Origin of the sequence: Xanthomonas melonis, from assembly GCF_020783655.1 — a bacterium.
GTDB lineage: Bacteria > Pseudomonadota > Gammaproteobacteria > Xanthomonadales > Xanthomonadaceae > Xanthomonas > Xanthomonas melonis.
This window is the reverse complement of record NZ_JAJGQH010000007.1, coordinates 57,501-245,673: the sequence shown is the minus strand read 5'-3', so window position 1 is coordinate 245,673 and position 188,173 is coordinate 57,501. Positions and strand designations below refer to the sequence as shown.

Below are 188,173 nucleotides of genomic sequence, written 5' to 3'. Positions count from 1 at the left end.
TGACCAGCCTGGCGGAAATCAATCGGGTGACGAAGGACTAAGCGCCCTCATCCGCCCTTCGGGCACCTTCTCCCGCAAGCGGGAGAAGAAGGCGATACGCGATCTCCCGCAAGCGGGAGAAGAAGGCGATACGCGATCTCCCGCAAGCGGGAGAAGGGAGTTCTGGCTACCTTCCAGCAGGGTCTGTGCAGCAATGCGGTCACCAATCCCCAATGCCGAATGCCCAATCCCGGCCTTCCAGCTACTCCATCCCCAGCTTCTTGAGCTTGTAACGCAAAGCCCGAAAGGTGATGCCCAGCTGCGCGGCGGTCTTGGTCTTGTTCCAGCGGTTTTCTTCCAGGGCCTTCTGGATCGCTGCGCGCTCCAGTTGCTCGATGTAGGAGGGCAGGGCGGCCGAGGCGGGGTCGATGTCGACCACCGCTTCGCGCGGTTCGGCCGCGGTGGCGCCGGTGGGGGCGGCCAGGCGGTGGCCGCCATGGGCGGGCAGGCGCAGGTCGCTGGCGCTGATCTGGTCGTCTTCTGCCAGGGCCAGGGCGCGTTCGAGGATGTTTTCCAGCTCGCGCACATTGCCGGGAAAGCCGTATTGATCCAGCGCGTCCAGGGCCGAGGGGGTCAGCAGCGGAATCGGCCGCCCGTGGCTGTGGGCCAGCCGCGCGATGATCGCGGCGGCCAGTTGCGGCAGGTCGCCACCACGTTCGCGCAGTGGCGGTACACGCAGCTCGATCACGTTGATGCGGTAGTACAGGTCGTGCCGAAAACGGCCATCGGAGACCAGGTCGCCCAGGTCCTTGTGGGTGGCCGAGAGGATGCGCACATCCACCAGGGTCTCGCCGGACGCGCCGACCGGGCGCACCGATTTTTCCTGGATCGCCCGCAACAGCTTGACCTGCATCTGCAGCGGGAGTTCGGCCACTTCGTCCAGGAACAGGGTGCCGCCATGGGCGGCCTGGAACAGGCCGGGCTTGTCGGCGTGCGCGCCGGTGAAGCTGCCCTTCTTGTGGCCGAAGAATTCGCTTTCCATCAGTTCGGCGGGGATGGCGCCGCAGTTGACCGGGATGAACGGCCCGGCCGTACGCGCGCCCTGTTCGTGGATGGTACGCGCGACCAGCTCCTTGCCCACGCCCGATTCGCCGACGATATAGACCGGCGCCTGGCTGCGCGCGACCTTGGCGATGGTGGCGCGCAGGCTCTCCATCGCGCTGGAATCGCCGAGCAGCCGGCTGGCCTGCTCGGGCGGCGGGGCAGGCGCCGCTGCCCGGTCGCGGTTGTTCAATTCCAGGGCGTGCTTGACCAGGCCACGCAGCACGCTGATGTCCACCGGCTTGCTGACGAAGTCGAACGCGCCGGCCTTGAGCGCTTCCACCGCCAGGTCCATGCTGCCGAAGGCGGTGATCATCGCCACCGGGGTCTGCGGGTAATGCTTGGCGATTTCGGTGACCAGCTCGATGCCGTTGCCGTCGGGCAGGCGCATGTCGGTCAGGCACAGGTCGTAGGGGTTGCTGGCCAGCAGCTCGCGTGCTTCGGCCAGGTTGGCCGCCGTGCTGATGCGCAGGCCCATCCGCCCCAGGGTGAGAACAAGCAGTTCACGGATATCGCGCTCGTCGTCGACGACCAGGGCACTTTTCGGTTCGTTCATATTGCCCACGATAGCCCAGCGTGATGACAGTCCACAATTGTCGGCGCTATTCGACCCGGAGCGTCATCCCCCTTGCGCGAACGGTTTACGCAGCGGAGTTGGAAGAGGTTGTCGGCCACCTGCCAAAGGACGGAACCGCAACGGAGCGACGGGCGCGCCGGTCTGCGCATGCGGCGACGCATCAGCTCACTTGCCCAGCAGCCCGTTGGGTCCTTGCAACAGGATCCGGAAGCAGGCACCGCCGCCGGGCACCGGTACGTAGTCCAGTTGCGCCTGATTGGCGCGGCACAGCTCCTGGGCGATGTACAGACCGAGCCCGGTGCCGTGTTCGGAGGTGGTGTAGAAGGGGCGGAACAGCTGGGCGGCCACCGTTTCCGGAATGCCCGGGCCCCGGTCGACCACATCGATGATGGCCATGCGCTCCTGGTGTTCGACGCGCAGCTTCACCCGCGCCGGTTCGTCCATGATCCGGCCGTACTTGAGTGCGTTGTGTACCAGCGCGGTCAGGATCTGGTGCAGGTGCTTGGGGTCGACCAGCGCATGCACCGAACTCCCTTGGATGCTGGCCTCGAGGATGTCGGTTTCCATCGACAGCGTCTGCCGGTACTCGACCACGAAGCGGCGGACGAAGGCGGCCAGATCCAGGTTTTCGGGATTGGCGCGCTCGCGGCGGGCCAGCCCCAGGACGCTTTCGACGATGCCGTTGGTGCGCTGGCACTGCTGGTGGATGATCTGTAGCAGGCGGCGGTCGGCATCGCCGATATCCGGCGACTCTTCCAGCAGCTGCGAGGCGTAGTTGATCGCCGCCAGCGGGTTGCGGATCTCGTGGGCCAGGCTCGCCGAGAACCGGCCCATCGCCGAGAGCGTGAGCGACTCGGCGCGCCGCGACACCACGCTGGAATCGTCCAGGAACACCAGCACCAGGTCGCTGTCGGCCAGCAGGCGGACGAAGCGCGGCTGCACCTCGGGGCGGTCGGCCCCCAGCTGCAGGGGCGATTCTTCCTGGCGCCAGCCGCTGCGCCAGCGTTGCAGGCGGCGCGCCAGTTCCGGGGTGAGCGTGGCCAGCGACAGCTCGGTGGTGGCCACGCGCCGATCGGCGTCGCCCAGCAGTGCCAGCGCGGCCTCGTTGGCCAGGCTGATGCGGTTGTGCGCATCGATCACCAGCACGCCGGTACGCAGACGGCGAATGATCAGTTCGTTGATCTCGTACAGATTGGCGACCTGCGCGCCGCGTTGTTCGGCCAAGACCTGGTTGCGGCGCGCGCGCGAGGCGATCTGTTCGCAGATGAAGGCCACCGCGACGTAGCTGGTGACGAACATCGCAAGTTCGGCCACCGGGCGCGCGGCGGCCCCGCCTTCGAGCAGGGTCCACAGGTATTCGAGCACGATGGCGGCGCTGGCGAGTACCGCCACGCTCATGCCGTAGCGCAGCCGCAGCAGGGTCGCGGCGGCGGCGACATTGAACAGCAGCATCATCGCGATGCCGGCGCTGGCGCCGGGCAAGGCGTGCGTGGCCAGGGCGGCGGCCAGGATGTCGGCCACCACCGCGCACAGGACGGTGGCGGTCAGGCGGCGCTCGTTGCGGCCCCAGAACAGCAGCGGGATGGCCATCGACAGGTAGCCGATGGCCACTGCTGCGGCCAGGCGCGGATAGCGCGGCCCGGGGATGGCATCGGACAGCGGGCTGAACACCAGTGCGGCGATCAGCCCGGCCACCAGGACCCGGTACAGCGAGAAAAAGTACAGCTCGCGCTGTGGCGCCGACCGGATCCGGTCGATGAGCGATGCGCTGAATGCCACGCCGGGCCCCTTTGCTGAAACGTGACGCGAGTATAGGCAGCTGCGCGGTCGCCCATGGCCACAGGGGCTCGGGATGCCGTGCAACCGCGCAGATCCGGCCGGCAATATCGCCGAATTTTGCGCCGCACGGCGCGGTCGGCCACAATAGGCGGCCCGTTCGCGTCCCATGACGTGCCGCCCCGGCGGTCTGCGTCGCACGCAGCGGTCGTTTCCTTTTCCCACGGTGACGCATGAATTTCCACGAATACCAGTCAAAACAGCTGCTTGCCGAGTACGGCATCCCCGTTCCGGCCGGCAAGGTCGCGGCGACCCCGGACGAAGCGGTTGAAGTCGCCAATTCCCTGGGCAAGGGCCCCTGGATGGTGAAAGCGCAGATCCACGCGGGCGGCCGCGGCAAGGCTGGCGGCGTCAAGTTCTGCAAGACCACCGACGACGTGAAGGCCGCAGCGGCCAAGATGCTCGGCACCAAGATGTCCACCTACCAGACCGCCGGCGTCGAGCTGCCGGTCAACCTGGTGCTGGTGACCACCGCCGGCGAGATCGTCAAGGAGCTGTACCTGTCGATCCTGGTCGACCGCGGCACCAAGACCATCACCTACATCGCCTCCTCCGAAGGCGGCGTGGAGATCGAGCAGGTCGCTGCCGAAACGCCGGAGCTGATCCACTCGCTCAACGTCGATTTCGTCGAGGGCGTGCAGGGCTACCACGGCCGCGATTTCGGCTTCAAGCTGGGCCTGACCGCCAAGCAGGCCGGCCAGTTCGCCAGCATCATGGTGAACCTGTACCGCCTGTTCAACGAAAAGGACCTGGCGCTGGTCGAGATCAACCCGCTGGCGATCCTGGACGACGGCAACCTGTACGCGCTGGACGGCAAGTTCGACAGCGACGACAACGCCGCATTCCGTCAGAAGGCACTGGTCGCCATGCGCGACAAGACGCAGGAAGACGAGACCGAAGTGACCGCGTCGGAGTTGGACATCAACTACGTCACCATGGACGGCAACATCGGTTGCATGGTCAACGGCGCCGGCCTGGCCATGGCCACCATGGACGTCATCAAGCTCAATGGCGGCGAGCCGGCGAACTTCCTGGACGTGGGCGGCGGCGCGAACAAGCAGCGCGTCATCGAAGCGTTCAAGCTGATCCTGTCTTCGGACAAGGTCGAAGGCATCTTCGTCAACATCTTCGGCGGCATCGTCCGCTGCGACATGATCGCCGAAGGCATCATTGCCGCGGTCAAGGAAGTGGGCGTCAAGGTTCCGGTCGTGGTGCGCCTGGAAGGCACCAATGTGGAAGAAGGCAAGCAGCTGCTGCGCGACAGCGGCATGGCCATCATCCCGGCCGACAACATCAACGACGGTGCCAAGAAGGTCGTCGAAGCTGTCAAGAACGCCGCCTGATCCACGACACCGAAGGAACTATCCATGTCCGTTTTGATTAACAAGAACACCAAGGTGATCGTGCAGGGCTTCACCGGCCAGCAGGGCACCTTCCACGCCACTCAGATGATCGAGTACGGCACCCAGGTCGTCGGCGGCGTCACGCCGGGCAAGGGCGGCACCACCCATATCGATCTGCCGGTGTTCAACACCGTGGCCGACGCCGTGCAGAGCACCGGCGCCGATGCATCGGTGATCTACGTGCCGCCGCCGTTCGCGGCCGATGCGATCCTGGAAGCGGCTGCGGCCGGCATCAAGGTCATCGTGTGCATCACCGAAGGCATCCCGGTGCTGGACATGCTGCGCGTCAAGAACGTGCTGACCCGTTCGCATCCGGACACCGTGCTGATCGGGCCGAACTGTCCCGGCGTGATCACCCCGGGCGAGTGCAAGATCGGCATCATGCCGGGCCACATCCACAAGCCGGGCAAGATCGGCATCGTGTCGCGTTCGGGCACCCTGACCTATGAAGCGGTCAAGCAGACCACCGAAGTGGGCCTGGGCCAGAGCACCTGCATCGGCATCGGCGGCGATCCGATCAACGGCCTGAACTTCGTCGACTGCCTCAAGCTGTTCAACGAAGACCCGCAGACCGAAGGCATCATCATGGTTGGCGAAATCGGTGGCGACGCCGAGGAAGCCGGTGCCGAGTACATCAAGAACCATGTCAAGAAGCCGGTCGTGGGCTTCATCGCCGGTGCGTCGGCGCCAGCCGGCAAGCGCATGGGCCACGCAGGTGCGATCGCCTCGGGCGGCAAGGGCACGGCCGAAGGCAAGTTCGCGGCGATGGAAGCCGCTGGCGTCAAGACCGTCCGCTCGCCGGGCGATCTGGGTGCAGCGATCGCCGCGCTGGTGAAGTAAGCGCTCTTCACGCGTGAGCGTGAGCAGTGGAGGCCGCCTTCGGGCGGCCTTTTTTTTTAGCCCTCATCCGCCCTTCGGGCACCTTCTCCCGCAGGCGGGAGAAGGGAGCAGCAACCGCAACAGCAACCGCAACCGCAAAAGCAAAAGCAACCGCAACAGCAAACAGCAAACAGCAACAGCAAACAGCAAACAGCAAACAGCAAACAGCAACAGCAAACAGCAAACAGCAAACAGCAACAGCAAACAGCAAACAGCAAACAGCAACGGCAACGGCAACAGCAACAGCAAACAGCAAACAGCAAACAGCAAACAGCAACGGCAACGGCAACAGCAACAGCAAAATCAACATCAGGAGATGCTGCTGAGATCCTGTTTCCAAGGAATTTCCGGCCGATCGTTGCCGGCCTGATCGACGGAGCACGCCACGGTCATGCAACTTCCGCTGCCCAAGCTCCCGCCGGCTGCGACATCCCCTCTCCCGCTTGCGGGAGAGGGGTAGGGGTGAGGGCGCCTTCCCCGCGGCGATCCCCGACGCCAAAGCGCCATCAGCACCGATAGCACCACCCGGGCGGTACAAACCACCATGGTCATCCCCCTGCCGGGAATGTCCATGCGCCACGCCGCCAAGACCGGATTTGCCAAGCACCTGCGTCGTGAGATGACCGCAGCCGAGCGCGTACTTTGGTATCGGTTGCGCGATCGACGCCTGCTCGGCTTCAAATTCCGGCGTCAGTGTCCCATCGGGCCCTACATCGTCGATTTCGTCTGCCTCGCCCAGGCGTTGATCGTCGAAATCGACGGTAGCCAGCACCTGCTGCCCGACGCGGACGCTACGCGCGATGCCTTCCTGCGCCGCGAGGGCTTCCAGGTGCTGCGCATCTGGAATAATGCAGTTCTGGCAAGCTGCGACGACGTCTGCGAGGTGATCGCACGAGGTCTGCTTGCGGCGCATTCCTCCCTTCCCGCTTCCGTGCTTCGGAAAACTCACGCACAAGGCCGTTGACATGTCCCAGACGCTCCGCATCGCCATGGCCCAGTTCGACTTCCCGGTCGGTGCGGTGGCCCAGAACTCCGACCGCATCATCGCCTTCATCGAGGAGGCGCGCGACGAATTCGGGGCCGACATCGTGCTGTTTCCCGAGTTGGCGATCAGCGGCTATCCGCCGGAAGATCTGCTGTTGCGGCCGGGTTTCCTGGCCCATTGCGAGCAGGCGTTGATGCGGATCGCCGCGGCCACGCGCGGCATCGTGGCGGTGGTGGGCTGGCCGCAGAGTGCCGGTAGCGTGGTGTACAACGCCGCCAGCGTGCTGCGCGATGGGCGCATCGAAGCCACCTACCGCAAGCGCGAGCTGCCCAATTACGCGGTGTTCGACGAGCGGCGCTACTTCGACGTGGACCCGGATGGCGAGGACTGCGTGGTCACGGTCAAGGGCGTGCCGGTGGGTGTGGTGATCTGCGAGGACCTGTGGTTCGCCGAGCCGCTGGCGCGGACGGTGCAGGCCGGTGCCGAACTGGTGCTGGTGCCCAACGCCTCGCCTTACGAGCGCGGCAAGCATGCGCAGCGCGATGCGCTGCTGGCCGAGCGCACGCGCGAAAGCGGCGCAGCGATCGCCTATCTCAATGTGGTCGGTGGTCAGGACGCGCTGGTGTTCGACGGTGCCTCGGTGGTGGCCGACGGCAACGGTACCGTGCACCCGGCGGCGGCGGCCTTCGTGGATCAATGGCTGGTGGTGGACTACGCCGCCGGTGCGCGTAGCTTCACGCCGGTGGTCTGGGTGGACGACGGCGACGAAAGCATGGACGCACTGGCCTGGCGTGCGGTGGTACGGGGCCTGCAGGACTATTGCCGCAAGAACGGCTTCGGCAAGGTCTGGCTGGGCCTGTCCGGTGGCATCGACTCGGCGCTGGTGCTGGCGATGGCGGTGGATGCACTGGGCGCCGACAACGTCACTGCCGTGCGGCTGCCCTCGCGCTATACCGCCGGTCTGTCCAACGATCTGGCCGCCGAGCAGTGCCGCGCGCTGGGGGTGAAGATGGAAACCATCGCGATCGCGCCGGCCTTCGAGGGGCTGCTCGCCGCACTGGGGCCGCTGTTCGAAGGCACCCAGCCGGACATCACCGAGGAAAACCTGCAGTCGCGCAGCCGTGGCGTGATCCTGATGGCATTGTCCAACAAGTTCGGCGGGTTGCTGCTGACCACCGGCAACAAGAGCGAGTACGCGGTGGGCTACGCCACCATCTATGGCGATATGTGTGGCGGTTACGCGCCGCTGAAGGATCTGTATAAGACCGAGGTGTTCGGGTTGGCCAAGTGGCGCAACACGGTGGGCGGCGCACCGGTGATTCCGCCGGCAGTGATCTCGCGCCCGCCATCGGCCGAGCTGCGCGACAACCAGACCGATCAGGATTCGCTGCCGCCCTACGATGTGCTCGACGGCATCCTGTACCGCTATGTCGATCAGGAGCAGTCGCGCGACGACATCGTCGCAGCCGGGTACGCGGCCGACACGGTGGAGCATGTGCTACGGCTGGTGCGGCTCAACGAATGGAAGCGCCACCAGGCTGCGCCCGGGCCGAAGGTGTCGCGCCGTGCATTCGGTCGCGAGCGGCGCTATCCGATCACCAATGGGTATCGCGGCCAGTAAGGGCGCGCTGCAGCGCATGCCGTCTGCGGGTGCGCGGTGCTGCGGGAGAGAGGGCCAGAGCGCGCAAGCCTTGCGGCAGTGTTCCGCGAGCGCACTTGCCGCATGGCCTGGGCGCTGAAGCTGGAACGATTCGCCGGAACGGGGGGGCTGGCCTGGCGGACGGACCTTGGCGGTTGGGCCTGCGGGCGCGCCTGCGATTTCGTCGCCGACCGCAGCCGCCCGCAATGCCTGGTCATGGGGCAGTGCACAGACGGGCGGCCGCATGCCCGTCTGCGCTTCCGGACGTCGGCGCAGGCAGAAAGGCTGTCGCCATCGCGTCGGAAGGACCAGCAAAAGCAAAGGGGCCTTCCGGCCCCTTGCTGCGCTCGTGCGACGATCGAAGATCTCAGTCGCGGTTCATTTGCGCATTGCGCTGACCGCTGGCAGCGGACTTCTCGCCGGCGAACGGATTGAGCTTGCGGATCGCCCAGGGGTACTTCGGCCACTCACCGACCAGCCATGGATGTTGCGGGCTGTTGAGTTCGAGCACGCGGCGGGCGTCGGCGGCCAGGGTCTTGTTGCCCAGATGCGTGTAGGCCTCGGCCAGCACGGCAATGGCGTCGTACTGGTAGGCACTCTGCGGGTAGGTTTCCAGCAGGTAGTTGGCGCGGCCGGCCGCCGACACCCAGGCATTGCGGCGCAGGTAGTACAGCGCGTTGTCCAGCTCGTGCTGGGCGAAGATATCGCGCAGTTCGATCATCCGCAGGCGCGCATCGGCGGCATAGCGGCTGTTCGGGTAGCGATCGGTGACGGTGTTGAAGTCGTTGTAGGCCTGCTGCGGCGAGGACAGGTCGCGGCGGCTGGGGTCCAGCGACCAGACCCGGCGCAGGAACACGGTATCGCGATTGCTGTTGGCCAGCCCGCGCAGGTAGTACAGGTAGGCGATGTTGCGGTGGGTCGGATAGGTGCGGATGAAGCGGTCGACGCTGGAGACGGTGTCTTCATGCTTGCCGGCCTTGTACTGCGCATAGGCGGTTTCGATCATCGCCTGCTCGGTGTACGGGCCGTAGGGATATTGGGCGATCAGGCGCTTGTAGCTGGCTTCGGCGCCGGCCCAGTTGCCCTTCTCCATCAGCTCGTGACCCTTGCCGTACAGTTGCTCGACCGGCATGCCCTCGTCGGGATTCTTGTCCTTGGCGCCGCGGTGACAGCCGGTGACGACGAACGCCATGACCAGCATGAGGGCAATCAGGCGCGCAGGCGCGGAAAACGTGGACCGTCGGATCATGGGTCTGGGCAGGACGCATCAGGAAAACGAAAGGGCGATGATAGCCTAGTGGCCTGTCCGGCGACTGACTCCTGCCGTCCGGACCCCCAAATTCCCGATTTTGCCCGAGTATCCGTGTCCATGTCCGACCCATCTGCCGACCCCGCCGACTCCTCCATCCGTCAGGCGATCGTGCCCGACAGCGCCGCAGGGCGGCGTTTCGACGCGGTGCTGGCCGAGCTGTTCCCCGAATTCTCGCGCTCGCGCCTGTCGGAGTGGATCAAGTCCGGCGATGCGCTGCTGGACGGCGAAATGGCGCGGCCGCGCGATACCTTGCGCGGCGGCGAGAGCGTGCAGCTGCAGGTGGTGCTGGAGACCCAGACCCATGCCGCGCCGCAGGATATCCCGCTGAACGTGTTGTACGAGGACGAGCAGGTGCTGGTGATCGACAAGCCGGCTGGCCTGGTGGTCCACCCGGGCGCCGGCAACCCGGACGGCACCCTGGTCAATGCTCTGCTGTTCCGCGACCCCGCGCTGTCGGCGGTGCCGCGCGCCGGTGTGGTGCACCGCCTGGACAAGGACACCAGCGGCGTAATGGTGGTGGCGCGTACCGTGCAGGCGCAGACCGCGCTGGTGGAACAGCTGTCCGCGCGCGACGTGCACCGCCAGTACCTGGCGGTGGTGGTGGGCGCACTGGTTTCAGGCGGCACCGCCAATGCGCCGATCGACCGCCATCCGCGCGATCGCCTGAAGATGGCGGTGCGCGACGACGGCCGCGATGCGGTCACCCACTACCGTCTGCGCGAGCGCTACCGTGCACACACAGCACTGGAATGCCGGCTTGAAACCGGCCGTACCCATCAGATCCGCGTACACATGGCGCATCTGAAATCGCCGATCGTCGGCGACCCGCTGTATGGCGGCGCGCTCAAGCTGCCCAAGGGCGCCACCGACGCGTTGGTGCACGAGCTGCGCAGCTTCAAGCGTCAGGCGCTGCATGCCGAAACCCTGGAGTTCCTGCACCCGGTCAGCGGCGAGCCGGTACGCGCCACTGCGCCGGTGCCGGCCGACCTGCAGCGGCTGATGGCCGCGCTGCGCGAAGACAGCGCACGCGCCGCCGAGCTGGCGCGCCGCTGAGATGAGCATGGTTGCGCCCTTCATCCTGCCAGCCGACTGGCCGGCGCCGCCCCGTCTGCGGGCGCTGACCACGCTGCGGTATGGCCTGGGCGTGTCGCCGGCGCCGTTCGATACGCTCAACCTGGGCAACCGCAGCAGCCCCGAAGGCGATACGCCTGAACGGGTCGAGCGCAATCGGTCCCTGCTGGTGCAGGCGTTGGCGCTGCCGGGCACGCCGCACTGGTTGCGTCAAGTGCACGGGGTGGGGGTGGTGCGGGTGGGTGCAGCGCCGGTTGCATCCGTTGCCCGTTCCGAAGAGGGCGGCGCCGATGCGCCGGAGCCGGTGGCCGATGCGGCCGTGACCGAGGTGCCGGGCGTGGTGCTGGCGATCCTGACCGCCGATTGCCTGCCGGTGGTGTTCGCTGCCGTCGATGGCAGCGAGGTGGCGGCCGCGCATGCCGGGTGGCGCGGTCTGGCCGATGGCGTGCTGGAGCGCAGCGTGGCGGCGATGCGTACGCCGGCCTCGCAACTGATGGCCTGGCTGGGGCCTGCGGCCGGGCCGCAGGCCTACGAAATCGGCCAGGAGGTGTTCGATGCCTTCACCCACGCTGATCCGCAGGCACTGGCGGCCTTCGTCGTGACGCGGCCGGGTCATTGGCGGGTGGATCTGTATGCGCTCGCCCGCCAGCGCCTGCAGCGCGCCGGCGTCCGCGCCGATGCGATCCATGGCGGCGGCCTTTGCACGATTTCCGATCCGCAGCGTTTCTATTCGCATCGCCGCGACCGTCGCAGCGGACGCATGGCCACCTTGGCCTGGATCGCCCCCTGAACACGCCGCTGTTCGCGCAGGTACTGGGCCATGCGGCATTCGCGCAGTTGCCGGAGCCGGTGCGCGCGCTGCATTCGGTGCGGCAGCGGCAGACCTTTGCCGGACAGGCCCAGATCCGGCGTGGCCGGCACGTGCTGGTTCCTTTGCTGGCATTGCTGAGCCGGCTGCCGCGCAGCGGTGCGGTGGCGGTGGAGGTGGACTTCCTGGTCGATGCGCGGGGCGAGCGCTGGCACCGTCGGTTCGCCGGTCTGCCGATGTACTCGCGGTTATGGCGCGATGGAGAGCGCCTGCGCGAGCACCTGGGCGCAGTGCGCTTCGAGTTCGCATTGCGCGCCGATGCGCAGGCGGTGTACTGGCAGGCGACACGCGTGTGGGCGTTCGGGTGGGTTCCGCTGCCTGCGCGTTGGTTCGAACAGGTGCGGTGCCGCGAGCATGCCGATACCGGCCGTTATGGATTCCTGGTCGACGTGCACCTGCCGCTGGTGGGGCCCTTCATTCGCTACGAGGGTTGGCTTGAACCGCGTTGATAACTCACGGACCGATCCGCGCACCGCGCCGGCCACCATCGTGTTCGACGGGGTCTGCCTGTTGTGCAACGGGTGGGTCAGATTCTTGCTGCGCCACGATCGACGCGGGCGTTATCGCTACGCCGCGATGCAGGGCCAGTCCGGGCGCGCGCTGCTGCAACGGCATGGGCTGGACCCGGACGATCCGTTGTCGTTCCTGCTCGTGGAGGGCTGCGGCGCCTGGACCGATAGCGATGCCATCGTGCGCGTGCTGGCGGGCCTGGGCGGCCTGTGGCGGCTGGCTGCGGTGTTGCGCATGATTCCGCGAGGGGTGCGCGATAGCGGCTATCGGCTGATCGCGCGCAATCGTTATCGCTGGTTCGGCCGCAGCGAGCACTGCATGCTGCCCACGCCCGAACAACGCGCACGGTTCCTGGACTGACGTACTGCGGCGTGGATGGGGGAGTTTCTATCCTGACATCGCGATCGGGCACACCGATGCGCTGTTCGTGGGAGCGCGCTGAGCGCGACCGGCATGCCGGGAAAGCGCTGTCGCGCCCGGGTGCGCTGCTACAAATCGCGCGATTTCCCGGGCCTACGCTGCGTTATGGAAGCTGGCGCGCACGACAGTGGAGGGGCGGGTGTCGGGCTGCAGACGGAAGATCGCCACCGCATCGGCCAGTTCTACCGCCTGTTCCTCCAGGCTGCGCGCGGCGGCGGTGGCTTCTTCCACCAGCGCGGCATTGCGTTGGGTGACCTCGTCCAGCTGCGCCACGGTGCGGTTGACCTGTTCGATACCGCTGGATTGTTCGGCGCTGGCCGCGGTGATCTCGCCCATGATGTCGGTGACATGCTTCACCGAGCCGACGATCTCGCGCATGGTCGCGCCGGCGCGATGCACCAGGCCCGAGCCCAGTTCCACCTTGTCGGTGGAGTCGGCGATCAGCGTCTTGATCTCCTTGGCGGCATCGGCCGAGCGCCGCGCCAGGGCGCGCACTTCCGAGGCCACCACCGCAAAGCCACGGCCCTGCTCGCCGGCGCGCGCCGCTTCCACGGCGGCATTGAGCGCCAGGATGTTGGTCTGGAATGCGATGCCGTCGATGACGCCGATGATCTCGCCGATCTTGCGCGAGGCCGTGCTGATCTGGCTCATGGTGGCGACCACGTCGTCCATCACCTGGCCGCCACTCTGCGCGATTTCGCCGGTGCCCACCACCAGGCGGTTGGCCTGCAATGCGCTGTCGGCGTTCTGCTTCACGGTGGAGGTCAATTCCTCCATCGAACTGGCGGTTTCTTCCAGGTTGGCGGCCTGTTGTTCGGTGCGCTCGGACAGGTCGGTGTTGCCGGCGGCGATTTCCACCGCGGCCTGGCGAATGGTGTCCGATGCGGTCTGGATGCCGCCGATGATCTCGGTCAGACGCGCGACGGTCTGGTTGGTGTCGTCGCGCAGACGCGCAAAGATGCCGTGCGCATCGCCGTCCACGCGCTGGGTGAGGTCGCCCTCGGCCAGCGCGCCGATCACGCGTGCCAACGCCGCAAGGTGGGTCTCCACCGAGTCGTAGATGCGGTTGATGCCTTGCGCCAACGACAGCAGCACGCCGTCCATGCCGTCGACCTGCATGCGGCGGCTGAAGTCGCCAGCCGATGCCGCGTCGATGATCTGGATCAGCGCCTGCTCGGCGTTGACCTGCGCGGTGACATCCATCCACTGCGCGATGGTGCCCAGCTTGGTGCCGTCGGCAGCGATGATCGGGCTGTACACGAAGTCGATCTGGCGGCCGAAGAACGGGGCGCGCACGGCCTTGGATGCATTCAACGCGCGCATGCGGTCGATGGCCGCCTGGCTGTCCGGATAGATGTCGCCGATGCTGCCGCCGACGAAGCCTTCGGCATTGAAGGTGGGGCGGAAGCTCTGCACATCCGGCTCGATCAGCTTGAGCATCGCCAGCAGCTTGCGGTTGGCGAACAGCACCTGGCCATCGTCGTCGGCGATGCGGATCATGGTGTCCAGGTCGTCCAGCGCCTTGATCACGAATTCGCCATGCCGCAAGCCTTGTTCCATGACGTCGATACGGATGGCCAGCTTGTCCTGGGTCACCTGCAAGGCATGCAACAGCGGGGCGAGTTCGCCCGACGCAGTGCGCAGGTCCAGGCGCTGGAACCGCTCTTCGCCGATCGCCGTGACCACCGCGAGCGCCTGCTTAAGCTGCGCTCGCTGGGCGCGACGTGCCCACCAGGCGATGCCCGCGCTGGCAGCCACCGCGGCCAGCAGCGCCGGCAGGAGGCGGGTCAGGCCGTGCCAGACGCCACCGGGCATCAGCGCGGCAGCGTAGAGCGCCAGCAAGACCAGCAACCCTGCCGGCGCGGCGGTCGCCAGCCAGGCAGCCCAACCGGTGCGCGCACCGGTCAGGCCGGCCGACGGTCGCGAAAGGGGGGCAGTGTGTTTGGGCAACATAGGCTGAGCTCGACTGACATGATCTGGGATGGGGGGCGGGTATCCGGCAGTCCGTGGTCTGCAAGGGAACTATCGGCAGCTGAGGCCGAATCATGATGGGGTGAGGGCTGCCGCTGGTCGGAATGCGCTTGCCGATCAGTCGAGTGAGCGGATGTCATTGATTTCAGGACGAATTTTGTGGAACTCAAGCGGCACGCAGGGAAACTCCCTGGCGAACAAGTGCTCGGAAAATGTAAATTCGATGTGAATTCAGTTCGCTAGGGCAGGCTGTTCGGCACGCAAACACGGCGGCCACGCGATCGCACGTGCGGCAGGAAGCTGGCGCGCCGCACGTCGGCATAGGCAGGCCGCTCCATGACCGCAGCGCAGGCTGGCATCGACTGCGGCATCGGCGAATCGGCCAGATCGGCTTCGCCATTGCACCGCGATGCGAACGCACGTCGCCGTCGGGCTGCGTCGGTCGCTCCGCAGCCCAACGCGCGCTGCCAAGCGCCGCTGGCCCATAAAAAAAACCGGCCGTCTTGCGACGACCGGTCGAGTGCTGACGCCCGAAGCAGGGATTACCTGTCCGGGGCAGGCGGTGCGCCGTCCGGCAATGTCCAGGCGATCACGCTGTCGCCGGACTTGGTTTCCATGCGGTCGTGTCCACCCACCGCGGCCACGATGTACTGCTTGCCATCGATGGTGTAGCTCATCGGCGCACCCTGCGGGCCGGCCGGCACGCGGGTCTCCCACACCTGCCTGCCGGTGCGGGTGTCGAAGCCGCGTATGAAATCGTCCAGGGTCGCGCCAATGAAGGTCACGCCGCCGGCGGTGGCGAGCGAGCCGCTGTTGTTGGGGGTGCCGATCTCGAACTTGGTCCTGGACGGCACGCCCATCGGGCCCTGGTCGTAACCGGTGCCCAGCGGGCGCCGCCACAGCACCTGCTGGGTGCGCAGATCGACACCGGCGATGTAGCCCCACGGCGGCGCCACGCACGGGGTGTTGAGCGGCGACATCCACGGCTCCTTGCGGGCACCGTAGGCCAGGCCCTTCTGGGCCATGTAGCCGGGTGTCCTGCTCTTGCCGTCGAACACCGACACCACGCCCAGTTCGTCCATTTTTTCGCGGGTATAGACCTGCAGGGTGTAGGGCAGGCGATTGCTGTTCATCACCATGATGCCGCGCTGCAGGTCCACCGAGACGCCGCCCCAGTTGATTCCACCATGGTTGCCGGTGAAGGCCAGCGAGCCCTGCAGGGTCGGCGGGGTGAACATGCCTTCGTAACGCAGCTTCTTGAACTGGATGCGGCAGGCCAGCTGGTCGAACGGGGTCATGCCCCAGGCGTCGGATTCGATGATGGTCTCCACCTCGCGGCTGGGCGCGCCCACGGTATTGGGCATGCCGGGCGAGATCGGCTGGGTGGCCGCGGTCCAGTCGCCGTGATCAGTGCCCTGCGGCACCGGGATCTGCTTGACCGGCATCAACGGTTCGCCGGTGGCGCGGTCCAGCACGAACACCTGCCCGGACTTGGTGGCCTGGATCACCGCCGCACGGGTGCCGCCGCCGGCCACCGGCCAGTCGACCAGGTTCGGCTGCGGGCCGATGTCGTAGTCCCACAGGTCGTGGTTGACGGTACGGAAGTGCCAGCGCTCCTTGCCGGTGGCCGCATCCACGGCCACCAGCGCGGCAGTGTATTCCTCGTCCTGCGGAGTGCGGCCCTTGCCGAAGAAGTCGCCGGAGGCATTGCCGGTGGGCAGATAGACCAGGCCCAGCTCGTCGTCGGCAGCCATCAGCGACCACACGTTCGGCGTCGAACGGGTATAGGTCTGTCCGGCCGGCGGCTCGGCGGTGATCGCCGGATTACCCAGGTCCCAGGCCCAGCGCAGCTGGCCGGTCAGCGCATCGAAGCCGCGCACCACGCCGGACGGCGCGTCGCCCTCCTGGCCATCGCGTACCTGGCCAGTCGGCTGGATCACCACCCCGCGCATCACCACCGGCGGCGAGGTCGGGCCCACGAAGCCCGGCTTGGTGTTGCCGGTGCCGGCATTCAGATCGACATACCCGTTATTGCCGAAGCTGGTGCACAGCTTGCCGGTTTGCGCATCCAGTGCGCCCAGGCGGCCATCGACCATTGGCCAGAAGATCCGCGTCGGGCACTCGGCGGTGCCTTGCGGCGCCTGGTAGTAGGACACGCCACGGCAGGTGGTGGCAGCCACGCCGGCCATCGCCTTCGGATCGGTCTGCGGATCGAAGCGCCAGCGCTCCTTGCCGTTGGCCGCCTCCACCGCGATCACCTTCTGGGTGGGGGTGCAGATGTACAGCAGGTCGCCGACCTTGAGCGGGGTGTTCTGGAAGGCATAGCCCAGCTTGGAACCGGCCGGCTTCAGATCGCCGGTATGGAATTCCCAGGCGACCTTGAGATTTTTCACGTTGTCCGGCGTGATCTGCGCACCGGGCGTGTAGTGATTGGACAGATTGGAACCGGCATATGCGGTCCAGTTGCTGGCGTCGTGATTGGCGGCGACGTTGCCATCGGGGCTGGGTACGGTGCCGCGGCTGAAGGCCGCCGCATCGTTCGTCGGTTGCTGGGACGCATCGGCCAGCTCGACGTTGCGCGGCACGAACAACGGCCACAGGATCAGCGCTGCACCCAGCACCGGCAGCACTCCGGCGACCACCGCGTAACCCAGGCCCGACACCGGCTGCATGCGCCGACGCGCCACGCCCCAGAACGGCAGCAGCGCCAGGCCCAGTACCGAAATCCAGGCCAGCCGCGGGACCAGGCCCCAGCCGTCCAGGCCCACTTCCCACAACGCCCAGGCGATGGTGGCAGCCAGCGTGGCGCCAAACAGCCATAGGCCGGCGCGTTTGCCCAGCGCGAGCAGTGCACCGGCCGCGAATAGGGCAATACCGGCCAGCAGGTAGTACCAGGAACCGCCGACGGCCACCAGGCGGCCGCCTTCGTAGGCGAGGACCGCGCCGAGCACGGCGATCACGAGCGCATAGGCCACCAGCAACCAGGTGCCTGCCCCACGTTTTGAGGATTGATCAGTCATTTTGAGATGTCAGGAAGGACCTGGGGCCGCAGCGGGCGACAGGTCGTGGAGGGAGACAGGTCGCTCGGTGGCAAGGATTGCCGGCGGCCTGGAGATGAACGCGCAGCCCCTCCCAGGGTCCTCTGCGCCAATCACGCGAATATTTTAGCCCCCCAGGCGCTGCGTGTCCGTGACGGAATGGGAACCAGCGTTCCGGACTGCACACCAGACGTACCGGACCATGTGTTTGCGTCGGAACGCGCGTTGCGGTGGAAGGCGCGGAGAACTGCAGGTCGCCTGCGGTTTTGCCCTCATCCGCCCTTCGGGCACCTTCTCCCGCAGGGAGAAGGGATCAGATGTCGGGCTCCCGCAGGGAGAAGGGATCAGATGTCGGGCTCCCGCAGGGAGAAGGGATCAGATGTCGGGCTCCCGCAGGGAGACGGGATCAGATGCCGGACTTTCGCAGGGAGAAGGGATCAGATATCGGCGAGCGCCTGCAGATAGCGCTGGCGCCAGTGACCGATATTGTTCTTGCGCAGGTGGTCCATCATGGCGTGCCAGCGTTCGATGCGTGTGGCCAGCGGCATGCCGGCGGCGGTGGCGATCGCATCGGCCACGCCGTCCAGGTCGTGCGGGTTGACCAGCAGGGCTTCCTTCATCTCGTCCGCTGCGCCGGCCAGCAGGGACAGCACCAAAACGCCCGGATCCTTCGGGTCCTGTGCGGCGACGAATTCCTTGGCCACCAGATTCATGCCATCGCGCAGCGGCGTGACCAGGCCCACCGACGCGGCCCGATAGAAGCCGGTCAGCGTGGCGTGGCTGAAGTTCTGGTTGACGTAACGTAGCGGGGTCCAGTCGGGTTCGGCGTGCCCGCCGTTGATATGGCCGGCGATCTGCTCCAGCTGCCCGCGCAACTGCCGGTATTCGGTGACGTCGCCACGCGAGACCGGCGCGATCTGCAGATAGGTCAGGCTGCCGGATTGATCGGGATAACGTTCCAGATAGCGCTCGAAGCCCTGGAACCGCTCTGGCAGGCCCTTGGAGTAATCCAGGCGATCCACGCCGATGGCCAACTGACGGCCGCGCAGACTTTCGCGCAGATCGCGCACCGATTGCTTGCCGACTGCCGCCTTGGCCTGGTTGGCGATCAGATCGGTATCGATGCCGATCGGAAACGACGCCGCACTGAACCGGCGTCCGCCCGGGCCCTCCACCTGGTCGCCCTCCAGCACGCGTCCGCCCCCGAACAATCGCACATAGGCCTTGAAGCGCTCGGCATCGCGCTGGGTCTGGAAGCCGACCAGATCGTACGCATAGAACGTACTGAACAAACGCGCGTGATCGGGCATGGCCTGCACCAGATCGGCCGAGGGCATCGGCACATGCAGGAAGAACCCCATCTTGCAGCCCACGCCCAGCTCGCGCAGCATCGCGCCGAGCGGAATCATGTGGTAGTCGTGGATCCACAAGGTGTCGCTGTCTTTCAGCAGCGGCGCGAGTTTTTCCGCGAACAGCCGATTGACGCGCATATAGCCTTCGCGGGTGGCGCGATCGTAGTCGACCAGATCCAGGCGGAAGTGCAGCAGCGGCCACAGCGTGCGGTTGGCGAAGCCGTTGTAGTACGAGTCGATGTCGCGCTTGTTGAGGTCCATGGTGACGAAGGTGATGTCGCCTTCGGTCTGCTCGTGCAGGCCGCCGCTATCGCCGCGCACGGTCTTGCCGCTCCACCCGAACCACATGCCGCCACGTTCCTTGAGCGCGGCCAGCAACCCCACCGCCAGACCGCCGGCCCGGTTTTCGCCGGGAACGGCGACGCGATTGGACACCACCACCAAACGACTCATGACGCCTCCTGCCAGCTCCGCGACAAGCGCATCGCTGCGATGATCAAACCGACGTGCGAATAGGTCTGCGGGAAATTGCCCCAGGCTTCGCCGTCCTCGAACGATAGGTCTTCCGACAGCAAGCCGAGGTGATTACGGCGCGAAAGGATACGTTCGAACAATTCACGTGCTTCGTCCTTGCGGCCGATGGCAGCGAGCGCATCGATGTACCAGAAGGTGCAGATGGTGAAGCTGGTTTCCGGCTCACCGAAGTCATCCGGCGCGATGTAGCGATACAGGGCATCGCCATGCTTGAGCACGCGGCCGACGGCTTCGACCGTGCGCACGAAGCGGACGTCGTCGTTGGCGACGATGCCGATATCGGCCAGCAACAGCAGCGATGCATCCAGGCGGTGGCCGCCGAGCGTGTCGGTGAAGTGGCCGCGCTCCTCGCTCCAGGCCTCATTCAATACGCGTTCGCGGATGCTGTCGGCGCGCTCGCGCCAGTACGCCACGCGCTCGGGCAGCACCAGTCGATCGGCGATCTTGGACAGGCGGTCGCAAGCGGCCCAGCACATTGCCGCGGTGTAGGTGTGTACCTCGGCGCGGCCGCGGAACTCCCACAGGCCGGCATCGGGCACGTTGTGCAATGCGTAGGCACGCTCGCCCAATGGCTCCAGCCGGCGGAAGGTGTCGGCATCGCCCTGATCCTTCAGGCGCAGGTCGAAGAACAGCTGCGTGGAGGCCAGCACCACGCTGCCATAGACGTCGTGCTGCTGCTGGATCCAGGCCAGGTTGCCGCGGCGTACCGGGCCCATGCCGCGGTAGCCGGTCATCGTCTCGACTTCGTGCTCCTCCAGCTGCGATTCGAAGCCGATGCCATAGAGCGGCTGCATGGTGCCGTCGCTGGTGGCGATATTGAAGATGTAGCCGATGAACTGCTCCATCGTGCGGGTGGCGCCGAGCCGATTGAGCGCGCGCACCACGAACGCCGCATCGCGCAGCCAGCAGTAGCGGTAATCCCAGTTGCGCGGCGTGTTCGGCGCCTCCGGGATCGAGGTGGTCATCGCGGCAATAATCGCGCCGCTGTCCTCGTACTGGCACAGTTTGAGCGTGATCGCGCTGCGGATCACCGCTTCCTGCCAATCCAGCGGAATGGAGAGGTAGCGCACCCATTCGCGCCAGTATTCCTCGGTGCGCTCCTGCGCTTCCTGCACATAGCCGGTCAGCGAGCGGGTCAGCGATTCGTCCACGCCCAGCACCAGACTGACCGGGTGGCTGAGCACGAACGGCAGCCCATCGCGCACGAAGCGCACCGGCACGTCGGTGGTCAGGCGCAGGGTGAATTCCGGCAACACCCAACGGATGTGATTGCTGCCCCAGGTGATCTCAGGCATGCGGCCGCCCCAGTCGGCCAGCGGGCGCGCACGCACGATGATGCGCGGGTTGCCGGCCAGCGGGCGGATCTGCCGGATGATGCTCACCGGCCGGTAGAAACGGCCGTTGTTGCGCCAGCGCGGCGCGAAGTCGATCACTTCGACTTCGCCACCCTTGCTGTCGCGCAGCACCGTGCGCAATACGGCGGTATTGGGGAGATAGTGCTGCTCGCTGCTGGTGAAATCTTCCAGCTCCACGGCGAAGTCGCCGCCCTCGGTCTTGGGCGACAGCAACGCACAGAATGCGGGGTCGCCGTCGAAGGCGGGCAGGCAACTCCAGACCACGCGTGCCTGCCGATCCACCAACGCGCCGAAGCTGCAGTTGCCGATGACGCCCAGATCCAGGTTTGGCTCGGTCATGAAGTACGAACAATCCTATGCAATGACGAAAGGGAAAGCGGGCGCTCAGGCGCCGCGTGCATTTTGTTGCAGCCACGCATGCACGGCGGCGGTGCCTGGCACGCGGTAGCGCGCGCTGGTCTGGACACGGTCGCCCACCAATACGCTCCAGCCGCCGAGGCGATTGGCCGCGTCGAAACCGAATTCGTCGGTGAGGTCGTCGCCGACGAACACCGGCGTACGGCCGGCGAAGGCGCCTTGCTGCATCAGCTGTTCGACCGCCAGGCCCTTGTTGCTGCCTTCGGGCACGAACTCCACGACATGATCGCCAGGCTGCAGGCGATAACCGGTGAGCTGGGCGATTTCGTCCTGCGCGAAGGCGAGCACGTCGGGGCCGGCGAGCGGTTGCGCGCGCCAGTGCAGAGCGACGCTGACGCCTTTGTCTTCGACCAGCACGCCGGGGTGCCGATGCGTCAGCGCCGCAGCGCGTTGGTGCAGGCCATGCAGAAACGCAGAGGTGTCCTGCGGCATCGCGGCGCGCGCCGCAGTGTCGCTGCGCAGCTCGTGGCCGTGCAGGCCGGCGGCCGGGAGGATCAGGGGAGCGAACAGGGCGTCCAGCTGTGCCAGCGGCCGCCCGCTGACCAAGGCGATCGCGCCATTCAGACGCACGCTGAGGCGGCCGATGGCCGCACGCACCTCAGGCAATAGCCGCACCGCCTCGGGGCTGTCGGCAAAGTCGATCAGGGTGCCGTCCACGTCCAGGAACAATGCGCAGGCATCGTCCAGCAATGGCGGCGACGGAAGGGGGGAATACACGTCTGCCATCCGCGCAGTGTGCGCAAGACGGTGTGAGATTCAGGTTATGGAACGGCTGGGATGTCCCTTCTCCCGCCGGGAGAAGGTGCCCCGCAGGGGCGGATGAGGGTGCGCCTCGGAGATCTACCATCACCTGTAATGACCAACGCGTCGCCACGCACCATCAGACCTGAATCACCGACTGCTCCACTGCTTCGCCCCGTACCCTCACCCCAACCCCTCTCCCTGAGGGAGAGGGGCTTTAAAACATTTCGCTCTAGCTCAGAACGAGTACCGCACCCGCCCATACCAATACGCGCCATTGCTGCCGATCGGCGAGAGCACGTCGTAGGGCAGGTTGCCGAAGTAGGCGATGTCGTCGATGGAACGGTCCGAGTAGTTGTCCAGGATGTTCTGCCCACCGATGGCCAGCGTCCATTGCGTGCCCAGGTGGTATTCGGCTTCCAGGTCCAGCTGCCATTCGGCACCATAGGTCTGGCGCGGAACGAAGCCGCCGCCGAAATCGAACACCCGCGTGGCGCTGCCGTAGCGGTTGACGCGCGTCTGCAGGTTCCAGCGTTCGTTGCTCCAGTTGGCGGCAAGCGCGGCGCGGGTACGCGGCGCGGCGTCGGTGAGCGTATTGCTTTCCTCCACACCGAACAGCACGTATTCCGGGTTCAATGCGAGCAGCTGGGCCGGGGTGGCGATGATGTTTTCCAGCTCGGTCTTGGCGTAGCTGTAGGTGCCGGTCAGCAGCAGGTCGCCGCCGAAGGCGTACTGGCGCCAGTTGGCGACCAGCTCGGCACCGCGGGTGCGGGTGTCGGCGGCATTGAGGAAGTAGCTGGCGCTCTGCACACCGGTAACGCCAAAGTTCTGCTGCACGAAGTCGGTCAGCGCAGCGCCGGTGATGTCTTCGGACAGTGCGATACGGTCGTCGATGTCGATCTGGAAAAAGTCCAGCGACACATCGAAGTGATCGCCCAGCTTGCTGGTGAAACCCAGACTGTAGTTGACCGACTTCTCCGGCTTCAGATCGGTGGCGCCGAGCGCGCGCGCGATGGGGTTGTTGACCGACAGCAGACGGCCCTGGGTCAGGCGGCCAGCGGCGTCGTAGCCGGTGGAGGTGGCCTCGTAGCCGATCTGGCTGAGCGAGGGCGCACGCACGTTGTTGGAGATGGCGCCACGCAGCGCGAAGGCCGGTGCGAACGCGTAGCGCGCGGCCAGCTTGCCGGTCCACTGGCTGCCGAAATCCTGGTAATGCTCGTAGCGGCCGGCCAGGTCGGTGGAGAGCCTGTCGCCGAACTGGCTGGACACGTTGGCGTAGGCGCTGGCTACGTTGCGCGACAGGTCGGCTTCGTCCTGCGGGGTGAGCCCGCCGCCGGCCTGCGAGCCGGTGGGGCGATCGGTGAACGGGCCGGCCGCGTAGCTGGCCGGGTCGCCGGCATGGGTACGATACTGCTCGCGGCGGAATTCGGCCCCGGTGCCGAAGGTATGCGTGGCGCCGGCGGCGTCGAACACGCGAGTCAGATCGACATTGCCCACGGTCTGCGCGAAGGCGAAATCGCCGGTCTTGAAGCGCGTGGTGCTGGTGGGGCCCAGCGATGCATTGAGCGAGTTGCGCAGCCGGTAGGTGAAGTCGTTGCGGCCGTGGTTGACGCTGGCGTCGTAATCCCAGTTGCCCCATTGCCCACGCGCGCCGGCGACGAGTTGCAGGTCGCGATTCTCGCCTTCGGAAATCGGCCGATAACCGTTGGGATAGAGTTCGCGCCAGTTGGCGCTGCTGTCCGGGTAACGGAAGTAGTTGGCGCCCTCGGTATCGCGCTGGTTGTAGGTACCGAAGGCGTAGAACTCGCCGGTGGCGCTGAACGGAATCTTGGTATTGAGCCAGGCGTTCAGGCCCTTGGTGGCGCCATCGCCGAGCACGTAGTTGCGCTGGCCGGCCAGCGCCAGATTGGCGGGCGTCTGTTCTTCGAATGGCGGGATTTGGTCGAAGCCGGCGCGGTTGGTGGCCTCGCGATTCTTCAGCTCCAGGCCCACCTTGAAGAAGCCGCCGTCCTCGCCCAGCAGCGTGCCGACCTTGGCGCTGGCATAGCTGGTCTGGCCATCGGTGACGCGGCGATTAATCGGCTCAACGTCGGTGTTGTAGGCGCCGAAGCTGGCTTCCAGTTCGCCGCGCTCGGGGTTGTCGTCCAGGATCACGTTGATGACGCCGGCGATGGCATCGGAGCCGTATTGCGCGCCGGCACCGTCGCGCAGCACTTCGATGCGCTTGATCGCGTTGATCGGGATGGAATTGAAATCCACCGGCGTGGTGCCTTTGCCGATCTTGCTGTCGGTGTTGACCAGCGCCGAAGTGTGGCGGCGCTTGCCGTTGACCAGCACCAGCACCTGGTCGGGCGAGAGCCCGCGCAGCTGCGCGGCGCGGATATGGTCGGCGCCTCCGGAGTTGGACTGGCGCGGGAAGTTGAACGAGGGCAGCAGCGCCTGCAGCGCGCTGCCGAGTTCACCATTGACCACGCCGGCCTTGCGGATGTCCTCGGCGGTGAGCACGTCCACCGGCACGGTCGATTCCAGCACGGTGCGATCGCTGGCGCGGGTGCCGGTCACGATCACCGTGTCCAGGGTGGTGGCGCCGGCCTCGGTCTGCTGGGCCTGCGCATTGGCGCTCAGCGCCGCGGCCACGGCCAGGCCGATCACCGAAAGGGTGGGGCGGGTCATGCTCTCTCTCCTGCAACTGCAACGCGCCGCGTGATGGCATCCGGCCGGGTGGCGCGCAAAGGGATGGAATTGTCCACATTCATCCGGATGGAGAGATATTATCGCGTTGTTCAGGCCCGTGCGAGATGTCACAGTGCGCACGCCGGCATCAGCTGATGCCGGGCGCGCATGAGCCCGCCCCCGAACCTGTTGTGGAGAAGTCGATGAAATTGCTGCCGTCCTGCCTGCTTGCTGCCATGCTGGCGCTGAGTGCCTGCGCCACCACGCCCGCCAGTGCACCGGCCTCGACCACCGCCAGCCTGCAGGGCGATGCGGCGCGGCCGGCTGCGCCGCACGGTTGGGTGCGCAGCGAGCTGTACTTCGGTGTGGGCGAGGAAACCGGCCCGGCCGACCGCCCGCAGACCCGCACCATCGGCGAGGCGCAGTGGCGCGCCTTCCTGGACAAGGAAGTGACGCCGCGCTTTCCGGACGGGCTGACCGTGTTCGACGCCTACGGCCAGTGGCTGTTCCGCGGTGCCAAACAGCCGAACCGGCTCGGCACCAAGGTGCTGGTGATCCTGCACGAAGACACCCCGCAGCGGCGCAACGACATCGAGGCGATCCGGCTGGCGTGGAAGCAGGCCACCGGGCACCAGTCGGTGCTGTGGTCGCGGCAGGCGGTAGAGGTGTCGTTCTGAGCGGCAGTGTCGGCGTGACGACCGGCAGGCCAGCGGCGCTGCCTGAGCATGGGATGTCGTCGGCTGCGATCGGCGGATGTCGCCTGGGCCGCTTTCTGCGGGCGTTCCGCATGGGCGACCACGCGGCGCTATCTGATCAAGGGCGATCGCCTGCAGGCGCTGGACGTGAACCTGGACCAGTCGCGGGTGCAAGTGCGTTATCGCAGCGCCCGCCATGCCGTGATCGAGGACCGGATAGGCGCCGATGAGGCGATACCGTGACGCCGTGCTGGCCGGTCGCCACGGCAGGCGGCCGGTGTCAGCGTGGCGGTGGCGGCATGCTCTGATCCACCGCAGCGCTGTCGCGCCTGGGAGGCAGCGGCTACCATCGCCCGACCCCCATGCCTCCCGGTTCTCATGTCGGCTCCTTCTTCGCGTCCTGCGGCTGCGCCGCGCTGGTTTGTCGCTGGCGATCTCAATGGCTTCTTCGGCCTGGTGGTCGACAATCTTTCCATCCTCGGCTTCATTGCGATGGCGCTGGTGGGAATCTATGGATTTCCCCCCGAGGTAGTGTTCGGACGGATGTTTCCCGGCACCGCGTTCGGCGTGCTGGTGGGCAACCTGCTTTACACCTTGATGGCGCGGCGGCTGGCCGCGCGCACCGGGCGCGATGACGTCACTGCGATGCCGTTGGGCCTGGACGCGCCCACCAGCATCGGCATGGCGCTGCTGGTGCTGGGGCCGGCCTTTGCCGGCTTCAAGGCGCAGGGGCTGGACGTGCAGGCGGCAGCGATCGCCACCTGGAAGCTCGGCATGGCCGCGCTGGTGGTGATGGGCCTGCTCAAGCTGGTGCTGTCATTCGTGGGCGAGGCGGTGACGCGCGCGCTGCCGCGTGCGGCCCTGCTCGGCTCGATCGCCGGCATCGCGCTGGTGCTGATGGGGCTGCTGCCGTTGCTGGAGACCCTGCGCTCGCCGGTGGCCGGTTTCGTCACCCTCGGCCTGCTGCTGTACGTGCTGTTGGCCAAGGGGCGCTTGCCGACCAAACTGCCGGGCGTGCTGGTGGCCTTTCTGATCGGAACCGCCCTCTACTACGGACTCGGACTGGCCGGGCTGGGCGCACCGGGCTTCGCGATGCCGGCCTGGACCGCGCCGCAGATCGTGCTGCCGCTGCCGAACCTGGGCTTCATCGACGGGCTGCCGTCGACGGTGGCCTACCTGCCATTGCTGTTGCCCTTCGGGCTGCTGATGGTGGTGGGCGGCATCAATGTCAGCGAGAGCGCACGCGCGGCCGGCGACGATTACCGCACCCGCGACATCCTGCTGGTGGAGGCCCTCGCCACGCTGGTGGCCGGCGTCTGCGGCGGCGTGGCGCAGACCACGCCCTACATCGGCCAGCCTGCGTACAAACACATGGGCGCGCGCTCGGGCTACACCCTGTTGACCGGGCTGTTCGTCGGCATCGGCGGCATGCTCGGCATCATCAGCGGTCTGGTGCAATGGCTGCCGCTGGCGGTGCTGGCGCCGATCATCGTCTACGTGTCGATCGACATCACCACCCAGGCGTTCCAGGCCACCCCCAGGCAGCATGCCGGCGCCATGGTGTTGGGTTTTCTGCCATCGGTGGCGTATCTGCTGACCATCAAGGCGCCGGGCTGGATGGCGCAGGAGCAATTGGTGGCCCTGACCACGCAGGTGGACGGCCACGGTCTGCCCGAGCTGGCAGTGATCTTCGCGCTGGGCAACGGCTTCATCATCACCGCGATGCTGTGGATCGCCACGGTGGCGGCGATGATCGATGGCCGCCTGCGGCGCGGCGCAGTGTTTCTGCTGGTGGCGGCCGGGTTGACCCTGTTCGGCCTGATCCACTCGGTGGATCCGCGTGGCGGCATCTATCTGCCATGGTCGCTGCAGGGGCTGGCGCGGGTGATCAGCTGGCAGTTCGTCGGCGCCTATGTCGCGCTGGCGGCGACCTTGCTGCTGTTGTCGCTGTTGCCGGCGCGCAAGGACGCCGTGCAGTGAGTTCCGCTTCGCGCGTGGTTCGCTGGTTGGTGGGCGGTGCGGTGGGGCTTGCGGCCAGCGGCGCCTGGGCGGCCTCGTTCGACTGCAGACAGGCAGGCACGCCGGTGGAAAAGCGCCTGTGCGCAGTGAAATCGCTCGGACTGCTGGACGAGCAACTGCACGAGACCTATCAGGCGTTGCTGCAGACCGTGCCACGTCACGCGGTGGCCGGCGTGCGCGAGCAGCAGCGCGCCTGGCTGCAGCAGCGCAACACCTGCACGCAGCAGGCCAGGCCAGACGACTGCCTGACGCGCAGCCTCACCGCCCGTCGCGACGCACTGGACAAGGCGCTCATTGCCCAGCAACAGGCACTGGATCGCATCATCGCGCGGATTCCCGCCGCTGCTGCCGAAGCTGCGCGTCAATTGCAGGCTTACGACGCACCGCTGGCCTCGGCGTGGCTGGCATACCTGCATCGGTTCGTGCCGGCCGCCGGCGTGGAGGCGGCGCAGGCGACTGCGCGCTTCGAACGTGCGCACATGGCCTTGCGCCGTGTCGACGCGTTCGCGGCATCACTGCTCGACGATGCCGCTGCCGGTCCCAATGCCCAGGATCCGAAAAAAGTGCTCATGCTGCTGCGCATGTGGATCGAGCAGGATCGCAGCGGAACGCGCGGCTATGTGCACTGCTTCGTCTTCGCGGCGGTGGGCGAGCCGGCGTATGAGGCATTCGGGCCGCTGTACGGCTCCACCCGGGACGCGTTCGCACCGGTGTGCGAGCCGCCGGGAGGGCTGTTCGCACTGGCCAGCTGGGCGCAGCTGGACAAGGGATTCGAACCGCTGATCGAGGCGCTGGGCAAGCAGGCCGGGACCATTCGCTATTCCAGCTACGCCGAGTGGAGCGTCATCGCACTGCGCGCTGCGGTATCGCCGCTGCTGTATCTGCAGCCGGCCTTGCGCGAACGGTATGGGGATGATCCGGACCAGGCGATTGCAGCCTGGCACGGCGAACAGAGCGACTGGCCTGCCGCAGATCGCAAGGCAGCGCGCGCGCTGCTGCCGCAAGTGCGTCGCGACACCGCCGCATGGCTGGTGCGCGAAAAGCGGCTGCCTGCGCGCCAGGCCGAACAGGTGGCGGCCGTCATCGTGGCGGCATGGGTGGATGCGCGGCTGAATTTCGCCAATTGAGCGTGGAGCGCAGCGCCTGTGTCTGGTTGACGGCGCTGGCGCTGCGTGGTGGCGTGAACGGCGCATTCGCGCGTGCGTCTGGCCGATGGCATGTTCCGTGGAGTGATGCTTACGCGAGGCTTGGTCCGGTGAAGTGGTTGCGCGCGATGCGCGCGCTTTGACTCGCCAAAGTGAAGTGTGGGGTCGCACCCCGCAAGCGACGAGTGCGCGATGGCGCCATATCGATGGAACCACCACGATCTCCCGTGGTCACACCCTGATGTTGTCGATGTCAGGAGTTCCATGATGCAAACCAAGCCTTCACGCTGGCCGTGGCTGTTGGCGGTGCCATTGATCGCCGGCGCTGCCTGGTGGCTGTTTAGCGGGCAGCGCGAGACATCGGGCGCATCGCCTGCGCCCCGCAACCGAACCGCCGATGCGGTGGCGACTGCGGCCGCACCTCCGCCGCCAGCACCTGCCGGGCCGCGGCATCCGGTCCAGATCCCGTCTCCCGATGCAGCCGATGCGGCGATTCCCGGCTTGGCCCAGAGCGATGACGCGGCCTGGCAGGCGCTGCTGGATCTGCTGCAGGACGATACCGCGCTGTCCCTCGTGTTGCGGCCGCATCTGATCGAACGTGTGGTCGTGATGATCGACAACCTCACCCAGCCCAGCATCAGCCGCCGTGCATCGGTACTGCAACCGGTGCCGGGTGAGCTGCAGGTCGTGGCCGCTGCCGACCGCACGGTCATCGACGATGCCAACGCACGTCGCTACGCACCTTATGTGGCTGCGTTCACCCGCGTGGATGCGCAGGCGCTGGTGCGCAGCTATGTGCGTTTCTATCCCCTGTTCCAGCAGGCGTACGCGAACCTGGGCGCGCCGGATCGTTACTTCAACGACCGCGTGGTGGATGTGATCGATCATCTGTTGCGGACACCCGACCCGCAACACCCCATCGACGTCGTACGCGATGCGCGTGGCCGCTATCGCTTCGTGGACCCGGCGCTGGAAGGATTGTCGGTGGGGCAGAAAGCCATCGTGCGACTGGGGCCGGAGCAGGCGTCGCGCGTGAGGACGCAGCTGCAACACATCCGCAAGGCCTTGTTGCAGACGCGCTGAAGCGACGCGCGGAGCCCGGCGCCGTGTGCCGGTGTGCGATGGGCGGCGTGCTTGCGCCGCCGTCCTCGCATGTGCCGCTGCGCGGGTCACCGTGTCGCGTGCGTTGCGCAGACCAGAGCTGTGACTTCGCATGAGCGCAGGTGCGCGAATCCGGCGCGCTGGCAGCCGCTACGGCCGGCCCGGCCCGGCCATAGCGGCTGGCTGCATTGATGCCGTAGCCTAGGCGGCATCCAGCTCCGGGTAATGCCGGAAGATGCCATTGGTGTTGAATGCCACACGCCGTTCGGAGGCGAGGTAGGCGGCAATGCGCGGGCGCGCTGCCACACGCTGCTGCACGCCACGCAGGCCCGGCAGGTCTTTCGACAGCGTCGCCATCCTCTGCGGAAACATGTAATCCAGTCCGCTGAGCAGCTGGAACAGCGACAGATCGACATAGGAGTGCTCACCCAGCGCGGTCTGCCCGCCGGCCTGTTGCACCACCTGCTCGAAATAGCCGAGGAATTTGGGCAGCCGGTTGTCGCGCAGATCCTCGGCGCGCCTGGCCGCTTCGGCTTTCTGGTCTTCGTAGTACAGCCCCGACGCGATCGGATGGTGGGTGTCGTGCACTTCGGCCACCAGATCGGCAATGGTCATTTGCAACTGCAGCGCCTGCAGGCGCCGCGCGTCGTCGTCGGGGACCAGCTGCAGTCGGGGCCCAAGAAAATGCAGGATGGCGGCGACCTGTGCCACGACCATGTCGCCTGCGCGCAGGAAGGGTGGGGCGAAGGGCTGTGCGCCGGCTTGCCGGCCTTCGAGGAAACCGCTCATGACATCGTCGCCCTCGACGCGCGCGACATCGGTGTAGACGGCACCCGCGTCTTCCAGGGCCAGGCGGACGAATTCGCCACGCCCTTGCAGACCGGTCCAGTAATAGAGCTGATAGTGCATGCGCTGCTCCGGGTTCAGTGGGGCTGCAGCGTAGGAAACGCAGGGCTAGATGGACGTGATCGAAGCGTCAGCGGGCCGTGACCCGGCAACGCCGTGCGTTTGCGACAGCAGCCAGTCCAGCTTGCGCGCACGCGGCTGCCGCTTGAGTGCGTATTCGGCACGCGAGGCACTGGCCCGATCCGGATAGGGATGGCTGGCTAGAACTTGCAGCGGCGGGTTGCAGCGCGTGTAGCGCGCACCGCTACCGTTTACGTGCGCCCGGAAGCGCCGCTCCAGGTCGTTGGTGATCCCGGCGTAATAGCTACCGTTGCGGCACAGCAGCAGATAGAGATACCAGGGTTTGGGCGAATCCATCCGGGCATTATCGCCGTTCGTTGCGGCCTGCGCAGCCCGGGCGAGGCAGCGCTCGAGGCGAGACGCATGCCGGGCGCACCGCGTCCGAGTGAATAAGCATCCAAACATTGGTTATTTGACGCTCGCGACGCCGACAAACAGCATGCCTGGGCGCCATTGCGGTCGAGATGGCTTGCTGGCCGCATGCCGCACGCTGGCCACGCACCGCCGTTGCGAGAGCGACATTGCGCATCGAACATCCATGACAGCCGGACGAAGGAACTACATGCCCGTGCGACACCGGCTCCCCGCGAGGAGCGCTTCTGCATCGAGGTTGCCAGGAAGACCACAGTTGCTGGCGTGGAGCCTTGCGCTGGCATGCGCACCGGCCCTCGCCGACGAGGTGGGCGAGGCCGCTGCCGCACCCGAGGGCGCGGCGCAGACGCTGGGCGCGGTGAAGGTGACCGCCACCCGCCGCGAAACCACCTTGCAGCAGGTGCCGGTCGCGGTATCGGTGGTCCAGGGGCAGACCCTGGAGCAAGAGAACCGCAACAGTGTGGCAGACCTGCCGGCGCTGGTGCCCAGCCTGACCTTCCGCACCGGCGCCTCCAACAAGGACACCTCGCTGTTCCTGCGTGGCGTGGGCACCATCTCCACCTCGCCAGGTGTGGAGCCCAGTGTGGCGACCGTGATCGATGGCGTGGTGCTGGGCCGTCCGGGCCAGGCCACCCTGGATCTGCTCGATGTGGAGCGCATCGAAGTCCTGCGCGGACCCCAAGGGACCTTGTTCGGCAAGAACGCGTCGGCAGGCGTGCTCAACATCGTCAGCAAACCCGCGCCCGAGGTCTTTGGCGGCAACGTCGATTACGCGCACTTCGGCGGTGGCGACGAGGACCGCGTGCGTGCCAGCGTCGGCGGCGCCCTGGTGCCGGAGGTTCTGAAAGCCAGTGTCTCGGCATTGTGGGGCGAGTACGGCGGCAACGTGCGCAACCTGGCAGACGGGCAGACCGTCAACGGCTACCGGCGCGCCGGTGCGCGGCTGCGGCTGGAGCTGACGCCGACGCCGGACTTCAGTGCCACCTTGCTCGCCGACCATCTGCGCTCGCACAGCGATGCGCCCAGCGGCGTCGTGGTGGCCGCGACACGCGCCGACTTCGCGACGGCACTTGCGCCGGTGCGTGCAAGTGCCGACAACCGGCAGATCAACAGCGATTACCGCACCTGGCTGCAGGACACCAACCAGGGCGTCTCGCTGCAGCTGGATCAGCATCTCGGCGAGGCGTTGCTGACCTCGATCAGCGCATGGCGGCAATGGGACAACACCCAGTTGCAGGATGGCGATCGCACCGCGCAACGCGGTGCGGCCTTCCCGGCCTCGCATGATCGCGGCGAGCTGGGTTACACGCAGTACTCGCAGGAACTGCGGATCGAGACGCCGCGCGACCGTGCGGTCGAAGCGGTGGCCGGGCTGTACTACCTGCACGCGCGCAATGAAGAAACCTACCAGCGCACGGTGACGTCGCCGACCGCCAGCAACAGGGGCGTGGCCGATTACGACACTCGCGCCCAGACCTATGCGGTGTTCGGCGAGGCCACCTGGCATTGGCGTCCGGATCTGCGCGCCTTGCTGGGTGCGCGCGTCACCCGCGATACGCTGGATTATCGACATCAGCGCGTGTCCACCTCTGCAACCGCCGTCACCGGCATTCAGCCGGCCACCGCCAGCAGCGGCAGCACCGCGGAAAACGGCGTTTCCGGCCGTACCGGCCTGCAGTACGACATCGATGCGCGCACCACCGGCTACCTCACCTATTCGCGCGGCTACAAGGGCCCGGCCTACAACGTGTTCTTCAACATGCAGCCGCGCGATACGCCGGCATTGAAGCCGGAAACCTCCACTGCCTGGGAGCTCGGCCTGAAGGCGCGTGCGCTGGACGACCGGCTCAGTGCCAACCTGGCGCTGTTCCACACCGACTACGCCAACTACCAGGCCAATTTCTTCGACACGGTGGCCGGGCAGGTGGTGACGCGGCTGATCAATGCCGGGCAGGTGCGCACCCAGGGCATTGAGCTGGATCTGGACTATCGGGCCACCGAACGCCTGAATCTGGCGGCATCGCTGGCCTACACGCAGGCCCGCATCCAGCGCTTCGCATGCCCGGCAGCGGCAGCGGCCAACTGCAATGTCGATGGCCGGCCGCTGCCGTTTTCGCCGGACTGGAAGGGCAATCTACGTGCCGGTTACCGGGTGCCGCTGCGCGGCAGTCTGGCGCTGGAATTGAATGGCGATGTGAGCTGGCAGGACAGCGTGCAGTACGACCTCAGCCAGACCCCGCAGACCATCCAGGGCCCGTATGCGATCTGGAATGCCAGCGTCGCGCTGGCCGACGATGCGCATGGCTGGCGGGTGGCGGTGCTCGGCCGCAATCTCGGTGACCGCTCTTACGCGCCGCTGCTGGCCAATGCCGCCGGCAATGTCTATCGCCTGGTGCCGCGCGACGACCGGCGCTATGTGGGCCTGCAGTTGCACAAGGACTTCTGACGATGCGTTCGACCCAGTTGCGATCGATGTTCGAGAACGGCCTGCCCGCGGCCTGCGGTGAGCGGCGATGAGCGCGCCGAGGCAGCTTTCGCTGGGCGCCTTCCTGATGGCCACCGGCCACCATGTGGCGGCATGGCGGCACCCGCAGGCGAGCGCGCAGACGCTGGAATTTGCGCAGTACCGCGAGATGGTGCGCATTGCCGAAGCCGCCCGGTTCGATGCGGTGTTCGTGGCCGACAGTCTGGCTGCGGCAAGCGGGCCGATCGCGCCGCGGATGGCGCGTTCCAGCCTGTTCGAGCCGCTGACCCTGCTCAGCGCGCTGTCCACGGTGAGCGAGCGTATCGGGCTGATCGCCACCATGACCACCAGCTACAACGAGCCGTATCACGTGGCGCGCAAGTTCGCCTCGCTGGATCATCTGTCCGGCGGTCGCGCCGGCTGGAATCTGGTCACCTCCGATGCCGCCGACGAGGCGCTGAACTTCAACCGTGACGCGCATTACGTGCACGCCGAGCGCTACGCGCGGGCGCGCGAGTTCCAGCAGGTGGTGGCCGGGCTGTGGGATAGCTGGGACGATGATGCCTTCATCGCCGACACGGCCACCGGCCTGCATCACGACCCGGCGCGTGCGCATGTGCTCGACCACCGCGGCGCGCATTTCCAGGTGCGTGGCCCGCTCAACATTGCGCGTGCCCCGCAAGGGCATCCGGTGCTGGTGCAGGCCGGCTCGTCCGAGCCAGGGCGCGCGCTGGCGGCCGAGACCGCAGAGGTGGTATTCACCGCGCAATCATCCCTGGCCAAGGCGCAGGCATTCTATGCCGACATCAACGGGCGGCTGGAACAGTTCGGGCGGCCACGCGATGCCCTGAAAGTATTGCCCGGCGTGTTCATCGTGGTGGGGCAGAGCCAGGCCGAAGCGCAGGAAAAATTCGAACAGTTCCAGGAGTTGGTGGAACCGGAGGTCGGCATCGCGCTGCTGTCGCGCATGCTGGGCAATTTCGACCTGTCTGACTACCCGCCGGACGGCCCGCTGCCGGAGTTGCCGTTGACCGAAACCGGACAGCGCAGCCGCCAGCAGTTGTTCACCGAGCTGGCGGGACAGGAGCAGTTGAGCATTGCCCAGCTCGGCCGGCGCATCGCCGGCGGGCGCGGGCATTACAGCCTGATCGGCACGCCTACCCAGATTGCCGATGAGCTGCAAGCCTGGTTCGAGCAGGGCGCTGCCGATGGCTTCAACGTGCTGGTGCCGCACCTGCCCGCAGGCCTAGCCGATGTGGCTACGCAGGTGGTGCCGGAGCTGCAGCGGCGCGGGCTGTTCCGCCGTGAATATGCCGGGCGCACACTGCGCGATCATCTGGGGCTGCAACGCCCCGTCAATCGCTTCAGCGCACGCTGATCTACCGGATCCCACTGTCATGAGTCATCTCGCACATCCCGATCGTTACGACCGCATTGCCTATCGCCGCGTCGGCCGCAGTGGTCTGGTGCTGCCTGCCCTATCGCTGGGCTTGTGGCATAACTTCGGCGACAGCACGCCGATCGATACCCAGCGCGCGCTGCTGCGCACGGCATTCGACCTGGGTATCACCCACTTCGATCTGGCCAATAACTATGGCCCGCCGTATGGCAGTGCGGAGATCAACTTCGGCCGCCTGCTGCGCGAGGATTTCAAGCCGTATCGCGACGAGTTGATCATCTCCACCAAAGCCGGCTGGGACATGTGGCCGGGCCCGTACGGGCAGGGCGGCAGCTCGCGCAAATACCTGTTGTCCAGCCTGGACCAGAGCCTGCAGCGCTTGGGGGTGGACTACGTGGACATCTTCTATTCGCACCGCTTCGATGCGGACACGCCGCTGGAAGAAACTGCAGGCGCCCTGGCCAGTGCGGTGCAGCAGGGCAAGGCGCTGTATGTGGGTGTGTCGTCGTATTCGTCCGCGCGCACGCGCGACATCGCCGGCCTGCTGCGCGAATGGAAGGTACCGCTGCTGATCCACCAGCCGGCCTACAACCTGTTCAACCGCTGGCCGGAGCAGGATCTGCTGGACACCACTGCCGCGCTGGGCGCCGGCGTGATCGCCTTTACGCCGCTGGCGCAGGGCTTGCTGACCGGGAAATACCTGCAGGGCGTCCCTGCCGATGCGCGGGTCAATCGCCCCGGCGGGCAATCGCTGCGGCCGGAGCATCTATCCGACGACAACCTTGCGCGCGCGCGCGGCCTGGACGGCATTGCGCGCCAACGCGGCCAGAGCCTGGCGCAGCTGGCGCTGGCCTGGGTGTTGCGCGATGCGCGGGTGAGCTCGGCGCTGCTGGGAGCCAGCCGCCCGGAGCAGTTGGTCGAAAACGTGGCGGCATTGCAGAACCTGCAGTTCAGCCCGGAAGAGCTGGCCGAGATCGATCGTTACGCGGTCGAGGGCGGCATCAATCTCTGGGAAAAACCGTCCACCGATTGGCAATGAGGAGGCTGTCGATGCGCTATCGGGTTCCAGCGGCGAGCGAACACGGCGGTGCCTGGCCTGCACGGCATCCGGGATCGCTCCGAAACGTCGCACTGTGGCGGCTGTGCGCCGTTCGCATCCGGCGGCCCACCGCTGGCGTGATCGCCTTTGCCAGACGCCTCGCATCGGTCTTGGTGCTGAGCCTGGTCTGGATGCACGTGGCCACTGCCGCCGACCCGGCGCAGCTGCGCATCGGCTACCAGAAGGCGGTGTCCAGCCTGGTGCTGGCCAAGCAGCATCGCCTGCTGGAACAGCGCTTTCCGCGCACCAGAATCAGCTGGGTGGAGTTTCCTGCGGGTCCACAGCTGCTGGAGGCCTTGAACGTCGGCAGCATCGACATCGGAGGTGCGGGCGATATTCCGCCGTTGTTCGCACAGGTGGCCGGTGCGGATCTGCTGTATGTGGGCTGGGTGCCGCCTACGCCGAAAGCGGAAACCGTTCTGGTACCGGCAAGGAGCACCTTGCGTCGCGTGGCCGACTTGAAGGGTAAGCGTGTGGCCTTCCAGAAGGGCTCCAGCGCGCACAACCTGCTGCTGCGTTTGTTGGCCAAAGCCGGTCTGAGCATCCGCGACATCACGCCGCTGTATCTGTCGCCAGCCAATGCGCGCGCCGCATTCGCGGCCGGGCAGGTGGATGCCTGGGCGATCTGGGACCCGTGGTATTCGGCCCTGACGCTGGATGGCAGTGCGCGTCTGCTCGCCAATGGCGAGGGGCTGGGGCTGACCGGCGGTTTCTTCCTGTCCTCGCGCCGCTATGCAACGGCTTGGGGGCCGTTCGTGCAGCAGGTGATGGGCACGCTCAACCAGGCTGATGGCCTGCTCGAGCGCGACCGCGCCGGCAGCATCAAGCTGTTGGCGCAGGTCAGCGGGCTGCCGCCTGCGGTGGTGGAACGCACTCTGGCGCACCGCCCGCCGGCCAGCGTACAGCCGCTGAGTGCGCAGGTGATCAAGGCGCAGCAGGCCACTGCCGATCTGTTCTATGCACAGCGCCTGTTGCCCAAGCGCGTGTTGGTGGCACCGGCGGTGTGGCGTGCGCCGGCCAGCGTTGCCGCACCGGCGGGCGGGAAGTGATGCACGCGACGACATCGCCGCAGCGCTGCAACACGCCGGTGTGCGCATGAGCATCAAGGTGCGGCAGTGGAGCGGCCGGCTGGTGCCGTGGGTGCTGCCGTTGGCGGTTGTCACCGCCTGGCAGGTTGCTGCGGCTACCGGGTGGCTGCCCGAGCGCATCCTGCCCGCGCCGGACGCGGTGCTGCGCGCGGCCGCCACGCTGGTGCGCAGTGGCGAGCTCTGGCAGCACCTGGCCATCAGCAGCTGGCGTGCGGTGCTGGGCCTGGCCATCGGTGGCGGCATCGGCCTGGCGCTCGGCCTGTTGACCGGCGTGTCGCGCGTGGCCGAGCGCCTGTTCGACAGCAGCCTGCAGATGTTGCGCAACGTGCCGCATCTGGCACTGATTCCGCTGGTGATCCTGTGGTTCGGCATCGACGAGGGTGCCAAGCTGTTCCTGGTGGCGCTGGGCACGTTCTTCCCGATCTATCTCAATACCTATCACGGCATCCGTAGCGTGGATCCGGCGCTGATCGAGATGGCACGCAACTACGGTCTGCGTGGACCGCAGTTGTTCGTAGACGTGCTGCTGCCCGGCGCGCTGCCGTCGATCCTGGTCGGGCTGCGCTTCGCGCTGGGGCTGATGTGGCTGACCTTGATCGTGGCCGAGACCATTTCGGCCAGCTCCGGCATCGGCTATCTGGCGATGAATGCGCGCGAGTTTCTGCAGACCGATGTCGTGGTGGTGGCGATCGTGTTGTATGCGCTGCTCGGCAAGTTGGCCGACCTGGCCGCGCGCGGGCTGGAAGCCTGGTGGCTGGGCTGGCACCCGGCGCAGCAACGGCGCACGCAGGTGCTGCGATGACGACCACCGGGAACGGTCTGCCGCTGCGCCTGCGCGGTATCGGCAAGCGCTATGGCCAGGCCGATGTGTTGCGTGGGATCGATCTGGAGATCGCGCCCGGTGCCTGTGTGGCGGTGGTCGGCCGCAGTGGCTGCGGCAAGAGCACCCTGCTGCGCGTGGTTGCCGGGCTGGAGGCGCCCGATGGTGGTCGCGTGGAGACCGATGGGTCGCCGCTTGCCGCGCAGCGCGATGCGGTACGGCTGATGTTCCAGGATGCGCGTCTGCTGCCGTGGAAGCGCGTGATCGACAACGTGGCGCTCGGGCTGGGGCGTACCGGTCGCGTGCAGGCGCAGGGTGCACTGGAAGCGGTGGGGCTGGGGGAGCGCGCAGGCGACTGGCCGGCAGCGCTGTCGGGTGGGCAGCGGCAACGTGTGGCGCTGGCGCGCGCGTTGGTGCATCGGCCGCGGCTATTGTTGCTGGACGAACCGCTGGGGGCGCTGGACGCGCTCACCCGCATCGAGATGCAACAGCTGATCGTGCAGCTGTGGCGGCAGTACGGCTTCACCCTGGTGCTGGTCACCCATGACGTGGCCGAAGCCTGCGCACTGGCCGATCGCATCGTGGTGATCGAACACGGCCAGGTCGGTCTGGATGTGGCCGTGCCGGTCGCCCATCCGCGCACCCCCGGCATGCCGGCGCTGGCCGCGACCCACGCGCAGGTGCTGTCGCGCTTGCTGGGGAGCGATTCGGCGGAGGCATCGCGGGGTGCCGAAGCGTTCGACACCGGCCGCGGCGGCGTCGCGCATCCCACCCCGGCACGGCCAGGGGGACCGCTGCGGCGGATCGTCTAGGGCGCCTGAAGCGCCCGTTGCCGCCTGCGCGGACATCGGGCGCCGCATGCCTGGTGTCGCTGGGGGGCGCGCAGGCAGGTCCGGTCGCCGTCTGCCAGCGCCTTCGTGTCGCAGCGCACCTTGAAACGCCGCGTGGCAACCGCATCTGCTCGGTATCGCCGGACTGGCCGGCCACCCGTTCAGAGGACTCCCCATGCGGATGGACAAACTCACCTCGCGGTTCCAGCAGGCACTGGCCGACGCGCAGTCGCTGGCCGTGGGCCGCGATCACAACATCATCGAACCGGTGCACGTGCTGGCCGCGCTGCTCGACCAGAGCGGCGGCAGTACGCGTCCGTTGCTGTCGCAGGCCGGCGTCAACGTGCCGCTGCTGCGCGAGCGGCTCGGCGAGGCGCTGGACACCTTGCCCAAGGTCTCGGGACAGGAAGGCAACCTGTCGATCGGCAACGATCTCAATCGCCTGCTCAACCAGACCGACAAACTGGCCCAGCAGCACGGCGATGCCTTCATCGCCAGCGAGTGGTTCGTGCTGGCCGCGGCCGACGATGCCAGCCCGCTGGGCGTGGCCCTGCGTGCGGCCGGCGGCGACAAGAAGAAGATCGAAGCGGCCATCGACAAGCTGCGCGGCGGCGAGACGGTGCAATCGGAAAACGCCGAAGAACAGCGCCAGGCGCTGGAGAAATTCACCATCGACCTGACTGCGCGCGCCGAGAACGGCAAGCTCGATCCGGTGATCGGCCGCGACGAGGAGATCCGTCGCACCATCCAGGTCCTGCAGCGGCGTACCAAGAACAACCCGGTGTTGATCGGCGAGCCCGGCGTGGGCAAGACCGCCATTGTCGAGGGTCTGGCCCAGCGCATCATCAACGGCGAAGTGCCCGAGGGCCTGCGCGGCAAGCGCGTGCTGTCGCTGGACATGGGCGCGCTGATTGCCGGCGCCAAGTTCCGCGGCGAATTCGAAGAGCGCCTGAAAGCGGTGCTGAGCGACCTGTCGAAGAACGAAGGCCAGATCATCCTGTTCATCGATGAGCTGCACACCATGGTCGGCGCTGGCAAGGCAGACGGTGCAATGGATGCCGGCAACATGCTCAAGCCGGCGCTGGCGCGTGGCGAGCTGCATTGCATCGGCGCCACCACGCTGGACGAGTATCGCAAGTACATCGAAAAAGACGCCGCACTGGAGCGCCGTTTCCAGAAAGTGTTCGTGGGCGAGCCGACGGTGGAGGACACCATTGCCATCCTGCGCGGCCTGAAGGAACGCTATGCGGTGCATCACGGCGTGGAGATCACCGACCCGGCGATCGTTGCCGCGGCCACGCTGTCGAACCGCTACATCACCGACCGCCAGTTGCCGGACAAGGCCATCGACCTGATGGACGAGGCCGCCTCGCGCATCCGCATGGAGATCGACTCCAAGCCGGAAGAACTCGATCGCCTGGAGCGCCGCCTGATCCAGCTCAAGATCCAGCGCGAGATGCTCAAAAAGGAAAAGGACGAAGCCTCGCGGCAGCGCTTGGCCGACCTAGACAGCGACATCGACAAGCTGGAGCGCGAATTCTCCGACCTCAACGAAGTGTGGAAGTCGGAAAAGGCCGCGCTGCAGGGCACCACCAAGATCAAGGAGCAGATCGAACACGCCAAGCTGGAGCTGGAAGCGGCGCAGCGGCGCCAGGACTACGCCAAGATGAGCGAGATCCAGTACGGCGTGCTACCGCAGCTGGAAAAGCAGATGCTGCTGGCCAACGAAGTGGAACACCACGACTTCAAGCTGGTGCAGGACCGCGTGACCGCCGAGGAAATCGCCGAGGTGGTGTCGCGCTGGACCGGTATTCCGGTCAACAAGATGCTGGAAGGCGAGCGCGACAAACTGCTGCGGATGGAAGACGAACTGCATGATCGCGTGGTCGGGCAGAACGAAGCGATCAAGGTGGTGTCCGACGCGGTGCGCCGCTCGCGTGCCGGCCTGTCCGATCCCAATCGTCCCAGCGGTTCGTTTCTGTTCCTGGGTCCCACCGGCGTGGGCAAGACCGAGCTGTGCAAGGCGCTGGCGGATTTCCTGTTCGACAGCACCGAAGCGATGATCCGCATCGACATGAGCGAGTTCATGGAGAAGCACTCGGTGGCGCGGCTGATCGGTGCGCCTCCGGGCTATGTGGGCTATGAAGAGGGCGGTTATCTCACCGAGGCCGTGCGTCGTCGTCCGTATTCGCTGATCCTGCTGGACGAAGTGGAAAAGGCGCACGCAGATGTGTTCAACATCCTGCTGCAGGTGCTCGACGATGGCCGTCTCACCGATGGCCAGGGCCGCACCGTGGACTTCCGCAACACCGTCATCGTGATGACCTCCAACCTGGGTTCGCACCAGATCCAGGAGCTGTCCGGCGACGGCAGCGCCGAGGCCTATACGCAGATGAAGGCGGCGGTGATGGGCGTGGTGCAGGCGCACTTCCGTCCGGAGTTCATCAACCGGCTGGACGACATCGTGGTGTTCCACCCGCTGGACAAGGCGCAGATCAAGTCGATTGCGCGCATCCAGCTGCAGGGCCTGGAAAAGCGCCTGGCCGAGCGTGGCCTGAAGCTGGACCTGGACGATGCGGCGCTGGAGCTGCTGGGCAATGTCGGCTTCGACCCGGTCTACGGTGCGCGCCCGCTGAAGCGCGCAATCCAGTCGCAGGTGGAAAACCCGCTGGCGCAGCAGATTCTCTCGGGCCAGTACACCAGCGGCGAGACCGTGCGCGTGCGTGCGCAGGGTGGGCATCTGGAGTTTGGCAAGGGGTGAGCGACGCTCCGGTCCGGCAGCACCGATCGCGCGTGGCGTGCGCGGCCGATCGGTGCCTGCCTTTCCACAGATCTACCGCCGGGTGGACGTGGAGCAGCATGCTTCGACGATCCAGTCGGATCCGCATGGTCGACGATTCGCCCGCTGTCGGCCCTGCAGCGATAGGCAAAGCTCGGAAGCGCCGAGCGATCGTGTGGCGATCAGCCTGGGCGACTGACACCCGGGCCGGTTCAGTCCCAGGTCCTGAGGGAAATGCTCGCCAGGCAGGAGGCGCCGGGATTGGCGCGCTGGTCGATGAAACGGCCCTGCAGTGTCGCATCGACGACGATTTTCTCGTTGCCTCGTCGAAAGGAAACGCCGACGCCGTCATCGAAGATGGCCAGTTCTTCATCGGGAGCTTGCAGCCCATCGTATTTTCCGACGAATCCGGCACGTGCCATCCTTTGGGTCAACTCGTCCAGTCGCAGGGGGCAGTGCTGTCCCATATCGGCTTGAACAGCGCCAGGTTCGCCGGATACGGCGCTGTCGCCGGTGTGATTCAGGTTGGTGAACAATGAAAACGCGATGCCCGATGGCCTGTACGTCACTTCGATCTGCTGCCGCGATGGTGTGCCTGCTTCCTGGGTAAAGGCAGTGAACACATGGCCGGTCGGCTGCTGCGGCGAGGGATTCCAGGGTTCGGCGTGTGCAGGCGGCAACGGCCCCTGCACGAAATCGACGCCGAAGGCCGTACACAGGCGTGTGAGCCTGAGGGCGGACTGATCTCCTGTCATCACCTCGGCCAGGAAACCGAGATAACGCTCGGTCTGTTCGCGGATGGAGACAGCGTCGAACACATCACTGGGGTCGGGTTTGCGAACCCGCTGCCGGCCGCAATTGCCGGGCTGCGACCACTGCAGCATCGCGTCACTCTCACCTGGTAGCGCAGCGTGCGCACTCGGCTCGGTGAGCAGGGCGACCACTGTTAATGCAACCGCCAGATGGGTTCGCATCGCTTCATGTCCGTTGAGCGTCTGCATGATCATACGCAGTGCGTGTGGCATTGACGACCGGCCGCGGCGTGAGACCCGGGCCGGTCCGTGCGTGCGTCGGTGACGCGGGTCCGCCAGCCATGAGGTCATGAGGTGCCGTCATGAGCCGAAGCCTGATGGCCGGGTATCTTGATGCGTTCTCCCCAGCGAGCCGTGCCATGACCGATCCGCAGTGGAAACCCGAAACCGTCGCTGTGCATGGTGGCTATCGTCCCGATCCCACCACCCGCGCGGTGGCGGTGCCCATCTACCAGACCGTGGCCTATGCCTTCGACGATACCCAGCATGGTGCGGATCTGTTCGATCTGAAGGTGCAGGGCAATATCTACAGCCGCATCATGAATCCCACCAACGATGTGCTGGAGCAGCGCGTGGCGGCGTTGGAGGGCGGCATCGGGGCGTTGGCGCTGGCCTCGGGGCAGGCCGCGGTGACCTATGCGATCCAGACCATCGCCGAGGCGGGCGACAACATCGTGTCGTCCAGCGCGTTGTATGGCGGCACCTACAATCTGTTCGCGCATACGCTGCCGCAGTTCGGCATCAGCACGCGGTTTGCCGACTATCGCGACCCGCAGGCGTTTGCCGGCCTGATCGACCAACGCACCAAGGCGGTGTTCGTCGAGTCGATCGGCAACCCGCGCGGCAATATCACCGACATCGAAGCCGTTGCCGCGGTAGCGCATGCGCACGGCGTGCCGCTGATCGTGGACAACACCGTGGCCACGCCGTCGCTGCTGCGGCCGATCGACTTCGGTGCCGACATCGTGGTGCATTCGCTGACCAAGTATTTGGGCGGGCATGGCAACAGCATCGGCGGCGCGATCGTGGATAGCGGGCGCTTTCCGTGGGCCGCGCACAAGGCGCGCTTCCCGCGCCTCAACGAGCCGGATGTGAGCTACCACGGGGTGGTGTATACCGACGCGCTGGGCGAGGCCGCCTACATCGGCCGTGCGCGGGTGGTTCCGCTGCGCAATACCGGTGCGGCGTTGTCGCCGTTCAATGCGTTCCTGATCCTGCAAGGCATCGAAACGCTGGCGCTGCGCATGGAACGCATCAATGCCAACGCGCTGGCGGTCGCCCGTTATCTGCAGCAGCATGCGCGCGTTGCCTGGGTCAATTACGCCGCGTTGCCGGATCATCCCGAGCATGCATTGGCGCAGAAGTATCTGGGCGGCCATGGCTCGGGCGTGCTGACCTTCGGCTTGCCCGGCGGGCGCGCGGCCGGTGCCCGCTTCCTGGATGCGCTGCAGCTGTTCACACGGCTGGTGAATATCGGCGATGCCAAGTCGCTGGCGACGCATCCGGCCTCCACCACGCACCGCCAGCTCGGCCCGGCCGAACTGGAACATGCCGGTGTGAGCGAGGACACCGTGCGCTTGTCGATCGGCATCGAGCATATCGATGATCTGCTGGCAGATCTGGAGCAGGCGCTGCGGGGGGCGTGAGATGCACACAAGGCTGCGCTCGCACCCTCATCCGGCGCTGCGCGCCACCTTCTCCCGATGGGAGAAGGGAACAAGCCCCTCTCCGGATGGGAGAAAGGAACAGGCCCCTCTCCCTTTGGGAGAGGGGTTGGGGTGAGGGTACGTAGGCGAAGCCCACTCGTATGTGAGAGATGAAGCTCGGTGGCGGACATGCGTGCAACCCAGCATGCTGGTTCCATGTATCGCATGAGGCTTCGCTCCATAGCCTCATCCGGCGCTACGCGCCACCTTCTCCCGGCGGGAGAAGGAATTGGCAATTCCCTCGTTAGGCGCTTGGCGACGCGCTGCGCCTGGTCGGCCGCCACCCCCGGAGCGGCCCCGCCAATCCTGTTACCATGCGCGCCCCTGAGGTGACTGCCGGCTGGCCGGTGGTTTAAACGGGAATCCGGTGCGCGCATCGCCTTGGCGGGACGCAATTCCGGAGCTGCCCCCGCAACGGTGGGCGAGACAAGGGTCTGCACGACACGCCACTGTGCATCGCATGGGAAGGCGCAGACCCGGGAAGCGACCGCTTCCGCTCGCAAGCCCGGAGACCGGCCTGAAGGGATTGACCCGGCACGCGGTGGGCGTGGCCCTGTGCATCCGGTGCTCGCGCGCCGGACGCCTGGCCCGTTGCTGCCTGTCGACCCCATTGCCTCCGCGCGGGTAGGCGCGGTTCCAGGAGCAGCAGTCGATGTCCGTTTCTTCCGTTTTGCCGCGTCGCACCGTGCTGGCCGCGGCGCTGTCGCTATGCGCGACCAACCTGGCGCAGGCCGAGGCTGCCATCGATCTCGACGAGGTGGTGGTGACCGCCTCGCGTACCGCACAGACCCAGGACCAGACGCTGGCGCCGGTCACCGTGATCGACCGCGCGCAGATCGAGCGCCGCCAGGTCAACTCGCTGCAGGATCTGCTGCGCGGCGAAGCGGGCGTATCACTGGCCAACAACGGTGGTCCCGGAAAGGCGACCTCGCTGTTCCTGCGCGGCACGGAGTCGGACCATCTGGTGGTATTGATCGACGGGGTACGCATCGGTTCGGCCACCGCCGGCGGTGCGGCGTTGCAGGATCTGCCGATCGAGCAGATCGAACGTGTCGAGATCGTGCGCGGGCCGTTTTCCAGCCTGTACGGCTCCGAAGCGCTGGGCGGGGTGATCCAGATCTTCACCCGTCGTCCGCAAGGCCGTTTCGTGCCCACACTCAGCGTGGCGACCGGCAGCGATAACGCGCGCCGCTACGGCGCGGGCATTGCGGGGTGCAGCCCCGGCGATCCGAGCGAAGCCGGTGGTTGGTATGCGGTGAACGCGGTGCACGACGAAACCGACGGCATCAACGCCTATCTGGACACCGGCTCCAGTGCCTACGATCCCGATCGCGACGGCTATCGCAACGATTCGTTGAGCGCGCAGGGCGGCTGGCGCTTCAACCGTCAGTGGGATGCCGATGCGCATGCCCTGCGCACGCAGAGTCGCAACGAATACGACGGCTCGGCCTTCGGCGGTAATCTCGGCAAGGGCGTGCAGCAGGCCATCGGCGGGCGCGTGCGTTATGCGCCGTCGGATGCGCTCACGGTCACTGCCAGCCTCGGCAGCAGCGCCGATCTGAGCGATGCGTATTACGATGGCGCCTATCTGTCCACGTACGACACACGCCGCAAGCTGGGCGCGTTGCAGGCCGACATCACCACCGCGCCGGGTCTGCTCACGGTCGGCTTCGATTGGCAGCGCGATGCCATCGCCAGCAGCGACAGCTACGATGCCGACAGCCGGATCGACCGCGCCGCGTTCGCGCAGTGGCAGCAGAGTTTCGGCAGCCAGTCGTTGCAGGCCAGCCTGCGGCGCAACGACAACAGCCAGTTCGGCGGCAAGACCACCGGCAGCCTGCTGTGGGGCTGGGATGTCGCCGAGCACCTGCGCCTGACCGCCAGCTACGGCACCGCGTTCAAGGCGCCCACCTTCAACGAGCTGTACTACCCGGGTTATGGCAACCCGCTGCTGGGGCCGGAGACTTCCAGAAGTGCGGAGGTGGGCCTGCGCGGCAGCTACGACTGGGGCGTGTGGACGCTTCGCGCTTTCCAGACCCGCATCGACGATCTCATCGCCTACGACGCGTCGCTGGTGGATGCGGCGCATCCGTTCGGGCAGCCGAACAACATCGACAAGGCGCGCATCCGCGGCGTGGAAGCGGGCTACGACACCGAACTGGCCGGCTGGATCCTGCGCAGCGCGCTCACCTGGCTGCAGCCGCAGGCCGACGGCGAGGTCGATCATGGCAACTGGTTGCCGCGTCGCGCACGGCAGAGCGGGCGCATCGATGCCGATCGCAGCGTCGGCGCGTTCGGCGTGGGCGCCAGCCTGTTCGGTTCGGGGCGGCGCTACGACGACCTGGCCAACGCCGAGCAGCTGGCCGGCTACGGCTTGCTGGATCTGCGCGTGAGCTATGCAGTGAACGCGGACTGGAAGGTGCAGTTCACCGCCAACAACGTGTTCGACCGCCGATACGAGACTGCGCGCTGGTACGCGCAGCCGGGGCGCAACTACCTGCTGACCTTCCGCTATCAGCCGACCCGGTGAAACGCGCTTGGCACTGCGCGGATCGCCGGTGCAGACAGGCGGCCGGTGTCGACCGGCCGCAGCGAGGAGCCCGCTCCGTCGTTCTTGAGGACTACCGATGACACCACTGTCCCGCACTGCCGAACGCAACCTGTTCATCGCCCTGATGCTGGCGATGACGGCCACCCGCTTTCATCACGTCGGCGATTGGCTGCACCTGCCGGATGCCTCGATGGCGGTGTTCTTCCTCGGTGGCCTGGCGCTGCGTCGTCATGCCTGTTTTGCGCTGTTGCTCGGGCTATCGGTGTTGATCGATTGGGCGGCGGTGTCCCTGGCTGGCGTCAGCGATTTCTGCATCACGGCCGCCTATGCTGCGCTACCGCTGGCCTATGGCGTGCTGTGGTATGCAGGCCGCGGCTACCAGGCGCATCTTCGCCCACGCGCAATGTCGCTGTGTGCAGCCTGGGTGCTCGGGGTGGCGGCTGCGGCGGTGTCGTTCCTGATCTCCAATGGCGCGTTCTACTGGTTGGGTGGGCGCTATGCCGACCCGCACTGGGTGCAGTACCTGCAGCGCGCATGGCAGTGGGGCCCGCTGTTCGTGCGTACCACCGCGCTGTATCTGGCGGTGGCGCTGGTCGGTGCATGGTGCCTGCTGCGTTGGCATGCGCGGCGCAGTGCCGCCGAACCGGCCACACCGCTGGAACTGTCATGACGGCGACCACCCAGGCCATCGCACCGGCAGCTGCGATCTTGCACGGCGGTGCGGCGTGGGCCTGCGGCATCGCCCTGGCGTTGCCGATGGTCGGTACCCGCGGCAAGCTGACGCAGGCGCTGAGATCCTGCCCAGCGCATCGGGGGCGGTGTTCTTTCCGGGCATCGTCTTCGCAGCGATCGCAACATGGTGCAGCCTCGCTGCGCCTGCAATGATGGGAGAACACGCATGAGTTCCCGCGAACACGACGATGCGCATTACCGCGAACGTGCGCAACGCAAGAAGGAGCTGGTGGACCGGCGCATTGCGCGGGCGGTGATCGATCGCGGTGTGCTGCTGGTCAATACCGGAAACGGCAAGGGCAAGAGCTCGTCCGGATTCGGCATGCTGGCGCGCTCGCTCGGGCATGGTCTGCACTGCGGCGTAGTGCAGTTCATCAAGGGCACCTTCTCCACCGGGGAAGAGGCGTTCTTCCGGCGCTTTCCGGATCTGCTCGACTACCACGTGATGGGCGAGGGGTTCACCTGGGAAACCCAGGACCGCAGCGTGGACATCGCCGCTGCGCAGGCGGCCTGGCAGTTGGCCCGCAGCATGCTGGCCGACGCGCGCTACGACTTCGTGCTGCTGGACGAGCTCAACATCGCCCTGGTGAAGGAGTATGTGGCGCTGGACGAGGTGCTGGCCGCAGTGGCCGCACGTCCGCCTGGCCAGCATGTGGTGATCACCGGGCGTGGCGCGCCGGATCGGTTGATCGAAGCGGCAGATACCGTCACCGAGATGCGGCTGGTCAAACATGCCTTCAACGCCGGCATCAAGGCGCAGCTCGGGATCGAGCTGTAGCCATGGGCGCACGCGCGATGCTCGCCGGCGGCCCGGTACCCTGCGTGGCGACGGATTGCGCCTGATGCTGTTGGCGATCGCCGCTGCGGCCGTATTGCTGGATCTGCTGCTGGGCGAGCCGCGGCGTGCGCACCCGCTGCTGGTGTTCGGCAGGTGGGCGCAGCACATCGAAGCGCGCCTGCATCGGAATCGCCGCAGCGCGGGCGTGCTGGCATGGTGCGTGGCGGTGCTGCCGTGGACCGGAGCGGCGGCTGCGCTGCAGGCGCTGCTGTGGTGGTGGTCGGCCTGGGCAGCGGCGGGGTTTGCCGCGGTGATGCTGTATCTGGCACTGGGATTGCGCAGCCTGGGCGAACACGCGCAACCGGTGATCGCTGCATTGCAGGCCGACGACCTGCCTTCAGCCCGCGCAGCGGTGGGCCGCATCGTCAGCCGCGATACCGCGGCGCTGGATGCCACCCAGGTGGCCGCCGCGGCCACCGAGTCGGTGCTGGAAAACGGCAGCGATGCCGTGTTCGCCGCGCTGTTCTGGGGAGTGTTGCTGGGCGCGCCGGGTGCGGTGCTGTACCGGCTCTCCAATACGTTGGACGCAATGTGGGGCTATCGCACCTCGCGCTATGCCAACTTCGGGTGGGCGGCGGCACGCAGCGACGATGCGCTCAACTGGCTGCCGGCACGCCTGACCGCGGCGACCTACGCCGCGCTCGGTGCCACCCGCAGCGGCCTGCGCTGTGCCTGGCGTCAGGGACGTGGCTGGAAAAGCCCGAACGCGGGGCCGGTGATGGCCGCCGGTGCCGGCGCGCTGCGTGTGCAACTGGGGGGCGCTGCGCCGTATCACGGCCAGTGGCAGCCACGTCCCTGCCTGGGCGAGGGCGCTCGGGCCAGCGCCGACAGCGTGCGTCGGGCCTTGCTGCTGGTGCGCGCCGGCGTGTTGCTCTGGCTACTGATCGGTGCCCTGCTGGCGGCAATGGTGATGCAATGATCGCGTGGCATGCCCACCGTTGCGCCGCGTGCGCGAGGCGCAGCGATGATCGAACCCAGCGCCATATCGCTCATCTCGGGGCAGCGCATGCTTGAACACGGGGGCCGGTTGCGCCGCGCCGCGCAGACCTACGCCATTCCACTGGCGCACTGGCTGGATCTGTCCACCGGCGTGAGCCCGTTCGCCTGGCCGGTGCCTGCGATTCCAGGGCAGGCGTGGCAGCGCCTGCCCGAAGACGACGATGGCCTGGCCGCCACCGCGGCGGCGTATTACGGCGCGCCGCAGGTGCTGCCGGTGGCCGGCTCGCAGGCGGCGATCCAGGCACTGCCGCTGTTGCGTCCCCGCGGCCGTGTCGGCGTTCTCGCGCCCGGCTACGCCGAGCATGCGCATGCCTGGCGGCGCGCCGGGCACACCGTGGTCCCGCTGCCGGCGGCGCCCTTGCTGCAGGCGGCGGAGGCCTTCGATGTGGTGGTGCTGATCCATCCCAATAATCCCTGTGCGGACAGCTTCGATCGTGATGTGCTGCTGCAGCTGCATGCGCGGCTGGCCGCGCGCGGCGGCTGGCTGGTGATCGACGAGGCCTTCATGGACGCGACTCCGCACCAGAGCGTGTGCGCGCAGACGCAACAGCCGGGTCTGGTGGTGCTGCGCTCGGTCGGCAAGTTCTTCGGCATGGCCGGCGCGCGGGCCGGCTTCGTGTGCGCGCATCCGTCGCTGCTGGACGCCTTGCGCGAACAGCTGGGGCCATGGACCGTGAGCGGGCCCACCCGCTGGGCCGTGCAGCAGGCCCTGGCCGATACCGGCTGGCAGGTGCAGGCACGCGCGCAACTGCACGCCGCATCGCGGCGGCTGGCGCAGGGATTGCGTCGCCACGGCCTCGTGCCGACGGCCGGCACCGCGTTCTTCCAATGGTGCCAGCGCGCCGATGCGGCTGAACTGCACGTGGCATTGGCACGGCGCGGCATCCTTACCCGCCTGTTCGAGGCACCGGCCAGCCTGCGCTTCGGCCTGCCGCCCGATGCGGCCGGGCAAGCGCGCCTGGATGCGGCGCTAGGCGAGCTGCTGGCATGAGCGCGCGCGTGCTGATGGTGCAGGGCTGCACCTCCGATGCCGGCAAGAGCACGCTGGTGGCTGCGCTGTGCCGCTGGCTGCACCGCCAGGGCGTTGCGGTGGCGCCATTCAAGCCGCAGAACATGGCGCTCAATTCGGCAGTCACCATCGATGGCGGCGAGATCGGGCGTGCGCAGGCGGTGCAGGCGCAGGCCTGCGGGCTCGCTCCGCACACCGACTTCAACCCGGTGCTGCTCAAGCCCAACAGCGACACCGGTGCGCAGGTGATCGTGCACGGGCATCCGGTCGCCACGCTGGATGCGGTGGACTATCACGCCTACAAGTCCACCGCGCTGAGCGCCGTGCTGGCCTCGCATGCACGGCTGGTCGAGCGTTTCGAGGTCGTGCTGGTGGAAGGTGCCGGCAGCCCGGCCGAAATCAACCTGCGCGCCAACGACATCGCCAACATGGGCTACGCCGAGGCGGTGGATTGCCCGGTACTGCTGATCGCCGACATCGATCGCGGTGGCGTGTTCGCGCACCTGGTCGGCACCCTGGCACTGCTGTCGGACAGCGAGCGCGCACGCGTGGCGGGGTTTGTCATCAATCGTTTTCGCGGCGATCTGGCGCTGTTGCAGCCTGGCCTGGACTGGCTGGAGCGCGAAACCGGCAAGCCGGTGCTGGGCGTGTTGCCGTATCTGCACGGCCTGCAACTGGACGCCGAGGACGCACTGCCGCGGCATGCCGTGCGCAAGCCGCAGGCGCAGTTGCGCGTGGTGGTGCCGGTGTTGCCGCGGATCAGCAATCACACCGATGTGGATGCCTTGCTGGCGCATCCGCAGGTCGAGGTGCAGCTGATCGGCCCGGGTCAGCTGCCGCCGCCCTGCGATCTGATCGTGCTGCCGGGCAGCAAGTCCACGCGCCAGGACCTGCAGTGGCTGCGCGCGCAGGGCTGGGAGGGTGCCATCGCGCGGCACCTGCGTTACGGCGGCAAGGTGCTCGGCATCTGTGGCGGGTTGCAGATGCTGGGTGAACGGATCCACGACCCCGACGGCATCGAAGGTGTGCCCGGCAGCAGCGCGGGGCTGGGCTGGCTGGCGCTGGAAACATGCCTGCATGCGCACAAGCAATTGCATCGCGTGCAGGGGCGTCTGATGCTGGGCGATGCGCCCGTTCATGGCTACGAGATCCACTGCGGCATCAGCACCGGCGCAGCGCTGGCGCGCCCGCTGCTGCGGCTGGACGATGGCCGCAGCGACGGCGCGATCTCCGACGACGGCCAGGTGCTGGGCACGTATCTGCACGGACTCTTCGACCACCCGCAGGCGTTGCATGCCTTGCTGGCCTGGGCCGGGCTGCAACAGGCGGCGCCGCTGGATCTTGCCGCGCTGCGCGAAGCCACGCTCGAGCGTCTGGCAGATGCGGTGCACACCCACCTGGATACTGCCGCCCTGACGCGGCTCACCTGCAAGGAACCGCCATGCGGCAGTTGATCCTGGGGGGCGCCCGCTCCGGCAAGAGCGCCTTCGCCGAACGCCTCGCCGTCGACGCTGCGGCCGAGGTGGCCTATGTCGCCACCGCACAGGCCCTGGATGCGGAAATGCAGCAGCGCATCGCGCATCACCGCCGCCAGCGCCCGCCGCAGTGGCAGTGCGTGGAAGAGCCCATCCACCTGGCAGCCACCCTGCAGGCAGTGGCGGCGCCGCAGTGTTGCGTGCTGGTGGATTGCCTGACCCTGTGGTTGAGCAACCTGCTGGGCCACCCGGATGCGGATGCCTTCGGGCGCGAACGCGCGGCGCTGCTGGACGTGCTGCCGCGGTTGCCGGGGCAGATCGTGCTGGTCAGCAACGAGGTGGGGCAGGGCATCGTGCCGCTGGGCGAACTGACGCGGCGTTTCGTCGACGAAGCGGGCAGGCTGCACCAGGCATTGGCGCTACAGTGCGAGCGTGTGGTGTTCGTTGTGGCGGGCTTGCCGATGGTGCTGAAGGGAGATGCGCAATGAGCAGCGACTGGATCTTTGCCGCCTGCGCGGTGCCGGATGCGCGGGTGCGCGCAGCCGCGCTGGCGCGGCAGGAACAGCTGACCAAACCGCATGGCGCGCTGGGCCGGCTCGAGCGGCTCGCGGTGCAGCTGGCGGCCTGGCAGCGCAACGAACGGCCGACGGTGCAACGGATCTGGATCGCGGTGTATGCCGCCGACCATGGCGTTGCCGCCGAGGGTGTGTCGGCATTTCCGCAGGCGGTCACCGGCGAGATGGTGCGCAACTTCGCCCGTGGCGGCGCGGCCATTTCGGTGCTGGCGCGCGAGCTGGGTGCGCGGCTGGAGGTGGTGAACCTGGGCGTGGTCAACGATCCGGGCGAACTGCCGCGCGTGCGCCGTGCCTGGCTCGCGCCCTGCAGCGCCAATATCTGCGAACAACCGGCGATGACGCCCGGCCAGCTGCGCGACGCGCTCGCCGCAGGCGCAGACAGCATCGCGCAGGCGAGGAGTTGCCAGACGCAGCTGTTCGTCGGCGGTGAGATGGGCATCGGCAACACCACCGCGGCCGCCGCGCTGGGGTGCGCGCTGTTGTCGCAGTTTCCGCAGGCCATGGCCGGCGCCGGTACCGGCCTGGATGCCGAAGGCATCGCGCACAAGGCGGTGGTGATCACCCGCGCGCTGGCACTGCATGCCGATGCCACCACGCCGCTGGAGCGTCTGCGTCGGCTCGGCGGTTTCGAGATCGCCGCCCTGGTCGGCGCCTATATCGCCGCGGCGCAGGCGGGCATTCCGGTGCTGGTGGACGGGTTCATCACCACTGCCGCGGCGCTGGTGGCCACGCATCTCAATCCCGGCGTCCGCGACTGGCTGCTGTTCGGGCACCGCTCGCAGGAGCGTGGCCATGCGGCCCTGCTGCGTGCGCTGGATGCCGAACCGCTGCTGCAACTGGACCTGCGCCTGGGCGAAGCCAGCGGAGCGGCAGTGGCGATCCCGTTGCTGCGCAGCGCCTGCGCCCTCCACAACGGCATGGCGACCTTCTCCGAAGCGGGAGTCTCCGACGCATGAGCGCGCAGATCACCTTGCTGCGCCACGGTGATACCGGCCAGCGCAGCTATCGCGGCCAGCTCGACGACCCGCTCACCGAGCTGGGCTGGCAGCAGTTGCGTGCAGCCACCGCCGATGGGGTGTGGGATGTGGTGGTGGCTTCCACCTTGCAACGCTGCGCCTTGTTCGCCAGCGAACTCGCCGCCGCGCGCGGCGTGCCGCTGCAGCTGGACCCGCGGCTGCGCGAGTATCACTTCGGTTGCTGGCAGGGCGTGCCGGTGGCCGACATCGATCGCGACGAAGGCGCGGCGCTGGGCCGGTTCTGGGCCGACCCGCTGCAGCACCCACCGCCGCAGGCCGAGCCGTTCGGCGAATTTTGCGCGCGGCTGTCGGCCGCGCTCGATGCCGTCGTCGCCCGTTACCCGGCGCAGCGCGTGCTGGTGATCACCCATGGCGGTGCCATCCGCGCGCTGCGTTGCCTGGTCGCCGGAGGCGGCTTCGGCGCGATGACCGAACTGGCGGTGCCGCACGCCTCCCTGCATCCGCTGGCCTGGCCACCGGCCGACGTCGCTGCCAGCGCGATCCCGGCGTTTCCGCCTGCCGCCTCGCCGTCGACGCCCGACGCAGCATGATCGACGGGCTGCTGGCGGCGATCGGGTTTCTGACCCGCATTCCGGTGCCCGCCAGGGTGTTCCTGCGCCCCGGCGCGCAGGCGTATTCGCTGCGCTGGTACCCGGTGGTCGGGCTGTTGCTCGGTGCGTTGCTGTGCGCGCTGGCCTGGTGCCTGCGCGATGTCGCGCCGCTGCTGGGCGCCGCGCTGGTGTTGAGCCTCTGGGTGTGGCTGACCGGCGCGCTGCATCTGGACGGGTTGGCCGACATGACCGACGCCTGGGTCGGTGGCATGGGCGAGCGGGCACGCACGCTGGCGATCATGCAGGACCCCACCAGCGGCCCCATGGCGGTCGCCGCGGTGGTCCTGGTACTCCTGCTCAAATGCGCCGCGCTGGCCAGCCTGCTGATGCAGGCGCCGACCGCGCTGTGGCTGGCGCCGCTGCTGGCGCGCACGGCCCTGGTGGCTGCCTTTCTGAGTACGCCGTATGTCCGCGCCAATGGTCTGGGCAGCGCGCTGTCACAGGCGCCGCGCGCAGGGCTGTGGCTGGCGTTGCTGGCGGGTGTCGCAGCGTGCGCCGCTGCCGGGTTGCCGCGCGCAGCGGTGTGCATCGGGATCGCCGCGTTGGTGTTCGCGCTCTGGCGGCGGGCCTGCATGCGGCGCCTGGGCGGCATGACCGGCGATACCTGCGGTGCCCTGGTGGAACTGACCGAAACTGCCGTGCTGGTGGTGTTGGCGGTGTGGCTGGGCTGAACCGCCTGCGCCGGCCGGCGTCAGCCATCGGCCGGCAGGAACACCATCTGCGGCGGCGGATGCATCAGGAACCGCTGATGCGAGATGTTCCATGCATACGCGCCCGCCAGGGCGAAGGCCAGGCAATCGCCGGGGGCCAGCGCGGCCACCGATTGCTGGCGCGCCAGTACGTCCTTGGGTGTGCATAGCTGGCCGACCAGCGTGACCGGCGTATCGGCAATCACCGGTGCGCGGGTACCGCGCAAGACGCGGAACGGATGGTCGTGCGCCTGCGCCGCCGGGGTGCGGAAGTGGTGGGTGCCCCCGCGCGCGATCGCGAACCATTCGCCGTGGCTGCGCTTGAGATCCAGCACTTCCATCAGGTACCAGCCGCAGCTGGCGCTGACATAGCGGCCTGGTTCCAGCCGCAGGCGCAGGTCGGCACCATCGGCGCGCAGCAACGCCGGCAGCCCGGCGCAGAAGCCGGCCCAGTCGAACGAGGCTTCCGGCGTCAGATAGTCCACGCCGAAGCCACCGCCTGCGTTCACCCGCAACGGCCCCAGCGCATAACTCTGCCGCCACTGCTGCACGATGCGCAGATAGGCAGCGATCAGATGCAGCTGGGCGCGGGCATCGCGCTGGTGCGACATCAGGTGGAAGTGGAAGCCCACCAGCCGCAGCGACGGGCTGACCCGCAGCAGGTGCATGGCTGCATCCAGATCCTGCGGATCCAGGCCGAACGGCGAGGGCTGCCCACCCATCATCAAGCGGGTGCTCTGCGCACCGGGCACGGCGATGTTCATCCGCAGGAACACCGGCACGCAGCGGCCGGCCTGCGCGGCGATGGCGGCCAGACGCTGCAGCTCGCCCAGGCTTTCCACGTGCACGCTGCAGTCGGGCAGGGCGGCGGCCTGGGCCAGTTCGCTGTCCAGTTTGCCCGGCCCGCCGAACAGCAGGGCCACGTGCGGCTGTTGCGCATGCAGCCAGGCCAGTTCGCCGCCGGAGGCGGCTTCGAAACCGTCCACATGCGGTGCCAGCGTGCGCAGAATCGGGGCCTCGGCATTGGCCTTGGCGGCGTAGAACAGCTCGCACTGCGCCGGCAGCTGGGCGCGCATCCAGGCCGCGTGCGCATCCAGTGCCGCCAGTTCATAGACATATGCGCACAGTGGGCCATCGCTGGCCGCGCGCAGCTGCGGCAATGCCCGGGCGAGGGCGGCCGTATCGATCCGCAGGCTCACGCCGCCACCTGGCGTGCCGCGGCGATCGGCGCGATCGGATTGGCCAACGCGGTGTAGTCGGATTGCCGATCGGCGCGCTGGTACAGGCGCGTGCCCAGATTGTTCTTGCCCGGCAACGGCGCGCCTTCGACCAGGCCCTGCAGCGCGGGCTGCGCGCCATGACGTTGCTGCCAGCGCACGGCGAGTTCGCCCACGCAGCGCCACAGCCGCGCCTCCAGCACGTCATCGCCTTCGCTCAAGTGGAAGATGGCCTCGGCCAGGTTGTTGACCAGCGCGCAGTACGCGACCCGGTTCCAGCCCTGTTCGGGCGTGTAGTACAGCGATTGCCGCGCGCGCTCGCCCACGCCATGCAGGCGTGCTTCCGGCCAATGGTGGGCGAGCAGCTTGGTGCCTTCCAGGTCGCGCACCCATACGCGCGTGGGCCAGCCGTCGGCGAAACCGATCACGGTGTTCTGCAGGTGCGGCTCCAGCGCAATGCCGTGCTGGAACAGCGCGCTCCATACGCCGTCCAGCAACACACCGGCGTAGGCGCGGAACCACAGCAGCGTGCAGCTGGGCCGATCCAGCTGTGCGCCGGCCAGCGTCTGCAGGCGAGCGGCACACACGCTGTTGCCTCGCGCATCGCAGGTGAACAGGGCGGCGGCCACCTGTGGCTGCCAGCGGGCGCGCTGCGCGGCGGGGATCGTCTTGCGGTACAGGATGCCGAAACTCTCGGCCAGCGCGCGCGCCGCCAGCGGATCGGCGTCGTGCAGGGCGCGATCGACCCGCGCCACATCCAGCGAGGTGGCGGCCGGCTCCAGCATCACGTCGAAGCCCGGCACCTGCGCCGCCAGTGCGCACCAGCTCGGCGCCAGCAGTTCGGTGAGCGCCACGGCGCTTTCCAGCTCGTACCAGGCGTTCTTGCGGACGCAGTTGGTCAGCCGCACATGCACCGAGCATTTGAGGAAGTAGTCCAGCTGCGGGTGGTACAGCGTGCGCACCGACGACGTCGGCCGCAGCGTCTCGCCGCATGCGCCCACCGGCTCGATCAAGCCGCGCGTTTGCAGGGTGCGCAGCAACGGATCGTCGAGCAGGCGTTGCGCCTCCCACGGGTGGCAGGGGTAGAGCGTGTCGCTGCCGCTGAGCTGGCGCAGGCTGGCGCGCACGTCGATGCCCTGGGTCCGCACCAGGCGCGGGTCGATGCGGAACCAGAACAGCTGGAAGGCCGTGCGCGCTTCCGGCGCGCATGCCAGCACCTGATCGAGCGCGACGCCCTCGCGGCTTTTCGGGGTGGGGTGCAGGGCATGCCCCCATAGCAGCGACTGTTCGGCATCGATCATCGCCTCGCCGGTCGGTACGCTGGCATGCGCCTGCCGCAATGCCGCGGCGGTGACCGCCACGCTGTTGGCGCTTTGCGCGAGCAGCTCTGGATTGACCGCCTGCGTGCTGCCCAGCGATTGCAGCAGCGTGCGCGCAAGCGCATGCGCATCCAGGCCATGCCAGGGCTGGCCGCCACCCTTGAGAAATGGGGTGGAGACGAAACGGCAGCGGCCCAGCCGGTCGGCATGGGCGATGCGGACGCACAGCGTGCCGGTTTCGCCCAGGTCGATGCGCAGCCAGCGCTGCGCGGCCATGCGCGAGCCAGGACGATCCAGCCCGCGATAGTCGAAGTCGGCCGCCCGCCGCGGAATGGCGAACTCGCGCAGGTAGCAATTCAGCCAGCAGGCGCAGGCCTGCGCATCGGCCATGCTGGCGTACCAGGGGTCATGCATCGTGTGCGGGGACATCTGCAGGTCTCCTCGAGGGAAAGCGCACCAGAACGGTGAGCGCAGCGATGGCCGCCGCCACTGCGGCGGCCAGGAAGGGGGCAGCAGGGCCGGTGGCTTGCGTCAGCGCACCGGCAGCGGCACCGGCAAGCACGCCGGCCCATTTGCCGCAGGCGTCGAAGCGGCCGAACAGGCGCCCGGCGCCATGGCCGTTAGCCACCAGCGCCAGGCTGCGATTGAGTCCACGCAGTCCAGCCAGCATGCCGAGGCCGAATAGCAGGCGTGCGCCGGCCAGCGCCACCGGATCGCGCAACATCGCCTGCCAGACGCAGGCCAGTGCGAACATCGCCAGGCCGGGCACCAGCCACGCGTCGCCATCGCCGCGCCGCCACCAAGGCAGCACCACCAGGTAGACCAGGTGCGGCAGGCTGTAGAGCAGCCCGGCCCAGGCGTCGTGCCCGGCGCCGCGTGCCAGCGCGTACGGGATGAAGTACGGGAAGGTCACCACCATCGCGAAGCAGAACAGGAACTGCGCCAGCAGCAGGGCCGGCCAGAGCGACGCGGCTGCCGCCGACGCGGGTGCCGGCGGTTTGCCGTTGCCCGGGCTCGGTGCCGCGACAGCCGGGCGTGCGGCCGGCCGGTCTGCCGGCAGCCGCCAGGTCAGTGCGAAGGCGATCAGCGGCAACAGCGCCAGCGCGCGGTACAGCGACTGCGCCGGCCCCAATGCCAGTGCGAGCCCGAGCAACGCGGGTGCGCTGACCATCGCCAGCCGCGCCGAGTACTGCGTCCAGTCCAGCGCACGCGCCAGCGGCCCGGCCTGCGGCTGGCTAGCCAGGTACGCATTGGCGGCCGCCAGCGAGCCGCCACAGGCGCCTTGCACGATCAGGCCGATCACCAGCCAGGTCAGGGTGGGCGCGAAGCCGGCGATCGCAAAGCCCAGCGCCAGCCCCAGTTGTGCGCGCAGCAACGAGCGCTTGCGGCCATAGCGATCGGCCAGTCGCCCCCAACTGCTGGCGGTCAGCGCCGTACACAGCGTCGGCAGCACATACAGCACGCCGCTCCAGCCCACCGCGGCGCCCGGCGCCAGTTCGGCCAGTACCTGCGGCAGGAACAGCGGCATGCCCAGGGCGGTGAAGGCCGCCAGGTAGTGCGCCGCCAGCACCGGGCCCAGGATGCGCTTCATCGCTGGGCTCCGGCCTGCCGCGGCGGTGCCGGCTGCGCCTCGGCGAACGCGCTGCCGAACGGATTGGGTGCGCTTTCGCCGTAGAACTTGTTGATGTCGGCCGCGCCGGTGAGCTGCTTGCTGAGCAGGCTGCCTGCGCTGAGCAGGTACTTCACCGGCAGGCGTGGTGCGGCCAGCAGGCGGTACGCCGGTGCAGTGTCGATGCCTTCGGCGTGCAGCTGCTCCAGTGTCTGCAGCAGTTGCCGTTGCAGCTGCGCCTGCAGGGCTGCGCGCAGGGATGGCTGCCATTCGGCCAGGCCGTCCAGTACCGCCTGCAGATCCAGCTGCAGCACGATGGTGCAGAACATCCGCGCCAATGCCTGCGTATCGTCCACCGCGATGCGTGCATCGTGCAGCGGCCCCAGCGCGGCGAGGTCGTGCAGCTGCGCGCGCAGCCACGGCATGGCGATACGCGCGGCATCGTTGTCCTTCATCAGCAGACGTACCGGTTGTCCTGCGGCATAGACCAGCACGCTGTTCTGCTGGTTGGCTTCCAGCGCAATGCCGTAACGCAGCCACAACCGCAGATGCACCGTGAGCAGCAGTTCGGTGTAGTCGCGCCACCAGGCGTGCAGGTCGCCTTGCGCGAACCGTTCGGCCAGATGGAGCGCCATCGGCCGGCCATCGGGCAGTAGCGCGCACAATGCGGCCACCGGTACCAGCGTGGTGTCCTGCAGGGGTGGATAGCGCCGCAGCAGATAGGCCAGATGCCGGGCCTGGCCGACGTGTCCGCCATGCGATTCGTCCACGAACACGCAGCGTCCGCGCAGCGCCGGATCCAGCGCATCGATACGCCGCAGCGCGCGTTCCAGCCAGTGCCCGTCGTACAGGGTCGAGGGCTTGATCAGGCGCAGATTCAACGCGCCGAGCGTGCGCATCGGGATCGGCAGCTTGAGATGCAGATGCGGGTGCTGCAGCGGCACCAGCGTGCGCACCGACAAGGTGGGGCGCACCTCCAGCCAGGGCTGCGCTGCGCGCAGGGTGCCGGAAGGCAGTTCGAAGTCCGGCTGGTCCAGCCGTTCCCACACCAGCGGATGCACCGGCCACAGCGCATGCGAGTCCGCAAGCGCTGGCGACAGTCCCACGTCGGCGAAGTCCGGCCACAGCTCGGCCGGCGCTGGGCTGGTGCAGCTGAGCAGCGCCTGCGGCACCGCCAGCCAGCGCAGCTTGAAGCTGGGCGCGAACTCCGGCGCGTAATCGCGCAGCTCGCTGGGGTCCAGCCCGGCCTTGGCGCGTGCGGTCGGGTAGAACGGGTGGTCGCGGTAGCTGGCCAGCTGATCGCAGCGATACGCGCGCTCGGCCGCATCGGCGTGCTGCAATGCATTGGCCAGCGCCGGCGCCTGCGCGGCATAGGCCTGCCGCGCCAGACCGCGGTGGGTCGCTGCGCAGTCGGCTTCGTCGGCGTAGGCGCGGTGCAGGCGCCGGGTTTCCGGATCGAGCCCGTTGCCCATGCGCTGCAGCCATGCCTGCGCGCCCTGTTCCAGCCGGGCACCGGTAGCGTCCTGCACGATCCAGCGGTCGTCGCAGGCGCTGATCGCCTGCAACAGGCCGTGGCGACGCATCGGCAGCCACAGTGTGCCGTCGGGCAGGTGCGCGATCTTCCACCAGCCATCACCGGGCACGGCGCCAGGCCACTGCGCAAGCAGGTCCGTATCCGGGTTCGCCATGCCGGCACGGCTGACGATCGCGCGCACGTCCTCGCGGAGACAGGCATCGATGATGCGAATGGCGATGTAGCGTTGGTCGTCGGCGTGGTTCATGCGCGCAGCTCCGCCTGGTCGATCCGCCACTGCAGGCCCGCTTCGGCCTGCACCACCGCCTGTTGCAGCGCCTGTGCATCGCTGGCCAGCGCGCTCAGGACGCCCAGGTAGTCCTTGTTGGAGTGGCTCAGCCGGATCTGCTCGCCGGGGGCGCGCATGCGCCGGTATTGCACGTCGCTGTGCGCGTCGTGAAGCCGACGGTCTTCGCTGGCAACCACCAGCTCGCCATCGTGCTCGGCCACGTAATAGCGCAGCAAGGCGTGCGCATGCGCGCTGCGCAGCTGCGGCAAGGGCTGGCCCAGGTGCGGCGCCAGCGCGGCGGCGAACCATTGCTGGCCGAACATCGCATCGAGCAGGAATTCGCGTCGGTCGCCGATGCTGCGGTAGTTGATCTCCACCAACACCGGGCCGTCGGCGGTGAGGATGAATTCGCTGTGGCACAGGCCGAAGTTGACCCCGAACACGCGCAGTTGCCGCAATGCCTGTGCGATCACCGGCGTGTCTACCTGGCCATCCCAGTGCGCTTCGCATTCGACGAAATGCGGCGGCGGCGACAAGCGCACCTTGAATCCGCCGATGGCCTGCAGCGTGTGTCCGTCGCCCAGCGTTTCCAGCGTGAACAGTGGCCCTTCCAACATGCCTTCCAGCAGCACCGTGCGCTGCGGGTGACGTTGCCAGAGATCGTCCAGGTAGGCCTGCAACTGTCCGATGTCGGCGCAGTGGCGAACGTCCAGGCTGGCCACGCCTTCGCGCGGCTTGGCCACCACCGGCCACGGAATCTGCGCCGGCAGTGCGGCGCCGGGCGCCAGCGTGCAGAACCACGGCGACGGCAATCCGTGCGTGCGCAGGCGCTGCCGCATGGCGGCCTTGTTCTTGGCTGCATAACACACCTGCCAGTCCTTGCCGGGCAGGCCCAGCCCGGCCGCCACCAACGCAGCGCTGGTCTGCAGATGGTCGCTATTGCTGAAGACTGCGCGCGGTGTCACACCGGCGTCGTGCAGCAGATCCAGCACGCCCAGCGGATTGAACACGTCGCACTCGATCACCCGTTGTGGTGCGAGCGAGGCGTGATCGCGGAAATAGGCGAGGTGATCGAGCAGGTGATCGGTCAGCAGCCAGACCGGGATGCCTTGCGCGTGCGCGGCAGGCACAAAGCCATCGGTGATGGCCGGGTGGCAGACATGGCTCAGGATCACCAATGGTGCGTGGGGAACAGCGTTCATGGCAGTTCTCGTTCGACAGGGACGGTGGAGTGACCGGTATTCAAACGGGCTGCCTGGCGCCGCAAGCGGCGTTGGGTGGCCTGCGATCCAACGATCGCAATGCCGCGTGCTGCGGCGCTGATGCGTGCCTCGTGCACGCCGTGTGTTCTGCGGCAATCGCGGGCGACCGCCATTGCCGTCAGGCGCGACCGAAGCCCCTGATCATCGGTCGTATATTGCTGTTGCTCTGCTGGTGCAGCGCCGGCCTTACCTCACGTGCAGTCGTGCTTCCAGTAGACATCACGCGTGTCGATCGGACCGGTGCGCAGCCGGAAGCGATCGCAGCGTCCGCGAAGCGGGCCGTGGCGCATTCCCTCGCATCGCCCTGCTGCTAGCTGTGCAGCTGCTAGAACGTGTACTCCAGGCCGGCGGTCACGGTGCGTCCGGGTGCGGCCTGGCGGCCCCATGGGCTGGTGTCCACGCCACGGAACCAGTACTGCCGGTCGAACAGGTTGTTGATCGCCAGCGATGCGCTGAATCGCTGTCCATCGCGTTCGAACAGGGTATGGCTGACCTGCGTGTTCCAGACCATGTACGCGGGCAACCGGCCGACCGACGCGATGGCGTTCTCCTGCACGGTATTGGCCGCATCGCTGAAGGCCTTGCTGAAGTAATAGCCCGACAGCGCGACAGTGGTATGACCGAGCGCGTAGTTGCCGCCCAGGGTGATCTGGTTACGCGAGGTGAAGGGCACGCGGAAGCCGCGGAACGCGCCCGATTCCTGGCTGGCATCCAGATACGCGTAGCCGGCGTTGAGGGTGAGCGCGCGCAGCTGTTCCGGGCTCCATTGCAGCTCCACCTCGCCACCCTGGTGGCGGGTCTTGCCCAGGTTGCGGAACACGCGGGTGGTGTTGTCCAGCTGGATCTGCTGATCGAAATCGATCAGGTAGGCACCGACCTGGATGCGGGTGCGGTCGTTGGGTCGGTAGCGCGTGCCGGCTTCGTAGTTCCACGCCAGCTCGGCGTCCAGATTGTTGCCGAAGATGATCTGGGTGACCTGCGGCGCACGCAGCGAGCGTTGCCCGTCGGCGTAAAAGAACCATTGCGCGTTGGCCTGGAAGCCGACGGTCAGGCCGGGCAGCACGTCGCGGGTTTGGTTGAGCGTGCGCAGGCCGTTGGCACGGTTGAAGTAGCGCGAGTCCAGGCGCTCGTAACGCAGGCCGGGGGTGATGGTCAGGCGCTCATCCGGCAGGGTGATGGCGTTGCTGACGTAGGCAGCCAGCGCGCGGTCCTCGAACTGCCAGTCGCGTACCGTGGTGAACAGCCCGTCGCGCAGCCGCAGGTTGCCCACCAGGAAATCGATGTCCTCGCGCACCGCACGCACGCCGGCGGTCCATTGCTGGCGCACGCCACCGGCCTCTCCCATGGTCCAGGTCAGGCGCGGTTCGCTGCCGACCACCCGGAAATCGCGCGGCGCGGTCTGGCGCAACTGCGGCGGCAGATCCGAACGCCAGGTCTCGGTTGCTGCCTGCCGCATGCCGACGATGAAGTTGCGGCTGCTGCGCGCGCTGAAGTTGGTCCAGGACAACCGGACATCCGTCAGCGGCCCCCAGTCGCCAAGCAGTTGCTCATAGACCAACGATGCCCTGGTCGTACGGCCATTGAAGCTGTCCAGCGGTCGCGTGGACTGGCGCGGGTCGCGCCGGTAGTCGGCCGGGCTCAGTGCCCCGGCCAGATCCATGTCCGCCAGATAGCGCTGCACGCTGGCCTTGATCAGTTTGGTGTCGTCCAGCCACCACTCCGCGCGCACGCGCAGGTTGCTGATGTCGGTATCGCTGTGCGCCCGCCAATACTCGCCCCAGCTGCGGTTGGCATCGACCTGCATGCCGAAGTTGTCGGTGAGATAGCCGCCACTGCTGAGTGTGCTGTCCTGCAGGAACTGTCCCTGGCCGCCCGCAGTGACCTTGTGTGCCAGCGTGGTGCTCCACTGGCTGGGAATGTCCTTGCTCACCAGATTGATCACCCCGCCCACATTGTTCGGCCCGTATTGCACGGCCGCGCCGCCGCGCACGATGTCGATGCGGTCGATCTGGTGCAGGCCGACCGGGAACAGCGACAGGCTGGTCTGCCCATACGGCGCCAGCGCCAGCGGAATGCCGTCTTCCAGCACCTGCACGCGGCCGCTGCGGCTTTCGTACAGGCCACGCAGCATGATCTGCGGCAATGCACCGGTGCCGGTTTCGTCGAAGATCTTGATGCCCGGCACGCGTTGCAGCGCGTCGTCCAGCGAGCGGTTGCCGCCGTTGCGCAACTGCGTGCGATCGATCACCTGCCTGCTGCCGGCATAGCGTTGCACGTCATCGGGTCTGGAACGCCCGAGCAGACTGCCCTGCACCTGGATCGCATCCAGTGCACGGATGGGCGTCTGGCCCTCGGCGGCATCGGACGCCGGCGTGTCGGCGGCCGCGGCGTGCAGCGGCAGGCTCAGACTGACCACCGCGATGGCAAGGCTGAGGGCGTGGAAACGGAACGTCGACATTGCAGCGTGCTCCTGCGGGCAGTTAGGGGGCTGGCGCGGCGAACGTGGCCAGATGGCCGCGCAGCGCGCGTTGAATCAGGGCGCGATCTTCGCCGGCCAGCAGCCAGCGCAGCTCCGGCTGCTGCAGCCAGTGTTCGCGTTGCGCGTCGGTGCGCGGATTGGGACAGAACGGCACACCGGCGGCGCGGCATTGCGCGTGCAGCTGCAACAGCAGCTCCCACACCTGCGCATGCGTGGGCTGCGGGCCCAGGCCCAGATCCAGCGCGAGATCCAGTGCGCCTTCCATCACCAGCGTCACACCCGGCACGGCCGCGATCTGCGGCAGCGCGGCGATGCCGGCTGCGCTTTCGATCATCGGTACGATGCGGATTTGTGTGTTGGCCTGTGCGATATAGGTAGGAAGATCGATGGTGCCGAAGCCGGTCACGCGGCCACCGGTGATGCCGCGCCGGCCCAGCGGCGGAAAACGCGCCGCGGCCACTGCCTGCGCCACCTGCGCGGCAGATTCGGCGCGCGGTATCACGATGCCGCGCGCGCCGGCATCGAGTACGCGACCGATCAATTTCTCGTCCACCTCCGGCACCCGCACCCAGGCCTCGCAGCCGGACAGCTCGCAGGCACGGATCGCATGTTCCAGTTCGTCGGGCGCGCGCAGCACGTGCTCCAGATCGAGCACCACGAAGCCGTAGCCGATGCGACCCAGCAGCTCGCACAGCTGCACACCAGGCAATGCATTGAGAATGCCAACCGCCAACGCCATGGAAGAGGTCGCCAGGGAAACGGGCGCTCATCCTGCTCCGGATGGGAATGATTATCAAGTGGATTTGTTGGGCAGTTTTCGGTGTCCTGGTCGCAGTTTGATCAATGAATGATGGCGAGCCGTTCCGCACTGAACCACCTGCAGGAACGAAAAACCCGCGGGCGCTGCCGGCGGGTTGCGTTTGGTCCAGCGCTGCGTCATCCCGTCTTGCGGTTACGACGCCGGCACGTTCAACGCACGGTACGGCGGGGTGGACATCACCATTTCGGCCAGCGAATACGCCAGCTCGCGCTCGGCCAGGACGGCACCGTCGGCGCCGTGTTCGAGCAGGTGCTTCACTTCCGCGTCGCTGTGCGCGCGCGCCAGCAGGGTCAGCGACGGATTGATCGCGCGTAGTTTGGCCAGCGCTTCGCCGGCTTCCAATGGTTGCGGGATGGCCAGGATCGCGATCTTGGCGTGCTCGGGGCTGGCCTCGGCCAGCACCCGGTCGGCGGCCGCGCTGCCGCGGATGCCGGGAATGCCGGCGGCGTGCGCCTTGGCGACGTGCTCGCCGTTGTCGTCGATCACCAGTACTGGCACGCCACGGCTGTGCAGCAACTGCGTCAGCGCGCTGCCGACCCGGCCATAGCCGATCACGATGGCGTGGCCGCCCGTGGGCAGCGGCGGACCGGGCGGCAGCTCCGGTTCCACAGCCGCAGGCGCGTCCTGCGCCTGCCTGGCCTGCCAGCGGTCCAGCCACGAGAACAGGAACGGATTGGCCACGATCGACAACAGCGCGCCGGCCAGGATCAGATCGCGCCCGGTCTCGGGCAGGATCGCCAACTGCACGCCCAGGCCCGCCAGGATGAAGGAGAACTCGCCGATCTGCGCCAGACTGGTGGAAATGGTCAATGCAGTGCCGGTCGGGTGCCCGAATGCCCGCACGATCACGAATGCCGCCAGCGATTTGCCGACCGTCACGGTCAGGAATGTGGCCAGGACCTGCCAGGGGTGCTCGACCAGGATCATCGGGTCGAACAACATGCCTACCGAGACGAAAAACAGCACGGCGAACGCGTCGCGCAGCGGCAGGGAATCGTTGGCCGCCTTGTGGCTCAGTTCCGACTCCTTGAGCAGCATGCCGGCGAAGAAGGCGCCGAGCGCGAACGACACGCCGAACAACGTGGCCGACAGGAAGGCCACACCCAGCGCAATGCCGAGCACTGCCAGGGTGAACAGCTCGCGCGATCCGGTGGCGGCGACCTTTTCCAGCGACCACGGAATCACCCGGCGCCCGACCACCAGCATCGCCGCAACGAAGGCCACCAGCTTCAGCACGGTCACACCCAGTGCGGCCAGCAGTGAATGGGATTCGCCGGCATGCGCAGCAGCCGGTGCGCCATTCCCCACTACCTCGGCCAGCGCCGGCAGCATCACCAGCGCGATCACCATCACTAGGTCTTCGACGATCAGCCAGCCCACCGCGATGCGGCCGCGCTGGGTGTCCAGCAGCCGGCGCTCTTCCAAGGCGCGCAGCAGGACCACGGTGCTGGCCACCGACAGCGCCAGCCCGAATACCAGGCCGTGCATCAGCGGCCAGCCCATGCTCCAGGCCAACGCCCAGCCGAGCAGGGTGGCCACCACGATCTGCGCCAGCGCACCGGGCACTGCGATCCACTTCACCTCCATCAGATCGTCGAGCGAGAAATGCAGGCCCACGCCGAACATCAGCAGCATCACGCCCAACTCGGACAGCTGGTTGGCGATGTCCTGGTTGGCGACGAAGCCGGGCGTGAACGGTCCGACACAGACGCCGGCCAGCAGATAGCCGACCAGCGGCGAGAGTTTCATCTTCTGCGCGAGCGTGCCCAGCACGAAAGCGACCGCGAGGCCGACGGCGATGATGTCGATGAGGCTGGTGTCGTGATGCATTCCAATCCGTTGTGAGGTATCCGGGACGATGGCGACGTGAGGCCTGGCAGCGACGCTGCGCCTGGCGTCGCCGGCGGGCATGACGTTGCTGATGGCGGGTGTTTCGGCGCGAAGGAGACGGGACCGCAGACGCTGGTCCGGTTGGCCGGCGCTCATAGTACACAGTGCTTGATTAACGCGATGCGACACGCAACCCATGCGCAAACGGGCGCGCGCAAGGGCGCACGCGCCGTGGCTGCGCTGCGGCGACACTTCTCTTCGGTGTTCCTCGTGACGGAGATATGGCTTGCGGTCGCGCGATCACGGCACGCCTTCGCAACGCTGCCTGGCAGTCATCGAAGCGCGGCCTGCAGGCGATGCGTTACGGCGATCTGCACCTGAGCTCGCGTGCGCGCCCGTGGTCGGCCAGTTGCAGGCGGCTGTTCGAGCGGGCGCGCACCTGCAACGCGGCGGTCGCGGTCGGTTGCGCGCATGCCACCGATCGCCCCGCATGCGCGTCGCACCCGGCGTAGTTCGCATACCAGCGCACGCAAACACTGGCTGGAATCGAGTTCCACGACAGCGCTTCGCTCCTGTGCAGGGCCTGCGCCCACCCTGCGCCGACAATCGCGGCATCGCCTCGCTGTTCGTCGCGCGTTGTCTTCCCTTCCATCCATGCGGCTGCCGGTGTTCCGGCGACGCGCTCCACCGAACCGACCCCATGCATCTGGCCGATTTCGCAACTCCATCCTTTCGACAGGATCCGTATCCGACTTACGCGCGCCTGCGCGCTGCCGGCGCGCTGGTGGAAGTGGCCGAGGGCAGATGGATGAGCGGACGCTATGCGGTGGTCGACAGCCTGCTCAGCGACCGCCGGGTCGGGCGCGACTACCTGCAAAGCATCCGCCTGCGCTACGGCGAACAGGCTCCGGAACTGCCCTTGTTTCAGGGCATGAGCCGCATGTTCCTGCTGCTCAATCCGCCGCAACATACGCGGCTGCGTGCGCTGATGAACCAGGCCTTCGGTGCGCGCGAGATGCAGGCCATGCGCCAAGTGGCCGGCGACACCGCCGCCGGGCTGATCGATGCCTTCCGTGCCAGGCGTCAATGCGATCTGTTGCAGGAGTTCGCGTTTCCGCTTCCCATCGCCATCATCTGCCGGATGCTGGATATCGATCCCGCCGACGCCAGCGTGGTGGGGCACGCCACCAGCGCGCTGGCCAATGTCTTCGATCCGATGATGACGCCCGGCGTGTTGGCGGCCACCGGTGCGGCGTACCTGCAACTGGATACGTATTTCCGCAAGGTGATCGCGCAACGCCAAGGCGGCGACGGTCAGGACCTGATCTCGCGCTTCCTTCATGCAGAAGAGGACGGTCACCGCCTGAGCGAAGACGAGATCGTGTCCAATGTGATCCTGCTGTTCTTCGCCGGCCACGAAACCACCTCCAACATGATCTGCAACGCCCTGGTCGCCCTGCATCGGCATCCGGATCAGTTGGCGCTGCTGCGCAGCCGGCCGGAGCTGTTGCCCAACGCAGTGCTCGAATGCCTGCGCTACGACAGTTCGGTGCAGATGGCCACGCGCACGGCGCTGCAGACCTTCGAACTCGATGGCGTGACGGTGCCGAAGGGGGCAATGCTGTACCTGATGCTGGGCGCGGCCAATCACGATCCTGCACGCTTCGCCGACCCGCAACTGCTGGATATCCATCGACAGCAGGGGCGTGCCTTGTCGTTCGGTGGGGGCATCCACCATTGTCTGGGCAACCGGCTCGCCCTGATCGAGATGGAAGCCGCACTCGCGGCGCTGTTCGCGCAACTGCCGGGGCTGAGGCTGGAAAGGATGGGGAACTGAGCTGGAACGACCGCGCCAACCTGCGCGGCGTGGATGCCTTGGCGGCCTCCTGGTGAGGCCTTGCGCCCGGCACCTGCGAGGCCGGCAGGCACTGCCCGACGCGATGTGTCGCGGCAGCACATGATCGCCGATGACGGCGACCGACAGGCAGCGCCGGGACGCTGCCCGGCGCTGCCCATGGCCGATCAGAAATGGCCGATCAGAACCGGTAGGTCACCCGGCCGTACCAGTACCGGCCGTTGAAACCGAACGGCGACAGCGACGGATACTGCAGGCCGCTGGCGCGGTCGTCGTAGCCGGTGGTCAGTTGTGCCTTGGTCGGGTACTGGTTGGTGAGATTGTCGGCGCCGACAGTAAACGTGAAGGCATTCCAGGTCTGGCTGGCAGCCAGATTGAGCAGCCAACGCGCAGCGTAGGTCTGGTCCTGGCTGCCGTCGGCCGGGTCGCCGATGCGCTTGATCGCGCCGTAGCGGGTGGCATTGAAATTGAGCGCGAATCCGCCGATCGACCAATCCGCGGCCGCCATGTACTTGGTGCGCGGCGTCGACTGGGTGAGCAGACCCTGGCTGGCGCGCCCGAAGTTGGGATTGGACAGCTCCAGGATGGTGGTCTTGTTGTAGTTGGCGCTGGCGCTGAGGTTGAGCTTGCCGTAGCTGCCCAGGTCGGCCAGATAGCTGTTGATCCAGTCCACGCCGCGGGTGCGGCTGGTGGCGCCGTTGACGAAGAACTGCACCGCCGCCACCTGGCCGATCGGTTCTGCCAATTGCAGCTGGTCCGAATACAGGATCTGATCCCAGATGCGGATCTGGTACACGTCCAGGCTGGAGGTGAAGTTGGCCGTCGGTTGCCACACGCCGCCCAGGCCGTAGTTGGTGGATTTTTCCGGGCTCAGCGGGCGGGCGCCCAGTTGCAGGGCGATCGGATCGGAGGTGCGGTACGTGCCTACCTGCACCAGTTGGCCGTCCTGCGGCAGGGTCACCACCGAAGCGTAGTTCTGCTGTGCCAACGAGGGCGCGCGGAAGCCGTTGGAGATGGTGCCACGTAGCGCGAACGTATCGCTGAAGGCGTAGCGCGCCGACAGCTTGCCCGAGCGCGTGGAGCCGGCATCGCTGTAGTTCTCGAAGCGCCCGGCGATGCCGCCGGACAGCTTGTCGGTGAGGTCCGCTTCCAGGTTGGCGTACACCGCGTTGCTGTGGCGACCGAACTTGCCGGCGACCGAGGGCTCCAGGCCGGAGAACACCTGCGCGCCGCCCGGGTAGGGCGTGCCGGTAGAAGGGTCGATGGTGGCCGGGTCGAAGAAGTACGAATCCGGCGAACCGGCGGTGATCGCGTAGCGGTCCTGGCGATGCTCGGCACCGAAGGCGACATTGACCGGATACGCCAGTCCCCAGTCGAAGGACTTGTTGATGTCCAGGTTGACCACGCCCTGTTCGGTCTCGAAGCCGCCGGCATTGAAGTCGGTCGGCGAGCTGCCGGTAGACCAGTACAGGTTGGTGTTGATGCTGTCGAGGATGTTGAAGCTCATGTCGTTCTTGCCGTAGGTGGCCGACACGTCCCAGTTCCATTCGCCCGCGGTGGTGCCCTTCAATCCCAGCACCGCCGAGCGGTCGTTGACGGGGTTGTAGATCTGCGGCAGGAATCCGTTGGGATAGACCGCCTGCACGTTGCGGCTGGTGTTGTCGTAGGCGCGGTAATAGCCGTTGGAAGTCACCTCGCGTCGGCTCGCGCTGAAGTGGCCGTAAAGCTCCACGTTGGGCGTGAATGCATAGCCGAAGGCAGCCAGACCCTGGTAGAAGGTCGAATCCGGATCGCCGTGGCGCTGGTAGGGAACGCCGCTGGGATTGGCCGCCCCTGCGATGGTGGTGGCGCGGTTGGTGTTCTCGCTGCGGTTGGTGTCCATGGTGTTCTGGTAGTTCCAGGACAGACGCACCCAGCCAGGCGCCGAATCGCCACCGCTTCCGCCGAACGGCAGGCCGATCGAGCCATCGATACCGTTCTGCGCGCCATCGCCCTTGTCCATGAGGCCGCCATTGATCGAAACGCTGTTGCTGCCGGCGTCGGCGCCATGCTTGAGCACGATGTTGACCACCCCGGCGATGGCATCGGAGCCGTATTGCGCCGATGCGCCGTCGCGCAGCACCTCGATGCGTGCAATGGCCGACATCGGCAGCGAGTTTAGATCGGCCGGTGCCGAGCCACGGCCCACGTACGGGTTGTAGTTGATCAACGAGGAGGTGTGATAGCGCTTGCCATCGACCAGCACCAGCACCGCATCGGGCGACAAGCCGCGCAGGGTGACCGGGCGCGCGGCGTCGTTGCCGTCGGAAATGGCCGGGCGCGGGAAGTTCAACGATGGCAGCAGCTTGCCCAGCGCGGTGGCGATGTCGGTGGCACCGGTGGCCTGCAGCGATTGCTCGGTGATGATGTCGATCGGCGATTCGGATTCGGCCACGGTGCGGTCGCTGACGCGGGTGCCGGTGACGATCAGGGTGTCCAGGGTCTTCTGCGGCTGGGTCGACTGCGACTGCGCACTGGCAGCGAAGGAACAGACGGTGAGTACGACTGAAATCGCCAGCGAGAGTGCGTTGGAGGTGTGCATGGGAATCAAGGCTCGAAGGGGCTGATGGACGCAGCGACGAAGCAGCGGAATGCCGGGGGAATGTGACTGCGGGTGGGTATGGTCTTGCCTGCGCGGCACGCTTCCAGCTGCGGAAGCGGCGTGCGCGAAGATGACAGCAATCGGCAAGGCGCGATGTGGCGCCTTGCGCGTTTTGCTGAGCGCATCCGTGCTGAAGCGGTGCAACCACGACTCGGTCAGGCAGGCCCGCGCAGGTGCGCGAGCAGCCAGAAGAACCTGACGTCGTCAGGGCGTACTGATGCGTTGCCGCAACCTGCCTGCGCCGGTCGCTGCCGACCGGCGCAGGTGACTTACCACTTGTAGTTCACGTTGGCGTACACCAGCGCGCCGTTGAAGCCGAACGGCGAGGCGCTGCTGTAAGGCAGGTAGTTGCGCGTGCCCAGGCCGGCCTGCTGGCGATCGGGATATTCGTTGAGCACGTTGTCGCCGCCGACGGTGAAGTTCCATGCACCCAGCCGGTAGGACGCGGCCAGATCCAGCGTCCACTTGGCCGCATAGGTCTGGTCGCTGCCCGCATTGGTGCCGAAGGTGGTGAACTCGCCCCAGCGCGTGGCGGTACCGGTGAAGGACCAGTTGCCCGGCGACCAGGTGCCGCCCAGGAAGAACTTGTCGCGCGGCGTGCCTTCGGTGATACGGCCCAGTTCTGCGCGGCCGATGCGGACCGCACCCGGATCGATCGCCTCCAGCGCGGCGGGATTGGCGGCGATGCGTTCGATCTCGGTCTTGTTGTAGTTGTAGCCGGTGGTCAGTTCGGCGCTGCTGCCGTCCAGATTCCAGCGGTAGGTGCCCACCGCATCCACACCCTGGGTCTTGGTATCCACCGCATTGGTGAAATAGCGCCCGCCACCGATGCCGGGGAAGCCGTTGGCCTGCAGGTAGTTGCGTGCGGCAGTGGAGGTGAGGTTCTCCGACAGCACGATGCGGTCGTCGATATCGATGCGGTAGGCATCGACGGTGATGTACAGATTGTCCACCGGCTGCAGCACCACGCCCAGCCCGTAGTTGTTGGACTCCTCGGCCCGCAGTGGTTCCGCACCGAGCGCGATCGCGGCCGGGTTGTCGGTGCGGAAGGTGCCGATCTCGAACGGAATCGCCGTCACCGTGCCGTTGGGCTGGGCCACGTTGAGGAACTGCGTGGCGATCGACTGGAAGTTCTGCTGCTGCAGCGACGGCGCACGGAAGCCGGTGGAGACCGTTGCACGCAGCGCCACCTTGGGGCTGAAGGCATAACGCAGCGACAGCTTGCCGGTGGCGGTGTCGCCGAAGTCGCTGTACTTCTCGTAGCGCCCGGCCAGGCCCGCCGACAGCTTCTCGGTCAGGTCCGCTTCCAGGTCGATGTAGGCCGAGTGGCTGTTGCGGTCGTAGTAGCCGGCGTCGGAGAGTTTGAAGCCGGGGAATACCTGCGCGCCCGGGATCAGCGTGCCGGCCGCGGAGGGAATGCCGCCGTTGGCCGAAGACGCCGCATCGCCCGGCGACTGGTTGAACTTCTCGCCGCGCCATTCCGCGCCGAAGGCCAGCGTGACCGGATAGGCCAGGCCCCAGTCCAGCGTCTTGGTGAAGTCGGCATTGAGCACGTTCTGCGTCACTTCCAGCGTACCGGCGTGGAAGTCGGTGGGGCTGGCCAGCCCTAAGCTGTTGTTCAAGCTGTTGCGTACGTCGAAGGTGAGATTGTTCTGGCCGTAGTTGTAGCTCAGGTCGATGTTCAGGCCGCCTTCGGTGGACGTCTTCAGGCCGCCCACCCAGGACACGTCCTTGGTGACGTTGTAGATCTGCGGCAGGAAGCCGTCCGGATAGATCTGCGGACGGTTGCGGTTATCGCCGGCAAAACGGAAATAGCCGTTGGAGAGCACTTCGCGCCGGCTGAGCATGCCGAACGAGTAGAAGGTCAGGTATTCGGTGGGGCTGTATTCGCCGTTGAACGACACTGCGCCCTGGTCGATCTCCGGGTCGCCGTAGCGCTGCTCCACGCGGCCCTGGAACGGCAAGGCGCGATTGGTCTGGTCCGAATGCCCGGCCTGCGCGGCCAGGTGCACCTTGCCGGTGCCGGCGAAGCTGAAACCGGCGTCGCCGGACAGCTGATACTGCTCGCCATCGCCGGCGCTGTACTTGCCATAGCGGCCATTGAGGCTGCCGCCCTCGCCGCTGCCCTTGAGGACCACGTTGATCACGCCGGCGATCGCATCCGAGCCGTACTGCGCCGAGGCGCCGTCGCGCAGCACTTCGATGCGCTCCACGGCAGCGATCGGGATGGTGTTGAGATCGGCTGGCGAAGAACCGCGCCCCTGGGTGTCGTTGAGATTGATCAGTGCGGTGGTGTGATAGCGCTTGCCGTTGACCAACACCAAGACCTGGTCGGGCGACAGGCCGCGCAGCTGCGCCGGACGCACGGCATCCGAGCCGTCGGAAATGGCGGGGCGAGGAAAGTTCAGCGAAGGAATCGCGCGCGACAGCGCAGTCGCCAGCTCGGTGGTACCCGTGGATTCCAGTGCCTGGGGCGAAATGATGTCGATCGGCGATGCCGATTCGGCCACCGTGCGGTCGGCCACGCGTGTGCCGGTGACGATCAGCGTGTCGAGCGTCTTCTGGGCCGGAGCCTGCGACTGCGCGACTGCATGTGGGGCGGAAAACGTCAGAGCAACGGCGACAGCGACTGCAAGTGGACTGGACGTGCAATTCATGCGGTGACAACTCCGAGTGGGGAACGGATGCAGCGCAGTGGGCCCCCTCCCAGGCCGCGTCCGTTGCGGCAGCTGCGGTGCGTTCTCAACCATTAACCACGCGTAACCGCATGTCAAATTTTGGTTACATCACGCATGCGATCGTCATCGACGATGTGTTGGTGTCAACGTTGTCATCGTGCACCAAAATGAGGCGCTGATTGCACTTCCCGTGCCCACGCAAGGCTTGTGGGCGCCCCATTTTGGACATCGATACCAGTTATGAAAGTTCGGTTCAGAATGTGATCTGCACCGCATCTGCGCTTCGTTGCGCAGGTCCGTGGAAGACGGCTTCGATATTGTTGCCATCGGGATCGAGCACGAACGCGGCGTAGTAGCTCGGGTGATAGGGGCGCAGGCCCGGTGCTCCGTTGTCGCGGCCACCGTGCGCCAGTGCGATGTCATGAAAGGCATGCACCATGGCCACGTCGCGGGCCTGGAACGCCAGGTGATGACGGCCGGTCAGCACACCCTGTGCCACGGTGTGGCGATCGGAGACGAATAGTTCGTCGGCCCAGAAGAATCCTTCGCCTTCGCCTCCGATCGGTACGCCGAGGACGTCGAGCACGGCCTGATAGAAGCGCCGGCTTGCGGACAGGTCCTGCACCACCAGATGCAGATGATCGATCAGGCGGCCACGACGCAACTGCGATGCTTCCATGGGCATGCTCCGGCAACGACAGGAACTGCGTCATAGCACGGGCCACGCCGTGGCACCGTCATGGGCCGCGCTGCGTCGTGGCCGGGAGTCGAGGCCAAGCGAGCCCGGCGCATGACGCCGGCCGCTGCGTCCGCCGGTGGCAGGCGGTGTCCAGACAGTGGCCAACGCCATCGCCCCGGGAGCAAGCCGGGGCGATGGGGCGATGGGCGATACCAGTGCAGGAACGCTCACTCGCACTGGCTGAAAGCCACCGCGCGTCAGCCGGACGAGCGGTGCTCGCGCACTCCTGCCGTGCTTACCAGCGGTAGTTGATGCGCCCGTACACGTAAGCGCCATTGAAGCCGAATGGCGACAGGTTGCTGTACGGAAACTGCCCGCTGGTGGAGTTGGCGAAGTTGTTCTCGTCCGGGTATTCGTCCAGGACGTTGTCTGCGCCCAGCGTCAGCGTCCAGCGATCCACCTTGTAGCTGGCCGAGGCATCCACCACCCACTTGGCGCCGAAGGTCTGGTCGTTGATCGCCGCGGCCGGGCGGGTGCTGTACTTGCCGTAACGGGTGGCGCCCAGGGCCAGCGTCCAGTGCTCGGAATTCCAGCTGCCATTGAGCAGGAACTTGTCGCGCGGGAAGCCTTCTTCGATGCGGCCACGCTCGGTGCGGTCGATGCGTTCCAAACTCAGCCCGTTGGCCGACAGCGCGGCCGGATTGGCCGCCACGCTGCGCACTTCGGTTTCCGAATAGTTGTAGCCGGCGGTCAGGTCCACGCTGCTGGCGGCCAGCTGCCAGCGGTAGCTGCCCACCACGTCCACGCCGCGCGTGCGCGTATCCACCGCATTGGTGAAGTAGCGCCCGCCGTTGATGCCGAAGATGCCCTGCGATTCCAGCAGCGTGCGCACGCCGGTGCCGGTGAGGTTGGACGACAGCACGATACGGTCGTCCACATCGATCTGGTACGCATCCACGGTGAGGTAGAGCGCATCGGTGGGCTGCAGCACCAGGCCCAGGCTGTAGGACAGCGAGGTTTCCGCATCCAGTGGTTCTGCACCGAAGGCGCGCGCGACGGCGCTATCGGCCGGGAAGGTGCGGATCTCGAACGGATTCGGGTTGCCGGCCAGGAAGGTGGTGCTGGTGGACTGGAAATACTGCTGCGCCAGCGACGGCGCGCGGAAGCCCGACGACACCGTGCCGCGCAGCGCGATCCTGTCGGTGAACGCGTAGCGCGCCGACGCCTTGCCCGAGGCCTGGCTGCCGAAATCGCTGTAGTCCTCATAGCGCCCGGCCAGGCCGGCGGAGAACTTGTCGGTGAAATCGGCTTCGATGTCGGCGTACAACGCGTAGCTGTCGCGCGAATACCGCCCGGACACGCTGGGTGCGAATCCGCCGAAGCCCTGCGCGCCGCCGGCCAGGGTGCCCGCCTGGAAATACGAGCCCACTTCGCCCGGCGACTGGTTCCACTTTTCGTTGCGGTACTCGGCGCCGAAGGCCACGGTGACCGGATAGGCCAGGCCCCAGTCGAACCCGCGCTTGAGGTCCAGGTTGACGATGTTCTGCGTGGTCTCCAGCGCGCCGTCATAGAACGACGTGGGCGAGGTCGGCCCCAGGCTCACGTTGAGCGTGTTGCGGGTATGGAAATCGATGCGGTTGTAGCCGTAGTTGTAGCTGGCATCCCAGTCCCAACCGCCAGCGGTGGAGCCGCGCACGCCGGCCACCAGCGAACGGTCCTTGGCGTAGCTCTGGATCTCCGGCAGGAAGCCCTGCGGATAGATCGAGCGGATGTTCTGGCTGCTGCCCGGCGCGCGGAAGAACGCGAACGAGGTGATGTCGCGGTTGCTGGCGGTAGCGAAGGCATAGCCGGTGACGGCATCGCCGAACTGGTATTCGGTATTGAGCGATGCGGCCTGCGCATTGACGTCGGGGTCGCCGATCTTGAACGCCTTCTGGCCGACCGCCGGTTGCGAGACGCTGGGCGCGCCGGCGTAGCCGCGTGCGCGGTCGGTGGGGTCCTGCTGGTTGAGCTGGGCGGCCACGTGCAGCCAGCCGCGGTCGCCGCCATAGGCCACGCCGGTGTCGCCGGACAGCTCGTAGTTGCTGCCGTCGCCCGCCGAATACTGACCGAAGCCGGCCTGCAGGCTGCCGCCCTTTTCCGCGCCCTTGAGCACGATGTTGACGACGCCGGCGATGGCATCGGAGCCGTACTGCGCCGAGGCGCCGTCGCGCAGCACTTCCACCCGTGCGATCGCCGCGACCGGGATGGTGTTCAGATCCACCGCGGCGGCGCCGCGGCCGATGGTGCCGTTGAGGTTGAGCAGCGAGGAGGTGTGGCGGCGCTTGCCGTTGACCAGCACCAGCACCTGGTCCGGCGACAGCCCGCGCAACTGGGCGGGGCGGATCGCGCTGGTGCCGTCGCTCAGCGCCGGGCGCGGGAAGTTCAGCGAGGGCAGGGCGCGCGCCAGCGCGGTGGCCAGCTCCGGGGTGCCGGTCGCCTGCAGCGATTCGGCGCTGATGATGTCGATCGGCGACTGCGACTCGGCCACGGTACGGTCCGACACCCGGGTGCCGGTGACGATCACCGTATCCAGGGTGTTGGCCGGGGCGGTCGCCGGTGCAGCGGTCTGGGCCAGGGCGGGAGCGGCAAGCAGTGCAGCGACCACGGCGGTCGCCAGCGAAGACAGGGGGGCGTTCATGACAACTCCGAAACGTGGGTCCGGACAGGACCAGGCAAGACTAGGCGGCTGGCGGTCGCGGGCGGGCGAAGAGGTCGGCAGCGAACCTGAAGGCGCTAATTATTCGTTAACGCTAGAATGGCGTCGCAGGAATGCTGCTCATCTGCTCATTCCTTTTCGTTCTATCGGACTGTCCATCCATGATTTCCCTGCGCAACTTCTCCATGCGACGCGGCGAGCGTCTGCTGCTGTCCAACGTCGACCTGACCATGCATGCCGGCTACCGCGTCGGTGTGGTGGGCCGCAACGGCACCGGCAAATCGAGCCTGTTCGCCGCGGTGAAGGGCGAGCTGGAGGCCGACAAGGGCGATGTCGACCTGCCCGGCAAGGTGCGCACTGCCAGCGTGTCGCAGGAAACCCCGTCCCTGCCCGACCCGGCGCTGTCGTTCGTGCTGGGCGGGGATATCGAGGTGTCCGCGGTGTTGCAGGAAGAGGCCGAGGCCACTGCCCGCGAGGACTGGGAGGCGGTGGCCAATGCGCACCAGAAGATGGCCGAGATCGGCGCCTACGATGCCGAGGCGCGCGCCGGCAAGTTGCTGCATGGTCTGGGCTTCCCGGCCGATACGCACCACCGCGCCGTGTCCTCGTTCTCCGGCGGCTGGCGGGTGCGCCTGAACCTGGCGCGCGCACTGATGATGCCCAGTGATCTGCTGTTGCTCGACGAACCCACCAACCATTTGGACATGGACGCGGTGCTATGGCTGGAGCAGTGGCTGCTCAAGTACCCGGGCACCTTGTTGCTGATCAGCCACGACCGCGAATTCCTGGACAACGTGGCCACCCATACCCTGCACCTGCATGGCGGCAGCGCCAAGCTGTACGTCGGCGGCTATACCGATTTCGAACGTCAGCGCATCGAACACCTGCGTCAGCAGCAGATCGCCCACGAAAAGGAACAGGCCGAGCGCGCCCACCTGCAGAGCTTCATCGACCGCTTCAAGGCGCAGGCCAGCAAGGCGACCCAGGCGCAGAGCCGGATGAAGCGCCTGGCCAAGCTCGCAGGCACCGAGGCGGTGCGCGCCGAGCGCGAGTTCCGCATCCAGTTCGCACAACCCAATCGGCTGCCGTTTTCGTTGATCCGGCTCAATCATGTGGAAGCCGGCTATCCCGCGCCCGCAACCCTTCCCCCGCGTGCGGGGGAAGGTGCCCGCAGGGCGGATGGGGGCGACGCTGCCACGGTCATCCTGCACGACGTCGGCTTCGGCCTGGAGGCGGGCGACCGGATCGGTTTGCTGGGGCCCAATGGCGCGGGTAAGTCCACGCTGGTCAAGACGCTGGTGGGCGAACTGGCACCGCTGGCGGGCGAGCGCAGCGCGCACCCGGACCTGCGCATCGGCTATTTCGCCCAGCACACGGTGGAATCGCTGCACGAAGGCCAGTCGCCGATGGACCACTTCCGCGAGCTGTCGCCGGATGGCGCCAACCAGGCGTTCCGCGATTTCCTGGGCAAATGGAACTTCGCCGGCGACCGCGCCTTCGAAGTGGTGGACGGCTTCTCCGGCGGCGAGCGCGCGCGTCTGGCGCTGGCGCTGATCGCCTGGCAGCAGCCCAACGTCTTACTGCTCGACGAACCGACCAACCACCTGGACCTGGAAATGCGCGAAGCGCTGGCCGAAGCGCTGAGCGATTTCGAAGGGGCGATCGTGATGGTCTCGCACGACCGCCATCTGATCGGCCTGGTCTGCGACAGTTTCTGGCGCGTGGCCGATGGCGTGGTGGAGCCGTTCGCTGGCGACCTAGACGAATACGCCGCGTGGCTGCGCAGCCGCCCCGCCGCGCAGGGCACCAAGCAGAAGATGGCCGAAGCTGCGCCGACGCCAGCGCCGCCGACCAAGCCGCTGCCGCCGAAAAAGGCGGTCAACCCGCACAAGCTGGCCAGCGCCGAGAAGCGCGTCGGCGAGCTGGAAGCGGCGCTGGCGGAGCTGGACCGCGAACTGGCCAATCCCGGCAACTATGCCGACAGCGAGAAGATGGCAGTGCTCGGCCGCGACCGCGAAGCCACCGCGCAGCAGCTGGCTGCCGCCGAAGCGGCGTGGATGGAGCTGATCGAGGGCGCGTGACGCGCCTGGGTTAGGCTATGCGCCGAGCCACGCACAAGGATGCCGCGAGCATGATCACCGCCACCATCAGCCTGGAAGACCATCTGGCCGCACAGCGGTTGCATGCGCGTCAGTATTCCAATCGGTTGATCGTGTTTCTGGCCGTCCTGCTGCTGATCGGGGCAGGGCTGCTGAAATTGAGCGGCGCGAACGAGATCGCCGGGCCGGTGCTGATCGGCGGCGGTGGCGGCGGTTTGATCGGCTTGGCGCTGTTGCACCTGTGGGGCCTGCCGCGGCGGATCAAGCGCCTGCATGCACAGCACGCCGCGCTGCGGCATACCTACACCTATGCGTGGGACGAGAACGCGCTGGAAGTCACCTGGGCGGACGGACATTTCCGCCGCCCCTGGACCGATTACATTCGCGTGCGCGAAAACGACCGCGTGCTGCTGCTGTACCACAACGATCGGCTGTTCGAGCTGTTCTGCCCGCACTGGTTTGCCGACCGGGCGCAGTACGAGGCATTTCGCCAGTTGGCCTTGCGGGCGGTGAAGGCGCCTGCCGCGCGCTGAGCGCAGCCGACGCGGCTTCTGCGCAGCTGCTTGCCACGTTTGATGTTCCGGGCGCGGTGCTGCGCGAGCGCCGGTCAGCCGCCCTGCGGCTGTTCGGCCAGCAGCCAATCGCGCAACCGACGCCCGGCCTCGCTCTCCGGCCGCGAACGTAGCCGCGTCAGCCAATAGCGCCCGGCGTCGATGGTGATCGGGAACGGGCAGACCAGACGCCCGGCGTCCAGGTCCTGGCGAAACATCGGTAGCGGCAACAACGCCACGCCGGCGCCGGCCGCCGCCGCGCTGGCCAGGGTCAGCGAGGAATCGAACATCGTCCCGCGCGCGGGCACCTCGGCCGCTCCCGCGGCGCGAAACCATTGCGGCCACTCGTCCAGACGATACGAGCGCAGCAACGGCACCCGCGCAAGATCGTCCGGAGCGCGCAGGCTGCGCGCCATTGCCGGCGCGCAGACCGGCGCAAAGGGCGCTTCCATCACCGCCTCGGCAAGCTGGCCCTGCCAGTCGCCGTCGCCGAAGCGGATCGCCAGATCCAGCCCTTCGCCGGCCAGATCGACACGGTTGTTGTGGGTGGACAGGCGCAGTTCGATATCCGGATGTGCGGCATGAAACGCCGGCAATCGCGGCAGCAGCCAGCCGGTGGCGAAGGTGCCCACCACGCCGACGCTGAGCACCTCGCGATACCGCCCGTCGGCAAAGCGCTCCAGGGTGGCGGCGATGCGGTCGAAGGCCGCGCCCAGCACCGGTGCCAGCGCGGCGCCTTCGTCGGTCAGCGCCACCCCGCGCGGCAGGCGATGGAACAGGCTGGTGCCCAGGCGCTGCTCCAGCGCCTTGATCTGGTGACTGAGGGCGGCCTGGCTGACGCACAACTCGTTCGCCGCGCGGGTCAGATTCTGATGGCGCGCAGCGGCTTCGAACGCGCGCAGGGCATTGAGCGGGAGGCGGGGGCGGAGCATCGAAAGAGATTAGTTCAATTCATGCCTGGGATCGAAACATCGCGATGGTCGGCTGCTGTGCATGCATCGATACTGCCGGCTCCATCAAGGAGGCAGACGCATGTTGAATCGGCGACAGTTCCTGTACGCAACCGGCGCGGGTGTGCTGCTTGCGGCGTCCAGACCCGCGTGGGCAACTACCCTGGCGGTGAACGAGGACGACATGCTGCGAGCGCAGTGGGCGGAAATCGAACGTGGCACCGGCGGCCGCCTGGGCATCAGCGTACTCGACAGCGCCACCGGCTGGCGCCTCGGGCAGCGCGAGAACGAGCGCTTTCCGATGTGCAGCACCTTCAAATTTGTATTGGCTGCTGCCGTCTTGCAGCGGGTGGACCAGGGCAAGCTGTCGTTGGCGCAACCGGTCGGGATCCGCGCCTCGGACATGCTGGCGCATGCGCCGGTGACCGAACGCCACGTCGGCGGCTCCCTGAGCGTGGGCGAACTGTGCCGGGCCACGATGATCCATAGCGACAACCCGGCGGCCAATCTGTTGTTCCCGCTGGTCGGCGACCCGGCCGGACTGACCGCCTTCCTGCGCAGCATCGGCGATGCCAAGACCCGCAGCGACCGCTACGAGCCGGAGATGAACCGGTTCGCGCCCGGAGAACCGCGCGATACCACCACCCCTGCGGCAATGGCATCCACGCTGCGCACGCTGCTGCTCGGCGATGCGCTGGCGCCTGCCTCGCGCAAGCAGCTGACCGACTGGATGATCGACAACCGCACCGGCGACGATTGCCTGCGTGCCGGCCTGCCGCGCGGCTGGAAGATCGGCGACAAGACCGGCAGCAACGGCACCGACACCCGCAACGACATCGCCATCGTCTGGCCGCCGAAGGGCCGGCCGCCCCTGTTGCTGACGACGTACTTGAACGGAGCCAAGGTCGACGACGCAGCACGCGATGCGGCGTTGAAGCAGGTCGCGGCCACCGTTGCCGCGGCAGTCGCACCCGCAGGTCCGCTCGCGCAGTGACGCCGATGCGGCAGGGGGCATTGGTGTCCAGTGCGACGGCAACCCGCGCGCCATGTGCACTAGCCCGAGCTTGTCACGGCCTCCAGGCGATGCCGTATCCGCCGCCATGCTGTGCAGGAGCGGCCCCGGCCGCGAGGGCTTCACCAGGATGGCAATGTGTCGTCGCTGCCGTTCCTGCAATCCGGCGCGAAGCAAGGCGTGCACGCTGCTGACGCGCGGCTGGCCAGCGCGCGTCGAGCGGGCGGTCGCTGCCACCGCTCGCCTGTTCGCGGCTGGACGTGCACCACGCGCCTAGCCGCGCTTGCTGCGCGGCGCCGTGTCGGCGTGCTGCGTTTCCGGCATCAATTCCAGCGCCGATGGCGTGGTGCGCAGCATCGGACGGAAGGCGATGGGATGGGTGCGGCGGCGGGCGAAGCGCAGCAGGCGCGAGAGGGTGAAACCGGCCAGGCCCAGCAGCATGACGGCGAAGTAGACCGGCAGCGCCGCCGGACCGAATTTCTGCATCGCGCCGCCTGCGAGCGCCGGCCCGAGCGCCGCGCCGACGCCATGCACCAGCAACAGGCTGCTGCAGCCGGAGAGCAGGTCTTCGCGAGGCAGGTAATCGAGCATGTGCGCCACCGCGAACGGGTACAGCGAGAACACCAGGCCGCCATAGACGAAGAACAGCACGAACAGCAGGGTGGTCTGGGCCTGCACCGCCGGCAGCGCGGCGGCGATCGCCACTCCCGCCGCCAGCAGGCTTACCGCGACCAGGCCGATGCGGCGGTCGTGGCCGTCGCTGATGCGCCCGATCGGCCACTGCAGCACCGCGCCGCCGACGATGGCGGTGAGCATGAACATGGCCACGCCATCGGCATCCAGGCCGATGCGGTCGGCATACACCGGCAGCAGCCCCCAGAACGCGCCCATCGCCAGGCCGGACAGGCCGGCGGCGATCGTCGCGACCGGTGCCAACGCATACAACCTCGCCAGCCGCAGCCGTGCCACGTGCGGCACTTCGGGCGGGATCAGGCGCGTGGTCACCACCGGCATCACCGCCGCGCAGATCAGGATCGCCGTCAGCGTGAACATCGCCGGCGCGCTCGCGTCGCCGGCGGTGAGCAGGATCTGCCCCAGCGCCAGCGCCGAGAGATTGATCGCCATGTACACCGAAAAGATGCGGCTGCGGCGGCGCGCATCCGGCTCGGCGTTGAGCCAGCTCTCGATGACCGTGTACAGGCCGACCAGCGCCGCGCCAGTGACCAGGCGCAGGACGCTCCAGCCCCAGGGCGTGAGCCAGATCGGATGCAGCAGCACGGCGATCGCCGCCAGCGCGGCGTAGAACGCGAACGCGCGGATGTGGCCGATGCGCCGGATCAACGGCGGGGCGAAGAACGTGCCCAGGAAGAAGCCGGCGAAGTATCCGGACATGATCAGGCCGAGCGCGCGCGCATCGAAACCGGCCTGGCCGCCGCGCACGGCGAGCAGGGTGCCCAGCAGACCGCTGCCGGTCAGCAGCAAGGCCACGCCGAGCAGCAGGGCGGTCAGTCGCCACATGGATGCGGCCCTCGTGGGGAGAACGTCGCGTCAATCACGCGTTCGAGTGTAGCAGCCCGGCTGGCGACGTCAGGCCGGCCTCGGCCTGGGGCCGTTTGCAGCGACTGCGAATAGCGCGTGCGTGGCGCGCTCGCGCACGCAGCGACAGCGTGCGTGCCCGGCATCCGGCCGCGCGCGCAGGCCAGCGGGCATTGCGTGTCGAACGGGTGCGCGCGTGCGTTCCCACAAGCGCAGGCCGAACCGGCCCCGCGCGTCGCGGCCAACCGCTGCGCCGGTACGCGCGCATCGGTCTAGAATCTGCGCCCCTGTACCGTTCCAGCGACTTTCGTCATGCCCATCTACGCGTTTCAGTGTACGACCTGCGGCCACGCCTTCGACCGCCTGCAGAAGATTGCCGACCCCGATCCGCAGGCGTGTCCGGCCTGCAGCGCAGCCACGGTCAAGCGCCAGGTCACCGCGCCGGCATTTCGCCTGTCAGGCAGCGGATGGTACGAGACCGATTTCAAATCGGCCGGCGAAAAGAAGAAGAATCTGACCGAGAGCAGCGGTGGCGGCGAGGCCAAGCCGGCGGCAGCCAGCGACAGCAAACCGGCCGCTGCCAAGCCGGCGGCCGATCCGGCGTGATGCGGCGGACGCACGGACAGGCGGCCAAGCGCGCGCTGCAGCGAGCGCTGTGCCTGATGGCTGTGGCCCTGGCGACAGCCGGATGCGCCACCTCCACATCCCCTTCCGTCGCCGCCGCGCCGGCCGATCGCTTCCTGGCGGCGCTTGCCGCCTACTGCGGGCAGGCCTTCGCCGGCCGCGTGCTGGTCGATGTCCCGGCCTCGGCAACGCCCGGCCCGTTCGCCGGCAAGACCCTGGTGATGCACGTGCGCGGCTGCGAGGATCCAGGCCGCGAGCTGCGCGTGCCGTTCCATGTCGGCGACGATCGTTCGCGGACCTGGGTACTGACCCGAACACCGGCCGGGCTGCGGCTCAAGCACGATCATCGGCACCCGGACGGCAGTGCCGATGCGCTGAGCCAGTACGGCGGCGACAGCCGGGCGGGCAGTACCGCCACCCGCCAGGAATTTCCGGTGGATGCTGCATCGATCGCCTTGTTCCGGCGGCTGGGCTCCACCGCGTCGCTGGAAAACACCTGGGCGATGGAACTCCAGCCAGGCCAGCAACTGGTCTACGAACTGAGCCGCCCGAACGGGCGCTTGTTCCGGGTTGCCTTCGATCTCACCCGTCCGGTGGCGCCGCCGCCCGCTCCCTGGGGCGGTTGAACCGCCAAGGAGCGATGCGCCTTCAGCGCGCCTCGAAACGCGCGCGACAACCGTCGTTGACCCAGACCACCGCGCGGCGCCGGTCGTAACCCCAGGTGCGGCCTTCCTCGCAGCGGGTGTCGGAGAGCTGACGGGTCGGCACCGGGTAGCCGGCGCGGTCGTCCCATTGACAGGTGCGCAGGCGGCGATCGTCGCTGCTGCAGGTGATCGCGTAGCCGGGGCGGGGGCGGTCGCCGGGCCTGCCGTCGTCGTCGCGGTCCCAGCCGCGGCCGCCCCGGGCCGGTGCGAAGTCCGCCCGGCACCCGTCGTCCACCCAGATCCGGCCGTTGTCCTGGTGCCAGTTGCGCCCCTCCACGCAGGCGGTGCCCGATAGCTGGCGCACGATCATGGCGCGTCGCCAGCCGGTGTCGCAGACGACCTGGCGCCGGTCGCGACTCTCGCAGCGCACCGTGCCGCCGGGCAGGTTGCCGGGGCGGTCGTCGCGGCCCCAGCTGCCGCGGCCCCAGCCGCCGCGCGCCTCCACGAAGCGGCCGCGGCAGCCATTGTCCACCCAGACCCGGCCGCGCTCGCTGCCCCAGTTGCGGCCTTCGATGCATCGGGTCCCGGAGATGTTCTCCACCAGCGCAGCGCGTCCCCGGAACGGGGTATCGCATTCGCGGCGGCGATTGTCCTTGCTGGAACAGGTGATGCTGGAATCGTTCCAGCCGCGTTCCTGCGCGGCGGCGGGAGCGCTGGTCAAGGCGCCCGCGCAGACGACGAGGCCAAGACAGGAAGTCAGCAGGGCAGTGCGCAACATCGTGGCGTCCTTGATGCGAGAGGGGCGTGGCGCCTATTCAGCCGAGCGCCGACTTAAGCGCCGATGACCGCTGCCGCATTTGCTCCTGCCGGCCGCCGGCCCCAGAATATCCGGCTTTCCGACGCCGTCCTGCGTCGGGTTTTCAGCGGAGCTTTCGATGCGTACCCACTTCTGCGGCCTGGTCGACGAGACCCTGATCGGCCAAACCGTCACTCTCGCCGGCTGGACCGACGTGGCCCGTAACCTGGGTGGGGTGTGCTTCATCGACCTGCGCGACCACGAAGGCATCGTGCAGGTGACGGTGGAGCCGGCCGAAGGCGACGCCAATGCCGCCGAAGTGTTCAAGGTGGCCGCCAGTCTGGGCTACGAGGACGTGCTGCAGGTCGAAGGCGTGGTGCGTGCGCGGCATGCGGTCAACGACAAGCTGCGCACCGGCAAGGTGGAAGTGATCGCCACCCGCATCAGCATCCTCAACAAGGCTGCACCGCTGCCGTTCCACGCGCACGAAAACCCGGGCGAGGATACCCGCCTGAAGTACCGCTACCTGGACCTGCGCCGGCCGGAAATGCAGCGCATGCAGCGCACCCGCATCAAGCTGGTGCAGGCCCTGCGCCGCCATCTGGATGCGCGCGATTTCCAGGACATCGAAACCCCGATCCTGACCAAGGCCACCCCCGAAGGCGCGCGCGACTTCCTGGTGCCGGCGCGCATGCATCCGGGCGAGTTCTACGCCTTGCCGCAGAGCCCGCAGCTGTTCAAGCAGATCCTGATGGTGGCCGGCTTCGACCGCTACTACCAGATCGCGCGCTGCTTCCGCGACGAAGCGCTGCGCGCCGATCGCCAGCTGGAATTCACCCAGCTGGACATGGAGTTCGCCTTCGTGCGCGAGCGCGATGTGCAGGATTTCGTCGAAGACATGATCCGCGCCATCTTCAAGGAAGTGGTGGATGTCGACCTGGCTGCGCAGTTCCCGCGCATGACCTGGGCCGAGGCGATGCGTCGCTACGGCTCGGACAAGCCGGACCTGCGCATCGCGCTGGAACTGGTCGATGTGGCCGAGCTGGTGAAGGACAGCGAGTTCGCCGTGTTCAGCGCCGCCGCCAACGATGCCGATGGTCGCGTCGCCGCGCTGCGCATCCCCGGCGGTGCCAGCCTGTCGCGCAAGCAGATCGACGACTACGCCGCGCACGCCGCCAAGTACGGTGCCAAGGGCCTGGCCTACATCAAGCTGTCGGAGACCGGCGAGGTCAGCTCGCCGATCGCCAAGTTCTTCTCCGAAGCCGCCTTTGCCGCGTTGCTCGAGCGCGTCGGTGCGGGCAATGGCGACATCGTGTTCTTCGGTGCCGGCGGCTACACCAAGGTCTCCGACTTCATGGGCGCGCTGCGCCTGAAGGCCGGCAAGGAGTTCAATCTGGTCGCCGAGGGCTGGGCGCCGCTGTGGGTCACCGATTTCCCGATGTTCGAATGGGACGAGGAAGCGCAGCGTTACGTCGCCCTGCATCATCCCTTCACCGCACCGGCGGTGGACGATATCGCCGACCTGCGCGCCAACGCCCGCACCGCGGTCTCGCGCGGCTACGACATGGTGCTCAACGGCAATGAAATCGGCGGCGGCTCGATCCGTATCCATCGCCCGGACATGCAGAGCGCGGTGTTCGAACTGCTCGGCATCGGCGCCGACGAAGCGCGCGCCAAGTTCGGCTTCCTGCTGGATGCCTTGAACTACGGCGCACCGCCGCACGGCGGCATCGCTTTCGGCATCGACCGCATTGCTGCGCTGATGGCCGGCACCGAGTCCATCCGCGACGTGATCCCGTTCCCCAAGACCACCGGTGCGCAGGACCTGATGACCGACGCCCCGTCGCCGATCGCCGCCGAGCAGCTGGCCGAAGTGCACGTGCAGGTGCGCCCCAAGCAGGCCTGACCTGCACATGGCCACGCCGAGCGCGTGGCCCTGCGGCGCAGGCCGGCCATACGCCGCCAGCACCGCGCCATCGGTAACGCGCTGCCAGTTCAAGCCGTCAGCGCCTTGATCGAACGCAGCAGGCAGCAAGCCATCCTGCAGGGCAGGACAGGTGGCGTGGTTTCCGCTTCGCTTTGCCGCTCTTACGAATCCCAAATCCCGACTCCCGAATTCCCGCTTGCACCACCAACGCCGCATGCGCGAAGCTGCCATGCCCATCCGGCATGAGAGGCCCGCATGACCCGCATCCGCCGCGCCACGCCGGACGATGCCGAAGCGCTGTCGCTGCTGGCGGCGCAGACGTTCACCGAGACCTTCGGGCACCTGTATCCGGAAGAAGATCTGCGGGGCTTCCTGCAGGAAACCTATGCCGTCGAACGCGCCCGCGTGGTGCTGGCGCATGCGGACTATGCGATCTGGCTGCTGGAGATGGACGACCTGCTGGTCGGTCATGCCGCCGCCGGTCCGTGCGGGTTGCCGCACGAGGACGTGCGGCCGGGCGATGGGGAGCTCAAGCGCCTGTATCTGCTCAAGGACTATCAAAGCAGCGGCTGGGGCAGCCGGCTGTTCGAAACCGCGCTGGACTGGCTGCAGCGCGACGGCCCGCGCACGCTGTGGATCGGCGTGTGGTCGGAAAACTTCGGCGCGCAGCGCTTCTATGCGCGCTACGGTTTCGAGAAGGTGGGCGAATACGATTTCCCGGTCGGCAAGATCGTCGATCGCGAGTTCATCCTGCGGCGCGGGCCGATCGCTGCCGCGGGCTGAGGTGCCGGGATTCGGGATTCGGGAGGGCGTTGGCGTGGTTCGTGCGGCTGTGTCCGCGCATCGGCAGCGGGCGCCCGTACACTGCAGATCCTGCGCCGCGTCCGCCTTGCCCGACGCCTGCGCGCCACGCTCCGGTCCCCATGCCTTCGTCCAGCGCATCTTCGGCTATTGCAGCCACTCCGCGGCGGAGCTCGCGCAAGCAATCGACCACCACCACCGCCGATGTGCTGTTGGTGCATGGCATCTGGAATACCGCGCACTGGTTGCTGCCGTTGGCGCGCCGGCTGCGTGGCGACGGGCTGGCGCCGGCATTGTTCGGCTACGCCAGCGTGCTGGGTGGTCCGGCGCAGGCGGTGCCGCAGCTGGTCGCGCGGGTGCGCGCCAGCGGCGCGCAATTGCTGGTCTGCCACAGCCTGGGCGGGTTGATGGCCTTGCAGGCCTTGCGCGATGCGCCCGACCTGCCGGTGCACCGGGTGGTCTGCCTGGGGGCGCCGCTGTGTGGCAGCGCCGCCGCACGCGGCCTGGCCCGGCGCGGTGGCGTCTGGGCCATGGGCCGCAGCGCGGCGCTGCTGCAGCAGGGCTTCGCGCAGTGGGAGGGTGCGGCCGAGATCGGTCAGGTGGCCGGCTGCATCCCGCGTGGCGTCGGCCGCTGGCTGGCGCCGCTGGACAGCGACTCCGACGGCACCGTGGCGCTGGCCGAAACCCGCCTGCCCGGGCTGCGCGACCACTGCGTGGTGCAGGCCAGCCATGGCGGCCTGCTGCGCTCGCCGGCCGCCGCCGCCCAGGCGCTGGCCTTCCTGCGCCATGGTCGTTTCCGGCACTGAGCGGCGCTGCCCCGGTGCGGGCAGGCAATCAGGTAAAATCCGCGCCCTGTCATCCAAGCCAGTCTGGAATCACCCATGGGTAGAGGCCCCTCCATCGAAGGCCGCAAGAACGCCTCCGACGCCAAGCGCGGCAAGATGTTCACCAAGATCATCCGCGAGATCAGCGTGGCTGCCCGCGCCGGCGGCGGCGATCCGTCCAACAATCCGCGCCTGCGCACTGCCATGGACAAGGGCCTGTCGTCCAACATGTCCAAGGACGTGATGGAACGCGCCATCAAGAAATCCACCGGCGAGCTGGAAGGGGTGGAATACGAAGAAATCCGCTACGAAGGCTACGCGCCCGGCGGCGTGGCGGTGATCGTGGATTGCCTGACCGACAACCGCGTCCGCACCGTGGCCGATGTCCGTCATGCCTTCAGCAAATGCGGCGGCAACATGGGCACCGAGGGCTCGGTGGCCTTCATGTTCAAGCGCCTGGGCGTGCTCAGCTTCGCCGCCGGTGTCGACGAAGACGCGCTCACCGATGCCGCCATCGAGGCCGGTGCCGACGACGTGGTGGTGTATCCGGAAGATGGCGCCATCGACGTGCTGACCGCCCCGGACGCCTTCGCCCAGGTCAGGGACGCCCTGGCCGCCGCCGGCCTGGAACCGGCGCATGCCGAAATCACCTTCCGTGCCGAGAACGACATCGCCGTGGACGGGGACACTGCCGTGCAGGTGCGCAAGCTGCTGGACATGCTCGAAGACCTGGACGACGTGCAGGACGTGTATTCGAACGTCGACCAATCATCGCTTGGCGCGGGAGCGTAGGTCCGCGATGACTCCTATCGGGACCCGGGGCCCGGGACCGGGGACCCGGAAGAGCGATGGCAACAGCCAAGCCATCGCCGAGCCTGCTGTTACGGGTCCCGGGTCCCGGGTCCCCGGTCCCGGCACCATCCGCATCCTCGGCATCGATCCCGGCTCACAGCGGACCGGCGTCGGCATCATCGATATCGGCGCGGGCGGTCACAGCGTGCATGTGCACCACGCGCCGCTGGTCCTGCTGGGCGAAGGCGACTTCTCCCAGCGGCTCAAGCGGCTGCTGCACGGGCTGGGTGAGCTCATCGAGACCTATCGGCCGGACGAGGTGGCGATCGAGAAGGTGTTCATGGGCAAGAGCGCCGATTCGGCACTCAAGCTCGGTCACGCGCGCGGTGCGGCGATCTGCGCCGTGGTCATGCGCGAGCTGCCGGTGCACGAGTACGCGGCCACCGAAATCAAGCTGGCCCTGGTCGGCAAGGGCAGCGCGGACAAGGTGCAGGTCCAGCATATGGTGGGCATCATGCTCAACCTCAAAGGCAAGCTGCAGCCCGACGCCGCCGATGCACTGGCGGTTGCCATCACCCACGCCCACGTGCGCGCCACCGCGCAGCGCCTGGGCGTCAATACCCAACAGGCCTGGAGCCGCAAATGATGATCAAGATGGGGACCGACGGGTCTGTCGGGACCCGGGACCCGGGACCCGGGGCCCGGAGCACGTTCGCCGGTAAAGCCGCGATCGCGAGATTCGCTTTCCCGGGTCCCGGGTTCCGGGTCCCCTGTCCCGGTACCGCACCATGATCGGCCGTCTGCGTGGGATCCTGGCCTACAAGCAGCCGCCCTGGCTGGTGATCGATGTGGGCGGCGTCGGCTACGAACTGGAGGCGCCGATGAGCACCTTCTACGACCTGCCCGATGTCGGCCGCGACGTCATCCTGTTCACCCATTACGCGCAGAAGGAAGACAGCGTGGCGCTGTACGGCTTCCTGCGCGAGGGCGAGCGGCGCTTGTTCCGCGACGTGCAGAAGGTCACCGGTATCGGCGCCAAGATCGCGCTGGCGGTGTTGTCCGGGGTCAGCGTTGACGAGTTCGCGCGGCTGATCACCGCCGGCGACATCACTGCACTCACGCGCATCCCGGGCATTGGCAAGAAGACCGCCGAGCGCATGGTGGTGGAGCTGCGCGACCGTGCGGCCGACTTCAGCAGCGGCGCGCCGATCACCGGCCAGCTTGGCCCGGATGCGGTGTCCGAAGCGACCGTCGCGCTGCAGCAACTGGGCTACAAGCCCGCCGAGGCAGCACGCATGGCGCGCGAGGCCGGAGCAGAGGGCGACGACGTCGCCACGGTGATCCGCAAGGCCCTGCAGGCCGCGCTGCGTTAAGCAGCCCCGGCCTTTCCCATTCTTCACGCCCCACGGCGATACCCTTCCCACTCATGTCACAGACCTCCACTCCTGCAGCGGGCCACGGCCACGCGCCCGCCAACGGCCACATGGCCCTGGTCATCGGCGCCATCGGTGTCGTCTTCGGCGATATCGGCACCAGCCCGCTGTACACCCTGAAGGAGGCGTTCTCGCCGCATTACGGGCTGACCAGCGATCACGACACCGTGCTGGGCGTGTTGTCGCTGGCGTTCTGGGCGCTGATGATCACGGTGACGCTCAAGTACGTCACCATCATCATGCGCGCCGACAACGACGGCGAGGGCGGCATCATGGCGCTGATGGCGCTGGCCCAGCGCACGCTCAAGCAGGGTTCGCGCTCGGCGTACGTGGTCGGCATCCTCGGCATCTTCGGCGCTTCGCTGTTCTTCGGCGATGGCGTGATCACCCCGGCCATCTCGGTGATGGGCGCGGTGGAGGGCCTGGAAGTCGCCGCGCCCAGCCTGCATCCGTTCATCGTGCCGATCACCGTCGCGGTGCTGCTGCTGGTGTTCATGGCCCAGCGCTTCGGCACCGAAAAAGTGGGCAAGGTGTTCGGGCCGATCACCTGCCTGTGGTTCCTGTCGCTGGGCGCGATCGGCATCTGGAACATCGTGGACGCGCCGGAAGTGCTCAAGGCCTTCAATCCGTGGTGGGCGATTCGCTTCTTCATCGAGCATGGCTGGCACGGGGTGTTCATCCTCGGCGCGGTGGTGCTGGCGGTGACCGGTGGCGAGGCGCTGTACGCGGACATGGGCCACTTCGGTGCGCGCCCGATCCGCCACGGCTGGTACTTCTTCGTGCTGCCGATGCTGCTGCTCAATTACCTAGGGCAGGGCGCGCTGGTGCTCAATCACCCCTCCGCACTGAAGAATCCGTTCTTCGAGGCCGTGCCGGGTTGGGCGCTGTACCCGATGATCGTCCTGGCCACGCTGGCGGCAGTGATCGCCTCGCAGGCGGTGATCACCGGCGCCTACTCGGTGGCGCGCCAGGCCATGCAGCTGGGCTATATCCCGCGCATGCTGGTCAAGCACACCTCGCGCGACACCATCGGTCAGATCTACGTGCCAGGCATCAACTGGCTGCTGATGGTGATGGTGATCGCGCTGGTACTGATCTTCCGCAGCTCCACCAATCTGGCGGTGGCCTACGGCATCTCGGTGTCGATGACCATGCTGATCGACACCCTGCTGCTGGCGCTGGTGGCGCGCGCGCTGTGGCCGCGCTGGCGCAGCTGGGTGCTGCCACTGTGCGTGGTGTTCTTCATCATCGAACTGGCCTTCGTAGTCGCCAACGGTGCCAAATTGCTGCAGGGCGCTTGGTTTCCGTTGGCGCTGGGCATCGTGGTGTTCACCCTGATGCGCACCTGGCGCCGCGGCCGTGCGCTGCTGCGTGAGGAGATCCGCAAGGACGGTATCCGCATCGACAGCTTCCTGCCCGGGCTGATGCTGGCACCGCCGGCGCGCGTGCCCGGCATGGCGGTGTTCCTCACCGCCGATCCCATGGTGGTGCCGCATGCGCTGATGCACAACCTCAAGCACAACAAGGTGCTGCACGAGCGCAACATCTTCCTCAACGTGGACACGCTGCCGATCCCGTATGCGCCGGTGGACAAGCGGCTGCAGATCGAATCGATCGGTGACGAGTTCTATCGCGTCTACGTGCGCTTCGGCTTCATGGAAACGCCCGACGTGCCGTTGGCCTTGATGCGCTCCTGCGACCAGGGCGGTATCCACTTCGACCCGATGGACACCACCTTCTTCGCCAGCCGCGAGACCATCGTGGCCAGCGCCAACCGCGGCATGCCGATCTGGCGCGATAAACTGTTCGCGCTGATGCATCGCAATGCCGCCCCGGCCACCGGGTTCTTCCGCATTCCCGGCAACCGCCTGGTCGAACTGGGCGCGCAAGTGGAGATCTGAGCATGGCCCCGCTCAAGTGGATGGTCTACGGTCGCGCGCCGAGCCTGGACACCCTGTGGGACGAGGCGCTCAATCTCGGGCGCGAGCCGGCCACCGCGGCCGCGATCGCTGCAGCGGAAGAGCGTCTCGGCGTGCGCCTGCCGGCCTGGCTGCGCGGGTTGTACGCACGCTACGACGGCGGTGCTGTGCAGATGGCGCGTGGTCAATCCCTCCAGGAGCCGGACAACTGGCTCAAGGCCGAGTGGCTGATCCCGCGTGCACGCCTGCTCGGTAGCGCGGAGCTGTTCTCCTTCGCGCAGGTGCGCGCTCGCGAGGAGTATCGCGATGATGCCTACGCCGGGCTGGCCATCGGCGGCGACGACCGCCGCCTGATCGCCATCGCCGCCGATGACCGCTCGCCCGGCCGCGCGCTGTGCCTGGACTACGCCGCATCCGACGCCGAGCCCACCCTGGTCTATGTCGATGCAGGCAAGAATCGCCGGTTGTGCGTGTTCGCCACTGTCGATGCCTTGCTCTCGCAACTGGTCGACGTCCACTACTGGTCGCCGGCCTTGCAGGCCAAGCATGATGGAGATGCGGTGCAGTGGCAGCCGCAGCCGCCCGCAGTGACCACGTTCTGGAGCGGTCCCGGGCACTGGAACGAGGCCGGGACTGCGGCCGACAGCGATGCGCTGGCCGCCGCCGAAGCCCGGCTTGGCGTACGCCTGCCGGCACTGTTCAAACGCCTTTACGGCGTGCAGGACGGCGGCGACACCGGCTGGTGCTGGGTGCCGCGGACCCGTTTTCCCTCCGACCTCTACGTGGATTGGGAATGCGTGCTGGTGGATCGCTATCTGCTGCCACTGGCGAGCATCGGCAGCGTGCTGGATCTGGCCGCCGCCTTTGAAGACCCCGACGACTTCAATGCGGCGGCCCGCCTGCACGCCCGCCTCGATCAGGTGCTGGTGCTGTCGTGCCACAACGTCGACTGCCTGCTGTGCCTGGACTATCGCGCACGTGGCCCGCAGTGCGAGCCGGAGGTCGTCTATTTCGAGCGTTGGGAGGGGCTGGTGCCGACCTGGCGCGCAGCGAGCTTCGACGCGTTTTTCGGTGTGCTGCGGCAGGCCGAGCTTGGGTTCTAAAGGCTGGGCCATCGGTGCGCGGCATGAGAAGATGGCGGGATGACCGAGCAGCGCATCATCGCCAGCAGCTCCACCCGCGAAGACGCCGCTGCCGATGCGAGCATCCGGCCCCAGCGCCTGGCCGATTATCTCGGTCAGCAGCCGGTGCGCGAGCAGATGGAGATCTACATCCAGGCCGCCAGGGCGCGCGGCGAGGCGATGGATCATGTGCTGATCTTCGGGCCGCCGGGCCTGGGCAAGACCACGCTCAGCCATGTCATCGCCAACGAGCTGGGTGTCAGCCTGCGGGTGACCTCCGGCCCGGTGATCGAAAAGGCCGGCGATCTGGCCGCGCTGCTGACCAATCTGCAGCCGCACGACGTGTTGTTCATCGACGAGATCCACCGCCTTTCGCCGGTGGTGGAAGAAGTGCTGTACCCGGCGATGGAAGATTTCCAGATCGACATCATGATCGGCGAGGGACCGGCCGCCCGCTCGATCAAGATCGATCTGCCGCCGTTCACCCTGATCGGTGCCACCACCCGCGCCGGTCTGTTGACCGCGCCGCTGCGCGACCGCTTCGGCATCGTGCAGCGGCTGGAGTTCTACTCGCCGCAGGAGCTGACCCGCATCGTGATCCGTTCGGCCACCATCCTGGGCATCGACTGCACGCCGGAAGGTGCGGCCGAGATCGCACGCCGCGCGCGCGGCACGCCACGCATCGCCAACCGCTTGCTGCGGCGGGTGCGCGACTACGCCCAGGTCAAGGCGGCCGGCCACATCGATCTGCCAGTGGCGCAGGCGGCCATGCAGATGCTCAAGGTCGATCCGGAGGGTTTCGACGAGCTCGACCGTCGCATGCTGCGCACCATCGTCGAACATTTCGACGGCGGCCCGGTGGGTGTGGAATCGCTGGCCGCCTCGCTGTCGGAAGAACGCGGCACGCTGGAAGACGTGATCGAACCCTACCTGATCCAGCAGGGCTTTCTGATCCGCACCGCGCGCGGCCGCATGGTCACGCCCAAGGCTTACCTGCACCTGGGCCTGAAGCCCCCGCGCGACCGCGCCCCGGGCATCGGCGAACCGGGAGACCTGTTCTGATGACGCTCCGTTGCTCGCCAACCTGGGCCGTCCCGACCACAATTGCGTGCCGATGACGATCGAATCCCGACTCCCGAATCCCCAATCCCCGCCTGTATTCAGTTGGCCGACACGCGTCTACTGGGAAGATACCGACGCCGGCGGGGTGGTCTATCACGCGCGCTACGTCGCCTTCCTGGAACGTGCGCGCACCGAGTGGATGCGCGCGGCCGGTTACGGGCAGGAGTCGATGCGCCAGCAGCATGGTCTGGTGTTTGCGGTCCGCTCGATGCAACTGGATTTTCTCAAGCCGGCTCGGCTGGATGATGCGCTGTCGGTGTCGGCGGTGGTGTTGAAATGCAAGCGGGCCAGCCTGCTGTTTGCGCAGTCCGTGCGCCGCGAAGGCGAAGTGCTGCTGACCGCCGAGGTGCGTATTGCCGCACTCGGCGCCAGCGACTTCCGCCCGTGCGGCATGGACGATGCGCTGTATGACGTGTTGAAAGCTCTAGAAACCACAGAATCCGATTACTGAGGAACGAACGGATGTCGATTGCATTGCTCCTGGCCCTGCAGGACACGGTAGTGGAAGCACTGCCGCAGGAAGTCACCGCGGCCGCGGCGCAAACCGCCGCGGCGGCGCACAACAGCAGCATCAACTACGTGGACCTGATCCTGCGGGCCAGTATCCCGGTCAAGATCATCGTGCTGCTGCTGCTGATCGGCTCGTTCATCAGCTGGGTGATCATCTTCCGCAAGGCGCGTGCGTTCAAACTCGCCAACCGCGAGGCCGACGAGTTCGAGAACCGGTTCTGGTCCGGCGCCGATCTGGCCAAGCTGTATGCCTCGGCAACCGATCGCAACCGCACTGTCGGTGGCCTGGAGTCGATGTTCGAAAGCGGTTTCCGCGAGTTCTCGCGGCTGCGCGACCGCCGGCGCCTGGATGCGCGCGTGCAACTGGAAGGTGCGCAGCGCGCCATGCGCACCGCCTTCACCCGTGAAGTGGATCAGCTCGAACGCAACCTGGAACTGCTGGCCAATATCGGCTCCACCGCGCCGTACATCGGCCTGGTCGGCACCGTGTTCGGCATCATGGTGACCATGCACGACATGGTCAGCAGCGGCGAGCAGGCCGGTATCGCGGCCGTGGCGCCGGGTATCTCCGAAGCCTTGTTCGCCACCGCCATCGGCCTGTTCGTGGCAATCCCGGCGGTGTGGGCCTACAACCGCTTCACCACCCGCGTGGAACGGCTGTCGGTGCGCTACGAAACCTTCGCCGACGAGTTCAGCTCGATCCTGCAGCGGCAGGCCGGCGCAGACGAGTGATGCGCGCTTCCGGCATGTGCCCGCACGCAGGCCAGCGGACGGTGCCCGGGCGCGCCCTGCGTGCCGATGCGCAGGACCAGGCGCCGGCCTCCGTCTGCCGGCCACCATGCCGCCATGCCGCAGCGCTGCGCACAGGATCAATGAGGAACGTTTCGCGATGATTTCCGGTATTTCCCACCGCAAGAAGCGCAAGCTCAAATCCGACATCAACGTCGTGCCCTACATCGACGTGATGCTGGTGTTGCTGATCATCTTCATGGTGACCGCACCGCTGCTGACCCTGAGCACCGACGTCAGCCTGCCCAGCTCGCGCGCCAAGGCGCTGGAGAGCAAGCAGGACCCGGTGGTGGTGGTGGTCGCCGCCGACGGTCGACTGGCCCTGCAATTGCCCAAGGGCAAGCCGCAGGCGATGGAGGTGGCGGCGCTGCAGGCGCAGCTGGCCGCCATCGTGGCGCAGGACAAGGACGCCCGGGTCGTGGTGGCTGGCGATCGTGCCGCGCCGTACCAGAAGATCATGGATGCCATCGATGTGCTCAAGCAGGCCAAGGTCGAAAAGGTGGGCCTGATCTCCGACTCCGGCGGCACCGCAGGCAGCGATGCACGCTGACGCATTCCCCACTCAAGGTGCGCGCGAGGATGGCTGGCTGCGGCCGGTGATCCTGGCGTTGGTCGTGCACGTGCTGGTCGCGCTGGTGTTCATCGCCGGCTGGCTGTGGTCGCCCGAACGCTCGGTCGAGCCGGCTGCAGGCGACCCCAGCATGGAGGCCTCGCTGGACGTGTCCGCCGCCGAGGCGCGCGTGGCGCGTCAGGCGCTGCAGGCCACGCCAGTGGAGGCGACGCCGCCACCGCCCGCGCCCTTGCCCGAACCTGCGCCGGAAGACAGCGTGCCGCCGCCGCAGCCGATTGCCGAGCCGCGCCCGCAGGATGCGCCCACGCCACAGCAGGCGCAGGCGCAGGAACGCGTGGCGCAACCGGACAAGGTCGATCAGGAGCGCGTGGATGCATTGGCTGTTTCGGCGGAAAAGGCCAAGCAGGAACAGGAGGCCAAGCGTCGCCAGGAGCAGATCGACCTGACCGAGCGCAAGCGGCAGGAAGAGGCCGAACAGAAGTTGCGCCTGGCCAAGCAGCAGGAAGAGGCCGAGGCCAAGAAGAAGCAGGCCGCCGCGCAGCAGGCGGAAGACGCCGAACGCCAGAAGAAGATCGCCGAGATCCGCCGCCAGCGCGAGCAGGCCGACAAGGACGCCAAGCTGGCCGAGCAGAAGCTGCGCCAGGTCGCTGCCGCGCGCGCCCAGCAGGCGTCTGCGGCCGCGGCGACCAGCGCGCAGCCGACCGCGGGGCAGGGCGGGACCAACACCGACCTGTCGGCCAAGTACGCCGCGGCGATCCAGCAGAAGGTGCTCGCCCAGTGGGTGCGTCCGCCATCGGTGCCGCCGGGCCAGAAGTGCACCATCAACATCCGCCAGCTGCCGGGCGGCAGCGTGATGGAGGCCAAGGTCGCACCGGGCTGCCCCTACGACGAAGCCGGCCAGCGCTCGATCGAAGCTGCCGTGCTGAGCGCACAGCCGCTGCCGTATCGCGGTTTCGAGTCGGTGTTCCAGCGCAACCTCACCTTTGTCTTCACCGCACAGGATCAGTAGCGGGTGCGCGCCGTGGCGTCTGCGCAAGCCATGGCGCCGGCACCGGGCGACAGGCCTTGCGTGATTCAGCGGCCGTCGCTGCGGCGGGCGTCCTCTCTGGCGGTTGGTCAGGCCGTTCCACCTCATTGCCGCAGGGAGTCGCTGTGTCGCCCGCCCGCTCGCCCCGTTTTCACGCTGTCTCGTTCACGATTGCGAGTATGTTCACTCGCTGATTGGTATCCCTTGCCCACTTTTCCTGCCCGATCCGAGCCGTCCATGAAAAAACCGCTGCGTTGGCTAGCCGCCCTGACCGCCCTGTTCTTGCCGCTGAGCGCGCTCGCGCAGCAACAAGGGCTCACCATCGACATCGTGGGCGGTAGCGCCTCGGCCACGCCGATCACGGTCGTGCCCATGCCCTACCAGGGCTCCGGAGCCGCTCCGCAGACCGACGTGTCGGCCGTGGTGGGCGCCGATCTGGACCGTTCCGGCCAGTTCCGCACCCTGCCTGCCGCGCAGATCGTCGAAAAGCCGACCCGCGGCACCGAGGTGCAGTTCCAGACCTGGCGCACCCTCAAGCAGAACTACATCGTGGTCGGCCGCGTCATGGATGCCGGCGAGGGCGCCTATCGCGTCGAATACGAACTGTTCGACGTGGCCAAGGGCGAGCGCCTGCTCGGCCTGGCCATGACCGCGCGCGCCAACGCGATGCGCGATGTCTCGCACCAGATGGCCGACGCGATCTACGAAAAGATCACCGGCGTGCGCGGCGCGTTCTGGACCCGTATCGCCTACGTGACCGCCAGCGGCAAGGGCGGCGCGATGCGTTATGCGCTGATGGTGGCCGATTCGGATGGTTACAACCCGCAGACCATCGTGCGCTCGGCCGAGCCGCTGCTGTCGCCGAACTGGAGCCCGGACGGCAAGAAGCTGGCCTATGTGAGCTTCGAGCGCGGCAACTCCTCGATCTACCTGCAGGACATCGCCACCGGCGCACGCGAGCTGGTCTCCAGCTTCCGCGGCATCAATGGTGCGCCTTCGTTCTCGCCCGATGGACGCCGCCTCGCACTGGCCCTGTCGCGTAGCGGCAACCCGGAGATCTATGTGATGGACCTGGGCAGCAAGCAGCTGACCCAGCTCACCAATCACTTCGGTATCGACACCGAGCCGACCTGGGCGCCGGATGGCGGCAGCATCTATTTCACCTCGGATCGCGGCGGTCGTCCGCAGATCTACCAGGTGGCAGCCAGCGGCGGCAGCGCCAACCGCGTCACCTTCCAGGGCAACTACAACGCGACCGCCAGCGTGTCCTTCGACGGCAAGAAGATCGCCGTGGCGCAGGGCAGCGGCAACAGCTACCGCATCGCCATGATGGATCGCAGCCTGGGTTCGCCCAGCTGGAGCACGCTCTCGCCCGGCTCGCTGGACGAGTCGCCGAGCTTCGCGCCGAACGCGAGCATGGTGTTGTACGCCGCACGCGAGGGTGGCCGGGGCGTGCTGTATGCGGTATCCGCCGACGCTCGGGTTCGCCAGCGTCTGGTTCTGGCCGATGGTGACGTAAGAGAACCTGCGTGGGGGCCTTACCGAACCGCGCATTAATGTTAATATTTCGCTGCGTTAAACCACTCATTGGCCCAGAGCCTCCATAGGTATCCCATGAACAAGTCCACCCGCGTCTTGCTTGTCTCCCTGTTGTCCGTCGGCGTGCTGGCCGGTTGCTCCAAGAAGGTGAAGGAAACTCCGCCTCCGGCAACCGACACCACCGCCGGTTCCACCGCTCCGACCGGTCCGTCGACCTCTGGCCTGTACGGCCCGGGCGATCTGGATACCGATGCCTGCCTGCGCCAGCGCGTTGTCTACTTCGATCTGGATCAGGACTCCCTGAAGCCGGAATTCCAGGCCATCATGGCGTGCCACGCCAAGTACCTGCGTGACCGTCCGTCCTCGCGCATCACTCTGCAGGGCAATGCCGACGAGCGCGGCTCGCGCGAGTACAACATGGGCCTGGGCGAGCGTCGCGGCAACGCGGTGTCGTCGGCTCTGCAGGCTGCCGGTGGTTCGGCCAGCCAGCTGACCGTGGTCAGCTACGGTGAAGAGCGTCCGGTCTGCACCGAAACCAGCGAGAGCTGCTGGTCGCAGAACCGTCGCGTCGAAATCGTGTACACGGCTCAGTAAGAAGCGATGCGCTTTCGGGTGACATCCCTGTTCGTCGCGGCGGCCCTGGTGGTCGCCGCGCCGGCACACGCGCAGCGGGCCAGTCTCGCTGACCGTGTCGCCGTGCTCGAGCAGCAGCAGGCCAACAGTCAGGCCAACAACGATCTGCTCAACCAGCTGCAGCAGGCGCGTTCGGACCTGCAGGCCCTGCGCTCGACCGTTGAACAGCTGCAACACGACAACGAACAGCTCAAGCAGCAATCCAAGGACCAGTATCTGGACCTGGATGGGCGTCTGAACCGGTTGGAAGGTGCGGGTGGCGCAACGCCGCCATTGCCTGCCGCGACCGGTAGCGCCACGCCTGCGCCGGCTTCGGCCGCGCGTCCCGCAGCGGCGGCAACTTCCGAGAAGCCGCCCACTGTCCATGGCGATCCGGGCACGCTGGCGATCAGTAACGAAGAGCGCACCGCGTACAACGTCGCCTTCGATGCGCTGAAGAACGGCAAGTACGACGACGCGTCGCAGCTGTTCCTGAGTTTTCTCGAGCTGTATCCCAATGGCGTCTACACCCCCAATGCCTTGTACTGGCTGGGCGAGAGCTACTACGCCACCCGCAATTTTCAGCTGGCCGAGGCGCAGTTTCGCGATCTGGTCAGCCGCTACCCCACCCACGACAAGGCCGCTGGCGGTCTGTTGAAGCTTGGCCTGTCGCAGTACGGTGCAGGTAAGAACAACGAAGCCCAGCAGACCTTGCAGCAGGTTGCAGCGCAATACCCCGGCAGCGACGCGGCACGCGTTGCGCAGGAGCGGCTGCAGTCCATCCGTCTGGGCCAGCAACTGCGCTGAGCCCGCGCCCGCGCTTGTCGCGCAGCGCATACTTTGCCCATGAACGCCGCCGCCGTCCCCAGCGAGATCGTCCAATCGCCCCTGCCGCGATTGAAGATCACCGAGATCTTCCTGTCCCTGCAGGGTGAGGCCGAGGCCGCCGGCTGGCCGACCGTGTTCGTGCGACTGACCGGTTGCCCGCTGCGTTGCCAGTATTGCGATACCGCCTACGCCTTCCACGGCGGGCAATGGCACGACATCGACGCCATCCTGGCCGACGTCGCCCGCCATGGCGTTCGCCATGTCTGCGTGACCGGCGGCGAACCGTTGGCGCAGAAGCGCTGCCTGGTGTTGCTGCAGAAGCTGTGCGATGCCGGCTTCGATGTCTCGCTGGAAACCTCCGGCGCCCTGGACGTCTCCGAGGTCGATCCGCGTGTATCGCGGATCGTGGACATCAAGACCCCTGCCTCTGGCGAGCAACACCGCAACCGCTGGGACAATCTGCCGCTGCTGACCGCGCGCGACCAGATCAAGTTCGTGATCTGCAACCGTGCCGACTACGACTGGTCGCGCGAGATCGTTGCTGCGCATGCGCTGGATCGCCGCTGCACGGTATGGTTTTCGCCCAGCAAGAGCGAAGTGACGCCGCGGGAGCTGGCCGACTGGATCGTGGCCGATCGCCTGCCGGTACGCTTCCAGATGCAGCTGCACAAGATCCTCTGGAACGACGAGCCGGGCCGCTGAGCTCTGTAGCTGCCGCCATAAGGACTGGCTCGCTCGCCGATGCCGCATTGCAGGCATTGCCGCGGCGTCGGGAAGATTGCCGACGGCCTGCGTCCGCTTGCAGGCGCAAATGCACGATCGGCGCTCGGGCGCGCATCGACGATGCGATCATTACCGATGCCGGGGCGGCTGCGCGCGCAGGGCGACCTGCCAGGCAGTGCTGACGGTGGATTCGCTTTCGGGGGGTATCTGGGGCGCGAATGACGGAGCGCGAGCGAGGCTGGGATTGCCTCCGGATCCTCGCTGTAGATGGTGGGCCGTGATGGATTCGAACCATCGACCAAAAGATTAAAAGTCTTCTGCTCTACCGACTGAGCTAACGGCCCGCTGCCCGACTGCGCGTCGGGGTGCGCATTCTACCCTACACGGGCGTCAAGACGAAATCGCGTAATGGGTGGGATCTGCAACGCCGGCATCGGCGAAGCCGGCGGCGCGCAGGCGGCAGGCGTCGCAATGACCACAGGCGCGCCCGTCGGCATCGGCGCGGTAGCAGGAGACAGTGAGCCCGAAGTCCACGCCCAGGCGCAGGCCCTCACGCACGATATCGGCCTTGCTGAGGAACTGCAGCGGTGCATGCACGCGCATTCCGGCGCCTTCCACACCAGCCTTGGTGGCCAGGTTGGCCAGCACTTCGAAGGCGCGCACGAATTCCGGCCGGCAGTCCGGGTAGCCGGAGTAATCCACGGCGTTGACGCCGCAGAACAGATCATTGGCGCCTACCACCTCGGCCCAGCCGAGCGCCAGCGACAGCATGATGGTGTTGCGTGCAGGCACGTAGGTGACCGGAATGCCAGCGCCGCCCGCCTCGGGCACCTCGATGTCGTCGGTGAGCGCCGAGCCGCCGATGCTGCGCAGGTCCACGTCGACCACCTTGTGCGCCATCACCTTCTGCGCTGCTGCCACGCGAGCTGCGGCGTCCAGCTCGGAGGTGTGGCGCTGACCGTAGCGCACGCTCAACGCGTACACGGCAAAGCCCTGCTCCTGGGCGAGCGCGATGACGGCGGCCGAATCCATGCCGCCAGACAACAGAACCACAGCTTTTTTCATGACCCATCAGCGATGACAACGGAAGGCGCAAGGCTAACAGGGTCGGCAGGATGCGGCGACAGCGTCGCTGGCGGTGACTGCGAGCTGCCGTGGCAGGTCTGGCGGCGGTATCCGCGGCGCGTGGACCTGTAGCACGGCACCGGCCAGGTCGAGCCATCCCGGACCGCGCGCGATCACGTGAGGTGAGTGGGGCGGCGGAGCAGCGGCGCGATGACGTGGTCCACGGGCGGGCGGGATTGACGCGCAGGGTGCATCGATCGCTGCGCTGTGGCAGCAACGTGGGGCGCCGCGAATCGCCTCCGGGACGCTGGAATACAGAAGCCGATAAAAGTATGCCCAGTTCGCGACAGCCGTATATCGAGAAGTGCATGGATCTTCCCGATTCAGCGATGATCGTGCGTTCACGGTATTGCACTTAGAGTGGCTAACCAAAGCCGACGCACCGTCGTCGTGCTGTCGACTATGTGACGCAGCGACAGTGCCGGGCAGCGCATGCAGTTGCGCATGTCGGCAAGCGATGCAGGGCGGTGGCGGTCTGGTTCTGTCTGCCGTTCCTCAATCAATGCGTTTCAACTTCAGGACCGTGTCGTCAATGGCCGTGCATCAGGAAGACGCCGCGAGGTCGCGTATCTACGAGGCCTTGCTCCAGGCAACACCGGATCTGTTGTATGTGTTCGATACCGGGCACCGGTTCGTCTACGCCAATCAGGCCCTGCTGACCATGTGGGGCATGCGCTGGGAAGATGCGTCCGGCAAGACGTGTCTGGAGCTGGGTTACGAGCCCTGGCATGCGGCCATGCACGACGAGGAGATCGAGCGGGTGATCGCCACCGGTCAGCCGATCCGCGGCGAGGTCCCGTTTCCGCATTCGGTCAAGGGGCTGCGCATCTACGACTACATCTTCACTCCGGTATTCGGGCCAGACGGCAAGGTGGAAGCGATCGCCGGCGCCACCCGCGACATCACCGAGCACACCCAACACGCGCAACATCTGCAGCTGCTGATCAACGAACTCAACCATCGGGTCAAGAATTCGCTGGTGATGGTGCAGTCGCTGGCGCGGCAGTCGTTCGCCAACGCCGCCGACCTGGCCGATGCGCAGGAAAAGATCCAGACGCGGCTGCTGGCGCTGTCGCGCGCGCACGACACGCTGACGCGGGAAAACTGGGTCAGTGCCGACATCCTGGAGCTGGCACGCGATGCGGCTGGCCTGTACGACTTACGCGACAGTGCGCGCTTCACGCTGCAGGGCGCGTCCTGCCGGCTGGATCCGCGCCGCGCGCTGGCGTTGTCGATGGCACTGCACGAATTGTGTACCAACGCGCTCAAGCACGGCGCATTGTCGTCGGCCCAGGGCTGCGTGGAGATCGTCTGGGAACTGCATGACCGCGATGGCCAGCGCGCGCTGGAACTGGTGTGGCAGGAATCCGGCGGGCTGCCGGTGCATCCGCCCGCACGCAAGGGCTTCGGGGCGCGCCTGCTGGAGCGCGGCCTGGCCCACGATCTCAAGGGCGAAGTGAAGCTGTCGTTCGAGCCGCGCGGGGTGCGCTACACGGTGTTCATCCCGTTGCCGGCCGCGTCCGAGGAGCGAGCGCCTTGAGCCTGCGCGTGCTCCTGGTCGAGGACGAATCGCTGGTGGCGATGCTGCTGGAGGACTGCCTGGCCGAGCTGGGATATCAGGTGGCCGCGACGGTCGGCGATGTCGAGACCGCGCTGGAAGCGGTTCATCGCGGTGGAATCGATCTGGCCGTGCTGGACGTCAACCTGGGCGGCACATTGTCGTTTCCGGTCGCCGAGGCACTGGACGCGCGCAACGTGCCCTATCTGTTCGTCACCGGCTACGCGCAAAGCGGCATCCCGGAGCGCTATCGCCATCGCCATGGCCTGCAGAAGCCGTTCCAGTTCCGCGACCTGCAGGCGGCGCTGCTGTTGCTCGGTGGCGCGAAGGCCGTCTGACGACGACCCGGCCGCGGATCAGCCTTCCAGCGCGGCAAGCACGTCGGCATGTAGTTGCTCGGCGCCGGCTTCGCTATTGAAGCGCGCGAAGACCTCTTCGCCGGAGAGCAGGCCAATACGTACCGAGTGGCAGTAGGAGCCGAAGCTTTCGCCGGCATTGAACGGGTCGTTGACCACGGAGATGTGATTGAGCCGTACCCGCGTGGTGCCGAACTTGATGAACATCTGCGCTCTCCTGTTGGAACGCCGAGTGTCCCACGTTGCCGGGCGGGGCAGAAGCATGCGCGACAGCGCTACCGGACCCGAGGTGCGTTGCTGCCTGGGTGTCCGGACAAGACCTGGAAGGGGAGGTGCCGCGCACGCGGTCCGTTGCCTGCCCCCAGCACGTACACTGCCGTCCCCGCCAGCGAGCCCGCCCGATGTCCGATCCCATCCGCCTGGATAAATGCGTTGCCGCGCTGTTCGCCTGCTCGCGCGGGCAGGCGCAGCAGTACATCGAAGGCGGTTGGGTCAGCGTCGACGGTGTGGTCGTGGAAGAGCCGCAGGCGCTGGCGAGCGCTGCACAGGTGAGCCTGGCAGCGGAGGCGGTGCTGGCGCCCGCCGAGCCCGTCACCTTGTTACTGCACAAACCGGCGGGGCTGCCTGCCGTCGCTGCGGTGGCACTGGCCACGGCGACCTCCCGGAGCGAGCTGGACCTGCTGCCGATGCGCGTGCTGAAGCGCCACTTCCTGCGCCTCAATGCGCCGCTGCCACTGGAGGACGCGGCCAGTGGTCTGCTGGTGTTGAGTCAGGACCGCCGCGTATTGCGCAGGCTGACCGAGGATGCGGATTCGATCGAGCAGGAATACGTGGTGGACGTGCGTGGGGAGCTGCGCCCCTATGGCATGGCGCGGCTGACGCAGGGCCTGACGTACCAAGAGCGTCGCCTGCCGCCCTGCAAGGTGAGCTGGCAAAGCGAGCAGCGGCTGAGGTTCGCGATCAAGCAGGTGCAACCCGGGCAGTTGCGCCATATGTGCAGCGAGGTCGGCCTGGAGGTGGTGGGAATCCGTCGGCTGCGGGTCGGCCGCGTATCGCTGGGCAAACTCGCCCCCGGCCACTGGCGTTACCTTCCAGCGGGCGAGCGCTTCTGATCGCTGTCCTGCTGTGGGCATGACCCTGCCGCTCCGCCGTGCCGATTCGACCGGCGCACATGCTCTCCGCTGCGAACAGGACCTCGTTGGGACCGATCACCGCACCAGGGTCAGGGCAGTTGCGCGGTGGGTCTTCAGGCGGTCGACCCAGGCGCCCAGGAAGGCCATGCACGCCTGTCGCCCGACGCCCAACGTCCGTATCGTCGGCCTCCGGCAGCGTCGCTCGCCGCGCGCTGCCGATGCCGGCGAACTCACTTCTTGTTGCGCCTCTTCTTGGCGCGCGTCACCAGCCAGAACACCACGCCGATGATGCCGATGACCAAGATGACGAACGCTGGTGACAGAAACGAATTGTCGCCCATGGGATTCTCCTGAAATTCTGCAACGATGCGCTGCACTGTCAGTCAGCCTAGCGATCGCGTTGATTGACAGCGTGAAATGCGATGCACCCGGATGCATCCGATCGATCGGTAAGTGGTGCGTTCGATCCAGTCGCGCTCGGGCGGCTGCAGTGCATGGGCTGCCAATCGCGGCAATCGACGGTCAGCGATGCATTCCAGGTGGGAAGTGGGATTTGGTCCCGGTCTCGTCGATTGCGTTGGCATCTCGCCGCGCCCTGGCGGTACTTTTTGCCAAGCTCCCAAAGCGCGTCTGTTGCGTCTGACGACGCGGTCGCGTCAGGTGACCGAACTCGACAAGGTACGGCGCTTGGCCATCACGCTGCGGATGGCGGTAAGCAGCTGCTCGGGCGTATAGGGCTTTTCCAGAAACGCCACGCCGTCAGGCAGGATTTCTTCCACGTATTCGACGGCGAGCCCGGAGGTCAGCAAGACGGGCAGGTTGTAAGGCGCATGCGCGGCCTTGATTGCCAGGTCGACGCCGGTGAGGCCGCCGGGGAAATGGATATCGGAGAACAGCACATCGACGCGGGGATCGCTTTCGATCAGGGCCAGGGCTTCCTCGACCGATCCCGCGCTACGGCAGGTGAAACCATAACTTTCCAGGACAAGGCAGCTGAGTTGTCGTGTGCCGTCGCCGTCTTCGACGACGAAAACAATCGGCCGGTCCTTGTTCTGTGACATGAGCACGTCTCGCGGGGCAAGCCTCATTCTCAGCGATGCAATGGTGAATCCTTCGTCAACGCAGACGCAGCCGTATGGTCACCAACCGAACGGGCCAGGCCCGTAGCCTGGAACGTAGCGTGGTCCAAAGACCGGGCCTTCGCCCCGCCCGACGCTGATGCTGACGCCGATCTGACGCGGCTTGCCGTCGTCGCCGTAATAGGTCTTGCAGGAATTCAGATTGGCGGCCTGCCAGTTGCTGTTGCCGCCGCGACTGGAGTAACCGATGCCGGTCTCGACCGCGCCATGCAGCTGGCCCCGGCATTGCTCGGCGCGCTCGGCCGCGATCGATGCGGCGCTGGGTCGCGCCAGCGCGGGCCGGGAGCCGCTTTTGTCGCCGTAGAAGGTGCCGGGCGGGTCGGTGCTGTACTCCGGGTCGGAGCGGTACTGCACCGGTGCCTGTGGAATGCTCAGGTCCAGCGCACGCGCGGATGCCGGCTGGGCACTGCCGTCGCCGCTCTGGGCGAACGCGCCACCGGCGGCAAACAGCGTGGCCAGGAGAAGCAGGCTGCATTTCATCGGTTCGACTCTACTCAAGGCACTGGCAGCGCGTGCCAGCTCACTGCGTGAAACTAACAACGGCAGATTGAATGCCCGCTGTCGATTCAGGGGAATGTCGGGCAGGCGCGTGGCCCATGCCGGCGTTCGCCGTTGCGTCACCCCTGCTCGCGGATGATTTCGATCAACTGCGCGCCGTAGCGGGCCAGTTTCCCACCGCCGATACCGCCCACGCGCGACAGCGCGTCGATGCTGGTCGGTCGTTGTTCGGCGATGTTGCGCAAGGTGCTGTCGTGGAAGATGACGAAGGCCGGGACATTCTGTTCCTTGGCCAGTTCCGCACGCAGCCCGCGCAAGGCGTTGAACAGCACCAGATCCTGCGGCTGTACGGGCAGGCCGGTGCGTTGGGCGCCGCGGTCGCGGTCGCGACCGGCCGCCGGATTCTCTCGCCGCATCATCACCTGACGCTCGCCCTTGAGCACCTGGCGGCTGGCATCGGTCAGGCGCAGGCCGCCGTGGCCTTCGCTGTCGACCTCCAGCAGGCTGGCGGCGACCAATTGGCGGAACACGCTGCGCCAGGTGCGTTCGTCCAGATCGCGGCCGATGCCATAGGTGCTCAGCTGGTCGTGGCCCAACTGCCTGATGCGCTCGTTCGCGCCGCCGCGCAGGATGTCGATCAAATGGCCCACGCCAAAGCGCTGGCCGCTGCGATACACGCAGCTGAGCGCCTTCTGCGCCGCCACCGTGGCGTCCCAGGCCGCCGCCGGGGTCAGGCAGTTGTCGCAGTTGCCGCAGGGCTTGGGATAGGTCTCGCCGAAGCCGGCCAGCAGCACCTGGCGGCGGCATTGCATGGATTCGCAATAGCCGAGCAGGTGGTCGAGCTTGGCGCGCTCCAGGCGCTTGCGCTCCTCGGCCGCTTCGCCCTGTTCGATCATCTGCTTGAGCAACACCACATCGCCCAGGCCGTAGCAGAGCCAGGCCTCGGCGGCCTCGCCATCGCGGCCGGCGCGGCCGGTTTCCTGGTAGTAGCCCTCCAGCGATTTGGGCAGGTCCACATGCGCCACGAAGCGCACGTCGGGCTTGTCGATGCCCATGCCGAAAGCGATGGTCGCGGCCATGATGATGCCGTCCTCGCGCAGGAAGCGGCGCTGGTTTTCGGCGCGCACGTCCGCCGGCAGGCCGGCGTGGTAGGGCAGGGCATTGAAGCCTTGCGCGCACAGTTGCTGAGCGGTTTCTTCCACCTTGCGCCGCGACATCGCATAGACGATGCCGGCGCAGCCGCGATGGCGGCCCAGGAACTCCTGCAGCTGCTTGCGCGCGTTGTCCTTCTGCACCACGGTGTAGCGGATGTTGGGACGGTCGAAGGAGCTGACGAAATGGCGCGCGTCCGCCAGATCCAGGCGCTCGGCGATCTCGCGTTGGGTCGGCGGGTCGGCGGTGGCGGTTAGCGCCATGCGCGGGATATGCGGCCAGCGCTCGTGCAGGACGGTGAGCTGGCGGTATTCGGGGCGGAAATCGTGGCCCCATTGCGAGACGCAATGCGCCTCGTCGATGGCGAACAGCGCGATGCGGCTGCGCTCCAGCAACGACAGGAAGCGCTGGGTCAGCAGCCGTTCCGGCGCGACGTAGAGCAGATCCAGATCGCCCGAGAGCAGGGCGCGCTCCACCCGCTGCGCGGCTTCCGCGTCCAGGGTGGAATTGAGGAATTCGGCGCGCACGCCGAGCTGGCGCAGCGCTTCGACCTGGTCCTGCATCAGCGCGATCAGCGGCGAAACCACGATGCCGATGCCGTCGCGCAGCAGCGCTGGCACCTGGTAGCACAGCGACTTGCCGCCGCCGGTGGGCATGAGCACTAGCGCGTCGTTGCCGGCGGCGACGTGTTCGACGATGGCCTGCTGAGGACCACGGAAGGCGTCGTAACCGAAGACGCGGCTGAGCAGTTCGTGGGCGGGGGAAGACATCGGCCTAGGATACCGCGCGGGTCAAGCCCTGGTTGGTGTGATGCTGGGCCGGATTGCGCGAAGCGGCATCAGGAATTGTCGTGATGCGACTACCGGGATGGCCGGCAGTGTGTGAAGTCTTGTGCGGAGCAAGCGCAATGAGGCTTCGCCCCGTACCCTCACCCTACGCCTCTCCCGATGGGATAGGGGCTCAATTTCCGGCAATAGATGCAGGGGGTGTGGCAAAAGACTGCTGCGTTCTGCAGGTCCCGTACCCCATGCGCTCCATCGTCGTGTACCTAATCACCAATAGCCCCCTGAGTCAGGGGGCGCGCCGAAGGCGCGGGGTGTGGAGATGCGTAGCGGGGGCCCAACGTTTGCAACGCAAATGTTGGGGGACATGTCCGCGAAGCGGAGATGGCTGAGCCCCCTGAGTCAGGGGGCGCGCCGAAGGCGCGGGGTGTGGCAGGCAATTGAGCAGGGGCCCAAGGTTTCGCAGTAGCGAAACCCTGGGCAAACCCGAAGGGGCGAAGCCCGAGGGTTTACTGCAGCAGCGAACGCAGCATCCAGGCGTACTTTTCGTGGGTCTGCAGGCGCTGGGTCAGCAGGTCCACGGTCGGATCGTCGCCGGCGTTGTCGGCGGTGCCCAGCACCTTGCGTGCGGTGCGGCAGACCGCTTCGTTGCCACTGACCAGCTGGCGCACCATTTCGCGCCAGTCGGCGCTGTCGCTCAGGCCCGGTTCTTCCGGGATCGAGGTCAGCGCGACGAATTCCCGGTACGAGCCCGGTGCGTTGTAGCCCAGGGCGCGGATGCGCTCGGCCACTTCGTCCAGCGCGGCCCACTGCTCGGTGTACTGGGTTTCGAACATGGTGTGCAGCGAGTTGAACATCGACCCGGTGACGTTCCAGTGGAAGTTATGGGTCTTCAGATACAGGGTGAAGGCGTCAGCCATGTAGCGTGCCAGACCATCGGAGATCTGCTTGCGATCGGCATCCTTGATCCCGATATCGATATGCGGCGCGGAGGCGGCAGCGACCGGCAGGGCGTCATTGACGACGACGGGCTTGTTGGCGTTCTTTTTCTTGGACATGGGATGGTCCTTACCGAGGGAGTGATGTCTGATGGAACGGATATGGCGTCACAATGGACAGGCTAAAGGATTAAACGTCATTCAATCTTTCACATTCTTGGATCAATGAGCGCTATCGACACCGATCTTGCCAATGCCTTGCGCGAGCGCCGCCGCGCTGTCGATGGCGCGATGAGCCGCGACCGTGGCCGCTTGCTGGGCCTGTGGTCGCGCTGGCAGGGCAGGCCGGGTAATGTGCAGGCGCGCGAGGCGTTCGAGCAAGCATTGGCGGCATCGCTGGCGCAGCGCCAGGCGCGGGCCGAGCAGCAGCCGGCCATCACCCTGGACGAGCAGCTGCCCATCGCACGCGAGGCCGAGCGCATCGTCGCACTGATCCGCGAGCACCAGGTCGTGGTGATTGCCGGCGAGACCGGCTCGGGCAAGACCACCCAGCTGCCCAAGCTGTGCCTGGCTGCCCGGCGCGGGGCCGCGGGCATGATCGGCTGCACCCAGCCACGGCGGATCGCCGCGCGCGCGGTGGCCGCACGCGTGGCCGACGAGCTGAAGACGCCGCTGGGCACCACGGTCGGCTTTCAGGTGCGCTTCACCGACCGGGTAAGCGAGCAATCGCGCATCAAGTTCATGACCGACGGCATCCTGCTGGCCGAGATCGCCAGCGACCGTTGGCTGTCGGCGTACGACACCATCATCGTGGACGAGGCGCACGAGCGCAGCCTCAACATCGATTTCCTGCTCGGCTACCTCAAGCAACTGCTGAGAAAGCGGCCCGATCTCAAGCTGATCGTCACCTCGGCCACCATCGATACCGAACGCTTCGCGCAGCATTTCGACAACGCGCCGGTGATCAGCGTGGAAGGCCGCACCTTTCCGGTGGAGGTGCGCTATCGGCCGCTGGAGGGCGAGGCGGCCGGGGATGAGGCCGAGAGCGGTCGCGATGGCGAGCGCACCGTCAACGACGCCATCGTGGCGGCGGTCGACGAGATCACCCGCATCGATCCGCGTGGCGATGTCCTGATGTTCCTGCCGGGCGAACGCGAGATCCGCGATGCGCACCATGCGTTGGAGCGCCGCAAGTACCGCGATACCGAGGTGATGCCGCTGTATGCACGGCTGTCGGCGGCCGACCAGGACCGGGTATTCAACCCCGGCCCGCGCCGGCGCCTGGTGCTGGCCACCAATGTCGCCGAGACCTCGTTGACGGTGCCGCGCATCCGCTATGTGGTGGATCCGGGCTTTGCGCGGGTCAAGCGCTACAGCCCGCGGCAGAAGCTGGACCGCCTGCACATCGAGCCGATCTCGCAGGCCAGCGCCAACCAGCGCATGGGCCGTTGCGGCCGCATCGCCGAAGGCATTTGCTACCGGCTGTATGCGGAAGCGGACTTTGCCGCGCGCCCGGCCTTCACCGATCCGGAAATCCGGCGCTCTTCGTTGTCGGGCGTGATCCTGCGCATGCTGCAGCTGGGGCTGGGGCGGATCGAAGACTTTCCGTTCCTGGAAGCGCCGGACGAGCGTGCGGTGGCCGACGGCTGGCAGCAATTGCTGGAGCTGGGGGCGATCGATGCCGATCGGCGTCTGACCGCCATCGGCCGGCAGATGGCGCGCCTGCCGGTGGACGTCAAACTGGCGCGCATGCTGGTGGCCGCGCAGCAGCATGGCTGCCTGCGCGAGATGATCATCATCGCTGCGTTCCTGGGCATCCAGGATCCGCGTGAGCGCCCACCCGAGGCGCGCGAGGCCGCCGACAACGCACATGCGCTGTTCGCCGATGCGCGCTCGGAATTCGTCGGCATCCTGCGCCTGTGGGAGGCCTACCGGCAGGTGCATGAAGACCTTACCCAGTCCAAGTTACGCGACTGGTGCGGCCGGCATTTCCTGGGTTTCCTGCGCATGCGCGAATGGCGCGAGCTGCACCGGCAGCTGCGGCTGCTGTGCGAGGAGCTGGGCTGGAGCGAGGAGCCGGCCACGGCCATCCTGGCGCCGCTGCTGGCCGATGCCAGCGCGCCGACGCGCGCCGATGAACACCACGCCAATCGGCCCACGCGCGGGCAACTGCACCGCGCCGCGCGGCTGGCGCGCGAAGGCAAGGCCGATCCGGGCGCGGTACCGGTGCAGTCCGCGGTGGCGGCGCCGCACCGGCAGGGGGATGCCAGCGAAGCCTCGTCACGCATCAGCGAACGCGAACGCGCTGCCGCGTATCAGGCCCTGCATCGCGCGCTGCTGGCCGGTCTGCCGACGCAGATCGGCCATCGCACGGAGAAAGGCGATTTTCTGGCGGCACGCCAGCGTCGCTTCGTGCCATTCCCCGGGTCGGCGCTGGCACGCAAGCCGCCGCCGTGGATCCTGGCGGCCACGCTGCTGGACACGCAAAAAGTCTGGGGCATGACCAACGCGGCGATCGAGCCTGACTGGGCCATTGCCGAATTGGGGCATCTGCTGGCGCGCAAGCACTTCGATGCGCACTGGTCGCGGGCGCAGGGGCAGGTGGTGGCGTCCGAGCAGATCAGTCTGTTCGGTCTGGTGCTGGCGCCCAAGAAACCGGTGCACTTCGGCAAGATCGACCCGGCGGCCGCGCACGATCTGTTCGTCCGTCAGGGCCTGGTGACCGGCGAGATCAACACGCGTGCGGCATTCGTCGCCGACAACCTGCGCGTGCTGGAGCAGGCGCGCGAGGAAGAAGCCAAGCTGCGCCGCGCCGGCATCGTGGCCGACGAGGATTGGCAGGCGCGCTGGTATCTGGACCGGATTCCGGCCGAGCTGCATTCGGCCAGCGGGCTGGATGCGTGGTGGAAGACCCTGCCGCCGGACAAGCGCCGTGCCCTGCACTGGAGCTTGAACGACCTGTTGCCTGGCGAAGGCAGCGAGGCCGATCGTTTCCCGAAGTACTTCCCGCTCGGCGATGCGCGGCTGCCGCTGCACTACCGTTTCGAGCCCGGCGCCGCCGACGATGGCGTGACGCTGGAGGTGCCGCTGCACCTGCTCAATGCACTGGATCCGGCGCGGTTGTCGTGGCTGGCGCCGGGCTTCGTGGCCGACAAGGCGTCGGCGCTGATCCGCAGCCTGCCCAAGGCGCAACGGCGCAATTTCGTGCCGGCGCCGGATTTCGGCCGCGCGTTCTACGAGGCCTACAGCCTGCCATCTGCGGACGATCTCCGTGGCGAGCTGGCCCGCTTTCTGTCCAAGGCCACCGGTGTGCAGGTGGCGGCATTGGATTTCGATGAACACGCGCTGGATTCGCATCTGTCGATGAACCTGCGGCTGCGCGATGACAACGGCAAGGTGCTGGCCGAATCGCGCGATCTGGACGCACTGCGCGCGCGCTTCGGCGAACGTGCCGGGCAGGCATTCGCAGCGCGCGCCGGGCGCGCGCTGGCCGCCGAAGACTTGCGCGAGTTCCCGGCTGCGCCGATTCCCGAACAGGTGGCCGGCGAAGCCGGTGTGCCGGCGTATCCGGCCCTGGTGGAACAAGGCGAGGCGGCAGCACTACGTATCTTTGCCGACCGCAACGAGGCGGTGCAGGCGCATCCGCGAGGCGTGCGGCGGCTGCTGGAAATCGCCCTGACCGACAAGATCAAGCAGGCACGCAAGCAGTTGCCGGTGTCGCCCAAGACCGGCCTGCTGTATGCGGCGATCGAATCGCAGGAACGCCTGCGCGGCGATCTGGTCGATGCTGCGCTCAATGCGTTGCTGGCCGACGGCCTGGGCGCGATCCGCGATCCAGGCGCCTTTGCACAGCGCCGCGACGATGCGAGCAAGCGCCTGTTCGGTGAAGCGATGCAACGGCTGAAACTGGCCGAAAGCATCCTGGGTGCGGTAGCCGAACTCAAGCCGCTGCTGGAGGCGCCGTTGATGGGCTGGGCGCGCGGCAACCTGGACGATATGGAGCAGCAGTTGCGCGGCCTGGTGCATGCCGGCTTCCTGCGGCAGACGCCTGCCGAAGCGCTGGCCAACTATCCGCGCTATCTCAAGGCGATGATCCTGCGCACCGAGCGTGCCAAGCGCGATCCGGCACGCGACCAGGCACGCATGCTCGAACTCAAGCCGTTCGTGGACGCGCTGGACGAGGCGGCCGCACACGGGTTGCAGCTGCGCGCCGACTGGCAGGCGCTGCGCTGGGATCTGGAAGAGCTGCGGGTGTCGGTATTCGCGCAGGAGCTGGGTGCCAGATCCGGCGTCTCGGCAAAGAAACTGGCCCAGCGGGTTGCCGCGTTGCGCGGCTGACGGCGCGAACCGTCAGCACCACACGGCCTGCAGCGCTGCGCAGGCACGTGGGCATCGGCCACCCTGACGGGCGGCGCGATGCGGTCGCCGCGGGCGTGGATCAGAACTTCAGATGCAAGGTGGCCATGTACCGCCGCCCACTCTTGTAGCGGCCGGCCAGGTGGTCCTTGTCGCCGAGGTACTGCAGATACTCTTCATCCAGCAGGTTCTGCGCATCCAGCTGCAGCGACCAGTTCGGGCTGAACGCATAGCCGATGCTGGCACCGAGTTCGGCATAGTCGTCCACACTGGCCGGGGCCGCGCCGGCCACGTAGCCGCCGGCCAGATAGCTGTCGCGCCAGTTGTAGGTCAGCCGTGCATTGAGCGGCCCCTTTTCGTAGTACGGGCTGACCGCTACGCTGTTGCGCGACTGGTAGGGCAGGGCATTGCCGGTGTTGTTCTCGCCGTTGGCGTAGGTGTAGTTGGCGGTCAGGCCGAAGCCGCTGTCGCCGAAGGGTTGCTGGAACGACAGGTTGAAGCCCTTGACCTTGCCCGTGCCGGCGTTGCGCGGCCGCTGGATGCTGTAGTCGCAATAGCCGTCGGCAGTGCAGCCATTGCTGCCCACCAACTGCGCCCAGCTTTGCGGCGCAGTATCGCGCAGTGCGTTGTACTGGCGCTCCACGCTGGCGCTGGTGTCGATGTAGTTGTCGATCTTCTTGTAGAACACCGACCAGGCCACCACCGACTGCTGCGCGAAGTAGTACTCGGCCGATAGATTGAAGTTCCATGATTCGTATGGCGACAGCTCCGCATTGCCGCCGCTGCCGGTCAAGGTGGTGTCGTTGAGGAAGGTGTTGTTGACCATCTGGTTGTACGGTGCCCAGGCGATCACCTTGGCCGCGGCGAAGCGAAATACCCAATCGGCGCTGGTGTCGTAGGCCAGGGTGAGCGAGGGCAGCAGGAAATCTTCCTTGCGGGTGCGGGTCTGCCACAGGCTGTCGGCGTTGGCCAGCGAGGGCGTGCCGCTGTAGACGAAGCCGCTGCCTTCGGTCTTGGAATCGACATAGCGCACGCCGAGGTTGCCGCGCAGGCCGCCACCGGAAAAATTCAACTGCGCGTAGGCGGCGTTGTTGGTCTGCTGCAGCGCCCAGGTGTTGTTGAGATAGCTGGCCGGATCGGGCGCGGCATAGTTCACCGGGCTATTGCGGATCCAGTTCAGCACATTGTTGCGGCCTGCCTGTACATGCCGGCCGTGGTCGGGATGGAAGCCGTCCAGATCGGTGAGGCCGATGGTGCCCACGTCCGCCAGCGTGCCAGGTGTCACACCGCCGTAGACGTTGAGTTCGAAGCGTTCGTCGTGCTTGCCGTGGCGTACGCCCAGCAGCAGTTGATTGAACACGCTGTCGAACTGCAGGTTCAGATCCAGCTGGCCATAGCTGTCCTTGCTTTCGGTGGAGAAGATGCCGTTGTTGCCGAACCAGCCGCCGGCCGAGCCCCAGTTGGCCGGATCGCGTGCGCCGGCCGGGTCGTCGAAGCGGATGCCGCGGCGCGTGTCCCAGCTGAAGCCGCCGTTGTAGAACGGTTCGATGAAATATTGCGACAGGTCCTCGTTCTCGGACTTGCTTTGGCCGATCTGTCCAGTCAGGCCCCAGCCCTCGCCGCGAAACGCGCCGCGCAGATCCAGCCCCCGGGTGGTGACTTCCGATTCGCGCACATTGTTGTCGTAGATCACCGTGCCGCCGAGCGGATCGGCGTTGGCGCGCGAATGGCCACTGGTCACCACACCGTTACGCACATCGCCCAGCCGGTCCACTGCAGCAACAGTGCCGGGATTCCAGGTCAGGAAGCTGTACATCGACTGGTTGTAGTTGTCGAAACTCTCCTTGATGTACAAGCCGCTGAGATTGAACTCCAGCGCCTCGCTGGGCTTGAGCTGCAGGTTGACCACGGCGCTGTCGCGCTCGCGGTCCTGCTGGAACCAGGCCGCATTGATCGAATTGGGCACATCGGCATCGGGCGGCACGGTGCCTGCGGCATTGGCGAAACTGCTGGCCGGCGCATAGCCGAACACTTCCATGCCGCGCCGGTCCACGCGCTCTTCGTAATGCTGCGCCGACACTGCGATGCCGAAGGTCTGGGCGCTGTTCTTCCAGCTATAGAGCAGTGCCGCGTTCGGCTTGCCCTGGCTGGCCTGCTCGCTGTAGCTGTAACCGATCGAGGCGGCCACCTCGTTGACCTCCAGATCCAGCGGCTGGCGGGTATGCATCAACACGGTGCCGCCCAGGCTGCCTTCGATCAGCCGCGCTTCGGAGGATTTGAGGATTTCCGCACGGCCCAGGATCTGCGGCGCCAGCAAGGTGTAGTCGAACCCGCGGCTGGGTTGTTCGCCATACAGCCAGATCGCCTGCGCCACCGGGTGGCCGTCCAGGAACGACAGGTTCAGGCTGGGATCGGTGCCATCGATGCTGACCCGCTCGCCCTGGCCGAAGCGCCGGTCCAGGGTGACGCCGGGAATCTGCGACAACGCTTCGGCCACGTTGGTGCTGGGGAACTTGCCGATGTCCTCGGCGGTGATCGCCTCGGAGATGCCTGCGTTGTTACGTTTGGTGTCCAGCGATTTTTCCAGGCTGGCGCGGATGCCGACCACCTGGACGGCGTCCAGCTCGGTGGCTTGCGTGCCGGCAGTGTCCTGGGCCTGAACGGGCAATGCCAACGACAACGCAATCGCACTGGACAGCAGGGTGGTGCTGTATCTCATGATGTCTCTCCTCATCACGAACAGGGATGGACGGCGGGCCGCTGCTCGCCGGCTGCGGGGTCTTGCGCTTGCATGTAGCCGCGCGCTGGGGAAACGCGCGGTGGATCGCTTACGACACGTCAGCGTGGTGCTGCAGATACCAGTTGGCCGCGCCGAGTACGCCAAGTTGCCCGTGCTCGACCAATTTGACCGGGATGCGTTCGAGCACCTCGCGCATACCGCCCTTGTCCAGCAGGCGCGCGCGAAACGTGCTGGCCGCCAGGAACGTGCCGATGCTCGGCAGGATGCCGCCGGCCAGATAGATGCCGCCGGCCGCGCCGTAGGCCAGTGCCATATCGCCCACGGCATGGCCGAGCAGGGCGCAGAACACCTGCAGGGTGTCGTGCGCCAGCGCATCGCCTTCGTGCAGGGCGGCATGGGTGATCGCTGCAGGCAGCGCATGCCGTGGGGTCGCGCCATGCAGTTCGCAGACGGCGGTGTACAGCCTGAGCAGGCCCGGGCCGGACAGCACGTGTTCGAGCGGCAGATAGTGCCGGTCGCGTAGCAGCAGGCGCAGCAACTGCGCTTCGTGCGCGTGCGTGCTGGCCAGCGCGACCTGGCCGGCCTCGGTGGCCAGCACGATCGGGCGTGGCCTGGCATCGATCCACACGGCTGCCCCCAGCCCGGTGCCCGGCCCGACTACGAGGATCGGGCCGGCGGCGCGCGCATGCCGGGGTGTGGGCCCGCTCAGTTGCAGCACCGCACGCGCCTCCATCTGCGGGGCGGCATAGGCGACCGCTTCGAAATCGTTGACCAGATGCACGCTGCGCAGCGCGAGCGCGCTACGCAGCTGCCTGGGCGAAATGCGCCATGGCAGGTTGTTGCTGATGAAGGTGTCCGCGTCCAGGGCAACGCCTGCGCTGGCGATCACGATCGCATCGACACGGCTCACCTGCGCCAGGAAGTCGGCCAGGATGGCCTCGAGGCTGGTGAATTCGGCGCAGCGATAGGTGCGGTAGTGCAGGAGTTCGATCGCCGCCGCATCCGCCTGCGCCACATGGCCGAGACGGACGTGCGTGCCGCCGACATCGGCGGCGATGAAGCCGGTGGCGGTCGGTGAGGTGGGCAAGACAGACGCCTGAGCAGAGTGCGAGGTCGCAGCCACATGCAGTCCTTTGATCCGTCCGATCGGCCCGTGCCGTCAGCGCGTACGGGCCTGTGTAGAAGTTGGTGACAACGATGTCAATGGTCCAGCCGGGTTGGATCGATCTTGCTGACGGGCTCAAGCGACGATTCGGCCCTTTTCGCCGGATCTGTGCGGACTTCGTTGCGCAATCTGGCCAACACCATCTATTTGAAGCGATGCCGACGTCGCGGTCGCGCTGACACGGCAGGTCAAGCCAGCGCCAGCAACGCGATCCACCGGGTCCGCCGGCGCTGGATCGCCAGCGACCCAGCGCCCGGCTGCGAGAGGGTGGCAATGCTCGACGGCGAGGCGTGTGCCGATGTGCTGCGATAGCCAACAGTGGCGAGCCGACAACGCGTGCCGCCGCTGTCGCTGCAGAGTGCAGGCAGGCACTCAGCGCGCGGCGGCACCGGACGCGATTCCTGGCAACGTGCTGCAGGCGGCGTTGTCGGTCGGCGGTGCCTGGGTGGGGTAGGGCTGCTTGCCGAGGATGTAGGTCTGGCTGGTGGCGACGAATCCATCCGCGTATGTGGCTTCGACGAAATAGGCGCTCCAGCCGACCTCCGGTAACTCTACCGGTACGGCGATCCTGTCGCCGTGCGGCAACGGCAATGCCGTGGCGCTGTAACGCACACCGCAGGCATAGCGGAAATCGCGCGCCTGCGCATTGCTGGCGCTCCAGAGCCGCAAGCGGGTCGGACGTTCGGTGAAGCGCAGACGGATCTGCCGGAGTGGTCCCGTGTCCAGCGCATCGCTGATGCGCGGGAGCGGGCGCTGCTGCTGCAGCCGGGCGACGAAGGGCACCAAGGTGTCGACGATCGAAGCGCGGATGTCCCTGTGCCCGCTGTTGGGCACCATGCGCAAGGCCTTGCTGCCCGGAAGCGCGTCGTAGAAAAACTGCGTGTTGTCGGGCAGGAAGAAGTCGTCGCCGCTGGCGTTGACGATGTACTTGGGCACGGACAGACGCTTGCGGTAGCGCGTACGCAGATAATTGAACGGATCCTGCAACTGCATCAGTTGCGCGAACTCCGGAGTCTGCAACTGGGTGGTGATCCCCTGCTTGGCGTAGGCACTGAACGCGATCGGCCAGTTGCCGCCATAGGTCCGGAACATGTGATCCAGCACGGCCGGCATATTCAGGATATCGATCACGAATGGCACCACCGCCTCCACGCGCGGGTCGGCGATGGTGGCATGCCAGCTTGCCCAGCCGCGCTTGGAAGCGCCGGTAAGGATGAAACGCTGGATGCGCAGCGGCGCCAGTTCGCGTTCGGCAAGCGACATGGCGCGCGCGATCGCAGCAGCCATCGGCACGTGCAGCGGCAGGGTCTTGCGCTGCTGCGGCGCCTTGAGGAATTGTGCCCAGGTGTAGGCCACGCTGTCGTCCTCGCGGCGCGGCGTGTCGTCGCCGCGATACGTCAAGGCCTGATTGGGAAGATCGCTCAATGCGATCACCACCGTGCGGCTGCGTTGCGCCAGCTCCGCCAGCGCCTCCGGCGGCAACTCGCTGGCTGGCTGCGCCACGCTGCCGGGCGCCGCATTGCGCGAGCCATTGGTGGAGAACAGCACGGCCCGTTCCGGCAGCGCATCGGGCGGCACGTAGATCGCCACGTCGTGCTGCCAGATGGCCGGCGCGACCAGCGACTCGGGCGACCAGGTCTGCGAGGTCAGCAGGTAATCGCGTCGCTCAACGCCGTTCACGCTACTGGTCGCGAGGCGGCGATAGACCAGTGGCTGTTGCTCCACCGCGTTGCGATAGCAGACCAGCGCCTGGTCGAAGCCGATCTCCGGCAGCGTGCACTGCTCGGCAGCGGTACCGGCCAGTGCCGACCCGGTGATGAGCAGCATCGCCGCGATGGCACAACGAGTGATCAAGCGCATGGTGGTCTCCGGATGCAGCGCAGGGCGCTGCGAGTGGCTGCAGGCGGACGGTGGCCTGCTGCAGGAGCAGGACGACGGGAGCTGCAGCTGGAGTCTGGCAGAGGCCTGGCCTTTCCGACGGCCGACAAGGGCATGGTGGTGGCGTAAGCGAAGCGACGGCGATCGGCAGTGCGGAAATGCGACCAGCACGACGTATCCACTGTGCGGCGGCGCAGCTGAGGTGCTCTGTCAACGGCACCGGCATCCACTTTCTGTAGCGCGCCAACGCGTCGAGTGCGCGCATCGTCGCGGGCATCGCCATGCCCGTTGTCGGAACCCGTCAGTCGCCCCGTGTGTGTCGCCGGCAGGTGGCGAAGCACGGCGCATTGGCGCGGCCTGGAGCGGCGCTTACTTGATCCGCCGCACCTTGGCCGGCGTGTTGTAGCCCTCGATCTGCAGATACCACACGCCGACCAGGCCCGGCTTGATCTTCACCTTGGGGGCGTCCTTGCGCACGCCCGACAGGCTGGCCGCGTCGGTCTGTTCCCACTCCTGGCCATTGGCCAGCGTATAGACGCGGCCCTTGGCGTACCCCCTGAACTCGCCCACGATGCTGCTTTCGATCGGCTCCTTGCTGCCGAAGTCGAAGAAGCCGCGGTTCTTGACGATGACTTCCTGGCGGCCGGCTTCCTTGGCCTGCTCGACCACCACCGCCGCCTCCTTGGCGACCTTGCCCTGCAGCCAATCGTTGAGCGCGGCCAGTTCGCTGGCGGAGAGTTTGTCCAGGCCGGCAGCCTTGAACTGTTCGGCGCTCATCTGCGATTGCAGGTCTCCCTGCACGGCGCGTTGGGCCAGCGCCGGTGTGGCGGTCGATGCAAGAGTCAGGCAGACCAGCACAGCAAGGCGGCGTGCGAGCGACATGGGAGCCATCCGTCGATAAGAGGACGCTAGTGTAGACGCTGGACGGGCTGGCGGTGATGGGTCGGGTTCGCAGCGATTAGCGGATCGCCCGGCTGCTGTGCGGCGGCGGAAACCAGGGTGCGGGAACCGCACGCAACGGCAACGGTACCCAGGCAGGCTGTCATTGTGCCGACATCGATCGGCGCGCGACAGCCCGCCGCTTTCGCATGTGCTGCAGGGACGCTGTGGTCAGTCCGCCGGCGTCGTCTCGGCGATGGAAGGCGCGCGTTCGGCACGCTCCGGGCGGCGGTAGACGAATGCCGGTGCCGGTGCCGCCGCTTCGCGTTCGGCGGTGGCGCGCACCTGCGCGTGCGCGGGCGAGCGCTCGCACACCGGGTCCAGCGTGGCGGCATCGCCACTGAGCGCCAGCGCCTGGCAGCGGCAACCGCCCCAGTCGATCTCGCGCCTGGGGCACCCCTGGCAGACCTCGGGCATCCACGCGGTGCCGCGGAAGCGCACGAACGCATCGCCATGGTTCCAGATATCGGCCAGCGAGCGGTCGCGCAGGTTGTCGAAGCGCAGGCCGTCGATGGTTTCGGCGGCATGGCAGGGCAGCACGTCGCCGCGTGGGGAGATGTTGACGAAACGCTGGCCCCAGCCGCCCATGCAGGGCTTGGGCTGGCGCGCGTAGTAGTCGGGGGTGACGAAGTCGATCGCCAGGCGGTCGCCGTGGTCGCGGCGGGCGGTCTCCACTGCAGCCACGGTCGCCATCAGTTGCTCGCGGCTGGGCATCAACGCGGCCCTGTTACGCAGGCCCCAGCCATAGTATTGGGTGTGGGCGACTTCGATGCGCTCGGCCTGCCATTCCAGCGCCAGCGCGATCATGCCGGGCACGCGGTCGGCGTTGTGCCGGTGCAACACCGCATTGATCGTCAGCGGCAACCCGCGCGCGCGGACGGCGGCCGCGAACTCGCGCTTCTTCGCCAGGCTGTTGCGATACCCGGCGATACGATCGGCACCGGCAGGGTCCACGTCCTGCACGCTCAATTGCACATGCTCCAGCCCGGCGGCCTGCAACTGGTCCAGCATCGGCTCGCCGCCGGCCACGCCGGAGGTGATCAGGTTGCTGTACAGCCCGAGCGCACGCGCATGCGCCACCAGTTCGGGCAGATCCTTGCGCAGCATCGGCTCGCCGCCGGAGAAATGCGCTTGCAGCACGCCCATGTCGGCGGCCTGCTGCAGCAGCGAGCGCCAACCCGCGGTATCCATCTCTTCGCGCAGCGCTGCCAGTGCGATCGGGTTGGAACAGTACGGGCACGCCAACGGGCAGCGGTGGGTCAGCTCCAGCAATACGGACAGCGGCGGTGGCGGCACTGCGCTGCTCATGGCTTCAACAGACGCTTCTGCTGCAGGGTGCTGACGAGTTCGATCACGTCCGCTTCGATCTCGGCGGCATCGGCATCGAATTCGGCCGCCAGCTCCAGCGCGATCTGCGCCACCGTACGCACGCCGTCGAAACGCTGCGCCACCGCCACCGCGATCTCGTCCAGCTCGACCACGCGTTCGGGGGCGAGCAGGACCCATTGGTCGCGCGCGCGATCGTGCTGCAATCGCACTCCTGCGCGTAGCGCCGGCTGGCTGTCGCGGCCGATGCTGCTCACGCGGCGGCCCGGCTGGCGTGGCGGTCGGGAACGAACGCATCCGGCCAGACGATGCCCGGTGCGACGTAGGCCACGTGCAAGGCGTCCAGCTGCGCCCACAACACCGAGCACTTGAAATGCAGCGCGTTCTTGACCAGTTGCTGCTTCTCCACGGTATCGGCGTACTGCTTGACATAGTCGAGCGCGAAATCCGAATCGCGTGGTGCCTCGGTCAGGCGATGCTCGAAGTAGGCCAGTGCTTCCGGCGAAACGAAGTCGTAGTGCTTGAGCATGCCGGCCACGCGCTGGCCGATGATGTTGGGTGCGAACAGTTCGGTGAGCGAGGACGCGATCGCCTCGAGCAGGCTTTTTTCGCGCACGAACTGCAGGTACGCCTGCACCGCGAAGCGCGTGCCCGGCAGCAGCGCGCGCCCGGATTCCACCAGGTGACGGTCCAAGCCCAGCGCATCGGTCAGATGCAGCCAGCGCGCGATACCGCCGTCGGCCGCGCTGTTGCCGTCGTGGTCGAGGATGCGCTGGCGCCAGATCCGGCGCAGCGCCGGGTCGTCCATGCGCGCCAGGATGGCCGCGTCCTTGAGCGGAATGCAGCGCTGGTATTCGAAGCGATTCAGCGCCCAGGCCTGTACCTGGCCGCGATCGAGCTTGCCCTCGTGCAGCAGTGCATGGAACGGGTGTTGGTCGTGATACAGGCGCGCGCCGATGGCGCGCAGATCCGCTTCCAGCTGGCTGGGGGTGAGCAGGATAGTCACAGGGCGATCTCCAGGCCATCGTGCGCAACTTCCCAGCCTTGGGCGCGCGCGCTGGCGTACTCGGGCGAGTGGAGATTGAGCACCGGATTGGTGGTGTTGATGTGGATGAAAATCTTGCGCGCCACGTCCAGCGACGCGAATGCCGCCATGGTGCCGTCTGCTCCGTCGATGCTCAGATGGCCCATGCGTCGGCCGGTCTTCTGGCTGACGCCCAGTTGCACCATTTCATCGTCGCGCCATAGCGTGCCGTCGAAGAACACCAGTTCGGCGCCGTGCAGGCGTGCGCGCAACGCGTCGGTCATGGCGGCGCAGCCAGGGATGTAATGCACGCGATGGCGACCGTCATCGATGGTCAGCCCCAGGGTTTCTTCATTGCTGCCGGCCAGGTCGCCGCCGCTGCGCGATTCCATGAACAGCGGCACCTTGCCCGGTACCGAGAACGGCGTCAGTTGCAGGCCCAGCAGCGACAGCGGCGTGTCCAGCGTAAACGGCTGGCGGGACACATAGTGCGCATTGAGGGCGTCGAAGACCGGATTCTGCGCCAGTACATCGAGCACGCGGCGGCTGGCATGCAGCGAGAACGACTGGCTTTCCCGCATCGACAGCAGGCCGGCAATGTGGTCGATCTCGCCACTGGTCAGCAGCACGGCCTCGATCGGCGAGTGCCGCAGGCCCTGCTGCGGCCAGAGCGCAGGGGTTGCAAGAATCTGCTGGCGGAAATCGGGGGAGGCATTGATCAATACCCAGCGCTGGCCGTCGGCACTGACGGCGATGCTTGCCTGGGTACGACGCTGGGCACCGTCTGTTTGCTGCCACGCCCGCTGGCTTGCGGGAGTGTGGCAATTCCACTGCGGGTGCCCACCGCCGGCCGCCGATCCCAGAACGATGATGCGCATGGAAAACTGTGACCTACTCTGCCGGCAACGGCCGGTCATGCATCCAGGGGAAGGGCGGGGGAGCTGCGTGTCGTCGGATCAAAACTCGCCGGAGACGTAGCAGTTGATTTCGGCACCGCAGTTCACTTCACGCACGACAGGCTTCTTCCAGGTCTTCATCGGCTCACCTCGGTCATTGGTCGGAGACGCCAGCGCAGCCGGATGCCGCGATGGCGTCGATGGAGCATAGGCAGGCGATTTGGACGAGTTGTAAAAGGCGCGTAAAAAATGCGCGCTCGCCGATCGAGTCGGGGTCGACGATGTGCGCGAAGTCTCACGCACCAAGCCTCGATCACGGCAGCGGCGGGTGAACCGCGCGTAAGTGCGTCAATCGCCAGGGCCGGCGTCGACGCCGAAATCGTCCGTTGTGGGGATGGTGACGCGCACGTTACCGTACACATCAGCCCCCATGATCGCCGCCCACCCGTGTCCACCGTTGTGACCCGTTCTCCATCCGAACGCCTGCATGCCTTGTTGCAGCGTCCGGCTGTCGCGTCGATCGCCCCGTCTCTGCGCGAGGCGCTGGAACAGGCCTGGGACCCGAGCGCGCCGGCCGTGCCTGCCGCCGACACATGGGCATTGCTGGCCGAGACCTTGGACGCACTGGCGTTGCTGGCGGCCGACGAAGCCACCCTGGTGGCGGCGCTGCTGTTCGATCTGCCGAGCCTGCGCGGCGCGGCTGCCGGGCTGCCCTGGCACCCGCCGGAGCGCCGGGTGGCGGTGGAGGGACTGCTGGAGGGGCTGGACGCGGCCGATCAGGTGTGGGCACTGCACGCGGGCCGCGATGCCGGGCGCAACAGCGAGGGCCTGCGGCGGTTGCTGTTGTCGATCATCCACGACCTGCGCGTGGTGCCAATCCTGTTGGCGCGGCAACTGGCACGCATGCGCGTGGCCGACCGGCTCGGCGAAGTGCAGCGCCGCGCGCTGGCCCAGCTCACCCGCGACATCCACGCCCCACTGGCCAACCGGCTGGGCATCTGGCAGGTGAAGTGGGAACTGGAGGACCTGGCGTTCCGGCACCTGGAGCCGGATACCTATCGCCGCATCGCACGCGAAGTCGACGAGACCCGCATCGCGCGCGAGCGCTACATCGAGGCGGTCAAGCGCGCCCTGTCCGCCGCGCTGGTGCAGCAAGGCCTGCGCGCGGAGGTCAGCGGGCGGCCCAAGCACATCTACAGCATCTGGCGGAAGATGCAGAAGAAGCGGCTGTCGTTCGACCAGCTCTACGACGTGCGTGCGGTACGCGTCATGGTGGACGACGTGGCCGCCTGCTATGCCGCGTTGGGTGCGGTGCATTCGCTGTGGACGCCGGTGCCCAGCGAGTTCGACGACTACATCGCCCGGCCCAAGGCCAACGACTACCGCTCGTTGCACACGGCCGTGGTCGGCCCGGAAGGGCGCACCATCGAAATCCAGATCCGCACCTTCGAAATGCACGCGCAAGCCGAACTCGGCGTGGCCGCGCACTGGAAATACAAGGAAGGCGGCAAGGGCGCCGAAAAGGCTTTCGATCGCAAGATCCTGTGGATGCGCCAGCTGCTGGAGCAGGTGCAGGAAGGCGAGCATGGCGAACTGGCCGGCGCGCTGGATGCCGAGCTGATCGAAGACCGCGTGTATGCGCTGACTCCAAAGGGCGAGGTCATCGATCTGCCGCAGGGCGCCACGCCGCTGGACTTCGCGTACCACGTACACACCATGGTGGGGCACCGCTGCCGCGGGGCGCGTGTCAACGATCGTATCGTGCCGCTGACCTACCGGCTGCGCAGCGGCGACCGCGTGGAGATCATGACCGCCAAGGAGGCGGATCCGCGCCGCGACTGGTTGCTGGCCGCCAATGGATTCCTGGCCAGCGGGCGCTCGCGCGACAAGGTGCGCGCCTGGTTCCACAAGCTCGATCGCGCACGCAACGTGCAGGCGGGCAAGGACCTGCTCGACCGTGAACTCAAACGCCTGGGCCTGCAGCACGCGGATCTGGGCGTGGCCACGCGCAAATTCCATGCCGACAGCGTGGACGAGCTGTACATCCAGGTGGCGCTGGGCGACACCGGACCCAACCAGGTCAGCCGTGCGCTGCTGGAAGCCGAGCGCGCGGCGTCGCAGCCGGCGGCGCCTGCGCCGCCGCGTCCGACCGCGCGCCGCGAGGGCCTGGGCAAATCCAAATTCACCGTACAGGGCGTGGGCAACCTGCTGGTGCAGCTGGCGCGTTGCTGCCAGCCGGTGGCCGGCGAACCGATCGCCGGTTATCTGACCCGCGGCCGCGGCGTGACCGTGCATCGCAGCGACTGCGCGGCGTTGGCGCGGCTGGCCGCCGCCCACCCCCAGCGCGTGCTGCCGGTGGAATGGGGCAAGGCGGGCGGCGGTTATGAAGTGGACGTGCAGGTGCGCGCGGTGGATCGACGCTGGCTGCTCAAGGACATCACCAACCTGATCGCGCAGGAGGACGCGCACGTGCTGGAGATCAACAGCGACAACGTGCGCGACACCGGACGGGCGCAGTTGCGGCTGCGGCTGAAGGTCAGCGACTACGGCCAGTTGTCGGCGCTGCTGGGCAAGCTGGATGCCTTGCCCGGCGTCAGCGAAGTGCGACGGCTGGGCTAAGCGGCCGGCAAGGCCGCAGCGTTCTGCGATCCTTCGAGGCGCACCGTGCCAGCCTCAACGACTCCCGACTCCCGACTCCCGACTCCCGATTCCCGATTCCCGATTCCCGATTCCCGATTCCCGATTCCCGAACACCCCACGCCGCCTTCGCGGCATGTCGCTACCATGGCGGGGTGAACGCGTCCCCGTCAGGTCGCGCCAAGGATGGACGCCACCGCATGTTTCCGCTGCCACGCTGGGCCAGGTCGCCGCGCCTTTGGGCGCCGCTGCGCAATCGCGCGCTCTGGCGGGTGGTGCTGGCGCTGTGCGTCTGCCTGCTGGTGGGTGTGGTCGCTCTGCGCAAGCCGTTGGCCGACTGGCTATGGCCGGACACCCGCGTTCAACGACTGCTGCAACGGGGCGATGCGGCATTGGCGCGCGGCAAGCTCAGTGCTGCCGACGGCAATGGCGCGCGCGAGCTGTTCGCCGCTGCGCTGGCGTTGGACAGCGACCGCAGCGAGGCGCGCACCGGGCTGGCGCGGACCGGCGCGGCCGCGGTGATGCAGGCACGCGCGGCGATCGCGGTCGGCGACGTCGCCACCGCGCAGCGCGCGCTGGCGCTGGCCGGCGCGTTGGAGGTGCCGCAGGCACGGATCGCGCCGGTTGCGCTGCAGCTGCGCCGCCTGCAGGCGCAACTTACGGGGCTGGACGCCTTGCTGGCGCAGGCGGTGGCCGCACAGCGACAAGGCCGGCTGGATGGCACGCCGGACAGTGCGCTACCGCTGTTTCAACGCATCCTGACCCTGGCGCCGGAGCGGACCGATGCGCTGGAGGGGCGCGAGGATGCCCTTACCGATGTGTTGGCGCAGGCGCGCCAGGCGCTGGCCCGCGATGCGCTCGGCGAGGCCGCCGGTTTGTTGGCGGCCGCCAGGCGCTACGACCCGGGGCATGTCGATCTGCCATCGACCGAAGGGCAGTACCACCGCCTGCTGGACCAGCGCCGGCAACGCGCCGAGGCGTTGCTGCGGCGAGGGCGGCTGGCGCCGGCCGCGCGCGATTTCAACGCGGTGTTGGCGGCCGAGCCGCAGGACGCCGGGGCACGGCAAGGGCGCGAACGGGTGGCCGGCGAATACGCCGCGCAGGCCGCGCGGCAGGCAGCGGATTTCCGCTTCGACCAGGCAGCGCAGTCGCTGCACCAGGCGCAGGAACTGGCGCTTGGTCACCCGGCGATCGTCCAGGCCGAGCAGGCCATCGCGCGCGCGCGCGACGCGCAGCGCGGGCCGGAGACCGGGCTCTCGCGCAGCGTGCGCGAACGCCGTCTGCGTGCGCTGCTGCTGCAGGTGGCCGAGGCCGAGGCGCGCCAGCAATGGATGACGCCGCCCGGCGCCAGCGCCTACGACGCCGTGCGCGCTGCGCAGGCCCTGGCGCCGCGCGATCCCCGTGTGCTGCAGGCGGCCGCGCGCGTGGCGCCCGCCAGCCGGCGCTGTTTCGAGGACGAACTGCGCGACAACCGCCTGCGTGCGGCGCGCGGCTGCCTGGACGCCTGGCAGGCGCTCACTCCCGGTGGCGACGCGGTGGCCGACGCACGCCGCCGGCTGGCACAGCGCTGGATCGCCGTCGGCAGCGAGCGCCTGGGGCAGGAGGATGCGGCGTTTGCCCGACGTGCGCAGGACCAGGCGCACCAGCTGGATCCCGGGCTGCCGGAACTGGCCGAGTTCACCCGCAGGGTCAGGGCGGTGAGCGAGCAGCGCCGGTAGGGAGTTTCAACGCTGCTGTACGCGCCGGCTCACTCGGCGATGAACAACGCGCGTACCGTGTCGCGTGCGGCATCCAGCGAAAAATGCTCGGCCACGTTGCGCAGGCCGTTGTCCGCCAGGCGCTGCCATAGCGCCGCATCGCGGTACAGGCGCACGACGGCGCTGGCGAAGGCATCGGCCTGATCGGCCACGCAGACGTCGTCGCCATCGCGTAGATGCATTCCCTCCACCGCGCAGGTGGTGCCGACCACCGGCTGGCCATGCGCCATGCTGAGATTGATCTTGCCTTTGACGCCTGCGCCGAAGCGCAACGGCGCCACCGCGACCCGTACGTTGTCCATGAACGGCGTCAGGTCCGGCACATGGCCGTGCAACCGTACGCCGGGAGACTCCTCGGCGAGCAGCTTGAGCGCCTCGGGCAGGTCCGCGCCGATGCAGTGAAACACCACGTCGGGCAGTTCGGCGCGCACCAACGGGAAGATCGCGCTGATGAACCACTGCGCCGCGTCCACGTTCGGCGAGTGGCGAAACCCGCCGACGAAGACCAGATCGCGGCGTTGCGCGAAGGGCTGGCCGCTACCGGCCACCTCATGCAGATTCGACAGCAGGGCGGTGCGCAGCTGCGGCGCGTCCGCGCGCAGTTGCGCCTGCTCGGCGGCCGACACCAGCACGGTGACGTCGGTGGCCGCCATGATGTCCAGTTCGCGCGCGCGGGTGCGCTCGGCGCTGCGCAGCAGAGTGGCATCGCCGGCGAGTTCGGCGCCGCGGCGTTCGCGCAGGTAGTGCAGGTCCACGGTGTCGAACAGCGTGCGTGCCTGCGGAGCGTACTGTTTCAGTAGCGGCAGACAGGCGTGCGCCACGTGATGACGCACCAGCAGCACGGCCGCGAACCGCGCGCCGTGCGTGCGTAGCCAGCCGCCGATGCCGTCCAGGAAGGGGGCGTACCAGACTTCCACGCCCAACTGCTGCAGCGCCAGGGTATGGCGCCCGGCGTGTTCGCGCCGGGTGGGGACGAACACCACATGGGCGCCTTCCTCGCGCAGCAAGCGGATCAGGTTGAACTGTCGCAGCGATCCGGAGTCGCGGTCCGGTTGCGGCACGCATTCGTCCAGGATCAGCACCTGACGTTGCGCGCGGTGCAGCTGCGCCGGCCCCGGCACCGTGCCTGCCCGCAGCTGCTTCGGCAGCACGTGTCGCCACTTCTCGGCGAATACCGCCTGGTTGCGGACCTGGTAGGCCTTGACCCCGACCCGGGGATCGGTGCCATTGCTGGTGCCTTCGTCGTGCACCACCACGCTGGCCGGTTGCACCAGGACCTGGTGACCGGCCGCGCGCACCGCGAATGCCAGGTCGGTGTCCTCGTAATAGGCGGGCATGTAGCGGCGATCCAGTCCGCCCAGCGTCTGCAGCAAGGCGCGCGGCAGCGCGATGGCCGCGCCCGAGCAGTAATCCATCGCACGCACGTAGGCGTAACGCGGGTCGTCGGCCGATTCGAAACGGCCATAGCTCCAGGCGCTGCCATCGGCGAACACCACGCCGCCGGATTCCTGCAGCCGCCCGTCCGGATACACCAGCTGCGCGCCGACCAGCCCGGCGTCCGGAGCCTGCTCGAAGGTGTCGATCAGCCGATCCAGCCAGCCAGGCTGCGGAATGGTGTCGTTGTTGAGCAACACCACATAGTCGCCGCGTGCCAGCATGATGCCGTCGTTGCAGGCAGCGATGAAGCCGCCGTTGCTGGAACGCCGGTGGTAGTGCAGACCCGTGATCTGCGGCAGCTGCTCGGTGGTGGCGTCGCTGCTGCCATCGTCCACCACCACGATTTCCACCGCCAGCTGCGGCGGATGCGCGGCCAGCGCGCGCAGGCAGGCCAGCGTATGCGCGATGTGGTTGTACACGGGAATCACCACCGTCACCCGCGGGCTGGCGCTATGCGGCAGCGCGAATGCGGCAAATGGCGCAGGCGGCGGCAACCACAATGGCGTGCCGAGCGCGACCGGTGGCGCCTGGGTGTGCACGAGGATGCGCTGCCAGGTGGCGCGCCAGCCACGTGTGCGCAGGCTCGCCACGCTGCGGTGGATCAGACCGAGCACGCGGTTGAACAGATAACGCGCGTCGGCCAGGGACATCGACATTCCTTGAAAACTCCAGCGTGCAGCTCATGCAAGGTGACGCGCAGTCGTCGGGCAAGGCGTGGACGGCGCGGTGGACCCGCAGTGTACGAGGGGTGGCCGCCGATTCCGAGCATCGTCGGCGGGATGGTCCGCATGGGCGGACCGCGCGCAGCGTTTTGTAAGCCACGCTTAAGTCGACGGGGCCGGCGGGCGGCAGCCATGGCATCGCTGCGCTAGACTCGCCGGACTCTACATTCCCGCATCCCCGTGCCCCGACGCTACGACCACGACGATCCCGAAGACTTCGAGGACGACTCCCATGAGCAAGGCTCCCGCTGGCAACGCAGGCTGATCGTCTGGGGATTTGCCGCGTTCGCGCTTGCGCTCGGCTTTCTGATTCCCTACACGGTGTATCTGAACCAGCAGGTCAGCCAGCGGTTCGGCGAACTGCGGTGGCAGATCCCGACCCGGGTGTACGGGCGCCCGTTGGTGCTGGTTCCCGGCAACGCGCTGGACGCGGCGACCTTGAAGACCGAGCTGGACGCGGCGTCCTACCGCGACGATGGGCAGGCCAAGCTCGCCGGTACCTACCAGCAGGACGGCAGCCGTTTCACCATCGCCAGCCGTGGCTACAACGACGTGGATGGTGCGGTGCCGGCGCGCCGCATCGAGGTGGCGCTGTCCGGTGGTCGGGTGGCCAGCCTGCGCGATACCGGTACCCGCAAGGCGCTCAAGAGCGCGCGGCTGGATCCGGCGCGCATCGCCACCCTGTACGGGCAGAAGCAGGAAGAACGTCGCCTGGTGCGCATGGAAGAGGTGCCGGAGTTGCTGGTCACCGGCCTGCAGGCGGTGGAAGATCGCGACTTCAACAGCCACCACGGCATCGATCTGAGCGGCATGGTGCGCGCGGCCTGGATCATGCTGCGTTCGGGCGGGCAGGTGCGGCAGGGTGCCAGCACACTGACCCAGCAGCTGGCCCGCAGCGGCTTGCTGGGCATTGGCAAGGAGCAGACGCTGACCCGCAAGTTCAACGAGATCCTGTATGCGGTGATCATGGAGGCGCGCTACGACAAGCGCACCATCCTGGAGGCGTATCTCAACCAGGTGTATCTGGGCCAGCGTGGCGGGCAGGCGATTCACGGCGTGTCCTCCGGCGCGGAGCTGTGGTTCGGCCGCGAGCTCAACTCGATGACCACCGAGCAGATCGCGCTGTTGATCGGGCTGGTGAAAGGGCCTTCGTACTACGACCCCCGGCGTAACCCGGAACGCGCGCTGGACCGGCGCAACTTCGTCCTCGGCAAGTTGCAGGAGAACCGGCTGATCGACGCCGCCGAGTACAAGCGCGCACTGGCCGCGCCGCTGGGCGTGCCGAAGGAGCCGGGCCTGGTCGCCGCCAACCGTTTCCCCGCCTATGTGGATCTGGTACGGCGCCAGTTGGCGCACGATTACCCGGAAGGCGTGCTGCAGGGTGCAGGCATGAGTGTGCTGACCGGCATGTCGCCTTCGGCCCAGGCCTATGCCGAAGGCGCGGTGACCGGAACCATCAAACGCCTGGACAACAAGAAACGCCCGCCGCTGCAGGCCGGGCTGGTGCTGACGGATGTGCACAACGGCGACGTGCTGGCGGTGGTCGGCAGCCGCGACGTGGCCAAGCCGGGCTTCAATCGCGCGGTGGAAGCGCAACGGCCGGTGGGATCGTTGCTCAAGCCCTTCGTCTACATGCTGGCGCTGGCGTCGCCGGACCGCTGGGCGCTGTCCAGCTGGGTCGACGATTCGCCGGTGAGCGTGCGGCTCAGTCGCGGCAAGATCTGGTCGCCGGGCAACTCCGACAACCGCAGCCACGGCACGGTGCGGCTGATCGATGCGCTGGCGCATTCGTACAACCAGGCCACGGTGCGGGTGGGCATGCAGGTGGGTGCCGACCGCATCGCGCAGCTGATCCAGGTGCTGGCCGGGATCAAGGCCGACGCCAATCCATCGCTGATCCTGGGCGCCACCGACCAGAGCCCGTATGGCATGGCGCAGCTGTATCAGTTCCTTGCCGCCGGCGGAGAGATCCAGCCGTTGCACGCGGTGCGTGGGGTACTCGATCCGCAGGGCAAGCTGCTCAAGCGTTACGACAAGACGCCCGCGCCGGCGCAGGAAGGCGATTCGGTGGCTGCCAATCTGATCAGCATCGGCCTGCAGCAGGTGGTCAGCGGTGGTACTGCGCGGCAGCTGCTGGGCGATGGCCTGGGGCGCCTGGCGCCGGCCGGCAAGACCGGAACCTCCAACGACGGCCGCGACAGCTGGTACGCGGGCTACACCGGCGATCACCTGGCGGTGATCTGGATGGGCAACGATCAGAACGAACAGACCGGCCTGTATGGCGCCACCGGCGCGATGCGGGTGTGGTCGAGCATCTTCGCGCGCCTGCCCAGCGCGCCGCTGAAGGTCAGTGGCAAGGGGCTGGACTGGCAATGGGTGGACGCGGCCGGCACCGGGGTGACCGATGCGGGCTGTCCGGGCGCGCGCCAGTTCCCGTTCGTGGTCGGGTTCACGCCGGCCTTCGCGCCTTGCACCAGCACTGCACCGCCCCTCGAGGGCGCGCCGGGCGAGGCGGCTGCGCCTGCCGAGCAATCCGGCGGTGGCGGCTGGCGACGTTTCTTCGGTCTGGAAAAGAAGCCGGAAGACCCCGCACCCACGCCCGCAACGGCGCCCCCTGCGCAATGATTGGAGCCATCCCATGACCCGATTGCATCGTTTTCTCGCCCTGATCGGTGTGCTTGCCGCAGTCACCGCCTGTGTCAGTGCGCCGCCCACACCGCCACCGACCCCGGTGGACCCGACTACGCCGACGCAACGGTTGTTGCTGATCGAACGCGAGGCCGGCGCCGACGATACCGAGTTGTCGGTCCAGCCGCTGCGCGACCCGCAGGTGGACGATCTGCGCGAGACCGCCAAGACCCGCCGCCAGGCCGGCGATCTGGCGGGCGCGGCGGCGGCGCTGGATCAGGCGCTCGGGCTGGTGTCCGGCGATCCGGCGATCCTGCAGGAGCGCGCCGAAGTGGCGGTGCTGCAGGCCGATTGGCCGGCCGCCGAACGCTACGCCAAGCAGGCGGTGGATCTGGGCTCCAAGACCGGCCCGCTGTGCCGGCGGCATTGGGCCACCATCGAGCAGTCGCGACTGGCGCGCGGCGAGAAGGAGAATGCAGCCTCGGCCAAGACGCAGATCGCCGGCTGCACCGTGCCGGGAATGAAGCGCTATTGAGCGATGCACGCACCGGGCGCGTTGCGCCCGGCCGGATCGTCGGCGGGAGCATGCAGCGCCGTCTGGTGCGGTGTGCCAAGGGCCTGCGCCAGACGCGGACTGGGGCTGCCCGGCTTCGGTGATCCCGCGCAGTCAGATCTGTCGTTGCGTGGCCGTGGCGACGCCGGCACCCGCCGGTCTGGCGTGGCCTTTGCAGCGACGGCCGCATAGCCGATCCGCGACGTTCCGATAGCGGCACGGTTGCACCGGCATGGTCCCGGCGCCCGTATCGCCCGCGCATTGCGGGGGCCGCCGGTCGCCGACGGCCCGACCAGGATCGGGCAGCATCACCCCCCACGCGCTAGGCTGGCGCGTTTTCCACCCGCATCCGTTCGGTCCCATGTCCCAACTTGCCACTGCCAGCATCGAAGCGCTCAGCGAGGGCGGGGCGCTTGCGCGTCAGCTCGATGCGTTCGCACCGCGTGCCGCGCAGCTGCGCCTGACCGGTGCCATCGCCGAGACATTGGAGCAACGCGACGTGCTGCTGGCCGAAGCCGGCACCGGCACCGGCAAGACCTATGCCTATCTGGTCCCGGCGTTGTTGTCCGGGCTGAAGACCATCGTCTCCACCGGTACGCGCGCGCTGCAGGACCAGCTGTTCCACCGCGATCTGCCGCGCGTGCGCGCCGCGCTCGGCGTGGGCCTGCGCAGCGCGCTGCTGAAGGGCCGGGCCAATTATCTGTGCAAGTACCGCACCCAGCAGGCGCGTGGCGAACCGCGCTTTGCCACGCCCGAGCAGGTCACCCAGTTCCAGCGCATCGTGGCCTGGAGCGGGCGCACCCAGTACGGCGACATGGCCGAACTGGACGCCCTGCCGGACGACTCGCCGCTGCTACCGATGGTGACCTCCACCGTCGACAACTGCCTGGGCACCGACTGCCCGTTCTACAGCGAGTGCTTCGTGGTGCAGGCGCGCCAGCGTGCGCAGGCGGCCGACCTGGTGGTGGTCAACCATCATCTGCTGCTGGCCGATCTGGCGCTCAAGCAGGAAGGCTTCGGCGAAATCCTGCCGGGTGCGCAGGCCTTCGTCATCGACGAAGCGCATCAGTTGCCGGAGCTGGCGGCCAACTTCTTCGGCGAAAGTTTCGGTATGCGCCCGTGGCAGGAGCTGGCGCGCGATTGCATGGTGGAAGCGCGTCTGGTCGCCGGCGCGCAGGCCAGCCTGCAGGCGCCGATCCTGGCGCTGGACGATGCCTTGCGCAGTCTGCGCGCCGGGATGGAAGGGCTGCCGCCGCGTGGCACACAGTGGCGGGCCCTGGCCAAGCCGCAGGTGCGCGATGGCTTCGATGCGGTGCTCTCGGCACTGGCGGGCTTGGGCGAGGCCTTGCTGCCGCTGCGCGAGGCCTCGCCCGGTTTCGATGGCTGCACGGCGCGAGCGCAGGAAGCCCTGAATCGGCTGTCGCGCTGGCTGGGCGAAGACCTGCCGGTGGCCGATTTCGCGCAGGATCCGCCGCAGCAGACAGTCGATAACGATGTGCTCTGGTACGAGCTGAGCCCGCGCGGGTTCCGCTGCCAGCGCACGCCGCTGGACGTGTCCGGACCGCTGCGCGAACACCGCGAAAAGTCGCAGGCGGCCTGGGTGTTCACGTCGGCCACGCTGGCGGTGGGTGGCGAGTTCGATCACATCGCCATGCGGCTGGGGCTGAGCGATCCGGTGACCTTGCTGCAGCCCAGTCCGTTCGACTGGACGCGCCAGGCGCTGTGCTATCTGCCGCCGAATCTGCCCGATCCGGCGGCGCGCGGCTTCGGCACTGCACTGATCGCGGCGTTGATGCCGGTGCTGGAGGCCTCCAACGGCCGTGCGTTCCTGCTGTTCGCCTCGCACCGCGCGTTGCGCGAGGCCGCCGACGCGCTGCGCGGCGCACGGTGGCCGTTGTTCGTGCAGGGCGAAGCGCCGCGCGCCACCTTGCTGCAGCGGTTCCGCGATTCAGGCAACGGCGTGTTGCTGGGCTCGGCCAGCTTCCGCGAAGGCGTGGACGTGGTGGGCGACGCGCTCAGCGTGGTGGTGATCGACAAGCTGCCGTTCGCCGCCCCCGACGACCCGGTGTTCGAAGCGCGGCTGGATGCGATTCGCCGCGAGGGCGGCAACCCGTTCCGCGACGAGCAGTTGCCGCAGGCAGTGATCGCACTCAAGCAGGGCGTGGGCCGGCTGATCCGCAGCGAAACCGATCGCGGCGTGCTGGTGCTGTGCGATCCGCGACTGATCACCAAGAGCTACGGGCGCACCTTCATGACATCCTTGCCGCCGTTTGCGCGCACGCGCGAGATTGCCGATGTGCAGGCGTTTTTTGAGGAGCCGGGACTGGGGACCCGGGACCCGGGACCCGGGTAAGCGCAGGGCCGAGGTCTCAGGGCGGTCGCGTGTCGCGCTCGCGTGCAACAGCAACGGCGCAGGTGGCGCATCCAGGATGTCGCCTTGGCCCTCGAATCGCTCGGTTGAACTGCGCCTTCCCGCGTCTCCAGTCCCGGGTCCCGGGTCCCCGGCCCCGGCCCCGGCTATTCGGCCGCCTCGGCCGCTCGAATCGATCGGTTAGACTTTGCGCCTTCCCGGGTCCCCAGTTCCGGGTCCCCGGCCCCGGCGCTCTTCCATGAACATCCTTGCTTTCGAAACCTCCACCGAAGCCTGTTCCGTGGCGTTGCACGTGGACGGCCGGGTCAGCGAGCGCTTCGAACTGGCGCCGCGTCGCCACGCCGAGTTGGCCTTGCCCTGGGCCGAGCAATTGCTGGCCGACGCCGGCATCGCGCGGCGCCAGCTCGATGCGATCGCGGTCGGACGCGGGCCCGGTGCCTTCACTGGCGTGCGGCTGGCGATCGGCATCGCGCAGGGCATTGCCCTGGCCCTGGATCTGCCAGTGCTGGCGGTCTCCACACTGCAGGTGCTGGCCCTGCGCGCACCGGCAGAGGCGACGCATGTGCTGGCCAGCATCGATGCGCGCATGGGCGAGGTCTACGCCGGGGTGTTCGCGCGCACCACCGACGGACTGCTGGAACTGGCCCCGGAGCGCGTATGTGCCCCCGATGCGGTGGTCGTACCGGATGCGGTGCAGCGCTTGGCCGGGGTGGGAACCGGATTTGCGGCCGCCGACGCGTTGCTGCAGCAGCGCTTTGCCGCGCAGCTGAGCAGCGTGGATGCGGGCGCCTTGCCGCATGCCGCCGACCTGCTCGCGCTCGCCGTGCCCGCGCTGCACCGGGGCGAGGGGCTGGCGCCGGAGCGCGTGGAGCCGGCGTACCTGCGCGACAATGTCGCACTCACCTTGGTCGAGCAGCAGGCCGCGCGCGCCGTCAAGGCGGCTGGCATCGCCCCATGACCGGAGCGGATGCGCAACGCGCGCGCTTTCGTGGCTGCCTGCTCGGCTTGGCAGCCGGCGATGCGCTCGGCACCACGCTGGAATTCCGGCCACCCGGCAGTTTCACCCCGATCGACGACATGTGCGGCGGCGGCCCGTTCGCGTTGCGGGCGGGGCAGTGGACCGACGACACCTCGATGGCGCTATGCCTGGCGCACAGCCTGCTGCATCGGCAGGGCTTCGACGCCGCCGACCAGATGAACCGCTACTGCAACTGGTACCGGCACGGTTATCTCAGCAGTACCGGTGCCTGCTTCGATATCGGCGGTACCGTACGGCAGGCGTTGGAACGCTATCTGGATGGCGGCCCGGCCTTCAGCGGCAGCACCGATCCGCGCTCGGCCGGGAATGGCTCGCTGATGCGGCTTGCGCCGGTGGTCATGTACTACGCGCACCGCCCGGACGAGTTGGGCGCGCGTGCCGCGGATAGTTCGCGCACCACGCATGCCGCCGCCGAGGCCCTGGACGCCTGCCGCCTGTTTGCGGTCCAGTTGAGGGTCGCCTTATTGGGTGGCACCCGTGAGCAGGTGCTGGGCGCGCCGTGCGCGGAACTGACCACCCCGACCGTGCGCGCCTTGTCCACGCGCGACCACGTGGCCGTGCCCGCCGCGCAGATCCGCGGCACCGGCTACGTGGTGGATGCGCTATCGGCGGCGCTGTGGTGCTTCGCCACCACCGGCACCTTCGCCGAGGCGGTGCTGCGCGCGGCCAATCTTGGCGACGATGCCGACACCACGGCCGCGATCTGCGGCCAGCTCGCTGGCGCGTTCTACGGCGTCGAAGGGATTCCCGCCGCCTGGCGCGAACGCGTGCAGGATGCGGCCGAGATCATGGCGCTGGCCGACCGATTGCACGCTGCGGCACAGCTGGCCTGAGGCGCTGGCCAGCGCTGAAGCGGTGTCAGCGGTCGTCGTGCAGCTCGCCGCCGGGCAGGAACAGCCAGGTCCGCGTGACTTCGAGAATGTCCACGTCGTCCTTGGTGCGGGGCAACGGCGGGAACGGCTGAGCCAGCTCCACCACGCGCAGCGCCGCAGCGTCCAGCGCCGGGACGCCGCTGGAAATCAGCACGCGGCTGCTTTCCACGCTGCCATCGCGGCGCACGCCCACGCTGATGACCACCTTGCCACCCAGCCGGCGCCGGCGCGCGTCGTCGGGATAGTTAAGATTGCCCACGCGCTCGGCGCGGTCCACCCAAGCGCGCAGATAGTTGGCATAGGCGTACTCGCGGGTGCTGGCGGAAACGAACTTGCGGTTCGGCCGCTTGGCGTACTGCTCCGAGCGCAGGTGCACCTCGGCGGCCAGCCGCGCCATCTCCGCATCGCGCTGGATGCGTTGCGCATCGGCCGGAGTGAGCGGGTCGGTCTGCGGATCCGGTTGTGGGATCGGCATGGCCTGTTCGCCGCGGCGGCTGCTCACCACCCGGGTCTGGGTCGGTGCGGGGGCCTGCACGCTGGTGGCGCGCTGCGCCTGCGGCGCCAGCCCGGTGCGGTCTTGTGGCACCACGCCGGGCTGGCTGTCGCGCGGGCGCTGGGCGGTGGCGTGGTCGCCGCCGCCCTGCTGGTTGGCCTGGGCCAGGAAGTCGGCCTGCTTGGGCGTCAACGGGGTGCTGGTCTGGCTGAAGATCACGTCCAGGGTCGGCACCAGCGGCGCATCCTCGCTGACCGCAAAGCCCACGCCCAGGATCAGCGCGCCATGCAGCAACAGCGAGATCACCAGCGTGGTGGTCAGCCGCCGGCGCTCGTCCAGCGGTGCCGGCAGGGCTGCGGCCGTGCTCATTGCGGCGTGCCGGCCTCGATCGCATCGAACAGCAGCCCGGCGATGTTCAGCCCGAACTGCGCGTCCAGCTCGCGCACGCAGGTGGGGCTGGTCACGTTGACTTCGGTCAGATAGTCGCCGATCACGTCCAGACCGACGAAGCGCATGCCGCGGCGGCGCATTTCCGGGCCCACCTGCGCGGCGATCCAGCGGTCGCGCTCGGACAGCGGGCGGCCTTCGCCGCGGCCGCCGGCGGCCAGGTTGCCGCGGAACTCGTCGCCCTGCGGGATGCGCGCCAGGCAATAGTCCACCGGCACGCCGTCCACCAGCAGGATGCGCTTGTCGCCGGCAGTGATGTCGGGGATGAAGCGCTGCGCCAGGGTCAGCTTGCGGTTGCCGTCGGTCAGCGTCTCCAGGATCACGTTGAGGTTGGGGTCGCCGGTGCCGCTGCGGAAGATCGAGCGCCCGCCCATGCCGTCCAGCGGCTTGAGTACGGCCTGGCCGTGCTCGAGCACGAAGGCCTTGAGCGCGGCCGCGTCGCGGCTGACCAGGGTGGGCGGGCAGCACTGCGGGAACAGCAGCGCGGCCAGCTTCTCGTTGTAGTCGCGCAGACCCTGCGGGTCGTTGACGATCTGCGCGCCGGCGCGCTGGGCGGCGCTCAGCACCTGGGTGTCGTAGACGAACTCCGCGTCCACGGGCGGATCCTTGCGCATCAGCACCACCTGGCCCGGTCCGAATGCCAGCTCGGCGAACTCGCCCAGGGTGAACCAGCCGCTCTTGTCGTCACGCACGCTCAACGGCGCGACCTGCGCTACCGCGCGGCCTTCGCGCAGGCTCAGCCCGCCCGGGCGCACGTAATGCAGGCGGTGGCCGCGGCGCTGGGCTTCCAGCAGCATGGCGAAGGTGGTGTCTTTGGCGATCTTGATGGAGGCGATGGGATCCATCACCACGACGACGTCGAGCGACATGGGGCTAAACCTTTCGAACAGGCTGCCGATGGTAACTTCAAGCGGTGGGCGATGGCGCGCCCGGCCCGGTCGCAGATGCGCGACTTGCCGGTTTCGACGCACCCAGGCGCGGTCGGAACGTCCGCCTGGCGGGGGCCCGGCAAGGCGCCCTTGACAGTCAATGCGGGTCTTGGGATATACATGCAGTTTCGTAGCGACGTCAGAAGGGATAGAAGCGTCGCGCGCCCGGGGATATTTGCATGAGTGAAAACATGGCTGCGGGTGGGGAACTCGCAGGACTGAAGGTGATGGTCATCGACGATTCGAAGACCATTCGCCGCACCGCCGAGACGCTGTTGAAGCGGGAAGGCTGTGAAGTGGTGACAGCGACCGATGGTTTCGAGGCACTGGCCAAGATCGCCGACCAGCAACCTCAGATCATTTTCGTCGACATCATGATGCCGCGCCTGGATGGGTACCAGACGTGCGCGTTGATCAAGGGCAACCAGCTCTTCAAATCGACGCCGGTGATCATGTTGTCGTCCAAGGATGGCCTGTTCGACAAGGCTCGCGGCCGCATCGTCGGCTCCGAGCAGTATCTGACCAAGCCATTCACTCGTGAAGAATTACTGAGCGCGATCCGCACGTACGTCCACGCCTGACCAGGGGGAAAGGCAACATGGCTCGAATTGTATTGATCGAGGACTCGCCCACCGATCGGGCAGTCTTCAGTCAATGGCTGGAAAAAGCCGGCCACACGGTGGTCGCCACCGATAACGCCGAAGAAGGACTGGAGCTGGTGCGCAGCCAGGCGCCCGATCTGGTGCTGATGGACGTGGTGTTGCCCGGCATGAGCGGCTTTCAGGCCACGCGTGCGCTCGCACGCGACCAGGCCACCAAGGACATCCCGGTGTTGCTGGTCAGCACCAAGGGCATGGAAACCGACAAGGCCTGGGGTCTGCGACAAGGTGCCAGCGACTACATCGTCAAGCCGCCGCGCGAAGACGATCTGCTCGCGCGCATCAAACAACTGGTGCGTTGATGCGCTCTCCATTCGACATTCTCGAAGACTACGAACGGCGTAGTCTCGCGCACGCCACGCCGCTGCCGGAACGCCAGTTCTCGGCAGACATCTGGCGTGGCGTCGGCTATCGCGTCGGCACCCGGCGGCTGGTTTCGGATTTCCGCGAAGTGGCGGAAATCGTGCCGATGCCGCCAGTGACGCCGGTGCCGGGCGCCCAGCCCTGGCTGCTGGGCGTGGGCAACCTGCGCGGCAACCTGTTTCCGGTGATCGATCTGAAGCAGTTCCTGGAAGGCCGGCGCACGGTGCTGCAGGAAGGCCAGCGCGTGCTGATCATGCGCCAGAGCGGCGGCGACGTTGCGCTGACCATCGACGAGCTCTACGGCCAGCGCAGCTTCGAACAGGCCCAGGCGGTCGAGCCCGGCGAGCTGGCGCAAGGCCGCTACGCGCACTTCATCGACCGTGCCTTCCGCAACGAGACGCAGGACTGGGGTGTGTTCTCCCTGGCGTTGCTGTCGCGCACTCCTGAATTCCGGCAGGCCGCGGCCTAATCCGCAAGCCGCCACGTCATACAGATCGAGGTCGAACCATGAGTACCGCCCCGGACGCCCGCAAGACCAACAAGCTCGGCAGCGTCAGTACCAGCTTCTGGCTTGGCCTGCTGGTGTTGTCGATGATCGTGTTCGGCGCCAATACCGGCGTCGCCACCTGGCAGGGCAGCCGGCTTGCCGGCGCCGGCACCGGCGCCGCCGACCTGCAGGTGCTCTCGCAACAGCTGGCCAACCAGGGCCGCGAAGCGGTCTCGGGCGATACGAAGGCGTTTGCCGCATTCAAGGACACCAAGGCCCGCATCGACAGCACGGTCAGTGAACTGGATGGCCGCTTCGGCAAGGAAGGCTCGGTGGCCGGCCCGATGGCGCAGCTCAAGGCGACCTGGGTGCCGCTGGGCAAGAACGCCGAACAGGTCATCGCCAGCGAGACGGCAGTGCTCGGCCTGGCCGGCAATGCCGAACGGTTCTCCGGCAGCGTGCCGCAGCTGCAGGCGCAGTTGAACGAAGTGGTGCGCGCGATGACCGCCAGCGGCGCGCCCGCTTCGCAGATCTACAACACGCTGCAGCAGGTGGTGGTGGCCGGCACCATGGCCCGCCGCGTCACCGAAATGCGCGCCGGCGGCGCCAACGCCGCCGCCTCTGGCGATGCGCTGGCGCGCGACTCGGTGGTGTTCACGCAGATGCTGGAAGGCCTGCGCGCAGGCAACGACGAGCTCGGCATCGCCGCCGTTCGCAATCCGGCTGCGCTGGCGGCGCTGGAGCAGTCGCAGACGCAGTGGGCGACGATGAAGAAGGACATCGACGCCATCCTGGCCAGCTCGCGCAACCTGTTCGCGGCGCAGTCCTCGGCGGCGGCGCTGACCGCCGGCTCCGGCAAGATGCTCGACGACAGCAAGAAGCTGTTCGACGCGTTCTCCGCGTTCGGTTCGGCGCGTGACACCCGGCTGTTTCCGAACTTCTGGCTGGGCGTGGTGTCCGGCCTGCTGGCGCTGCTGGCGATCATTGGCTTTGTCTGGAGCTCGGTGCGGGTACGCACCCGCGAGCAGGACGTGCGCTACCAGGCGCAGGTGGAATTCAACAGCCGCAACCAGCAGGCGATCATGCGCTTGCTGGATGAAATCAGCTCGCTCGGCGAAGGCGACCTGACCGTGAAGGCCTCGGTGACCGAGGACATGACCGGTGCCATCGCCGACGCGATCAACTACGCCGTGGACGAGCTGCGCCACCTGGTGACCACCATCAACGACACCTCGGCCAAGGTGGCCGTGTCGACCCAGGAAACCCAGGCCACCGCGATGCAGCTGGCCGAAGCGGCCGGCCAGCAGGCCAACCAGATCACCACGGCCTCCGAGCGCATCAGCGAAATCGCGGCCAGCATCGAACAGGTGTCGCGCAACTCCACCGAGTCGGCCGAAGTGGCGCAGCGCTCGGTGGTGATCGCCGCCGAAGGCGCGGGCGTGGTGCGCGAGACGATCCAGGGCATGGACCAGATCCGCGACCAGATCCAGGAAACCTCCAAGCGCATCAAGCGCCTGGGCGAGTCCTCGCAGGAGATCGGCTCGATCGTGGAACTGATCAACGACATTTCCGAGCAGACCAACATCCTGGCGCTCAACGCCGCGGTGCAGGCCGCCTCGGCGGGCGAGGCCGGTCGCGGTTTCGCGGTGGTGGCCGACGAAGTGCAGCGCCTGGCCGAACGTACCTCCGGTGCGACCCGGCGGATCGAAGGCCTGGTGCAGACCATTCAGGCCGATACCAACGAAGCGGTCAGCTCGATGGAGCAGACCACCTCCGAAGTGGTGTCCGGTGCACGCCTGGCCGAAGACGCCGGCACCGCGCTGACCGAAATCGAGCGCGTGTCCAACGCCTTGAACAACCTGATCAAGAACATCTCCATCGCCGCGCACCAGCAGTCTGCCGCGGCGACGGACATCACACAGACCATGGGCGTGATCCGTCAGATCACCAGCCAGACATCGCAGGGTGCGGAACAGACGGCCGAGTCGATCGGCAACCTGGCTCAGCTCGCTGCCGATCTGCGCCGTTCGGTCGCCGACTTCAAGCTGCCGGCGTGACCACGACGCGGAACGGGAAAGGATCAGCAGATGGCGCGTAGTCGCATTACGTCGATGCAGGAAGTGACCGGTGGCCGCGCAAGTGGTGGACCGGCCGTAGTCAGGGGGCTGCAATGAGTGCGCTTCGCGATGCGATGAGCCACGCCGCGCTGGGCTGGGTCAAGCCGGAGCTGGACGAGACCTTGCGCCAGGCGCGCAACGAGATCGAGTACTTCGCCGAAGAACCGTCCGACACCAGCCGGATGCGTTTCTGCGCCGGTTACCTGCACCAGGTGCAGGGCACCTTGCGCATGGTCGAGCTGTATGCTCCGGCGATGGTGGCCGAAGAGCTGGAACTGCTGGCCCAGGCCGTGCAGGCCGGCGAGGTCGCCGATCGCGACGAGGCCTGCGCTATGCTGATGCGCGGCACCGTGCTGCTGCCCGATTACCTGGAGCGCCTGCAGAACGGCCATCGCGACATTCCGATCGTGCTGCTGCCGCTGCTCAACGAAATCCGCGCCACCCGCGGGCAGCCGGGCCTGAGCGAGAGCGTGCTGTTCGCGATCGACCCGCAGGCCGCTGCGGCCACCCAGGCCGAGCTGGATCACGCGCGCGGCAGCCTGAGCGGGCGCAATCGCGAACTGCTCGATACCGTCGGCAGCGCGGTGAAGGAAGAATTGTTGCGCGTCAAGGACGCGCTGGACCTGCACCTGCGCACGGGCGGCGAGATCGCCGAGCTGCAGACCCAGGTCAAGGACCTCACCAGCGTCGCCGACACCCTCGGCATGATGGGCCTGGGCGTGGCCCGCAACGTCGTCGTGCAGCAACGCGATGCGCTGGCGCGGGTGGTCGATGGCCAGGTGCAGATGGACGAAAGCGTGCTGCTGGATATCGCCGGCGCGCTGCTGTACGTGGATGCCTCGCTGGACGATCAGGTCGCCAGCCTCGGCGCCGATGTCGGCGACGGCGACGAAGCCAGCAACAGCGCCAATTCCTCGGAAGTGCGGCGCACGGTGGACGTGCTGGCGCAGGAAGCGATCGCCAACTTCGGCACGGCGCGCGAACACTTCGTGGCCTTCATCGAAACCAACTGGGATCATTCCCGGCTGGCCGAGGTGCCGCATCTGCTGGGCGAAGTCGGCGGTGCGTTGCGCATCCTCGAACTGCCGCAGGCGGCCGACTACCTGGAAGGCGTGCGCCGTTATGTCGATCTGGAACTGATCGGCAAACGACGCGTGCCCAGCGGGCGTCAGCTGGACACGCTGGCCGATGCGATGGCCAGCCTGGAGTACTACCTGGAAGCCCTGCGCGAACGCCGCCCCGGCCGCGAAGAGATCCTGGACATCACCCGCAACAGCCTGGAAACGCTGCGCTATTGGCCGTTGCCGTCCGGGCAGCCGTCCGAATTGCCGGTAGGCACCGATCAGCCCGGCGTCATCGCCGAGCTGTCGCCGGCCATCGCCTCGCCCGCTCAGGCGGCTGCCGGCGTGGCTGGCGCCGCCGCCAACGAAGCACTGGCTGCCCCGGCTGTGGAATGGGCCAACCAGACGGTGGTGGAAGCGCCGTTCGCGGCCAGCGCGGTGCACGACACCGGCGCGGCTGCGACCGATACCGCGTTTTCGTTCGACCCGGTCGCCGCCGAGGAGACCCTCTCCGGTCAGGCGCACGTGCCGTTTACGGTTGCGCCGCTGGAGCTGTCCGACGATGGCGCGCAGGCCCCCGGCGATTGGCAGCTGGAAACCACCGCACAGGCCGCGCCGATCGCTGCGTCTGCGTTCGATCCGGTCTCGGCCGAGCAGGATGGCCATGGCGCCAGCGAGGCCGCGCAGGTCAGTTACACCGTGGATCTGAGCGCGCTGGAGCAGGAACACGCGGCCACGCCGATGATCGCCGATCAGCAGGCGCCGCCGACGATCGAACAGATCGTGCTTCCCGACGATGCGGATCAGGCCGGCGCGCCGCTGGACTTCATCGCCGAGAACGACGCACGCCGCGCGCAGAGCAGCATCGAGGATGCGTTCTCGCCGCCGCCGGCTCCGCCGCAGGAACCGGATGGTCCGTTCGTGGACACCGCGCCTGGGTCTGCCGATGCACCGGTCGACGCGCCTGCCGAGCAGAGCACGCCGCGCGTGCAGCAGGCCGTGGTCAGCGCGTTCGAGCTGGACGACGCGTCGGCGGCGTTCCTGGCCGATCTCGACGCGGCCGCCGCGCAGTTCGATACCGAGCGCCCGCATGCCTCGGCCGGTGGTCAGCAGGACGTGGCCGGCCCGGTGCCGGCGCAGGCCGCCAGCGCACCGCAGCCGGCGGTCGAGGCCGGCATCTTCGGCGGCTTCGGCGACAGCGACATCGACGACGACATCCGCGAGGTCTTCCTCGAGGAATTCGACGAAGAACTGGTCAACCTCGGGCAGCTGTTGCCGGTCTGGCGCGCCGCCCCGCACAGCCTGGACAACCTGCGCCCGATCCGCCGCGTGTTCCACACCCTGAAGGGCAGCGGTCGCCTGGTCGGCGCCAGCGTGCTGGGCGAGTTCAGCTGGAAGATCGAAAGCATGCTCAATCGCGTGCTCGACAACTCGCGCCCCGCCAGTCCGGCGGTGGTGGCGATGGTCGAGCTGGCGTACGAGGTACTGCCCCAGTTCAATGCCGCCCTGCGCGAGCAGGGCCGGATCGACGCCGATCTGCCGGAAATCCAGGCCGTCGCCGAGCGCGTGGCCAGCGGCGAGGAGGCCTATTACGTGGCTGCAGCGGCCAGCGCCGCGCCGAGTGCGGTGGCCACACCTGTCGCCGCCGGTACGGTGGCGCCCAGCGGCGGAACGCCGGCCTCGGTGGATAGCGTGCTGCGCGAAATTCTCGAAGCGGAAGTCGCCACGCATCTGGAAACGGTCAACGCCTGGCTGCAGACCAGTCAGGCCGAGCCGCAGCTGGCCAGCGAAGAGCTGCTGCGGGCCGTGCACACCATGAGCGGCGCGTTCGCGATGACCGACGTGCCGGAAATCACCCTGGTGACCACGCCGGCCGAGAGTTATGTCAAACGCCTGCTCGCGGCGTCGGTCAAGCCGAGCGCCGACGGTGTCGATGCCATCGCGGCCACTTCCGCGGCGATCGCCGCTACGGTGACCGCGCTGCGTGCCGAGGCGCCGTTGATCCCGTCGTTCGCACCGTTGACCGAACGCCTGCGCGCCCTGGTGGACACGCTGCCGGAAGCGCAGTGGCCTCCACAGGCGTTCCTGGACGAGCTGGACGATGCCGACGCGGTGAGCGACGAGGTTGCCGGTCGCGACGCGACGGTGGAACTGACCGGCGTGGAAGACTTGTCGCGGTATCTGGACGCCGCTGCACTGCCGTCCGACGCCAGCGCACCGGCAGAGCATCCGCACACCGCCGACGCCGACATCGACGCAGCTGCCGAGGCACCGATCGCGGTGGACGAGCTGGCCGACGCCGAGGCTGGCGAAGACGCCAACCACGCCTTGCAGGCGCCCGCCCCGGGCGACGAAGAGATGCCGTCGCAGGACGTGTCGACGGCGCGGGTGGACGGCGCAGAGACGGCGTTCGACGAGGCCGCCGATTCCGATCAGGCGGCTGCCGTGCAGGGCGACGCCGCGGCTGTCGACGCCGCAGCCGTCGACCAGCACGACATCGCGCACGACATGCTGGCCGATGAGCCGGCGGTCGAGGCCGACGCCTGGGACGCTGCCGGACTGCAGCATGCCGGCAGTGCCGATGCGGCATCGCATGAGGCAGCGCATGCCTTGGCCGAGCCGGCTTCGACGCAGGAGCATGCCGCGCCCGACGACGTTTCCTCCTTCGCTGCGGATGATGCGGCGGCGAGCGACACGCCCGCGGAGGCGACGGACATCGCCGTGGCTGCGCACGACAGCGTGGCAGTGGACGAACTGGCCGACGCGGAAGCCGCGCTTGGGCCCACGCAGACGCTCGCCAGTGCGGACGCCGCCGGCGCGGTTGCCGACGAAGCCACGGTCGAAAGCATCGACGCGCTGGAAGCGGCGCAGGCGCAGGCTCCGGTGGCCGAGGAGGCACCTGCTGCGATCGCCGAAGACTGGATGCCGGAAACGGCGGCGCTGGATCACCCGTCGACCGATCAGGACGACGACGCGTACGCCGTGCCGTCGTCTGCGCCCGCTGCGGGCACGCCGGAAGATGCCGGGCACGCTGCCGAGCAAACCACGTACGGCGAGCAGGACGAGCCTGCACTGACGCACGACGCCGACGCGCAGCAGCAGACGCATGCGGCCGCGCAGCCGGACGAGAGTGCGGACGCCGAAACGCTCGCGCATCCGCAACAGGAAGCGCAATCGCAACAGGACGCAGGCCTGGTCGTGCCTTCGCACTCCGATGCGTACAGCGTACCCAGCGAGCAGGCAGAGGCCAGCGCGCAGGAGGAAACTGTCGCGCCGTCGCACGATCACGTCGCTGGCGCCGACTCTGCCGCCGATGCCGCGCAGACGGATATCGCGCATGCGCAGGCCGTGCACGCAGAGGCCGAGCAGGCCGACGCGGATGTGCCTGCGGAGCAGGCCTCGTCGGAACACACCATCGAATCGGTGCAGGCGTTCGAAATGGCGCACGCGGCCGATCAGGTGGAAGAGGCTGGCGATCCGCAATCGGAGACTGCGCCGGCGTTGCATGCCGGGCCGGTCGCGTCCAGCGAGGCCGATGCAGCGGACGAGGACGAACCTGCATCCGCCGAGGAGATGGCTGGGTCCGATCGAGCCACGTCGCCCGACCACCCCGAGCAGGCCGATTCCGGGCAGCACGCAAGCCACGATGCGCCCGCCGGCGCACACGAGGCCGCACCGGCAGACGCCGAAGCCGAAGCCGCCCTCAGCGCGCCGGTGGCAGACGCCGCCCGTGCCGACACCCTCGGCAGCGATGCCGGTGCCGCGTTCGATATCGGTCCGCTCAATTTCGATCAGCTCGACGGCGAACTGGTCGACATCTTCGTGGAGGAAGGGCGCGATCTGCTGGATCACAGCGACGGGCTGATCGCGCGCATGCGCGAGACGCCGGATGACCGCGACGTGCTCAACGGCTTGCAGCGCGACCTGCATACGCTCAAGGGCGGCGCGCGCATGGCCGGTATCAACGCCATCGGCGACCTCGGGCATGCGATCGAATCGCTGCTCGAAGCGGTGGCGGCCAATCGCACCGACATCGACCGCGACGACGTCCGTCTGTTCGAACGCGGCTTCGATCGCTTGCATCAGTTGCTGACCCGCACCGGCATGCACCGCGCGGTGGCGATGCCCACCGACCTGGTGGAAGCTTTCGAAACCCGCACCCGTGGCCGCAATGCCGCAGAGCCCAGCGACGCGGACGTGCGTGCGATCGCCAAGGCGTCGGTGGAACCGGCTCCGCTGTCGGCACCGATTCCGGTCGAAGGCCAGAGCGAAGAAGACTTCCTGCCGCGCGTGCAGCAGGAGCAGGTACGCGTGCGCGCCGATCTGCTCGACCGTCTGGTCAACCACGCCGGCGAAGTGGCGATCTACCGCTCGCGGCTGGAGCAGCAGCTGGGCGCATTCCGCGGCGCCATGGGCGAACTGGATCGCACCAACGCCCGTCTGCGCGACCAGTTGCGCCGCCTGGATCTGGAAACCGAAGCGCAGATCGTGGCGCGTTATCAGCGTGAGCAGGACCAGGGCGATCGCACCTTCGATCCGCTGGAACTGGACCGCTTCTCCACCCTGCAGCAGCTCAGCCGCGCGCTGAACGAATCGGCGGCCGACTTGGGCGGTTTGCAGGGCGTGCTGGAAGATCTCTCGCGCCAGTACGACGGCTTGCTGCAGCAGCAGTCGCGCGTCAGCTCCGAGCTGCAGGACGGCCTGATGCGCGCGCGCATGGTGCCGTTCGATGGCCTGGTGCCGCGTCTGCGCCGTGTGGTGCGCCAGGCGGCCAGCGACACCGGCAAGCAGGTGCACCTGGTGCTGGAAGGCACCCAGGGCGAACTGGATCGCAACGTGCTCGATCGCATGGTCGCGCCGCTGGAACACATGTTGCGCAACTCGGTGGCGCACGGGCTGGAAACGCCCGAGCAACGCCGCGAGGCGGGCAAGCCGGAAGAAGGCAGCATCGCGATCCGTCTGCGCCGCGAAGGCTCGGAAATCGTGCTGGAAGTGGCCGACGACGGCGCCGGGCTGGACCGCGACGCGATCCGTCGCCGCGGCGAACAGCGCGGCCTGGTCGAACCGGGCCAGGAGCTGAGCGAGGCCGAACTCGATGGCCTGATCTTCGCATCCGGCTTCAGCACCTCCGAGCAGGTCAGCCAGCTGGCTGGCCGCGGCGTGGGCATGGACGTGGTGCGCAACGAGGTGCGCCAGCTCGGCGGCTCGGTGGACATCCACTCGGTGCGTGGCCAGGGCGTCACCTTCACCCTGCGCCTGCCGCAGACGCTGGCGGTCACCCAGGCGGTGTTCGTGCGGATCGGCGAAACCACCTTCGCGGTGCCGGTGGCGTCGGTCAGCGGTATCGGCCGCATCTCGCGCAGCCGTTACGAGTCGGGCGAGGGCGGTTACCACTACGCCGGCGAAGAGTACGTACTGCACGACCTGGGCTCGCTGGTCGGCCAGGCCGCCGCGCGTGCCGATGGCCAGGCGCAGGTGCCGTTGCTGCTGGTGCGTGCGGGCGACCTGCGCGCCGCGGTGGCGATCGATCAGGTGCTGGGCAACCGCGAAATCGTGGTCAAGCCGGTGGGCCTGCAGATCGCGTCGGTGCCGGGTATCTACGGCGCCACCATCACCGGCGATGGCCGCGTGGTGGTGATCCTGGACGTCGCCCCGCTGGTCCGTCGTTACCTCAGCCAACCGGCGCGTCCGGCGCTGGACACCCCGGCCGAAGCGCAGCGCCAGGTGCCGCTGGTGATGGTGGTGGACGACTCGCTGACCATGCGCAAGGTCACCAGCCGCGTGCTGGAACGCCACAACCTGGATGTCACCACCGCACGCGACGGTGTCGAGGCGCTGGAATTGCTCGAAGAGCGCGTGCCCGACCTGATGCTGCTGGATATCGAGATGCCGCGCATGGACGGCTACGAGCTGGCCACCGCGATGCGTGCCGATCCACGCTTCAAGGCGGTGCCGATCGTGATGATCACCTCGCGCAGTGGCGAGAAACATCGCCAGCGCGCCTTCGAGATCGGTGTGCAGCGCTACCTGGGCAAGCCTTACCAAGAGTTGGATCTGATGCGAAACGTGTATGACCTGCTGGGGATCGCCCGTGTCCGAGACTAATGGCGCAATGGGAACTCCGGTGGCCTTGCTGGGCCGGCCCGGTCAGGCGCGCGAGCGTCTGCGCGAGGCGCTGGCCTCGGCCGGCGCCCAGGTCGTGCTGGAAGACGACCCGTCGGCGGTGGACGTGCAGACCTTGCGCGATGCCGAACCGGTGGCGGTGCTGGTGGCGCTGGAACCGGCCATCGAAGACGCGCTCGAAGCCCTGGAGCCGGCCTTCAACCTGCCCGGGGTGACGGTGATCTTCGACGAAGCCGAGCTCACCGTGCGTCGCGAAGGCTGGGAAGCGCAGCGCTGGGTGCGCCACCTGGCCGCCAAGCTGCACGGGCATGCCGACGTGCTGCCGCCGGGCACCGAAAGCGAGCCGTCGCTGCAGCCCGAGCCGGGCCTGGCGCTGGAACCGCAGCAGCATTCGGACCTGCAACTGGACCAACACCTGGAAGCGGCTGCGCATGCCTTCGAAAGCGTGCCGGGCGATGCCTTGTTCGCCCATGCCGCCCGGCCCGCCGAGCAAACCGCAGCGCCGACCCTGGGCGATTCCAGTACCTGGGGCCTGGTCGACGAGGTCACCGTGGTGGCACGCCCGCGTGCCGAGCTTGACGTCGCCGCGCTGTCCACGGGCGGATTGTCGCTGGTGGAGCTGGAGCAGAACGGCGAGCCGACCGGTGCGGTGCTGGTGATGGCCGGCATCGGTGGGCCGGATGCGATCCGTCGGCTGTTGGCCGCGTTGCCGCCGGAGTTTCCGCGCGCCGTGCTGGTGCGCATGACCCTCGATGGTGGCCAGTACGGCAACCTGGTGCGACAGATGGGCCGCGTGTCCGCGTTGCCGGTCGAACTGGGCGAAGCCGGGCAGCCGGTTGCGCCGGCCAAGGTCTACGTGCTGGGCGACGGTGTGGGTGTGCAACGCCATGAAGGCGGGCTGGCCTTCGTGGCGCAGACCGATCCCGCCGGGCTGATCGCCGCGCTGCCGCCCGCCGATAGCGCCGTGCTGATGCTCAGCGGCGCCAACGAGGCATTGGTGGACGCCGCACTGGCGTTGGCTGGGCAGGGCGCCTGGCTGGCCGGTCAGTCCGCCGATGGCTGCTATGACCCCGCCGCTGCCGCCCGTCTGGCGCGCCAGGGCATCTTGATCGCCGATCCTGCGCAGTTGGCGCAGGCGCTGGCCCAGCGTTGGCCGGCGTAAGCCGGGCGCTCCCTCTCAGACCGGAATAGTGCGATGAGCTACGCCAATAACGACGAAATCCGCGGCGTCCTGATTCAGGCGGGCAACGAGCGGGTGCTGCTGCCCAACGCCACGGTGGCCGAGGTGATGTCGCGCGTGGCGGTCGAAGCGTTGCCGGACATGCCGCGCTGGGTGGTGGGGCGCATCGACTGGTACGGCTGGAAAGTGCCGCTGCTGTCGTTCGCGCGCCTCAGCGGCCTGGGCGACGAGCCTGCGGCGCTGAACAACAAGGTGATCGTGCTGAAGGCGCTGGGCGGCAATCCCGCACTGCCGTACTTCGCCCTGCTGACGGCGTCGTTCCCACAACTGATCTCGGTGCCGCGCGACGGACTGTTGGCCGACGCTTCGGAAGACGCGCTGCCGGACGGCGTGCACATGCGCGTGCTGCTGGGCGAGCAGAGTGCACTGCTGCCGAATCTGGATGCCATCGAGTGGCAGGTGGCGCAGGCGCTGGCAGCGGCCGACGCCGCCTGAGGACGGCTGACCCGGTTTCTGCTTTAGCCGTGTCTCACGCAGGCGGCTATGCGCAACAACGCGGTGATGGAGGCAGGCAATGAGCTTGCCTGCGTTTCTGCCGCGGCGGCATGCCGACGGTGTGCTGCTCTGCGACCTTGCCAGCGTCGATCCGGCTGCGGTCGCCGAGTATCACGCGCGCAATCGTGCGCATCTGGCCGATGCGATGCCGCTGCGGCCGGACGCGTTCTACACCGCGGAGGGCTGGCGGCGGTTGTGCATCGCCTATCGCAATTCGGTGCCCGGCGAACGCGAACTCCAGTTGGTGCTGGTCGCGGCGCAGCAGGTGATCGGCACGGTGGGCTTCACCCAGATCCAGCGCGGTGCGTTCCAGGCCTGCCATCTCGGTTACGGCCTGGATGCGTCCCATCAGGGGCGCGGCCTGATGCAATGGGCCGCCAGGCAGGGCATCGCGTTCGTGTTCGGTCCCTTGGGCCTGCACCGGGTGATGGCGCAGTACGTGCCCGATAACGTGCGCAGCGCGCAGGTCCTGGCGCGATTGGGCTTCCAGATCGAAGGCCGCGCACGGCGTTATCTGCAATTGAATGGCATATGGCGCGACCACGTGCTGAGCAGCCTGTTGCGCGAGGACGGTGAGGCTGGCGAGAACGGTGAGGTGGCCGAAGGCTGATCGGTGCAGCGAAGGCGGGCAGTTTGTGACGTCTCTGCTGTTACTGGTCGTTGCACACTGCTGGCGAGCATCGAGGCCTGTGCCTGCCGGGCTGGCGTCTGAAACCCAGCTACAGGCGCCGGGCTCAATCGGTGCTCGGGGCGACCTGCACTTCGATGCGCAGGCGATCATCCGGTAGCTGCGCATTGGACGCGATCTCGATCTGCGTGGACCAACCGCGATCGCGGCAGGCGGTACGCAGCTGGTCCGCCCAACGCCTGACGTCAGGTGCATCCGGTGTGGCGGCTTCGAGACGCAGCCTGGCCGGCGCGCGATGGCCCGCGCGCAGATGGCGATCGATCCATTCGCCTGGAGTGCTCGACAGTGGCAGCACCTGCGCTGCCGCGGCAGACGCAGCGCGCTGCCGCGCGGTGTCGGATGTCGCAAGCCGGCTGGCCGATATCGGTTGTGACGCCGCTGCCGGCGCCGCTGTTGCTTCGCCCAGCATTGCTGCAGTGTGGTCTGCCGGCCGTCGCTGCGCCGCAGGGGCTGTCAGTAGAGCCGTTTTCGGCGGAATGCGCGGTAGCAGTCCGGAAGACTGAGCGGCTGGGGTGGCACTGTCAGCCTGGATGGAGGGTGGCGACTTGCCGGCTTCGGCGAGTGATCGCTGCTGGGTGTCGATTGCCGGCAGGGGTGCGCCGGGCAGATGTGCCGAGGCGGGCGCCGCTGCGTTCGGCCGGTCTTGCGTGGTCTGCTGCGCGCTGCCGTTGGCAATCGCTGCCATCGGGGCTGCAGGCAGCGGTGGGGCCGGTGCAGCAGCCATCGGTTCCGGCAAGGCTGCAACCGGCGCGGGCGGTGCCGGTGGAGCAGGCGGGGCAGACGGCGCTGGACTCGGGGGAGCGGCGAATGCGGCTGAGGGCTTTGCCGATACGGGTGGTGGCATGGATGCCAATGGTGGTGGCACCGGCGAGCGTTCTGCGACCAAGCCGTCTTCGAATGCAGATGCAGAGCCAGACCCGGCCGGGCTTGCCGCCACTGGTGCAGCCTGCGGTTCATTGGTCTGGTCTGCAGGCTCATGGACGGCGATGCGTGCCGCCTCCATGGGGGGCTCGGTCAGCGGTGCGGTGGCCTGCCAGTGCAGCCCGACACCCACGGCCAGGGTAACCGATGCGGCCAGCGCCAGCGCCGGCATCCAGCGTTGCCGGCGCGCGCGCCGCACCGCCGGTTTCGCCGCATGCAGCGCATCGGCTGCTGCCACAGCGACGGGCGTTGTTGCGTTGGTCGTCACTTCGGCCGTTGCCATGGCCTGGGCCACGCTGTGCGTGGAATCGCCCGCTGCAGGACCGGATACCTGCACGCTCGCAGCATGCGCAGCTGGCTGGCTGTCATCGGCCGACGCAGCCGCTTCAGCGCCGCCGTGCCGATACCGTGCATCGCCATCGGTGGAGTCGCTGCCGGCGGACGGCGGAAGCCGCTGCAGCCATGCACGCGTCGCGTCCTGCACGGGTGCGCCCAGTGCCTGCGCCGCATCCTCGCCCGCACGAAGGCGCCCCTGGATGGCGGCGCGCCGTGCGGCCTGTGACAGGTCGGCCTGCGCGGCTGCAGCAGCAAACACCGCAGCCATCGATGATGGCGGTTCGAATTGCGCGGTTTCTTGCAAGGCTGCATCGCGCGCGCCTTCTGCTGGCGGCGCGGCCTGCGTTTGATCGGATTGCGCAGCCAATGCGGCAACTTGCGCGTCCATCGACGCGAGTGGTTCGCGTTGTGCGGCGTCTTGCGTAGCGGTGTTGCGTGCGCGCTCGGCCTGCTGCGCGGCCTGTGCAAACCAGGCATCCATGCGCGCAGGCGGCAGATAGCCCGGCTGGGCCTGCAACAGTGCAGCCAGGCCGTCGTCGCCAGCGAGGAAGCGTTCGAAGGCCGCGTTCATTGCACCGCGTCCAGGCTCAGGCGCAGTTTGGCGAAGGCGTAGCGCAGTCGGCTCTTGACCGTCTCGAAGCCGTCGCCCACCACCTGCGCGATGTCTTCCACTGCCATCCCGACGAAGAAGCGCAAGACCACCACTTCGCGTTGCGCATCGGGCAGGGCCATGACGGCTGCGCGCACGCGCTGTTGCTGCTGTCCCAGCATGGCTAGTTGCTCGGTGGACAGGTCATCGTCGGGCAGCTGTAGATGGGGATCTTCCAGCGGCACCGAGGTGGCGACGTAGGCGCTGCGCCGCGTGTCGAGCCAGGCATTGCGCGCGATCTGGAACAGGAAACTGGTGAAGGCGGCCTGCCCGGGACGATAGTCGCTGCAGCGGGTCATCAGCTTGACCCAGGTTTTCTGCGCGAGGTCTTCGGCCTCGCTCAGATTGCCTTCGCACTGCCAGGCCAGGAAGTTGAACAGGGCGCGGTTATGGCGTTTGAACAACTCGGTGGCCGGTTGTTCGACAAAACCATTGGCGACGAGGAGCATGAGCTCCTCGTCGGGCAGCGGCGCAAGATCGGCTGGATGCATGCGCGCAGTATAGGCAACCGCCGCGTGCATCAGTCCGTGGTTGCGACCGGCCGGCTGCCGAGTGCTTCGGCCTGCTGCACCATGCGCAGGAAGTCGGCGCGATACCCATTCCGATCCTTGCCGATACTGCCTGCGGCCAGGGCGCGCACCTGCGGGAAGTCCCAGCCGTGCAGTTGGCTGCCACCGCGCAGGCGCTGGCCGAAACCGGCCACGGCCGCAGAGAACCGGAAGGCCTCGCTGGAGGCATCCAATGCCACCTGCTGGTCGCGGCGGATGATGGTGTCGATCAGGCTGCTGCGGTGCGCGCTGGGCAATTTATAGCGCAGCTTGAGGTGGGCAAGTTCGTTGTCTGCGTTGCCCGCCGGACGCAGCAGGTTGGCGGCGTAGCGCAGCGGATCGACCGAGGCGGTGCTGGTGACCGGGGTGATCTCATACAGCGCGGTCACGCTGTGGCCGGCACCGATGTCGCCAGCATCGACCTGGTCGTTGTTGAAGTCTTCGCGGCGCAGGGCACGATTCTCGTAGCCGATCAGCCGGTAATCCTGCACCGTTGCCGGGTTGAACTCGACCTGGATCTTGACGTCGCGCGCGATGGTCTCCAGCGTGGCGCCCAGTTCGTGGGTCAGTACCTTGCGTGCTTCCAGTGGCGAGTCGATATAGGCGTAGGCACCGTTGCCGGCATCGGCCAACTGCTCCATCAGCGTGTCGTTGTAGTTGCCGGTGCCAAAGCCCAGCGTGGACAGCGCCACGCCGGAACGCCGCCTTTAGGCGACCATGCCCTTGAGCGCATCGAAGTCGGTGACGCCGACATTGAAGTCGCCATCGGTGGCCAGCAGGATGCGGTTGATGCCGTCGCGCAGGTAGCTCTGCTGTGCGGCGCGGTAGGCCAGCTCGATGCCGCTGGCACCGGCGGTGCCACCACCGGATTGCAGGCTGTCGATGGCTTCGACGATGCGTGCCTGCTGGTCGCCCGGCGTGGGCGGCAACACGACCGCGGTGCTGCCTGCGTAGGTAACTAGCGTGATGCGGTCCTGCGCGCGCAGCTGGCGCGTCAACAGTTTGAGCGAGGATTGCAGCAACGGCAGCTTGTCGGGCGCGTCCATCGACCCGGAGACATCGACCAGGAACACCAGATTGGCGGCCGGCAGCGCAGTGGTCGGGACATCGCGTCCATTGATGCCGATGCGCAGCAGCAGGTGCTCGCCGTTCCAGGGCGCGGGAGCCAGTTCGGTGCGCACCGCGAAGGGCTGGCCATCGCGGGGCGCGGGGTCGTCGTAGCGGAAGTAGTTGATCATCTCTTCCACGCGCACCGCATCCACCGGCGGCAGGCTGCCACTGGTGAGATAGCGCCGCACGTTGCTGTAGCTGCCGGTATCGACATCGATGCTGAAGGTGGACACCGGGTTTTCCGCGGCCTGCACGATCGGGTTGTCGCTGAGGGTCTGGTAGGTTTCGCGGTTCTCGACCGGGGCGACCGCTGGCGCCGGCATGACCATGCTGTGGCTTTCGGGGAGTGCCATCAGCGCCGCAGCAGGCGCTTGCCGCGCAAGCGTGCCGTCAGGCATCGGTGCGGGCCGCGCGTGCACGGGTGGAGCTGGGGGGGCGGGCGTGTACGCGACCGGCGGAGGCGGCATGGGCAGGTCAATAGGCGCGTATGCGATCTCGTCGGTGGAAGGTGACGGCGCCACTGCGTCGGGCGATGCGGGCGGGCCGCCAACGACGGGTGAGGTGGGCTCGTGCGAGCAGGCGCTCAGCAGCAAGGCGAGCGCGAGTAGGCTGTGACGTGGCATGGGAATCCTTTGCGTGGCGAGAACGAATGGGTGAACAACCGGGCAGCCCGAGGTCGCCGTGCACTGCGCCTCTGCAGGTGAAACGGACCAAGGCGGCAAACGGGGTTAAACGGATGCAGTTTTTTTTCGAAGCGCTGCCGTGGCGCTCAATGACCGTCAGCGGCAGTGGCTTGGCCGTGTCCGCTGCGTTTGCGGATCCGGCTCGGCGACGCGCGGCGGGCGCAGTCGCGCTGGGGGGTTGAAGTACGTGGCGAGCCCGCGCCGGGGCGTCGGACTGGTGCACAACCCTTCATCGACGCAAGTGATGTCCTGGGGGCCGCGCGCGGGCGTGTCGTCGACGGATCAGATCGCTTGTTCATTGGCAGCTGGCGATTGCACACGGTGGACCGGGTGTGCTGTCGTTCGTTTGCCTGACGCCTTCCTTCTGTATTGGCGGGCAGGTCTTGGCACATGCCATCGACGCAGCAGCGCGTGCGCAGCTCAGCCATCGCCGACATCCGCGTGCCCGAGTCCACTGACCTGCATCGCGTCGACGTCCGTGCAGGCTGGCTGCAGCAACAGCCGCTGTCCGAAGCTGCGACCTTGCGAAAGGAGGCGCGGCGATGCGCATCATGCCCGCGGGCGTTATGCCTCAATCCGCATCGAGGCGCGGGGTAATGCGGTTTATCCGCGAGCGTTGCTGCCGCATGATGGGAGGCTGCGGCGCAGTGCGCGGCATCTGTTTCCGTTACGGAGTTCGCCTGGATGATCCAACGTCGTCACTTCCTCAAGAGCGCCACCCTGGGCGCCATCGCTTCCGGCCTGGCCGGGTGGGGCGCGCGTGCGCAGGCCGCAGCGGCGGGCACGACGGCAGCACGCCCTGCGGCGCTGCCCAAGGGCGCTGCGCGGGTGATTTCCACCTGGGATTTCGGCGTGGCCGCCAATCAGGAGGCCTGGAAGATTCTCGATAGCGGTGGCATGGCGCTGGATGCAGTGGAGGCCGGTGTGCGCGTGCCCGAGGCCGACCCGAACAATCCCACCGTCGGCCTGGGCGGATATCCGGATCGAGACGGGCGGGTGACGCTGGATGCCTGCATCATGGATCACCTGGGCAACTGCGGTGCGGTGGCGTCGCTGGAAGATGTGGTGCATGCCATCTCGGTGGCGCGTGCGGTGATGGAAAAGACCCCGCACGTGATGCTGGTGGGCGATGGCGCCCGGCAGTTCGCACTTGCGCAGGGCTTTCCGCAGACCAACCTGCTGACGCCGAGTTCGGAAGCGGCATGGAAGCAATGGTTGAAGACCTCGAAGTACGCGCCGGAGGCCAACGTGGAAAACCGCGCCTGGCGCGATGCCAAGCTGCCCGGCGGCAAGGACAACCACGACACCATCGGCATGATTGCGCTGGACGCGCACGGCAATCTGTCCGGGGCATGCACCACCAGCGGCATGGCGTGGAAGATGCACGGGCGGGTGGGCGACAGCCCGATCATCGGTGCCGGCCTGTACGTGGACAATGAGGTGGGCGGCGCGACCTCGACGGGTGTGGGCGAAGAGGTGATCCGCAATGTCGGCAGCTTCGCGGTGGTGGAAATGATGCGCCAGGGCAAGTCGCCGGCGCAGGCCTGCCGCGAAGTGGTGATGCGCTTGATCCGACGCAAACCGGAGTTGACGCGCACGCTGCAGGTCGGCTTCCTGGCGATGAACAAGCGTGGCGAGGTGGGTGCGTTCGCGATCCAGAAGGGCTTCAGCTACGCGGTGTGCGATGCGCAGCGGCAGGATCTGCTGGTGCCCGGCGAGAGCCATTACACCAGCGAGCCGGCGGCATGAGTGCATTGGGTCTTGAAGTTGCGGCCGATTCGGTGGCATCGGCAGTGGCCGCGCAGGACGGCGGGGCGATGCGGGTGGAGCTGTGCGGCGGGTTGGATGGTGGCGGGCTGACGCCCTCGTTCGGCACGCTGGCGGTGGTACGCGCGCGCTTGCGGATTCCGCTGTATGTGCTGATCCGCCCGCGCGTGGGCGACTTCGTGTTCAGTGCCGATGAAGTGGAGGCGATGCGCCGCGATGTGCAGCAATGCGTTGCGCTGGGCTGCGATGGCGTGGTGCTGGGTGCGCTGGATCGCCATGGCCAGGTCGACATGGACACGATGCGCGTGCTGATCGAGGCGGCTGGCCCGCTGGGGGTGACCTTCCATCGTGCGATCGACGTCAGTGCGGATCCCTCGCGTGTGCTGGAAGATGCGATCGCGCTGGGGTGCGAGCGTGTGCTGACCTCCGGTGGGCGCGCCAGCGCCATCGAGGGTGCCGACGTCATCGCCGCGCTGGTGCAGCAGGCCGCCGGCCGTATCGGCATCATGCCGGGTGCCGGTGTCTCCGAACACAATGTCGCCAGCTTGCGCGCCCGCACCGGTGCCTGCGAATTCCATGCGTCCGCACGAGGGGTGGTGGCTGCGCAGGTGCCTGCGCCGCATGCCTACATCAGCGACCTGGGCGGCGATTACCAGCGCACCGACGTGCAGCGGGTGCGTAGGATCGTGGACGTGTTGGGCGCGTCGGCTGCTGCAGGGGGGTGAGCGTTCCGGGGTGCTGTCTTGCGCCCGGTGCGGCGCGGCCCTCATCCGCCCTTCGGGCACCTTCTCCCGCAGGCGGGAGAAGGGCGTGTGTGATCGATGGCGACGAGGTCGTGGGGCTGCAACGCAATTGAGACGCTGAGGGTGGTGATGCTGTGGCAGTGTTGGTTCAAAACGCGCGTGATCGCCCCGGCGCCGAACATCGCCTCGTGATGACTGGTTGTCAGAGGCCGCCTTGGCCCGCAAGCAGCGTCGGGTCGAGTACCACGTGCTTGATGCGCTGGCGCTTCCAGGTGTAGCTGATGTGGACCAGGCCGTCGCGGGTCTGGATCACCGCAGGATAGGAAAACTCGTCTTTTTCGCTGTCCTCCAGCGTCAGCACGCGTTGCCAATGGGTGCCGTCGTCGGAGACGGCAACGGCCAGCGTGCCACGCCCCTCCCACCAGTCCTTGCCGGCGATGGCGGGGTTGTAGACCAGCAAGGCGCGGCCGTCGCGCAGCATCACCGCGTCGGTACCGGAATTGGGGTTGTGCACATCGAGCAGTTGCATCGGTTGCCAGTGCAGACCGCCATCATCGGAGAAGGTGCTGAAGAGCCGGTTCTGCTGGCTGCGCCCCAAGGCCTGCACGCGGCCGTCGGCATGCAGCAGCAGGCTGGGCTGGATGGCGCCGATCACGCCCGGGTCGTTGAGCGGCATGCTGCGCTGCCAGTGCGCGCCGTCGTCATCGCTCCATTCCAGATGCGCGCGCCAGCCGCGGTCTTCGCTGCTGCTGGGTGCCAGGATGCGTCCGCTCGGTAACTGCAGCGGCTTGTTCTTGATCGGCCCAAGAATGCCGTCGGGTAATCGTTGCGGTGCCGACCAGCTCGCGCCGTTGTCGGCCGAGGTAAGACGTAGCCCCCACCACTGCCGTGGGGTGGGGCCGAGCTTGTAATACAGCTGTACCGGCCCGGTGGCCGATTGGAACAGCACCGGATTCCACGCCGGCACAGCGGCGCCTTGCCTGCCGGCATGCGCGCCATCGGCAATGCGCTGTGGGGTCTGCCACTGCTGCGGGCCACGTCGCGCAAGCCAGATACCGACATCGGGCGCACCTTCGCGCGTACCGCCGAACCAGGCCGCCAGCAACTGCCCATTGCGGGTTTCCAGCAGGGTGGAGGCGTGCGCCTGCGGCGTGGGGGCGGGGTCGGCGATGAATTCACTGAGTACGATCGGCGACGCCGTCGACACGGCAGGGCGTGCCTGGACGCCGCAGGCAGCAAGACTGGCGATGAGGTAGATCAGCAAGCGCATGGGAAACATCGAGCTCCAGTGCGGTGTGGATTCAGAACGGCTGGAAGAACGTAGCGAGCAGTCGTCAGTGTACGAGTGATACATGCCGATTCCGAGCTCCGGCCGCGCCGTCTGGTGGCTGCGCAGTCGCTGTGCTGGCCGCTCTTGCTGGCTACCTGGGCACATCGGTGTTGCGACGTGCATTGCGAAGCTGCATGGCGCGGATTCAGCGGTAGGCCTGGATGCCGCTATCGGAAGGGCACCGCAGTGCGCTGCCGCCTGGTCCGAGTCGTGCGACGCCACGAACATGCCGTTGGCGGCCAGTGCGCGTCATGCCGTGCATTCCGTCCACTCAGGAGCCGAACATGGCCTTCCCAACTGCAGTCAATGAACAGGTCACCGATGCCGTCACCCGGTCCAACGTCAAGGTCGTGGGCGAAGCGCCTGCGATAGCGCTGGGTTCGATCTACCAGAGCCTGGCCCATTCGACCGGCATACTGTTTCAGAACGCCGTCGCGGTGCAGCAACAGCAAAACACCCTGGCGCAGGCCGCGGCCAACCATGGCGTGATGCAGATCTATAGCGTGGAGACCACGGCGGCTGCCGGTGCGACCGAAAAGGTGGCGCAAACTGGCGTGGCCGATGACCTGACCAGCCTGCTCGCGGTACTCAACGCGTTCAAGTGAGCACGCTGGCCGGCCACTGACGATCGCAACTGGCGCTCGTCAGTGGTTCGCGCCTTCGGAGTGCTCAGGCCGCGGTGTCGTCGCGCACCTGCGGCGGCAGCAGCGTCTGCGGCTTCTTCGCCGATTCGGTCTGGCACAGGAAGGCCATCCTGTGCGCCGCCTCGGTGCTGTCCATCGGCTTGCCGTGGACCTGTTCGGCGAAGGCGTGCTGGGTGTGCTCCGCATCGGCGGAAACGGATTCTTGCGTAACGGTGGACGAGGACATGCAACGCTCCTGGAACCAGCAATCGAGCCGTCTACGTCGCAAGCAAGCGCATCCGTAACGGAGTCAGCCGGTGATCTTGCCTGGAATCCGCTCCGCCCGATACCTCGGCGGTCGCGGACGGTGCGGCAGCACCGGATGTCCTGATAGCGGCAGCGGCCACGCTCTCTGAAGGGCGCGGCGCGGTCCCGGACGTGTGGCATGCCGCTGCATCGATGTCGCGTGTGTGGCTTGGTGCAACGAGCGCAGGGTGCCGGCGGCCAGGGGCGCCGGCACGGAATCTACTGCGCGCTCACTCCGCCGGCTTGATCCACACCTGTTGCTTGACGCCGGACAGGCTGGGCGCGGCCACGGTATCCAGATCGAACACCACCACCGTGTTGTCGCCATTGCGCTGGAACGGTGCGGGGAAGTACAGCCCGCGCTGCGCGCCGATGTTCCAGTGGCGGCCCAGGTTGACGCCGTTGGCCCAGGCGATGCCCTTGCCGAAGGCGCGCATGTCCAGGAAGGTGTCGGTGGGCGTGCCGACCTTCAGGGTGCCGCGATGGAACGCCGGGCCATCGACGGCCTTGCGGGTCCAGCCGCGGATGCTGTCGGGCGAACGCATCGGCAGCGGGAACGCCTGCCAGCCGGTGAGCGGCTGGTTGTCCAGCAGGACCGGGTCGATGAGGCCGGCGCGGCCATCGGCCATGCGGGTACCGTAGTTGACGCGGCCGCTGTTCTCGACCAGCACATCCAGCGTATGTTCGCCTGCCGGGATGTCCACCGTGGTGGAGACCTGCTGCAGCCGGCGTTCGACGCTACCTGCCGGCTTCCGGTCGACATACACCCGCGCCACGTCGCGGACATCGCCCAGGTACAGCGCGCCCTTGCGCGGGCCGGTGATGGTGGTGCGGTAGAGGATGTAGCCGTAATCCTGGCCGAAGTGCTCCATCGGCTTGGGGGTGTCGATGGCGATCGGTGCGGGCAGGTTGTCCCACAGCGAGGCCGATTCGCGCAGCGGCGTCTGTGGCAATGCCGTCATCGCGATCGGCGCGGGCAACGCAGGCGGCTGCACGCCGGTGACGCGGGCGATGGCATCGCGCATCATCGCGAACTTGGGGGTGGGCTGGCCGGCTTCGTCCAGCATGGCGTTGTAGTCGTAGCTGGTGGTCTGCGGGGCGTAATGATCGCTGGGATTGCCCTGGAAGTTGGCGCCATTCATGAAGCCGAAGCTGGTGCCGCCGACGAACATGTACAGGTTGGCCGAATAGCCCTGGCGCAGGATCCATTCCAGCTCTTCGGTCTGTTGCCTGGCATCGGTATCGGCATGCGCCTTGCCCCAATGATCGAACCAGCCGGCCCAGTACTCGCCCACCATGCGCGGCTGCTCGGGACGGAACTTGATGAGTTTTTCGAACGCGCTCTTGGCTTCACCCGGCGCGAAATTCACCACTGCCAGGGTGTCGGGCAAGGTGCCGTTGGCCAGCATGTCCGCGCCATCGGACGTGAACAGCAAGGCCTTGTCGAAGCCGGCCTTGACGTACATGGCGCGGTTGTCGGCCATGTAGGCGTGGTCGTCGTCGTAGGAGCCGTATTCGTTTTCCACCTGTACGGCGATGATCGGCCCGCCGTTGTGATTGAGCAGCGGACGCACCTGCTGGGCCACCGCATCCAGATACGCCTGGCTGGCGGCCAGAAAGCGCGGGTCGCGGCTGCGCACGCGGATATTGTCCTTGCCGAACAGCCAGGCAGGGTAGCCACCGGCCTCCCATTCGGCGCAAACGTACGGGCCGGGGCGCAGGATCACGTTGAAGCCCTGCGCGGCGGCTTCGCGCACGAAGGCGGCGACGTCGTTGTTGGCGGAAAAATCGAACTTCCCCTGCTGCGGTTCGACCAGATTCCAGAACACATAGGTTTCGATGGTGTTCAAGCCGAGTGCGCGCGCCTTCTGCAGGCGATCCTTCCAGTAGGCGCGCGGGATGCGCTGGAAGTGGATGGCGCCGGACAGGATCTGATAAGGCTTGCCGTCGCGCACGAACTGCGTGCCCTGCGTGCCGAAGGTGGGCCAGGAATCGGGAGTGGCGGCAGCGGCGGGAAGTGCAAGTGCGAGTGCCAGGACCAACGGTGCAAGGGTGTTGCGCAACATGGGCGATCTCGGTGATGGGGAGGGCGAGGGGGGAATCACTGCGTCAGGCACTCATCCGTACCCGGGCGTGATCGCTCGCATGCGAAAGAGTCGAGGGCTGGCCTCTGATCGAAACGGTGCGGCAGGCCTGCCGCGTAGGCGCAGACGCGCGTGCGGGAGAACGATGGAGAAAGGCTCCTTGCATGCGGGGGAAGGGAGGGTAGCACTCCTGCGGCCGGAAGCAGGAGCGCGCTTGCCATCTGCGGCAAGCGCGCGCCATCACGCAAACGACGGTGGCAGATCCTGCTCGGCGGCGCCGAAGGCCGGGTTGGGCTTGGGGCCCATGGCCAATTCCAGCGTACCGCCTGCGGCCAGTTCCGCGTGGCGCAGCCAGGCACGGGTCAACGGTGTTCCGTTGAACGCCAGCGACTGCACATAGACGTTCTGCGCGTTGTTGTCCTTGGCCACGATGCGCAGCGTGCGGCCGTTGCCGACGTCGAGCTCTGCGCGCTTGAACAACGGGCTGCCCACGATCCAGTTGCCGCTGACCGGATCCACTGCGTAAAGCCCCAATGCGCTGAGCACGAACCACGCGCTCATCTGCCCACAGTCTTCGTTGCCTGAAAGACCGTTGCGCGCATCGTGGTATTGCTCGCGCAGCAGGCGGCGCACCATCGCCTGGGTCTTGTACGGCTGGCCTGCATAGGCGAACAGATACGCCACATGGTGGCTGGGCTCGTTGCCGTGCGCGTATTGGCCCACCATGCCGTCGATGTCCGGTGGCGCATCGGCGGGCAGTTCGGAGCTGGTGGAAAACAACTCGTCCAGCTTGGCCACGAAGCCATCGCGGCCGCCATATAAGTCCATGTAACCGTACAGATCGTGCTGATTGAGGAAGGTGGCCTGCCAGGCATTGGACTCGGTGAAATCGCGCCAGCGCTTGCCGTGGCCCATGCCACGCGGATCGAACGGAGCAGCCCAGTTCCCGTTTTCCAGCCGTGGCTGCACGAAACCGCTGTCGCGATTGAACAGATGACGGTAATTGTGCGAGCGCTCGCGCAGTGCGCGAGCATCTGCGCTGGCACCGGCCGCCTGCGCCAGGTGCGCGCAGGCCCAGTCGTCGTAGGCGTATTCCAGTGTGCGGCTGACCGCTTCGTCCACCTTGTCGGCGGGGATGTAGCCGAGCGTGCGGTAATACTCCAGGCCATGGGTGGTGTCGTGCATGGCGCGTTTGCGATACGCCGGCCATGCCGCGGCGTAGTCGATGCCGGTAAAGCCCTTGGCATGCGCCTCGGCCAGCACCACGGCCGAGTGGTAGCCGATCATGCAGCCGGTTTCCACGCCCTGCAGCGGCCAGATGCCCACGCCGTCCGGGCATTCGTTGGCCCCGCGCACCAGGCATTGCATCAGGTCGGGCACGCGTTCGGGTTGCACCAGGGTAAGCAGCGGATGCGCCGCGCGATAGGTGTCCCACAGCGAATAGGTACTGTAGTTGTGATAGCCCTTGGGTGCGGTGTGGATCTGCAGGTCCATGCCGCGGTAGCGGTTGTCCACGTCGGAGAACAGCGTGGGCGCCAGCAGGCTGTGATACAGGCCGGTGTAGAAGATGCGCCGTTGCGCGTCGTCGTCGCTGTCGATGCGCACGCGGCCCAGTTCCTTTTCCCACGCCGCCACCGCCTGCGCATGCACGCGTGCGAAGTCGAAGTCCGGCAGCTCCGCATCGAGATTGGCCAATGCATTGTCGGCGCTGACGGCCGAGATGCCGACCTTGATCAGCAACGGCGCATCGGCCGCATCGGCGAAGTGCAGTGCGGCCTTGAGATGAGTGCCGTCGCGGCTGTGGGTGCCGGCGGGCAGTGGCTGGTCTTCGTCGTACAACTGCACGCTGGCGAACGGCCGCGACAGCCGCAGGGCGAAATAGATGTAACGCCCCTTCGCCCATTGATGGACGCGGCGTCCGCCGGTGAGGGTCTGCGCGTCGACCACGCGCAGTTGCGCATCGCTCACGCGCGTGGGGATGCCGGGTTTGTCCTGCATGCCATGGCACAGGTCCAGCAGCACGTGTGCCGGCTTGCCCTTGGGGAAGTGATAGCGGTGCAGGCCGGCGCGCGCGGTGGCGGTGAGCTCGGCATGCACGCCACTGTCTTTCAGCCGCACTCGGTAGTAGCCGGGCGATGCGGCTTCGTCCGCATGGTCGAAGCGCGAGCGGTAGCCCGCATCCGGGTTGTCCAGCGGGCCTGGCACCAGTTTGACCTCGCCGGTGGCGGGCACCAGCAGGAAGTCCAGCATGTCGCCGATGCCGGTGCCGGACAGGTGCGTGTGCGAGAAGCCCATGATCGAGCCATCGGATTCGTGATAGCCCGAGCACGCATCCCACACTGCGTTATAGGTATCCGGGCTCAGCTGCACCATGCCGAACGGCAGCGTGGCACCGGGGAAGGTGTGGCCGTGACCGCCGGTACCGATGAAGACATCCACATGCCGGGTAAGATCGGCGCGAGTGCGCGCATCGGCGGGCAGTGCATAGTTGCCGGCGCGCGCGCGGGCCAGGCCGGGCAGGCCCACGCTTCCGAACAATGCTGCGGCGATGGCGCCTTGGAGAAAACTGCGTCGTGTTGCCATGTATGTGGTCTCGGAATTCATGGGCCGATGCCGGGGTCCCCTCATCCGCCCTTCGGGCACCTTCTCCCGCATACGGGAGAAGGGCTGGGATCAGGCGCTGCGCATGGATCAGGCGCTGCGCAGCAGCTGGGGTTTGCGTCGATGCAGGTCGATGATCAGCTCGCCGAACAAGGTGTTGGCCCAGGCGAACCAGTCGCGGGTGAAGGTGCCGGGATCGTCCTTGTGGAAGGCCTCGTGCATGAAGCCGGTGCCGGCGTGGGTGGTCTTGAGCCACTGCAGGCACTGGCGCAGTTGTGCGTCGTCGTCGCTGACCAGCGCGTACTGGATGATGGACATCGGCCAGATGGTGCCCATGCCGCTGTGCGGGCTGCCCACGCCCTCGGCAGCGCTGCCGCGCGAGAAATACGGGTTGCGCTCGCTCCAGGCCAGTTGACGCGTGCGCAGGAACACCGGGTCGCTGCGATCGCAACAGCCCAGGTAGGCCAGGCTGAGCAGGCCGGGCGCGTTGGCGTCATCGATGAACAGCTGGTTGCCGAAGCCGTCCACTTCGAAGGCCCAATAGGCTTGCCCGTCGCTGTCGCGTTGCTGGCCGAACTGGCGCGTGGCGGTTTCCACTTCATCGGCCAGCGCGGTGCACTCTTCGGCGAAGGCAGTGTCACGATGCAAGGCCGTGCTCATCGTGGCCAGCTGGCGTAGCGAGGTCACTGCGAACAGGTTGGCCGGAACGAACAGCGGATACACGCAGGCATCGTCGGAGGGGCGGAACATCGAGTGGATCATGCCGTTGGGTCTGGTCGGCTGGCCGTAGCCTTCCAGCACCAGTGTTTCGGTGGCCAGCGGCGAAGGCCGCTGGAATACGTACGGGCCGCGATTGTCCTTGCGCTGCTGCTCGCGGAAGGTACGCACCACCACGTGCATCGCCGTGCGCCAGTCGTCGTCGAATGGCGCGGCATCACCAGTGGCACGCCAGTATTCATGCGCGATACGGATCGGATAGCACAGCGAATCCACTTCCCACTTGCGCTCGCCCACGCCGGGCTTCATCTCGGTGATGTCGTTGAGCGACCACTTCAGGCGCTGGGTCTGGCCATCGGGCAGGAACGCGTTGGCATACGGGTCCAGCGTGATGCACGCGGCCTGGCGCTGGATCAGGCCATGGAACATGCGCCGCAAGGCGGGGTCGCGCCTGGCCAGCGGCACGTAGGGGTGCACCTGCGCGGAAGAGTCGCGCAGCCACATCGCATGGATGTCGCCGGTGATGACGAAGGTGTCCGGCTTGCCGTTGCGGGTGCCGGTTTCCACCGTGGTGTCCAGCGTGTTCGGGTAGCAGTTCTCGAACAGCCAGGCCAGTTCGGGGTCGGCGATACGCGCCTTGATCTGCGCGATCTGCTGCTCGACCGCGGTGCTGACGAAGCGGCGCTGCGCCTTCGGCGGGCGCTTGCTGACGAATGCGCCGGCAGCGGAGGCAGGTGCAGCAGGCGCAGCCGCGAACGCGGGCAGGGCACTGGCCAGCAAGCCAGCACCGGCGCTGGCGCCGAGCAGCTGAAGGATGTCGCGGCGGGTATGCATGACCTCAAGACTCCATGGTTCGACCTGCGATCCGCACGATCCTCATCCCTGCGCTGGCGGCCGCCATGTGGCAGCCGCTGCGATGAGACCTATGCATGACCAATTCCCGACGACCATACAACGTGTGCGCCGGAGATGCATAGTGCGCCCGCACAATCCGTTGCCGTCTGCGGGCTGCTGCGACGGCATGGCTGCGAGCTGGGCCGCGCGCTGCGCACCTGCGTGCTGACCGCGCACCAGTCCGCACCCGTCAGCACTCGTTCCGACCGTTCTGCAGCACGTATCGCCGGCCCCGATCAGCGCGCCGACTGCGGTGGTCGAAGGCATGCACCACGCTGCCTCCAGCAGACGTGGTGCGTGAGCGACACTTCACCGAAACCCGTACGCCTGTTGCCGACCTGCGCCGGCATGGCCGGCGACTGCGCGCGACCTCGACGCGGCACTTACTTCGGCAGCCGCGAACGCCCCGAGATCGAGAACGCTGCCGTGTTGCCTGCCGCACCGGTGTCCGGCTGCCCGCCGCCTACAAACAGCGTGTAATCGCCGGCCTCCACCGCGCGCTGCCCGGCGCGATCCACATCGCTCAGTGCGCGCGCATCCAGGGTGAAAGTCAGCTCGCGCTGCTCGCCCGGTTTGAGGTGTACGCGTTGGAAACCGACCAGGCTGCGCAACGGCGACTGCGGCCGCTGCGGGTACTGCAGGTAGACCTGTGCCACTTCATCGCCAGCCCGCGTGCCGGTGTTGCGCACGGTCGTGGTGACCTTCAACGAGCTGCCAGCCTGCAGGGTGGTCGCGGACAGGCGCGGCGCGTCGTAGCCAAAGCTGGTGTAGCTCAGACCATAGCCGAACGGGAACAGCGGCTCGCCCCTGAAGTAGCGGTAGGTGCGGCCCTTCATGTCGTAACTGACGTAGGGCGGCAGGTCCTTGGTGGAGCGGTAGAACGTCACCGGCAGCCGACCGCCGGGATTGTCGTCGCCGGCCAGCATACGTGCGATCGCGGTGCCGCCGGACTGGCCTGGGTACCACGCGGCCACGATCGCATCGGCGTGTTGTTTTGCCCAGTTCAAGGCCACCGCGCTGCCGCTCATCAACACCACCACCAGCGGCTTGCCAGAGGCCTTGGCGCGTTCCAGCAGCGCCTGCTGCGGGGCGGGCAGGGCGATATCGTTGCGGTCGCCGCCGTCGAAGCCGGGCACGTCGATGCGCAGTTCCTCGCCTTCCACATCCGGCGACAGGCCGACGAAGGCCACCACCGCATCGGATTGCGCCACGGCCTGTTCGGCTTCGGCCAGTTGTGCGGCGGCCGGCGCCAGCCATTCCAGGCGCACGCCCTGATCCTGGCCGCGGTGTTCCATTTCCAGACGGATCTTGCGCGGGCGGGTGTCGTCGAAATGCAGCACGGTTTCCACGCTGCGGCCGTCGGCGTTGTGCATGCCGGCCGGCACGTGCTTGTCTTCGGCGTTGCCGGCCACCACCAGCTTGTCGTCGATATACAGACGCACCGGGTCGTGCCCGGCGCAGTCGAAGCAGCGCGCCACGCGCACCGCCAGGGTGTAATCGCCGGCGCCGGGCGGCAACAGTTCGCCGCTCCAGCGCACCGCGTAGCGGTCGGCCGGCACGCCCTTGGCCGGGCTGACCTGGTCCCAGTTGAAACTCACGGTACGGTCCTGGCGCACGACCGCCGGGGTGCCGTTCATGTCGACGTTGTCGAAATACTCGCCACGCAGGCCGGGTTTGCCATCGCTGCGCAACGCGCTCTCGGGAATCATGCCCGGCACGCCGGCAGCCAGCGGCGCGCCCTGTGCATAGCGCACCTGCTGTGCGCCGAAGCGTTCGCGCAGACCGAGCAACGGGGTCACCGGTTGCGCGGAGGTACCCTGGTAGTTGGCCTCCAGCGCGGCCAATGCATCGGCGTTGGGGCCCAGTACCGCCAGCCGCGTGCCTGCCTTCAGCGGCAGCGTGGCATTGGCGTTCTTCAGCAGCACGATCGACTCGGCAGCGGCCTGCAGGGCCAGGGCCCGGTTGGCGCGGGTGTCGATGTCCTTGGCGCCCAGCCGCGCGTAAGGGTCCTTGCGTGGCGCTTCCAGTTCGCCCAGACGGTAGCGCGCGGCGAACAACCGCACCAGCGATTGGTCGAGCAGGCCTTCGTCCACTTCGCCGCGTTCGATCGCCGTACCGAGTTCGCGATAGGCATGCCCGCAATTGAGGTCGTGGCCGGCCTTGAGCGCAGCGGCCGAGGAACCGGCGTTGTCGGGGCGGAAGTAGTGGAACTGGGTCATGTCGTCCACCGCGTCGCAGTCGGACACCACAAAACCCTTGAAGCCCCAGTCGCCGCGCACGCGGCCATTGAGCAACCAGTCAGCCGCACATGCGGGGGTACCGTGCAGCGAGTTGTATGCGCACATCACCGAGCCGGCCTGGCCCTCGACCAGCGCGGCGCGGAACGCCGGCGTGTAGGTGGCTTCCACATCGCGCGGCGATACATCCACATCGAAACCATGCCGGCCCGGCTCGGGACCGCTGTGCACGGCGATGTGCTTGGGCGTGGCGATCGTGCGTGGATGGTTGAGGTCATCGCCTTGCAGGCCACGGATGAAGCCGACCGCGAGTTGCCCGGTGAGGAAGGGGTCCTCGCCGTAGGTTTCCATGCCACGGCCCCAGCGCGGGTCGCGAAAGATGTTGATGTTGGGCGACCAGATGGTCAGCCCGGCGTAGCGCTTGTGGTCCTTGCCGGGGCCACCGGCCTGGTTGAATTTGGCGCGCGCCTCGGTGGAGACGACGGTGCCCACCTGCTGCATCAGCGTGGTGTTCCAGCTTGCCGCCAGACCGATCGCCTGCGGAAACACCGTCGCATAGCCGTTGCGGGCGATGCCGTGCAGGCCTTCGCTCCACCATTCGTAGGCGGGGATACCCAGGCGTGGAATCGCCGGCGCATCGTTCATGGCCTGTGCCACTTTTTCCTCGCGGCTCATCTGCGCCACCAAGGCGGCGGCGCGTTGTTCGGGTGTGCCGCTGCGGTCGGCGGGCGTGGCGTGCGCGATGCAGGACAGGCTCAGGCCCAATGCCATGGCAAGACGCGATACAAACAGGGACGACATCGATTCACTCCTGCGCAGCGGCCAATGCCGCCAGGCGTTGTTCGGGTAGTGCCGCAGAGGCGGCGGCGAGGTTGGGGGCGGGCGTGGCGGTGTCATGCGCGCGGTTGGATGTGGTGGTGGCTGGTACCGCGGTGGGCCCTTATCCGCCGCTACGCGGCACCTTCTCCCGCTGGCGGGAGAAGGACACCCATGGCGCGCGAAAAGTCAGCGTGCCGCGCGAAAGGCATGCCAGGACACCGAATCCTTCTCCCGCTCCGGGTGAGAAGGTGCCCGCAGGGCGGATGAAGGCATGCATCGCAGGACATCAGTTCCTTCTCCCGTTCTGCGGGAGAAGGTGCCCGCAGGGCGGATGAGTGCATGCATCGCAGGACATCAGTTCCTTCTCCCGCTCTGCGGGAGAAGGTGCCCGAAGGGCGGATGAGGGTCGTCTCTTGCCTCATTTCGCTGCCGTTGCCTCCGGCGGCTCCGGCGGAGCGCCGGCCAGCGTGGATGCCAGGTCGCGTACCTGCAGCGCAGACTGCAGCTGCGCCATCGGTAGCTTGCTGCTCACGTGCAGCGTCAACGGCTCGCCGGGCAGCAGATCGAAGGCGTTATCGGCCACGCTCGCCTCGAGATCGCCGAACGACAGCCATACCTCGCGCGCCAGCGTGTTGCTGGTCAGGGTCAGCGCATAGCCATCGCCATCGGCGCGCCACTGGCTGTCGATCTTCGCCATCGGCAAGGCCAGCTGCTTGGCCGGCGCGAAGAACACCACCTCGCGCGACAGCAACGTATTGCCGTCGAACAACTCGAACACCGCATAGGTGCGCTTCGGGTCGGCGCTGCCCAGCAATTGCTTGTCGCTGAAATTGCCCACCTGCAGGCTGCTCAGCGGCTTGACCGTGGCCTTCTGCTCGCGCTTGCTCAGCAGCTTGCCGTCCATGCCCATGACCCGCATGCGCCAGCGTGCCGCCAAGGGCGTAGTGCGGTCGGAGACCAGCGAGACCTCGGTCTGGCCCTTGTCGTTGCGCAGCGCGGCGATCATCTCCGGTGCGTAGAAGCGACGTGCGTGATACTGCAGCGCCTTCCAGCGGCCGTAGTAATCCACGCTGGACCACGAGGCGCCCGGCCACACATCGTTGAGCTGCCAGTACAACGAGCCCATCGACTGCGGACGCGAAGCGCGCAGGTGCGAGGCGGCCAGGTTGATGCCCTCGGCCTGCATCAGCTGGCTCAGGTAGACGAAGCTTTCGAAATCCTTGGGCTCGCCGAACTCGCGGCGGATGTACAGCATCAGCCGCTTGTTGCCGTTGCCCTTGTCGAACTTCTGGTGCGCGCGCATCACCGGCGATTCCGGGTCCATGTCGGCCGCATCGGCGAACGCGCGCACGGTACGCATGTCCGGGAACGACTGCAGGCCGTATTCGGACATGAAGCGCGGGGTGACGTTGAGATACTCGGTGACCGGCAGGGCCGGGCCGCCCCAGACCTTCCAGTAATGCATGTCGCCATCATCGGTCTGGTCGGCGGCACCATCGAAATTGGTACCCGGTGAGGTGGCCCAGTACGGCACGTCGCTGTCGTAGGTGGCCACCACTTCGCCGAACACGGTGCCGAACAGCGTGGTCATGCCGCGCTCGACGCGGCTGCGTTCCTCCGGGTCCAGCGATTGCTTGAACTTGACCCGGTCGCCCCAGTTTTCCCAGCCGGTCTGCACTTCGTTGTTGCCGCACCACAACACCACGCTGGGGTGATCGCGCAGCCGCTTGACCTGTTCGATCGCCTCCTGTCGCGTGTTCTCGCGGAATTCCACGTCGTAGGGCGGCACCGCGCCGCCGAACATGAAGTCCTGCCAGATCATGATGCCCAGTTCGTCGGCCACCTCGTAGAAGTGATCGTCCTGGTAGTGCCCGCCGCCCCACATGCGCAGCATGTTCATGTTGGCATCGCGCGCATCCTGCAGCGTGCGCCGCATCGTCGCTTCGGTGACGCGCGAAGGGAAGGCATCCAGCGGGATCAGGTTGGCGCCCTTGGCAAAGATCGGGATGCCGTTGATCACGATTTCCATGCTCTTGCCGAATTTGTCCTTTTCGCGGCGCAGCTCCACCGAACGCAGGCCGGTGACGCGCTTGACCTGCTGGCTGTCGCCATCGGCATCGCGCACGCTGGCCACGAAGGTATAGCGATCCTGCGCGCCGTAGCCGGCCGGGAACCAGCGCTTGGGCTTGGCGATGCGCACCGGCAGGTCGATGCGATTCTGCCCGGGGTCGACCACCGCGTCCTGGGTGAACTGGCCCACCTTCTGCCCATCCGGGCCCAGCACGTCCAGCGTCACCTGCACGGGGCCGCTGCGGCCAGCCTGCAGTTCCAACTGCGCCTGCAGTTGCGCGCTGTCGGCATCCACGCGCTGCTGGGCGATATGCAACCCATCCACGCGCACCGCATCCCAGGCTTCCAAGCGCACCTGCTTCCAGATGCCGGCGTTGACCATGCGCGGGCCCCAGTCCCAGCCATAGCTGTATGGCGCCTTGCGCACGTAGGTAGAACTGTGGCGGCCATCGGGCTCATCGCCGAACGCCGAATCGTAGGCGCCGGGCAGCGCATACGGCTGCTTGGCCAGCCACGGCTGGATCTTCTTGATCGGCGAGAGGAAGGTGATTTCCAGTACGTTGTCGCCGCGCTTGAGCAGCGGTTTGGCATCCACGCGCCACTGCCGGAACATGTTGTCGGCGCTGAGCAGCTTCTTGCCGTTGAGGGTGACTTCGGCCAGCGTGTCCAGGCCATCGAACACCAGTTCCACATGCGCGCGCTCGAGCGTGGCTGCATCCACGTTGAAACGGGTCTGGTACTGCCAGTCGCTCAGGCCGGCCCACTGGATCTTGCCTTCGTGGTCACGCAGGAACGGATCGGGCACCACCTTGGCGGCGATCAGGTCGGTCTGCACCACGCCCGGCACCTGCGCCGGCATCCAGCTGGCGGCCTTGGGATAGGTCTTGGCCTGCGCCTGCCCGGGGACCAGGCGCACCTGCCAGCCGCTGTCCAACGTCACGGCGCTGGGCGGTGCCGCCCAGGCCTGCGAGATCGCACACGCCAGAGCGAACCCGAGGCGGGCCGGCGTGAGCCTGGAACGTGTGGAGGCGGAACGGTGCGACAGGGGCATGGGTGACTCTCCTTGGAGGGATCAGCGCGTGGCGGCGGGGGGCGCCTGCGCGGTGGTTTCGATCAGTTGAACGGTACCGATGGCATACAACGGGCCACGGATCGGAGCGGTGAAGCGCAGGCACAGATCGTGGATGCCGGTGCGTGCAGGCAGTGGAGTTTCCAGCGTGAATTGTTCGCCCAGTGTCTCGCTGCGCGGCAACTGCACGCTGGCGATCAATTCGCCATCGCAGCCCTGACGCACTTCCAGCTCACCGCTGCGCGTCCGGGCCGGGTACTGGATCACTTTGGATTGCTCGTGGGCCAGGCCGAAGTTGTTCGGCAGACGTGCAGCCTCGATGCGGATGGCGCCAATGCCATCTAGGCGTGCCTGCGGATACAGCCGGCAGGCATGGAACAGGTCGACGTTGTAGACCGGCGTGTCGGCACTCGTCATCCCCGGCAGCAGCGGCAGGCGCAGGCCGAGCGCACCGCTCTGCACGCAATGGCGCAGCCCTTGCGTGTCCACACGCAACAGGCTGGCGCGGTCGAAGGTGCGGCTGCGCGTGGCGGCCAGTGGCGAGCCGTTGGCATCGAAGGCAGTAGCCTTGACCGTGGTCGGCAATCGGATCGTAAAGGGCGCCTGGTAACGCGGAGAGGTCGGTGTGGGGTCGCTACCGTCGACGGTGTAATGCAGTGCGCCTGCACCGGTCTGGGTGCTCAGCTCCACCTTGGCGGCGCCACCGCCGAGCACCGGATTGGGGCCGCCTTCCAGTGCGATCTCGGCAGCGAATGCGCCATCGCTGTAGGCGATGCCCAGCGCCTTGTAGCGCTGTAGCTGTGCCGGCATGCGCGCCAGGAAGCCGTCCCAGTTGCGTGCTGCCGGCGGCGACCAGGTCACTTCCGCCACCGCCGAAAGACGCGGGAACAGCGCGTGATCCACGTGCCATCGGGACGGAATGTATTCGGCCCACAACGCGCCTTGCGCGCCCAGCACGTGCCTGGCCTGGTCGGCGCTGAGCTCGGCCGGTACCGGGTCGAAGGCGTAGACCTTGGACAGCGGCAACACCGTCAGGCGACCGTTCGGTTCGTCGCTGCGCGTGGTCTGCAGGTTGTCCAGGTACAGCCAGTCGCCCGGCGCAAGCACCACGTCGTGGCCTTGTCTGGCCGCAGTCACCGCACCTTCGACGCCACGCCACGACATCACCGACGCGCTCGCCGGCACGCCGCCTTCGAGAATTTCGTCCCAGCCGATCATGCGCCGGCCGTGCGCGGTCAGGTAGGTCCCAAGCTGTGCGTTGAACCAGCCCTGCATGGCATGGGCATCCTTGACGCCCAGCTTGCGCATCTGCGCGCGCACCGCGGGCGAGGCCTCCCATTGATCCTTGACCGCCTCATCGCCACCGATATGGATGTACGTCGACGGGAACAAGGTCAGTACTTCATCCAGCACATGGGTGATGAAGCGCAGGCTGCGTTCGCTGGTGTTGAACAGATACGGGTTGACGCCCCAGTCCACGCCCACCTGCGTGCGTACGCCGGGCACGCCCACTTCTTCGGGATAGGCGGCAACCGCCGCCTGCGCATGCCCGGGCATGTCCAGCTCGGGCAGCACGGTGATGTGCAGGCGCGCCGCGTAGGCGACGATCTCGCTGATCTGTTCCTGGGTGTAGAAACCGCCGTAGCGCTCGGGCGTGCCATGCCGCCCCGCGCCGGGTGGAGTACGCCAGGCACCGACCTCGGTGAGCTTGGGGTAACGCTTGATCTCGATACGCCAGCCCTGGTCGTCGGTGAGATGCCAATGCAGCACGTTGAGCTTGTGCAAGGCCATCGCATCCAGCACATGCTTGACCGTCTCCACATCATGGAAATGACGCGCCACATCCAGATGCTGACCACGCCAGCCGAAGCGCGGCCAGTCGCGGATGCTGACGCCTTGCACCGTCACCGCGCCCTTGCCCGCATCGGCTGTCATCAACTGCCAGGTGCTGACCGCGCCATACAGCAGCCCGGCGCCGTCGCGCGCGCCGACGCGGATGCCCTTGGCGGTCACGTCCAGGCTGTAGCCCTCCTTCTGCGTCACCGGCGCCTGCGCATCGCGCTGCAGGCGGATGCTGGCCGGCGAGGCTGTGGCCTCGGCGCGCACTTCCAGGCTCAGCCCGCGGCTGCGCTTGAGCAGGCTTGCCAGATATTCGGCACTGCGCCGCGCATCGGCGTCGCCCGGCTCGATCGAAATCACCGTGCCGGCATCGATGGTGAAACTGCCGGCTGCCGGTTTCGCCTGAACCGGTGCGGGAATCAGCGGTAACGGTGCACTGGATGACGGCGCGGCCGCCGTGGCTCCTGCATCCGCCACGGCCGGTGCGGTGCCGGCTTCGCGTTTCCCGCAGCCGGCCAGCATCAATGCGGCAAGCGACAGGGCAAGCAGACGCGACGGCGACGCGCCCGATGAAGGCCACACGCGTGGGGTCGCCGCTGGCGTGCTCGGAAGAGGCATGCTGGAAGAACGCATGTCCGGTGATGACGAGTTCAGCCGCGGCACTCCCGACGATGGCGTGTGTGGAGCGCGGTTGGTATCGACCATCATGCAATCACATCCCGGTATGGCGGAGAGCGTGTTGCTGCGCCATCGCAGATGCGCAGCGGGGTAGGGCGGGCGCATCGCGTGTTGCTGCAACGCCTCAGATGCGGCCGATGCGACAACGCGACCCGGATTCAGGTGATGCGGCCGCCGTCCCGATGCAGTGTACGAGTGGCGCCCGAGGATTTCGAGCGTACGCCGCGGCCGTTGAAGCAGCCACGTGCTCGGCGATCCGCGCGTGTACATCGCCGCGCACAGTAGCAAAGCCGCGATGCTTTACGCAGGCACTGGCGCACGCTTCACTGCGTTGCGCCAGTCGGACATGTGGATCAGCGTTGCGCCACCGGCAATTCGTCCCATACCTTCGGGTCTTCCGCACCCAGCACCCAGCAGCTGAAACCTTCCAGGCCGTATTGTTTGGCCATGTCGTAACGCGCCTTGAAGCTGCGGGCGTCCGGGCGGAACACCCACTCGCGCATGTCGTCGCGATAGAAATAGAACCACGATTCCTGCTCCACCGGATCCCACTGCACGGTCGCGTTCTGTTCGATCGCCAGCGGGAAGGATTCATCGGCATCGATGTAGGTGGCCGAGATATTCGATGCCTCGGTGCCGTCTTCCTTCACCGGATTGCCGGTGTACCAGCGGTAGCCGTAGGTGGCGATGCCCAGCGACAGCTTCTCCTTGGGGACCTGGGTGATGGCGTAATCCAGGTGCTTCTTCATCCACACCATGCCATCCACCGGGCCCGGCGTGGTCCAGCGGGTGTGCTGGTCGTAAGTCATGATACTGATCAGGTCCGCGGCCTGGCCCAGTGCCTTCAGGTCGTATGCGCCGCGCCAGTATTCCCACATCCACTTGGAGAACTGGCCGCCTTCGGCATGGCCTGGCGCATTCGGCACCACCGCCACCGACATCTTGAAGCCTGCCTTGTGCAGTGCGTCGGCGGTCTGCTTGACCATCAAGGTGTAGGCATCGCGGTCGGTCCAGGCGATGTTTTCGAAATCGAACTGGAAGCCGTAGTACTTGTGCTGCTTGCCGTGGATCAGCAGCGATTCGATCATGCGCTTCTTGGCCGCCTCGTCGTGCATCAACTTGTGGAAGCCGTCGCGGCCGGTGGTCATCGACAGGATCGGCATCACCCGCAGCTTCTTCTGCTTGGCGATGTCGTACAGGTACATGTTGGGGGTGCCGTTGACCAGGCCATTCTGATCGACGCCGTACCAGGTCGGCACCACCACGTCGATCTTGTCGACGTTGGCGATGAACGAGTTGGTCGATTTCTGCGTGTTCATCAGATAGAACAACGCGGTGGGGTTCTTGGCCAGGGCCGGGGCGCAGGTCAATGCCAGCGCAAGTAACATCCAGCTCAATCGCTTGCTCATGAAAGACAACATCCGTCAGGGAGTGGGGGAAGAAAGGTCGATGCGGAACACATAGGCGCTCTCGCCGACCGGCTTGACCGGGAGCCGCAGATGCAGGCCATCGGCGCGTTGCTCGAACGGGATCTTCTTGCCGTTGGCCAGCAGGCTCACCGCGCGCACGCCATCGGCGGCGGTGAGCGAGCGGATCACCGCCTCGCCATTGCTCGGCCAGCCGAGCGCGATCGCGTACAGCGCGCCGTCGCGGGTAGTGAAGCGGAAATCCTCGGCCGTGTACGGCTTGGTCTTGATGTCCTGGAAGGTGCCGCCCACCACCTCGGTGGGGCCTTCGCCATAGACGCGCCACGGTTTGCTGTCGTAGATCGCGCCGCCGTTGGTCTTGAGCCAACGCCCGATCGCCAGCAGGATGCCGCGCTCGGTATCCGGGATCGAGCCGTCGGCGCGCGGGCCGATGTTGAGCATCAGGTTGCCGTTCTTGGCCACCACGTCGGCCAGCATATGGATGATGAAGGTGGGCGACTTGTAGGTATCGTTCTCGATGTAACCCCACGAGGCATTGCTCACCGAGGTGTCGGTCTGCCAATGCGTGGGGTGGATGCCGGTCAGCTGGCCGCGCTCGATATCCAGCGTGCCGGCGCCTTCGGGAAACGCGCCCAATTTGTAGTTCACCACCACGCCACGGTCGGCTTCGCTGCGCGCCGCGCCCTGGTTGTAGTAGTAGGCCAGCATCGTCGGCAGGCTGCGCCGGAAGGTGGGGTGGGCGATCCACCAATCGAAATAGATCAGGTCCGGTTGATAGGTGTCGATCAACTCGGTGGTGCGCGCCAGCCAATCGTCCAGCCATGCCTGCGATACCGGCGTCCAGTCGTTGGCCACATCGCCATCGTCCTTGCCCGGCAGGCGCACCTGCGCAGGGCCATAGAGCGCCGCATAGCGCGGGTCGTTGACGTCGGAATCGAACTTGCGTCCGCCGTCGAAGAACCAGTTGTGTTCGGCGCGGTGCGATGACAGGCCGAAGTGCAGCCCTTGCGCGCGAATGGCGGTGGACAACTCGCCGAGCAGGTCGCGCTTGGGCCCCATCTTCATCGCGGTCCAGTCCGACAACTTGGAGTCGTACAGTGCGAAGCCGTCATGGTGTTCGGCCACCGGCACCACATAGCGCGCCCCGGATTCGCGGAACAGCTTGGCCCAGCCCTTGGGGTCGAACTTGGGCGCGGTGAATCTGGGGATCAGATCCTTGTAGCCGAAGCTCGACTGCGGGCCATAGGTAGCCACGTGATGAGCGAATTCCTTGGAACCTTCCAGATACATGTTGCGCGAATACCATTCGCTGCCAAATGCAGGGACCGAGAACACGCCCCAATGGATGAAGATGCCGAACTTGGCGTTGTCGTACCACGCCGGCGATCGATACGCCTTCAGCGCAGCCCAGTCGGGGCGGAACGGTCCTTTGCGTGCGCCGGCTTCGGCTTCGCGCACCAGACGCTCGCGCTCGGGCGCATAGGCGGCGGTGGCATCGAGCCACTGCTGGTCGATCGCCTCGGGGCCGAGCGTGGTAGCGGTGGGTGCGGTAGGCGATTGCGCCGCGCTCAGATGGAACGCTGGCGCTGCGAGCAGCAGACCGAGCGCGAGCATTCGCGTTCTGGGTGCAGCTCCGGCGTGGCGGCGGGATGGAGCCACGAATACGCGGCTATCGGTCGTCATGGGAACTGCACTCCTGTCGAGCAAGACGCGCCGGCGATGCTGCAGCCGTGCGTGGATGGCAAAAGCGGGCCTGGCCATGCTCCCTCGGACGCGAAGGGGCGTGGCCAGCACCACTCCTTGGTACAACATCGAGCGGTGCACTGCATGCAACACACCGCTCAAAAAAAAGCGCGCCACCGTGGAGGGTCGGTGGCGCGCCGGTGCTACATCAGAACTTGAAGTTCAGCTGGGCCTGGTAGCCGCGGCCGTTCTTGTAGAACGCCGTGGGCGCTGCCCGGGTGTTGCTGAAGAGACGGTAGGTCGAATCCAGCAGGTTGGTCGCGCCAAAGGTGATGCCCATGTAGTCGGTGATCTGATACGAGGCAGTCAGGTCCAGCTGCTTGTAGCTGTCGGCGAAATCCTGCGAGGCGAGGCGGCCGATCTGGGTGAAGTACTTGGAGCGGTAGCTGTAGTTGACGCGCACCATCCAGTCGCCATGTTCCCAGTAGGGAATGATGTTGTAGGTGTCGCGCGACAGGTAGGGCAGATTCAGACCGGAGCTGGAATCGGATTCGGCGAAGGTGTAGTTCGCCTGCACGCCAAAGCCCAGACCCAGCGATTGCTGGTAGTTCACCGCCACGCCCTTGACCTTGGCGTCGGAGACATTCACCGGGGTGGTCACCTGGTAGATGCCGGCCACCGCGGGCGGCGCCGGATTCAGCTGCTGGCTGACCGTGGTGTTGACGATGTAGGAACTGATGTCGCGGTAGAAGACTTCACCGGACAGCATGCTGGACGGCGCGAAATACCATTCTGCCGCAAGGTCGTAGTTGGTGGATTCGTACGGCTTCAGGTCGGGGTTGCCACCGTTGGCGGTCAGGTTGCCGTTGCCGCTGTTGATGGTGAACGAGCCGGCCAGATCGGCGTAACGCGGACGCGCGATGACCTTGGCTGCCGAAAAGCGCAGCACGGCATCGTCGGTGATGTCGTAGGCGATGTTGAAGCTGGGCAGCGCCTTGCGATAGTCGTTGGTTTCGGCCACGCGATTGAAGGTCGCGCCGCCATCCTGGCTCTGCCAGAACTCGGACTTGTCGGTGGTATCGATCAAACGCACGCCGACGTTACCGCGCCACTGGCCCGACTCGAAGTTCAACTGCGTATAGACGTTCTGGGTGATTTCCTTGACGTCGAACGAAGAGCCGAAATCGGTGCGGTACGGTCCCTGCGGCTGTGCGAGCAGATAACGACGCACGGCCTCCAGGTTTGCGGTCGGCCAGGTGGTGAGGTCGCCGCTGGCGCCCAAACCATCGTACAGGCCGCTCGGCGTGGTGCCCGGGTTGAACTGCGTCAGCGACACCGGGTCGGTGGTATTGATGCGGTTGCCGCGAGCGTTCACGCCGTTGTTGTGGTTGATGTACTTGTAACCGAACAGCAGTTTGGTGAATGGTCCCCACGCCAGATCACGCGCCGCATCCCATTGGAAATACTTCTCTTCGTCCGTGCTCTTCTGGTAGAAGATGCCGCCCGCCTGCATGGTGCTGGGATCCTGCGAGCCGGCCGGCTGGCCGGCCGGCGAACCCGGAAGCGTCCAGTTGGAGGCACCGCCGTTGTCGTAATTGACGGCGGTGTTGCGGCCGTCGAAGGCGTAGTTGTAGCCGCCGTCCTGCATCAGGAACTTCATCAGGTATTCGGGGTTCTTGCCGCCGGTGGCCTTGGTGTCGCCCACCTGCGTGGTGAACACCCACTTCTCGCCCGACCAGTCGTGACGCAGGTTCAGACTCTTGGTGGTGACGGTGCTCTCGCGGTAATTGGCGTCCAGCTGCGCGTACGGCTGGCCGGCTGCGCCGTCGCTGATCGTGGCCGAGGTGACGATGCCGCCCTGCACGTTTGCCTGGGTGATCTTGCGCATGTCGTCGTTACAGGCCGGGCAGACATAACGCGACTGGCTGAAGTTGTTGTACTTGCCCTTGATGTACAGGCCGGTCAGGTTGAACTCGTTCTGCTCGTCGGGCTTCCACTGCAACGCACCCTGCACGCCGCTGCGTTCGCGGGTCTGCTGGAAGAATGCGCTATTGATGCCGGCCGGCACGCGCGCGGTGGCCACATTGCTGCCGTCGCCGGTGATGGTGGCGGTCGGCGGAATGTTGGCGCCGGTGGTGTAGCCGAAGTACTCGATACCCGCGCGCGCCAGATCCTGCTTGTCGTGCGTGGCGGAGATCAACGCGCCGAAGGTTTCATCATCGTTCTTCCAGCTCCACAGCGCCGAGCCGCGCGGATTGCCTTCTTCCGAGCGATCGTTGTAGTTGTAGCCGATCGAGCCGCGGATGGTGTTCTTGGGCAGGTCCAGCGGCTTGCGGGTGTGCACGATCACGGTGCCGCCGATCGAGCCTTCGTCGATGCGCGCTTCCGGTGTCTTGTAGACCTCCATCAGGCCGATGATTTCCGGCGACAGCAGGGTGTAGTTGAAGGTGCGGCCGCTGGTGTCGGTCGGGTTGCCGCCCCAGTCGCCGGAGGCGATGGTCTGGCCATTGAGCAGCACGCGGTTCAAGGCCGGATCGGTGCCGTTGATGCTGACCTTTTCGCCTTCGCCGAACTGACGGTCGACACTGATGCCAGGCAGGTGCGAGAGCGACTCGGCCGCATTGATGTCGGGGAACTTGCCGATGTCCTCGGCGCTGATCGCGTCGACGATGGAGTTGGCCGAGCGCTTGACCGCCTGGCTCTTCTCCAGCGACGCGCGGTAGCCGGTGACGGTGATGGTGTCCAGCTCGGTGGTGGCCGACGGCGCGCTGGCCGGGGCTTGTTGTTCTTGTCCGGCAGCCATCGCAGAGCCGGAACAGTACAGAGCGGCGGTGATGCAGAGTGCTAACGTCGTGGTGCGGCTGTGCATGGCTAAACCTCGTTGGTTAGTGCTGTGAACGCGTCGCCTGCAGGAGGCGTCACGCGCTCGGCGTGGCCGGCAAAACAACACGCCCTGACCGATCGCGATGATCGAGCGCCGCATCCGCAGGTGCGGCAGGTCGCGTCGATTCGCGTGGTAGAGGAGGTGTCCCCCGTGTGGTGAAGCGGTGGAGCGAATGCGACATCAGCGAGTCGAACGTCCGATGACGCACTCCTCACGAATCTGGAACCGGCAGGCGAGGGAAGAGCCGTTCTTCAGTACCGAACAGTCCATGGCCCCTCCTGCCAGAACCCCGATTTGGATCGAGTCTCGCGTAGCGCTGACAGCGTTGTCAACACATCGTCACAGATCTCTGAAGCGGCTGCGATTGCGTTGCAATGCAGCATTTTTCCGGCGCGATCGCGGCAGATTGCGGTTCGCGACGCCGAGCCGTGCCCGAGTTTCCCGCCCGCGATTGGCGATTTCGATCGCGTTGCGGCAATTTCGATTGCTACAGTCCGGTTTTGTGCAGAGATCGGCGTGTTGGGCGTAGTTTTTTCATGGATGATGAGAAGGAACGCCGCAGCGCACTGATCGGGGTCGCTACGGTTGCGTTACGAAACAATTGCTGACAACGTTGTCTACCCGCTACCGTTCGTCGGACACGGGGATGATCTCGGCCCGTTGCTACTGATCAGGAGAATGCGTGAGCGCAAGCAGTCCAATGGAAGCGGTGGCCTTTTCGCGCCCCGACACCTTCGTTGCCGCGGACGTGGGAGGAACGCACGTGCGCCTGGCGTTGGTCTGCGAGAGTCCCGATGCGCGCAAGCCGGTGACGGTGTTGGACTACCGCAAGTATCGCTGTGCCGATTATCCGGGCCTTGCCGAGATCATGTCGGCGTTCTTTGCCGAAATGGGCTGCGCTCCGGTGCGGCGCGGGGTGATCGCAAGCGCCGGGTATGCGTTGGACGACGGCAGCGTGATCACTGCGAACCTGCCTTGGGCGCTGGCGCCCGAGCAGATCCGCCGGCAGCTCGGCATGCACGCACTGCATCTGGTCAACGATTTCGAAGCGGTCGCGTATGCGGCCAACTACATGGCTGGCAACCAGGTGCTGCAACTGTCGGGCCCCGCACAGGGCGCGTCTGGTCCGGCGCTGGTGCTGGGGCCGGGTACCGGCCTGGGTGCGGCGGTCTGGATTCCCAATGGCGCCAGCCCGGTCGTGCTGCCGACCGAAGCCGGCCACGCAGCGCTGGCCGCAGCCAGCGACCTGGAGGTGGCGCTGCTGCAGGAGCTGCGCCGCACGCGCACGCATGTGGGCACCGAGACGCTGCTGTCCGGGCCGGGTCTGTTGAATCTCTACACCGCGATGGCCACATTGCGCGATCGGCCGCCCATCCACGCCAGTCCTGCCGATGTCACCGCCGCGGCACTGGGCGGCAACGATGCGCTGGCGCACGATGCGCTGCAGGCCTTTTGCGGATTCATGGGCAGCGTGGTCGGCGACATGATGCTGTTGTATGGCATCCGGAGCGGTGTCTATCTGGCGGGCGGCTTCCTGCCGCAGATCGCAGACTTCATTGCCGCCAGCGATTTCGTCACCCGCCTGCTGGACAAGGGCGCGCTACGTCCGGCGCTTGCGCAGGTGCCGGTGCGCATCGTCGAGCACGGCCAGCTCGGTGTGATCGGCGCGGCCAGCTGGTTTCTACGTCACGGCCGCTGATCCGAGACCAAAGATCGCATCCGCTTCGTAGAAGCGGCCCTGATGGCGAGAGGCTTCAGCGGGAAACACTGGGAACTCGTTCGGAAGGGAAATCCCGTCGCGTCCGGGTGCGCTGCTACACCTGATCGCCGCTACCTTGCCTGTGGATCGTCCCACCCACGGGTCATCCATCCCATGCAATCCGTGCTGCCACGGCTGCGCCTCACAGATCCCCGAGCCGCGACTGCAATGCGGCGATCGCGGCCAACCCGGCAGTTTCGGTGCGCAGGATGCGCGGCCCCAGCTGCAGGCCACTGAAACCGGCCTCTGCGAGGATGGCCCGATCGCGTGGCGACCAGCCACCCTCCGGCCCGATCGCCACCACCACGGCTTGATCGCTGCCCGCAGCCAGCGTGCCCAGGCGATGTTCGCCCTGCGGATCCAGGGTCAGTCGGAGTGCCCGCGCGTCGCAGGCCTGCGACGCTTCCCGCAGGCCCAGCGGTGCTGCCAGCTCGGGGACGCGCGCGCGGCCGGACTGTTCGCATGCGGACACCACCACGCTGCGCCAATGCGCCACACGCTTTTCCAGGCGCGCCGCGTCGAGCTTGACCTCGGTGCGTTCGGCGTTGACCGGCACGATGGCCGCAACGCCTAGTTCGGTGGCCTTCTGCAGGATCAGGTCCATCTTCTCGCCACGCGCGATGCCCTGGATCAAGGTGATCCGCAGCGGCGATTCGTTGTCCAGCGGCTCGACACGCTCGACCAGCGCGCGCGCCTCGCGCTTGCCGGCCACGCTGATGCGCGCGTGGTAATCGTTGCCGTCGCCGTTGAAGAGTATGCAGGCATCGCCCTCGCGCAGCCGCAGCACACGCAGCAGGTGATTGGCGGACTCTTCGGGCAGGCTGACTTCCTGGTCGCACTGCAGCGGCAGCGCCACATGCGAGCGGGTCAGGCGCATGCGACGGCCTCCTCGATGGCGTGGCGGGTAGTGGCAGCCAGCAGCGCCAGTTGCGCCTCGTCCACGCAATACGGCGGCATCCAGTACAGCACATCGCCCAGTGGGCGCAGTACCACGCCGCGCGCCAGCGCCGCGCGATACGCCTTCAGCCCGACCCGCGCGGAAGCAGGGAAGGGCGTGCGCTTGTCGCCCCCACGGGTCAGTTCGAATGCCACGATCATGCCGGCCTGGCGCACGTCGGCCACCGCCGGGTGTTCGCCAATCTGCGCCGCGAGGCTAGCCATGTGGGCGGCAGTGTGCTGGTTGCGCGCGATCACGTCATCGTCAGCGAAGATCTGCAGGGTCGCCAATGCGGCCGCGCATGCGAGTGGATTGCCGGTGTAGCTGTGCGAATGCAGGAACGCGCGTTCGCGCGAATCGTCCAGGAACGCGTCGTACACCGCCTGCGTGGCCAGCACCGCCGCCAACGGCAGGAAGCCGCCGGTCAGGCCTTTGGACAGGCACAACAGATCGGGCATCACCCCGGCCTGCTCGCAGGCGAACAAGGTGCCGGTGCGGCCGAAGCCGGAGGCGATCTCGTCCGCAATCAGGAACGCGCCATGCGCGTCGCACAGTTCGCGTGCGCGACGCAGATAGGCCGGGTGATACATGCGCATGCCGCCGGCGCACTGCACGCGTGGCTCCAGGATCAGCGCGCAGATCTCGCCAGGCGAGCGTTCGAACACTGCCTGCAACGCATCGGCGGCCTGCAGCGCGTAGTCCTCTGCGCTCTGGCCGGGCTCGGCCAGGTAGGCATCGGGCGAGGACGCAAAGATCGATTCCAGCAGCAGCGGTGCGTAGACGCGTCGGTACAAGGGAATGTCGCCCACCGACAGCGCACCGATGGTTTCGCCGTGGTAGCCGTTCTCCAGCGCGATGAAACGCGTGCGGCGATGCTCGCCACGGTTGTGGAAGTAGTGGAAGGCCATCTTCAGCGCCACTTCCACCCCGGCCGAGCCGTTGTCGGCATAGAACACCTTGGACAACGGCGCGCGTCCGCTCTGGCGCGGCGCGATGGCCAGCAGCCGCTCGGCCAGTTGCACCGCCGGCGCATGGGTGAAGCCGGCCAGCATCACCTGCTCCAGCGTTCCCGCCTGCTGCGCGATGGCCGCGCCGATACGTGGCTCGGCATGGCCGAACAGGTTGGTCCACCAGCTGCTGACCGCATCCAGATAGCGGCGGCCGTCGTGGCCGATCAGCCAGGCGCCCTCGCCACCGGCGATCGGCACCAGCGGAAGCGTGTGCGGGTGCTCGCGCATCTGCGTGC

General features: G+C 67.3%; 137 protein-coding genes, 1 tRNA gene, 2 pseudogenes and 1 riboswitch (1 of these 141 running past the window's edge). Of the genes and pseudogenes, 77 read left to right on the top strand and 63 right to left on the bottom strand.

Annotation, left to right across the window (positions count from 1 at the left end; translation table 11 throughout):
- Positions 1-241 precede the first annotated feature (241 nt).
- The gene (locus tag LL964_RS09125) at positions 242-1,636 is read right to left on the bottom strand and encodes a sigma-54-dependent transcriptional regulator (protein ID WP_167395254.1); all 1,395 of its coding nucleotides are present in this window, start codon (positions 1,634-1,636) and stop codon (positions 242-244) included.
- A 186-nt stretch (positions 1,637-1,822) separates the two neighbouring features.
- A complete protein-coding gene (locus LL964_RS09120) occupies positions 1,823-3,436 on the bottom strand; it encodes a sensor histidine kinase (RefSeq protein ID WP_104586654.1) in 1,614 nt (537 codons plus the stop codon).
- A 230-nt stretch (positions 3,437-3,666) separates the two neighbouring features.
- Here LL964_RS09120 and sucC point away from each other — a divergent pair, with 230 nt between their 5' ends.
- Together sucC and sucD are read left to right on the top strand one after the other, a co-directional pair.
- Positions 3,667-4,836 carry an ADP-forming succinate--CoA ligase subunit beta gene (gene sucC / locus LL964_RS09115; RefSeq protein WP_029220456.1) on the top strand — a complete coding sequence of 390 codons (1,170 nt, stop codon included), beginning with the start codon at positions 3,667-3,669 and terminating at the stop codon, positions 4,834-4,836.
- Between the two features lie 24 nt (positions 4,837-4,860).
- A complete protein-coding gene (gene sucD / locus LL964_RS09110) occupies positions 4,861-5,736 on the top strand; it encodes a succinate--CoA ligase subunit alpha (protein WP_104586653.1) in 876 nt (291 codons plus the stop codon).
- 7 nt (positions 5,737-5,743) lie between these two features.
- Here sucD and LL964_RS09105 read toward each other — a convergent pair whose 3' ends face one another.
- Positions 5,744-6,085, bottom strand: a complete 342-nt coding sequence (locus LL964_RS09105) for a hypothetical protein (RefSeq protein WP_167395253.1) — start codon at positions 6,083-6,085, stop codon at positions 5,744-5,746.
- A gap of 261 nt (positions 6,086-6,346) precedes the next feature.
- Between LL964_RS09105 and LL964_RS09100 the strand changes: the two genes are divergently transcribed.
- On the top strand, positions 6,347-6,739 hold the full coding sequence (locus tag LL964_RS09100) for an endonuclease domain-containing protein (RefSeq protein ID WP_228329410.1): 393 nt from the start codon (positions 6,347-6,349) through the stop codon (positions 6,737-6,739).
- Between the two features lies 1 nt (position 6,740).
- Positions 6,741-8,381: an NAD+ synthase gene (locus LL964_RS09095; protein WP_104586650.1), complete on the top strand. Its 1,641-nt coding sequence runs from the start codon at positions 6,741-6,743 to the stop codon at positions 8,379-8,381.
- A gap of 385 nt (positions 8,382-8,766) precedes the next feature.
- On the opposite strand, the gene LL964_RS09090 is transcribed toward LL964_RS09095, so the two are convergent.
- Complete coding sequence (locus LL964_RS09090) at positions 8,767-9,648, bottom strand: outer membrane protein assembly factor BamD (protein ID WP_104586649.1); 882 nt, start codon at positions 9,646-9,648, stop codon at positions 8,767-8,769.
- 120 nt (positions 9,649-9,768) lie between these two features.
- Here LL964_RS09090 and rluD point away from each other — a divergent pair, with 120 nt between their 5' ends.
- Genes rluD through LL964_RS09070 form a run of 4 tightly spaced genes read left to right on the top strand, consistent with a single transcriptional unit; the run spans position 9,769 to position 12,520 of the window.
- Positions 9,769-10,764 carry a 23S rRNA pseudouridine(1911/1915/1917) synthase RluD gene (gene rluD, locus LL964_RS09085; protein ID WP_104586648.1) on the top strand — a complete coding sequence of 332 codons (996 nt, stop codon included), beginning with the start codon at positions 9,769-9,771 and terminating at the stop codon, positions 10,762-10,764.
- 1 nt (position 10,765) lies between these two features.
- Positions 10,766-11,572 carry a peptidoglycan editing factor PgeF gene (pgeF, locus tag LL964_RS09080; RefSeq protein WP_104586647.1) on the top strand — a complete coding sequence of 269 codons (807 nt, stop codon included), beginning with the start codon at positions 10,766-10,768 and terminating at the stop codon, positions 11,570-11,572.
- Positions 11,569-12,099 carry a DUF4166 domain-containing protein gene (locus LL964_RS09075; RefSeq protein WP_104586843.1) on the top strand — a complete coding sequence of 177 codons (531 nt, stop codon included), beginning with the start codon at positions 11,569-11,571 and terminating at the stop codon, positions 12,097-12,099. The genes pgeF and LL964_RS09075 overlap by 4 nt, the downstream gene beginning before the upstream one ends.
- Positions 12,023-12,520 carry a thiol-disulfide oxidoreductase DCC family protein gene (locus LL964_RS09070; protein WP_104586646.1) on the top strand — a complete coding sequence of 166 codons (498 nt, stop codon included), beginning with the start codon at positions 12,023-12,025 and terminating at the stop codon, positions 12,518-12,520. The genes LL964_RS09075 and LL964_RS09070 overlap by 77 nt, the downstream gene beginning before the upstream one ends.
- A gap of 153 nt (positions 12,521-12,673) precedes the next feature.
- Here LL964_RS09070 and LL964_RS09065 read toward each other — a convergent pair whose 3' ends face one another.
- The 6 genes from LL964_RS09065 to LL964_RS09040 all read right to left on the bottom strand — a co-directional run bounded on the left by LL964_RS09065 (position 12,674) and on the right by LL964_RS09040 (position 24,661).
- Complete coding sequence (locus LL964_RS09065) at positions 12,674-14,533, bottom strand: methyl-accepting chemotaxis protein (RefSeq protein ID WP_104586645.1); 1,860 nt, start codon at positions 14,531-14,533, stop codon at positions 12,674-12,676.
- 560 nt (positions 14,534-15,093) lie between these two features.
- Positions 15,094-17,532 (bottom strand): membrane-bound PQQ-dependent dehydrogenase, glucose/quinate/shikimate family, encoded by a 2,439-nt coding sequence (locus LL964_RS09060; RefSeq protein ID WP_208621412.1) that lies wholly within the window; start codon positions 17,530-17,532, stop codon positions 15,094-15,096.
- A 494-nt stretch (positions 17,533-18,026) separates the two neighbouring features.
- The gene (gene otsA, locus LL964_RS09055) at positions 18,027-19,394 is read right to left on the bottom strand and encodes an alpha,alpha-trehalose-phosphate synthase (UDP-forming) (RefSeq protein WP_104586642.1); all 1,368 of its coding nucleotides are present in this window, start codon (positions 19,392-19,394) and stop codon (positions 18,027-18,029) included.
- A complete protein-coding gene (locus LL964_RS09050) occupies positions 19,391-21,169 on the bottom strand; it encodes a glycoside hydrolase family 15 protein (RefSeq protein WP_104586641.1) in 1,779 nt (592 codons plus the stop codon). Before LL964_RS09050 ends, otsA begins: the two co-directional genes overlap by 4 nt.
- 45 nt (positions 21,170-21,214) lie before the next feature.
- A complete protein-coding gene (otsB, locus tag LL964_RS09045; RefSeq protein ID WP_104586640.1) occupies positions 21,215-21,973 on the bottom strand; it encodes a trehalose-phosphatase in 759 nt (252 codons plus the stop codon).
- Between the two features lie 252 nt (positions 21,974-22,225).
- Positions 22,226-24,661, bottom strand: coding sequence for a TonB-dependent receptor plug domain-containing protein (locus LL964_RS09040; protein WP_104586639.1), 2,436 nt, complete (start codon positions 24,659-24,661; stop codon positions 22,226-22,228).
- Positions 24,662-24,864: 203 nt separating this feature from the next.
- On the opposite strand from LL964_RS09040, the gene LL964_RS09035 reads away from it, so the two are divergent.
- From LL964_RS09035 to LL964_RS09015, 5 genes are all read left to right on the top strand, one after another.
- Positions 24,865-25,338 carry a DUF3574 domain-containing protein gene (locus tag LL964_RS09035; RefSeq protein ID WP_167395251.1) on the top strand — a complete coding sequence of 158 codons (474 nt, stop codon included), beginning with the start codon at positions 24,865-24,867 and terminating at the stop codon, positions 25,336-25,338.
- 48 nt (positions 25,339-25,386) lie between these two features.
- Positions 25,387-25,599, top strand: a complete 213-nt coding sequence (locus LL964_RS09030; protein ID WP_104586638.1) for a hypothetical protein — start codon at positions 25,387-25,389, stop codon at positions 25,597-25,599.
- 135 nt (positions 25,600-25,734) lie between these two features.
- Positions 25,735-27,336: a hypothetical protein gene (locus tag LL964_RS09025; RefSeq protein WP_104586637.1), complete on the top strand. Its 1,602-nt coding sequence runs from the start codon at positions 25,735-25,737 to the stop codon at positions 27,334-27,336.
- Entirely contained in the window at positions 27,333-28,502 is a 1,170-nt protein-coding gene (locus tag LL964_RS09020; RefSeq protein WP_104586636.1) for a lysozyme inhibitor LprI family protein, read from the top strand. The genes LL964_RS09025 and LL964_RS09020 overlap by 4 nt, the downstream gene beginning before the upstream one ends.
- 285 nt (positions 28,503-28,787) lie before the next feature.
- Positions 28,788-29,603 carry a DUF3014 domain-containing protein gene (locus LL964_RS09015; protein ID WP_104586841.1) on the top strand — a complete coding sequence of 272 codons (816 nt, stop codon included), beginning with the start codon at positions 28,788-28,790 and terminating at the stop codon, positions 29,601-29,603.
- Positions 29,604-29,822: 219 nt separating this feature from the next.
- On the opposite strand, the gene LL964_RS09010 is transcribed toward LL964_RS09015, so the two are convergent.
- Together LL964_RS09010 and LL964_RS09005 are read right to left on the bottom strand one after the other, a co-directional pair.
- Positions 29,823-30,530, bottom strand: coding sequence for a glutathione S-transferase (locus LL964_RS09010; RefSeq protein ID WP_104586635.1), 708 nt, complete (start codon positions 30,528-30,530; stop codon positions 29,823-29,825).
- Positions 30,531-30,575: 45 nt separating this feature from the next.
- Positions 30,576-30,884, bottom strand: coding sequence for a GIY-YIG nuclease family protein (locus tag LL964_RS09005; RefSeq protein WP_104586634.1), 309 nt, complete (start codon positions 30,882-30,884; stop codon positions 30,576-30,578).
- Positions 30,885-31,149: 265 nt separating this feature from the next.
- On the opposite strand from LL964_RS09005, the gene LL964_RS09000 reads away from it, so the two are divergent.
- The 7 genes from LL964_RS09000 (at position 31,150) to clpB (ending at position 41,420) form a co-directional block, all read left to right on the top strand.
- Complete coding sequence (locus tag LL964_RS09000; protein WP_228329407.1) at positions 31,150-33,405, top strand: TonB-dependent receptor; 2,256 nt, start codon at positions 31,150-31,152, stop codon at positions 33,403-33,405.
- A gap of 67 nt (positions 33,406-33,472) precedes the next feature.
- Complete coding sequence (locus LL964_RS08995; RefSeq protein ID WP_104586633.1) at positions 33,473-34,801, top strand: LLM class flavin-dependent oxidoreductase; 1,329 nt, start codon at positions 33,473-33,475, stop codon at positions 34,799-34,801.
- 19 nt (positions 34,802-34,820) lie between these two features.
- Positions 34,821-35,861: an L-glyceraldehyde 3-phosphate reductase gene (gene mgrA / locus LL964_RS08990; RefSeq protein ID WP_104586632.1), complete on the top strand. Its 1,041-nt coding sequence runs from the start codon at positions 34,821-34,823 to the stop codon at positions 35,859-35,861.
- A gap of 191 nt (positions 35,862-36,052) precedes the next feature.
- Positions 36,053-36,970, top strand: coding sequence for an aliphatic sulfonate ABC transporter substrate-binding protein (locus tag LL964_RS08985; protein ID WP_230430671.1), 918 nt, complete (start codon positions 36,053-36,055; stop codon positions 36,968-36,970).
- Positions 36,971-37,016: 46 nt separating this feature from the next.
- Positions 37,017-37,811: an aliphatic sulfonate ABC transporter permease SsuC gene (ssuC, locus tag LL964_RS08980; protein WP_104586839.1), complete on the top strand. Its 795-nt coding sequence runs from the start codon at positions 37,017-37,019 to the stop codon at positions 37,809-37,811.
- Positions 37,808-38,641 (top strand): ATP-binding cassette domain-containing protein, encoded by an 834-nt coding sequence (locus LL964_RS08975; RefSeq protein ID WP_104586630.1) that lies wholly within the window; start codon positions 37,808-37,810, stop codon positions 38,639-38,641. The genes ssuC and LL964_RS08975 overlap by 4 nt, the downstream gene beginning before the upstream one ends.
- A gap of 193 nt (positions 38,642-38,834) precedes the next feature.
- Entirely contained in the window at positions 38,835-41,420 is a 2,586-nt protein-coding gene (gene clpB / locus LL964_RS08970; RefSeq protein ID WP_104586629.1) for an ATP-dependent chaperone ClpB, read from the top strand.
- Between the two features lie 230 nt (positions 41,421-41,650).
- Here the strand turns inward: clpB and LL964_RS08965 are convergent, their stop codons facing one another.
- Positions 41,651-42,445, bottom strand: a complete 795-nt coding sequence (locus LL964_RS08965; RefSeq protein ID WP_104586628.1) for a hypothetical protein — start codon at positions 42,443-42,445, stop codon at positions 41,651-41,653.
- Between the two features lie 164 nt (positions 42,446-42,609).
- On the opposite strand from LL964_RS08965, the gene LL964_RS08960 reads away from it, so the two are divergent.
- The 11 genes from LL964_RS08960 to LL964_RS08910 all read left to right on the top strand — a co-directional run bounded on the left by LL964_RS08960 (position 42,610) and on the right by LL964_RS08910 (position 54,433).
- Complete coding sequence (locus LL964_RS08960; RefSeq protein WP_104586627.1) at positions 42,610-43,896, top strand: O-acetylhomoserine aminocarboxypropyltransferase/cysteine synthase family protein; 1,287 nt, start codon at positions 42,610-42,612, stop codon at positions 43,894-43,896.
- Between the two features lie 370 nt (positions 43,897-44,266).
- A riboswitch (cobalamin riboswitch) is annotated at positions 44,267-44,491 on the top strand.
- Between the two features lie 117 nt (positions 44,492-44,608).
- Positions 44,609-46,486 carry a TonB-dependent vitamin B12 receptor gene (gene btuB / locus LL964_RS08955; protein ID WP_104586626.1) on the top strand — a complete coding sequence of 626 codons (1,878 nt, stop codon included), beginning with the start codon at positions 44,609-44,611 and terminating at the stop codon, positions 46,484-46,486.
- 97 nt (positions 46,487-46,583) lie between these two features.
- Positions 46,584-47,177 carry a hypothetical protein gene (locus LL964_RS08950; RefSeq protein WP_104586625.1) on the top strand — a complete coding sequence of 198 codons (594 nt, stop codon included), beginning with the start codon at positions 46,584-46,586 and terminating at the stop codon, positions 47,175-47,177.
- A gap of 228 nt (positions 47,178-47,405) precedes the next feature.
- Positions 47,406-48,017 carry a cob(I)yrinic acid a,c-diamide adenosyltransferase gene (gene cobO, locus LL964_RS08945; protein WP_104586624.1) on the top strand — a complete coding sequence of 204 codons (612 nt, stop codon included), beginning with the start codon at positions 47,406-47,408 and terminating at the stop codon, positions 48,015-48,017.
- A 64-nt stretch (positions 48,018-48,081) separates the two neighbouring features.
- Positions 48,082-48,996, top strand: a complete 915-nt coding sequence (cbiB, locus tag LL964_RS08940; RefSeq protein WP_104586623.1) for an adenosylcobinamide-phosphate synthase CbiB — start codon at positions 48,082-48,084, stop codon at positions 48,994-48,996.
- An 87-nt stretch (positions 48,997-49,083) separates the two neighbouring features.
- Positions 49,084-50,067, top strand: a complete 984-nt coding sequence (gene cobD / locus LL964_RS08935; RefSeq protein ID WP_104586838.1) for a threonine-phosphate decarboxylase CobD — start codon at positions 49,084-49,086, stop codon at positions 50,065-50,067.
- The gene (locus LL964_RS08930; protein WP_104586622.1) at positions 50,064-51,539 is read left to right on the top strand and encodes a cobyric acid synthase; all 1,476 of its coding nucleotides are present in this window, start codon (positions 50,064-50,066) and stop codon (positions 51,537-51,539) included. The genes cobD and LL964_RS08930 overlap by 4 nt, the downstream gene beginning before the upstream one ends.
- The gene (gene cobU / locus LL964_RS08925) at positions 51,527-52,048 is read left to right on the top strand and encodes a bifunctional adenosylcobinamide kinase/adenosylcobinamide-phosphate guanylyltransferase (RefSeq protein WP_104586621.1); all 522 of its coding nucleotides are present in this window, start codon (positions 51,527-51,529) and stop codon (positions 52,046-52,048) included. The genes LL964_RS08930 and cobU overlap by 13 nt, the downstream gene beginning before the upstream one ends.
- Positions 52,045-53,091 carry a nicotinate-nucleotide--dimethylbenzimidazole phosphoribosyltransferase gene (gene cobT / locus LL964_RS08920; RefSeq protein ID WP_104586620.1) on the top strand — a complete coding sequence of 349 codons (1,047 nt, stop codon included), beginning with the start codon at positions 52,045-52,047 and terminating at the stop codon, positions 53,089-53,091. Before cobU ends, cobT begins: the two co-directional genes overlap by 4 nt.
- On the top strand, positions 53,088-53,702 hold the full coding sequence (locus LL964_RS08915) for a histidine phosphatase family protein (RefSeq protein WP_104586619.1): 615 nt from the start codon (positions 53,088-53,090) through the stop codon (positions 53,700-53,702). The genes cobT and LL964_RS08915 overlap by 4 nt, the downstream gene beginning before the upstream one ends.
- Entirely contained in the window at positions 53,699-54,433 is a 735-nt protein-coding gene (locus tag LL964_RS08910) for an adenosylcobinamide-GDP ribazoletransferase (RefSeq protein ID WP_104586618.1), read from the top strand. Before LL964_RS08915 ends, LL964_RS08910 begins: the two co-directional genes overlap by 4 nt.
- Positions 54,434-54,453: 20 nt before the next feature.
- On the opposite strand, the gene LL964_RS08905 is transcribed toward LL964_RS08910, so the two are convergent.
- The 8 genes from LL964_RS08905 to ybaL form a co-directional block, all read right to left on the bottom strand.
- On the bottom strand, positions 54,454-55,650 hold the full coding sequence (locus LL964_RS08905) for a type III PLP-dependent enzyme (RefSeq protein ID WP_104586617.1): 1,197 nt from the start codon (positions 55,648-55,650) through the stop codon (positions 54,454-54,456).
- On the bottom strand, positions 55,647-57,416 hold the full coding sequence (locus tag LL964_RS08900; RefSeq protein ID WP_104586616.1) for an IucA/IucC family protein: 1,770 nt from the start codon (positions 57,414-57,416) through the stop codon (positions 55,647-55,649). The genes LL964_RS08905 and LL964_RS08900 overlap by 4 nt, the downstream gene beginning before the upstream one ends.
- Positions 57,394-58,578: an MFS transporter gene (locus LL964_RS08895; RefSeq protein ID WP_104586615.1), complete on the bottom strand. Its 1,185-nt coding sequence runs from the start codon at positions 58,576-58,578 to the stop codon at positions 57,394-57,396. The genes LL964_RS08900 and LL964_RS08895 overlap by 23 nt, the downstream gene beginning before the upstream one ends.
- Positions 58,575-60,377 (bottom strand): IucA/IucC family protein, encoded by a 1,803-nt coding sequence (locus tag LL964_RS08890; RefSeq protein ID WP_104586614.1) that lies wholly within the window; start codon positions 60,375-60,377, stop codon positions 58,575-58,577. The genes LL964_RS08895 and LL964_RS08890 overlap by 4 nt, the downstream gene beginning before the upstream one ends.
- Positions 60,374-61,600, bottom strand: a complete 1,227-nt coding sequence (locus tag LL964_RS08885; protein WP_104586613.1) for an ATP-grasp domain-containing protein — start codon at positions 61,598-61,600, stop codon at positions 60,374-60,376. Before LL964_RS08885 ends, LL964_RS08890 begins: the two co-directional genes overlap by 4 nt.
- A gap of 385 nt (positions 61,601-61,985) precedes the next feature.
- The gene (locus LL964_RS08880; protein WP_104586612.1) at positions 61,986-64,118 is read right to left on the bottom strand and encodes a TonB-dependent receptor family protein; all 2,133 of its coding nucleotides are present in this window, start codon (positions 64,116-64,118) and stop codon (positions 61,986-61,988) included.
- 22 nt (positions 64,119-64,140) lie between these two features.
- The gene (locus LL964_RS08875; RefSeq protein WP_104586611.1) at positions 64,141-64,878 is read right to left on the bottom strand and encodes an HpcH/HpaI aldolase family protein; all 738 of its coding nucleotides are present in this window, start codon (positions 64,876-64,878) and stop codon (positions 64,141-64,143) included.
- 213 nt (positions 64,879-65,091) lie between these two features.
- Positions 65,092-66,789: a YbaL family putative K(+) efflux transporter gene (gene ybaL, locus LL964_RS08870; protein WP_104586610.1), complete on the bottom strand. Its 1,698-nt coding sequence runs from the start codon at positions 66,787-66,789 to the stop codon at positions 65,092-65,094.
- Between the two features lie 700 nt (positions 66,790-67,489).
- Here ybaL and LL964_RS08865 point away from each other — a divergent pair.
- Positions 67,490-68,682, top strand: a pseudogene (locus tag LL964_RS08865) (cytochrome P450).
- A gap of 143 nt (positions 68,683-68,825) precedes the next feature.
- On the opposite strand, the gene LL964_RS08860 reads toward LL964_RS08865, so the two are convergent.
- The 4 genes from LL964_RS08860 to LL964_RS08845 form a co-directional block, all read right to left on the bottom strand.
- Positions 68,826-71,225 (bottom strand): TonB-dependent receptor plug domain-containing protein, encoded by a 2,400-nt coding sequence (locus LL964_RS08860; RefSeq protein WP_104586608.1) that lies wholly within the window; start codon positions 71,223-71,225, stop codon positions 68,826-68,828.
- 329 nt (positions 71,226-71,554) lie between these two features.
- The gene (locus tag LL964_RS08855) at positions 71,555-73,942 is read right to left on the bottom strand and encodes a TonB-dependent receptor plug domain-containing protein (RefSeq protein WP_104586607.1); all 2,388 of its coding nucleotides are present in this window, start codon (positions 73,940-73,942) and stop codon (positions 71,555-71,557) included.
- A gap of 274 nt (positions 73,943-74,216) precedes the next feature.
- Positions 74,217-74,642, bottom strand: a complete 426-nt coding sequence (locus tag LL964_RS08850) for a VOC family protein (RefSeq protein WP_167395250.1) — start codon at positions 74,640-74,642, stop codon at positions 74,217-74,219.
- A gap of 295 nt (positions 74,643-74,937) precedes the next feature.
- A complete protein-coding gene (locus tag LL964_RS08845) occupies positions 74,938-77,322 on the bottom strand; it encodes a TonB-dependent receptor plug domain-containing protein (RefSeq protein ID WP_104586606.1) in 2,385 nt (794 codons plus the stop codon).
- Positions 77,323-77,501: 179 nt separating this feature from the next.
- Here LL964_RS08845 and LL964_RS08840 point away from each other — a divergent pair, with 179 nt between their 5' ends.
- Together LL964_RS08840 and LL964_RS08835 are read left to right on the top strand one after the other, a co-directional pair.
- Positions 77,502-79,421 (top strand): ABC-F family ATP-binding cassette domain-containing protein, encoded by a 1,920-nt coding sequence (locus LL964_RS08840; protein ID WP_104586605.1) that lies wholly within the window; start codon positions 77,502-77,504, stop codon positions 79,419-79,421.
- A gap of 50 nt (positions 79,422-79,471) precedes the next feature.
- Positions 79,472-79,972, top strand: a complete 501-nt coding sequence (locus LL964_RS08835; RefSeq protein WP_104586836.1) for a YcxB family protein — start codon at positions 79,472-79,474, stop codon at positions 79,970-79,972.
- A gap of 74 nt (positions 79,973-80,046) precedes the next feature.
- On the opposite strand, the gene ampR is transcribed toward LL964_RS08835, so the two are convergent.
- Positions 80,047-80,922 carry a LysR family transcriptional regulator AmpR gene (gene ampR / locus LL964_RS08830; RefSeq protein ID WP_104586604.1) on the bottom strand — a complete coding sequence of 292 codons (876 nt, stop codon included), beginning with the start codon at positions 80,920-80,922 and terminating at the stop codon, positions 80,047-80,049.
- Positions 80,923-81,022: 100 nt separating this feature from the next.
- Between ampR and bla the strand changes: the two genes are divergently transcribed.
- Entirely contained in the window at positions 81,023-81,934 is a 912-nt protein-coding gene (gene bla, locus LL964_RS08825) for a class A beta-lactamase (protein ID WP_104586603.1), read from the top strand.
- Between the two features lie 291 nt (positions 81,935-82,225).
- Here bla and LL964_RS08820 read toward each other — a convergent pair whose 3' ends face one another.
- A complete protein-coding gene (locus tag LL964_RS08820) occupies positions 82,226-83,470 on the bottom strand; it encodes an MFS transporter (protein WP_104586602.1) in 1,245 nt (414 codons plus the stop codon).
- 330 nt (positions 83,471-83,800) lie between these two features.
- On the opposite strand from LL964_RS08820, the gene LL964_RS08815 reads away from it, so the two are divergent.
- Positions 83,801-84,094 carry an FmdB family zinc ribbon protein gene (locus LL964_RS08815; protein ID WP_104586601.1) on the top strand — a complete coding sequence of 98 codons (294 nt, stop codon included), beginning with the start codon at positions 83,801-83,803 and terminating at the stop codon, positions 84,092-84,094.
- A 56-nt stretch (positions 84,095-84,150) separates the two neighbouring features.
- Positions 84,151-84,738 (top strand): hypothetical protein, encoded by a 588-nt coding sequence (locus tag LL964_RS08810; protein WP_104586835.1) that lies wholly within the window; start codon positions 84,151-84,153, stop codon positions 84,736-84,738.
- Between the two features lie 22 nt (positions 84,739-84,760).
- Here the strand turns inward: LL964_RS08810 and LL964_RS08805 are convergent, their stop codons facing one another.
- Positions 84,761-85,534, bottom strand: coding sequence for a DUF3011 domain-containing protein (locus LL964_RS08805; protein WP_104586600.1), 774 nt, complete (start codon positions 85,532-85,534; stop codon positions 84,761-84,763).
- 157 nt (positions 85,535-85,691) lie between these two features.
- Here LL964_RS08805 and aspS point away from each other — a divergent pair, with 157 nt between their 5' ends.
- The 17 genes from aspS to queE all read left to right on the top strand — a co-directional run bounded on the left by aspS (position 85,692) and on the right by queE (position 102,069).
- Complete coding sequence (aspS, locus tag LL964_RS08800) at positions 85,692-87,458, top strand: aspartate--tRNA ligase (RefSeq protein WP_104586599.1); 1,767 nt, start codon at positions 85,692-85,694, stop codon at positions 87,456-87,458.
- Positions 87,459-87,734: 276 nt separating this feature from the next.
- Positions 87,735-88,262 (top strand): GNAT family N-acetyltransferase, encoded by a 528-nt coding sequence (locus LL964_RS08795; protein ID WP_104586598.1) that lies wholly within the window; start codon positions 87,735-87,737, stop codon positions 88,260-88,262.
- A gap of 140 nt (positions 88,263-88,402) precedes the next feature.
- Entirely contained in the window at positions 88,403-89,086 is a 684-nt protein-coding gene (locus tag LL964_RS08790) for an esterase/lipase family protein (RefSeq protein WP_146092340.1), read from the top strand.
- Between the two features lie 75 nt (positions 89,087-89,161).
- Entirely contained in the window at positions 89,162-89,896 is a 735-nt protein-coding gene (locus LL964_RS08785) for a YebC/PmpR family DNA-binding transcriptional regulator (protein WP_104586597.1), read from the top strand.
- Between the two features lie 127 nt (positions 89,897-90,023).
- A complete protein-coding gene (gene ruvC / locus LL964_RS08780) occupies positions 90,024-90,542 on the top strand; it encodes a crossover junction endodeoxyribonuclease RuvC (RefSeq protein WP_104586833.1) in 519 nt (172 codons plus the stop codon).
- A gap of 142 nt (positions 90,543-90,684) precedes the next feature.
- Positions 90,685-91,269 carry a Holliday junction branch migration protein RuvA gene (ruvA, locus tag LL964_RS08775; protein WP_104586596.1) on the top strand — a complete coding sequence of 195 codons (585 nt, stop codon included), beginning with the start codon at positions 90,685-90,687 and terminating at the stop codon, positions 91,267-91,269.
- Between the two features lie 53 nt (positions 91,270-91,322).
- Positions 91,323-93,230, top strand: coding sequence for a potassium transporter Kup (locus LL964_RS08770; RefSeq protein WP_104586595.1), 1,908 nt, complete (start codon positions 91,323-91,325; stop codon positions 93,228-93,230).
- Positions 93,231-93,232: 2 nt separating this feature from the next.
- On the top strand, positions 93,233-94,351 hold the full coding sequence (locus LL964_RS08765) for an SMI1/KNR4 family protein (protein ID WP_104586594.1): 1,119 nt from the start codon (positions 93,233-93,235) through the stop codon (positions 94,349-94,351).
- Between the two features lie 39 nt (positions 94,352-94,390).
- A complete protein-coding gene (gene ruvB, locus LL964_RS08760) occupies positions 94,391-95,431 on the top strand; it encodes a Holliday junction branch migration DNA helicase RuvB (protein WP_104586593.1) in 1,041 nt (346 codons plus the stop codon).
- 52 nt (positions 95,432-95,483) lie between these two features.
- Entirely contained in the window at positions 95,484-95,942 is a 459-nt protein-coding gene (gene ybgC / locus LL964_RS08755) for a tol-pal system-associated acyl-CoA thioesterase (RefSeq protein ID WP_104586832.1), read from the top strand.
- A gap of 11 nt (positions 95,943-95,953) precedes the next feature.
- A complete protein-coding gene (gene tolQ, locus LL964_RS08750; RefSeq protein ID WP_104586592.1) occupies positions 95,954-96,733 on the top strand; it encodes a protein TolQ in 780 nt (259 codons plus the stop codon).
- A 157-nt stretch (positions 96,734-96,890) separates the two neighbouring features.
- Positions 96,891-97,340, top strand: coding sequence for a protein TolR (gene tolR / locus LL964_RS08745; protein WP_104586831.1), 450 nt, complete (start codon positions 96,891-96,893; stop codon positions 97,338-97,340).
- A complete protein-coding gene (gene tolA / locus LL964_RS08740; protein ID WP_104586591.1) occupies positions 97,330-98,370 on the top strand; it encodes a cell envelope integrity protein TolA in 1,041 nt (346 codons plus the stop codon). Before tolR ends, tolA begins: the two co-directional genes overlap by 11 nt.
- Positions 98,371-98,625: 255 nt before the next feature.
- Positions 98,626-99,945, top strand: a complete 1,320-nt coding sequence (tolB, locus tag LL964_RS08735; RefSeq protein WP_104586590.1) for a Tol-Pal system beta propeller repeat protein TolB — start codon at positions 98,626-98,628, stop codon at positions 99,943-99,945.
- 57 nt (positions 99,946-100,002) lie between these two features.
- Complete coding sequence (pal, locus tag LL964_RS08730) at positions 100,003-100,521, top strand: peptidoglycan-associated lipoprotein Pal (RefSeq protein WP_104586589.1); 519 nt, start codon at positions 100,003-100,005, stop codon at positions 100,519-100,521.
- Between the two features lie 6 nt (positions 100,522-100,527).
- Positions 100,528-101,346 (top strand): tol-pal system protein YbgF, encoded by an 819-nt coding sequence (gene ybgF, locus LL964_RS08725; RefSeq protein ID WP_104586588.1) that lies wholly within the window; start codon positions 100,528-100,530, stop codon positions 101,344-101,346.
- Between the two features lie 39 nt (positions 101,347-101,385).
- Complete coding sequence (queE, locus tag LL964_RS08720) at positions 101,386-102,069, top strand: 7-carboxy-7-deazaguanine synthase QueE (protein WP_104586587.1); 684 nt, start codon at positions 101,386-101,388, stop codon at positions 102,067-102,069.
- Between the two features lie 289 nt (positions 102,070-102,358).
- On the opposite strand, the gene LL964_RS08715 is transcribed toward queE, so the two are convergent.
- Both LL964_RS08715 and queC read right to left on the bottom strand, forming a co-directional pair.
- A tRNA-Lys gene (locus LL964_RS08715) sits at positions 102,359-102,434 on the bottom strand.
- A gap of 46 nt (positions 102,435-102,480) precedes the next feature.
- The gene (gene queC / locus LL964_RS08710; RefSeq protein WP_104586586.1) at positions 102,481-103,155 is read right to left on the bottom strand and encodes a 7-cyano-7-deazaguanine synthase QueC; all 675 of its coding nucleotides are present in this window, start codon (positions 103,153-103,155) and stop codon (positions 102,481-102,483) included.
- A gap of 592 nt (positions 103,156-103,747) precedes the next feature.
- On the opposite strand from queC, the gene LL964_RS08705 reads away from it, so the two are divergent.
- Together LL964_RS08705 and LL964_RS08700 are read left to right on the top strand one after the other, a co-directional pair.
- Complete coding sequence (locus LL964_RS08705) at positions 103,748-104,755, top strand: sensor histidine kinase (RefSeq protein WP_104586585.1); 1,008 nt, start codon at positions 103,748-103,750, stop codon at positions 104,753-104,755.
- On the top strand, positions 104,752-105,111 hold the full coding sequence (locus tag LL964_RS08700; protein WP_104586584.1) for a response regulator: 360 nt from the start codon (positions 104,752-104,754) through the stop codon (positions 105,109-105,111). Before LL964_RS08705 ends, LL964_RS08700 begins: the two co-directional genes overlap by 4 nt.
- Before the next feature lie 18 nt (positions 105,112-105,129).
- On the opposite strand, the gene LL964_RS08695 is transcribed toward LL964_RS08700, so the two are convergent.
- The gene (locus tag LL964_RS08695; RefSeq protein WP_167395249.1) at positions 105,130-105,336 is read right to left on the bottom strand and encodes a hypothetical protein; all 207 of its coding nucleotides are present in this window, start codon (positions 105,334-105,336) and stop codon (positions 105,130-105,132) included.
- A gap of 194 nt (positions 105,337-105,530) precedes the next feature.
- Between LL964_RS08695 and LL964_RS08690 the strand changes: the two genes are divergently transcribed.
- The gene (locus LL964_RS08690) at positions 105,531-106,241 is read left to right on the top strand and encodes an rRNA pseudouridine synthase (protein WP_104586582.1); all 711 of its coding nucleotides are present in this window, start codon (positions 105,531-105,533) and stop codon (positions 106,239-106,241) included.
- 677 nt (positions 106,242-106,918) lie between these two features.
- Here LL964_RS08690 and LL964_RS08685 read toward each other — a convergent pair.
- The 4 genes from LL964_RS08685 to LL964_RS08670 form a co-directional block, all read right to left on the bottom strand.
- Positions 106,919-107,323 carry a response regulator gene (locus LL964_RS08685; protein WP_104586580.1) on the bottom strand — a complete coding sequence of 135 codons (405 nt, stop codon included), beginning with the start codon at positions 107,321-107,323 and terminating at the stop codon, positions 106,919-106,921.
- 78 nt (positions 107,324-107,401) lie between these two features.
- A complete protein-coding gene (locus tag LL964_RS08680; protein WP_104586579.1) occupies positions 107,402-107,881 on the bottom strand; it encodes a hypothetical protein in 480 nt (159 codons plus the stop codon).
- Positions 107,882-108,018: 137 nt separating this feature from the next.
- Entirely contained in the window at positions 108,019-109,821 is a 1,803-nt protein-coding gene (gene recQ, locus LL964_RS08675) for a DNA helicase RecQ (protein ID WP_104586578.1), read from the bottom strand.
- 521 nt (positions 109,822-110,342) lie between these two features.
- The gene (locus tag LL964_RS08670; RefSeq protein ID WP_104586577.1) at positions 110,343-110,891 is read right to left on the bottom strand and encodes a Dps family protein; all 549 of its coding nucleotides are present in this window, start codon (positions 110,889-110,891) and stop codon (positions 110,343-110,345) included.
- A 105-nt stretch (positions 110,892-110,996) separates the two neighbouring features.
- Here LL964_RS08670 and hrpA point away from each other — a divergent pair, with 105 nt between their 5' ends.
- Entirely contained in the window at positions 110,997-115,109 is a 4,113-nt protein-coding gene (hrpA, locus tag LL964_RS08665; protein WP_104586576.1) for an ATP-dependent RNA helicase HrpA, read from the top strand.
- Between the two features lie 100 nt (positions 115,110-115,209).
- On the opposite strand, the gene LL964_RS08660 is transcribed toward hrpA, so the two are convergent.
- The 9 genes from LL964_RS08660 to pqqA form a co-directional block, all read right to left on the bottom strand.
- Positions 115,210-117,846 (bottom strand): TonB-dependent receptor, encoded by a 2,637-nt coding sequence (locus LL964_RS08660; RefSeq protein ID WP_104586575.1) that lies wholly within the window; start codon positions 117,844-117,846, stop codon positions 115,210-115,212.
- A gap of 109 nt (positions 117,847-117,955) precedes the next feature.
- A complete protein-coding gene (locus tag LL964_RS08655; RefSeq protein ID WP_104586574.1) occupies positions 117,956-118,990 on the bottom strand; it encodes a glucokinase family protein in 1,035 nt (344 codons plus the stop codon).
- Between the two features lie 414 nt (positions 118,991-119,404).
- On the bottom strand, positions 119,405-120,892 hold the full coding sequence (locus tag LL964_RS08650; protein ID WP_104586573.1) for a PhoPQ-activated pathogenicity-related family protein: 1,488 nt from the start codon (positions 120,890-120,892) through the stop codon (positions 119,405-119,407).
- 387 nt (positions 120,893-121,279) lie between these two features.
- Entirely contained in the window at positions 121,280-121,792 is a 513-nt protein-coding gene (locus LL964_RS08645) for a hypothetical protein (RefSeq protein WP_104586572.1), read from the bottom strand.
- A gap of 228 nt (positions 121,793-122,020) precedes the next feature.
- Positions 122,021-123,157 (bottom strand): pyrroloquinoline quinone biosynthesis protein PqqE, encoded by a 1,137-nt coding sequence (pqqE, locus tag LL964_RS08640; RefSeq protein WP_104586571.1) that lies wholly within the window; start codon positions 123,155-123,157, stop codon positions 122,021-122,023.
- Positions 123,154-123,432, bottom strand: a complete 279-nt coding sequence (gene pqqD / locus LL964_RS08635; protein ID WP_104586570.1) for a pyrroloquinoline quinone biosynthesis peptide chaperone PqqD — start codon at positions 123,430-123,432, stop codon at positions 123,154-123,156. The genes pqqE and pqqD overlap by 4 nt, the downstream gene beginning before the upstream one ends.
- The gene (gene pqqC / locus LL964_RS08630) at positions 123,429-124,181 is read right to left on the bottom strand and encodes a pyrroloquinoline-quinone synthase PqqC (protein WP_104586569.1); all 753 of its coding nucleotides are present in this window, start codon (positions 124,179-124,181) and stop codon (positions 123,429-123,431) included. Before pqqC ends, pqqD begins: the two co-directional genes overlap by 4 nt.
- On the bottom strand, positions 124,178-125,077 hold the full coding sequence (gene pqqB, locus LL964_RS08625) for a pyrroloquinoline quinone biosynthesis protein PqqB (protein ID WP_104586568.1): 900 nt from the start codon (positions 125,075-125,077) through the stop codon (positions 124,178-124,180). The genes pqqC and pqqB overlap by 4 nt, the downstream gene beginning before the upstream one ends.
- Before the next feature lie 78 nt (positions 125,078-125,155).
- A complete protein-coding gene (gene pqqA, locus LL964_RS08620; RefSeq protein ID WP_002812057.1) occupies positions 125,156-125,236 on the bottom strand; it encodes a pyrroloquinoline quinone precursor peptide PqqA in 81 nt (26 codons plus the stop codon).
- 306 nt (positions 125,237-125,542) lie between these two features.
- On the opposite strand from pqqA, the gene LL964_RS08615 reads away from it, so the two are divergent.
- Together LL964_RS08615 and LL964_RS08610 are read left to right on the top strand one after the other, a co-directional pair.
- The gene (locus LL964_RS08615) at positions 125,543-127,714 is read left to right on the top strand and encodes a RelA/SpoT family protein (RefSeq protein WP_104586567.1); all 2,172 of its coding nucleotides are present in this window, start codon (positions 125,543-125,545) and stop codon (positions 127,712-127,714) included.
- A gap of 290 nt (positions 127,715-128,004) precedes the next feature.
- Positions 128,005-129,450, top strand: coding sequence for a hypothetical protein (locus LL964_RS08610; RefSeq protein ID WP_167395268.1), 1,446 nt, complete (start codon positions 128,005-128,007; stop codon positions 129,448-129,450).
- A 29-nt stretch (positions 129,451-129,479) separates the two neighbouring features.
- Here the strand turns inward: LL964_RS08610 and LL964_RS08605 are convergent, their stop codons facing one another.
- The gene (locus tag LL964_RS08605; protein WP_146092339.1) at positions 129,480-131,582 is read right to left on the bottom strand and encodes a glycosyltransferase; all 2,103 of its coding nucleotides are present in this window, start codon (positions 131,580-131,582) and stop codon (positions 129,480-129,482) included.
- A 246-nt stretch (positions 131,583-131,828) separates the two neighbouring features.
- On the opposite strand from LL964_RS08605, the gene mrcB reads away from it, so the two are divergent.
- The 5 genes from mrcB to LL964_RS08580 all read left to right on the top strand — a co-directional run bounded on the left by mrcB (position 131,829) and on the right by LL964_RS08580 (position 139,072).
- A complete protein-coding gene (gene mrcB, locus LL964_RS08600) occupies positions 131,829-134,273 on the top strand; it encodes a penicillin-binding protein 1B (protein WP_104586565.1) in 2,445 nt (814 codons plus the stop codon).
- 13 nt (positions 134,274-134,286) lie between these two features.
- Positions 134,287-134,811: a hypothetical protein gene (locus tag LL964_RS08595; RefSeq protein ID WP_104586564.1), complete on the top strand. Its 525-nt coding sequence runs from the start codon at positions 134,287-134,289 to the stop codon at positions 134,809-134,811.
- Positions 134,812-135,190: 379 nt separating this feature from the next.
- Complete coding sequence (gene yoaA, locus LL964_RS08590; RefSeq protein ID WP_104586563.1) at positions 135,191-137,182, top strand: DNA repair helicase YoaA; 1,992 nt, start codon at positions 135,191-135,193, stop codon at positions 137,180-137,182.
- A 256-nt stretch (positions 137,183-137,438) separates the two neighbouring features.
- On the top strand, positions 137,439-138,158 hold the full coding sequence (tsaB, locus tag LL964_RS08585; protein ID WP_104586562.1) for a tRNA (adenosine(37)-N6)-threonylcarbamoyltransferase complex dimerization subunit type 1 TsaB: 720 nt from the start codon (positions 137,439-137,441) through the stop codon (positions 138,156-138,158).
- Positions 138,155-139,072: an ADP-ribosylglycohydrolase family protein gene (locus LL964_RS08580; protein WP_104586561.1), complete on the top strand. Its 918-nt coding sequence runs from the start codon at positions 138,155-138,157 to the stop codon at positions 139,070-139,072. The genes tsaB and LL964_RS08580 overlap by 4 nt, the downstream gene beginning before the upstream one ends.
- A 25-nt stretch (positions 139,073-139,097) precedes the next feature.
- Here LL964_RS08580 and LL964_RS08575 read toward each other — a convergent pair whose 3' ends face one another.
- Together LL964_RS08575 and gshB are read right to left on the bottom strand one after the other, a co-directional pair.
- Positions 139,098-139,973, bottom strand: coding sequence for an energy transducer TonB (locus tag LL964_RS08575; protein WP_104586560.1), 876 nt, complete (start codon positions 139,971-139,973; stop codon positions 139,098-139,100).
- Positions 139,970-140,920, bottom strand: a complete 951-nt coding sequence (gshB, locus tag LL964_RS08570; RefSeq protein ID WP_104586559.1) for a glutathione synthase — start codon at positions 140,918-140,920, stop codon at positions 139,970-139,972. The genes LL964_RS08575 and gshB overlap by 4 nt, the downstream gene beginning before the upstream one ends.
- 239 nt (positions 140,921-141,159) lie before the next feature.
- Between gshB and pilG the strand changes: the two genes are divergently transcribed.
- The 8 genes from pilG (at position 141,160) to LL964_RS08530 (ending at position 154,135) form a co-directional block, all read left to right on the top strand.
- Complete coding sequence (gene pilG, locus LL964_RS08565) at positions 141,160-141,561, top strand: twitching motility response regulator PilG (RefSeq protein WP_104586558.1); 402 nt, start codon at positions 141,160-141,162, stop codon at positions 141,559-141,561.
- Between the two features lie 17 nt (positions 141,562-141,578).
- A complete protein-coding gene (locus LL964_RS08560; RefSeq protein ID WP_104586557.1) occupies positions 141,579-141,941 on the top strand; it encodes a response regulator in 363 nt (120 codons plus the stop codon).
- Positions 141,941-142,471, top strand: a complete 531-nt coding sequence (locus tag LL964_RS08555) for a chemotaxis protein CheW (protein WP_014508568.1) — start codon at positions 141,941-141,943, stop codon at positions 142,469-142,471. Before LL964_RS08560 ends, LL964_RS08555 begins: the two co-directional genes overlap by 1 nt.
- Positions 142,472-142,509: 38 nt before the next feature.
- Positions 142,510-144,546 (top strand): methyl-accepting chemotaxis protein, encoded by a 2,037-nt coding sequence (locus LL964_RS08550; RefSeq protein ID WP_104586556.1) that lies wholly within the window; start codon positions 142,510-142,512, stop codon positions 144,544-144,546.
- Positions 144,547-144,659: 113 nt separating this feature from the next.
- Positions 144,660-151,772, top strand: coding sequence for an Hpt domain-containing protein (locus LL964_RS08545; protein WP_104586555.1), 7,113 nt, complete (start codon positions 144,660-144,662; stop codon positions 151,770-151,772).
- 7 nt (positions 151,773-151,779) lie between these two features.
- On the top strand, positions 151,780-152,952 hold the full coding sequence (locus LL964_RS08540) for a chemotaxis protein CheB (protein WP_104586554.1): 1,173 nt from the start codon (positions 151,780-151,782) through the stop codon (positions 152,950-152,952).
- Positions 152,953-152,985: 33 nt separating this feature from the next.
- The gene (locus LL964_RS08535; protein WP_104586553.1) at positions 152,986-153,465 is read left to right on the top strand and encodes a chemotaxis protein CheW; all 480 of its coding nucleotides are present in this window, start codon (positions 152,986-152,988) and stop codon (positions 153,463-153,465) included.
- Between the two features lie 79 nt (positions 153,466-153,544).
- Positions 153,545-154,135 carry a GNAT family N-acetyltransferase gene (locus LL964_RS08530; RefSeq protein ID WP_104586552.1) on the top strand — a complete coding sequence of 197 codons (591 nt, stop codon included), beginning with the start codon at positions 153,545-153,547 and terminating at the stop codon, positions 154,133-154,135.
- 124 nt (positions 154,136-154,259) lie between these two features.
- On the opposite strand, the gene LL964_RS08525 is transcribed toward LL964_RS08530, so the two are convergent.
- The 3 genes and pseudogenes from LL964_RS08525 to LL964_RS08515 all read right to left on the bottom strand — a co-directional run bounded on the left by LL964_RS08525 (position 154,260) and on the right by LL964_RS08515 (position 158,244).
- Positions 154,260-156,041 carry a hypothetical protein gene (locus tag LL964_RS08525; protein WP_167395248.1) on the bottom strand — a complete coding sequence of 594 codons (1,782 nt, stop codon included), beginning with the start codon at positions 156,039-156,041 and terminating at the stop codon, positions 154,260-154,262.
- The gene (locus LL964_RS08520; protein WP_104586549.1) at positions 156,038-156,610 is read right to left on the bottom strand and encodes a sigma-70 family RNA polymerase sigma factor; all 573 of its coding nucleotides are present in this window, start codon (positions 156,608-156,610) and stop codon (positions 156,038-156,040) included. The genes LL964_RS08525 and LL964_RS08520 overlap by 4 nt, the downstream gene beginning before the upstream one ends.
- A 29-nt stretch (positions 156,611-156,639) precedes the next feature.
- Positions 156,640-158,244, bottom strand: a pseudogene (locus LL964_RS08515) (vWA domain-containing protein).
- A 900-nt stretch (positions 158,245-159,144) separates the two neighbouring features.
- Between LL964_RS08515 and LL964_RS08510 the strand changes: the two are divergent.
- Both LL964_RS08510 and LL964_RS08505 read left to right on the top strand, forming a co-directional pair.
- A complete protein-coding gene (locus LL964_RS08510; protein WP_104586548.1) occupies positions 159,145-160,209 on the top strand; it encodes a glycosylasparaginase in 1,065 nt (354 codons plus the stop codon).
- Positions 160,206-160,952, top strand: coding sequence for a copper homeostasis protein CutC (locus LL964_RS08505; RefSeq protein WP_146092336.1), 747 nt, complete (start codon positions 160,206-160,208; stop codon positions 160,950-160,952). Before LL964_RS08510 ends, LL964_RS08505 begins: the two co-directional genes overlap by 4 nt.
- A gap of 220 nt (positions 160,953-161,172) precedes the next feature.
- Here LL964_RS08505 and LL964_RS08500 read toward each other — a convergent pair whose 3' ends face one another.
- Positions 161,173-162,249, bottom strand: a complete 1,077-nt coding sequence (locus LL964_RS08500; RefSeq protein WP_104586547.1) for a sialidase family protein — start codon at positions 162,247-162,249, stop codon at positions 161,173-161,175.
- A gap of 335 nt (positions 162,250-162,584) precedes the next feature.
- Between LL964_RS08500 and LL964_RS08495 the strand changes: the two genes are divergently transcribed.
- Positions 162,585-162,905: a RebB family R body protein gene (locus LL964_RS08495; protein WP_104586546.1), complete on the top strand. Its 321-nt coding sequence runs from the start codon at positions 162,585-162,587 to the stop codon at positions 162,903-162,905.
- A 64-nt stretch (positions 162,906-162,969) separates the two neighbouring features.
- Here LL964_RS08495 and LL964_RS08490 read toward each other — a convergent pair whose 3' ends face one another.
- The 10 genes from LL964_RS08490 to LL964_RS08445 all read right to left on the bottom strand — a co-directional run bounded on the left by LL964_RS08490 (position 162,970) and on the right by LL964_RS08445 (position 184,216).
- Positions 162,970-163,170, bottom strand: a complete 201-nt coding sequence (locus LL964_RS08490; protein WP_104586545.1) for a hypothetical protein — start codon at positions 163,168-163,170, stop codon at positions 162,970-162,972.
- Positions 163,171-163,459: 289 nt separating this feature from the next.
- Entirely contained in the window at positions 163,460-165,295 is a 1,836-nt protein-coding gene (locus tag LL964_RS08485) for a glycoside hydrolase family 35 protein (protein WP_104586544.1), read from the bottom strand.
- A 258-nt stretch (positions 165,296-165,553) separates the two neighbouring features.
- Positions 165,554-167,896, bottom strand: a complete 2,343-nt coding sequence (locus LL964_RS08480; RefSeq protein ID WP_104586828.1) for a GH92 family glycosyl hydrolase — start codon at positions 167,894-167,896, stop codon at positions 165,554-165,556.
- 108 nt (positions 167,897-168,004) lie between these two features.
- Positions 168,005-169,465, bottom strand: a complete 1,461-nt coding sequence (locus LL964_RS08475; RefSeq protein ID WP_104586543.1) for a glycoside hydrolase family 125 protein — start codon at positions 169,463-169,465, stop codon at positions 168,005-168,007.
- Between the two features lie 443 nt (positions 169,466-169,908).
- On the bottom strand, positions 169,909-172,563 hold the full coding sequence (locus LL964_RS08470; protein WP_104586542.1) for a glycoside hydrolase family 3 C-terminal domain-containing protein: 2,655 nt from the start codon (positions 172,561-172,563) through the stop codon (positions 169,909-169,911).
- 436 nt (positions 172,564-172,999) lie between these two features.
- A complete protein-coding gene (locus LL964_RS08465) occupies positions 173,000-175,702 on the bottom strand; it encodes a beta-mannosidase (protein ID WP_104586541.1) in 2,703 nt (900 codons plus the stop codon).
- Positions 175,703-175,723: 21 nt separating this feature from the next.
- Entirely contained in the window at positions 175,724-178,177 is a 2,454-nt protein-coding gene (locus tag LL964_RS08460) for a family 20 glycosylhydrolase (protein ID WP_167395247.1), read from the bottom strand.
- Between the two features lie 413 nt (positions 178,178-178,590).
- Positions 178,591-179,658 (bottom strand): glycosyl hydrolase family 18 protein, encoded by a 1,068-nt coding sequence (locus LL964_RS08455; RefSeq protein ID WP_167395246.1) that lies wholly within the window; start codon positions 179,656-179,658, stop codon positions 178,591-178,593.
- Between the two features lie 3 nt (positions 179,659-179,661).
- Positions 179,662-181,347 carry an alpha-L-fucosidase gene (locus LL964_RS08450; protein WP_104586539.1) on the bottom strand — a complete coding sequence of 562 codons (1,686 nt, stop codon included), beginning with the start codon at positions 181,345-181,347 and terminating at the stop codon, positions 179,662-179,664.
- 208 nt (positions 181,348-181,555) lie between these two features.
- On the bottom strand, positions 181,556-184,216 hold the full coding sequence (locus tag LL964_RS08445) for a TonB-dependent receptor (RefSeq protein WP_104586538.1): 2,661 nt from the start codon (positions 184,214-184,216) through the stop codon (positions 181,556-181,558).
- A gap of 697 nt (positions 184,217-184,913) precedes the next feature.
- Between LL964_RS08445 and LL964_RS08440 the strand changes: the two genes are divergently transcribed.
- Positions 184,914-185,930 carry a glucokinase family protein gene (locus LL964_RS08440; protein WP_104586537.1) on the top strand — a complete coding sequence of 339 codons (1,017 nt, stop codon included), beginning with the start codon at positions 184,914-184,916 and terminating at the stop codon, positions 185,928-185,930.
- A gap of 202 nt (positions 185,931-186,132) precedes the next feature.
- Here the strand turns inward: LL964_RS08440 and LL964_RS08435 are convergent, their stop codons facing one another.
- Complete coding sequence (locus tag LL964_RS08435; RefSeq protein WP_104586536.1) at positions 186,133-186,867, bottom strand: 16S rRNA (uracil(1498)-N(3))-methyltransferase; 735 nt, start codon at positions 186,865-186,867, stop codon at positions 186,133-186,135.
- A protein-coding gene (gene bioA, locus LL964_RS08430) for an adenosylmethionine--8-amino-7-oxononanoate transaminase (protein WP_104586535.1) crosses the window boundary here: on the bottom strand, positions 186,858-188,173 show its 3' portion. Its footprint extends 103 nt past the window's final position; the window shows 1,316 of its 1,419 coding nt (coding positions 104-1,419); the start codon falls outside the window, past its right edge; its stop codon occupies positions 186,858-186,860. The genes LL964_RS08435 and bioA overlap by 10 nt, the downstream gene beginning before the upstream one ends.

Excerpts from the sequence above, each read along its gene's own strand:
- LL964_RS09125 (WP_167395254.1), bottom strand. The coding sequence starts at position 1,636 with ATGAACGAACCGAAAAGTGCCCTGGTCGTCGACGACGAGCGCGATATC.
- sucC (WP_029220456.1), top strand. The coding sequence starts at position 3,667 with ATGAATTTCCACGAATACCAGTCAAAACAGCTGCTTGCCGAGTACGGC.
- sucD (WP_104586653.1), top strand. The coding sequence starts at position 4,861 with ATGTCCGTTTTGATTAACAAGAACACCAAGGTGATCGTGCAGGGCTTC.
- LL964_RS09105 (WP_167395253.1), bottom strand. The coding sequence starts at position 6,085 with ATGTTGATTTTGCTGTTGCTGTTGCCGTTGCCGTTGCTGTTTGCTGTT.
- LL964_RS09100 (WP_228329410.1), top strand. The coding sequence starts at position 6,347 with ATGCGCCACGCCGCCAAGACCGGATTTGCCAAGCACCTGCGTCGTGAG.
- LL964_RS09095 (WP_104586650.1), top strand. The coding sequence starts at position 6,741 with ATGTCCCAGACGCTCCGCATCGCCATGGCCCAGTTCGACTTCCCGGTC.
- LL964_RS09090 (WP_104586649.1), bottom strand. The coding sequence starts at position 9,648 with ATGATCCGACGGTCCACGTTTTCCGCGCCTGCGCGCCTGATTGCCCTC.
- rluD (WP_104586648.1), top strand. The coding sequence starts at position 9,769 with ATGTCCGACCCATCTGCCGACCCCGCCGACTCCTCCATCCGTCAGGCG.
- pgeF (WP_104586647.1), top strand. The coding sequence starts at position 10,766 with ATGAGCATGGTTGCGCCCTTCATCCTGCCAGCCGACTGGCCGGCGCCG.
- LL964_RS09070 (WP_104586646.1), top strand. The coding sequence starts at position 12,023 with ATGGATTCCTGGTCGACGTGCACCTGCCGCTGGTGGGGCCCTTCATTC.
- LL964_RS09065 (WP_104586645.1), bottom strand. The coding sequence starts at position 14,533 with ATGTTGCCCAAACACACTGCCCCCCTTTCGCGACCGTCGGCCGGCCTG.
- otsA (WP_104586642.1), bottom strand. The coding sequence starts at position 19,394 with ATGAGTCGTTTGGTGGTGGTGTCCAATCGCGTCGCCGTTCCCGGCGAA.
- LL964_RS09050 (WP_104586641.1), bottom strand. The coding sequence starts at position 21,169 with ATGACCGAGCCAAACCTGGATCTGGGCGTCATCGGCAACTGCAGCTTC.
- otsB (WP_104586640.1), bottom strand. The coding sequence starts at position 21,973 with ATGGCAGACGTGTATTCCCCCCTTCCGTCGCCGCCATTGCTGGACGAT.
- LL964_RS09040 (WP_104586639.1), bottom strand. The coding sequence starts at position 24,661 with ATGACCCGCCCCACCCTTTCGGTGATCGGCCTGGCCGTGGCCGCGGCG.
- LL964_RS09035 (WP_167395251.1), top strand. The coding sequence starts at position 24,865 with ATGAAATTGCTGCCGTCCTGCCTGCTTGCTGCCATGCTGGCGCTGAGT.
- LL964_RS09030 (WP_104586638.1), top strand. The coding sequence starts at position 25,387 with ATGGGATGTCGTCGGCTGCGATCGGCGGATGTCGCCTGGGCCGCTTTC.
- LL964_RS09025 (WP_104586637.1), top strand. The coding sequence starts at position 25,735 with ATGTCGGCTCCTTCTTCGCGTCCTGCGGCTGCGCCGCGCTGGTTTGTC.
- LL964_RS09015 (WP_104586841.1), top strand. The coding sequence starts at position 28,788 with ATGCAAACCAAGCCTTCACGCTGGCCGTGGCTGTTGGCGGTGCCATTG.
- LL964_RS09010 (WP_104586635.1), bottom strand. The coding sequence starts at position 30,530 with ATGCACTATCAGCTCTATTACTGGACCGGTCTGCAAGGGCGTGGCGAA.
- LL964_RS09005 (WP_104586634.1), bottom strand. The coding sequence starts at position 30,884 with ATGGATTCGCCCAAACCCTGGTATCTCTATCTGCTGCTGTGCCGCAAC.
- LL964_RS09000 (WP_228329407.1), top strand. The coding sequence starts at position 31,150 with ATGCCCGTGCGACACCGGCTCCCCGCGAGGAGCGCTTCTGCATCGAGG.
- LL964_RS08995 (WP_104586633.1), top strand. The coding sequence starts at position 33,473 with ATGAGCGCGCCGAGGCAGCTTTCGCTGGGCGCCTTCCTGATGGCCACC.
- mgrA (WP_104586632.1), top strand. The coding sequence starts at position 34,821 with ATGAGTCATCTCGCACATCCCGATCGTTACGACCGCATTGCCTATCGC.
- LL964_RS08985 (WP_230430671.1), top strand. The coding sequence starts at position 36,053 with ATGCACGTGGCCACTGCCGCCGACCCGGCGCAGCTGCGCATCGGCTAC.
- ssuC (WP_104586839.1), top strand. The coding sequence starts at position 37,017 with ATGAGCATCAAGGTGCGGCAGTGGAGCGGCCGGCTGGTGCCGTGGGTG.
- LL964_RS08975 (WP_104586630.1), top strand. The coding sequence starts at position 37,808 with ATGACGACCACCGGGAACGGTCTGCCGCTGCGCCTGCGCGGTATCGGC.
- clpB (WP_104586629.1), top strand. The coding sequence starts at position 38,835 with ATGCGGATGGACAAACTCACCTCGCGGTTCCAGCAGGCACTGGCCGAC.
- LL964_RS08965 (WP_104586628.1), bottom strand. The coding sequence starts at position 42,445 with ATGATCATGCAGACGCTCAACGGACATGAAGCGATGCGAACCCATCTG.
- LL964_RS08960 (WP_104586627.1), top strand. The coding sequence starts at position 42,610 with ATGACCGATCCGCAGTGGAAACCCGAAACCGTCGCTGTGCATGGTGGC.
- btuB (WP_104586626.1), top strand. The coding sequence starts at position 44,609 with ATGTCCGTTTCTTCCGTTTTGCCGCGTCGCACCGTGCTGGCCGCGGCG.
- LL964_RS08950 (WP_104586625.1), top strand. The coding sequence starts at position 46,584 with ATGACACCACTGTCCCGCACTGCCGAACGCAACCTGTTCATCGCCCTG.
- cobO (WP_104586624.1), top strand. The coding sequence starts at position 47,406 with ATGAGTTCCCGCGAACACGACGATGCGCATTACCGCGAACGTGCGCAA.
- cbiB (WP_104586623.1), top strand. The coding sequence starts at position 48,082 with ATGCTGTTGGCGATCGCCGCTGCGGCCGTATTGCTGGATCTGCTGCTG.
- cobD (WP_104586838.1), top strand. The coding sequence starts at position 49,084 with ATGCTTGAACACGGGGGCCGGTTGCGCCGCGCCGCGCAGACCTACGCC.
- LL964_RS08930 (WP_104586622.1), top strand. The coding sequence starts at position 50,064 with ATGAGCGCGCGCGTGCTGATGGTGCAGGGCTGCACCTCCGATGCCGGC.
- cobU (WP_104586621.1), top strand. The coding sequence starts at position 51,527 with ATGCGGCAGTTGATCCTGGGGGGCGCCCGCTCCGGCAAGAGCGCCTTC.
- cobT (WP_104586620.1), top strand. The coding sequence starts at position 52,045 with ATGAGCAGCGACTGGATCTTTGCCGCCTGCGCGGTGCCGGATGCGCGG.
- LL964_RS08915 (WP_104586619.1), top strand. The coding sequence starts at position 53,088 with ATGAGCGCGCAGATCACCTTGCTGCGCCACGGTGATACCGGCCAGCGC.
- LL964_RS08910 (WP_104586618.1), top strand. The coding sequence starts at position 53,699 with ATGATCGACGGGCTGCTGGCGGCGATCGGGTTTCTGACCCGCATTCCG.
- LL964_RS08900 (WP_104586616.1), bottom strand. The coding sequence starts at position 57,416 with ATGTCCCCGCACACGATGCATGACCCCTGGTACGCCAGCATGGCCGAT.
- LL964_RS08895 (WP_104586615.1), bottom strand. The coding sequence starts at position 58,578 with ATGAAGCGCATCCTGGGCCCGGTGCTGGCGGCGCACTACCTGGCGGCC.
- LL964_RS08890 (WP_104586614.1), bottom strand. The coding sequence starts at position 60,377 with ATGAACCACGCCGACGACCAACGCTACATCGCCATTCGCATCATCGAT.
- LL964_RS08885 (WP_104586613.1), bottom strand. The coding sequence starts at position 61,600 with ATGAACGCTGTTCCCCACGCACCATTGGTGATCCTGAGCCATGTCTGC.
- LL964_RS08880 (WP_104586612.1), bottom strand. The coding sequence starts at position 64,118 with ATGTCGACGTTCCGTTTCCACGCCCTCAGCCTTGCCATCGCGGTGGTC.
- LL964_RS08875 (WP_104586611.1), bottom strand. The coding sequence starts at position 64,878 with ATGGCGTTGGCGGTTGGCATTCTCAATGCATTGCCTGGTGTGCAGCTG.
- ybaL (WP_104586610.1), bottom strand. The coding sequence starts at position 66,789 with ATGCATCACGACACCAGCCTCATCGACATCATCGCCGTCGGCCTCGCG.
- LL964_RS08860 (WP_104586608.1), bottom strand. The coding sequence starts at position 71,225 with ATGCACACCTCCAACGCACTCTCGCTGGCGATTTCAGTCGTACTCACC.
- LL964_RS08855 (WP_104586607.1), bottom strand. The coding sequence starts at position 73,942 with ATGAATTGCACGTCCAGTCCACTTGCAGTCGCTGTCGCCGTTGCTCTG.
- LL964_RS08850 (WP_167395250.1), bottom strand. The coding sequence starts at position 74,642 with ATGGAAGCATCGCAGTTGCGTCGTGGCCGCCTGATCGATCATCTGCAT.
- LL964_RS08845 (WP_104586606.1), bottom strand. The coding sequence starts at position 77,322 with ATGAACGCCCCCCTGTCTTCGCTGGCGACCGCCGTGGTCGCTGCACTG.
- LL964_RS08840 (WP_104586605.1), top strand. The coding sequence starts at position 77,502 with ATGATTTCCCTGCGCAACTTCTCCATGCGACGCGGCGAGCGTCTGCTG.
- LL964_RS08835 (WP_104586836.1), top strand. The coding sequence starts at position 79,472 with ATGATCACCGCCACCATCAGCCTGGAAGACCATCTGGCCGCACAGCGG.
- ampR (WP_104586604.1), bottom strand. The coding sequence starts at position 80,922 with ATGCTCCGCCCCCGCCTCCCGCTCAATGCCCTGCGCGCGTTCGAAGCC.
- bla (WP_104586603.1), top strand. The coding sequence starts at position 81,023 with ATGTTGAATCGGCGACAGTTCCTGTACGCAACCGGCGCGGGTGTGCTG.
- LL964_RS08820 (WP_104586602.1), bottom strand. The coding sequence starts at position 83,470 with ATGTGGCGACTGACCGCCCTGCTGCTCGGCGTGGCCTTGCTGCTGACC.
- LL964_RS08815 (WP_104586601.1), top strand. The coding sequence starts at position 83,801 with ATGCCCATCTACGCGTTTCAGTGTACGACCTGCGGCCACGCCTTCGAC.
- LL964_RS08810 (WP_104586835.1), top strand. The coding sequence starts at position 84,151 with ATGGCTGTGGCCCTGGCGACAGCCGGATGCGCCACCTCCACATCCCCT.
- LL964_RS08805 (WP_104586600.1), bottom strand. The coding sequence starts at position 85,534 with ATGTTGCGCACTGCCCTGCTGACTTCCTGTCTTGGCCTCGTCGTCTGC.
- aspS (WP_104586599.1), top strand. The coding sequence starts at position 85,692 with ATGCGTACCCACTTCTGCGGCCTGGTCGACGAGACCCTGATCGGCCAA.
- LL964_RS08795 (WP_104586598.1), top strand. The coding sequence starts at position 87,735 with ATGACCCGCATCCGCCGCGCCACGCCGGACGATGCCGAAGCGCTGTCG.
- LL964_RS08790 (WP_146092340.1), top strand. The coding sequence starts at position 88,403 with ATGCCTTCGTCCAGCGCATCTTCGGCTATTGCAGCCACTCCGCGGCGG.
- LL964_RS08785 (WP_104586597.1), top strand. The coding sequence starts at position 89,162 with ATGGGTAGAGGCCCCTCCATCGAAGGCCGCAAGAACGCCTCCGACGCC.
- ruvA (WP_104586596.1), top strand. The coding sequence starts at position 90,685 with ATGATCGGCCGTCTGCGTGGGATCCTGGCCTACAAGCAGCCGCCCTGG.
- LL964_RS08770 (WP_104586595.1), top strand. The coding sequence starts at position 91,323 with ATGTCACAGACCTCCACTCCTGCAGCGGGCCACGGCCACGCGCCCGCC.
- LL964_RS08765 (WP_104586594.1), top strand. The coding sequence starts at position 93,233 with ATGGCCCCGCTCAAGTGGATGGTCTACGGTCGCGCGCCGAGCCTGGAC.
- ruvB (WP_104586593.1), top strand. The coding sequence starts at position 94,391 with ATGACCGAGCAGCGCATCATCGCCAGCAGCTCCACCCGCGAAGACGCC.
- ybgC (WP_104586832.1), top strand. The coding sequence starts at position 95,484 with ATGACGATCGAATCCCGACTCCCGAATCCCCAATCCCCGCCTGTATTC.
- tolQ (WP_104586592.1), top strand. The coding sequence starts at position 95,954 with ATGTCGATTGCATTGCTCCTGGCCCTGCAGGACACGGTAGTGGAAGCA.
- tolR (WP_104586831.1), top strand. The coding sequence starts at position 96,891 with ATGATTTCCGGTATTTCCCACCGCAAGAAGCGCAAGCTCAAATCCGAC.
- tolA (WP_104586591.1), top strand. The coding sequence starts at position 97,330 with ATGCACGCTGACGCATTCCCCACTCAAGGTGCGCGCGAGGATGGCTGG.
- tolB (WP_104586590.1), top strand. The coding sequence starts at position 98,626 with ATGAAAAAACCGCTGCGTTGGCTAGCCGCCCTGACCGCCCTGTTCTTG.
- pal (WP_104586589.1), top strand. The coding sequence starts at position 100,003 with ATGAACAAGTCCACCCGCGTCTTGCTTGTCTCCCTGTTGTCCGTCGGC.
- ybgF (WP_104586588.1), top strand. The coding sequence starts at position 100,528 with ATGCGCTTTCGGGTGACATCCCTGTTCGTCGCGGCGGCCCTGGTGGTC.
- queE (WP_104586587.1), top strand. The coding sequence starts at position 101,386 with ATGAACGCCGCCGCCGTCCCCAGCGAGATCGTCCAATCGCCCCTGCCG.
- queC (WP_104586586.1), bottom strand. The coding sequence starts at position 103,155 with ATGAAAAAAGCTGTGGTTCTGTTGTCTGGCGGCATGGATTCGGCCGCC.
- LL964_RS08705 (WP_104586585.1), top strand. The coding sequence starts at position 103,748 with ATGGCCGTGCATCAGGAAGACGCCGCGAGGTCGCGTATCTACGAGGCC.
- LL964_RS08695 (WP_167395249.1), bottom strand. The coding sequence starts at position 105,336 with ATGTTCATCAAGTTCGGCACCACGCGGGTACGGCTCAATCACATCTCC.
- LL964_RS08690 (WP_104586582.1), top strand. The coding sequence starts at position 105,531 with ATGTCCGATCCCATCCGCCTGGATAAATGCGTTGCCGCGCTGTTCGCC.
- LL964_RS08685 (WP_104586580.1), bottom strand. The coding sequence starts at position 107,323 with ATGTCACAGAACAAGGACCGGCCGATTGTTTTCGTCGTCGAAGACGGC.
- LL964_RS08680 (WP_104586579.1), bottom strand. The coding sequence starts at position 107,881 with ATGAAATGCAGCCTGCTTCTCCTGGCCACGCTGTTTGCCGCCGGTGGC.
- recQ (WP_104586578.1), bottom strand. The coding sequence starts at position 109,821 with ATGTCTTCCCCCGCCCACGAACTGCTCAGCCGCGTCTTCGGTTACGAC.
- LL964_RS08670 (WP_104586577.1), bottom strand. The coding sequence starts at position 110,891 with ATGTCCAAGAAAAAGAACGCCAACAAGCCCGTCGTCGTCAATGACGCC.
- hrpA (WP_104586576.1), top strand. The coding sequence starts at position 110,997 with ATGAGCGCTATCGACACCGATCTTGCCAATGCCTTGCGCGAGCGCCGC.
- LL964_RS08660 (WP_104586575.1), bottom strand. The coding sequence starts at position 117,846 with ATGAGATACAGCACCACCCTGCTGTCCAGTGCGATTGCGTTGTCGTTG.
- LL964_RS08650 (WP_104586573.1), bottom strand. The coding sequence starts at position 120,892 with ATGCGCTTGATCACTCGTTGTGCCATCGCGGCGATGCTGCTCATCACC.
- LL964_RS08645 (WP_104586572.1), bottom strand. The coding sequence starts at position 121,792 with ATGTCGCTCGCACGCCGCCTTGCTGTGCTGGTCTGCCTGACTCTTGCA.
- pqqE (WP_104586571.1), bottom strand. The coding sequence starts at position 123,157 with ATGAGCAGCGCAGTGCCGCCACCGCCGCTGTCCGTATTGCTGGAGCTG.
- pqqB (WP_104586568.1), bottom strand. The coding sequence starts at position 125,077 with ATGCGCATCATCGTTCTGGGATCGGCGGCCGGCGGTGGGCACCCGCAG.
- pqqA (WP_002812057.1), bottom strand. The coding sequence starts at position 125,236 with ATGAAGACCTGGAAGAAGCCTGTCGTGCGTGAAGTGAACTGCGGTGCC.
- LL964_RS08605 (WP_146092339.1), bottom strand. The coding sequence starts at position 131,582 with ATGTCGATGTCCCTGGCCGACGCGCGTTATCTGTTCAACCGCGTGCTC.
- LL964_RS08595 (WP_104586564.1), top strand. The coding sequence starts at position 134,287 with ATGACCCGATTGCATCGTTTTCTCGCCCTGATCGGTGTGCTTGCCGCA.
- yoaA (WP_104586563.1), top strand. The coding sequence starts at position 135,191 with ATGTCCCAACTTGCCACTGCCAGCATCGAAGCGCTCAGCGAGGGCGGG.
- tsaB (WP_104586562.1), top strand. The coding sequence starts at position 137,439 with ATGAACATCCTTGCTTTCGAAACCTCCACCGAAGCCTGTTCCGTGGCG.
- LL964_RS08580 (WP_104586561.1), top strand. The coding sequence starts at position 138,155 with ATGACCGGAGCGGATGCGCAACGCGCGCGCTTTCGTGGCTGCCTGCTC.
- LL964_RS08575 (WP_104586560.1), bottom strand. The coding sequence starts at position 139,973 with ATGAGCACGGCCGCAGCCCTGCCGGCACCGCTGGACGAGCGCCGGCGG.
- gshB (WP_104586559.1), bottom strand. The coding sequence starts at position 140,920 with ATGTCGCTCGACGTCGTCGTGGTGATGGATCCCATCGCCTCCATCAAG.
- pilG (WP_104586558.1), top strand. The coding sequence starts at position 141,160 with ATGAGTGAAAACATGGCTGCGGGTGGGGAACTCGCAGGACTGAAGGTG.
- LL964_RS08560 (WP_104586557.1), top strand. The coding sequence starts at position 141,579 with ATGGCTCGAATTGTATTGATCGAGGACTCGCCCACCGATCGGGCAGTC.
- LL964_RS08555 (WP_014508568.1), top strand. The coding sequence starts at position 141,941 with ATGCGCTCTCCATTCGACATTCTCGAAGACTACGAACGGCGTAGTCTC.
- LL964_RS08550 (WP_104586556.1), top strand. The coding sequence starts at position 142,510 with ATGAGTACCGCCCCGGACGCCCGCAAGACCAACAAGCTCGGCAGCGTC.
- LL964_RS08545 (WP_104586555.1), top strand. The coding sequence starts at position 144,660 with ATGAGTGCGCTTCGCGATGCGATGAGCCACGCCGCGCTGGGCTGGGTC.
- LL964_RS08540 (WP_104586554.1), top strand. The coding sequence starts at position 151,780 with ATGGGAACTCCGGTGGCCTTGCTGGGCCGGCCCGGTCAGGCGCGCGAG.
- LL964_RS08535 (WP_104586553.1), top strand. The coding sequence starts at position 152,986 with ATGAGCTACGCCAATAACGACGAAATCCGCGGCGTCCTGATTCAGGCG.
- LL964_RS08530 (WP_104586552.1), top strand. The coding sequence starts at position 153,545 with ATGAGCTTGCCTGCGTTTCTGCCGCGGCGGCATGCCGACGGTGTGCTG.
- LL964_RS08525 (WP_167395248.1), bottom strand. The coding sequence starts at position 156,041 with ATGAACGCGGCCTTCGAACGCTTCCTCGCTGGCGACGACGGCCTGGCT.
- LL964_RS08520 (WP_104586549.1), bottom strand. The coding sequence starts at position 156,610 with ATGCATCCAGCCGATCTTGCGCCGCTGCCCGACGAGGAGCTCATGCTC.
- LL964_RS08510 (WP_104586548.1), top strand. The coding sequence starts at position 159,145 with ATGATCCAACGTCGTCACTTCCTCAAGAGCGCCACCCTGGGCGCCATC.
- LL964_RS08505 (WP_146092336.1), top strand. The coding sequence starts at position 160,206 with ATGAGTGCATTGGGTCTTGAAGTTGCGGCCGATTCGGTGGCATCGGCA.
- LL964_RS08500 (WP_104586547.1), bottom strand. The coding sequence starts at position 162,249 with ATGTTTCCCATGCGCTTGCTGATCTACCTCATCGCCAGTCTTGCTGCC.
- LL964_RS08495 (WP_104586546.1), top strand. The coding sequence starts at position 162,585 with ATGGCCTTCCCAACTGCAGTCAATGAACAGGTCACCGATGCCGTCACC.
- LL964_RS08490 (WP_104586545.1), bottom strand. The coding sequence starts at position 163,170 with ATGTCCTCGTCCACCGTTACGCAAGAATCCGTTTCCGCCGATGCGGAG.
- LL964_RS08485 (WP_104586544.1), bottom strand. The coding sequence starts at position 165,295 with ATGTTGCGCAACACCCTTGCACCGTTGGTCCTGGCACTCGCACTTGCA.
- LL964_RS08480 (WP_104586828.1), bottom strand. The coding sequence starts at position 167,896 with ATGGCAACACGACGCAGTTTTCTCCAAGGCGCCATCGCCGCAGCATTG.
- LL964_RS08475 (WP_104586543.1), bottom strand. The coding sequence starts at position 169,465 with ATGCATACCCGCCGCGACATCCTTCAGCTGCTCGGCGCCAGCGCCGGT.
- LL964_RS08470 (WP_104586542.1), bottom strand. The coding sequence starts at position 172,563 with ATGTCGTCCCTGTTTGTATCGCGTCTTGCCATGGCATTGGGCCTGAGC.
- LL964_RS08465 (WP_104586541.1), bottom strand. The coding sequence starts at position 175,702 with ATGCCCCTGTCGCACCGTTCCGCCTCCACACGTTCCAGGCTCACGCCG.
- LL964_RS08460 (WP_167395247.1), bottom strand. The coding sequence starts at position 178,177 with ATGCCTCTTCCGAGCACGCCAGCGGCGACCCCACGCGTGTGGCCTTCA.
- LL964_RS08455 (WP_167395246.1), bottom strand. The coding sequence starts at position 179,658 with ATGTTGTCTTTCATGAGCAAGCGATTGAGCTGGATGTTACTTGCGCTG.
- LL964_RS08450 (WP_104586539.1), bottom strand. The coding sequence starts at position 181,347 with ATGACGACCGATAGCCGCGTATTCGTGGCTCCATCCCGCCGCCACGCC.
- LL964_RS08445 (WP_104586538.1), bottom strand. The coding sequence starts at position 184,216 with ATGCACAGCCGCACCACGACGTTAGCACTCTGCATCACCGCCGCTCTG.
- LL964_RS08435 (WP_104586536.1), bottom strand. The coding sequence starts at position 186,867 with ATGCGCCTGACCCGCTCGCATGTGGCGCTGCCGCTGCAGTGCGACCAG.